198 protein-coding genes, 13 pseudogenes and 2 riboswitches (2 of these 213 running past the window's edge) are annotated in these 228,014 nt (G+C 64.7%); of the genes and pseudogenes, 98 read left to right on the top strand and 113 right to left on the bottom strand.

The genetic code is table 11. From position 1 onward, the window contains the following. On the top strand, positions 1-636 hold the end of the coding sequence (locus ACK3BK_RS11785; protein WP_186664965.1) for an MFS transporter. 687 nt of this gene lie to the left of the window's left edge; only the last 636 of its 1,323 coding nucleotides appear in the window; its start codon lies beyond the left edge, outside the window; its stop codon occupies positions 634-636. Between the two features lie 27 nt (positions 637-663). Here ACK3BK_RS11785 and ACK3BK_RS11780 read toward each other — a convergent pair whose 3' ends face one another. The 3 genes from ACK3BK_RS11780 to ACK3BK_RS11770 are packed head-to-tail and all read right to left on the bottom strand — an operon-like array spanning position 664 to position 6,259. Then, the gene (locus ACK3BK_RS11780; RefSeq protein WP_411384359.1) at positions 664-3,795 is read right to left on the bottom strand and encodes an efflux RND transporter permease subunit; all 3,132 of its coding nucleotides are present in this window, start codon (positions 3,793-3,795) and stop codon (positions 664-666) included. Between the two features lie 14 nt (positions 3,796-3,809). After that, a complete protein-coding gene (locus ACK3BK_RS11775) occupies positions 3,810-5,015 on the bottom strand; it encodes an efflux RND transporter periplasmic adaptor subunit (RefSeq protein ID WP_411384358.1) in 1,206 nt (401 codons plus the stop codon). A 47-nt stretch (positions 5,016-5,062) separates the two neighbouring features. Continuing rightward, positions 5,063-6,259, bottom strand: coding sequence for a TolC family protein (locus ACK3BK_RS11770; RefSeq protein WP_411384471.1), 1,197 nt, complete (start codon positions 6,257-6,259; stop codon positions 5,063-5,065). 245 nt (positions 6,260-6,504) lie between these two features. Here ACK3BK_RS11770 and aroQ point away from each other — a divergent pair, with 245 nt between their 5' ends. After that, complete coding sequence (gene aroQ / locus ACK3BK_RS11765; RefSeq protein WP_186664973.1) at positions 6,505-6,954, top strand: type II 3-dehydroquinate dehydratase; 450 nt, start codon at positions 6,505-6,507, stop codon at positions 6,952-6,954. Continuing rightward, positions 6,951-7,799, top strand: coding sequence for a shikimate dehydrogenase (locus tag ACK3BK_RS11760; protein ID WP_411384357.1), 849 nt, complete (start codon positions 6,951-6,953; stop codon positions 7,797-7,799). The genes aroQ and ACK3BK_RS11760 overlap by 4 nt, the downstream gene beginning before the upstream one ends. 30 nt (positions 7,800-7,829) lie before the next feature. Here ACK3BK_RS11760 and ACK3BK_RS11755 read toward each other — a convergent pair whose 3' ends face one another. Both ACK3BK_RS11755 and ACK3BK_RS11750 read right to left on the bottom strand, forming a co-directional pair. Beyond that, positions 7,830-8,399: a thioredoxin family protein gene (locus tag ACK3BK_RS11755; protein ID WP_186708193.1), complete on the bottom strand. Its 570-nt coding sequence runs from the start codon at positions 8,397-8,399 to the stop codon at positions 7,830-7,832. After that, positions 8,389-8,664, bottom strand: coding sequence for a DUF2790 domain-containing protein (locus tag ACK3BK_RS11750; protein WP_411384356.1), 276 nt, complete (start codon positions 8,662-8,664; stop codon positions 8,389-8,391). The genes ACK3BK_RS11755 and ACK3BK_RS11750 overlap by 11 nt, the downstream gene beginning before the upstream one ends. 217 nt (positions 8,665-8,881) lie before the next feature. Between ACK3BK_RS11750 and ACK3BK_RS11745 the strand changes: the two genes are divergently transcribed. The 4 genes from ACK3BK_RS11745 to ACK3BK_RS11730 all read left to right on the top strand — a co-directional run bounded on the left by ACK3BK_RS11745 (position 8,882) and on the right by ACK3BK_RS11730 (position 12,249). Next, positions 8,882-9,622, top strand: a complete 741-nt coding sequence (locus ACK3BK_RS11745; protein WP_186664981.1) for a response regulator — start codon at positions 8,882-8,884, stop codon at positions 9,620-9,622. Further along, positions 9,619-10,920 carry a sensor histidine kinase gene (locus tag ACK3BK_RS11740; RefSeq protein ID WP_186664983.1) on the top strand — a complete coding sequence of 434 codons (1,302 nt, stop codon included), beginning with the start codon at positions 9,619-9,621 and terminating at the stop codon, positions 10,918-10,920. The genes ACK3BK_RS11745 and ACK3BK_RS11740 overlap by 4 nt, the downstream gene beginning before the upstream one ends. Positions 10,921-11,112: 192 nt before the next feature. After that, entirely contained in the window at positions 11,113-11,739 is a 627-nt protein-coding gene (locus tag ACK3BK_RS11735) for a ferric reductase-like transmembrane domain-containing protein (RefSeq protein ID WP_186664985.1), read from the top strand. A 15-nt stretch (positions 11,740-11,754) separates the two neighbouring features. Then, the gene (locus ACK3BK_RS11730; RefSeq protein ID WP_186664987.1) at positions 11,755-12,249 is read left to right on the top strand and encodes a DoxX family protein; all 495 of its coding nucleotides are present in this window, start codon (positions 11,755-11,757) and stop codon (positions 12,247-12,249) included. A gap of 80 nt (positions 12,250-12,329) precedes the next feature. On the opposite strand, the gene ACK3BK_RS11725 is transcribed toward ACK3BK_RS11730, so the two are convergent. From ACK3BK_RS11725 to ACK3BK_RS11705, 5 genes are all read right to left on the bottom strand, one after another. Beyond that, a complete protein-coding gene (locus ACK3BK_RS11725) occupies positions 12,330-13,034 on the bottom strand; it encodes a DUF2063 domain-containing protein (protein ID WP_186708201.1) in 705 nt (234 codons plus the stop codon). Beyond that, on the bottom strand, positions 13,027-13,860 hold the full coding sequence (locus tag ACK3BK_RS11720; protein WP_411384355.1) for a DUF692 domain-containing protein: 834 nt from the start codon (positions 13,858-13,860) through the stop codon (positions 13,027-13,029). The genes ACK3BK_RS11725 and ACK3BK_RS11720 overlap by 8 nt, the downstream gene beginning before the upstream one ends. A 315-nt stretch (positions 13,861-14,175) precedes the next feature. Continuing rightward, on the bottom strand, positions 14,176-14,736 hold the full coding sequence (locus tag ACK3BK_RS11715; protein WP_186708203.1) for a DUF4174 domain-containing protein: 561 nt from the start codon (positions 14,734-14,736) through the stop codon (positions 14,176-14,178). A gap of 200 nt (positions 14,737-14,936) precedes the next feature. Beyond that, positions 14,937-19,823: an NEL-type E3 ubiquitin ligase domain-containing protein gene (locus ACK3BK_RS11710; protein WP_411384354.1), complete on the bottom strand. Its 4,887-nt coding sequence runs from the start codon at positions 19,821-19,823 to the stop codon at positions 14,937-14,939. 94 nt (positions 19,824-19,917) lie between these two features. Next, a complete protein-coding gene (locus ACK3BK_RS11705; RefSeq protein WP_411384353.1) occupies positions 19,918-22,278 on the bottom strand; it encodes a DNA polymerase II in 2,361 nt (786 codons plus the stop codon). Positions 22,279-22,476: 198 nt separating this feature from the next. Here ACK3BK_RS11705 and ACK3BK_RS11700 point away from each other — a divergent pair, with 198 nt between their 5' ends. After that, complete coding sequence (locus ACK3BK_RS11700) at positions 22,477-24,630, top strand: TonB-dependent siderophore receptor (RefSeq protein WP_411384352.1); 2,154 nt, start codon at positions 22,477-22,479, stop codon at positions 24,628-24,630. Positions 24,631-24,657: 27 nt separating this feature from the next. On the opposite strand, the gene ACK3BK_RS11695 is transcribed toward ACK3BK_RS11700, so the two are convergent. Beyond that, positions 24,658-25,137, bottom strand: a complete 480-nt coding sequence (locus tag ACK3BK_RS11695; RefSeq protein WP_411384351.1) for a VOC family protein — start codon at positions 25,135-25,137, stop codon at positions 24,658-24,660. A gap of 215 nt (positions 25,138-25,352) precedes the next feature. Between ACK3BK_RS11695 and ACK3BK_RS11690 the strand changes: the two genes are divergently transcribed. The 3 genes from ACK3BK_RS11690 (at position 25,353) to ACK3BK_RS11680 (ending at position 27,936) form a co-directional block, all read left to right on the top strand. Next, positions 25,353-25,922, top strand: coding sequence for a ComF family protein (locus ACK3BK_RS11690; RefSeq protein WP_186665008.1), 570 nt, complete (start codon positions 25,353-25,355; stop codon positions 25,920-25,922). Continuing rightward, entirely contained in the window at positions 25,922-26,590 is a 669-nt protein-coding gene (locus ACK3BK_RS11685) for a hypothetical protein (protein ID WP_411384350.1), read from the top strand. Before ACK3BK_RS11690 ends, ACK3BK_RS11685 begins: the two co-directional genes overlap by 1 nt. Before the next feature lie 143 nt (positions 26,591-26,733). Then, the gene (locus ACK3BK_RS11680) at positions 26,734-27,936 is read left to right on the top strand and encodes an MFS transporter (protein WP_411384349.1); all 1,203 of its coding nucleotides are present in this window, start codon (positions 26,734-26,736) and stop codon (positions 27,934-27,936) included. A 17-nt stretch (positions 27,937-27,953) separates the two neighbouring features. Here the strand turns inward: ACK3BK_RS11680 and ACK3BK_RS11675 are convergent, their stop codons facing one another. After that, a complete protein-coding gene (locus ACK3BK_RS11675; protein ID WP_186709683.1) occupies positions 27,954-28,577 on the bottom strand; it encodes a LysE family translocator in 624 nt (207 codons plus the stop codon). 118 nt (positions 28,578-28,695) lie between these two features. Beyond that, positions 28,696-35,043, bottom strand: coding sequence for an amino acid adenylation domain-containing protein (locus ACK3BK_RS11670; protein ID WP_411384348.1), 6,348 nt, complete (start codon positions 35,041-35,043; stop codon positions 28,696-28,698). Between the two features lie 414 nt (positions 35,044-35,457). Here ACK3BK_RS11670 and ACK3BK_RS11665 point away from each other — a divergent pair, with 414 nt between their 5' ends. Both ACK3BK_RS11665 and ACK3BK_RS11660 read left to right on the top strand, forming a co-directional pair. Then, complete coding sequence (locus ACK3BK_RS11665) at positions 35,458-36,222, top strand: helix-turn-helix transcriptional regulator (protein WP_411384470.1); 765 nt, start codon at positions 35,458-35,460, stop codon at positions 36,220-36,222. A gap of 16 nt (positions 36,223-36,238) precedes the next feature. Next, positions 36,239-37,636 carry an efflux transporter outer membrane subunit gene (locus ACK3BK_RS11660; protein WP_411384347.1) on the top strand — a complete coding sequence of 466 codons (1,398 nt, stop codon included), beginning with the start codon at positions 36,239-36,241 and terminating at the stop codon, positions 37,634-37,636. Positions 37,637-37,679: 43 nt separating this feature from the next. On the opposite strand, the gene ACK3BK_RS11655 is transcribed toward ACK3BK_RS11660, so the two are convergent. From ACK3BK_RS11655 to ACK3BK_RS11640, 4 genes are all read right to left on the bottom strand, one after another. Further along, on the bottom strand, positions 37,680-38,660 hold the full coding sequence (locus tag ACK3BK_RS11655) for an LLM class flavin-dependent oxidoreductase (RefSeq protein WP_411384346.1): 981 nt from the start codon (positions 38,658-38,660) through the stop codon (positions 37,680-37,682). 104 nt (positions 38,661-38,764) lie between these two features. After that, on the bottom strand, positions 38,765-39,676 hold the full coding sequence (locus tag ACK3BK_RS11650; protein WP_186665023.1) for a LysR family transcriptional regulator: 912 nt from the start codon (positions 39,674-39,676) through the stop codon (positions 38,765-38,767). A 28-nt stretch (positions 39,677-39,704) separates the two neighbouring features. Continuing rightward, entirely contained in the window at positions 39,705-40,370 is a 666-nt protein-coding gene (locus ACK3BK_RS11645; RefSeq protein WP_411384345.1) for a TraX family protein, read from the bottom strand. Positions 40,371-40,420: 50 nt separating this feature from the next. Continuing rightward, a complete protein-coding gene (locus ACK3BK_RS11640; protein ID WP_411384344.1) occupies positions 40,421-41,506 on the bottom strand; it encodes a metal-dependent hydrolase in 1,086 nt (361 codons plus the stop codon). A gap of 190 nt (positions 41,507-41,696) precedes the next feature. Between ACK3BK_RS11640 and ACK3BK_RS11635 the strand changes: the two genes are divergently transcribed. After that, entirely contained in the window at positions 41,697-42,581 is an 885-nt protein-coding gene (locus ACK3BK_RS11635) for an alpha/beta hydrolase (RefSeq protein WP_186665029.1), read from the top strand. 15 nt (positions 42,582-42,596) lie between these two features. On the opposite strand, the gene ACK3BK_RS11630 is transcribed toward ACK3BK_RS11635, so the two are convergent. Further along, positions 42,597-43,328, bottom strand: coding sequence for a hypothetical protein (locus ACK3BK_RS11630; RefSeq protein ID WP_288376723.1), 732 nt, complete (start codon positions 43,326-43,328; stop codon positions 42,597-42,599). Positions 43,329-43,497: 169 nt separating this feature from the next. Then, positions 43,498-43,720, top strand: a riboswitch (cobalamin riboswitch). Between the two features lie 98 nt (positions 43,721-43,818). On the opposite strand from ACK3BK_RS11630, the gene ACK3BK_RS11625 reads away from it, so the two are divergent. The 7 genes from ACK3BK_RS11625 to ACK3BK_RS11595 all read left to right on the top strand — a co-directional run bounded on the left by ACK3BK_RS11625 (position 43,819) and on the right by ACK3BK_RS11595 (position 50,313). Further along, positions 43,819-44,004: a CbtB domain-containing protein gene (locus tag ACK3BK_RS11625; RefSeq protein ID WP_063545029.1), complete on the top strand. Its 186-nt coding sequence runs from the start codon at positions 43,819-43,821 to the stop codon at positions 44,002-44,004. A gap of 10 nt (positions 44,005-44,014) precedes the next feature. Further along, positions 44,015-44,704 carry a CbtA family protein gene (locus ACK3BK_RS11620; protein WP_411384343.1) on the top strand — a complete coding sequence of 230 codons (690 nt, stop codon included), beginning with the start codon at positions 44,015-44,017 and terminating at the stop codon, positions 44,702-44,704. Then, the gene (locus tag ACK3BK_RS11615; RefSeq protein ID WP_411384342.1) at positions 44,704-45,096 is read left to right on the top strand and encodes a cobalamin biosynthesis protein; all 393 of its coding nucleotides are present in this window, start codon (positions 44,704-44,706) and stop codon (positions 45,094-45,096) included. The genes ACK3BK_RS11620 and ACK3BK_RS11615 overlap by 1 nt, the downstream gene beginning before the upstream one ends. A 31-nt stretch (positions 45,097-45,127) precedes the next feature. Continuing rightward, complete coding sequence (gene cobM / locus ACK3BK_RS11610; protein WP_288376728.1) at positions 45,128-45,880, top strand: precorrin-4 C(11)-methyltransferase; 753 nt, start codon at positions 45,128-45,130, stop codon at positions 45,878-45,880. Positions 45,881-45,943: 63 nt separating this feature from the next. After that, entirely contained in the window at positions 45,944-46,195 is a 252-nt protein-coding gene (locus ACK3BK_RS11605; protein ID WP_186665038.1) for a DUF1272 domain-containing protein, read from the top strand. Positions 46,196-46,414: 219 nt separating this feature from the next. Further along, a complete protein-coding gene (locus ACK3BK_RS11600) occupies positions 46,415-47,029 on the top strand; it encodes a response regulator transcription factor (RefSeq protein ID WP_186665040.1) in 615 nt (204 codons plus the stop codon). Positions 47,030-47,040: 11 nt separating this feature from the next. Beyond that, a complete protein-coding gene (locus ACK3BK_RS11595) occupies positions 47,041-50,313 on the top strand; it encodes a transporter substrate-binding domain-containing protein (protein ID WP_411384341.1) in 3,273 nt (1,090 codons plus the stop codon). On the opposite strand, the pseudogene ACK3BK_RS11590 reads toward ACK3BK_RS11595, so the two are convergent. The 3 genes and pseudogenes from ACK3BK_RS11590 to ACK3BK_RS11580 form a co-directional block, all read right to left on the bottom strand. Next, a pseudogene (locus ACK3BK_RS11590) lies at positions 50,288-50,722 on the bottom strand (methyl-accepting chemotaxis protein); the annotation flags it as partial. The gene ACK3BK_RS11595 and the pseudogene ACK3BK_RS11590 overlap by 26 nt on opposite strands. 150 nt (positions 50,723-50,872) lie before the next feature. Then, a pseudogene (locus ACK3BK_RS11585) lies at positions 50,873-51,502 on the bottom strand (PAS domain-containing protein); the annotation flags it as partial. Between the two features lie 232 nt (positions 51,503-51,734). Next, positions 51,735-52,754: a LacI family DNA-binding transcriptional regulator gene (locus tag ACK3BK_RS11580; protein WP_411384340.1), complete on the bottom strand. Its 1,020-nt coding sequence runs from the start codon at positions 52,752-52,754 to the stop codon at positions 51,735-51,737. Positions 52,755-52,949: 195 nt separating this feature from the next. Here ACK3BK_RS11580 and ACK3BK_RS11575 point away from each other — a divergent pair, with 195 nt between their 5' ends. From ACK3BK_RS11575 to ACK3BK_RS11565, 3 genes are all read left to right on the top strand, one after another. Continuing rightward, entirely contained in the window at positions 52,950-53,489 is a 540-nt protein-coding gene (locus tag ACK3BK_RS11575; RefSeq protein WP_411384339.1) for a gluconokinase, read from the top strand. A gap of 111 nt (positions 53,490-53,600) precedes the next feature. After that, positions 53,601-54,953 (top strand): GntP family permease, encoded by a 1,353-nt coding sequence (locus ACK3BK_RS11570; RefSeq protein WP_186665050.1) that lies wholly within the window; start codon positions 53,601-53,603, stop codon positions 54,951-54,953. Between the two features lie 85 nt (positions 54,954-55,038). Next, positions 55,039-55,338: a hypothetical protein gene (locus tag ACK3BK_RS11565; RefSeq protein WP_112898371.1), complete on the top strand. Its 300-nt coding sequence runs from the start codon at positions 55,039-55,041 to the stop codon at positions 55,336-55,338. A gap of 3 nt (positions 55,339-55,341) precedes the next feature. On the opposite strand, the pseudogene ACK3BK_RS11560 reads toward ACK3BK_RS11565, so the two are convergent. The 3 genes and pseudogenes from ACK3BK_RS11560 to ACK3BK_RS11550 all read right to left on the bottom strand — a co-directional run. Then, positions 55,342-56,031, bottom strand: a pseudogene (locus tag ACK3BK_RS11560) (sigma 54-interacting transcriptional regulator); the annotation flags it as partial. 1 nt (position 56,032) lies between these two features. Further along, positions 56,033-56,404, bottom strand: a pseudogene (locus ACK3BK_RS11555) (two-component sensor histidine kinase); the annotation flags it as partial. Between the two features lie 37 nt (positions 56,405-56,441). Beyond that, the gene (locus ACK3BK_RS11550; RefSeq protein ID WP_411384338.1) at positions 56,442-57,368 is read right to left on the bottom strand and encodes a LysR substrate-binding domain-containing protein; all 927 of its coding nucleotides are present in this window, start codon (positions 57,366-57,368) and stop codon (positions 56,442-56,444) included. Positions 57,369-57,479: 111 nt separating this feature from the next. Here ACK3BK_RS11550 and ACK3BK_RS11545 point away from each other — a divergent pair, with 111 nt between their 5' ends. The 3 genes from ACK3BK_RS11545 (at position 57,480) to ACK3BK_RS11535 (ending at position 60,482) form a co-directional block, all read left to right on the top strand. Next, on the top strand, positions 57,480-57,875 hold the full coding sequence (locus tag ACK3BK_RS11545; protein ID WP_411384337.1) for a RidA family protein: 396 nt from the start codon (positions 57,480-57,482) through the stop codon (positions 57,873-57,875). Positions 57,876-58,108: 233 nt separating this feature from the next. Continuing rightward, entirely contained in the window at positions 58,109-59,206 is a 1,098-nt protein-coding gene (nspC, locus tag ACK3BK_RS11540) for a carboxynorspermidine decarboxylase (RefSeq protein WP_186665060.1), read from the top strand. A 31-nt stretch (positions 59,207-59,237) separates the two neighbouring features. Further along, positions 59,238-60,482, top strand: a complete 1,245-nt coding sequence (locus tag ACK3BK_RS11535; RefSeq protein WP_028691662.1) for a saccharopine dehydrogenase family protein — start codon at positions 59,238-59,240, stop codon at positions 60,480-60,482. Positions 60,483-60,622: 140 nt separating this feature from the next. On the opposite strand, the gene ACK3BK_RS11530 is transcribed toward ACK3BK_RS11535, so the two are convergent. Together ACK3BK_RS11530 and mqo are read right to left on the bottom strand one after the other, a co-directional pair. After that, positions 60,623-61,021 carry a RidA family protein gene (locus tag ACK3BK_RS11530; protein ID WP_411384336.1) on the bottom strand — a complete coding sequence of 133 codons (399 nt, stop codon included), beginning with the start codon at positions 61,019-61,021 and terminating at the stop codon, positions 60,623-60,625. Positions 61,022-61,136: 115 nt separating this feature from the next. Then, positions 61,137-62,711 (bottom strand): malate dehydrogenase (quinone), encoded by a 1,575-nt coding sequence (gene mqo, locus ACK3BK_RS11525; RefSeq protein WP_411384335.1) that lies wholly within the window; start codon positions 62,709-62,711, stop codon positions 61,137-61,139. Positions 62,712-62,964: 253 nt separating this feature from the next. On the opposite strand from mqo, the gene ACK3BK_RS11520 reads away from it, so the two are divergent. From ACK3BK_RS11520 to ACK3BK_RS11510, 3 genes are read left to right on the top strand one after another with little or no spacing between them, the layout of a single operon-like run. Beyond that, positions 62,965-64,185: a putative DNA modification/repair radical SAM protein gene (locus tag ACK3BK_RS11520; RefSeq protein ID WP_186665064.1), complete on the top strand. Its 1,221-nt coding sequence runs from the start codon at positions 62,965-62,967 to the stop codon at positions 64,183-64,185. Continuing rightward, positions 64,176-65,009, top strand: a complete 834-nt coding sequence (locus ACK3BK_RS11515) for a TIGR03915 family putative DNA repair protein (protein WP_288376748.1) — start codon at positions 64,176-64,178, stop codon at positions 65,007-65,009. The genes ACK3BK_RS11520 and ACK3BK_RS11515 overlap by 10 nt, the downstream gene beginning before the upstream one ends. Positions 65,010-65,063: 54 nt before the next feature. Further along, a complete protein-coding gene (locus tag ACK3BK_RS11510; protein WP_186665067.1) occupies positions 65,064-65,282 on the top strand; it encodes a DUF2970 domain-containing protein in 219 nt (72 codons plus the stop codon). A 294-nt stretch (positions 65,283-65,576) separates the two neighbouring features. On the opposite strand, the gene ACK3BK_RS11505 is transcribed toward ACK3BK_RS11510, so the two are convergent. After that, complete coding sequence (locus ACK3BK_RS11505) at positions 65,577-66,656, bottom strand: ABC transporter substrate-binding protein (RefSeq protein ID WP_186709651.1); 1,080 nt, start codon at positions 66,654-66,656, stop codon at positions 65,577-65,579. A gap of 216 nt (positions 66,657-66,872) precedes the next feature. Here ACK3BK_RS11505 and ACK3BK_RS11500 point away from each other — a divergent pair, with 216 nt between their 5' ends. The 3 genes from ACK3BK_RS11500 to ACK3BK_RS11490 all read left to right on the top strand — a co-directional run bounded on the left by ACK3BK_RS11500 (position 66,873) and on the right by ACK3BK_RS11490 (position 70,706). Further along, positions 66,873-68,525 carry a nitrite/sulfite reductase gene (locus ACK3BK_RS11500; RefSeq protein WP_186709650.1) on the top strand — a complete coding sequence of 551 codons (1,653 nt, stop codon included), beginning with the start codon at positions 66,873-66,875 and terminating at the stop codon, positions 68,523-68,525. After that, complete coding sequence (locus ACK3BK_RS11495; protein WP_411384334.1) at positions 68,509-69,003, top strand: DUF934 domain-containing protein; 495 nt, start codon at positions 68,509-68,511, stop codon at positions 69,001-69,003. Before ACK3BK_RS11500 ends, ACK3BK_RS11495 begins: the two co-directional genes overlap by 17 nt. Before the next feature lie 125 nt (positions 69,004-69,128). Further along, positions 69,129-70,706, top strand: a complete 1,578-nt coding sequence (locus ACK3BK_RS11490; protein ID WP_411384333.1) for a hypothetical protein — start codon at positions 69,129-69,131, stop codon at positions 70,704-70,706. A gap of 63 nt (positions 70,707-70,769) precedes the next feature. On the opposite strand, the gene ureG is transcribed toward ACK3BK_RS11490, so the two are convergent. From ureG to ACK3BK_RS11450, 8 genes are read right to left on the bottom strand one after another with little or no spacing between them, the layout of a single operon-like run. Further along, positions 70,770-71,393 carry an urease accessory protein UreG gene (gene ureG, locus ACK3BK_RS11485; protein ID WP_186665077.1) on the bottom strand — a complete coding sequence of 208 codons (624 nt, stop codon included), beginning with the start codon at positions 71,391-71,393 and terminating at the stop codon, positions 70,770-70,772. An 11-nt stretch (positions 71,394-71,404) separates the two neighbouring features. Next, positions 71,405-72,079 carry an urease accessory protein UreF gene (locus ACK3BK_RS11480; protein ID WP_186665079.1) on the bottom strand — a complete coding sequence of 225 codons (675 nt, stop codon included), beginning with the start codon at positions 72,077-72,079 and terminating at the stop codon, positions 71,405-71,407. Then, positions 72,079-72,624, bottom strand: coding sequence for a HupE/UreJ family protein (locus ACK3BK_RS11475; RefSeq protein ID WP_063545045.1), 546 nt, complete (start codon positions 72,622-72,624; stop codon positions 72,079-72,081). Before ACK3BK_RS11475 ends, ACK3BK_RS11480 begins: the two co-directional genes overlap by 1 nt. 30 nt (positions 72,625-72,654) lie before the next feature. After that, entirely contained in the window at positions 72,655-73,122 is a 468-nt protein-coding gene (ureE, locus tag ACK3BK_RS11470) for an urease accessory protein UreE (protein WP_411384332.1), read from the bottom strand. Positions 73,123-73,132: 10 nt separating this feature from the next. Then, a complete protein-coding gene (ureC, locus tag ACK3BK_RS11465) occupies positions 73,133-74,836 on the bottom strand; it encodes an urease subunit alpha (RefSeq protein ID WP_288376756.1) in 1,704 nt (567 codons plus the stop codon). Beyond that, positions 74,833-75,150 carry an urease subunit beta gene (locus tag ACK3BK_RS11460; protein ID WP_186665089.1) on the bottom strand — a complete coding sequence of 106 codons (318 nt, stop codon included), beginning with the start codon at positions 75,148-75,150 and terminating at the stop codon, positions 74,833-74,835. The genes ureC and ACK3BK_RS11460 overlap by 4 nt, the downstream gene beginning before the upstream one ends. Before the next feature lie 19 nt (positions 75,151-75,169). Then, the gene (locus ACK3BK_RS11455) at positions 75,170-75,472 is read right to left on the bottom strand and encodes an urease subunit gamma (RefSeq protein ID WP_186665091.1); all 303 of its coding nucleotides are present in this window, start codon (positions 75,470-75,472) and stop codon (positions 75,170-75,172) included. A gap of 11 nt (positions 75,473-75,483) precedes the next feature. Next, the gene (locus ACK3BK_RS11450) at positions 75,484-76,317 is read right to left on the bottom strand and encodes an urease accessory protein UreD (RefSeq protein ID WP_288376759.1); all 834 of its coding nucleotides are present in this window, start codon (positions 76,315-76,317) and stop codon (positions 75,484-75,486) included. 347 nt (positions 76,318-76,664) lie between these two features. On the opposite strand from ACK3BK_RS11450, the gene ACK3BK_RS11445 reads away from it, so the two are divergent. After that, positions 76,665-77,075 (top strand): DUF2946 family protein, encoded by a 411-nt coding sequence (locus ACK3BK_RS11445; protein ID WP_411384331.1) that lies wholly within the window; start codon positions 76,665-76,667, stop codon positions 77,073-77,075. 63 nt (positions 77,076-77,138) lie between these two features. Further along, positions 77,139-79,292, top strand: a complete 2,154-nt coding sequence (locus ACK3BK_RS11440; protein WP_288376763.1) for a TonB-dependent receptor — start codon at positions 77,139-77,141, stop codon at positions 79,290-79,292. Here ACK3BK_RS11440 and ACK3BK_RS11435 read toward each other — a convergent pair. Genes ACK3BK_RS11435 through ACK3BK_RS11415 form a run of 5 tightly spaced genes read right to left on the bottom strand, consistent with a single transcriptional unit; the run spans position 79,289 to position 85,670 of the window. Continuing rightward, positions 79,289-80,500 carry an acyl-CoA dehydrogenase family protein gene (locus tag ACK3BK_RS11435; protein ID WP_411384330.1) on the bottom strand — a complete coding sequence of 404 codons (1,212 nt, stop codon included), beginning with the start codon at positions 80,498-80,500 and terminating at the stop codon, positions 79,289-79,291. The two genes, ACK3BK_RS11440 and ACK3BK_RS11435, sit on opposite strands and share 4 nt — an antisense overlap. Before the next feature lie 10 nt (positions 80,501-80,510). Next, the gene (locus tag ACK3BK_RS11430; protein WP_186719183.1) at positions 80,511-82,220 is read right to left on the bottom strand and encodes a dipeptide ABC transporter ATP-binding protein; all 1,710 of its coding nucleotides are present in this window, start codon (positions 82,218-82,220) and stop codon (positions 80,511-80,513) included. Next, the gene (locus ACK3BK_RS11425) at positions 82,217-83,080 is read right to left on the bottom strand and encodes an ABC transporter permease (protein WP_411384329.1); all 864 of its coding nucleotides are present in this window, start codon (positions 83,078-83,080) and stop codon (positions 82,217-82,219) included. The genes ACK3BK_RS11430 and ACK3BK_RS11425 overlap by 4 nt, the downstream gene beginning before the upstream one ends. After that, positions 83,077-84,060, bottom strand: coding sequence for an ABC transporter permease (locus tag ACK3BK_RS11420; protein WP_186665105.1), 984 nt, complete (start codon positions 84,058-84,060; stop codon positions 83,077-83,079). The genes ACK3BK_RS11425 and ACK3BK_RS11420 overlap by 4 nt, the downstream gene beginning before the upstream one ends. Further along, positions 84,057-85,670 (bottom strand): ABC transporter substrate-binding protein, encoded by a 1,614-nt coding sequence (locus ACK3BK_RS11415; RefSeq protein WP_411384469.1) that lies wholly within the window; start codon positions 85,668-85,670, stop codon positions 84,057-84,059. Before ACK3BK_RS11415 ends, ACK3BK_RS11420 begins: the two co-directional genes overlap by 4 nt. Before the next feature lie 275 nt (positions 85,671-85,945). Between ACK3BK_RS11415 and ACK3BK_RS11410 the strand changes: the two are divergent. After that, a pseudogene (locus tag ACK3BK_RS11410) lies at positions 85,946-86,556 on the top strand (LysE family translocator). A 45-nt stretch (positions 86,557-86,601) separates the two neighbouring features. On the opposite strand, the gene ACK3BK_RS11405 reads toward ACK3BK_RS11410, so the two are convergent. The 4 genes from ACK3BK_RS11405 to ACK3BK_RS11390 all read right to left on the bottom strand — a co-directional run bounded on the left by ACK3BK_RS11405 (position 86,602) and on the right by ACK3BK_RS11390 (position 91,432). Then, positions 86,602-88,827, bottom strand: a complete 2,226-nt coding sequence (locus ACK3BK_RS11405; protein WP_411384328.1) for a TonB-dependent siderophore receptor — start codon at positions 88,825-88,827, stop codon at positions 86,602-86,604. A 300-nt stretch (positions 88,828-89,127) separates the two neighbouring features. Continuing rightward, entirely contained in the window at positions 89,128-90,342 is a 1,215-nt protein-coding gene (locus tag ACK3BK_RS11400) for a YeeE/YedE family protein (protein WP_186665111.1), read from the bottom strand. A 102-nt stretch (positions 90,343-90,444) separates the two neighbouring features. Beyond that, positions 90,445-90,591, bottom strand: coding sequence for a type B 50S ribosomal protein L36 (gene ykgO / locus ACK3BK_RS11395; protein ID WP_054890826.1), 147 nt, complete (start codon positions 90,589-90,591; stop codon positions 90,445-90,447). An 88-nt stretch (positions 90,592-90,679) separates the two neighbouring features. Next, positions 90,680-91,432: a class I SAM-dependent methyltransferase gene (locus tag ACK3BK_RS11390; protein ID WP_411384327.1), complete on the bottom strand. Its 753-nt coding sequence runs from the start codon at positions 91,430-91,432 to the stop codon at positions 90,680-90,682. Between the two features lie 256 nt (positions 91,433-91,688). Here ACK3BK_RS11390 and ACK3BK_RS11385 point away from each other — a divergent pair, with 256 nt between their 5' ends. Then, entirely contained in the window at positions 91,689-92,357 is a 669-nt protein-coding gene (locus ACK3BK_RS11385) for a class I SAM-dependent methyltransferase (protein ID WP_186719171.1), read from the top strand. Between the two features lie 25 nt (positions 92,358-92,382). Here ACK3BK_RS11385 and ACK3BK_RS11380 read toward each other — a convergent pair whose 3' ends face one another. Beyond that, positions 92,383-93,288: a hypothetical protein gene (locus ACK3BK_RS11380; protein WP_411384326.1), complete on the bottom strand. Its 906-nt coding sequence runs from the start codon at positions 93,286-93,288 to the stop codon at positions 92,383-92,385. A 154-nt stretch (positions 93,289-93,442) separates the two neighbouring features. Between ACK3BK_RS11380 and ACK3BK_RS11375 the strand changes: the two genes are divergently transcribed. The 4 genes from ACK3BK_RS11375 to ACK3BK_RS11360 all read left to right on the top strand — a co-directional run bounded on the left by ACK3BK_RS11375 (position 93,443) and on the right by ACK3BK_RS11360 (position 95,576). Beyond that, positions 93,443-94,144, top strand: a complete 702-nt coding sequence (locus ACK3BK_RS11375) for an AzlC family ABC transporter permease (RefSeq protein WP_186665119.1) — start codon at positions 93,443-93,445, stop codon at positions 94,142-94,144. Next, entirely contained in the window at positions 94,141-94,455 is a 315-nt protein-coding gene (locus ACK3BK_RS11370; protein ID WP_065862729.1) for an AzlD domain-containing protein, read from the top strand. Before ACK3BK_RS11375 ends, ACK3BK_RS11370 begins: the two co-directional genes overlap by 4 nt. After that, positions 94,452-95,285: an AraC family transcriptional regulator gene (locus ACK3BK_RS11365; RefSeq protein ID WP_186665123.1), complete on the top strand. Its 834-nt coding sequence runs from the start codon at positions 94,452-94,454 to the stop codon at positions 95,283-95,285. The genes ACK3BK_RS11370 and ACK3BK_RS11365 overlap by 4 nt, the downstream gene beginning before the upstream one ends. 63 nt (positions 95,286-95,348) lie before the next feature. Next, positions 95,349-95,576 (top strand): hypothetical protein, encoded by a 228-nt coding sequence (locus ACK3BK_RS11360; protein ID WP_054890833.1) that lies wholly within the window; start codon positions 95,349-95,351, stop codon positions 95,574-95,576. Between the two features lie 50 nt (positions 95,577-95,626). Here ACK3BK_RS11360 and ACK3BK_RS11355 read toward each other — a convergent pair whose 3' ends face one another. The 5 genes from ACK3BK_RS11355 to ACK3BK_RS11335 all read right to left on the bottom strand — a co-directional run bounded on the left by ACK3BK_RS11355 (position 95,627) and on the right by ACK3BK_RS11335 (position 101,102). Next, positions 95,627-96,109, bottom strand: a complete 483-nt coding sequence (locus ACK3BK_RS11355) for a copper chaperone PCu(A)C (RefSeq protein ID WP_186665125.1) — start codon at positions 96,107-96,109, stop codon at positions 95,627-95,629. After that, entirely contained in the window at positions 96,110-96,718 is a 609-nt protein-coding gene (locus ACK3BK_RS11350) for an SCO family protein (RefSeq protein WP_054890835.1), read from the bottom strand. A 284-nt stretch (positions 96,719-97,002) separates the two neighbouring features. Continuing rightward, positions 97,003-97,587, bottom strand: coding sequence for a Fe-S biogenesis protein NfuA (gene nfuA, locus ACK3BK_RS11345; protein WP_063545100.1), 585 nt, complete (start codon positions 97,585-97,587; stop codon positions 97,003-97,005). Positions 97,588-97,645: 58 nt separating this feature from the next. Beyond that, on the bottom strand, positions 97,646-98,680 hold the full coding sequence (locus tag ACK3BK_RS11340) for an acyltransferase family protein (RefSeq protein WP_411384325.1): 1,035 nt from the start codon (positions 98,678-98,680) through the stop codon (positions 97,646-97,648). Positions 98,681-98,801: 121 nt separating this feature from the next. Then, the gene (locus tag ACK3BK_RS11335; RefSeq protein ID WP_186708519.1) at positions 98,802-101,102 is read right to left on the bottom strand and encodes a fatty acid cis/trans isomerase; all 2,301 of its coding nucleotides are present in this window, start codon (positions 101,100-101,102) and stop codon (positions 98,802-98,804) included. A gap of 173 nt (positions 101,103-101,275) precedes the next feature. On the opposite strand from ACK3BK_RS11335, the gene metH reads away from it, so the two are divergent. Beyond that, positions 101,276-104,983 carry a methionine synthase gene (gene metH / locus ACK3BK_RS11330; protein ID WP_288376783.1) on the top strand — a complete coding sequence of 1,236 codons (3,708 nt, stop codon included), beginning with the start codon at positions 101,276-101,278 and terminating at the stop codon, positions 104,981-104,983. 319 nt (positions 104,984-105,302) lie between these two features. Here the strand turns inward: metH and ACK3BK_RS11325 are convergent, their stop codons facing one another. Genes ACK3BK_RS11325 through ACK3BK_RS11305 form a run of 5 tightly spaced genes read right to left on the bottom strand, consistent with a single transcriptional unit; the run spans position 105,303 to position 109,739 of the window. Then, a complete protein-coding gene (locus ACK3BK_RS11325; RefSeq protein ID WP_411384324.1) occupies positions 105,303-106,058 on the bottom strand; it encodes an ABC transporter permease in 756 nt (251 codons plus the stop codon). Next, positions 106,058-107,263 (bottom strand): ABC transporter substrate-binding protein, encoded by a 1,206-nt coding sequence (locus ACK3BK_RS11320; protein ID WP_411384323.1) that lies wholly within the window; start codon positions 107,261-107,263, stop codon positions 106,058-106,060. Before ACK3BK_RS11320 ends, ACK3BK_RS11325 begins: the two co-directional genes overlap by 1 nt. Further along, a complete protein-coding gene (locus ACK3BK_RS11315; RefSeq protein WP_411384322.1) occupies positions 107,250-108,071 on the bottom strand; it encodes an ABC transporter ATP-binding protein in 822 nt (273 codons plus the stop codon). The genes ACK3BK_RS11320 and ACK3BK_RS11315 overlap by 14 nt, the downstream gene beginning before the upstream one ends. Further along, a complete protein-coding gene (locus ACK3BK_RS11310; protein WP_411384321.1) occupies positions 108,068-109,132 on the bottom strand; it encodes an acyl-CoA dehydrogenase family protein in 1,065 nt (354 codons plus the stop codon). The genes ACK3BK_RS11315 and ACK3BK_RS11310 overlap by 4 nt, the downstream gene beginning before the upstream one ends. Positions 109,133-109,178: 46 nt before the next feature. Further along, a complete protein-coding gene (locus tag ACK3BK_RS11305; RefSeq protein ID WP_186665144.1) occupies positions 109,179-109,739 on the bottom strand; it encodes a carboxymuconolactone decarboxylase family protein in 561 nt (186 codons plus the stop codon). 102 nt (positions 109,740-109,841) lie between these two features. Between ACK3BK_RS11305 and ACK3BK_RS11300 the strand changes: the two genes are divergently transcribed. From ACK3BK_RS11300 to ACK3BK_RS11285, 4 genes and pseudogenes are all read left to right on the top strand, one after another. Next, a complete protein-coding gene (locus tag ACK3BK_RS11300; RefSeq protein WP_411384320.1) occupies positions 109,842-110,756 on the top strand; it encodes an AraC family transcriptional regulator in 915 nt (304 codons plus the stop codon). A 219-nt stretch (positions 110,757-110,975) separates the two neighbouring features. After that, entirely contained in the window at positions 110,976-113,393 is a 2,418-nt protein-coding gene (locus tag ACK3BK_RS11295) for a glucose/quinate/shikimate family membrane-bound PQQ-dependent dehydrogenase (protein ID WP_411384319.1), read from the top strand. Between the two features lie 78 nt (positions 113,394-113,471). Further along, positions 113,472-114,722: a carbohydrate porin gene (locus tag ACK3BK_RS11290; RefSeq protein WP_186708511.1), complete on the top strand. Its 1,251-nt coding sequence runs from the start codon at positions 113,472-113,474 to the stop codon at positions 114,720-114,722. Then, positions 114,703-114,792: pseudogene (locus ACK3BK_RS11285) on the top strand (lysine transporter LysE); the annotation flags it as partial. The gene ACK3BK_RS11290 and the pseudogene ACK3BK_RS11285, both read left to right, overlap by 20 nt. Positions 114,793-114,795: 3 nt before the next feature. On the opposite strand, the gene ACK3BK_RS11280 reads toward ACK3BK_RS11285, so the two are convergent. The 3 genes from ACK3BK_RS11280 to ACK3BK_RS11270 are packed head-to-tail and all read right to left on the bottom strand — an operon-like array spanning position 114,796 to position 116,520. Continuing rightward, positions 114,796-115,197, bottom strand: a complete 402-nt coding sequence (locus ACK3BK_RS11280) for a hypothetical protein (protein WP_186665150.1) — start codon at positions 115,195-115,197, stop codon at positions 114,796-114,798. A 52-nt stretch (positions 115,198-115,249) separates the two neighbouring features. After that, positions 115,250-116,002 (bottom strand): anti-sigma factor family protein, encoded by a 753-nt coding sequence (locus tag ACK3BK_RS11275; protein ID WP_186719159.1) that lies wholly within the window; start codon positions 116,000-116,002, stop codon positions 115,250-115,252. Further along, positions 115,999-116,520 (bottom strand): sigma-70 family RNA polymerase sigma factor, encoded by a 522-nt coding sequence (locus tag ACK3BK_RS11270; protein WP_186665152.1) that lies wholly within the window; start codon positions 116,518-116,520, stop codon positions 115,999-116,001. Before ACK3BK_RS11270 ends, ACK3BK_RS11275 begins: the two co-directional genes overlap by 4 nt. Positions 116,521-116,650: 130 nt before the next feature. Between ACK3BK_RS11270 and ACK3BK_RS11265 the strand changes: the two genes are divergently transcribed. The 5 genes from ACK3BK_RS11265 (at position 116,651) to ACK3BK_RS11245 (ending at position 120,423) form a co-directional block, all read left to right on the top strand. Continuing rightward, entirely contained in the window at positions 116,651-117,697 is a 1,047-nt protein-coding gene (locus tag ACK3BK_RS11265; RefSeq protein ID WP_411384318.1) for a catalase family peroxidase, read from the top strand. Then, the gene (locus ACK3BK_RS11260; protein WP_125929736.1) at positions 117,694-118,227 is read left to right on the top strand and encodes a cytochrome b; all 534 of its coding nucleotides are present in this window, start codon (positions 117,694-117,696) and stop codon (positions 118,225-118,227) included. Before ACK3BK_RS11265 ends, ACK3BK_RS11260 begins: the two co-directional genes overlap by 4 nt. Positions 118,228-118,283: 56 nt before the next feature. Next, positions 118,284-119,495: an MFS transporter gene (locus ACK3BK_RS11255; RefSeq protein WP_411384317.1), complete on the top strand. Its 1,212-nt coding sequence runs from the start codon at positions 118,284-118,286 to the stop codon at positions 119,493-119,495. Between the two features lie 88 nt (positions 119,496-119,583). Then, positions 119,584-120,129, top strand: coding sequence for a cupin domain-containing protein (locus ACK3BK_RS11250; RefSeq protein ID WP_063545119.1), 546 nt, complete (start codon positions 119,584-119,586; stop codon positions 120,127-120,129). Between the two features lie 6 nt (positions 120,130-120,135). Next, a complete protein-coding gene (locus ACK3BK_RS11245) occupies positions 120,136-120,423 on the top strand; it encodes a hypothetical protein (RefSeq protein WP_186665159.1) in 288 nt (95 codons plus the stop codon). Here ACK3BK_RS11245 and ACK3BK_RS11240 read toward each other — a convergent pair. Both ACK3BK_RS11240 and ACK3BK_RS11235 read right to left on the bottom strand, forming a co-directional pair. Further along, complete coding sequence (locus ACK3BK_RS11240) at positions 120,415-121,005, bottom strand: 2-hydroxychromene-2-carboxylate isomerase (RefSeq protein ID WP_411384316.1); 591 nt, start codon at positions 121,003-121,005, stop codon at positions 120,415-120,417. The genes ACK3BK_RS11245 and ACK3BK_RS11240 overlap by 9 nt on opposite strands. 40 nt (positions 121,006-121,045) lie before the next feature. Continuing rightward, positions 121,046-121,777 carry an SDR family oxidoreductase gene (locus ACK3BK_RS11235; protein WP_411384315.1) on the bottom strand — a complete coding sequence of 244 codons (732 nt, stop codon included), beginning with the start codon at positions 121,775-121,777 and terminating at the stop codon, positions 121,046-121,048. Between the two features lie 87 nt (positions 121,778-121,864). Here ACK3BK_RS11235 and ACK3BK_RS11230 point away from each other — a divergent pair, with 87 nt between their 5' ends. Further along, positions 121,865-122,425 carry a TetR/AcrR family transcriptional regulator gene (locus ACK3BK_RS11230; RefSeq protein ID WP_186665162.1) on the top strand — a complete coding sequence of 187 codons (561 nt, stop codon included), beginning with the start codon at positions 121,865-121,867 and terminating at the stop codon, positions 122,423-122,425. 37 nt (positions 122,426-122,462) lie between these two features. Here the strand turns inward: ACK3BK_RS11230 and nfsB are convergent, their stop codons facing one another. Then, positions 122,463-123,113: an oxygen-insensitive NAD(P)H nitroreductase gene (gene nfsB, locus ACK3BK_RS11225; protein WP_186665163.1), complete on the bottom strand. Its 651-nt coding sequence runs from the start codon at positions 123,111-123,113 to the stop codon at positions 122,463-122,465. A gap of 102 nt (positions 123,114-123,215) precedes the next feature. Between nfsB and ACK3BK_RS11220 the strand changes: the two genes are divergently transcribed. Then, positions 123,216-124,112, top strand: coding sequence for a LysR family transcriptional regulator (locus ACK3BK_RS11220; RefSeq protein WP_411384314.1), 897 nt, complete (start codon positions 123,216-123,218; stop codon positions 124,110-124,112). On the opposite strand, the gene ACK3BK_RS11215 is transcribed toward ACK3BK_RS11220, so the two are convergent. Then, positions 124,109-125,002 carry a hypothetical protein gene (locus ACK3BK_RS11215; RefSeq protein WP_411384313.1) on the bottom strand — a complete coding sequence of 298 codons (894 nt, stop codon included), beginning with the start codon at positions 125,000-125,002 and terminating at the stop codon, positions 124,109-124,111. The two genes, ACK3BK_RS11220 and ACK3BK_RS11215, sit on opposite strands and share 4 nt — an antisense overlap. Before the next feature lie 108 nt (positions 125,003-125,110). Between ACK3BK_RS11215 and ACK3BK_RS11210 the strand changes: the two are divergent. Both ACK3BK_RS11210 and ACK3BK_RS11205 read left to right on the top strand, forming a co-directional pair. Continuing rightward, positions 125,111-125,941, top strand: a pseudogene (locus ACK3BK_RS11210) (AraC family ligand binding domain-containing protein). Between the two features lie 48 nt (positions 125,942-125,989). Beyond that, entirely contained in the window at positions 125,990-126,574 is a 585-nt protein-coding gene (locus ACK3BK_RS11205) for a LysE family translocator (protein WP_411384312.1), read from the top strand. A gap of 3 nt (positions 126,575-126,577) precedes the next feature. On the opposite strand, the gene ACK3BK_RS11200 is transcribed toward ACK3BK_RS11205, so the two are convergent. Continuing rightward, a complete protein-coding gene (locus ACK3BK_RS11200; protein ID WP_186708497.1) occupies positions 126,578-127,789 on the bottom strand; it encodes a sugar transporter in 1,212 nt (403 codons plus the stop codon). A 195-nt stretch (positions 127,790-127,984) separates the two neighbouring features. On the opposite strand from ACK3BK_RS11200, the gene ACK3BK_RS11195 reads away from it, so the two are divergent. Next, complete coding sequence (locus ACK3BK_RS11195; RefSeq protein WP_411384311.1) at positions 127,985-129,277, top strand: hypothetical protein; 1,293 nt, start codon at positions 127,985-127,987, stop codon at positions 129,275-129,277. Between the two features lie 72 nt (positions 129,278-129,349). Here the strand turns inward: ACK3BK_RS11195 and ACK3BK_RS11190 are convergent, their stop codons facing one another. Further along, the gene (locus ACK3BK_RS11190) at positions 129,350-130,402 is read right to left on the bottom strand and encodes an NAD(P)-dependent alcohol dehydrogenase (protein ID WP_186708495.1); all 1,053 of its coding nucleotides are present in this window, start codon (positions 130,400-130,402) and stop codon (positions 129,350-129,352) included. A 181-nt stretch (positions 130,403-130,583) separates the two neighbouring features. Between ACK3BK_RS11190 and ACK3BK_RS11185 the strand changes: the two genes are divergently transcribed. Further along, positions 130,584-131,489: an AraC family transcriptional regulator gene (locus ACK3BK_RS11185; RefSeq protein ID WP_186665172.1), complete on the top strand. Its 906-nt coding sequence runs from the start codon at positions 130,584-130,586 to the stop codon at positions 131,487-131,489. A 46-nt stretch (positions 131,490-131,535) separates the two neighbouring features. Here the strand turns inward: ACK3BK_RS11185 and thpR are convergent, their stop codons facing one another. Then, on the bottom strand, positions 131,536-132,150 hold the full coding sequence (gene thpR, locus ACK3BK_RS11180; RefSeq protein WP_411384310.1) for an RNA 2',3'-cyclic phosphodiesterase: 615 nt from the start codon (positions 132,148-132,150) through the stop codon (positions 131,536-131,538). 204 nt (positions 132,151-132,354) lie between these two features. Here thpR and lpxO point away from each other — a divergent pair, with 204 nt between their 5' ends. The 3 genes from lpxO (at position 132,355) to ACK3BK_RS11165 (ending at position 134,349) form a co-directional block, all read left to right on the top strand. After that, a complete protein-coding gene (gene lpxO, locus ACK3BK_RS11175; protein WP_054890877.1) occupies positions 132,355-133,254 on the top strand; it encodes a lipid A hydroxylase LpxO in 900 nt (299 codons plus the stop codon). A gap of 102 nt (positions 133,255-133,356) precedes the next feature. Further along, the gene (locus ACK3BK_RS11170) at positions 133,357-133,701 is read left to right on the top strand and encodes a carboxymuconolactone decarboxylase family protein (RefSeq protein ID WP_054890878.1); all 345 of its coding nucleotides are present in this window, start codon (positions 133,357-133,359) and stop codon (positions 133,699-133,701) included. 78 nt (positions 133,702-133,779) lie between these two features. Further along, positions 133,780-134,349 (top strand): N-acetyltransferase family protein, encoded by a 570-nt coding sequence (locus tag ACK3BK_RS11165; protein ID WP_411384309.1) that lies wholly within the window; start codon positions 133,780-133,782, stop codon positions 134,347-134,349. Between the two features lie 85 nt (positions 134,350-134,434). Here the strand turns inward: ACK3BK_RS11165 and ACK3BK_RS11160 are convergent, their stop codons facing one another. Further along, positions 134,435-135,181 carry an outer membrane beta-barrel protein gene (locus ACK3BK_RS11160; RefSeq protein ID WP_125929724.1) on the bottom strand — a complete coding sequence of 249 codons (747 nt, stop codon included), beginning with the start codon at positions 135,179-135,181 and terminating at the stop codon, positions 134,435-134,437. A gap of 163 nt (positions 135,182-135,344) precedes the next feature. Then, positions 135,345-135,548, top strand: a riboswitch (cobalamin riboswitch). Between the two features lie 112 nt (positions 135,549-135,660). Here ACK3BK_RS11160 and ACK3BK_RS11155 point away from each other — a divergent pair. The 3 genes from ACK3BK_RS11155 to ACK3BK_RS11145 all read left to right on the top strand — a co-directional run bounded on the left by ACK3BK_RS11155 (position 135,661) and on the right by ACK3BK_RS11145 (position 139,314). Next, positions 135,661-137,787 (top strand): TonB-dependent receptor, encoded by a 2,127-nt coding sequence (locus ACK3BK_RS11155; protein ID WP_411384308.1) that lies wholly within the window; start codon positions 135,661-135,663, stop codon positions 137,785-137,787. Positions 137,788-137,951: 164 nt separating this feature from the next. Then, positions 137,952-139,103, top strand: coding sequence for a DUF1624 domain-containing protein (locus ACK3BK_RS11150; RefSeq protein ID WP_411384307.1), 1,152 nt, complete (start codon positions 137,952-137,954; stop codon positions 139,101-139,103). A 55-nt stretch (positions 139,104-139,158) separates the two neighbouring features. Then, positions 139,159-139,314, top strand: coding sequence for a hypothetical protein (locus ACK3BK_RS11145; RefSeq protein WP_186665180.1), 156 nt, complete (start codon positions 139,159-139,161; stop codon positions 139,312-139,314). Between the two features lie 18 nt (positions 139,315-139,332). Here the strand turns inward: ACK3BK_RS11145 and ACK3BK_RS11140 are convergent, their stop codons facing one another. Continuing rightward, complete coding sequence (locus ACK3BK_RS11140; RefSeq protein WP_186665182.1) at positions 139,333-139,671, bottom strand: hypothetical protein; 339 nt, start codon at positions 139,669-139,671, stop codon at positions 139,333-139,335. Positions 139,672-139,849: 178 nt separating this feature from the next. Between ACK3BK_RS11140 and ACK3BK_RS11135 the strand changes: the two genes are divergently transcribed. From ACK3BK_RS11135 to ACK3BK_RS11110, 6 genes are all read left to right on the top strand, one after another. Beyond that, positions 139,850-140,329, top strand: a complete 480-nt coding sequence (locus tag ACK3BK_RS11135) for a hypothetical protein (RefSeq protein ID WP_186665184.1) — start codon at positions 139,850-139,852, stop codon at positions 140,327-140,329. 91 nt (positions 140,330-140,420) lie between these two features. Then, positions 140,421-141,995 (top strand): diguanylate cyclase, encoded by a 1,575-nt coding sequence (locus ACK3BK_RS11130; protein WP_411384306.1) that lies wholly within the window; start codon positions 140,421-140,423, stop codon positions 141,993-141,995. A gap of 295 nt (positions 141,996-142,290) precedes the next feature. After that, the gene (fae, locus tag ACK3BK_RS11125) at positions 142,291-142,803 is read left to right on the top strand and encodes a formaldehyde-activating enzyme (RefSeq protein ID WP_411384305.1); all 513 of its coding nucleotides are present in this window, start codon (positions 142,291-142,293) and stop codon (positions 142,801-142,803) included. Positions 142,804-142,812: 9 nt separating this feature from the next. Then, positions 142,813-143,847 carry an aldo/keto reductase gene (locus ACK3BK_RS11120; protein WP_411384304.1) on the top strand — a complete coding sequence of 345 codons (1,035 nt, stop codon included), beginning with the start codon at positions 142,813-142,815 and terminating at the stop codon, positions 143,845-143,847. Continuing rightward, positions 143,844-145,283: an NAD-dependent succinate-semialdehyde dehydrogenase gene (locus ACK3BK_RS11115; RefSeq protein ID WP_288376807.1), complete on the top strand. Its 1,440-nt coding sequence runs from the start codon at positions 143,844-143,846 to the stop codon at positions 145,281-145,283. The genes ACK3BK_RS11120 and ACK3BK_RS11115 overlap by 4 nt, the downstream gene beginning before the upstream one ends. Before the next feature lie 174 nt (positions 145,284-145,457). Next, positions 145,458-146,807: an MFS transporter gene (locus ACK3BK_RS11110; RefSeq protein WP_411384303.1), complete on the top strand. Its 1,350-nt coding sequence runs from the start codon at positions 145,458-145,460 to the stop codon at positions 146,805-146,807. Positions 146,808-146,931: 124 nt separating this feature from the next. On the opposite strand, the gene ACK3BK_RS11105 is transcribed toward ACK3BK_RS11110, so the two are convergent. Further along, positions 146,932-147,393: a phosphotransferase system, HPr-related protein gene (locus tag ACK3BK_RS11105; RefSeq protein ID WP_411384302.1), complete on the bottom strand. Its 462-nt coding sequence runs from the start codon at positions 147,391-147,393 to the stop codon at positions 146,932-146,934. Positions 147,394-147,547: 154 nt separating this feature from the next. On the opposite strand from ACK3BK_RS11105, the pseudogene ligD reads away from it, so the two are divergent. The 4 genes and pseudogenes from ligD (at position 147,548) to ACK3BK_RS11085 (ending at position 152,402) form a co-directional block, all read left to right on the top strand. Then, positions 147,548-150,018: pseudogene (gene ligD / locus ACK3BK_RS11100) on the top strand (DNA ligase D). 15 nt (positions 150,019-150,033) lie between these two features. Beyond that, on the top strand, positions 150,034-151,074 hold the full coding sequence (locus tag ACK3BK_RS11095) for an acyl-CoA dehydrogenase (RefSeq protein ID WP_411384301.1): 1,041 nt from the start codon (positions 150,034-150,036) through the stop codon (positions 151,072-151,074). Positions 151,075-151,143: 69 nt separating this feature from the next. Next, positions 151,144-151,743 carry a class I SAM-dependent methyltransferase gene (locus ACK3BK_RS11090; protein ID WP_186708610.1) on the top strand — a complete coding sequence of 200 codons (600 nt, stop codon included), beginning with the start codon at positions 151,144-151,146 and terminating at the stop codon, positions 151,741-151,743. Continuing rightward, a complete protein-coding gene (locus tag ACK3BK_RS11085; RefSeq protein ID WP_186719135.1) occupies positions 151,740-152,402 on the top strand; it encodes a glycosyltransferase in 663 nt (220 codons plus the stop codon). The genes ACK3BK_RS11090 and ACK3BK_RS11085 overlap by 4 nt, the downstream gene beginning before the upstream one ends. 14 nt (positions 152,403-152,416) lie before the next feature. On the opposite strand, the gene ACK3BK_RS11080 is transcribed toward ACK3BK_RS11085, so the two are convergent. The 10 genes and pseudogenes from ACK3BK_RS11080 to ACK3BK_RS11035 all read right to left on the bottom strand — a co-directional run. Next, entirely contained in the window at positions 152,417-153,253 is an 837-nt protein-coding gene (locus ACK3BK_RS11080) for a Ku protein (RefSeq protein WP_288376809.1), read from the bottom strand. Positions 153,254-153,262: 9 nt separating this feature from the next. Beyond that, positions 153,263-153,400 carry a PSPA7_2676 family Cys-rich small protein gene (locus tag ACK3BK_RS11075; RefSeq protein ID WP_186665207.1) on the bottom strand — a complete coding sequence of 46 codons (138 nt, stop codon included), beginning with the start codon at positions 153,398-153,400 and terminating at the stop codon, positions 153,263-153,265. 80 nt (positions 153,401-153,480) lie between these two features. Further along, positions 153,481-154,386 (bottom strand): SDR family oxidoreductase, encoded by a 906-nt coding sequence (locus ACK3BK_RS11070; protein ID WP_411384300.1) that lies wholly within the window; start codon positions 154,384-154,386, stop codon positions 153,481-153,483. A gap of 85 nt (positions 154,387-154,471) precedes the next feature. Further along, entirely contained in the window at positions 154,472-155,596 is a 1,125-nt protein-coding gene (locus tag ACK3BK_RS11065) for a carboxylate-amine ligase (protein WP_411384299.1), read from the bottom strand. 7 nt (positions 155,597-155,603) lie between these two features. Then, on the bottom strand, positions 155,604-156,557 hold the full coding sequence (locus tag ACK3BK_RS11060) for a methyltransferase (RefSeq protein WP_411384298.1): 954 nt from the start codon (positions 156,555-156,557) through the stop codon (positions 155,604-155,606). Further along, the gene (locus ACK3BK_RS11055; protein ID WP_411384297.1) at positions 156,557-157,882 is read right to left on the bottom strand and encodes an iron-containing redox enzyme family protein; all 1,326 of its coding nucleotides are present in this window, start codon (positions 157,880-157,882) and stop codon (positions 156,557-156,559) included. Before ACK3BK_RS11055 ends, ACK3BK_RS11060 begins: the two co-directional genes overlap by 1 nt. A 14-nt stretch (positions 157,883-157,896) precedes the next feature. Further along, a complete protein-coding gene (locus ACK3BK_RS11050; protein WP_411384296.1) occupies positions 157,897-158,082 on the bottom strand; it encodes a hypothetical protein in 186 nt (61 codons plus the stop codon). A 336-nt stretch (positions 158,083-158,418) separates the two neighbouring features. Then, on the bottom strand, positions 158,419-158,814 hold the full coding sequence (locus ACK3BK_RS11045) for a hypothetical protein (RefSeq protein ID WP_411384295.1): 396 nt from the start codon (positions 158,812-158,814) through the stop codon (positions 158,419-158,421). A 49-nt stretch (positions 158,815-158,863) separates the two neighbouring features. Further along, positions 158,864-159,529, bottom strand: a complete 666-nt coding sequence (locus ACK3BK_RS11040) for a lipid II-degrading bacteriocin (RefSeq protein ID WP_411384294.1) — start codon at positions 159,527-159,529, stop codon at positions 158,864-158,866. Positions 159,530-160,224: 695 nt separating this feature from the next. After that, positions 160,225-160,329, bottom strand: a pseudogene (locus ACK3BK_RS11035) (putative oxygenase MesX); the annotation flags it as partial. 235 nt (positions 160,330-160,564) lie between these two features. On the opposite strand from ACK3BK_RS11035, the gene ACK3BK_RS11030 reads away from it, so the two are divergent. Then, entirely contained in the window at positions 160,565-161,701 is a 1,137-nt protein-coding gene (locus tag ACK3BK_RS11030; RefSeq protein WP_186665215.1) for an MFS transporter, read from the top strand. 16 nt (positions 161,702-161,717) lie between these two features. On the opposite strand, the gene ACK3BK_RS11025 is transcribed toward ACK3BK_RS11030, so the two are convergent. Next, positions 161,718-163,148: an aldehyde dehydrogenase gene (locus ACK3BK_RS11025; protein ID WP_411384468.1), complete on the bottom strand. Its 1,431-nt coding sequence runs from the start codon at positions 163,146-163,148 to the stop codon at positions 161,718-161,720. 105 nt (positions 163,149-163,253) lie between these two features. Then, complete coding sequence (locus ACK3BK_RS11020) at positions 163,254-164,636, bottom strand: aspartate aminotransferase family protein (protein WP_186708597.1); 1,383 nt, start codon at positions 164,634-164,636, stop codon at positions 163,254-163,256. 372 nt (positions 164,637-165,008) lie between these two features. On the opposite strand from ACK3BK_RS11020, the gene ACK3BK_RS11015 reads away from it, so the two are divergent. Further along, complete coding sequence (locus tag ACK3BK_RS11015; RefSeq protein WP_411384293.1) at positions 165,009-166,376, top strand: APC family permease; 1,368 nt, start codon at positions 165,009-165,011, stop codon at positions 166,374-166,376. Between the two features lie 47 nt (positions 166,377-166,423). Here ACK3BK_RS11015 and ACK3BK_RS11010 read toward each other — a convergent pair whose 3' ends face one another. Then, positions 166,424-167,227 (bottom strand): helix-turn-helix domain-containing protein, encoded by an 804-nt coding sequence (locus ACK3BK_RS11010; RefSeq protein WP_186719546.1) that lies wholly within the window; start codon positions 167,225-167,227, stop codon positions 166,424-166,426. A 190-nt stretch (positions 167,228-167,417) separates the two neighbouring features. Between ACK3BK_RS11010 and ACK3BK_RS11005 the strand changes: the two genes are divergently transcribed. Then, the gene (locus ACK3BK_RS11005; RefSeq protein WP_288376816.1) at positions 167,418-167,885 is read left to right on the top strand and encodes a GNAT family N-acetyltransferase; all 468 of its coding nucleotides are present in this window, start codon (positions 167,418-167,420) and stop codon (positions 167,883-167,885) included. On the opposite strand, the gene ACK3BK_RS11000 is transcribed toward ACK3BK_RS11005, so the two are convergent. From ACK3BK_RS11000 to ACK3BK_RS10950, 11 genes are all read right to left on the bottom strand, one after another. Continuing rightward, complete coding sequence (locus ACK3BK_RS11000) at positions 167,874-168,155, bottom strand: glutathione S-transferase C-terminal domain-containing protein (protein ID WP_411384467.1); 282 nt, start codon at positions 168,153-168,155, stop codon at positions 167,874-167,876. The two genes, ACK3BK_RS11005 and ACK3BK_RS11000, sit on opposite strands and share 12 nt — an antisense overlap. A gap of 167 nt (positions 168,156-168,322) precedes the next feature. Beyond that, positions 168,323-168,904, bottom strand: coding sequence for a hypothetical protein (locus tag ACK3BK_RS10995; RefSeq protein ID WP_186665227.1), 582 nt, complete (start codon positions 168,902-168,904; stop codon positions 168,323-168,325). Next, entirely contained in the window at positions 168,904-169,602 is a 699-nt protein-coding gene (locus tag ACK3BK_RS10990) for a hypothetical protein (protein WP_186665229.1), read from the bottom strand. The genes ACK3BK_RS10995 and ACK3BK_RS10990 overlap by 1 nt, the downstream gene beginning before the upstream one ends. A 97-nt stretch (positions 169,603-169,699) precedes the next feature. Beyond that, complete coding sequence (pstB, locus tag ACK3BK_RS10985; protein WP_238343281.1) at positions 169,700-170,461, bottom strand: phosphate ABC transporter ATP-binding protein PstB; 762 nt, start codon at positions 170,459-170,461, stop codon at positions 169,700-169,702. A gap of 74 nt (positions 170,462-170,535) precedes the next feature. After that, positions 170,536-171,429 (bottom strand): phosphate ABC transporter permease PstA, encoded by an 894-nt coding sequence (gene pstA / locus ACK3BK_RS10980; protein ID WP_186665233.1) that lies wholly within the window; start codon positions 171,427-171,429, stop codon positions 170,536-170,538. After that, on the bottom strand, positions 171,429-172,394 hold the full coding sequence (gene pstC, locus ACK3BK_RS10975; RefSeq protein ID WP_186665235.1) for a phosphate ABC transporter permease subunit PstC: 966 nt from the start codon (positions 172,392-172,394) through the stop codon (positions 171,429-171,431). The genes pstA and pstC overlap by 1 nt, the downstream gene beginning before the upstream one ends. A gap of 71 nt (positions 172,395-172,465) precedes the next feature. Next, a complete protein-coding gene (pstS, locus tag ACK3BK_RS10970) occupies positions 172,466-173,494 on the bottom strand; it encodes a phosphate ABC transporter substrate-binding protein PstS (RefSeq protein WP_186665237.1) in 1,029 nt (342 codons plus the stop codon). Positions 173,495-173,673: 179 nt separating this feature from the next. Beyond that, positions 173,674-174,381, bottom strand: coding sequence for an anti-sigma factor domain-containing protein (locus ACK3BK_RS10965; protein ID WP_411384292.1), 708 nt, complete (start codon positions 174,379-174,381; stop codon positions 173,674-173,676). Then, positions 174,378-174,917, bottom strand: coding sequence for a sigma-70 family RNA polymerase sigma factor (locus tag ACK3BK_RS10960; protein ID WP_186708588.1), 540 nt, complete (start codon positions 174,915-174,917; stop codon positions 174,378-174,380). Before ACK3BK_RS10960 ends, ACK3BK_RS10965 begins: the two co-directional genes overlap by 4 nt. Positions 174,918-175,017: 100 nt before the next feature. Continuing rightward, positions 175,018-175,539, bottom strand: coding sequence for a DUF3455 domain-containing protein (locus tag ACK3BK_RS10955; RefSeq protein ID WP_186708586.1), 522 nt, complete (start codon positions 175,537-175,539; stop codon positions 175,018-175,020). A gap of 119 nt (positions 175,540-175,658) precedes the next feature. Beyond that, on the bottom strand, positions 175,659-177,512 hold the full coding sequence (locus ACK3BK_RS10950) for an ABC transporter ATP-binding protein (RefSeq protein WP_411384291.1): 1,854 nt from the start codon (positions 177,510-177,512) through the stop codon (positions 175,659-175,661). A gap of 298 nt (positions 177,513-177,810) precedes the next feature. On the opposite strand from ACK3BK_RS10950, the gene mrdA reads away from it, so the two are divergent. Further along, complete coding sequence (gene mrdA / locus ACK3BK_RS10945; RefSeq protein WP_411384290.1) at positions 177,811-179,706, top strand: penicillin-binding protein 2; 1,896 nt, start codon at positions 177,811-177,813, stop codon at positions 179,704-179,706. Positions 179,707-179,754: 48 nt separating this feature from the next. Here the strand turns inward: mrdA and ACK3BK_RS10940 are convergent, their stop codons facing one another. Genes ACK3BK_RS10940 through ACK3BK_RS10920 form a run of 5 tightly spaced genes read right to left on the bottom strand, consistent with a single transcriptional unit; the run spans position 179,755 to position 185,518 of the window. Beyond that, positions 179,755-180,456 carry an NAD(P)H-dependent oxidoreductase gene (locus tag ACK3BK_RS10940; protein WP_063544558.1) on the bottom strand — a complete coding sequence of 234 codons (702 nt, stop codon included), beginning with the start codon at positions 180,454-180,456 and terminating at the stop codon, positions 179,755-179,757. Further along, positions 180,453-182,096, bottom strand: a complete 1,644-nt coding sequence (locus ACK3BK_RS10935) for an ABC transporter ATP-binding protein (protein WP_411384289.1) — start codon at positions 182,094-182,096, stop codon at positions 180,453-180,455. The genes ACK3BK_RS10940 and ACK3BK_RS10935 overlap by 4 nt, the downstream gene beginning before the upstream one ends. A gap of 2 nt (positions 182,097-182,098) precedes the next feature. Then, the gene (locus ACK3BK_RS10930; RefSeq protein WP_411384288.1) at positions 182,099-182,926 is read right to left on the bottom strand and encodes an ABC transporter permease; all 828 of its coding nucleotides are present in this window, start codon (positions 182,924-182,926) and stop codon (positions 182,099-182,101) included. 3 nt (positions 182,927-182,929) lie between these two features. Further along, the gene (locus ACK3BK_RS10925; protein WP_186719112.1) at positions 182,930-183,889 is read right to left on the bottom strand and encodes an ABC transporter permease; all 960 of its coding nucleotides are present in this window, start codon (positions 183,887-183,889) and stop codon (positions 182,930-182,932) included. A gap of 27 nt (positions 183,890-183,916) precedes the next feature. Beyond that, positions 183,917-185,518: an ABC transporter substrate-binding protein gene (locus tag ACK3BK_RS10920; RefSeq protein WP_411384287.1), complete on the bottom strand. Its 1,602-nt coding sequence runs from the start codon at positions 185,516-185,518 to the stop codon at positions 183,917-183,919. Positions 185,519-185,680: 162 nt separating this feature from the next. Here ACK3BK_RS10920 and ACK3BK_RS10915 point away from each other — a divergent pair, with 162 nt between their 5' ends. Next, positions 185,681-186,121, top strand: coding sequence for an RrF2 family transcriptional regulator (locus ACK3BK_RS10915; protein ID WP_063544552.1), 441 nt, complete (start codon positions 185,681-185,683; stop codon positions 186,119-186,121). Between the two features lie 112 nt (positions 186,122-186,233). Here ACK3BK_RS10915 and ACK3BK_RS10910 read toward each other — a convergent pair whose 3' ends face one another. The 10 genes from ACK3BK_RS10910 to ACK3BK_RS10865 form a co-directional block, all read right to left on the bottom strand. After that, positions 186,234-187,427 (bottom strand): pyridoxal phosphate-dependent aminotransferase, encoded by a 1,194-nt coding sequence (locus tag ACK3BK_RS10910; RefSeq protein WP_186708578.1) that lies wholly within the window; start codon positions 187,425-187,427, stop codon positions 186,234-186,236. A gap of 12 nt (positions 187,428-187,439) precedes the next feature. After that, a complete protein-coding gene (locus ACK3BK_RS10905; protein ID WP_411384286.1) occupies positions 187,440-189,047 on the bottom strand; it encodes a 5-guanidino-2-oxopentanoate decarboxylase in 1,608 nt (535 codons plus the stop codon). Beyond that, the gene (locus tag ACK3BK_RS10900) at positions 189,040-191,157 is read right to left on the bottom strand and encodes an acetate--CoA ligase family protein (RefSeq protein ID WP_186665256.1); all 2,118 of its coding nucleotides are present in this window, start codon (positions 191,155-191,157) and stop codon (positions 189,040-189,042) included. Before ACK3BK_RS10900 ends, ACK3BK_RS10905 begins: the two co-directional genes overlap by 8 nt. A gap of 18 nt (positions 191,158-191,175) precedes the next feature. After that, on the bottom strand, positions 191,176-192,336 hold the full coding sequence (locus tag ACK3BK_RS10895) for an acyl-CoA dehydrogenase family protein (protein WP_065863505.1): 1,161 nt from the start codon (positions 192,334-192,336) through the stop codon (positions 191,176-191,178). 42 nt (positions 192,337-192,378) lie between these two features. Then, positions 192,379-193,161: an enoyl-CoA hydratase/isomerase family protein gene (locus tag ACK3BK_RS10890; RefSeq protein WP_411384285.1), complete on the bottom strand. Its 783-nt coding sequence runs from the start codon at positions 193,159-193,161 to the stop codon at positions 192,379-192,381. Between the two features lie 219 nt (positions 193,162-193,380). Further along, complete coding sequence (locus tag ACK3BK_RS10885; RefSeq protein WP_411384284.1) at positions 193,381-194,793, bottom strand: amino acid permease; 1,413 nt, start codon at positions 194,791-194,793, stop codon at positions 193,381-193,383. A 163-nt stretch (positions 194,794-194,956) separates the two neighbouring features. Continuing rightward, complete coding sequence (locus ACK3BK_RS10880; RefSeq protein WP_411384283.1) at positions 194,957-197,215, bottom strand: ATP-binding protein; 2,259 nt, start codon at positions 197,213-197,215, stop codon at positions 194,957-194,959. Next, complete coding sequence (locus ACK3BK_RS10875; RefSeq protein ID WP_411384282.1) at positions 197,212-197,985, bottom strand: substrate-binding periplasmic protein; 774 nt, start codon at positions 197,983-197,985, stop codon at positions 197,212-197,214. The genes ACK3BK_RS10880 and ACK3BK_RS10875 overlap by 4 nt, the downstream gene beginning before the upstream one ends. 4 nt (positions 197,986-197,989) lie before the next feature. After that, a complete protein-coding gene (locus tag ACK3BK_RS10870) occupies positions 197,990-198,706 on the bottom strand; it encodes a response regulator (RefSeq protein WP_186711618.1) in 717 nt (238 codons plus the stop codon). A gap of 70 nt (positions 198,707-198,776) precedes the next feature. After that, positions 198,777-199,421 (bottom strand): TetR family transcriptional regulator C-terminal domain-containing protein, encoded by a 645-nt coding sequence (locus tag ACK3BK_RS10865; protein WP_186665264.1) that lies wholly within the window; start codon positions 199,419-199,421, stop codon positions 198,777-198,779. 97 nt (positions 199,422-199,518) lie between these two features. On the opposite strand from ACK3BK_RS10865, the gene ACK3BK_RS10860 reads away from it, so the two are divergent. Together ACK3BK_RS10860 and ACK3BK_RS10855 are read left to right on the top strand one after the other, a co-directional pair. Further along, positions 199,519-200,259, top strand: a complete 741-nt coding sequence (locus ACK3BK_RS10860) for an enoyl-CoA hydratase-related protein (RefSeq protein ID WP_186665266.1) — start codon at positions 199,519-199,521, stop codon at positions 200,257-200,259. A gap of 343 nt (positions 200,260-200,602) precedes the next feature. Further along, a complete protein-coding gene (locus ACK3BK_RS10855; protein ID WP_411384281.1) occupies positions 200,603-201,151 on the top strand; it encodes a lipocalin family protein in 549 nt (182 codons plus the stop codon). Between the two features lie 10 nt (positions 201,152-201,161). Here the strand turns inward: ACK3BK_RS10855 and ACK3BK_RS10850 are convergent. The 4 genes and pseudogenes from ACK3BK_RS10850 to ACK3BK_RS10835 all read right to left on the bottom strand — a co-directional run. Next, positions 201,162-201,596, bottom strand: a pseudogene (locus ACK3BK_RS10850) (methyl-accepting chemotaxis protein); the annotation flags it as partial. A gap of 150 nt (positions 201,597-201,746) precedes the next feature. Then, positions 201,747-202,475, bottom strand: a pseudogene (locus ACK3BK_RS10845) (PAS domain-containing protein); the annotation flags it as partial. 590 nt (positions 202,476-203,065) lie between these two features. Next, entirely contained in the window at positions 203,066-204,205 is a 1,140-nt protein-coding gene (locus tag ACK3BK_RS10840) for a glycerate kinase (protein WP_186665272.1), read from the bottom strand. 121 nt (positions 204,206-204,326) lie between these two features. Beyond that, a complete protein-coding gene (locus ACK3BK_RS10835) occupies positions 204,327-205,424 on the bottom strand; it encodes a sugar diacid recognition domain-containing protein (RefSeq protein ID WP_186665274.1) in 1,098 nt (365 codons plus the stop codon). Positions 205,425-205,585: 161 nt separating this feature from the next. On the opposite strand from ACK3BK_RS10835, the gene ACK3BK_RS10830 reads away from it, so the two are divergent. Continuing rightward, complete coding sequence (locus ACK3BK_RS10830) at positions 205,586-206,914, top strand: MFS transporter (RefSeq protein ID WP_186711612.1); 1,329 nt, start codon at positions 205,586-205,588, stop codon at positions 206,912-206,914. A 38-nt stretch (positions 206,915-206,952) separates the two neighbouring features. Here ACK3BK_RS10830 and ACK3BK_RS10825 read toward each other — a convergent pair whose 3' ends face one another. Then, complete coding sequence (locus ACK3BK_RS10825) at positions 206,953-208,653, bottom strand: sulfatase-like hydrolase/transferase (RefSeq protein ID WP_411384280.1); 1,701 nt, start codon at positions 208,651-208,653, stop codon at positions 206,953-206,955. A gap of 385 nt (positions 208,654-209,038) precedes the next feature. Here ACK3BK_RS10825 and ACK3BK_RS10820 point away from each other — a divergent pair, with 385 nt between their 5' ends. The 17 genes and pseudogenes from ACK3BK_RS10820 (at position 209,039) to ACK3BK_RS10740 (ending at position 227,600) form a co-directional block, all read left to right on the top strand. After that, on the top strand, positions 209,039-210,403 hold the full coding sequence (locus tag ACK3BK_RS10820) for a UDP-glucose dehydrogenase family protein (protein ID WP_288376863.1): 1,365 nt from the start codon (positions 209,039-209,041) through the stop codon (positions 210,401-210,403). Then, complete coding sequence (locus ACK3BK_RS10815; protein ID WP_411384279.1) at positions 210,400-211,461, top strand: NAD-dependent epimerase; 1,062 nt, start codon at positions 210,400-210,402, stop codon at positions 211,459-211,461. The genes ACK3BK_RS10820 and ACK3BK_RS10815 overlap by 4 nt, the downstream gene beginning before the upstream one ends. Then, positions 211,458-212,204: a sugar transferase gene (locus ACK3BK_RS10810; protein ID WP_411384278.1), complete on the top strand. Its 747-nt coding sequence runs from the start codon at positions 211,458-211,460 to the stop codon at positions 212,202-212,204. The genes ACK3BK_RS10815 and ACK3BK_RS10810 overlap by 4 nt, the downstream gene beginning before the upstream one ends. A 1-nt stretch (position 212,205) precedes the next feature. After that, the gene (locus ACK3BK_RS10805; protein WP_186665324.1) at positions 212,206-212,853 is read left to right on the top strand and encodes a CpsD/CapB family tyrosine-protein kinase; all 648 of its coding nucleotides are present in this window, start codon (positions 212,206-212,208) and stop codon (positions 212,851-212,853) included. 22 nt (positions 212,854-212,875) lie between these two features. Beyond that, positions 212,876-213,895, top strand: coding sequence for a polysaccharide biosynthesis/export family protein (locus ACK3BK_RS10800; RefSeq protein ID WP_411384466.1), 1,020 nt, complete (start codon positions 212,876-212,878; stop codon positions 213,893-213,895). 14 nt (positions 213,896-213,909) lie between these two features. Then, the gene (locus ACK3BK_RS10795; RefSeq protein ID WP_411384277.1) at positions 213,910-215,484 is read left to right on the top strand and encodes a GumC family protein; all 1,575 of its coding nucleotides are present in this window, start codon (positions 213,910-213,912) and stop codon (positions 215,482-215,484) included. Beyond that, a pseudogene (locus tag ACK3BK_RS10790) lies at positions 215,469-215,984 on the top strand (glycosyltransferase); the annotation flags it as partial. The gene ACK3BK_RS10795 and the pseudogene ACK3BK_RS10790, both read left to right, overlap by 16 nt. A 762-nt stretch (positions 215,985-216,746) precedes the next feature. Next, a pseudogene (locus ACK3BK_RS10785) lies at positions 216,747-217,292 on the top strand (glycosyltransferase family 4 protein); the annotation flags it as partial. Then, positions 217,289-218,659, top strand: coding sequence for an O-antigen ligase family protein (locus tag ACK3BK_RS10780; protein WP_186709611.1), 1,371 nt, complete (start codon positions 217,289-217,291; stop codon positions 218,657-218,659). The pseudogene ACK3BK_RS10785 and the gene ACK3BK_RS10780, both read left to right, overlap by 4 nt. Further along, positions 218,656-219,621, top strand: coding sequence for a glycosyltransferase family 2 protein (locus tag ACK3BK_RS10775; RefSeq protein ID WP_411384276.1), 966 nt, complete (start codon positions 218,656-218,658; stop codon positions 219,619-219,621). Before ACK3BK_RS10780 ends, ACK3BK_RS10775 begins: the two co-directional genes overlap by 4 nt. Beyond that, positions 219,614-220,750 carry a glycosyltransferase gene (locus ACK3BK_RS10770; protein ID WP_411384275.1) on the top strand — a complete coding sequence of 379 codons (1,137 nt, stop codon included), beginning with the start codon at positions 219,614-219,616 and terminating at the stop codon, positions 220,748-220,750. The genes ACK3BK_RS10775 and ACK3BK_RS10770 overlap by 8 nt, the downstream gene beginning before the upstream one ends. A gap of 9 nt (positions 220,751-220,759) precedes the next feature. Next, a complete protein-coding gene (locus ACK3BK_RS10765) occupies positions 220,760-221,770 on the top strand; it encodes a polysaccharide deacetylase family protein (protein ID WP_411384274.1) in 1,011 nt (336 codons plus the stop codon). Then, positions 221,767-223,071 carry a lipopolysaccharide biosynthesis protein gene (locus ACK3BK_RS10760; RefSeq protein WP_186665331.1) on the top strand — a complete coding sequence of 435 codons (1,305 nt, stop codon included), beginning with the start codon at positions 221,767-221,769 and terminating at the stop codon, positions 223,069-223,071. Before ACK3BK_RS10765 ends, ACK3BK_RS10760 begins: the two co-directional genes overlap by 4 nt. Then, positions 223,068-224,978, top strand: a complete 1,911-nt coding sequence (locus ACK3BK_RS10755; RefSeq protein ID WP_411384273.1) for a hypothetical protein — start codon at positions 223,068-223,070, stop codon at positions 224,976-224,978. The genes ACK3BK_RS10760 and ACK3BK_RS10755 overlap by 4 nt, the downstream gene beginning before the upstream one ends. A 34-nt stretch (positions 224,979-225,012) precedes the next feature. Continuing rightward, entirely contained in the window at positions 225,013-225,702 is a 690-nt protein-coding gene (locus ACK3BK_RS10750) for a GNAT family N-acetyltransferase (RefSeq protein WP_186709594.1), read from the top strand. Positions 225,703-225,706: 4 nt separating this feature from the next. Beyond that, on the top strand, positions 225,707-226,867 hold the full coding sequence (locus ACK3BK_RS10745; RefSeq protein WP_411384272.1) for a GNAT family N-acetyltransferase: 1,161 nt from the start codon (positions 225,707-225,709) through the stop codon (positions 226,865-226,867). Further along, the gene (locus ACK3BK_RS10740) at positions 226,839-227,600 is read left to right on the top strand and encodes a ChbG/HpnK family deacetylase (protein WP_186665335.1); all 762 of its coding nucleotides are present in this window, start codon (positions 226,839-226,841) and stop codon (positions 227,598-227,600) included. Before ACK3BK_RS10745 ends, ACK3BK_RS10740 begins: the two co-directional genes overlap by 29 nt. A gap of 76 nt (positions 227,601-227,676) precedes the next feature. On the opposite strand, the gene ACK3BK_RS10735 is transcribed toward ACK3BK_RS10740, so the two are convergent. Beyond that, a protein-coding gene (locus ACK3BK_RS10735; RefSeq protein WP_411384271.1) for a hypothetical protein crosses the window boundary here: on the bottom strand, positions 227,677-228,014 show its end. 970 nt of this gene lie beyond the right edge of the window; 338 of the gene's 1,308 nt are visible here — the last part of the coding sequence; its start codon lies beyond the right edge, outside the window — the gene reads right to left on this strand; the stop codon is at positions 227,677-227,679.

Raw genomic sequence — 228,014 nt, 5'->3', positions numbered from 1 at the left:
CCACTCAAGGAAACGCTTCGCCACCATGGCCGGGCGATCCGCAACCTGGGCGCATTCATTTCACTGACGGCGCTGTCGTTCTACATGTTCACCACCTACTTCGCCACCTACCTGCAACTGGTCGGCAACCTCAGCCGCGCCCAGTCGCTGTTGGTAACCACCGTGGCGCTGCTGTTCGCAGCAGCCGGCTGCCCGTTGGCAGGTGCGTTTTCGGACCGGATCGGACGCCGCCGCACCATCGGCTTCACGTGCATCTGGGTGATGGTCTGCGTGTTCCCCGCGTACTGGCTGGCCAGCTCCGGCTCGATGCCGGGCGCGCTGCTGGGCGTGATCCTGCTGGCGGTAGGCGCCTTGTCCAGCGGAGTGGTGACAGCGGCCTTGCTGTCGGAGAGCTTCCCGACCCGCACCCGCTACACCGCCTCGGCCATCACCTACAACGTCGCCTATACCCTGTTCGGCGGCACCGCGCCGCTGGTGGCGACCTGGCTGATCGGACTGACAGGCAGCAGCCTGGCACCCGCCTTCTACCTGGTGATCATCGCCCTGGTGGCGCTGGTTGGCGGGCTGGCGCTGCCAGAGACTTCGCGCATTTCCTTGCATGAGGAATCGCTGGGGAGCCAGTCAGCCCCGGCCTGACATCACCGGAGCCGACTGGCAGCCACCTCACTCTTCTTCCCGCCGATACGCCCAGCGATAGAGTGCGGGCAACACCAGCAAGGTCAAGGCCGTCGACGACAGGATCCCGCCGATCACCACTGTCGCCAGCGGCCGCTGCACCTCGGCGCCCGTGCCGGTGGCCAGCGCCATCGGGATGAACCCCAGCGACGCCACCAGCGCGGTCATCAATACCGGCCGCAGCCGGGTCAATGCGCCCTCCTCGACCGCCACCCGCAGCGATCGCCCCTCTTCTCGCAGGCTGCGAATGAAGGCGATCATCACCAGGCCGTTGAGTACCGCAACCCCCGACAGCGCGATAAACCCGACCCCTGCCGAAATCGACAATGGAATGTCCCGCAGCCACAAGGCCAGCACCCCTCCGGTCAGGGCGAAGGGAATCCCGGTGAACACCAGCAAGCCGTCGCGCAGGTTGTTGAACATCATCAGCAGCAACGCCATCACCAGCAGCAGTGAAACCGGCACCACTACCCGCAGCCTCTCGGCAGCCGACTGCAACTGCTCGAACTGCCCGCCCCAGCGTGTCCAGTACCCAGGGGGGACCTGCACCTGGTCGATCAGGGCCTGCTCGGCCTGCTCGACGAACGAGCCCAGGTCGCGGCCACGCACGTTGGCACTGACCACCACCACACGCTTGCCATCCTCGCGGCTGACCTGGTTCGGGCCCAATTGCAGGTTGAGGCTCGCAACCTGCGACAACGGGATGAAGCCGATTTGTGCCGCGCCAGCACCGGCCGGCACCGGTATCAGCAGGTTCGCCAGCCCGTCGACGTCCGTGCGCAGGGCTTCGGACAGGCGCACCACCATGTCGAAGCGCCGGTCACCCTCGTACAGCGTCCCCGCCTTGCGCCCGCCGACAGCGATGGCCACCGCATCCTGCACCTGGGCAATGTTCAGACCGTGGCGTGCCGCCTTGTCGCGGTCGATATCGATGGTCAGTACCGGCAACCCGGTGGTCTGCTCGACCTTGACCTCCGATGCCCCCGGCACCTGCTGCAAGGTGGTGGCAATTTTCGCCGCCGTGGCGTTGAGCACGTCCATGTCGTCGCCGAAGACCTTCACCGCCACATCGCTGCGCACCCCGGAAATCAGCTCGTTGAAGCGCAGTTGGATGGGTTGCGACAGTTCATGGTTGCTGCCAGGCACACTGGCGGCGGCTTGCTGCACCTCGGCAATCAGCGCTTCGCGCGGCTTGCCTGGATCGCGCCATTGCTCACGCGGCTTGAGCATCACATAGGCGTCGGAGATGTTCGGCGGCATCGGGTCCGAGGCGATCTCGGCAGTACCGGTGCGGGCGAATACCCGCTCGACCTCGGGCACCTGGGCGATGATCGCCCGTTCCAGGCGTTGCTGCATGTCCACCGATTGGCTCAGGCTGGTGCCCGGCACCCGCAGCGACTGCAGGGCGAAGTCACCCTCGCTGAGGCTGGGGATGAACTCACTGCCCATGCGGCTGGCCAATACACCCGACAGCAGCACCAGGCTTGCAGCGGCGGTGAAGGCTAGCTTGCGTCGCTGCAGCACCCAGGCGAGCACCGGAGCGTAACGCTGGCGAGCAGTACGCATCAGCACACCTTCCTCCTCCTTGACCTTGCCGGTAACGAACAACGCAATCGCCGCCGGCACGAAGGTCACCGAAAGAATCATCGCCCCCAGCAAGGCCATGACCACGGTGAACGCCATGGGGTGGAACATCTTGCCTTCCACACCGGTCAGGGCAAAGATCGGCAGGTACACCACCATGATGATCAACTGCCCGTAGATCAGGGGCCGGCGTGCCTCGCGAGCGGCCGCGAACACTTCATGGAAGCGCTCGGCACGTGTCAGCATGCGCCCGTGCTTGTGCTGGGCATGAGCCAGGCGGCGGATGGCGTTCTCGACGATCACCACGGCACCGTCGACGATGATGCCGAAGTCCAGCGCCCCCAGGCTCATGAGGTTGGCGCTGACCTTGTTGGCGAACATGCCGGTGAAGGTGAACAGCATCGACAGCGGTATGACCATGGCTGTGATCAATGCCGCACGGATGTTGCCCAGGAACAGGAACAGTACCGCGACCACCAGAATGGCGCCTTCGACCAGGTTTTTCTTCACCGTGGCGATGGCGTTTTCCACCAGGTTGGTGCGGTCGTACACCGTGACCGCCATCACCCCCTTGGGCAGGCTGCGGTTGATCTCGGCAAGCTTTGCCGCGACCGCCTGGGACACTGTGCGGCTGTTCTCGCCAATCAGCATGAACACGGTGCCCAGTACCACCTCGCGGCCATTCTCGGTCGCCGCCCCCGAGCGCAGTTCCTCGCCCAGGCCGACCTGGGCCACATGGCTGACACGAATTGGCGCGCCATCGGCACTGGAGATGACGATATTGGCAATATCCTCGATCGACGCCACCTGCCCCGGCGCGCGCACCAGCAACTGCTCGCCGTTGCGCTCGATGGCGCCGGCACCGACGTTGGCATTGTTGTCCTGCAACGCCGCGATCAGGTCGTCGAGGGTGAGCTTGTACGCCGCCAGGCGCTTGGGATCCGGTGCAATCAGGTACTGCTTGGCGTGGCCCCCGATGCTGTTGACTTCGGCCACACCCGGCACATTGCGCAGTTGGGGCTTGATGATCCAGTCCTGGATCACCCGCAGGTCGGTAGCGGTATAGGGCGTGCCGTCCTCCTTGAGTGCGCCGTCCTGGGCCTCGACCGTCCACAGGAAGATTTCCCCCAGGCCCGTCGAGATCGGCCCCATGCTGGCTTCGATGCCCTCTGGCAATTGTTCGCGAGCGACTTGCAGGCGCTCGTTGACCAGTTGCCGGGCGAAGAAGATATCGGTGGCGTCATCGAAGATCACTGTCACCTGCGACAACCCTGAACGCGACAGCGACCGGGTCTGCTTGAGCCCGGGCAGGCCGGCCATCGCTGTCTCGATGGCATAGGTGATGCGCTGCTCGGTCTCCAGCGGCGAATAGCCGGGTGCAGCGGTGTTGATCTGCACCTGCACGTTGGTGATATCGGGCACCGCGTCGATCGGCAGCTTCTGGTAGCTGTGGATGCCCACCGCAGCCATCAGCACCACGGCAAGCATCACCACCAGGCGTTGCTCGATGGCAAATTGAATCAGGCGTTCGAACATGAGGGTTTCCCGGATCAGTGACTGTGCTCGGCCGAGCCCTTGCCCAGCTCGGACTTGAGGACAAAGCTACCTGCCGCCGCCACCTGGGTGCCGCTGGCCAGGCCTTCGGTGATTTCGACGAAACCGCCATCGCGACGCCCCGTCCTGACCGGCAACGCCTGGAAGCCATCAGGGGTGCGGGCGAACACCACGCTGCGCTCTTCGAGGGTCTGCAGGGCAACCTGCGGAACCACCACGGCAGCCTCTGCTTGCTCGACGGTCACCGCGATATTGACGAACAGCCCTGGGCGCCATGCCCCCTTGGGGTTGGCCAGCGTGGCACGGGCGGTGGCGGCGCGGTTCTGCTCACCGAGCAGGTTGCCGACGTAGTTGATGGCGCCCTCGACTTGCGCATCGAGGTCTGGCGAACTGACCGTCACGGCGCGCCCGCTGGTGACTTTGTCCAGATCACGCGGGGTCACGGCGAACGTGGCCCAGACCCGATTCAAGTCAGACAGGGTGAAGGCATTGCTGGCCTCACTCACCACCTCACCAACGGTCAGGTGCTTTTCCACCACCACCGCGTCGAACGGCGCACGCAACTCGTAGCGATTGCCCGCCCCCGCCGGGGCCACGGCCGCCACCTTCTGCCCGGCATTGGCCAAGGCGATTTCAGCTTCCTGCAAGACCTGGCGAGCCTGCAGGTAATCCTGCTCGGCGCTGATGCGCTCCTGCCAAAGCTGCTTTTCACGCTCGAAGATCAGCCGCGCCAGCTCGACCCGCCGCTGCGCCGCCTGCTGCTCGCTGCGCAGCTCGGAAATCTGTTGGCTGGCGATCACCGCCAGCACCTGGCCACGCTTGACCGGCTGGCCCAGGTCGGCCTGTACCGACTCGACCACACCAGGAACACGCGGCACCACGTGGGCGGTACGGTCCTCATCGAAACGGATCTCGCCAGGAAAACTGATCGACGTCCCCAGGGCGCGCGGGCCGGCGGTGACCAACTGGACCCCGGCCGCCTCGATCTGCGCGGCGGAAAGGTGCAGCTCGCCCTCTTCGTCGCGCCCTTCCTCGCCGGACGCTGCGGGCGCGCTGCCGTGGTCGTGGCCGTCGTTGCCGTGGTCGTCATGGCCGGACTCACTGGTCTTTCCGGGGCCGAGGTTGCCGGTCCAGGCCAACCCACCGGCGCCGATCACGGCAACCAGGGTGGCAAGGAGGGCGAACTTGCGGGTGGTGTTCATGGGGGCTCCTGCTGCAAATGAAGAAGGTGGAACGCTCGATTCGCGCCTCAGCGCCCGGCATCCAGCTGGCCATAGATCCGCTCGACCTGGGCCCGCGCATCACTTGCCGAAGCCAGGGCGTCGAGGTACTGCCCACGGGCTTCGATCAGCGTGCGCTGGGCGTCCAGGACATCGAGGAACGCGAATTTGCCGCGCTCGAAGCCGCGCGTGGCGGTATCTACCGCCTGGCGTGCCGAGGGCAGGATGGTGCGGTCGTAGGCGTTGACCTCGGCCATGGCCATGGCCCACTGGCTCAGGGCGCTGCGGGTGTCGCTGCGCAGGCGCAATTCCACCGCGTTGCGCAGGTCGCGGGCCTGGTCGGCGCGACGCGAGGCCGCCAGCACGTTGCCCTGGTTTCGGTCGAACAGCGGCAGCGGCATGGACAGGCCGACCACGTTGACCCGTTCGCGGTCCTCGCGGCTGTACTGGCTGCCCAGGCTGACCGTTAGGTTGGGGATACGCTGGGCTTTTTCCGAACCTAGCGCAGCCTCTGAGCGCTCGATCTGCGCGGCGGCAAGGCGCCACTCGACAGTCTGTTCGACCTTGCCCAGCAAGACCTCGGCTTGTGGCGCCGGGCCAGGCAACAAGCCGCTGCCATCAAGCTGTGTGAACGCCACCTCGGCGCTGCCGGTCAAGCGCGCCAGCGCCTGCCAGGCCACCACGCGATCCGCTTCGGCGCGGCGCAGTTGCGCCAGGGCCTGAGCCAACTGCACTTCGGCGCGAGTGGCCTCGACCGGCGATGACTGGCCCGCCGTGACCCGCGCCTGTACCACCCGCAGGCCCCGTTCGGTCAAGGCTTTGGACTGCTCGGCCAGCTCCACCGCAGTCTGCGCCCGCAGTGCAGCATGGAACGCCTGGGTCACATCGGCACGCAGGCCATTGCCTTGGCGCTCGAGCTCCAGCCGGGCGATATCCTGACCGGCCTTGGCCACCTCGACACGCGCGCCCCGTTTGCCACCCAACTCGAGCGCCTGGCTGAGCATGACCGTGGTGGTACTGGTATCGCGGCGAGTGTCTTCACGCTCCCAGGAAAGCTCCGGGTTAGGTATCAGCCCGGCCTGGCGCCGTTCGCCATCGGCAATGCCCTGTCCCTGGCGCACGGCAGCCAGGTCCGGGTTATCGGCAAACGCCGCATCGAGCGCCTGGCCCAGGGTCAGGCCCTGTCCTGCCTGGGCGAAAGCACTGGCCGACAGCAGGCAAATCAGGACAAGGGAGCGGGAGGGTTTGAACGGCACGGTCTGGGATCCTCGACGGCTGGCGGTTGCTGGCGAGGGACTCTAGGGCGCGGCGGTTATCCTGGCGGTGGCGTGAAGATTACGATTCTGTAATCCAGCCGGAACGATGGGCGATTATCGCCCCCGATTTTGATGCCGAATGGTGCCGCCGATTTACAAAACTAACCAGATAGTACAAAACTTACTGCAGCCAACAATAAAAGCGATGCTGCGCCATGTCATGCCCAATCCTTGTACTCAACGGCCCCAACCTCAACCTGCTGGGCACTCGCGAACCCGGTCACTATGGCCGGGAAACCCTCGCCGACCTTGCGAACCTGTGCGCCGCCAGCGCCCGCGAGCTGGGCCTGGAAACCGAGTTTCGCCAGACCAACCATGAAGGTGAATTGATCGACTGGATCCATGGCGCCCGAGGTCGCTGCGCCGGCATCCTGATCAATCCCGGTGCCTGGACCCACACCTCGGTTGCCATCCGTGACGCCTTGGTCGCCTGTGAGCTGCCGGTGATCGAGGTGCACCTGTCCAACATCTACAAGCGCGAACCGTTCCGACACCTTTCGTTCGTATCGGCGGTGGCCGTGGGGGTGATCTGCGGATTGGGCAGCCAGGGCTACCGCGCAGCGCTGGCGCATTTCCAGCAACTGCTGCAGGAGGTGGCTGCATGAGGCCGCACAGCATCCTCGCTGGCCTGATCGGGCGCGGCATCCAGGCCTCGCGCACACCTGCGCTGCACGAGCAAGAGGGTGATGCCCAGACCTTGCGCTACTTGTATCGGCTGATCGATGTCGACCAGCTGGGCCTGGACGACAGCGCCCTGCCCCGCTTGCTCGACGCGGCACAGCACACCGGCTTTACCGGGTTGAACATCACCTTCCCGTTCAAGCAGGCGATCCTGCCGTTTCTGGATGAACTGTCAGACGAGGCGCGCAGCATCGGCGCCGTCAACACAGTGCTGTTCAAGGACGGCAGGCGCATCGGCCACAACACCGACTGCCTGGGTTTCGCCGAAGGCCTGCGCCGAGGCCTGCCCGGCGTTGCCCGGAGTCAGGTGGTGCAAATGGGGGCTGGCGGCGCGGGGGCAGCAGTGGCCCATGCGCTGCTGGCCGAAGAAGTCGAGTGCCTGGTGCTGTTCGAGATAGACCGCGCACGCGGGCAAGCGCTGGTGGACAACCTCAACACACGCTTCGGAACCGGCCGCGCACAATTGGGCGAGAACCTGGCCGACGCCTTGGCGGCAGCCGACGGGCTGGTCAACACCACGCCAGTGGGCATGGCCAAGCTGCCGGGTACACCGTTGCCGGTCGAACTGCTGCACAGGCGCTTGTGGGTGGCCGAGATCATCTACTTCCCGCTCGAAACCGAGCTGTTGCGCCACGCCCGGGCGCTGGGCTGCCAGACACTCGACGGCGGCACCATGGCTGTGTTCCAAGCGGTCAAGGCATTCGAGCTGTTCAGCGGTCGCAAGGCCGACTCGATACGGATGCAGGCGCACTTCGCCAGTTTGCGGTGAATGGCCCGCTGCAGCGGCGCTAGCCGGCGCCTACGTCGACGGCTCGGCCAGCAGCTCGCGGATCACCTGTTCCTGGCCAGCGTAATCCCCTTCACCGAAATGCACGTGGCGCACTTGCCCCTTGCGATCGACGAAGTAATGCGCCGGCCAGAACTGATTGCCCCAGGCATTCCAGATCCGGTAATCGTTGTCGACCGCCACCGGATAACCGATGCCGAGCGAACGTACCTTCTGCCTGAGATTGCCCACATCATGCTCGTAGTCGTACTCCGGCGTATGCACGCCCACCACCACCAGCCCCTGGTCGGCATAGCGCTTGGCCCACTGGTTGACGTACGGCATGCTGCGCTTGCAGTTGATGCAGTCCCAGGTCCAGAAGTCCACCAGCACGACCTTGCCCTTGAGCGCCGGAGCATCCAGCGGCGGCGAGTTGATCCACGCCTGGGCACCTGCCAGCGAAGGCATTGGCCCCAGGTCGTCCCGCGCCAACAGGTGCCCGGCCAGGCCCAGGCCAGCGAGCGCCAGGACGACACCGCCCAGCTTGAGCCAGCGGCGTCGCCAGGGGCTGCCTGGCTCGGCCTGGGTGCGATCAGTTGTCATGGCAACCGCCGGTGGCGTAGGTGCGGTACTCGACGCTCTGCACCTGGCCCTGCGAGTCCAGGTAGTCCATGCGGGTGTTGACCACGCCACACGCGTTGCTGCGGTCGTTCTTTACCGACAGTACGCGCTTGACGTCCAGGTGATCACCGTAGCGGTACTGCATGGCCTGGCTGTCGGGCATCGGTTGGGTGCTGGCCTGGGCGGCGATGGCGCCGACGCTGAGTACGGCGAACAGGCTGGCACTGGCAAGGGTCTTGAAGTTCATGATGGATCTCCTGCGGGGCTTTGGGTGGGAAGCCGTTCGCTCCCCGGTCGAGAGCCATTTGAAGCCCGCCAGGTATCGGCCATGTGTCGAGAAATGCCCGTGCTGCTTCGTTCTGTATCTGTGTCGCAGGCGGATACACTGCAATACAAACACCCGCAGGCAAGCGAGCCGAGCCTCGTTACACTGTGCCCATCGCACTCATTACAGGACCACCATGATGGAACACGTCGATCACATCCTGATCGTCGACGACGACCGCGAAATTCGCGAGCTGGTCGGCAACTACCTGAAGAAGAACGGCCTGCGCACGAGCATCGTCGCCGACGGCCGGCAGATGCGCAGCTTTCTCGAAGGCAACTCCGTCGACCTGATCGTGCTCGACATCATGATGCCCGGCGATGACGGCCTGTTGCTGTGTCGCGAACTGCGTGCCGGCAAGCACCGCAACACGCCCGTCTTGATGCTTACCGCCCGCAACGACGAGACCGATCGCATCATCGGCCTGGAAATGGGCGCCGACGACTACCTGACCAAACCGTTCTCCGCCCGCGAGCTGCTGGCGCGCATCAATGCAGTGCTGCGTCGCACGCGCATGCTGCCGCCCAACCTCACCATCAGCGAAAGCAGCCGGCTGATCGCCTTCGGCCAATGGCGCCTGGACACCACCGCCCGCCACCTGCTCGACGACGAAGGCACCCTCGTGGCCTTGAGCGGTGCCGAGTACCGCCTGTTACGGGTATTCCTCGACCATCCGCAGCGGGTGCTCAGCCGCGAGCAACTGCTCAACCTCACCCAGGGCCGTGAAGCCGACATCTTCGACCGCTCCATCGACCTGTTGGTCAGCCGGCTGCGCCAGCGCCTGGGCGACGACGCGCGCGAGCCGACCTGCATCAAGACCGTGCGCAGCGAGGGCTATGTGTTCTCGCTGCCGGTCTCGCTGATCGAGTCGCCGACATGAAGTGGCCAGGCACTCTGGCTTCGCGCCTGGCGCTGATCTTCCTGACCGGGCTGGTGCTGGCCTACGGCTCGTCGTTCGGCCTTCAGTTCTACGAGCGCTACGTCAGCAGCCGCTCGATGATGCTGAGCAACCTGGAAATGGACGTCGCCACCTCGGTGGCCATCCTCGACCGCCTGCCCGCCGCCGAACGTGCTGCGTGGCTGCCGCGCCTGGAGCGTCACAACTACCGCTACCGCCTCGACCAAGGCCTCGCCGGCCAGAGCATGCCCAGCGCCGACCCGCCCATGGCAGCAGAGTCGATCGTCAAGGCGATTGGCAAGGACTATCAACTGACCTTCCAGGAAATCCCTGGGCCGAACGCACACTTCCAGGCTCATCTCGACTTCGCCGACGGCGCGCCGCTGACCATCGACGTCACCCCGGCGCCGGTGCCACTGGCCACCTGGCTACCCGTGGTGCTGTTGTTCCAGCTGGCGGTCCTGCTGCTGTGCACCTGGCTTGCGGTACGCCTGGCGATCGGCCCCCTGACGCGCCTGGCCCAGGCCGTCGATCACCTCGACCCCGACAAGCCCGGCCTACAGCTGGATGAGAGCGGCCCGCGCGAGGTGAAGTACGCCGCCGTGGCCTTCAACGCCCTGCAGGCACGCATCGCCGCTTATCTCAAGGAGCGCATGCAATTGTTGGCGGCCATCTCCCATGACCTGCAGACACCGATCACACGCATGAAGCTGCGCGTGGAAGTGATGGATGACGGGCTGGAAAAGGACAAACTGTGGAACGACCTGAGCGCCATGGAGCATCTGGTGCGCGAGGGGGTGGCCTACGCCCGCAGCATGGACAGCAGCACCGAACAGCCCTGCAAGGTCAATCTCGACGCGTTTCTCGACAGCCTGGTGTTCGACTACCAGGACAGCGGCGCGCAGGTCGTGCGCTGCGGTGACACCGACACGGTGCTGCACACCCGCCCGCATGCCTTACGCAGAGTCCTGGTTAACCTGCTGGACAACGCCTTGAAGTTCACCGGCTCTGCGCGCCTGGAGGTCAGCCACGGCAGTACCGGCGACACCCTGATTCGAGTGCTCGACGACGGCCCGGGGATTCCCGAACAGGAATTGAGCGAGGTGCTCAAACCCTTCTATCGGGTCGAAGGCTCGCGCAATCGCAGCACCGGCGGGACCGGACTCGGGCTGGCCATTGCCCATCAACTGACCCAGGCCATGGGTGGACGACTGAGTCTGAGCAATCGTGAAAGCGGCGGGCTGTGCGCCCAGGTAGAACTGCCACCCTCCCACCTGTAGAAGTGGGGCTGTCTGTGGGAGCGGGCTTCCCTCCCACGGTCGGTTCATGTATGGATCTGTAGCACACCCGCCCAACGCTACACACCGATACACAACCCCCGCCCCGCCGACACACTGCAGATACCCCTCGCCAACACACTCCCAGCCACAACAACGCCACGGCCTTCGCCGTCGCAGACCTGGGAGCTGCTCATGAAAAACCTCGCGTTACCCTCCGGCTGGAAGCTGTTCGCTGCCCTTGCCGGCCTGACCCTGCTGATGACCGGGCTGGCCCTGTCGATGCACCCCGTCGGCTCTGCCGAAGCCCTGCGCACAGCCATCCGCGCCACCGCACGCAGCTCCTTCGCGCTGTTCCTGCTGACGTTTCTCGCCTCCTCGCTGGTGACCCTGTTACCTGGAGTCTTCAGTCGCCAGGTGCTGCGTGAGCGACGCTTCCTCGGGTTGGCCTTCGCCTTCTCCCACACGGTTCACGGGGTACTGATCTACCTCTATGCGCAACGCTTCCCGGAGCTGTTCTGGGCCGGCCGCACCGCAGTGGCCAACATTCCCGGCAGTGTTGGCTACCTGTTCATCCTGCTGCTGACCCTGACCTCGTTCAAAGGCGCCATGCGCCTGCTCGGCGGCCGTCTGTGGCGAGGCCTGCACAGCACCGGCACCTGGGTGCTGGCCGGGGTGTTCTGCCTGTCGTTCTACAAGCGCATCCCGATGGGCGGCTGGTACCCGCTGGCATTCGCCCTGATGTTCGCTGCCATCGTCCTCAAGCTCACCGCCAAGCGCGCTCAACACCTGCGCCGCGCCAAACCTGCCCTTTCCTGCTGAAGCGAGACGTGCACCATGACAACGCTGATCAACCGCACCCTTTCACGCATCGACAACACCGGCAACTGGAGCGCAGACCTGCCCCTTCGGCTGTTCCTGGCCTGGGAGTTCTTCGAATCAGGCCTTGAGAAGTTCAACGGCAACAACTGGTTCGTCGACTTGCAGGCCAACTTCCCCTTCCCGTTCAACGTGCTGCCCGCTGAATTCAACTGGCAACTGTCGATGTGGGCCGAGCTGATCTGCCCGCTGCTCCTGCTGCTGGGCTTCGGTACACGGCTGGCCTCGGTGGTGTTGGCCGTGGTGACGGTCGTCGCGATCGCCTCCGTGCATTGGCCGGCACATTGGTCATCGCTGGCTGAGCTGGCCCAGGGCTATACCATTACCGACCGCGGCTTCGGCAACTTCAAGCTGCCGCTGATCTACCTGGTGGCGTTGCTGCCGCTGATACTCAAGGGATCCGGCCGCCTGAGCCTGGATCATTGGCTGGCCCGTCGCTGGCAGCACGGCTGATCAAGGCCCGCAGAACACAAAGCCCACGCCTGGCAACAGGCGTGGGCTTTGTGTCTTCCCGCAAAGCTTGAGGCGACTCGTCAGGCCGCCCGGGTTCCGATGATCACACCCTGGGCGCGCAACCCTTCAAGCATCGCTTTGCCGCCTTCGAGCAACGCCTCGCCGCCCAGTGCCAGCAAGCGCTCACGCCCGCTGCCCGATGCGTTCAACAGCTGCCACGCCAAGGGTGCCAGGCGGGAAAAGTGCACCTTGAACCCTGCATCGCGGTGCACCAGCAGCAGAGTCGGCACCTCAGGCGCCTGTTCTGGCTGATAGTCAGGGCCGATTCGCTCTACCGGCCATTGATAAGCCAGCACCTGGGCCACACAGGATAGCAGCGGTTCCCCGTCAAGCAGGTCGCCGTGCGGATCGTGTGCGGGGTCCTGCGCATCCGTGAGGCTCAAGTACGCCTCGATCCACTCGTAATGCGCCAGTTCCAGTTGCCAGGGTGCGTCCAGCTCGACACCCTGCAGGTAGTCGATGAAGCCTTCGGCGACCTCGGTGAACAACGGGGTCTGGCTGCGATAGTTGGCATAGAAATCACGCACCCGGGCATGCCAGACCTGATCGCCCAACGTCTTGCGCATCACCGGGAAACCGCCGGCCAGCAGGCCCTCGATGGCCCCGTAGAACAGCTCGCGGTAGACCTTCAACCGCCGCTCCTCGATACCGGGTGGCGCCGGATGACGCTGCGGGTCGCGCAGGTGACGGGCCAGGGTGAATTGTTGCTCGCGCAGTTCAGTCATGGCGCAACCCTCCGGCAGCCTGTTGCAGCGCCCGGATGCGTGCAGTCTCGGCGAGCAGCTCGGCCATGGGCGGGTAGTTGAAGTCGCGTTCCAGTACGGTCGGCTGATTGCCGAAGCGCTGGCACGCAATCGAGAACAGCGTCCATACGTCTTCCTTCACCGCAGCGCCGTGGGTGTCCACCTTCAAGTCCGCTGCCTCGTCGTAGTGCCCCGCCACATGCATGCCAACCACTCGCTCGCGCGGCAGCCCTTCGAGGAAGGTCAATGCGTCGTACCGGTGATTGCAGGCATTGACGAAGACATTGTTGACGTCCAGCAACAGCTCACAGTCGGCTTCCTCGAGCACCGCGCAGATGAACGACAACTCGCTCATCGCCTGGTAGGGCGCGGCGTAGTAGCTGATATTTTCCACGGCGATGCGCCTGCCCAGGCAATCCTGGGCCTGACGGATACGCGCAGCGACATGGCGGACCGCTTCGTCGGTGAAAGGGATCGGCATCAGGTCGTAGAGGTGACCGTCATCGCTGCAATAGCTCAGGTGCTCGCTGTACAGCTTCACCTGGTAACGGTCCATGAAGCGCCGGGTGCCATCGAGCAGCTTCAAGTCCAGCGCCTCCCGCCCGCCCAGCGACAGTGACAAGCCATGGCAGGCGATTGCGAAACGTTCGGCGAGCTGCGCCAGCCCATGGCCAAAGGCGCCACCGACATTGATCCAGTTCTCCGGGGCGCACTCGAGGAAGTCCACGGTGCCCGGCTCCAGTTTCAGCAGTTCAGCCAGCAGGCCGCGGCGCAAGCCAAGGCCGGTGAGCAAGGGTTCGGAATGCATGGGGAAAGTCTCCGCAGGGGCCGGAAACGACCGCGGGGCAAGCCGCCTCCCGTTGAACGATGGAAGATGGCTTGCCCCGCGCGCTAACCGGCGAAAAGTCAGATGTTTCGAATGAGACGGCAGAGCGGCGGGAGAAGATTGCAGATGGCGGTCATGGCGAAGCTCCACGTCGGTCGAAAGGTCAGCTCATTTCGCCGCAGTGGTGTGTCCCCGATGTATCGAGAAGCGAGGGAATTTGTATGGCAATCGGTCACCGGGGCCCGCTGATACAGTGGGATACAAAAACGCCGGTCTGCAAAGACCGGCGCTGGCGGTTCAGTCGTCCAGTGGCTTGGGCGGTGCTGCCGGCTTGGCCGGTTTGGCGGCCTTGCCAGTTTCTTTCGCCTTGGGCTCCGAGGCCGGGGCAGCGGCTACAGGCTCGGGGGCAGCAATGGCTTTCTCTGCCGCCGGCAGTTCGTCAACGGCCTTGAAAATCGCCTGCGGGTCGATCTTCTCACCGCTTTCATCATCCTTGAGCATGTGGCGCTCGCCATCCTTGCCGATCAGGATCACCTTGGTGCCCTTGCTCGCGCCAAGCTTGAGTTCGCGGATCAGCGCCATGGTGGTCTGCTGCTCGAGGTTCTTGTCTTCGCGTTTACCCATCATCTGGGCGACGCTGAACAGCACCAGGTTGCGCTCCTTGAACCCGGCCTGGGTGGCCGGATCCTTCATGGCCTCCTCCAACCCGCGCAACGTCGGGTCGGCGCTGCTGGGGGCGATCACGACCAATGGCCGTGCCTTGCCCAGCTCCTTGGCCAGGGGCGCATCGCTGTCGGCAGCCAGCAGCGGGGCAGCGACGGCAAGCAGAGTGGCGAGGGTCAGTGACCGGACGAGCATGTGTATCTCCTTGTTCTCTCGATATATCAATGACTACAGATCATAGAGAAAGATCCGACACGGAGCCTAAACCACCTGAAGTGGAACATGCGCTGTGCAAAGGTAACTTCCGGTGTCCAGGCCTTCGCTCGGGACGTGCGGAAATGCCCGCCCCCCACTGCAGAGCATAGCCTAACAATGAACGCTGGCACCCTCGCCTCTCAGCCCATGCCGCTGCCACGGCTCGGCCCCGGCTGCGGCTCGGAAGTCGGCGGTGTTACCTGCGACGGGTTCTGCGCCAGCGCCGTTCGGGTCAGTTCGATGATGCGTGCCTGCACCGCCGCATCGTGCTCGGTCGACAACAGGTCCATCGTTTCGCGAAAGGTCTGGGAATCCATGCCAGTGCCCAAGGCGCGCATGCGCTCGGCAAATTCGCCATCGGCCAAGCGCATCTGAAGGCTGGCACGCTGCTCGCGCAGTTGTCGGTCGATATCCGCGTGCCGCTGCAGATGGGCCTCCAGGGCATCCCCCGTCAGGCCGCCGCGTTGAAGGTCAAGCTCGGCGGACTGAGCCTGAAGTCGTTGAACCTCGATACTCAAGGCTTGCAAGGTATCGTCATAGGACCGGGTGCCTGTCGAGTCATCGCCAGCCATCTCCTGAGCCACCTCGATACGCTCGAAGAACGGCCTCTTGATGGCGTCGAATTCCTCTTGATGGCTGTTCTTGAGGTGCTCGGTCCAGAATTCACGCATGAACAGCGACTCGACCATGGCCTGCTCGGTTTCCCCCTCGCGCAGCCGCCGGCGGGCCGCAGCCAAACGCTCAGGGTTCAAGCCGGCAGTCTGCTGGTAGGCGATGTCTGACGGCTGTGCAGGCAGATCGAACTCATCGCGCAACATGACCCGGTAGGCCAATTCGACCTCGATTTCATCGGGGTCGCTCCCCGCGACCACACGACCGGCAATGTCATCGACGGCAATCCGTTCGATTTCATCCAGGCGCCACAGCTGCCGCCCCAGGTGCACCAATGCCGCATCCTGGGCACCGCCCCGGGCGTCAACCAGTGCCTTCCAGACCAGCATGCGCACTTCCAGCCGACTGAAGTTCCCGATGACACTGTCCTGGCAGGTCCTGGGCAACATCGCCTGGGTGAACAGTTCCTCGCGCAACTGCTCATGCTCGCGCATCGCCAGAATCATGCTGTTCACTCGCCGCCCAAGGTCTGTGCCGTGATTGCGAAAATCCAGCGTTTCGGGCAGGCGGCGCAACAGGTCCATGAAATCGGCGCTGCCCGGCGCCTCGGCCAGCCCATTCCAATGCTCGTCGAACAGTGCGGTGGAACCTGCATCGATCACCTGTCTCCAGATACCGCGTGCTCTGTCGAGCGTAGCAGCGACATCCCCCGCTTGATCGCCGGCATTCTCGGCTTCCAGCTCCTCTTCAACCATCAGTTGATGACGAATCATGAAGCTGCGCAGGCGCTGGGTAGAGGTGGCGCTCAGCGGGTTATCGCTCAACAGCACCGAGCGGGCATACCACCTAGGGGCACTGAAGAAGTGGTCGGGAAGTTCGACAATTGCGTTGTGACGCAGGTCAGCGATCGCCAGAGAGCCGCGACTCAGCAAACCGTCAGGCAACTGGCTGATTCCGGTGTGCGCCAGCTGAAGGGAGCTCAGATGTGGCATGCTTGCCACGGAAAAACTACGCCCCAACGGGTTGTACGACAAATCCAGTAACCTCAGATGCGTCAGTTGCAACAGCGTGGCTGCCTGGCGATCGTCCAGCACGATCCGATTGCCGGTGAGGTCCAGTTCCCGCAGTCGCGAGAGGTGACGTAACCGCGGCGGCAGGCGGGTAAGCCTGTTGCTGGGTAACTCGAGGACTTCCAGGCGACCGAACGCCCGCATGAAGGTGCTGGGAATCTCGGTCAAGCCAATGCCGCGCAACGACAACGACACCACATGATCGAAACTGACCTGTTGCGCAATCTCCGGGAGCGACTGCAATGACACGGCCCACAGGTTCAGACGTTGACCGATCACGCGCCCGAACTGGTCGTACACTCTGGGCAGGGTGCGCCGCCAGGCCGCGAGCAAGGCATCGCGCAGGTAGGCTCGCTCTCCACGGGCGCTCAGGCCGCCAGGCTGATTGGCCCACAACTGCAGGTGCGTCTCCAGCAAAGCCATCTCATCCTCTAGCCGAGTCAGCTCGATGTGAATGTTTGTGCCGCTGTTGCCGAGCATGACCAGCCAGGTTCGCACCTCGTTGTCGCTCAGGTTCGGGTACAGGTTACGCACCCTGCCGAACAACGGCCGGCATCGCCCACGTCCGGCGCCGCGACCGCTCAACGGGTAACCGACCCGCCCATCCGCCAGACGTTGCGGCGCCCGGAACCAGCCTGCAGAGGCGCGCTTGCCGAGCATCCCCACCACTTGCGAGCGACGGGCCGCCGTCGCGCGCGCCAGGGTCACACGCAGGTTGTGGGCCAGGGGCTCGGTCAACCCCAGGGCCTCCCGCTGCCCGTCGTCCACCGCGCCACTCAGGACGTCGAACAGTTCGCCTTCCTTGAGCACCACCTCTGTTGCACCGTCGAGCAACTGGAAATGCCCATCGGTGTGAACCAGGGTCAGTGTGCGAACGGCCTGTGCGCGGTCTATCGACAGCAGTACCGGGCCGTCCGCCGAGCCCTCGCACAAGCGCCAGGCCACGTTGCGCGAAGCACCCGGCAGTGTGTCCAGCACCTGCAGCGCAACGCGGGCAAGATCGGCATTCTGGCTGGCATCCAGGTACAACCCCTCGAACACCCGGGCCACCCTGATACGCCACACCGCAGCGCCCGCCTGAGAGGCAAGGTCCACCGCCACCCGGCCGTTGCCCAGCAAGCGCCCGCGATCGACCACACTGGCTTCGCGCAACAGTTGCGAGGCCGCCCGACTGTGCAATGAAGAGAACTGCCGGCACAGACGCTGGACGCCTGCATCTTCGGTTGGCTGTTCCAACGCATACAACTGCTCGAACAGACGCCTGCGTTCGGACCAGATCAGCTCCGCCAATGCCTGGTCGGAGGCATCAGCGCCGCCGGACAGCAACCGTGCCTGACCGAGTACAGTCTCGTCGGTGGCCATGATCCCACTGCGCAATTGGCTGACCACTCGACGGATGCGCAGGTCCAGCCGATAGCGGACGACACTGTCCAGCCATTCGCCATCGGCCACACGTCCCTCGACATGGACCGCGCGCAGATGCTGCGGTTGTATGTCGTGGGCGAGCAGGATTTCGTCGATCTGGTCGTCGTCCAGCTCGGCAAAGTCATGCCCCAGGCGCCGGAACGAACGCCGAGGCTCATCCCACTCCAGTGGTTGCTCCCACCACAGCCGCCAGCCGCCCGCACCATTGTGTCTGAGCACAGGCGCGTGGTTGTCGTCACCCTGCAAGCGCCAGCGCTGATCGCTACCCTGCGCAACCCGATAGTGCTGGCCATCCATTTCAATCCAGCAACCTTCGCCGGCACGGTATACACCTTGGTCGTCACGCAGCGCCCCGGCAGGCGGCGCATTGCGAAATGGCGTGAGGTCCTCCTTCCATAGCCGCGTGCTGCCGTCCTCCAGCCGGACCGGCAATAGGCTATCGACCAGCGCCGAACGGCTCCAGGCCGCTCGCGCCACCTGCGCACCTGCCGCCGTGGCTGCAATCATGGCTACATCGCCGGCGACGTTGAGCAGGTGATCGAGGGCCTCGCTGCTATCCCCCTCGTGCCAGGCCTCGACACCGTGGTAGACCTCACCCAGCAGTTCCCATGCGGTCACTGCGAGCAACACCGCGCCCAGGGCCGGCACGAAGAGCCCCGCTATATTGAGCAAAGCCCAGCCTTCTGCGGACAAGCGCTGATCGTGCTCGCGCCGGACCTGTTCATCCACCGCAGCCGAGGGCACGGCAATCATCGCCGCATCGGCCTTGACCTGCGCAACGCGCGCACGGCCCAGCGCACTGAACAGCGAGCCTTCCAGGGTACTGGCAGTAGCCTGGTCGGTGATCTCCCAGGGGTGCATATGCTCTTCCAGTGCAATGTTCGCCAGGTCCGACACGCCCTGGTAGCCCGAAACAACGGCGGAAAAGAACGACTGCGCATCGCGGCGCAACACAAAGCGGCTGAAGAAACGCTGGTACCCGGGCAGGCGCAGGCGCTTGCCCAGGTCATTGGCAAAGTGGCGCAGGTCGGGGAATGCGCTCCACGGAGTCGTCGGATCGCCCGGAATGTGGACCAGCACGCGGTAGCTGGAGCTGTACAGCGGGCTGAAGATCTCGTCACGAACATCCAGCACCACGATCTGCTCCAGGGTGCACGCCAGCAGGCTCAGGCGCTTGCACTGCACCGGACGTCCTTCGAAGGTCAACGAGGCTTTCTGCGCGCAGAGATTGTGCACCAGCAGGTATTCGTCCTCGCTCAGAACACCTTTGAGCCGCGCAACGCAGGCATCAGCCAGCATGCCGTAGCGATGGGCCCGGCCGAACACCGATTCGGCGGCAGCGCCCGAATGGCTGTCCTGCTCCAGCACGGTGTGCAAATGGCGCTGGTATTGACCGCCCAGGTCCAGAGACCGGCACAATGCAGCGAAACGGCGCGCGTTGGGCAGCCGGGCAGATGCATTGCGAGGATCGCTTAGCCGGTTGCCGGGTAACTGCCCGCCGTCCTCGGTTTCCTCCTCGCGGAAATTGCGCAGCGCCGCCTCGACCAGGGGCATTTGCGTGTACACCGGCTCCGTCACCGGGTAACCGATGGGTATCGAGGTGAGCACTGGCTCGCGGTGACCACGACGAAACTGCAACGCGCGGACATCGAACGGCCCATCGACATGGGGCCTGAGGGCCTCGGCCAAACGCGTTTCGGCAAAGCTGTCCAGGCTGTCCAACTGCCCCATGATGGCTTGGGCCCGCGCCTGGAAATACACGCTGAGCCTCATCGCCTCGTACAGGTGCTTGACCTGCTCCGGGGAAGCCTTGCGTAGCCAGTCCGGCAAACGCTGACCAATCACGGCGTCCTGATGCAGTGCGTGAACATCAGGGACGGCGGTGGCGTCTTGTTCGTGCTGTACGCGGGGGGTCGTCATGGCGTAGCGCTCCTTGGAAAAGAAGCGCAGGCTAGGTGGCAGCGGCCATGCTCGGGCAGTAGATAGATGCCACCCCGGCGGCAGCCGCCCCCCCTCAGAAGAGCAGGAGCTGGCGATCGGTCAGGCTGGCGAAGTCATCCCCCACGAACGGCAGGATCGCATCCGCCACCGGCTGCAACTGACGGCTCAGGTAGTGCTCGTGATCGACTGGCGACTGCAGGTTCTCCAGGGGCTCCGGGCCAGCCGTGGTGATGACGTAGCTGATCCAGCCGCCGCGCTGGTATTGCAGCGGGCGCCCCAGGCGCAAATTGTATTCATCGGCAAGACGCGCGGCGCGCACATGGGGTGGCACGTTGCGTTGGTAGTCCTGCAACGGACGACGCAAGCGCTTGCGATACACCAGCAGTTCATCCTGCTCGCCCAGCAGCGTGCGTCGTACATAATCGCGCACATAGTCGCGATAGGGCTGGCCACGGAAAATCCGGCCATACAGTTCCTGCTGGAACTGCCGGGCCAGCGGCGACCAATCGGTGCGTACCGACTCCAACCCTTTGTAGACTACCTCGTCCTGACCGTCGGCGCGCTGCACCAACCCGGCATAGCGCTTCTTGCTGCCCTCCTCGGTGCCGCGGATGGTCGGCATCAGGAAGCGCCGGTAGTGGGTTTCGAACTGCAGCTCCAACGCACTGTGCAGGCCCATCTCCTGGCGCAGGTGTTCGCGCCACCACTGGTTGACCTCGGCCACCAGTGCACGCCCGATATGCGTCGCCTGATCCTCGTCATGCGCGCCCTTGAGCCAGACGAAGGTGGAGTCGGTGTCGCCATAGATCACGTCATAACCACGTGCTTCGATCAAGGCGCGGGTCTGGCGCATGATCTGGTGCCCACGCAGGGTGATCGACGAGGCCAGGCGCGGGTCGAAGAACCGGCAACCGCTGGAGCCAAGCACACCGTAGAAGGCGTTCATGATGATCTTCAGGGCCTGGGACAACGGGGCGTTACCCGCTTTCTTCGCCGCCTCGCGATTCTGCCAGACGCGCTCGACGATGGCCGGCAAAGCGTGGCGGGTACGCGAGAAGCGAGCGCCACGAAAGCCCTCGACCGAGCTGGCCTGATCGGGCTCACGCAAGCCTTCCACCAGCCCCACCGGGTCGATCAGGAAGGTACGGATGATCGATGGATACAGACTCTTGTAGTCCAGCACCAGCACCGACTCGTAAAGGCCTGGCTGCGAGTCCATGACGAACCCGCCCGGGCTGGCCTCCCCCTCGCGGCTGCCCAGGCTCGGCGCGACGAAGCCCAGCCGGTGCATGGCCGGGATGTACAGGTGACAGAACGCCGCCACCGAGCCGCCGCTGCGGTCCACCGGCAGGCCAGTCACCGTGGCACGTTCAAGAAGGAAGTCGAGCAGCCGGGTGTGCTCGAAGATGCGGGTGACCAGCTCGCAATCCTTGAGGTTGTAGCGCGCCAGGGCCGGCTTGTCCTCGGCGAACATCCGGTTGATCTCATCCATGCGCTGGTAGGGAGTGTCGATGGCCTTGCCTTCCCCCAGCAGGGTCTGGGCAACGTTTTCCAGACTGAACGAGGGGAAGCTCCAGGTCGCCGAGCGCAGGGCCTCGATGCCGTCGATCAACAGCCGCCCCGGCGCGTCGGCGAAGAAATGCGTACGGCTGCCATGCTCGCGCAGGGTCATCGGCGCACCGTCGCGCCCCAGGCACAGAGGCACATGCAATTGCCGAGCGTGATCGTGAAGGATGCGCAGGTCGAACTGCACCAGGTTCCAGCCGATGATCGCGTCCGGGTCATGGCGTGCCAACCAGTGGTTGAGGCATTCGAGCAACTGGCCACGGTCGGCGCAGTAGTGCAGGTCGAAATCCTCTACCTGCGCCTGGCCGTTGGCAGGGCCGAGCATATAGACCTGACGCTGGCCGCACCCCTCCAGCGCGATGCTGTACAACTCGCCATGTTCGCTGGTCTCGATATCCAGAGACACCAGGCGCAGGCTCGGTCGGTAGTCCGGATGAGGCTTGAGCTGTGCATCCACGACCGCTCCCTGGGCATCGACACGACCACCGAACGACACCGGCGCGGTAATGAAGCGCTCCATCAGATAGCGCTCCGGCGGCCGGATATCAGCCTCCAGCACCTCGACGCCGGCCGTGCGCAGGCGTTTGTCCAAGGCCATCAGCTGGCGGTGTTGGCGGCAGTACAGGCCCATGACCGGCCGCTGCTGAAAGTCGCGCAGCTCAAGGGGGCGCAACTCTGCGCCCGGCTCATCGGCGAGCAACAGTTGCGCGTGGGCGGCCTGCTGTGCGGGCACGAACGCCACCGAAACCTGCGCGCCCAGGCGCACGCGCCGGGGGCCCTGGTCGGTGGCCAGCCAGAACTCCACGCACGTGCCGTCGGGGGTGTCATGCCAATGACGGGTCAGGACAAAACCCTGCTGCAACTCCACATGGACCTCACACACTTGATCAAGCGCGGATTCTACTCGCTTTGCGCAAGCCTCGGGACGCCCGGCGATCCTGCAACCCACGGACGAATGTGAAAAATTTGGCGATTTTTTTGGCATACCACGCTTTCGGACCGCGACAAATCCTGACACACTTATTGCTAATCATTCTCATAAGTACTAGCAACAAGGATATCTGGCATGACCCCTGCTGCTCCGCCTCGTCGTTTCGCGCCCAACCTGTTGACCCTGGCCATCTGTATCAGCACCTTGCCCCATGCCATGGCCGACGACCAGCAACCAGCCGGAACACTGGAACTGGGCGCCACCGAGATCACTGACAACCGGCTGGGCAGCACCACCGAAGGCAGCACGTCCTACACCACCGGCGCCATGAACACCGCGACCAAGCTGCCGTTGACCATGCGCGAGACGCCACAGGCGGTCACGGTGATCACTCGTCAGCGCATGGACGACCAGAACATGACCAGCATCAATGACGTGGCCCGCTACACCCCTGGGCTGTTCCTCAACCAGTCCAGCGGCCCCGGCCGCCAGAGCTACACCGCCCGGGGCTTCGACGTCGACAACCTGATGTACGACGGCATCCCGAGCGCCTATACCGGATCGTTGGTTGGCGCCCAACCCAACCTGGCGATGTTCGACCGCGTCGAAGTGGTCCGCGGCTCCACCGGTCTGGTCACAGGCGCCGGTACACCATCAGCGGCCATCAACCTGGTGCGCAAGCGCCCGCTGGCCGAGCAGAAAGTCACCGTGACCGGCGCGGCCGGGAGCTGGGACAACTACCGTGGCGAACTCGACGCCTCCAGCCCGCTCAACGACAGCGGCACCCTGCGCGGCCGAATCGTGACCTCCTACCGCGATGCCAACGGGTTCCGTGATGGCCAGGAAGAAAACCACGGGCTGTTCTATGCCATCAGCGAAGCCGACCTGAGCGATGACACCACCTTGACCCTGGGCTTTTCACACCAGAAGGACAAGACCAATTTCTTCTGGGGCGCGATCCCCACCGACCTCAGCGGCCATCACCTGGATGTGTCGCGTTCGTACAACCCCGGCACCGACTGGGAAGACAAGGACCAGGAGATCAACACCCTCTTCGCCGAAGTGCGCCAACACCTGGCCAACGACTGGAAACTGCAGGTCAACGCCAACTACAGCGAGCAGAACGCACTGTTCCGCGGTTCTTACCAGTCGCGCTGGAACACTGCCAAGACCTTGAGCAGGACGGTCTACCAGTCCGCGCACGACGAAAACCAGCTGGGCCTGGACGCCTTCGCCAGCGGCCCCTTCGAACTGCTGGGCCGCACCCATGAATTGGTGCTGGGTGCCAGCAAGCGCATCTACGACATGAACGAGCGCGACTACAGCCCCTATGACACCAACTATCCGCTCGACGGCGGCAAGCCGAACTTCCTGCACACCGGAAACAGTCGCTACCTGATCAACCAGGAAGGCGTCTACGCCACCACCCGCCTGAGCCTGGCCGACCCGCTCAAGCTGATTCTCGGGGGGCGCCTGGACTGGTACGACTACGACCAGCGCGACAGCAACGACGGCGACTACAAGGTGACCCGCAACGTCACCCGCTACGGCGGCCTGATCTATGACCTGGACGAGCATCACTCGGTGTATGTGAGCTACACCGACATCTTCACCCCGCAGAGCGGCAAGGACGTTTCCGGCAAGCCGATCATCCCGATCGTCGGCAAGAACTATGAAGTCGGCATCAAGGGCGAATACTTCGACGGTGCATTGAACGCCAGCCTTGCGGTGTTCCGTATCGATCAGGAAAACCGCCAGGTCGAGATCGGTGCGGCCAACTGCCCGCAGATGACCTGCTACGAAGCCTCGGGCGAGGTCCGCAGCCAGGGTATCGATTTCGAGCTGCAGGGCGCACTGACCGACCATTGGCAGATCGGCACCGGCTACACCTACGCGCGCGTGCACACCATCAAGGACGAGAAGAACCCGGCCAGCGTCAACAAGCCGCTCAAATCCGACACGCCCGAGCACCAGTTCAAGCTGTTCACCACCTACCGCTTCCAGGGCCCGCTGGAGAAGCTGCGGGTGGGCGGCGGCATCACCTGGCAGAGCCGCATGTACAACGACATCCCGGTCGATGGCGGCAACTATCGGCTGGTACAGGGCAGCTACGCGGTCACCGACCTGCTGGCCGGCTACCAGGTCAACCAGCATCTGGACCTGCAGCTCAACGCCAACAACATCTTCGACAAGAAGTACTACTCGTCCATCTCCAAGTCGGTGGACTACGGCGGCGACACCTTCGGCGATCCGCGCAACCTGATGCTGACGGCCAAGTACAGCTTCTGACCCTCGCGGGCTGGCAGGCAAGGCCTGTCAGCCCCGGATTGCCCGCTCGATCGTGGCGATGTCGATCTTGTCCATCTTCATCATCGCCTCGAACGCCCGTTTGGCTGCCGCGCGGTCGCTACCGCCGACCGCGTCGGTCAGCACTCGCGGGCTGATCTGCCACGACAGCCCCCATTTATCCTTGCACCAGCCGCACACGCTGGCCTGGCCACCGTTATCGATGAGCGCGTGCCAGTAGTGGTCGGTCTCGGCCTGGTCGTCGGTGGCCACCTGGAACGAAAACGCCTCGGAGTGCTTGAACGCGGCCCCGCCATTGAGGCCCAGGCACGGAATGCCCATCACGATGAACTCCACCGTAAGCACATCACCCTCCTTGCCCGAGGGGTAGTCGCCCGGCGCCTTGTGCACGGCGAGCACACGGCTGTCGGGGAAGGTAGCGGCGTAGAACTTCGCCGCCGCCTCGGCATCGCTGTCGAACCACAGGCAGATGGTGTTCTTGCTGGGCATGGCAGGCCCCCGGATCGGTGGATGATCCTGAGCAGTCTAGCCGGGCCCGTGACCACTGGCCGACGAGGGCGACACACGGATAGCTCAGAATTTTCCTACCCATAAAACGGAAAGCGCGAAGTCGAAATTGGGACTTCCCCGTCGCAACATTGCCACCACGGCTGATTGATGGCCGTTAGAAAGTCTCTGGCATATCAACGACAAGGAAGCCTCACATGGACATTCGCACGCTGCCGGGCAACGACGCCTGGGATTACGGTATCAGCCTCGACAAACACATCGTCTGCAGCGTGCCGGTCGGCGAAAACGCCCAGGGCTACATGCAGTTCGACACCACCCGCACCGCCATCGGCGAGGCGGTGTTTCAGCTCAAGTACCGCGACGACTACGACCTGGTGGACTTCCTCGCAGAATCTGTCGTCCAGGCGATACAGAATGTCCCGGTGGATGTCGTGCTGCCCATGCCCGCCAGCCGCCAGCGTACTCGCCAGCCCGTGCACGCGGTGGCAGAACGGGTAGCCCAGTTGCTGGAGCTCGAGTACTGCGACCAGACACTGATCAAGCACAGCAGCACCGTCGCAATGAAAGACCTGGCGACCTATGAAGAGCGCTGCGCTGCACTGCAAGGTTGCTTTGTCACCCAAGACAAACTCCACCCGTGCAATGTCCTGCTGCTCGACGATCTGTTCGACACTGGCGCCTCGCTGGAAGCCGCCTGTACCGCCCTGCGCGGATACGCTAGCATCCGCTCAATTGCAGTCGTCACCCTTACACGGAGGCATTGATGCCGAAGGTTTTCATCTCCGGCTCGATCACGCTCAAGCGCCTCGACCCTCAGGTCGAGGCGCGACTCGACAATATCGTTGCCAGTGGCCACGAAGTGCTGCTCGGTGATGCCGCAGGCGTGGACAAATGCGTGCAGCAGTATTTCGCCAAACGCCAGTACGCCGCTGTCACGGTGTACTGCACCGGTGACACGCCTCGCCACAATCTTGGTGCATGGCCACTCGTGGCTGTCTGCCCACCCGCCAATGCCAAGGGCCGCGCGTTTTACACTGCCAAGGACCTGGAAATGGCAGAAGCCGCCGATTTCGGCCTGATGATTTGGGACGGCAAAAGCCCCGGCACCCTGTGCAATGTCTTCGAACTGCTGGACAGAGCCCGAAAGTCGGTGGTTTACCGCCAGGCGACGGGATTGTTCTGCAACGTCCATGGCCTGGACGACCTGCAGGCACTCATCGCCCAGATGGACGAGTCGGCACGCCTGGAGGCCGACAAGAAGGTTGGCTTGTCCAGGCGGATCGAGCGGCTCTCGAGGAAGGCCGAAGACCCGGCAGTCATTCGCCAGCAGATCGATGAACACCTTGCGGCCATCGCCCGTCACCAGCGCCGGGTAGCCGAGTTGCAGGCGATGCTGGACGCGGCATCCACCGGCGCCGACCTGTTCTCCTGACCGCGACCGGCCAGGCGCCGGTTGCCTCTGGAGTCTTTGAACATTCAGCCAGCACACGACTCAATACAGGATTGACGCCCTTTTCGGACATCCGTACGATTTATTCGTACGCCCGTACGAAACTTTTCCAACGAGTCTGTACCATGCCCGCCAACTACCGCCTGGCCCGCTACGCCTTGTATCTGCTGTTTCTGCTCCCTGGCCTGACCCTCGCCAGCTGGGTCACCCGCACCCCTGCCCTGCGCGACGGCCTGTCGGCCTCCACCGAACAGATGGGGATGATCCTGTTCGGATTTTCAGCCGGAGCGATGTGCGGGATTCTCAGTGCCGGACGCCTGATCGCCCGCTTTGGTGCACACCGGATGATGCGTACCGGCCTGCTCGGGCTGTCCGCCGGCATGCTGGTGCTGGCCGGCAGCAGCGAGTTGACCAGTGCCTGGTGCGCCTTTGCCGGGCTGTTCATCTACGGCATCGGCATGGGTTGGGCGGACATCGCAGTGAACATCGAAGGTGCGGCCGTGGAGCGGGAAATCGATGCACCGATCATGACTACCCTGCACGGTTTCTTCAGCCTCGGCACCCTGGTGGGCGCGCTGGCCGGCATGGGCATGACCGCGCTGCAGGTGCCCCTGGACCTGCATCTGATCGTCGCCGCACTGCTTTCGGCCGTGGTGACCCTGGCCCTTGCCCCTCACGCCCCTCGGGCCAGTGAAGGAGCAGCGAATCAACCGACAACGCAGACAGCCGAGTTTGCCTGGGGCGCCCTGCTCAGCGACCGACGCCTGTTGCTGATCGGCTTCGTGGTACTGGCCATGGCGCTGGCCGAGGGTGCAGCCAATGACTGGCTGCCGCTGCTGATGATCGACGGCCACGGATTCGCAGAAACCACAGGCACGCTGATCTACCTGGTATTCACCCTGGGCATGACCCTGGGTCGATTCGCCGGTGCGCCGGTGGTGCGCCGCTTTGGCCGGACGCTCACCTTGCGCGCCAGCGCACTGCTTGGCGCAGCCAGCCTGGCATTGGTGGTGTTCTGCGACGTGCAGTGGATCGCCGCAGCCGCCGTGATGCTCTGGGGCATTGGCGCATCGCTGGGTTTTCCCCTGGCGATCTCGGCAGCCGGGGAAAGTGGTGCTCACAGCGATCAACGCGTCAGGCTGGCGGCAACGGCAGGTTACCTGGCGTTTCTGGTCGGCCCGCCCCTGCTGGGCTTTATCGGCGAACATCATGGCTTGCGCCTGGCGATGCTGCCGGTCCTGACACTGGTGGCCCTGGCGTTCGTCGTGGCGTCGGCGCTGCGCGAGCAAGCCGCTTTGCCTGTCGATACCTGCGAAAAGACCGGTTGAGGGGCTATCTTGAGGGGCTATCGCCGCGCCGCCAGCAAGCCAAGCCCTGCGCATCCCAGCAACGATGCGCTGATCCGGTTGAACAGCCGCCGTGGCCGCGGCTGGTTGAACCAGCGCTGCAGGTAGGCACCCAGCGCCGCATAGATCGCGATCGCCGCCCATTCCAGCAACAGGAACCACAACCCCAGCCACAGGAACTGCTCGCTCACCGGGGTGGTACTGCCGACCGACACGAACTGCGGCAGGAAGGCGGTGAATATGAGGATCGCTTTCGGGTTGCCCGCCGCCACCCAGAACTCCTGGCGTGCCAGGCTCCAGGTGCCGCGCGACTGCCCGCCGGCATGGGCCACCTCTGCCACGGGCGCCCGCCACAATTGCCAGGCGATATAGAACAGGTAGCCCGCGCCCATGAGCTTGATGCTCAGGAACAGGTATTCGCTGGTATGCAGCACCACCGCCAGCCCCATCGCCGCCAAGGTGATCATGCCGCTGAAGGCGAGGATACGCCCACCCCCCGCCAGGCAGGCAGTGCGCAAGCCGTGGCGGCTGGCGTTGTGCAGCGACAGTAGGTTGTTAGGCCCCGGCGCCATGTTCAGGGCGAAACAGGCGGGGATGAACAGCAGCAGGCTCGACAGGTCCATTTTTTTCTCCATGCGGACCCGGGTAGCCTTACCCCCTGGCGCCATGGGGTCAAGCACAGTGGAGCAGTCATTCACCGGCACAGTGGGTGCGGGGCTGCCACGCAGCCCCTTGCCCGCCTCAGATCCTGCGTCGTGCCTTCAGCCCCGGGATGGTGGTGGCCGCGATCTCGACCTGCGGCTTGTCCCACCCGGTACTGGCCGCCAGGCCCGCCAACGTGGGCTGACGGAACAAGGTACGTGCGTCGGCCTGCAACCCCGCCTGGCGCATGCGCGCCACCAGATTCACCGCCAGCAGTGAATGCCCGCCCAGTTCGAAGAAGTTGTCGTCCCGCCCAACCTGCTCGACCTTCAGCACCTCGCTCCAGATCTGCGCCAGGGTCTGCTCCAGTGCGTTGCGTGGCGCCGTGTAGACGCGGCTGATCACCGATTCCGCTCCAGGCTCAGGCAGCACCTTGCGGTCGATCTTGCCGTTGGGGCTGAGCGGCATGTCGGCCAGGGCGACGAAGGCCGAGGGCACCATGTACTCCGGCAGCCGCGCCAGCAGGTGGCTGCGCAACGTATCCAGTGCCGGGGCGGGTTGCCCCTCCCGGCAGGTGAAGTAGGCGACCAGACGCTCGTCGCGCACCAATACCACGCTCTGGCCCACAGCGGGATGCCCGGCCAGCAGGGCCTCGATCTCACCCAGCTCGACGCGCAGACCACGCAGTTTGACCTGGAAGTCGTTGCGCCCGAGGAACTCCAGCTCGCCATCCTCGCGGTAGCGCACCAGGTCCCCGGTGCGGTACAGCCGATCGCCCTCGACGAACGGGCTATCGATGAAGCGCTCGGCCTGCAGCACCGGCAACCCCAGGTAGCCGCGTGCCACACCGACGCCGCCGATGTGCAACTCACCTGCCACGCCGAGTGGCACCGGCCGATCATGGGCATCCAGCACGTAGAGCCGGGTGTTGGCGATCGCCCGGCCGATCGGCGGTGGCGTGCTCGGCAGCGGTTGATCCGGTTCGAGCGTCCAGGCCGTGCTGTCGACCGTAGCCTCGGTGGGCCCATAAACGTTGTGCAAGCGCACCTGCGGCAGGCGCTGGCGCAAGCTGGCAGCCAGCGTCAAGGTCAACTCCCCCCCGCCACAGAAGATGTCAGTCAGGCTCGTACAGCGTTCGACACCCGGCTGCTCGAGAAACTGGTGCAACAATGCCGGGACGAACTTGATCGTGGTGACCTGGCGAGCCTGGACCAGCTGGACCAGGTAAGCCGGATCGCGATGACCGTCAGGGCGGGCCAGCACCAGGCGCAAGCCTGCGCACAACGGCCAGAACAACTCCCAGACCGAACCGTCGAAGCTGAACGGCGCACGCTGCAACAGCGCGTCACCCGGACGCGGCGGACAGATGCGCGAGCCCCAGTGCATAAGGTTGCCCAGCCCGCGGTGCTCGATCATTACGCCTTTGGGCATGCCGGTCGAGCCGGAGGTGTACATCACGTAGGCAAGGTTCGAAGGCGTCAGTGTCGGCACCTGAGGGGCCTGGGCAGGCTGCGCTTGCCAGACACCCTGGTCGAGATCCACCAGCGGCATCGCCAACGGATCGAACAGGCCACGTGTGGCCCCGTGGACCAGCACTGCCAGCGGTGTACTGTCCTCGACCATGTAGCGCAGGCGTTCATCCGGGTAACCAGGATCCAGCGGCACGTAGGCACCGCCGGCCTTGAGCACGCCCAGCAGCCCGACCAGCAGCGACAGGCCGCGCTCGATGCAGACGCCGACTCGCGTGTCAGGCTGTACGCCCAGGGCCACCAGGTGATGGGCCAGGCGGTTGGCCTGCTCGTCGAGTTCACGGTAGCTCAGCGTCGCCTCGTCGGTCTGCAGCGCCACGGCATCGGGCGTGCGCAGCACCTGGGCCTGGAACAGCGCCGGCAGGGTCTTGTGCATCAATTCATGGGGCTCCTCGGTGGCATTGAAGTCGTGCAGCAGCCGGTGCAGCTCGTTCTCCGGCACACTGCACAACTGCTCGATCGGTGCCGAACCACCCTGCTCCAGCGCCTCGACCAGCCCCTCGAGGGTACGCTCGAGGTAGGCCAGCACACGCGCTGCACCCAACACTCGCGGCGCGCGAACGTTCAGGTGCAAGGCCTCGTCCTGATCATCCACCGACAGCACCAGCGCATGGCTGTGTACTTCGCTGGCTTCCAGCAAGCGGGCACCTGGTAATGTCGATTGCCCTGCCACCAGCCCATGGCGGAAATTGATCAGGCTGTTGAACAGCGGCACGCCCGCTGGCAGCCCGCTGCAACGCTGAGCCAGCAGCAAGGGTGCGTCTTCATGGCCCAACAGCCCGGCAAGGCCGGCATGGGTGTCGGCCAGCGCCTGCGCCACGCTGCGCCCCGCCAGGCTCACCCGCAGGGGCAAGCTGTTGATGAACATGCCCAACGCTCGGTCGGCCCCCTCACCCGCCATCATCCGCCCCAGCAACACGCTGCCGAACACCACGTCGTCACGACCGCCCAGTGCCCCCAGCACCTGCGCCCAAGCCAGGTGGAACAGGCTGGCCAGCCCGACATCCTGCTGCCTGGCCAAGCGGCGCAAGGCCTCGGTCAGCACCAGCGGAACCTCATGCGCGAGGCTCTCCAGCGCGTCCGCCTGCACCTGGTCCTCTACTATCCCCGGCAACGTCGGCGGTGCCTCGACACCTGCCAGCAATGCCCGCAGGAACACCTCGTGCCCTTGCTGCCGCACCTCGGCGCCGCTGAGCGCGACGTAGTTGCGATAAGGCACAGGCGCCGGCAGCGCATGCCCCTGATCGCTCATCAAGGCCCGAAGCTCGCCGAGCAACACCTGCACCGACACCGCATCGTTGACCAGATGGTGGAAACGCAACAGCCCCAGCCAACGACCGTGCTCACGGTCTTCAGCCCCCGCCAGCGCCATCATCGGCGCATGACGCAGGTCCAGCGGGCGCTGGGCCGCTGAGTAATGTGCAGATAACTCCTGCGCCGTGTCGCCCGGCCCGATCCGCAACACCTCGACGGGCAGTTGCGCCTGACGCCAGACCACTTGCTGCGGTTGCTCGAGCCCTTCCCAAGCCAGGCTGGTGCGCAGGATGTCGTGACGCTCGACCACCTGCTGCAACGCTTGAGCAAATGCCTCGAACGCCGTGCGGTCGGTAAAGGCGAACAGCGCCTGTTGCTGATAAGGGTCATGGCTGTCGCGCAGGTGGTGATAAAGCAGCCCCTGCTGCAACGGCGCCAAGGGGTAGATTTCCTGCACATTGCCTGCGCCACCCGGTATGCCCGCGACAATGGCGTCGATCTCGCCCTGGGTCAGCGAAACCAGGCTGAGCAGCGCCGGTGTGATATGGGTGCAGTCAGCGGGTACGCGGTTATCCTCCACCTGCGCGAGCAGACGCTGGCTGGCGGCGGCCAGGCTTGCCAGGGTCGGCTGGCCGAACAGCACCTGCACGTCAGCCTGCAGGCCCTGCTGACGCATGCGTTCGACCAGTTGCACCGCCAGCAACGAATGGCCACCCAACTCGAAGAAGTGGTCGTGACGGCCAATGCGCTGCACGCCCAGCAGTTCGCTCCAGAGCGCAGCCAGGCAGACCTCCACGTCGCCGCGAGGCGCTTCATGGGCGCGACGTACCGATGCGGTTTCATCCTGCGCCGGCAAGGCGCGACGGTCGAGCTTGCCGTTGGCGGTCAACGGCCAGTGCTCGATGCGTTGGTAGCCGGCTGGCAGCAAGGCCACCGGCAGAAGCCCGCGCAGGTGCTCATGCAGGTCGCCGGGGGTAACCGCATCGCCAATGAACCAGGCTTGCAGTTGCCCATCGCGCAGCAGCACCACCGCTTCACGCACCTGCGGGTGGCGGGTCAGCGCAGCCTCGATTTCACCGAGTTCAACGCGTACACCGCGAATCTTCACCTGATCGTCATTGCGCCCCAGGTACTCCAGGGTGCCGTCGGCAAACCAGCGCACGCGGTCGCCGGTGCGGTACATCCGGGCACCGACCTCGTCACTGAACGGGTCGTCGAGGAAACGCTCGGCGGTCATCTGCGGGCGATTCAGGTAGCCGCGGGCGACCCCCAGGCCTGCTACATAGAGTTCGCCCGGGACACCGACCGGCAATGGCTTGAGCTGCGCATCGAGCACATACAGCCGGGTATTGGCCACCGGCGTGCCGATATGCAGCGCACCACCCGCCGTCACCCGCCCGGAGCTGGCGACCACCGTGGCTTCGGTAGGGCCGTAGTTGTTGATGACCGCATAGGCCCGCTCACGCGACAGGCTGCGCAGCCGATCCCCCCCCACCAGCAGGGTACGCAGGGTCGGGTGATCGTGCTGGGTGAACGCGTGTTCGGCCACCGGGGTTGGCAGGAAACTGACCTGCAATGGCTGGGCACGCCACCAGCGCAGCAGGTTGTCGATATCTTCGCCACCGTCGCTGCTGGGCGCCAGGTGCAGCGTCGCCCCCGCACACAAGGCTGGCCAGACCTCCCAGGCCATGGCATCGAAACCAAAGCCGGCCAGGCTCGACGTGTGCCCGCCGACGCCCAGGTCAAAGGCCTCGCAATGCCAATCGACCAGGTTGGCCAGCATGCGGTGTTCGACCATCACCCCCTTGGGTTGGCCAGTGGAGCCTGAGGTGTAGATCACATAGACCAGGCTCTCGGGCCCAAGCCCCGCCACGCGAGGGTTGTCCACAATGGTCGTGGCTGCCGGGCAGGCGTCGAGTTCGATCAGCGGCAGCTCATGGCGCGGCAGACGCGCCAGCAGGTCCTGTTGTGTCAGCAGTACCACGGGCGCGCTGTCTTCAAGCAGATATGCGATGCGCTCGCGCGGATGCGCCGGGTCGATCGGTACGTAGGCTGCCCCCGCCTTGAGTATCGCCAGCAGGCCCACAAGGGTATCCAGGCCACGGCGGGCAACCACTGCCACGCGCTGCTCGGGCCTCACACCTCGTTCGATCAGACGCAGGGCCAGAGCATTTGCCCGCTGATTCAGCTCGCCGTAGCTCAGGCTGCGCCCTTCGTGCACAGTGGCAATGGCGTCGGGCATCAGCGCCGCGTGGGCCTCGATCCGGCGGTGCACGACCGGCTCGCCAACGGCACAACCCGTCGCATTCCACGCCTGCATCTGGCGATGCTCGGCAGGTGTCGGCAGGTCGAAATCGGCAACCGCCAACGCCGGTGTCGCCAAGCCTTGGTCGAGCACATGCAGCAGCCGCTGCGCCAATGCCTCGGCCTCCTCGCTTGCCAGCCAGGCGCGGTGATGCACCAGATGCAACCACGCCTTGTCATTATGGCGATTGCTGCGCAGGTGGATGGCCAAGGGCGTGGATTCGTGGCTGTTGGAGACCTTCACCGTGTGGGCGCTGGCCTCGCCGTAGCGGTACTCGTGATCGTCCTGCTCGTAGGAGACCGACACCTCGAACAATTGCCCGCGTTCCTCGCGCAACAGGCCAAGCGCTCGGTTCAGCTCGCTCACCGCCAGTCGCTGATGGCGAAAATCCCGGCGCAGGGTATCGCGTATCGCAACCACCAGTTCGGCGAAGCTCAGTGTCGGGGCAAACGCCAGGGGCACCGCACTGACCTGCACGAAGGTCCCCAGTGTGGCCTTGAAACGTGCACCGCCACGATTGAGCAGCGGCAGCCCCACCACCCAGTCCTCGCGTTGTGCGCTGCGGGAGAACAGCACATGCAGTGCAGCCAGCAGGACATGGAACGCCGAGGCCTGGTGAGCCTCGGCCAGGCGCTTCATGCGCCCATGCAACGCATCGGGAAACGCCTGAACCCAGGTGCGCGAAGGTGCTTCATCGGTGGCTCGACGGTAATGGTGACGCGCTGCCAGCAGCGGCTCCGGCACACTGGCGAAGCGCTTGAGCCAATATGCGCGATCGCGGGCCTGGCGCATCGAGCCCTGGTACTGGCGGTCTTCGTCGATGAAGTCGGCATAACCGACCTGGGCCCGTGGCGCCTCGCCACCCTCGAGCAGCGCCGTGTAATGCTCGCCCAGTGCCTTGAGCATCTGCCCGAAACCCCAGCCGTCGAGGATCAGGTGGTGGGCCTGGGTTGCCAGCCAATGACGTTCGGGGCCCAGGCGAATCAGGGCGAAACGCAGCAGTGCCGTGCCGTCGAAGCGATAACCCTGGCCCATTTGCGCCTGGATCAATGCCGTGGCCGCCGCTGCCGGGTCGGCTTCAGTCGACAGGTCCAGCACGGGCAACGCCAACGTGGCATGCTCGGCGAAGCGCTGCATCGGCAGGCCGTCGGCACCTGCACCTGGCAGCAGCTCGGTGCGCAACACCGGGTTGGCCGCCACCAGTTGCTGCAACGCGTGATGCAGGGTGTCCGGCCGCAGCTCGCCCGTGAGTTCGACATAGCCGCCGATGGTATAGAGCGGAGAATCGCCTTTGCTCAACTGGTCGAGCCAGATGTCCCGTTGAGCGCTGGTCAGGGGGTAGGTATCGGCGGCAGGCATGGGCTGGGAGGGTCCTTCTCCGTTGATCGTCCGCGGATTCAAGCACCGCTTCCGTAACCTGTATGGCCCCGGAAACCCGGACAGTCGTCCGCGCATCCACGGTCGCTGATTTTTCTGTAGGAAATCAGCTACATATCAGCCCCTTCTATAGCCTACCCGCCGCGCCAGCCGTGGCAAACGTGGTGGCAACAGCGGCTTTCTGACGTCAATTTGCCGACTAATGCAGAAAGATCTGCCTTCAACCTGTCCGATTCATCCCCCCATTTTGTCCGAATCGATGCCATTTTCTGTCCCCGGTTTCCACTACAGACGCAGGCACAAGGCCTGGGCTTGAATAGCGCACCCTCGACCGGCCAAGGCGTGAGCCCAGTCGCCACCCGCCTGCGCAGTACCCGACTCAAGGATGAACAGGACATGAAGCTGACCCGCAGCCTCGAACATCACCACGACGCGCGCCTCTACCTGCAACTGGGAGAACTGATCGCCAGCACCGGCGAGGTTCATTTTGCCGAGCGCATGCTCCAATTGGTCGACAGCCTCGTGCCGATTCACCGGCTCGACCTGAGCGAGTGGACCCTGGATGCCCGACAGACCGGCGTCACTCGGGTCAAGGTGCTGGGCGGCGCAGGGCTGGCCCAGGAGTTTCCTCCGCCTGATCAGCCCAACCACCCGCTGCTGCAGAATATCCTGCAGATGAAGGACCCCCTGCTCATTCAGGTCAAGGCGCCGCATGTCACCGGCAACCCGCAACCCAGCGCGCACCAGTGCAACCTGGTGTCATGCAATGGCGACCGCCGTTGGGTCATCTGCTTCCATCGCCTGCCCAGCCAGACGGCCTTTTCCCTCGGCGAACTGTCGCTGCTCAAGCGCCTCTCCGACACCCTGCTGCCCCTGCTTGAACACCATGCACAACACCAGGTGCACGGCCAGGGCGAAGGCGCGGCGATGCCCGATGCGTTGCGCCACGGCTTCGGCGAGCGCCTGGCCCAGGAAGCGGTGCAACTGTCGAGCCGCGAGCAGGAGGTCTGCCTGGGGCTGCTCACCGGCGGCACCGTGCCGGAAATGGCCCAACGCCTGAACGTGAAGAACAGCTCAGTGGAAACCTACCTCAAACGCGCCACCGCCAAGCTTGGCGTCAGTGGCCGCCACGGCCTGGCCAGATGGATGGCCGGTGCCTGACCCCAGAGAACCCGCGATGCCCAAATACTCTGCTGCCTTGTTGGCGGTGTTGCTGACCGGCTGCACCCTGGCCCCCGACTATCAACGCCCCGCCCTGCCTGTCGCCCCTGAATTTCCCCTGGGGGAGACCACCCAGGGCGACATGACGCACGGCCATCAGCACGACGACTGGCACGAAGTGTTCCAGGATCCGTTGCTACGCCAATTGATCGATAACGCATTGCTCAACAACCGCGATCTGCGCGTCGCAGCGCTCAACGTCGAAGCCTATCGCGCGCAGTTTCGTATCCAGCGCTCGGAGTTGCTGCCCAAGGTGTCCGCCGACGCCAAGGGCCAGCGTCAGTACCTGCCGCGGCGCATGACCGGAACCGGTGAAGGCGCCATTACCCAGACCTACGCCGCCACGCTCGGGGTGAGCGCTTATGAGCTTGACCTGTTCGGCCGCCTGCGCAGCCTGAGCGACAAGGCCTTGCTGACCTACCTCGCCAGCGAACAGGCCCGACGCAGTGTGCAACTGGGGTTGGTGGCCAGCGTGGCCAGCAGCTACATGACCTGGCGTGCCGACCTGGAACTGCTCGAACTGTCACGCCAGACCCTGATCGCCGACCAGGAAAGCCTGCGCCTGACCCAAGGTCAGCGCCGCGCCGGCACTGCGTCGGCATTGCAGCAGATCCAGGCGCAGACCAGCGTCGATACCGCCCGTGCTGCAGTAGCGCGCTACCAGCGCCAGGTTGCCCAGGATATCAACCAGCTGACCCTGCTGGTCGGCGCGCCCCTCGATGAGCGCACGCCCAGCTTGCCGCTGGCCTCGCCACAGATCGTCGGTTTGCCAGCCGGCCTGCCCTCGGCACTGCTGCAGCGTCGCCCGGACATCCTCGAAGCCGAATACCAGTTGCGCGCCGCCAATGCCGACATCGGTGCTGCACGGGCGGCATTCTTCCCCAGTATCAGCCTGACCGCCAGCGCTGGCAGCAGCAGTCGCGAGTTGTCCGGGCTGTTCGACGGCGGCACCGGAACCTGGTTGTTCCAGCCGCAGATCAACCTGCCACTGTTCACCGCCGGCAGCCTGCGGGCCAGCCTGGACTATGCACGCCTGCAAAAGGAAATCGAGGTCGCCCGCTACGAGAAATCGATTCAGGGCGCGTTCCAGGAGGTGTCTGACGGTCTGGCCGCGCGCGCCACGTATGAGCGGCAACTGGTGGCCCAACGCGACCTGGTGGCCTCTACCCAGCGTTACTACGACCTGGCCCGCAACCGCTACCGCATTGGCGTGGACAGCAGCCTGACCTTTCTCGACGCCCAGCGCTCGCTGTTCAGCGCTCAGCAGGGGTTGATCAACGACCGGCTGGCGCAACTGCTGGCAGAGGTGAACCTCTATGCCGCGCTGGGCGGGGGCTGGAAAGACTCACAGTGAAGGCGGGCAATGGCAGGCCGTGCTTTGGCGCCTGCCACCCCGTTCAGTTCAGGTCGGCAAGGGCCTGCGCCGCATACGCGTGAGAGCGCAGGCGCGCCAACGGGTCATGGATACGGCAATCGATCATCAACTCATCGGCGCCAGTCTGTTCGATCAGTGCGCGCAACCCAGCCCTCACCCGCTGCGGTCCACCGACTACGGTACAGGCCATCACCTGCTCCAGCACCGCTCGTTCATGGCCCGGCAAACCCTGGACATAACCTTCCTGCGGCAAGGGCAGCAGGCCATGACGTCCGACATGCAGATCGAGCATCCATTTGCGGTGCGAGCTGGCGAGGTAATCGGCTTCGGCATCGCTGGCTGCAGCGAACAGATTGATGCCCACCATGACAAAGGGCTTGGCCAGTTGCGCCGAGGGTTGGAAGTTCGCGCGGTAATGGGCGATGGCCTGCAACAGGTAGCGCGGGGCGAAATGAGAGGCGAAGGCATAAGGCAAGCCGAGCCGGGCCGCAAGGTCGGCACCGAACAGGCTGGAGCCCAATATCCACACCGGCACCTCGTGCTTGCCCGGCACCCCGCGCACCGATCGCTGGCCGTTGTCGGCCAGGTAGTCGCGCAGCTCGGCAATATCCTGGCCAAAGTCACGCTCGGGCGCGACGCCGCGCAACGCACGTACGGTCGGCCCGGAACTGCCTGGGGCACGTCCCAGCCCCAGGTCGATGCGCCCCGGATGCAAGGTATCAAGCGTACCGAACTGCTCGGCAACCACCAGCGGGGCATGATTGGGCAGCATGATGCCACCGGCACCCACGCGAATATGCCGCGTGGCATTGGCGATCTCGTTGATTACCAGCGCGGTGGCGGCAGAGCCGATGCCGGGCATGTCATGGTGTTCGGCGATCCAGTATCGAGCGTAACCGTGCTGCTCGACGTGACGTGCCAGTTGGCGGGATTCCTCGATCGCATCGGCCAGGGTCTTGCCCTCGCCGATCATGACCAGGTCCAGGACAGACAACGCAGTCATGGCGTCTCCATAAGTCGTGACGGGTATGACTGCACAGTGTCCCGGGCCACGCCTGAGCGATAAACCGCAAGGCGGGCCCTACACCCGGTCCCTCCATTCCCCAATCAGTGTTCCCACGGCACTCCGTGCTCCCACCGGGCGACCAGCAGGTCGATGAAGCCTCGCACCCGCGGCGACAAGTGGCGCTTGCTGGGGTAGACGATACGAATCGGGTCGGCCGGCGGCCGGAAACCTGCGAGCACTTCGACCAGCGTTCCGGCGCGCAAGTCGTTGCCGGTGATGTAGGTGGGTAGATGGATAAGCCCGAAGCCGGCGCGGGCGCCATCGAGCATGGCCTCGGAGCTGTCGATGTTCAAGCGCCCGGGCTCTTCGCACAGGTGCAGCCCTTCATCGGTGTGGAAACGCCAGGGGCTGGCCTTCTCGCCCGCCAGAAAAGCAATCTTGTCGTGCCCATAGAGGTCTGCCGGTACCTGGGGCACACCATGGCGCTGCAGGTACTCGGGCGCAGCGCAGGTGACGAACTGCTGCCACGCCACGGTACGCGTCAGCAGTTGCGAGTCCTCCTTGGGCGCACCGATGCGCACGGCAACGTCCACCCCCTCCTCCACCAGATCGACGAAACGGTCAGTGAAGCGAATATCGGCGCGCAGTTCCGGCCATTGCTTGAGGTAGACATCCAGGATCGGCAGCACGTGACGCTGGCCGAACGACAGCGGGGCCGTCAGGCGCAGGGTGCCTGTCGGTCGTCCGCGGCGCTGGGCCATGGTGGTCTCGACTTCGTCCAGGTCTTCGAGGATCTGCCGCCAGCGTTCGAACGCCACTTGGCCTTCATCGGTCAGGCTCAGTTTGCGCGTGGTGCGGTTGAGCAGGCGTACTGCCATGCGCGATTCGAGGCGTGCGATGCTCTTGCCCACCGCCGAGCGGGTCAGGCCCAGGCTCGCGGCGGCTGCAGTGAAGCTGCCGGCCTTCACGGCACTGACGAAGGCTGCGATGTCGCCGAAGCGGTTAGGTTCCATGGGACTGTTCCTGGATATCCGAGGCTCCCTAGGATGGGGGCAGATCCAGGTATTGCAAGGCCTTGATCGCCATCAAGTGCAAGGGATAGAACCCGTAGGCCCAGCGCCCTACAGGCACGATGGACGCCCCCTGGTAGGCCAGCATCCGCAAACCCAATGGCAGCGCCATTGCAGCTGTGGCCAGCACCAGCAGGGAAAAAGGCTGCCAGGGATGTGCCCGCAACCAACTGTTGGTCAGGTTGGCGCCCATTGCCAACAGGCAGGGCACCAGCCATCCCGGCCAACCCTGCGACCACAGCACCAGGCAGGCCGCCGGCAGCAATACCCCCGGCAAGCCGTACATCAGCCGATCACTGAAAACCAGCGCCAGCCCGGCACTAACGAGCCCGACAATGCGCGCAGCAGCCTGCGGATGCCTCACCCCCCAGGCGACCAGCAGGCCAAGGGTCAGGGTGGGCATGACGTTGAGCGTATGCGAGCCATTGTCCAGCCACCGGTACGGGCCTTCGGCAAGTATCGAGAAGGCCAGCATCCAGCTCAGGTAGCGAGCGTTGGCGGCGGTGTACAGCACGCCTGGCTGGCCGCGCGCGACATGACAGGCGATGACCAGGCAGAACAGTGGAAAGGCCAGTCGCCCGATCACGAACAACCCGTCGGCACTGGGCCACAGGTAGCGCAAATGATCGGCGACCATGCTCAGGATCGCCGTCCACTTGACCAGGTCGAGCCCGCTCGAGCGGCCGTTCAGTGCCCCACCTCGGATTGCGCCGAGGGGTTCAGGTAGCGTGTGGTCCAGGCCGCCAGGGGCAGCGGAGGCTGCTGCTGGAGGATACGACGCCAGATCAGCCCCAGGTCATGGCCGTTGAACATCGCGGCACCGCCACGCCAGTTCGCCGGGGTGTCGACCACCCACTGTCCCTGGCTGTCGCGGTGAGCCATGCTGAAACGGAAGGTGTAGTTACCGGGAATGCCCATGCGCAGGTCGGTGACCACCAGTACATCGCCCACCACGTCATAACGCAGCCAGTCATCGGTGAACCAGCGCAGCCGCTCGTGCAGCGCGACGCCCTCGAGCACCTTGGCGGCCTCCAGGTTCAGCGACAGGCGCTGCATCTCGGGCGGTTCGCGGTCGAACACACTGCTCACGCCCTCGTAGTAATGACCATCCGGTGTCTTGGCCAGCACCCGCCAGACCAGGCTGTTGAAGGCCATGGGCACTGCACGCAGGTGATCGACCGCAACGCCCTGGCGGCCCAAGGCCTCCTGGAAACGCTGCTCGACCGCCGTGCGCCCGGCCAGCCCAAAGCCCAGATACGCCGTGCTGAACACCAGGGCTGCTGTCATCAGGGGTATCGCCTTGCCGCTCAGCCCTCGCCACGCGGCATAGATCACAGCGACCAGCAGTGGCACGGTGTAGACCGGATCGATGATGAACACCGCCGCCCAGCTTTCGGGAATGAGCGGCAGCGGCCAGAACAATTGCGTGCCATAGACCGTGAACGCGTCCAGCAGAGGGTGGGTGACCAGCACCAGCCAGAACGCCACGAACAACCGGGGCCAACGGTATCCCTTGTCGGGCCAGCGCCTTTGCCCAACCCAGGCCACCAGCCACGCCAGCAGCAGCGCCAGACCGGTAAGGACGAAGATCGAGTGGGAAAAACCACGGTGATAGGTCATCTGCGAAACGGGGTCCGCATACCGGATCACCACATCGAGATCGGGCAAGGTGGCCAGCGCGGCGCCATACAGCAGCGAACGGCGGCCCTGGATGCGACCGAGCACCGTACCTTGCAGGGCGGCACCGAGTACGGCTTGGGTAATCGAGTCCAAGGTGAGTCTTCCATCGGCAGGGTCAGGGAAACCTACCCCTCGGCGCCCGCGGCGGCAAGCGTGCAGAGCCCCTCGATGGCACCGGGGAAACAGCTTGCAAACATGTGTCAGCACCGCTCGGGAAAAATTGCCTGCAGCGAGGCCATGGCTTCTGCTAAAAACGACGATTCCCAGCAGCCTGATGACACCCATGACCGACACCCTGCTCACTCACTTCAAACGCCGCTGGCTCATGTGGCTGGCCATGGCCCTGCTGGTGGTGGGCCTGCCCGCGGGCTGCGCGGTCTTGCAGCACAAGGAGCGCGAACTGGTGTTTCGTATCGAGCCGGGCCAGGCCAGTTGGTTCAGGGGCCTGCCTGCCGACGTACAGGAACTGGACCTGCGCCCGCGCAACTTCACCGACGACCAGAGCCTGCATGCCTGGTGGTGGCCGGCCAAACGCGCCGATGCGCCGGCGATACTCTACCTGCACGGCGTACGCTGGAACCTCACCGGCCAGATGTTCCGCATCGAGCAGTTGCACGCCATGGGCTATTCGGTGTTGGCCGTGGACTACCGCGGTTTTGGCCAGAGCCGAGGCGACCTGCCGTCCGAAGCCACGGTTTACGAGGACGCCCGAATTGCCTGGGAGCGCTTCGCCCAGTTGCAGCCGGTGCCGGGCAAGCGCCTGATCTTCGGCCATTCGCTGGGCGGTGCGGTCGCTGTGGAGCTTGCCTCGGAGCTCGCACGCCAGGCACGCCAGCAAGGTAAGCCTGTACCTGCGCGCGGCCTGATTCTCGAATCCACCTTCACCTCCCTTGGCGACGCGGCGGCATCAGTGGCCGATACCACACTGCCGGTGCGCTGGCTGCTGTCGCAGAAATTCGACTCGCTGGGCAAGATCGCCGATATCGGTTTGCCGCTGCTGCTGGTGCATGGCCTGGATGATCGGTATGTGCCCCCCCGCTTCAGCGAGGCGCTGTTCGAGGCGGCCCAACAGCCCAAGACCTTGCTCCTGGTGCCGGGAGCGAGCCACAACAACAGCATGAGCCTGGCCGGCCAGCGCTATCGACGCGCGATCGAAGCATTGCTGTGAAACCACGGGTAACGATCACTGCACCGGCAGGAAATTCATCAATAACAGGCTCTGCGCGTAATTGAGGCCGATCCGTCGATAACGCTCATCCAGCATCTGCGCCAGCAGATCGAGGCGCGCCACGATCTTGCCGAATTCGACGGCAAAGCTGAGGTTGCTGCCCTCCTCCGAGATTTCGTTGGAAAACAGTAGCAACACACCATTGGCGTCCTGGCGCTGACTGAGCATCCAGGTAGCCTTTTCGATGTTGCGCGCGGCGTTATTGACGAACAGTGGATCAATCGCATCGGTCATGTAGAACTCGGTGCGCCCACCGTGGGCGGTAATCAACATGCTGCCGATGGCATAGATGAACGCCCCGACTCGATCTCCACGAAACTCCGGGCTCAAGGCGTAGCTCAGCGCCGCCAGGTCACGGCGCTCGCCCAGTTGCGGCAATGGCTGGCGCTGCTCGATGGCCTGGCGGATCTGGCGCTCGGCGGTGGCCGCATCCAGATAGCCGGACTGCTTCCACTGATTGGGGTTGCGCAGGTAGAGCTTGTTCATCAGCAGATACAGGCTCTGCAGGTTGTCGCGCATGGACAAGGTCGCCATGCGGTCGACACTGGTCTGGAACAACTCGCTGGGATGACCATTGCCTAACTGGGTGAATACGTCGCGCCCCTGCTGCCCGGTGCACGCGCACAGGGCGATCAAGACACCCACCAGCGACAGGCGGGCACGGCGGCGATAGGCAGGAACAGGCATCTGCACCGGGGTCCAGGGTCAGCGGCCGGGCCGGAAATCGGCACAGCCTGGCCATGCATAGAGCCCCTGAACGCCAAAAAGTGCGACGTGCAAGGCAGGTTGATGATTTCCAGTCGCTACGCCTGCGCGATTCGTAACAAGAATTGACGACCAAAGCATGGCCGTGATCTCCTAATACATTACGTAGGGTGCCCCTTGCAGGGGTGAAACGGGAAACCGGTGCGTCAATGGCTCTTCATGGGCCTGACAAGTCCGGTGCTGCCCCCGCAACGGTAAGCGAGCGAGCGTCTGATCCACTGTGCCTGCAGTTCGGCATGGGAAGGTGACGCTCTCCCCAGGAGCCAGGCTCCTGCTCGTCAGCCCGGAGACCGGCCCGACGTCTTGTGATCACACCCCGCGGTGGGCGGGCGCTGTTGCATGTCCCTGGGCGGTTCTCGCCTGGGGTTGCCGCGCTTCCTGTCGCCCATGAAAAAAAGCAGAGGAATGCGTCATGTCCGTCACCAGCGCCAAACACAGCATCGCAACCCCCGTCAGCCTCAGCCAGCGCCTCGTCGTTGCGGTCGGCGCCAGCCTGCTGGGCCTGTGCCTGGTGTACTTCGCCGGGTTCTCCCATCTCGAGGCGGTTCACAACGCTGCCCACGATACCCGCCACAGCGCCGCCTTCCCTTGCCACTGAGTGCCCGACAATGATCAAGCGTATCGCTCGAACTGCAGGCTTCAGTGGCCTGCTCGCCGCACTTTTGCTGACGCTGTTGCAGAGTTTCTGGGTCGCGCCCTTGATCCTGCAGGCCGAAACCTATGAAAGCGCGGCCCCCACCGAGCAGCATGAGCACACCGCTGAAAGCGCCGGAGGCCATGAGCACGACGCAGAAGCCTGGTCGCCGGAAGACGGCTGGCAGCGTGTGCTGTCGACCACCGGCGGTAATCTGGTGGTGGCAGTCGGTTTCGCGCTGATTCTCGCCGCACTCTACAGCCTGCGCGAACCTGGTCGGGTCAGTACTGGCGCGTTGTGGGGCCTGGGCGGCTTCGCCGTGTTCTGCCTGGCACCGACCCTGGGCCTTCCGCCTGAACTGCCTGGCACCGCCGCTGCCGATCTGGGCCAACGCCAGACCTGGTGGATCGGCACCGCCGCCGCCACTGCGGTGGGCCTGGCGTTGCTGGTCTTCGCGCGCCACTGGCTGCTGAAGGTGCTCGGCGCAGCGCTGCTGGTCGTGCCACACCTGATCGGCGCCCCTCAGCCACTGGTGCATGAAAGCCTGGCACCCGAAGCGCTGGAAGCACAGTTCAAGGTTGCCTCCTGGCTGACCAACGCAGCTTTCTGGGTTGCATTGGGCCTGCTGAGCGCCTGGCTCTACCGTCGCTCCGCGCAGGCCTGATGGCCGCGCTATATGTCGGTTTCGGCTGCCGCAGGGGTTGCCCGGCGGCGGTTCTGGAAACCCTGCTGCACCGTACGCTGGCCGACAACGGCCTGCCGCTGGCCGCCTTGCGCGGTATCGCCAGCATCGATCTCAAGGCCCAGGAGCCCGGCCTTCGGCAACTGGCCGAGCAACTCGGCCTGCCCCTGACGCTGTACAGCGCCCAGCAACTGCACCCTTTCCTGCCCCTCCTCAGCCACCGCTCCGAAATGGCCTTCAACGCCACAGGCTGTTGGGGAGTGGCAGAGAGCGCAGCGCTGGCACTGGCTGACGAGGGTCAGCGCTCGCCGATCCTGACAGTCACTCGACAGGTGCTCGGTGACGCTACCCTTGCCCTGGCCAGCAACGGATAATCGCTTTTCATTTCATGCTCAAGGACTTGCCATGACGGTCTATTTCATCGGTGCCGGCCCCGGCGACCCGGAGCTGATCACGGTCAAGGGCCAACGCCTGATCCGCCAATGCCCGGTGATCATCTACGCCGGCTCACTGGTACCGCCCGCGGTACTTGAAGGCCACACGGCCAGTACCGTGATCAACAGCGCCGAACTGCATCTCGAGCAGATCATCGCCGCCATTCGCGACGCCCATGAAAAGGGGCTGGATGTCGCCCGGGTACACAGCGGCGACCCCAGCCTGTATGGCGCCATCGGCGAGCAGATTCGCCACCTGCGCGAACAGGGCATCGACTACCAGATCATTCCTGGCGTTACCGCCACGGCCGCCAGCGCCGCCCTGCTCGGCTGTGAACTGACGCTGCCAGACATCGCCCAGACGGTCATCCTGACCCGCTACGGCGACCGCTCACCGATGCCGGCAGGCGAGCAACTGGCGGACCTGGCGCGCCACCGCAGTACCTTGGCCATCCACCTGGGGGTACGCCATCTACCGCGCATCGTCGACGAGCTGCTGCCGCACTACGGGGCAGATTGCCCGGTGGCAGTGATCCACCGCGCAACCTGGCCCGACCAGGACTGGGTCAGGGGCCGCCTCGCCGATATCGTCGACGCTGTTGCCGACAAAGGCTTCCGACGCACTGCGCTGATTCTCGTCGGCCACGTGCTAGGCGACGCGCCATTTGCCGACTCGGCCTTGTACCGCGCCGGCCACGCCCACCTGTATCGCCCCGGCGACTGAGGATTGCCAGCCAGCCTCCAGCGACCGACACTGGCGCATCACTGTCCGTACCGGAGTTGCGCCATGCTCGAGCTACGCCCCAATTGCGAATGTTGCGATACCGATTTGCCCCCCGATACCCTTGACGCGTTGATCTGCTCGTTCGAATGCACCTTCTGTCGCCGCTGCGCCGAGCACCATCTGCAGGGACAGTGCCCGAATTGCGCAGGACAATTGCGGCAACGCCCGACGCGGGTCGGCACTGCGCTGATCAACAATCCCGCCTCCACGCAACGCGTGAACAAACCTCACCCAGCTTGTCTGCGCTCTACCTGAGCATCCTCACCCCATACCGGCCCGCGAGCAGCGTCGCCGCCCCACGTGCCGCTTTTTTGTAAGACTTTTCACCAACCAGTGGCGGCTTTTTCAACGCGCCTATACTCGCCATTATCAAAGCTTTCTGATGGACGTATCGTGCCTGCAGCCAGATTGGCCCTACAGACCCATTCCTGGATAACGTCAGGAACGAACATTACTTCGTACAGGAGTTTTCCCATGACCACCGTACTGATGGTCGATGATCACCCCACAGTTCGCCTTGCCGTGCGCATCCTGCTCGAACGCGAACGCTTTGATGTCGTTGGCGAGTCGGGTAATGGCATCGAAGCCGTACAGATGGCACGCCAGCTTGCCCCAAAAGTGGTGATTCTCGATATTGGGCTACCAGGCCTGGATGGCATGGAGGTGATCAAGCGTTTGCAATTGCTCGATCCTGCGCCAAAAATCATGGTACTCACTGGGCAGTCCTCCGACCTCTATGTTCGTCGCTGCCTGGATGCCGGGATCGCGGCTTTCGTCAACAAGGACGAAGACCTCGATGCCCTGTTGTTTGCGCTCAAGGCACTGGTCAAAGGTTATTCGACGTTTCCGCAGATGTCGGTGAACAGCAACACCCTGGCATCGGAAACGGTACGGCTCAACAGCCTGTCGAACCGGGAAATGGAAGTCCTGCGCAGGCTCGCGCGGGGAGAAAACAACAAGTACATAGGGACAGCCATGAACCTCAGCGCCAAGACCATCAGTACTTACCGCGGCCGAATCGGCGAAAAACTCAAGACCGAGTCGCTGGTCGAAATGGTCGACCTGGCCAAACGCAACCACGTGAATTGAGCCTCGCGCTCATGAAGCACACCCTTGGCGGCCTGCTACTGGCAGCGGCCGTCCTGCTGGTATCGGGCGCCGCAGCTGGCGAAAACGAACCACGACAGTTGTTGGCCCGCTCGATCAGCGCCAGTGCCGCGCTGCCGCTGAGCGACAGCGACCGCCAATGGCTGCGCGAGCGCAAGGTGCTGATCCTGGGCAGCTCGCGCCCTGACTATCCGCCCTTCGAAATCAATGTCAGCCCGCACGACTACGAGGGATTGAGCGCGGATTATGCAGGCCTGATCGGCGAGCAATTGGGCATTCCGGTCGAAGTACGCCGTTTCGCCAGCCGCACGGCGGCCATCGAAGCCCTGCACAAGGGGGAGATCGACCTGCTTGGCAGCTCCAACGGTTTCGAAGCGGCCGATGCTCAGTTGTCCCTGAGCCAAGCTTATGCCGACGACCTTCCGGTAATCGTCACGCGTCAGGACCGTCCCCAACTACACAGTGAGGATCTGACCGGCCTGCGCCTGGCGATGGTCGACCACTACCTGCCGACGACGACTGTCCAAGCCCTGTACCCCGAGGCGCATCTGACCCTCTACAGCTCGACCCAGGCAGGCCTCAGCGCCGTGGCGCTGGGCGATGCCGATGCTTACATCGGCGATGCCATCAGCTCGGACTTCGCCATTGGACGGGCTTATCAAGGCCTGGTGCGCATCGACCATTTCGTCCAGACGCCTGCAGGTGCCTTCGCTTTCGCACTGGGCCAACACAACGTCAGGCTGCTGAATCTGGTCGACCAGGCGTTGCAAAGGATCACCGACAGCGAGCGCCTGAACATCCTGCGGCGCTGGTCCAGCGGCAACACCAGCCTGCTCCTTGAACGGCGCCCTTCCACGCTCACCGGTGAAGAACAGCGCTGGTTGGCCAGCGCTCCGAGGATACGGGTGCTGATCAATCCCAGCCTTGCACCGCTGACTTTCAACGACTCCCAGCAGCAACCCAGCGGCGTCACGCTGGACGTTCTCAAACAGATCACGTTGCGCACCGGCCTGCGTTTCGACATCGTCGAACGCGACTCCGTAGCTGCCATGGTCGATGAGGTGGCACGGGGCGATGCACAGATGATCGGAGCTCTGGACTACAGCACGCCACGTGCATCGCGCCTACGTTTCACCCGCCCCTACCTGGTCAGCCCGAACGTGCAGGTCGTGCGCCGCGGCAGCACTTCGTCTACCCCTCTTCAAGGGCAGCGCATCGCGCTCGTACGTGATGGTTCCCAGCATGTCGCGCTGCGCCAGCGTTATCCAGAGGCTCGGGTGGTCGAGGCCAGCAACGTGTTGGCAATGATGGAGTCGGTTGCCAAAGGCAATGCCGATATCGCACTAAGCAGCAACATCAGCGCATCCTACTACCTGACCCATGTGTTCAAGGACAAGTTGCGCATCGCCGGCTTGCAGGACGACAGTCATACAGCCATGGCCTTTGCGGTAGCGCCTGACCTGCCACAACTGCAGTCGATCATGGACAAGGCACTGCTGAGTATCCCGCCGGAAGAACTGGACCAATTGGTCAACCGTTGGCGCACCAGCACCGTCGTCAGCGATAGCCTATGGGGCAACTACCGCTCGCTGGTATTGCAGGTACTGGTGCTTTCGACGCTGCTGCTGGCCGGTGTGGTGTTCTGGAACGGCTATCTACGCAAGCTGATCCACCAACGCAGCGAAGCACAACGAGCGCTGCAAGCGCAGCTCACACTCAGCCGCAGCCTGCTCGAACAACTGCGCGTGGCCAAAGAGGATGCTGAGCGTGCCAGCCAGGCCAAGAGCAGCTTCCTGGCAATCATGAGCCATGAGATTCGCACCCCCATGAACGCGGTGATCGGGCTGCTGGAGCTGGCACTCGAAGACAACCGTAAAGGCCGCAGCGACCCACAGGGTTTGCAGACTGCACACGATGCCGCGCTCGGACTGCTCGACCTGATCGGCGACATTCTCGACATCTCGCGCATCGAGTCCGGACACATGGTCTTGCAGCCGGTAGCCACCGACCTGGTCGAGTTGGTCCGTTCGACCCTGCGCGCGTTCGAAGCCAATGCCAGGCTCAAGGGGCTGATATTGCAAACCAGGCTCCCGGAGACGCCGGTCTGGGCCGCGGTCGATCCGGTAAGACTGCGCCAGGTGGTGTCCAACCTGCTCAGCAATGCGATCAAGTTCACCGAGCAAGGCCAGGTCGAAGTCAGTCTGAGCGCGCAGCCGCAAACCAAAGGTGTCCTGCAGGTGGAACTGCAGGTGCAGGACAGCGGCATCGGCATCAGCGAAGCCGATCAGGCCAGGCTGTTTCAGGCCTTCGCCCAACTCGACGGCCAGCGCGCGCGCCATGGTGCCGGGCTGGGGCTGATCATCAGCCGTACGCTGTGCCAGCTCATGGGCGGCGTCCTGCAACTGCAGAGCCTGCAGGGTATCGGCACCCGAGTCGATATAAGCCTGTCGCTGCCGAGCGCCGAGCCTCTGGTCGCGCAGACCACGCCTGAACCTGGCGACACCAACCTGGCCGGTCCTTTGCGGGTTCTGGTCGTAGATGACTACCCCGCCAACCTCATGCTCCTCGAAAAGCAACTCTGCACCCTCGGGCACAAAGTGCGTCTGGCTGAAAATGGCGAGATGGCCCTGGCGCTCTGGCAGGCAGAAACGTTCGACCTGGTGATCACCGACTGCAGCATGCCCGTCATGGATGGCCACGAACTGACCCGGCGCATCCGCGCACTGGAACGCGAGCGCGGCGCGCAACCCTGCCAAATCCTCGGCGTCACGGCCAACGCCCAGGCCGAAGCCAAGGCACAGTGCCTGGCCGATGGCATGGACGAATGCCTGTTCAAACCGATCGACCTGCGCACCCTCAAAGCCCATTTGCCCCAGCCGTCGACCACCGAGGCACCGCTCACCGAAGACACACCACCTGCCAGTGGTTTCGACATCGCTCAGCTGCGCCATCTCACCCAGGACGACGTGGACCTGACCCGGCGTCTGCTCGAACAACTCGCCCAGAGTACCGCGCAAGATCTGCAGGCCCTGCGAGAACTGGGGCCAGACCGCACATCGGAACAGGTGAAAACGCTGGTGCACCGGATCAAAGGGGGTGCGCGCATGCTCAAGGTCAGGGGGGTGGTTCGCGATTGCGAAACACTGGAACAAGCACTGGCCGATGAAGCGCCCAGCGATGCATTGCTCGAGCGCCTGGAGGCAAACCTCCAGGGCCTGGAGCATCAGCTACGCGAGGGACTCAATGCAATTGCAGCGTCGAACTGATCTGACTGATTGCATCGACCACATGACGTGAGCCTTGCTGGATCTCCATGATCACGGTGCCGGCCTCGTTGGCCAGCTCCACGCCCAACCCCGTGCGCGACAGGCTCGACTGCATGCTGGCCACCGCCGTCAGTGACAGATCGTGGTTCTGTCGCACCACCTCGACGATCTCCAGCGTCGCTTTGCTGGTGCGCGCCGCCAGGCTGCGCACCTCGTCAGCCACAACCGCGAAACCACGCCCGTGCTCACCGGCCCGGGCGGCCTCGATGGCGGCATTGAGTGCCAGCAGGTTGGTCTGGTCGGCAATCCCGCGAATGGTCAGGACGATCTTCCCAATCAGCTCCGACTGTTTGCTTACGGCATCGATGCTGCGTGCCGCATCGTTGAGCTCCTCGGAAATCTGCTCGATCACCTGCACCGTCTGCTGCACCACCTGGGTCCCCTTGCGCGCGCAGGCGTCGGTCTGCACGGAGCTTGCGTGAGCCGCATCGGCAGCGCTCTGCTGGGTGCTGACCTGGTTGGTGATGTCGCTGGCGAACTTGACCACCTTGTACAGGCGGCCCTTGCCATCGAAGATCGGGTTGTAGGAGGCCTCCAGGTACACCGTCTGGCCTTGCTTGTTGACCCGTTCGAAGCGGTGGGAGTGATATTCGCCCCGGTTGAGCGATGCCCAGAACTCCCGGTACTGGGCTGATTCGCGCTCTTGGGGCAGGCAGAACAATCCATGATGACGCCCCGTGACTTCCTCCAGGCGATAGCCCATGGTGTCGAGGAAATTCTGGTTGGCCGTGATCACCCGCCCTTCGGGAGTGAATTCGATCACCGCCATCGAGCGACCGATGGCCTTGAGCAGGCTTTCGCTCTCGTGCTCTTCGTTGACCCTGCGGGTGATGTCGGCCGCGACCTTGATCACGCTGGTAACCTGCTGTTGATCATCGAGCACCGGCATGTAGCTCGCCTCCAGCCACACCTCGCGCCCCGCCTTGTCGATACGCTCGAACGTACCGCTGATCGCCTTGCCCTGCCCCAACTCATGCCATAGCTGCTGGTACTCGGCGCTCTTGGCATAGGTCTGGTCGCAGAACAGACGGTGGTGCTTGCCGCGGATCTCTTCGGCGCTGTAGCCCATCGTTGCGCAGAAGTTGTCGTTGGCGTCGAGGATACTGCCATCCGGGGCGAACTCGATCATCGCCATGGAGCGACTGATCGCGGCTAATTTGGCTTCCATGCCCGCCAGTGCCTGGCGGCACCGCTGAATCTCGATCAGATCGGACTTGCGATGGTACTCGAACATGCGCCGGGCCTCCTTGTATGCGCAGGGGTTTCCTGAGCATAGATGGGCCCCGCTGCCGTGCAAGCGATCTGATATCACCTTGTGATTAGACGGTTTCGCAGAGGGCTTCGACCGCCCCCACACCCGGTCAGGTACTTTCCCGCACTACCAGTTCGAAGCCCATGTCCTGCTGCTGCTGCGCGACCCGCTTGCCATCGAGCAGGCTCAACAGCGCCTGCGCGGCACTGCGCCCCACGGCGGCCCTTGGCGTACGGATCGACGTCAGGCGCGGCACCATGTGCGCCGAGGCCGGCAGATCATTGAAGCCGACCATCGCCACCTGCCGCGGCACCTCGACACCTTGGCGCAGCGCCTGGAGCACTGCGCCCTGAGCCAGGTCGTCGTTGCAGAAGAACAGGCCATCGACGTCCGGTGCCTTGGCCAGCAAACGACTGAACAGCTCGCCCCCAAGGCCGATCGATGAGGGTTGTGGGTCCAGCATCTCCAGCTCCGGTGCCTGCAAGCCCGCTTCCAGCAGCGCCTGGCGAAACCCCTCGGCGCGCTGCATCACCCGTGGGTCGAGCTGCGCAGCGATGAAGCCCAGGCGCCTGCGCCCGCGTTCGATGAGGTGGCGAGCCGCGGCGCGCCCAGCCTGCTGCTGGGAGAACCCCACCGACAACGCGCCCGGCTCCCCGCCAAGCTCCATCATGTGCACACAGGGCACACCGCTGGCGGCGAGCATCTGTCGCGAAGCGTCGCTGCGCTCGAACCCGGTCAGCAGGATGCCGCAGGGCTGATAGGCGAGGTAGTTGCGGATCAGGTTCTCTTCCTCGGCGCTGTCGTAGTGATAGTTGCCGATCAGCACTTCCAGCCCGCGTGGACGCATCACCTCGTGAATCGCCTCCAGGGTATCGATGAACAGTTGGTTGGACAGGGACGGAATCAGTACCACCACCGACTGGCTGCGCGCCGACGCCAGGGCCCGGGCGGCCGGATTGGCCACGTAGCCCAGGCTCGCGGCGGCGGCAATGACCTTTTCCACCAGCTCCGGTGCAACCGTGCTGACGCCGCGCAGCGCGCGCGAAGCGGTAATGGGAGAAACCCCTGAAAGTCTGGCGACTTCGGCCAGAGTGGGACGACCTGTGGTGCGGGAGCCGGTGCGGGTCATGAATGTTGTAATTTTACTACTTGCAAGAAGTGGGAACGGTCACTAAGGTAGCGCTGTCTCAGGACGCAGGCAACGTAATAATTGCCGCAGCGTCCATACTGCGTATCACAAGATCAATAACACCCGGGAGGGTGGCGCCTGCACCACTGCTCGTCGAGCGTGAGACAGCGCTGTCTTACCCCGCAGGAGGTATCGATGAACCTTTCCCCTCGCGCCATCGTGGTCATGGGCGTGGCAGGCTGCGGCAAAAGCTGCGTCGGCCAGGCCATTGCTACGCGTAGCGGCGGACGCCTGATCGAGGGCGACGCCTTCCACCCTGCCGAAAACATCGAGAAGATGAGCGCCGGCATCCCCCTCGACGACAACGACCGTGCCGGTTGGCTGGTACGCCTGGGCGAAGAGCTGCAGGCCATTCTCCTGGCTGGCGAACGCCCGATTCTCACCTGCTCGGCGCTCAAGCGCCGCTACCGCGACACCCTGCGCCAGGCCGTGCCAGGCCTGGGCTTCGTCTTTCTCGAATTGAGCCCTGAGGAGGCCGAGAAACGGGTGCTCGCCCGCCCCGGCCATTTCATGCCCGCCAGCCTGATCGCCAGTCAGTTTGCGACCCTTGAAGCACCGTTTGGCGAACCGCTCACGCTGGCGCTGGACGCCACGCGCCCGATCGGGGCACTCGCCGAATCCGTGCATGACTGGCTAAAGCCCTGCGGTGACCGGCCTCTGGCGCGAACTGCCTGACCCGGCGGTTTCCCGGCTCACCAAAGACAGCGCTGTCTCGACGCCTGCGAGCGTCAAAAGTTCACTCAAGCTCCGCCATTACAACAACGACAAGACCGAGGCATAGACCCCATGTTCGGACTGGCTACTGATACCTACCTGCTGCTCGACGCGCTGGTTACCATCGTCGGGCTCATCCTGCTGATCACCCATTTCAAGGTTCATCCCTTCGTCGCCCTGACCCTCGCCGCAGGCTTCCTTGGCCTGACCTCCGGCATGCCGGTGGCCAAGGTCATGAAGTCGTTCCAGGACGGCTTCGGCGGCGTGCTTGGCTTTGTCGGCATCGTCCTCGCGCTGGGGACCATGCTCGGCAAGCTGATGGCCGACTCCGGCGGCGCCGACCAGATCGCACAAACGCTGATCCGAGCCTTCGGCAAGCAAAAAGTGCATTGGGCGATGATGTTCGCCGCGTTTCTGGTGGGCATCCCACTGTTCTTCGAGATCGGCTTCGTGCTGTTGATCCCGCTGGTATTCATCGTCGCCCGCCGCTCCGGGGTGTCGCTGGTGAAGATCGGCATCCCGCTGCTGGCAGGGCTCTCGGTGGTGCATGGCCTGGTGCCGCCGCACCCAGGGCCATTGCTGGCGATCGGCATCTTCCATGCCGACATCGGCAAGACCATCTTCTACGGCCTGCTGGTGGCGCTGCCCACGGCAGTCATCGCCGGGCCGCTGTTCGGTAATTTCATCTCCCGCTATATCCCCGGCAACCCGTCCCAGGAGCTGATGGACCAGATCGCCCGCGAGTCCGACCAGAGAAACCTGCCAAGCTTCACCATCACCTTGGTCACCGTGCTGTTGCCGGTGGCGCTCATGCTGCTCAAGACCTTCGCCGATGTGGTGCTGCCCACCGACCATATCGTGCGCCAGTGGATGGACCTGATCGGCCACCCCATCAGCGCGTTGCTCGCCGCCTTGCTGCTGGCGTTTTACACCTTCGGCTCGGCCCGCGGCTTCAGCCGCCAGCAGATCATGAAGATGCTCGACCAGAGCCTGGCGCCCACCGCGGCAATCGTGCTGATCGTCGGTGCAGGTGGCGGCTTCAAGCAGATGCTGGTGGACACCGGCGTCGGCAACGTGATCGGGCAGATGGCCGTGCAAGCCGAGATTTCACCGATCATGCTGGCCTGGCTGGTGGCGGCGGTGATCCGTATCGCCACAGGTTCGGCCACCGTGGCGACCATCACCGGCGCCGGTATCGTCGCGCCGGTGATCGAGCTGGTGCCGGGAGTCAACCGTGAGTTGCTGGTACTGGCCACCGGCGCTGGTTCGCTGATTCTGTCCCACGTCAACGATGCCGGGTTCTGGCTGGTCAAGCAGTACTTCAACATGACCGTGGCCGAGACCTTCAAGACTTGGAGCATGATGGAGACCATCCTGTCCGTGGTCGGCATCATCTTCATCATGCTGTTGTCGATGGTGGTGTGACCGTCGGTCGGGGTAATGGCACCTTGCTGAGCAGGACGGGGCCCAAGAGGAAGATGCCCCTGTCCTGCGCAAAGGAGTTTGCCCCATGAAGCGATCCCTGACCCGTACCTGCCTGCTCGCCGCCCTGCTCTGTTCACCACTGGCCATGGCGGTTGGCACCGGCACCACCTACCCGGACGATCCGCACAACCCTGCACCGCAACCTGGTGTAGACAGCACCCTCAATCCGGTCGAGAAACCCATGCCGCGCGATACCGATCCGCGCATTCAGGGCAACGACCCGGAAAGCCCGCCAGCACGGCAGAACGACAACCGCGATCTGCCCGGCATGGATGGCAGCGGCTCGGAAGGTAATGGTAGCCAGGGCGGCAGCGGCAAGCCCTGACGCCTACCACTGCCGCTTGTCAGGCCTGCTCAACCCCAGCTTCTCGATCTTGTAGCGCAGCATGTCGCGCGACAGCCCGAGCAAACGCGCCGACTTGGTGACGTTCCAGTCGGTGCGGTCCAGGGTGCGGCAAACCATGTCTCGCTCCATGTCCGGCAAGCTACCGCCGATCTCGGGCTCGGGACGCTGGGGTTCGTAGACAGGTTGTGCGGCCGGTACGACGGGCTCGTCGACCAGGGTCAGGCACAGGTTCAACTGATGCGCGCCAATCAGCTCTGTTGGTGCCAGCAACACGGTCTGCTCCAGCATGTTGCGTAGTTCGCGCACGTTCCCTGGCCAGCTATAACCCAACATCAGGGCTTCGGCTTCGGCTGAGAAGCGCAGGTTCGGCTTGCCATAACGCCGACCGTGGTGCGCCAGGAAGTGCCGGGCCAGAATCAGGATGTCCTGCCCCCGGGCATAAAGACGCGGCACCTTCAACGCAATGATCCGCAGGCGAAAGAACAGGTCGCGGCGAAACTTGCCCTGCTGGACCATCTGCTCCAGGTTGCAGTTGGTCGCGCTGATCACCCGCAGATCGACCTTGCGCTCCTTGACCGCACCGATGCGGCGAATGCTGCGATTCTCCAGCAGCTTGAGCAGCTTGGCCTGCAGCACCAGGTCCATCTCGCCGATTTCGTCGAGAAACAACGTTGTTGGCCAGGAGCATGTCCGGCAGATGGGCGATATGGTCGAGAAACTCCCCGCGCGCCTTGCGCCGGGCCTCGGGATCGACCTCGGGCATGGCCTCGTCCAGGCGCGGATCGAGCAGCTCGCCCATGGTACGTACGTTGGGGATGGCCACATGGCGCACTTCGGCATCGGCAATCGCGGTGATGAATTGCGCGGTCAGCAGCGCATCGCGCTCGACACTCTCGTCGATGACGAAACGGCTGGAAATCAGCCCCAGCCCCATTGCCACCGAGAAAATGATGGCCAGGCTGACCTAGGCATACCAGCGCAGCAGGTCGAACGGCTTGTGCGCCCGCTCGGTGCTGGCAAGGTCATGGCTGTCGGAACGGGGCAAGGTCCATGGCGACTCCGCGATGGGGTACCTTTGAAGGTTATAGCCCAGAGTTGGGGAGACGGCCCTGATCAGCGCCCATCACCTCCACCACCCAGTCGATGAACACCCGCAACCGCGCGCCCACATGCCGATTCGGCGGATAAGCGACATACAACGGCATCGACTCCAACTGCCAATCTTCGAGCACCCGCACCAGCGCGCCACTGGCCAGTGGCGCACGGGCCATGTAGTCCGGCAGCCACAACACCCCAAGCCCCGCTACCCCGGCTGCCAGGTAGGCGTTGCCGTCGTCCACCGCCAAGACCTGGGTGCCCCTGACCTGCAGCCGCTCGGTTCCGCGAACGAGGGCATAGGGCAGCGGTCTGCCGGTGCGCGCCCAGAGAAAACCCACCGTGCGGTGGTCAGAATCCTCCAGTTCGGAAGGGTGGGCGGGTGTGCCCAGGCGTTCGAGGTAAGCCGGCGCCGCATACACCCCCAACTGCAGGTCGGCAACCTTGCGCGCCATCAACGATTGGTCAAGCAACTCGCCACCACGTACCACGCAATCGACGTGCTCGCCAATGATGTCGACGATGCGATCGCTGACGCCCATGTCGATCTGGATGTCCGGGTAGCGGGCATGGAAGTCCGGCAGCGCCGGCACCAACACCAGGCTTGCCAGCGGGCTCGGTACATCGACCCGCAGCTTGCCACGCGGCAAACCGGCAGCGCCGCTGAGGCTGCTCTCGGCATCCTCGAGCTCGGCCAACAGGCGCAACACCCGCTGATAGAACTGCTCGCCATCGCGGGTCACGCTCACTTTGCGTGTGGTGCGGTTGAGCAGGCGCACGCGCAAGCGCGTTTCCAACTGCTGCACCAGCTGGGTCACACTGGTGCGACTCATGTGCAGCGTCTCGGCAGCTTTGGTGAAGCTGCCCGCCTCCACCACCCGGGCAAAGGCACGCATTGCATCGAACCGGTCCATCTGCGCCTCGATTGTTTGGAATCAACAAACAATGATAACCAGACTGGCGCGTTTATCGAACAGGTCTGGGCCCGTACAGTCGCCTCATCACCTCACTGATGGACAAACACCATGAAGCAACGCGACGTTGTATTCCCCGCTGGCCGCCATGCCCTGTACGACATCAACCACTACTCCCCGGCCGTGCGCAGCAACGGCTTGCTGTTCGTCTCCGGGCAGGTTGGCAGCCGTGACGACGGCTCACCCGAGCCGGGCCTTGAGAACCAGGTGCGCCGGGCCTTCGCCAACCTGAATGCGATCCTCGCCGCCGCCGGTTGCAGCTTCGATGACGTGCAGGACGTCACCCTGTTCATCGTCGACCCACAAGACAAGTTCCAGGCCATCTGGGATTTGGTGCGGGCGGAATTCTGGGGGCCGGCGCCGTACCCGACCGTGACGGCGATCGGAGTGACCTGGCTGTATGGGTTCGATTTCGAGATCAAGGTGGTTGCGCGGTTGCCGCACTGATGTAGCGAGGCAGATGGCCCTATCGCCGGGCAGTCCTGGTACAGCGCCGTACCTGTATGGGCCATCCGCCCCACCACAACGATTAAGACAGTCACATTCCCCTGCTCTACTCCCCTCACACGCCACGCAGCCTGCGAGCTCGGACGAAATGCGCCTCGCGCTCTTTCGATATGCGGCAAGTGAAGGCACAATGCGTGTCCTTTTTTTGGCCGGCCTGGCCGGGGGCCTTTGAAATGATCAAGACGCCGTACTACCTCATCGACAAAACCAAGCTGCTGGGCAACCTGGAGAAGATCGCCTACGTGCGCGAACAATCCGGCGCCAAGGCCCTGCTCGCCCTCAAGTGCTTCGCCACCTGGTCGGTATTCGACCTGATGGAGCAGTACATGGACGGCACCACCTCCTCCTCGCTGTACGAGCTCAAGCTCGGCCGCCAGAAGTTCGCCGGCGAAACCCACGCCTACAGCGTGGCCTGGGCCGACGACGAGGTCGAGGAAATGCTGGAGAACTGCGACAAGATCATCTTCAACTCCATCGGCCAGCTTGAGCGTTTCGCCGAGCAGTCCAAAGACAAGACCCGCGGCCTGCGCGTCAACCCGCAGGTGAGCAGCTCCGACTACCTGTTGGCCGATCCGGCGCGTCCGTTCAGCCGGCTGGGCGAATGGGACCCTGAGAAGATCGAAGCGGTGATCGAGCAGATCTCCGGCTTCATGTTCCACAACAACTGCGAGAACGGCGACTTCAGCCTGTTCGACAAGATGCTCTCGCACATCGAGGAGCGCTTCGGCCACCTGCTGCACAAGGTCCAGTGGGTCAGCCTCGGCGGCGGCATCCACTTCACCGGCGAAGGCTATGCACTCGACGCTTTCTGCGCACGCCTGAAAGAGTTCTCGCAGAAGTACGGCGTGCAGGTCTACCTGGAGCCCGGTGAAGCGGCGATCACCAACAGCGCCTCGCTGGAAGTCACCGTGCTCGACACCCTCTACAACGGCAAGCACCTGGCCGTGGTCGACAGCTCCATCGAAGCGCACATGCTCGACCTGCTGATCTACCGCCTCAACGCCAAGATGGCCCCCAACGACGGTGAGCACACCTACATGGTCTGCGGCAAGTCGTGCCTGGCCGGCGACATCTTCGGCGAGTACCAATTCGATCGTCCGCTGGCCATCGGCGATCGCCTGTCGTTCATCGACGCGGCGGGTTACACCATGGTCAAGAAGAACTGGTTCAACGGTCTGAAGATGCCGGCCATCGTCGTCAAGCAGCTCGACGGCAGCGTCGAGGTCAAGCGCGAGTTCGGTTTCGAAGACTACGTTTCCAGCCTGTCGTAAGACCGGCTTTCAGTAAGGAGCAAGGGATAAATTGAAGAAGAACGTTCTTATCATTGGTGCAGGAGGTGTCGCCAAGGTGGTGGCCCACAAGTGCGCACAGCATAACGACGAACTCGGTCGTATTGCGATTGCGTCACGGAACATCTCCAAATGCCAGGCCATCATCGACAGCGTCAAGGCCAAGGGTAGCCTCAAGGTGCCCGCCGACATCCAGGCCTTCTCGCTCAACGCCCTCGATGTCGAGGCGACCAAGGCACTGATCCGCGAAACCGAATCGCAGATCGTGATCAATGTCGGTTCCGCCTTCCTCAACATGTCGGTGCTGCGTGCCTGCATCGATACCGGTGTCGCCTATCTGGATACCGCGATTCACGAAGAACCGGGCAAGATCTGCGAAACCCCGCCCTGGTATGGCAACTACGAGTGGAAGCATCTCGAGGAGTGCCAGCAGAAGAACATTACCGCCATTCTCGGTGTCGGCTTCGACCCGGGTGTGGTCAACAGCTACGCGAAGCTCGCGCAGCAGCAGTATTTCGACCGCATTGATTCGATCGACATTCTCGACGTCAATGCCGGTTCCCACGGCAAGTACTTCGCCACCAACTTCGACCCGGAAATCAACTTCCGCGAGTTCACCGGACAAGTCTGGAGCTGGCAGAACAGCCAGTGGACCAGCAACACCATGTTCGAGGTCAAGCGCACCGACGACCTGCCGGTGGTGGGTTCGCAGAACCTCTACCTGACCGGTCACGACGAGGTGCACTCGATCTCGAAGAACCTGAACGTACCCAATGTGCGCTTCTGGATGAGCTTCGGCGAACACTACATCAACGTGTTCACTGTGCTGAAGAACCTCGGCCTGCTCTCCGAGCAACCGGTCAAGACCGCCGAAGGCCTTGAAGTGGTGCCGCTGAAAGTGGTCAAGGCCGTACTGCCCGATCCAGCTTCCCTGGCACCGGGCTACACCGGCAAGACCTGCATTGGCGATCTGGTCAAGGGCACCAAGGACGGCCAGCCGCGCGAAGTGTTCATCTACAACGTCGCCGACCACGAAGAGGCCTACGCCGAGACCGACAGCCAGGGCATCTCCTACACCGCTGGCGTGCCGCCAGTGGCCGCAGCCCTGCTGGTCGCCCGTGGCGAGTGGGATGCCGGGCGCATGGTCAACGTCGAGGAACTGCCCGCCGAGCCGTTCCTCAAGGCGCTGGACGTGATGGGCCTGCCAACCCGCGTCAAGGATGAAAAAGGCGATCGTCCATGGGACGCTGAAGCCTAAGCAGTAACCGAAACGGCCTCATCGCGGGGCAAGCCCGCTCCCACAGCTACAGCTCCGGTTCTGAGAACCGCGCCGAAACCTGTAGGAGCGGGCTTGTCCCGCGATGAGGCCGGTACAAGCGCTACATCTCCCCTCCTGCATCACCCCTGGCGCACCACCGCCACGCACTTGATCTCCACCAGCAGCCCGTCATGGGCCAGGTCGCTGACACCGATACAGGTCCAGGGGCAGGTTCCCCGTGGGAACAGCTCGTCCTTCACCGCACGAAACACTGCCATGTGCTCGCGCAAGCCGACATGATAGGTGGTCAGTTCCACCACATCCGCGAAATCGCACCCGGCAGCCGCCAGCACTTCCCTCAGATTTTCCCACGCCGCATGAAACTGCTGCCGCGGGTCGGCGATGACCTGCAGATCAGCCGTACGCCCCACCTGGCCGGCCAGATACAACGTGTTACCGACCTTCAAGGCCGGCAGATAACCGGCGCGCTCGGCAAGTTTTTGCTGGGAGGCGGGAATGATCGGAGTGCGGTCGCTCATCGAGGATGTCCAGTGCTCGAGATTGGACGCATCTTAGCAAGCGAACAGCAAAGCGGCCTGGGGCATGGCGGCACGCCTCTGGCGGCCCTGCACCAGGGCCGCCAGCCCGCCGGGCTCAGCCCGCTGGCGAAGTCAAAGGCTGCAGTTGCAGCACTTCATTGGTGTAGTCCCACTCCTGCTGCACCTTGTCTGGATGCTCGTTCAACTTGAGCCCGTAGCTGGGGATGATCTGGTGCAGCTTCTCCTGCCACGGTGCCGATGCGACCTTGTCCTTGAACACCTTGCGCAGCAGGTCGAGCATGATCGGCGGCGCGGTCGAGGCGCCCGGCGAAGCCCCTAGCAGCCCGGCAATGCTGCCGTCGGCAGAGGTCACGACCTCGGTGCCAAGCTTGAGCACCCCGCCCTGCTCAGGGTCTTTCTTGATGATCTGTACGCGCTGCCCAGCCTGCCACAGGCGCCAGTCCTCTTTCTTCGCATGGGGGAAGTAGGTCTGCAGCGCAGCGAAGCGGTCGTCGTCCGACTGCATGACCTGGCCGATCAGGTACTGCACCAGGTCGAACTCGCGGACCCCGACACGCACCATCGGCCAACTGTTGTGCAGGGTCATGCTGCCGAACAGGTCGAGCAGCGAGCCCTCCTTGAGAAACTTGGTCGAGAAGGTTGCAAACGGCCCGAACAGGATCACCCGCTTGCCATCGAGCACCCGGGTATCCAGATGCGGCACCGACATCGGCGGCGCCCCCGTCGAGGCGATGCCGTAGGCCTTGGCCATGTGGCGATCGGCAATGGCGGCGTTTTCGGTCACCAGGAACGATCCCCCAACCGGGAAGCCTGCGTACTCCTTCGCCTCGGGGATGCCCGACTTCTGCAACAGCGGCAGCGCCGCGCCACCGGCGCCGATGAACAGAAACTTGGCATCGGTGGCCGACGTGCTGCCATCCTTGAGGTTCTTGTACTCCACATGCCAAGAGCCGTCGTCATTGCGGGTGATGTCCTGCACTTCGCTGGAAAGCTTGAGGTCGAAGTTGGGGCGGGTCTGCAGGTACGCCACGTACTGGCGGGTGATCTCGCCGAAATTGACGTCGGTGCCGATCGGCGTCCAGGTCACTGCAAGCTTCTGGTTCGGATCGCGCCCCTCCATCATCAACGGCACCCACTTGGCGATCTGCGCGTTGTCTTCCGAATACTGCATGGGCTTGAACAGCGGGCTGGCCTGCAGTGCCTCATAGCGCTTGCGCAGGAAGCGAATATTGTCATCGCCCCAGACAAAGCTCATGTGCGGGGTGGCGTTGATGAACGAGCGTGGATTCTTCAGCACGCCCTGCTTGACCTGCCAGGCGAGAAACTGCCGGGTGACCTGGAACGACTCGTTGATCTCCACCGCCTTGCTGATGTCGATCTTGCCGTCCTTTTCAGGGGTGTAGTTCAGCTCGGCCAGCGCCGAATGCCCGGTACCGGCGTTGTTCCAACCGTTGGAGCTTTCCTCGGCGACCTTGTCCAGCCGCTCGATCATCTCCATCGACCATCCGGGCTCGAGCTCGTTGAGCCAGACAGCAAGCGTGGAGCTCATGATCCCACCGCCCACCAGCAATACGTCAACCCGCTTGCCCTCGGCAGCCTGTACACCCGTCAGGGCAAAGGCCAGGGCCAGGCCCGCCAGGGCCGGTTTGAATGCGATTCCTCTGTTCATGCTCCCTCCGTCGAGGCACCGCTGGCCCCGATCCTGTCCGTGAATGTGCCTTGCCCCTGGTCCGCGCACCCGTGCCTTTGGTGTCCAAAAGCTCAGGCAAGCTTAGCTGAGTGATTCACTCAGGTTAGCCGCACGCGCATTCAGGTTCTGGAGGCGGATCCGCTGGCAGGCCGTCAGGCGACTTCAAGAAGCCTCTTGCAAGTCGACCGCTCTGCAAATACTGTATGAAAAACCAGTATCACGAGACATCCCCATGCAACTCATCGCCAAGCTCGGCATCCTCGCCGACGCCGCCAAATACGATGCTTCCTGCGCCAGCAGCGGCGCGCCCAAGCGCAGCTCGCGGGGGCGTGACGGGCTTGGCGCCACCGATGGCATGGGCATCTGCCACAGTTACACCCCCGATGGGCGCTGCGTATCGCTGCTCAAGGTGTTGCTCACCAACTTCTGCCTGTACGACTGCCAGTACTGCGTCAATCGCCGCTCCAGCAACGTGCCTCGCGCACGCTTCAGCCCCGAGGAAGTGGTACGCCTGACCCTCGACTTCTACCGGCGCAACTGCATCAGCGGGCTGTTCCTGAGTTCGGGCATCATCCGCTCGGCCGACTACACCATGGAGCAGTTGAATCGAGTGGCGCGGCTGTTGCGTGAAGAGCATGGCTTTCGTGGCTACATCCACCTCAAGACCATCCCCGATGCCGATCCACTGCTGATCGAGGAAGCCGGGCGCCTGGCCGACCGCCTGAGCGTCAACGTCGAACTGCCCACCGAGGCCAGCCTCAAGCGCCTGGCCCCGGAGAAACAGGCGCACACCATCCGCCAGGCCATGGGCGTGATTCACCAGGGCCAGCAGGCCGTGGCCAACGAACCCAGGGCGCCACGCTTCACCCCGGCCGGGCAGAGCACCCAGGTGATCGTCGGCGCCGACGCCACCGACGACCGCACCCTGCTGCGCAACGCCGAATCGCTGTACCAGGGCTATGGCCTCAAGCGTGTGTACTACTCCGCCTTCAGCCCCATCCCGGACAGCCCCAACAGCGTGCCGCTGGCCGCCCCGCCGCTGTTGCGCGAACATCGCCTGTACCAGGCCGACTTCCTGATGCGCGGCTACGGCTACAAGGCTGGCGAGCTGCTCGGCCAGGCCGGCAACCTGGCGCTGGACATCGACCCCAAGCTGGCCTGGGCCCTGGCAAACCGCGAGGTCTTTCCGCTGGACCTGAATCGCGCCGAACCCGCCCTGCTCGCCCGCATCCCCGGTATCGGCCTGCGCAGCGTGCAGCGCCTGGTGACACTGCGCCGCGAGCGGCGCATTCGCTACGACGACCTGATCCAGTTGCGTTGCGTGCTGGAAAAAGCCCGTCCGTTCATCGTCACCAGTGATTACCGCCCGGCCCAGGCCGAACTGCGCAGCGGCCTGTTGCGCCAACGCCTGCGCGAGCCGCAGGCGCCGGTGCAGATGGGGCTTTGGGCATGATCGCGCTGGATTGCGACGACCTGTTCGACACCTGGCGCAAGCAAGCGCGGGTACTGCTCGGCCATGGCATCGACCCGGCCGACGTGACCTGGAGCCAGGGCCCGATGGACGACCTGCTCGCCATTGCCACGCCGTTGCCAGAAGGGCCCGGCCCATTCCGCCCGCGAGTACCGGCGGCCTTGCTCGCACAACTCGAGCAGGCGGCGCGCTATCGCGGCGCGCAACGCTGGAACCTGCTGTACGAAGTGCTCTGGCGCGTCGCCCATGGGGATCGCACGGCAATGCTTGCCGGTGATCGCCTGGGCAGCGAGTTGCAGCGGCGTATCAAGCAGGTCTCCCGCGAGGCGCATCACCTGCACGCCTTCGTGCGCTTCGTGCCGCTGCCGGAAGCGGTCGCCGAACGCCTGCAACTGGACCTGGTGGCCTACCACGAACCCGCCCATGACATCCTTGAAAGCGCCAGTAGCCATTTTGCCGATCGCCTCGGGCGCCAACGCTGGCTGATCGCAACGCCCACCGATGGCATTCGTTTCGACGGCAGCAAGCTCGACTACCGTCGGCAATGTCCAGGTGAGTGGATCGACTGGGCACGCCATGCCGAAGATCCCGGCGCCGAACTGTGGCGTACCTACTACCGCTCCACCTTCAATCCGGCGCGGTTGAATCCTGATGCCCTGCGCCTGCACATGCCGGGGCGGTTCTGGCGCCACTTGCCCGAAGGCATGCTCATTCCCCAGCTCGAAAGCCTGGCGCGCCAGGGCAAACAACGTGACGGCCAGGCACTGGAGGTGGGCTTGCAGCGAGGCAAGCGGGTCGGGCGCTGAGCGCCGTTCTTGCCTACACTTTCGCTGATTGCCTCAGATTTTCCAGGAGCGACCATGGACGATTCCAGCCAAGGCAAGCCGCCAACCTTCTGGCAGATGCTGCACAGCATCCTCGCCGCCGCCTTCGGTGTGCAGAGCGGCAAGAACCGCGCACGCGACTTCACCCACGGCAAGGCCAGCCACTTCATCGTGATGGGGGTGATGTTCACCCTGTTGTTCATCCTGGTGCTGGTGGGGCTGGTGCAATTGGCGATGCACCTGACGGGGCGCTGATTGCCCTTGAAACGCGATACCACCGCCCAAACGCATCCGCCCGCGGAATTCCCTCCCGCGGGCGGCTCAGTTGCGGTTCACGGTCTGAAATTTGCGTTACTGATGGCTGACCCAATACACAGCGGTCACGACAACCAGCACGATCAGGCACAGGATCGCCCAGGCGTCGACACTGCTGTCAGGCTTGCGGAGCTTGGTCGGGTTTCCCATTGCATTACCTCTTGTAGTGGTTATGGGAATGCACGTCACATCAGCAGTTAAGCCCAGCAATGCCCTTTGCTCAAGCAGGGTTTTTCAATAATCGACGGGTGACGTCAGGAACGGGTAGCGATAATCGGTGTCTCGTCCCTCGGCGCTGTAGCGCTGAAAGTCGACGCCATAGCCTTTACGGGCGCTCAGTTCGAGCCAGCGCCTGGCCTTCACCGCATCGATGGCCTGCAGCACCGGCAGGCGGTACAGGTGTTGCCCGTCACGGTTCAGCGCCAGGCCCCGGGCATCGTCATGCAGCATCACCATGGCCCAACCCCCCAGGCTGAAGTGCCCGCCCATGAGCACGCTCAGTCGCCCATCCACGCGAGCCTGCAAGGCCTCGGGCGAACTGTTGACCGCACTGAACAGCACATCGCGCCCCGGCACCCGGCCAACCGCCTCGAATGCCTGCATCGCACCGAACGCCATCTCGTCGTTCGCCGACCACACCAGGCGCACGCGTGGATAGCGCTGCAGCAGCAGTTGGGCCTGTTCGAAGGCCCGTTGGCGACTCCAGCCGCCATACACCACCTGGCGCAAGCGTACCTGCGCAAGCTCGGCCAACGCCCGCCGCATGCCCTGCTCGCGCAGTTGCGAAGCCGGCGTGGTGCTGATGCCGGAGAACGCCAGCAGCTCGATCGGTTCGCCAGTCCTGGGCAAACTGGCGACCAGATCGTGCAGCATCTGGTAACCCGCCTGTTCGTCATTGCCGACCAGCGACGCGAGCAGCGCGGCATACTTGCCCGGCTGCGCCTGAATCTCCTCGGCCTGCCCCTCGGTCAGGGCGTTGTTGACCAACAGCAGCTTGACCCCGCTGCCCTGGGACAGCCGCATGATCTCCGGCGCGACGTACTGCTCGTTGACCAACACCAAATAGTCTGGCTTGTGCGCCCCCCGCAGGACGGCCCGCGCCTGCTCGAGTTGCCGCTCGGCCTGACGCTCGCCGTATTCCACCCGCAGGTCCATCCCCAGATCGTCGGCGGCGGCCTGCATGAAGTGCGAATAACTGACCCAGAACGTCTCATCGGACAAGCCCGGGTTGAGAAACACCACCGAAGCCGCCTGGGCGCTCGCCACCAATGGCAGACCCAGGCACAGACTGCGGCACAGCGCCCTGATGAACATGCGCAACATCCCTGCAATGCAAAGGGGCTCAGTATAACGGCGCCGGGCCAGCCACCCGACAAATAGCAGCCAGTCTCACTTAGTCCAATTGGTTCTTTTCATATGCAAAAACATCACTTTAGCGCATAAATACAACCTGTTATCGTTCCCCCGCTCCGACCCGGAGTGCGCGGCCGTGCGCGCGATTAGCTGCATGCAGCCTGAGACAGGACTTTTATGTACGTATACGACGAGTACGATCAGCGGATCATCGAGGACCGCGTCAAGCAGTTCCGTGATCAGACCCGCCGCTACCTGGCCGGTGAGCTGAGCGAAGAAGAATTCCGCCCTCTGCGCCTGCAGAACGGCCTCTACATCCAACGTTTCGCGCCGATGCTGCGTGTCGCCGTGCCTTACGGCCAGCTGAACGCCGGCCAGGTCCGCATGCTGGCGAAGATCGCCCGTGACTACGACAAGGGCTACGCCCACATCTCCACCCGCCAGAACGTGCAGTACAACTGGCCGGCGCTGGAAGACGTCCCGGACATCCTGGCCGAACTCGCCACCGTGCAGATGCACGCGATCCAGACCAGCGGCAACTGCCTGCGCAACGTCACCACCGACCAGTTCGCCGGTGTCGCCGCCGATGAGCTGATCGACCCGCGCCCCTGGTGCGAGATCGTCCGCCAGTGGACCACCTTCCACCCGGAATTCGCCTACCTGCCGCGCAAGTTCAAGATCGCCGTCAACGGCTCGAAGGACGACCGCGCCGCCATCGAAGTGCACGACATCGGCCTGGAGCCGGTGCACAACGAAGCCGGCGAGCTGGGCTTCCGCGTCCTGGTCGGCGGCGGCCTGGGCCGTACCCCGGTGATCGGTGCGTTCATCAACGAGTTCCTGCCCTGGCAGGACCTGCTCAGCTACCTGGACGCCATCCTGCGCGTGTACAACCGTTACGGCCGCCGTGACAACAAGTACAAGGCGCGGATCAAGATCCTGGTCAAGGCCCTTACCCCGGAAGTGTTCGCCGAAAAGGTCGAAGCCGAGATGGCTCACCTGCGCGGCGGCAGCACCACCCTGACCGAAGCCGAGCTGCAACGCGTCGCACGTCACTTCGTCGACCCCGAGTACCTCGCGCTGGAAAACGTCGACTACAGCGCCCTGGACCAGGAAAACCCTGGCTTCGCCCGCTGGCGTTCGCGCAACACCCGCGCCCACAAGAAGCCGGGTTATGTCGCAGTCACCCTGTCGCTCAAGCCCACCGGCGTAGCCCCAGGCGACTTGACCGACAAGCAGCTCGATGCCGTCGCCGACCTGGCCGACCGCTACAGCTTCGGCCACCTGCGCACCTCCCACGAGCAGAACATCATCCTCGCCGACGTCGAGCAGCGTCAGCTGCACGCGCTCTGGCTGGAACTGCGTGAAAGTGGTTTTGCCACGCCGAACATCGGCCTGCTGACCGACATCATCTGCTGCCCGGGTGGCGACTTCTGCTCCCTGGCCAACGCCAAGTCGATCCCGATCGCCGAATCCATCCAGCGCCGCTTCGACGACCTGGACTACCTGTTCGACATCGGCGAGCTCGACCTGAACATCTCCGGCTGCATGAACGCCTGCGGCCACCACCACGTGGGCCACATCGGCATCCTCGGCGTGGACAAGAAAGGCGAGGAGTTCTACCAGGTGTCGTTGGGCGGCAACGCCGCGCGCGATGCGACCCTTGGCAAGATCCTCGGCCCCTCCTTCGCCCAGGACGACATGGCTGACGTGATCGAGAAGCTGATCAACGTGTACGTCGAGCAGCGCAACGAAGACGAGCGCTTCATCGACACCTACCAGCGTATCGGCATCGACCCATTCAAGGAACGCGTCTATGCAGCGAATCATTAAGAACAACCAGCTCGTCGACGAAACCTGGCACCTGCTGCCCAAGGAAACCTCGTTCGACGAACTGACCAACTGCGACGACTACATCGTTCCGCTGCAGCTGTGGCGTGAACATGCCCATGCCCTCAAGGCCCGCGACGGTGGTCTGGGCGTGTGGCTGGACAGCGACGAAGAAGCCGAGGAAATCGGCGAGGACGTCCAGCACTTCCAGGTCATCGCCCTGAACTTCCCGGCGTTCACCGACGGGCGCAACTACTCCAATGCGCGCCTGCTGCGTGACCGCTACCAGTACAAGGGCGAACTGCGCGCCATCGGCGACGTCCTGCGCGACCAGTTGTTCTACATGGCCCGCTGTGGTTTCGACGCCTTCGCGATCCGTGCCGACAAGGACCCGCAAGACGCGCTGCAGAGCCTGAAGGACTTCTCGGTCACCTACCAGGGTGCCACCGACGAGCCGCTGCCGCTGTTCCGCCGCCGCTGATCGCCGCCTGCTGTAACGAACGGCCCGCCTTCTGGCGGGCCGTTTCGTTTGCGGGATTTTCTAATGTTGGGTGCTGGCCTGCCGATATCACTGACGTACCCGCACCTCAATTCGGCAGGACGCTAATGAATCCGATAACAGCAGCACAGCGCCTGGCCCCGGTCCTGACTGCCCCGCAACCAGATCCGACCAGCGCCAGCAACCCGACCGGCATCGCCAGTGTCTCGGCAGTCCCGAGCACCAGTGTGATTCTCGGCCAGAACAACACCATCAGCGATTCCGAGACCTACTCGCGCCAGGGGCTGCTGCCAGGCCAGGTCCGCTATGTCTGGGAAAACGACAGCCAGGACAAGCTCGCCACCACACTGCAGACAGCCTTCCAGTCGTCCAGCAGCGCAGGCCGCTTCAAAGGCATTGGTGCGGCCTTGATCGAGCAGCTTGCACAGAACGGCGGCAAGAACATCTCGCAGTCGGTGTTCGCCTTCAGCGACGACTCTCCGATCGACCCTGGCGTGTTCAAGCTGCAGCAGCAGCGCCTGCGCGAGAATCCCGACAGCGGCGTCACCTTCAGCCTGACCACCGCTTCCGGCGCGACCATCCGCTTGTCGCTGGCCAGTGGCGAGAAGGGCCTGGCGGTGAGCGCCGAAGTCGAAGGCGGCTCGCTCAGCGCCGAAGAACTCAAGGGCCTGGGCAACCTCGCCGACGCCTTCCAATCCACCATCGACGGCCTCAACGAGGTGCCACCCCAGCTCAAGCTCGGCGCACTGGTCAAGCTCGATCCGAAGCTGTTCAGCGCCTTGCAGATGAGCAGCAAGTTCCAATCCCTGAGCGGCGAGCAGACCTTCTCCCTGAGCCTCGATGACAAGGCGCGCAGCCTCAGCCTGCAGGGCCCTTCCGGCCAGGTGCAACTGAGTCTGGACACCCAGGACGCCGAGCTGCTGGGCAAGTCGGCGCAGCGCAAGGCGGCGATCGACAACTACCTGGCCCAGTTCGACGCCGCCCAGCGCCGCGGTCGTGGCGACGAGAACCTGATGAACCTGTTCAAGACCGCGTTCACCCAGCTCAACAGCATCGACGACAATCGCCAACCTGCGGTGCAAAGCCCATCCGCCCTGAACGACAAGGACCGTGCCCTGCTCAGCGGCCTGGCCGACTTCAGCGCATCGATCAGCGAAACCACACGCAGAAGCAACCCGATGCGCCAGGACGAAACCGACAGTTTCACCTTCAGCGCCTCGCAGAGCACCACGGTCAAGAGCCGTGGCATGCAGGACCGCTCGGTGGAGCAGAACCAGCAGAGCAAGCTCACTGCCTCGTTCCACCGCGGCCTCAATCCGTTGACCAACCTGATACTGGGCAGCGACCGCGAGTCGCAGAACTACAGCTACCACCTGATCGACGACCAGGCCAGCAGCACCACCCGCCTGGCCTATGACAAAGGCCAACTGGTTGAGGCCAGCGCGACCCAACAGGCGAGCCAGAAAGAGCGGATCCTCACCTATGTCGATGGCGACCTGAAAAGCGACGTGACCACGCCCAAGGCCGTGACCCAGTCGCGCAACGTGCTGAGCTTGCTCAAGGATGCGTTCGAGCAGGACCGCATCGCCCAACGCGATCGCGGTGTGTCGCTGCTCGAGGGGCTGCTGCAATCGCAGCGCAGCCGCTGGTTGCTGCAGGCCGATCCTTCGAAGATCGCGGCCTGACGAAGGACCTGTGGGCGCGGCAAACCGCCGCTGCCACAGGGCCGAGTAAAGCTCAGAGAAGGCTTACCCCCTCACCCCCAACATCCCGCGATCGACGATGAAATCGATCACCGCCTGCAACCCCTCCCCCTTCTTCAGGTTGCTGAACGTCCAGGGCCGCTCGGGACGCATGCGGTTGGTGTCGCGCTCCATCACCTCCAGCGACGCACCGACATAAGGTGCAAGGTCGGTCTTGTTGATCACCAGGAAATCCGACTTGGTGATGCCCGGCCCGCCCTTGCGCGGGATCTTCTCGCCTTCGGCGACGTCGATCACATAGATGGTCAGGTCGGCCAACTCCGGGCTGAACGTGGCACTGAGGTTGTCGCCACCGCTCTCCACGAAGATCACCTCCAGGTTGCCGAACTTGCGCGCCAACGCCTCGACCGCCGCCAGGTTCATCGAGGCATCCTCGCGGATTGCGGTGTGCGGGCAGCCGCCAGTCTCGACGCCGACGATGCGCTCAGGCTCCAGAGCACCGGCCTCGGTGAGGATGCGCTGGTCCTCCTTGGTGTAGATGTCGTTGGTCACCACGGCGATGTGGTAATGGTCACGCATGGCCTTGCACAGGGCCTCGAGCAGCGCGGTCTTGCCGGAGCCGACCGGGCCGCCGACACCGACGCGCAGGGGTTGCTGATAGCTTTGCATGTTGGCAATCCTCAGGAACGGAACAAACGGGTGTATTGGGTTTCGTGGCGTGACGAGGCAATGGCCAGCAGCGGCAGGCCGCCGCCCAGTTCGTCATCCTCCAGGGTCAGGGCCTGGTCGAGCACGGCGGGCAGCTCGGCGCCCAAGTCGCGCAGCAAGGTCTGGGCCGCCTGTTGGCCGAAAGGCACCAGCTTGACCCCGGCCATGACGGCGCCTTCCAGCCAGGCGAAGCCATGACCAAGGGCCAGGTCGCGCAGCGGAATCGACCAATGCGCGCCCAGCCAGGCCATGCCGCCGAGCTGGGAGAGTTCGATGCTCTCACGCCAGGCTGGCGCCTGGGCCAGTTGCCAGCCATCGAGCAGCCGCGCCAGGGCGCTACCTCGCTGGCGTTCTTCCAGCCGCAGCTCAGCCGTCTCGCGGTTGGCCAGCAGAAACTGGGTCCAGCGTGCGAAGGCCTCGGCATCATCGCCCTGGCATGCCCGGTAGAGGCGCGCCAGCAATGGCCAGTCAAGACAACCCAGGGTGTCGTGCAACTGCTCACGCTGCCAGGCACAAAAGCCGGCCGTGTCACGCACCCAGCCCGCCTCGACGGCCCACTCCAGGCCTTGCGAATAGGTGAAGCCACCCACCGGCAGGCCCGGGCTTGCCAGTTGCAGCAGGCGCAACAGCGCCAGGTCGCTGCTCATCAGCCGGCCAGCACGAACGCGGCACCGGCCAGCAAGCCGCCACCGAACAGCTTCTGCAGCTTGCTGTGGCGACGCAGCAGGCAGCCCACGCCGAACCCGACCACCAGCAGCAGCGCACTGACGGTGACGAAGCCTGCGCTGAACATCCAGAACGCGCTGGGCGTTGCTTCAACGCCGTGGGCCCAGCCATGGAACAGGGCGAACACCGGCATGGCCAGGGCCAGCAGTACCTGGCGATTAGGCAGCAGCATGGCGCAGGCGGCCACCACCAGTGAGATGGAGATCATGGTCTCGACACCGACCAGGTCGCCGAACAGATGCCCCAGCACCGCGCCGCCGAACATCGCCGAAAGCGTGGCCAGGGGCAAGCTCAGGTTGCGTCGGGTCAGTGCGGCCAGCACGCCGGTACCCAGCAGCATGAGCAGATGGTCCAGGCCCGTCAGCGGGTGCAGCAAACCGTCCTGCAGCGGGTTGTTGTCGTGGCCGGGGTGAGCGAAGGCTGGCAAGGCGATCATCAGTAAAGCGAGGGCAAGGGCTTTTTTCATTGTGTGCTCCAAGGCAGTTCGGAAGGTGGTTTACAGGCGAACGAAGGGATGATTGTGGGCGTGGCCGTGGGGGGCACTCTGGTAGGCGCCAGCCTCCGGCTCGAACGGCGCCTGCTCGATCAGCACCTCAAGGCCCAGGCCGCGCACCATTTCGTCCAGCACATGATCATGCTGGTAGCGCAAAAGGCCGGCCTCGATCTGCAACGGCACATGGCGATTGCCCAGGTGGTAGGCCGCACGCGCCAGCAACAACGGATCGGCGCAGCGCACCGTGGAAACGCGCTCCGGTGCCGCCAGCACCTGCACCACGTGCAGGCCATCGGCATCGGCGAGCGTTTCGCCACCGCGCAGCAGGTGGCCGCGTTCGAGCATCAGACCGGCTTCGCGGCCATCGTCGAGGGTCACGCGCAGGCGGCTCTTGATTCGGCTGTCCACATCCAGGGTGACAGTGCCGCTGACCGAGGCAGCCTCGGCGACACGGCGGGTCAGGACAATCATGCTTGCTCCTTCAGAACAGGAAATAACGCTGGGCCAGTGGCAGTTCGCTGGCCGGTTCGCACACCAGCAACTCGCCATCGGCGCGCACCTGGTAAGTCTGGGCATCGACCTCGATCAACGGCTGCAGGCCGTTGTGCACCATGTCGGCCTTGCGTACCCGGCGACAGCCGCGGGTGACCCCGATCAGGCTGCGCAGCCCCAGTTCCTCGGCCAGCCCACGGTCCATGGCGGCCTGGGGCAGGAAGGTCATGCGCGTGGCGTGGCGCGCCGCACCGAAGCTTGCGTACATTGGGCGGTAATGCACCGGCTGCGGGGTCGGGATCGAGCCGTTGATATCGCCCATGGGCGCCGTGACGATCAAACCGGCCTTGATCACCGCCGACGGCTTGACACCGAAGAACGCGGGCGACCAGACCACCAGGTCGGCCAGCTTGCCCACCTCCACCGAGCCGACCTCATGGGCGATGCCATGGCTCAGCGCCGGATTGATGGTGTACTTGGCGATGTAGCGCTTGACCCGGAAGTTGTCGCTGTAGCTGCTGTCCGGCGCCAGGGGGCCGCGGCGCACCTTCATCTGGTGAGCCACCTGCCAGGTCCGCAGCACCACTTCGCCGACCCGGCCCATGGCCTGGGAATCGGACGAGGTCATGGAGAACGCCCCCATGTCGTGGAGGATGTCCTCGGCGGCGATGGTCTCGCGGCGGATGCGCGACTCGGCGAAGGCCACGTCTTCGGCAATGCTCGGGTCCAGGTGGTGGCAGACCATGAGCATGTCCAGGTGCTCATCCACGGTATTGATGGTGTAGGGCAACGTCGGGTTGGTCGAGGACGGCAGCACGTTGGCCTGCCCTGCCGCGCGAATGATATCCGGTGCATGCCCCCCACCAGCCCCCTCGGTATGGAAGGTGTGGATGGTGCGATCGCCAATCGCTGCCAGCGTGTCCTCGATGCAGCCGGATTCGTTGAGCGTATCGCTGTGGATCGCGACCTGGATGTCCATCTCTTCGGCCACGCTCATGCAGCAATCAATGGCCGCCGGCGTCGAGCCCCAGTCTTCGTGCAGCTTCATGCCCATGGCACCGGCCGCGATCTGCTCGCGCAGCGGCTCGGGTTTGGAGACGTTGCCCTTGCCGAGAAAGCCGATATTGATCGGCAAGCTGTCGGCAGCCTGGAGCATGCGCGCCAGATACCAAGGCCCCGGCGTACAAGTAGTGGCGTTGGTGCCGGTCGCAGGACCGGTACCACCACCGATGAAGGTGGTGACGCCGCTGGTCAGCGCTTCATCGACCTGCTGCGGGGAAATGAAATGGATGTGTGTATCGATGCCACCTGCGGTGACGATCTTGCCCTCGGCAGCGATCACTTCCGTCGCCGCGCCAACCGGGATGGTGACGCCGGGTTGCACGTCTGGGTTGCCAGCCTTGCCAATGGCGACGATACGCCCCCCGCGCACGCCGATGTCGGCCTTGACGATCCCCCAGTGATCGATGATCAGTGCGTTGGTCAGCACCAGGTCCACGGCTTCGGCGGCCAGCATCTGGCCCTGCCCCATGCCATCGCGGATGACCTTGCCACCACCGAACTTGACTTCCTCGCCATAGATCGTGAAGTCCTTCTCCACTTCGACCCACAGCGCCGTATCGGCCAGGCGCACGCGGTCGCCGACGGTGGGGCCGAACATGTCGGCGTAGGCCCGACGGGAAATACGGCTCATGCCTTGTCCTCCAGCGCGCCCATCACCTTACCCTGGAAGCCATAGACTTCGCGCTTGCCGGCGTAGGCCACCAACTGCACGGTACGTGACTGGCCAGGCTCGAAACGCACGGCGGTGCCGGCGGGAATGTCCAGGCGAAAGCCTCGGGTCGGCTCGCGCTCGAACACCAGCGCGTCGTTGGCTTCGTAGAAGTGGTAGTGCGAGCCGACCTGCACCGGGCGGTCGCCATGATTGGCAACGCTGACGCTGACCGTTTCGCGGCCGACATTGAGCTCGATGTCGCCTGGGGCGACCTGGATTTCTCCGGGAATCATGAATGCCTCCTGGGCAGCGTCAGACGATAGGTTCGTGGACCGTCACAAGCTTGGTGCCATCGGGGAAGGTCGCTTCCACCTGGACGTCCGGGATCAGCTCAGGCACACCGTCCATGACCTGGTCACGGCTGAGCACCTCGCGGCCCAGGCTCATCAGCTCGGCCACCGTGCGGCCGTCCCGCGCGCCCTCCATCACCGCAGCGCTGATCAGCGCCACCGCTTCGGGGTAGTTGAGCTTCAGTCCACGTGCCAGGCGGCGCTCGGCAACCAGCGCGGCGGTGAACAGCAGCAGTTTGTCTTTCTCTCTCGGGGTCAGCTCCATGGGAGGCTCTCTCAGGTGGCCCAGATGCGCGGCGGGCTCGGCGCCAGGCCCAGTACGGCCGGGCGCAACAGATGCCAGAGGCGCTGCAGGGTGCGTTGCACGTGTTGGTTGTCGTTATCGAGCAGGCGAATCACCAGCAACGGCCCGAGCAGGGTCGCGCCAGCCGGGGTTTCCACGTCGTCGAGCAGCTGGCGTACCTGCTCGAGCAGGGCCGTATCGGCAGGTGCGGCGCAGAACGTCGCGACCAGCGGATAACCGCCGAGTTTTTCCAGGTGCCCGCCTTCTATGCGCAGGCGCTCGTGGAGCCCCGGGTCGTCCGGCAGCTCGACGCGCAGTCGGCTGTCGAGGGCGCCATGATCGAAGCGCTCGCTCATCACCGGACGCCCCAGGCACAGGGTTTCCCAGGCCAGCAGGCGGGCGCCGGGTTCGAGGGTGAAACGGCTGTCGAGCCGGGCGCGGGCGCCATCGAAGAAGATGCTGTCGTGGGGCAGCCACTCCAGCGTGCTGTCGGCCGCCAGGTGAAAGCGCTGCGCCAGGTGCGCGGTCGGGCCGATGCTGCGGTAGAACTTGCTCGCGCCAGGCATGGTCAGCAGCGCGTGGCTGCCAGGTTCCAGGTGGATATCGAGCTCGAGCCGGTCACCGGCGACGACGCCACCTGGGGGATGAAGGATGTAGACATGGCACGGCGCGCCTTCGGGATAAAAAGGGCGCTGCACCAAAAGAGGGCCAAAATGCTTTCGTGCACCAAGACGAGTCGTATCCCCGCGTTTGACGAAGCGCAATTGCAGGTGTGCACTCCAGCCGGAATCGCTCCCAGGTTGTTCGATTTGTTGCGCGGACGACATCCTGCAGCCCCTGAAATCCGTGGTGTTGCTCATTTTTGGCTGATCTGTCGCGTTTACCTACGATGGGGTACGCAATGACCGCTTGTCTGAAACTGCTGAACTGATATAGCAGGTTGCGGGCCAACTACGCAGATGAACGAAGATGAAATTCTTCGGCCTGCGCTCCGGGATAGGGCGGCACGCACAACTGGAGAGCGGGTGTGAGCCCGGTTTCGGTGCTCATGGGCATCGGGTCTGTGCCAGATACTGCGATAAAGGGCAGCGCGAATTTCGCCAGACGACGTTGCGACAATCGACCACACCACGACCGCCACCCTCCCCGCCATCCGAATGGTAGATTCGCGGGCATGAAAACCACCCGTCGGACACGTTCGCTGACCGCCTGGACGCTCTATGCCAGCGTGCTGTTCAGCCTGTTGCTCTGTGGCCTGCACCACGGCCAGATGAGCGGCCTGCGTCTGTCGGGCCTGGACGGTGGTTTCTGCGCCCTCGACAGTACCGGCAAAGGCCCGGCCATCGACCTGGGCGACAGCAGCAGCGACCAGCACATGGCCCAGCTCGATTGCCCGGTGTGCTCCTCCTTTGCGCTGGCCGTGCCACTGAGTGGCAGTCTCTGGTCATTCCCTGCGGCGCATGGCGGGCAACCCTCGCCGATCATCGTGCGCAGCTGGGCGCAGCCGCCCCCACGCTATCTGCGCCCCGCCATCCCGCCCCGCGCCTCCCCGTCCGACCTCCCCGCAGCAGCGACCTTCGTCTGACCCCAGGCGGGCACGCCCGTGCCCGTGGGTCAGCCATGACCTTTGCGTGGAAATCACTACAACATGATCCGCAACACTTCTCTGGTGCTCCTGATGGGCGCCACCTGCACCTGTGCCTGGGCCGACGTCGCCCCCGTGCAACTCGACGCCACCACCATCGACGCCGAACAGCAGTCGCCCTCTGGCGTGCAACTGGATGAACCGATTCGCACCGGCTCGCGCCTGGGCCTCACGGCACGGCAGACACCGGCTTCGGTCAGCGTCTCGGACCGCCGGGTGATCGAGCAGCGTGACGCCAAGGACAGTCAGGACGTGATCAACGCCATGACCGGCGTCAATGCCTCGGCCAACCCCGGCTACGGCGGCTTCGTCGCCTACAGAGGCTTCACCCAGAACCAGGTGACCCAGCTCTACAACGGCATCAACTTGGGCTACAGCAGCGCCACCCGCCCGGTGGATGCGTGGGTGCTGGATCGGGTCGAACTGATCGGCGGCCCGTCGTCGTTCCTGCATGGCGCCGGCGCCGTGGGGGGCTCGATCAACTACATCACCAAGCTCGCCAGCCGCGACGCGCAAACCCTCGATGGGCGCATCCGCTACGGCAGCTACGACGACTCGGAAGTCGCCTTCGGCATCAACCAGGCCCTGGCCGAGAACCCCGCCGATGCCCGCCACTTCGCACGCCTGGACTTCAGCCACAGCCAGGGCAATGGCTACATTGACCGCAACCAGCGCAACACCGACAGCCTGGCCTTCTCGTTGCTCAGCGACCTCTCGCCCAACCTCACCCACACCTTGGCGCTGGAGTACCAGGAAGACAAAGAGGACAGCCCCTACTGGGGCTCGCCCATCCTGCCGGGGCGCAGCACCCTGAAGATCGACAAGAGCCGCCGCTTCGAAAACTACAACGTCGCCGACGGGCGCTACGAGCAGCGTGTACGCTGGCTGCGTTCGATCCTCGATTACCAGGTGAGCGACACTACCAGCGTGCAGAACACCCTCTACCACTACAATGCCCAGCGTGATTACCGCAACCTCGAAGGCTACCGCTACAACAGCGACGGCAACGTGGTGCGCTCCAGCCCCTACCTGCAACGCCACCAGCAGAGCGTGATCGGCGATCGTGTCGAGCTGCGCCACGACAACAGCCTGTTCGGCCTGAGCAGCCAGTGGTCGCTGGGGCTGGACTGGTCGAGCATGCACCAGACTCTGTACCCGACCTCGGGCAGCTACAGCGACGTGGTCGATCCGGATCACTTCGATCCCGGCAGTTTCTACGACATTCCCGGCGTCAATCGCGGCCTGACCAAACAGCGACGCAACGAGGTGCTCAACCGCGCGCTGTTCGCCGAGAATCGCCTGGAACTGACCGACCGCCTGGCGCTGCTGACGGCCCTGCGCTACGACTACCTGGACATGCAGGTCACCAACTACGGCCCGGTCAGCCCCAGTTCGCCGGCCTATTTCGAGCGCCGCTGGGAGCCACTGTCCGGGCGCATCGGCCTGACCTACGAGCTGACCCCGACAGCCAGCGTCTACCTGCAGTACAGCAACTCCGCCGACCTGCCGGCCGGCTCGCTGGCATCGGCCACCTATTCCAACGTCGGGTTGTTCGACCTGTCCAAGGGCGAGCAGTGGGAGGCCGGTAGCAAGTTCGACTTCCTCGACGGACGCGGCGCCGCCACCGTGGCGGTCTACCAGATCGTGCGCAAGGATTTCGCGGTGCGTGACTCCAACGACCCCAACCTGACGGTCCAGGCGGGTCAGCAGACCTCGCGCGGTATCGAGCTGTCCGGGCGCCTGCAGGTCACGCCCAGGCTGTTGGCCGAGGCCAACTACGCCTATGTCGATGCCCGTTACGATGAGTTCAACGAGGCGGTAGGTGGTGTGTCGGTGTCACGCAAGGGCAATGCGCCGGTGAACGTGCCAGCCAATGTCGCCAACCTGTGGCTGACCTATGCCTTCACCCGTGACTGGTCGGCCGGCGTGGATGCCCGCTACGTCGATTCGGTCTACGCCGACAACGCCAACAGCCTCAAGGCCCCCGCCTACACCCTGTTCGGAGCCTTCGCCCGCTATCGCCTGGACGAGCACACCACCCTCACCGGCCGTGTACGCAACCTGACCGATGAGGTGTATGCCAAGCAGGCCTATGGGCAGCAGTACTACATGGGCGCACCGCGTACCTTCGAGGTGGCGATGGATGTGAAGTTCTAGAACAATCCGGACACCGGTGGGCGGGTACCCTTGAGCTGCCAGGCACCCACCACCGCCGCCTTCCACTGCCGTGGATTGTGGTTGGCCACGGTGCGGGCGTTGCGCCAATGGCGGTCGAGATTGTGCGCACGCCCGGTGGTCGACGCGCCTCCCACGTCGAACACTGTCTCGGCCGCCTTGAGCGCAAGCTCCGCCACCAGGTACTGGGCCTGCGCGACTTCGAGCGCGGCCTGCTCCACCGCCGCCTCGTCCGACTGCGCCGCCCAGGCCCGGTCGATCGTGGCGGCCGCCTTCAGCACCAGCGCCTCGGCGCCATAGGCGCGCGCCGCGATATCGCCCACGCTCAGTTCAACATAGGGGTCATCCACCGAACGACTGGCTGTACTGTGCTTGATCGGCCGGGCATGCTCGCGGGCGAAACGGGTGGCGTCGTCCAGCGCATTGCGGGCGATCCCGGCCAGCACGGTGCCCAGGAACAGTTGCAGGAACGGCGTCACCAGCGTGCGCTTGCCCTCCTCCACGGTACGCGTGCGCAGTTCGCGCGCCTCCACCCGTACATTGCGCAGGTGCGTGGTGCCGCTGGCGGTCAGGCGCTGGCCCATGGCATCGAAATCATCGACCAGCTCCAGGCCGTCGCGGTCACGCGGAAGGATGAACGACACCGGTTGCTCGTCCTCATCCAGCGCCACCGCGCTGACATAGTCGGCGAACAGCGCCCCGGTGCTGTAGAACTTGCTGCCATGGGCGCGATAGTGGTCACCCTCGCGGACCAGCCGCGCAGCGATGGCACCATTGGCGCCGCCCAGTTCCCAGCCTGCATTGCCGATCACCGCACCTTGCAGGTAGCGCGCAAACCAGCGCTCGCGCTCCTGTTCGGCATCGTCTGCGCCCGACACCAGCAGACCCTCGACAAAGGCGAAACCCGGGCGCAGGGCCTGGGCAACGTTGGAGTCGGCCGAGGCGATCTTCAGCAGCAACTCGATGACATCGCTCACCGTGCCACCGGGCCCACCATAACGGGTCGGAATGCGCACGGTGTAGAGCCCGGCCGCAGCCAGCCGGGCGATGGCTTCGAACGGCAACTGGCGCTCACGCTCGCGCTCGGCCGCACCGGCGGCGATGTCTGGCAGCAGCGCATCGATGCGCGCCTTCAAGGCCTCCACAGTGGCGGCCGGCGCCTGGGAGGGGAAACGTTGGAAGGTGGTCATGGGGCAATCCTTAAATGGCGATTTTCCAGAGGCGTGATTCATCGAACAGGTCGAAGGCTTCGTGTTCCAGGTCCAGCGGCGGCACCACCAGCTCGGCGCCGCTGCCCGGCAGGCGCGGCACCGAGCCGAGCAGGCGGCGGGTGTATTCGTGGGCAGGCTGCTCGAACAACTGCTCGACCGGCGCATGCTCGACCACCTGGCCATGGCGCATCACCAGCACGTCATCGCTGACATGGCGAATCACCCCCAAGTCATGGGAGATGAACAGATAGGCCAGACCCAACGCATCCTGCAGGTCGGCCAGCAGGTCGAGCACCTGGGCTTGCACCGATACATCCAACGCCGACACAGGCTCGTCGCAGATGATCAGCTTCGGCTCACTGGCGATGGCGCGGGCGATCGCCACACGCTGGCGCTGGCCGCCGGAGAGCTGCAACGGCCGGCGGCTGGCCAGGCTGGCCGGCAGGCGCACTTGCTCGAGCAGCACCTGGATACGCGCCGGGCGCGCGGCGGCCTCGACGCCCGCCACCTGCAAGGCGTCGTCAAGGATCTGCGCCACGGTCCAGCGCGGATCGAACGAACCCAGCGGGTCCTGGTAGATCACGCTGATCTGCTGGCGTAGCGGGCGGCGGCGGGCTTCGCTTACGGCATCGTTCGGGCGGTTCCATGGCTGGCCGCGATACAGCACCTCGCCCTGGTCCGGTTGCAGCAGCCCGAGGGCAATGCGCGCGACCGTGGTCTTGCCCGAGCCGGACTCACCGACGATGCCCAGGGTACGCCCGGCACGCAGGGTGAAGTCCACGCCCTGCACCACCTGGCGCACCACCCCGTCAGGGCCGGTGTAGCGCTTGCCCAGGCCTCGGGCCTGCAGCAGCACCTCGCCAGGCACGGCGCTACGCGGTACACGCTCGCCCGCACGCGTTGGCGAGAGGCGGCTGCCACGCGGATGCTCCGCCGGCACCGCGGCCAACAGCGCCTGGGTATAGGGGTGCTGTGGATGACGCAGCACCTGCTGCATCGGCCCCTGCTCCACCACCTCGCCATGGCGCAGCACCACCACCTCATCGGCCAGTTGCGCGACCACCGCCAGGTCATGACTGATGATCAGCAACGATGCACCCCGCGCCTTGATCTGCTGGAACACCTCAAGAATCTGCGCCTGGACCGTGGCATCGAGCGCAGTGGTGGGTTCATCGGCGATCACCAGCGCCGGTTCCAGTGCCAGCGCACTGGCGATCAGCGCTCGCTGGCGCAGCCCCCCAGAAAGCTGGCCTGGCCGCTGCCGCGCACGCAACGCCACGTCCGGCACCCCGACCCGTTCGAGCAGCGTCAGTACGCGCGCAGCGCGCTGCGCCCGATCTCCATAGCCATGGGTCTGCAACACCTCGAGGATTTCCTTGCCCACGGGCCGCAGCGGGTCGAGCGACACCAACGCATCCTGCAGCACGAAGCCGATATCCTTGCCACGCACCGCACGCCATTGACGCTCGCTCAGGGCCAGCAGGTCGCGACCGGCAAAGCCCAAGGTGCGCGCGGTCACCTCGCCACGCGCGCCCACCAGCCCAACCAGGCTGCGGGCGCTGACGCTCTTGCCCGAGCCAGACTCCCCCACCAGGGCCACACAGCGACCCGGCGCCAGGGTAAAGGACAGTTCGCGCACCACACTGCGGCCTTCGAACGTCACGTTCAGGCCATCGACGATCAAGGTCTTGTCGCTCATGGCAGGCGGCCCTCCAGGCGGTGTTGAAGGTAGCGTCCGGCCGCGGTGGTCGCCAACGTGGTGAGCACGATGAACAGGCCGGGGAAAAAGGTCAGCCACCAGGCGCTGGCAATGAAATCACGGCCCATCGACAGCATGGTGCCCCACTCAGGCGCCGGTGGTCGGGCACCAAGCCCCAGGAAACTCAGGGCAGATGCCCAGACGATGGCTTGACCGACGCCCATGGTCAGGGTCACCACCAGCGGGCGCATGGTATTGGGCAATAACTGACGCAGGACAATGCGTGCGGTCGGGTGCCCCAGCGCCCGTGCCGCTTCGATATAGCCCGAATTGCGTACCGCCAGCACCTGGCCACGGACCATCCGCGCATAGCCAGGCGCCCCACCCAGCCCGGTGGCGATGATCAGCGGACCGACACCGCTGCCGAACACCGCCACGAACAGCAGCGCCAGCACCAGGCTGGGAAAGGCGAACAGCACCTCCAGCAGCCAGCCCACGCCACGGTCCACCCGCGCCCCGCCCAATCCGCCGAGCAGCCCGAGGCTGACGGCGATGGCCATCGACAGCAAGGTTGCCGCCACACCGATCAGCAGGCTCTGACGCGCGCCGTGGACGATACGCGCGAAGATGTCGCGCCCCGACTGGTCGGTGCCCAGCCAGTGCGTCCAGCTCGGCGCCTGGAACGCCTCGCGCGGCACGATCGCCAGCGGGTCGATGCGGGTGAACAGCCCAGGCGCCAGCGCCGCCAGCAGCAGCGCGAGCAGGAACAGGATCGCCAGGCTCGCCCCCAGCGGCGGCCACTGCAAGCGACGTTGTCGACGCAGCGGCGCCTGGCTGTGTTCCAGAATAAGGTCGCTCATGCGCTCGCCTCCTGTTGGCGTGGGTCGATCCATTGGTAGAGCAGGTCCACGAGAATGTTGGCCAGCACGTAGGCTGCAGCCACCACCAGGGTGATGCCGATCACCAGCGGCAGATCCTGCAGTTGCACCGCCTGGTACAACTGACGGCCCACCCCCTTGCGCGAGAAGATCACTTCGCACACCACCGCCCCGCTGATCAGCGCACCGATGGCCCAGCCCGACAGTGACACCCCCGGCAGCAGGGCGTGGCGCAGGGCATGCCGGAAGCGCACGGCCAGGTCGCTCAGGCCACGGCTGCGGGCGCTGAGAATGAAGGGCTGATCAAGAGTCAGCTCGAGTGATTCACGGGTCACCTGGGCGATGAATCCTGCCAACGGAATGGCCAGGGAGAATGCCGGCAGCACGAGGCTTGCGAGGCTGTCGCTGCCCGCCGGCGGGAACCAGCGCAAGCCGAAGGCGAACACCGCCAGCAGCACCACCCCCAGCCAGAAGTGCGGCAAGGCGGCGCTGAGGGTTTCGGCCAGCGAGGCCAGCCCGCCGATGAGCCGGCCACGGCCGGCGGTGACCACCGTCAACAGCAGCACCAGCAACCAGGCCAGCACCAGCGCGGCGAACGTCAGCTCGAGGGTTGCCCCGGCCTGTTCGGCCAGCACTCGGGTCACGGGCTGGTGCTGGGAGTAGGACTGGCCCAGGTCGCCCTGCACCAGACGCCCGAGATACAGCACGTATTGCACCGGTAGCGGTTTGTCCAGGCCGTACTCGCGCCGGGTCGCCTCGATGGCTTCCGGCGTCGGGTTGCCGGTGGTGCCGCCAAGAATCGCCAGCACCGGGTCGCCCGGCATCAGGCGCAGGGCGAAGAAGGTCAGGGTCGCCACCGCCCACAGCACCAGCAGGCCGCCGCCCAGGCGAATGGCGGCGCGGCGTGCGAGCGCACCCAGGCGCTCGCGACGGGGATCGGTCAGGGTCGTCGGGTCGCTCATTTGCTCACCCATGCGTCATAGAGGTAGGTCACCGCCAACGAGGGCTCCAGGCGCACGCCGTGGGCCGTCTTGTAGAGGCCCAGCCGCGTGCTCTGTGGGTAGGTGGTCAATTGCAGGTACTGGCTGGCGGCCTGTTGCTGGGCCTTGAGGTACAGCGCCCGACGGCGCTCCGGATCCTGCGTGGCCAGGGCGTCGTCGAGCAGCGCGTCGAAGCCCGGATCGGCAAAGCCCGAGGAGTTCTGGTGATAGCCGCCGACACCTGCCGGCTGGACGAACGCCGAGCCAAAGATGATGCGCAGCACATCCGGGGTGTTGGTGTTCCAGTAACCGGTGCGGATGTCGTAGTCCCAGGCGGCCTGGCGCGCGGTGACCTGGGCGTCGCTCATCTGATCGATCACCAGTTCCAGGCCAGCCTGGCGGGTGGTGGCCTGCACCTGCTCCCAGAGGGTCAGTTCCGAAGGCGGTGTACGCGCGCCGATCAGCACCACCGCGCTCAGGCGCTTGCCATTGCGGGTGCGGTAACCCTGCGCATCACGCGCGGTCCAGCCGGCGGCGTCGAGCAATCGGGCGGCGCGCTGCGGATCGTAGTCCTGGCTGCGCTCGAAATCGCCGCTGTAGAACGGCGTGGCCACGCTGAGCGGGCCACCGGCTCGCGGAAACTCGCCGAAGTACACGCTCTTGAGCGCGCCTTCGATATCGGCACTGCGTACGAAGGCTTCACGCACGCGGATATCGTCGAACGGCGCCCGGCGCAGGTTGAAGGTGCCGTTGGTGGGGTTGCCGGGGCGCTGGGCGATGATCAGCTCGACATCCGGATTGCGCCGCGCAGCCTCGTGCGACTCGGGTGGCACGCTCTCGATCACGTCGACCTCACCGGCCTGCAGCGAGGCGAAACGCACCGAAGGCTCCTGGATGAACTTCCACACGATGCGCTCAAGATACGCCGGGCCCTGGTGCCTGGCGGTCGGAGGCGCCCAGTTGTAGTCGGGGTTGCGCACCAGTTCGACCTGGTTCTGCCGGTCCCAGCGCACCACCTTGAACGGCCCGCTGCCCACCGGGCTTTCACAGTTCTCGTCACGGCTGCGCTTGAGCGCGGTGGGCGACTGGATGCCGAGAAAACCTTGGGCGAGCACTTCGAGGAAGGCGGCGTAAGGCGTGGCCAGGTGCACCACGGCGGTGTATTCGTCGACGATATCGGTGCCGCGATACTGGCGGATATAGCCGCCCGCGGTGCTGGACTGGGTCTTGGGGTCGGCCATGTGGTCGAGATTGGCCTTGACCGCCTGGGCATTGAACGGCGTGCCATCGGTGAAATGCACGTCGCGGCGCAGGTGGAAGGTGTAGCTCAGGCCGTCGGCGGACACCTGCCAACGCTCGGCCAGCCAAGGGCCGATACGGCCGTCGCTGTCCATCGACACCAGCGAGTCGAGGTACTGCTGGGCCACGAACAATTGCGGCATGTCACCCGCCACATGCGGGTCCAGGCAGGTGGGCTCACGGTCGGTGGCATAGACCAAGGTTCCGCCGTGCAGCGGCTGGTCGCTGCGCGTCGTGACCTGCTCGGCACGCTCGCAGCCAGCCAGGGCCAGCACGGCACAGAGCGGGATCAAGGGGAAGTTGAGTCGGTTCAAGGGCGCTCCTGCGGATGACTGGGCATGCAGGGGCTTTTGCAGGAGTTGTGCCGGGTTTCAACCCACTGATTTTGCTGGAGTTTGCCAAATATGCGGTGATCGATGGCGGGCAAAGTGTGCGCAGGGTGTTGGCACGCCAACAGTTGAGCGTCCAGATCATACCCATGCCTAAGGACAAGCGGCCCTATACTTCGCACTCACAGGGCCGCTTGCGCGCAGCGGGCCCGCCGCCCCTTCCCCTACAAGGCGTTCTCATGGCACTCGACACCTGGCTCATCTACCTGCTGGCAAGCATCGGCCTGTCTCTGACCCCGGGTCCCAACAGTTTGCTTGCCCTGACTCATGGCGCCCGCTACGGCGCGCGGCGAACGCTGTTCACCATCCTCGGCGGCATGTGTGGTTTCAGCGCCCTGATCGCCCTGGCGATGTTCGGGCTGAGCGCACTGCTGCAAACGTCCGGCTCCGTGCTGCAAGTGCTCAAATGGGTCGGCGGCGCCTACCTACTGTGGCTCGGCATCCAGCTCTGGCGTGCCCCCCCCTGCACCTGGACCTGGCCCAGGGCCAGACCCGGCTGGGAAATGCCGGTTTGTTCCGCCAGGGTTTGCTGTCGGCGCTGTCCAACCCGAAAGTGCTGCTGTTCTACGGCGCCTTTTTGCCACAGTTCATCGACCCGCAACGCGGCCTGGCCCTGCAGTTCATCGTGATGGCGGCGACGTTCGCCTGCGTGGAATGCCTGGTCGAATACCTGCTGGCACGCCTGGCCGGTCGCATCAGGCCGTGGTTGGCCAAGGGCGGCAAGGGGTTCAACCGCTGCTGCGGCGCGCTGTTCGCGATGATTGCGGTGGCGCTGCCGCTGGGGCGCTGAACCTGGCCTGCGAGCGCTTGCACGTCGCAGGCCAGGCGCGGGACGCTACAACGACCAGTCCAGGCTGACCATCAGGGTGCGCGGTTCGCCGTTATAGACGCCGTTGTAGAACCCCAGGTTGTTGTAATAGTGCTCGTCGAACAGGTTCTTCACGTTCACCGATGCCGACAGGTGTTCGTCGATCTGGTAGCGGGCCATCAGCCCGACCACCGAGAACGCCCGCTGGCTCATGCGGTCTCTGGCGGTGATGATGCCACCCGATGCATTGCGCCCCACTGGGCGGTTACCCACACCAAAGGTGTGGCTCTGCCAGTCGAGGGTGCCGCCCACGGTCAGTTTTGGCAGCACCTTGTAGGTGCTGGAGAAACGCACCAGGTTCATCGGTCGGGCAGTGTCCTTGCGCGTCTTGTCGCCGCGCAGGGCGTGGGTGTAGCTGTAGCCCAGGCTCATCTGCCAGTCCGTCATCACCTCGCCTGCCAACTCGGCCTCGAAGCCCTCGACCACCGCCCCCTTGCCACCGGACTTGTAGTACTGCTCGCCGTTGGGGCCTGGCGGCACCGAGTCGTCGACCTCCGCAACGTTGTCCTGCTTGCTGCGGTACACCGCGGCGCTGAGGTTGGCCCGGTCCTCGAACAGGCTGCCCTTCAGGCCCAGCTCGTAGACCTTGCCCACGACCGGGTCCAGGTACTTGTCGCTGATGTCCTTGTTGGTCTGCGGGTTGAAGATGTCGGTATAGCTGACATAGACGGTGAATTGCTCATTGAGGTCGTAGAGCACACCGGCATAGGGCGTCCACTGGTCGTTCTGGGTCTGCTCGCTGCGGGAGATGTCGCTGACCGCCAGGTTGTCATCGTAGCTCCAGGACTTGCTGGTGGTCTTCCAGCTGCCGTAGCGGCTGCCGAGTACCAGGTGCAGGCGATCGGTAGGGTTGAGCCGGGTGGCGATGTAGCCGGCCTTCTGCTCGATGCGCGAGCGCGATTCATCCAGGCCAGTCTTGCGATCGTAGAACTTGGAAATACCGCCCATGTATTTCCAGTCGGGAATGATCGCGTAGCCCTGCGGATCGTTGCGGCCGGTGTAGTACGGCGAGCTGTCGCGTCGCTCGGAAACCCCGTAGCCGATCATGAAATCGTGGGTACGACCCAGCAACTGATAGGGGCCTGCAAGGTTGAAGTCCACGGCATCCATCTGCTCCTCTCCGGAGAAATGGCTGCTCCAGGCCTTCATGCCGCTGCGGTCGGCCTCGGGGAAGCCGTTGCCGCCATAGTACACCTTGCCGTCGCTGTCGCTTTGCCGATGGGTGTAGGCCGCCTTGAGCAGCCAGTCGTTGCCCAGTTGCTGGTCGAGCGTGGCGAACACCGTCTGGTCCTTCAGTGGCCAGGACGACCAGGGCGCCGCCAGGTTGGTCGAGCGTGGCAGGTTGGCCTTGCTGCCATCGGCGTTCCAGTAGGGCACGGTGCCCCAGCTGGAGCCCTGGACATGCTTGTTCTGGTAGTCGTAGCCGACCGCCAGCACCGTGCTGTCGGTGAGGTCGGCCTCGAGGATGCCGTAGGCCACCTCACGCTGAGTCTGGTAGTGGTCCATGTACGATTTGTTGTCGCGATAGGCCAGCACCGTGCGCCCACGCAGGCGCCCGTCCCAATCCAAAGGGCCGCCAACGTCCACGTAGCTGTAGTAGTTGTCGAAACTGCCGGCACTGATGCCGGTCTTCACCGCCAGCTCATGGGACGGGCGCTTGCGTACCATGGCGATGGTGCCGGAGGGATCACCCGCGCCGGTGGTCAGGCCGGTAGCGCCACGCACCACCTCGATACGGTCGTAGATGATGGTGTCGGAGTCGGACTTGAGCCCCGAGAAGGTGTTGAGCATCCCATCGATCTGGAAGTTGTTGATCGAGTAGCCGCGCGCATAGTACGTCGGTCGCTCGGAGTCGTAGCGCTGGACGGTCACGCCAGTGACGTGGCCCAGCGCTTCGGACAAGGTGTCGAGCTGGAAGTCGTCCAGTTGCTGGCGGGTCAGCACCGAGACCGATTGCGGGGTTTCCTTGATCGACAGGTTCAGGCGCGTGGCGGCGCTCATGCTGCCGGTGGTGTAGGAGCCGGTGTGCTCGGTGGTGCTGCCCAGGCCCTGGGCGAGGATTTCGGTGGAGCCGAGCTCCAGTACGCCTTCCTCGGAACGCTTTTCGCGCTCTTCGGCCACCCCTGCCGGGCTGATGACGGTGGCGCACAGACCCAAGGTGAGAGTCATGCTACGGCTGATGGGCGCGAACATCGCTGCCTTCTCCTTGTTCGATTCGATGAAAGTCCTGGATACCGGTTGGCCGGCATTCACATGAAAACGAATCTCGGATGAGAATCGTTATCGAATTGTCATCAAAACGAAAACAGAAGATCAGCAGGCGGGGTTCAGTGCCTGAAGCGGACGCACGCGATCGTCATTAATCGAGAAAGTAAATCTATATTTATCAGTAACATAAGAAACATACATGAAGTCATTTATAGAAAAACCTCATGTAGTTTCTCACCATTTCACAGGCGCTGATCGCTTACGCCTCAGCGCCCTGAAAGCACCTCAGCAACCGGTCAGGGTTGCTGCTCGTCGCTCGCCAGCGAAGAACAGCGGGCGCAGTCGCACACCGATCAGGTTGCCGGCGTAGGCCGCCACCAACCACAGCCAGCCATGCACGCTGCCCGAGGCGATGCCGCTGAAATAGGCGCCGATGTTGCAGCCATAGGCCAGACGCGAACCGTACCCCAGCAGCAGGCCACCAATCACCGCGGCGATCAGCGAGCGCATCGGGATCTTCAGGCTCGGCGCGAAGCGTCCCGCCAGACCGGCAGCGAGCAAGGCGCCCAGCACGATCCCCAGGTCCATCACCGTGGTGATGTCCTGCCACAGCGGTGCAGCCAAGGCCTTGGCGTTGGCCGGCGACTGCCAGAACACCCAACTGCCCACGTCCACGCCCAGCCCGCTCAAAGTCTTGGCACCCCACAAGGCGAAGGCCGAGGTGATACCCCAGGGGCGTCCGGCCAGCGCCAGGGTGGCGTAGTTGAGCAACGCCAGCGCGATTGCGCCCCACAGCAGTGGCCAGGGCCCACGCAGGAAACGGCGCAGGCCTTGATGCTCGCTGCTCACGGGCGCTTCCAGCGCGCCGTGGCGACGCTTCTCCAGCACCACGCTGACCCAGGCGATCACCGCGAACAGGGCGAGGCTGGCCACCAGCGCAGGCCCCATGCCCCACGCCTGGACGATCGAGGTGGCCGGAAATGAAGGCAGGGCGAACCACCAATCGGCATGGTGGGTCGCGGTGACCGAGCCGATGATGAAGAACAGCAGCGTCACCAGCATCCGCGCATTGCCGCCCCCGACAGTGAACAGCGTGCCCGAGGCACAACCGCCGCCCAGTTGCATGCCGATACCGAAGATGAACGCGCCGAACACCACCGACACCCCGGCAGGGGCCACAAGGCCGGTGACAGGGCTGCCGAACAAGCTGCCCGCCGACAGCGCCGGGAAGAACAGCAGGACCGCCAGCGCCAACATGACCATCTGCGCCCGCAAGCCCGCGCCACGGCGTTCATTGATGAACACCCGCCAGGCCGAGGTAAAGCCAAAGGCGGCATGGTAGAGGGTCAGGCCCAGCGCCGCGCCGACCAGCAGCAACAGCACCTGCTTGAAACCGGCATTGAGGTTGAGGAACCAGGCGCCTGCCAGCAGCAGGGCCAGGGCAATCAGCGGCGCGCCAAGGCGGCGCGGCTCAGGTGTGACGGTAGCGGAAAAACCCATTGAAATACTCGGATAACAGTCGAACGGGCGGCGAGTATACCGCCGCACATTCGCGGATGGGAGCAACCGTCTTGCTCACACCCTTGAAAACAGGCCTGCCGCTCAACCGCGCTTCTTCTTCACTCCACCTTGGCGCGCCTTGAAACGCGGGTTCGACTTGCAGATGACATACAGGCGGCCGCGGCGCTTGACCACCTGACAGTCGCGGTGGCGCAGTTTGGCGTGCTTGAGGGATGACAAGACTTGCATGGCGATGCTCCGATACGACGATTGATAATGTAATAACATTACATTAACGAGAATCATTAGCGATTGGCAAGCCCCCTCTCCCACTGCGTCAGCGCTTGTTCGCCCAGACCCCGAATGCCATGTCGCCGATATAGATCCCTTGCGACTGCATGCGCTCGGCATCCAGCCGTGCCTGTAGCGTTTCGATCCCCACCTGGCGCGCCGTGGCGATGCCGTGCTCGAGGATTCGTGGCAGGCACGCCCGTATGATCGCTGCCAGCCCGTAGGGGCTGTCCGGGGTCTGCAACAGGCATTCGGCGCGCAGGCTCTGCACCTGCAATCCGGCTTCAGTGAGGATGCGATGCAGATTGAAGCCGATGTGCAGGTCTGCCCCTTCATGGGCGAGCATTCGCTGGAGCCACTGCTGGGCGCGGCGATGCAGCGGGAAAGGTTCCAGGCTCGCGGGCGTCAGGGTGCTGTCGTGCTCCTGGAACACCAGCACGCCGCCAGGCAGCAACAACTTGGACAACCTGCGCACGGCCAGAACGGCGTCTGGCTGGTACATCAGCACCCGCCGTCCGACGATGGCGTCGAACAGCCCCAGGGATTCGGGCAATCGATGCAGGTCGCACGCGACGAACTCGACCAGGGCATGGCCCGAAACAGGCGACCGCTGGCGTGCCAGCTCAAGCGCAGCCACGGACTGGTCGATCCCGACCACCGCCCCGTCACGCCCGACCAACTCGGCGAGCAGCACACTCACATCACCCGCTCCACAGCCGACATCCAGCACCCGCATGTCAGGGCCGATGCCCGCGTCTACCAGCAACCGGGTGGTGAAATCCGTCGTCGAAAGTGCCATGCGCTGCTCCTTGTCCGGGGAAGCCAGTGTGGCGGGGGCATGGGCCGATGCACAAGTCTCGGGGCAGCGTTGCACTAGGGTCTGTCTGAAATATGTCTGCGCGAAGGCCAGACAAGGCGAAACGGGGGGAGGAAGCGGAGTGTACTGGAGTACATGAGCATTCCGAGCCCCGTTTCAACGCAGTATGGGCGAGTGCAGACATATTTCAGACAGAGCCTAGAATGCTGTGCATCGCCCACTGCACGCAGGCCAACCAATGCCCAATCCCACCACCCAGTTGCTGGACAGTTGGCAGCACAATGCCAAGGCCTGGATCGAGGCCGTGCGCAGCGGCAGCATCGCCTCGCGCCGCCAGGTCACCGACCAGGCGATCTTGCTGGCGATCCTCGGCTGCCAGCCGGAGCGCGTGCTCGACCTCGGTTGTGGCGAGGGCTGGCTGCTGCGCGCCTTGGAGGGCCGGGGAATCGAGGCCGTGGGGGTAGACGGCGACAGGACCTTGGTCGAGTCGGCCAGGGCGGCAGGCTCGACGCAGGTGCACCTGGCCAGCTACACGCAACTGATTAGCGCCGAGGTGGAGATCGGTCGGGATTATTCGGTGATCTGTGCCAACTTCGCCCTGCTGCACCAGGATATCATCCCGCTGCTCGCTGCCCTGGCGCCGCTGCTGGCACCAGACGGCGCACTGGTAATCCAGACCCTGCACCCGTGGAGTGCGGCTGCGGGAAACTACCAGGATGGCTGGCGGGTAGAGTCCTTTGCAGGTTTCGAGGGCAACTGGGAGCCCATGCCTTGGTATTTCCGCACGCTGTCCAGCTGGCTTGCCGCACTGGACATGGCAGGTTTCAACCTGTGCACGCTGCAGGAGCCGCAACACCCCCAGAGCCCGGTGCCGCAGTCGCTGCTGCTGATCGCGCAACCCAAGTGAAACGCTGGTCGGCCACTGAGACGGATCAGGGCTGTTCCGCGTCGAGGCTGGCCACATGCGCTTCCAGTTCCTGCGCGGGCGGCGACAGGTGCAGGACGCGATTGCGACCGCCTTCGGCGAGCAGGTAGCCGCCCTTGCCATCGGGCACGATCGACTGCGGCGCCTTGAGGAAGGACAACACGGTATGCCGCTTACCCTCGGCATCGATGCGCAGCAGGCGCGCGCGATGCGTGGAGTCTTCGCTGATCCACAACCCGCGCTGGTCGCAGAACAGGAAGGTGGGATTGCGCAGTCCCTCGGCCACTACCGGGTCTTCACCCCCTTCGTTCAGCGCACGGATCTTGCCGGCAGCCTTTTCGGTATAGAGCAATTGACCACCGCTGCAGCGTGTCAGCCCTTCGGTTTCAGTCAGTGCCGAGCGCAGCACTTGCACCTGGCCGCTCTGCCAGTCATAGCGCATCAGGCGGCCATCGCCCTTGCGGTCCTCGATGGCGTAGAGGTGGTCGCCGTCGTTCCACAGGCCTTGCACGCTTTCGCCGTTGAACAAGGCGGTGATCCGGCCATCGCGAGACAGGCTGACCGGGGCCAGCCCGCCCTCCTGGCTGAACACCCAGCCACCCTCGACCGCAACCATGCCGTCAGGCTTGGACAGGCCATCGACCACCACCACCCGCTCCCCTTGTGGGGTGATCTTGAGAATGCTGCCCAGCCCATCGTCCAGCTCGCGGCTGACCAGCAGACTGCCATCGGCCAGCGGCAGCAGTGAGGCGGCCTTGGCCACGTCACGGTGGAGCACCTGCACGTGCCAGCCCTCGGAGGCCTGCACCGGGTAGAACGTCTGCCAGGCAAAAAAGCCCAGGGCACAGGTGACGACCCCGGCTGTCGCGGCCAAAGTCAGCCTGACGCCACGCTTGCGCAACACTTGAATCATCGATCGCTCCTTACTGTCGCGGCGATCCTAGCAAGGGGATGTGAAAAAAATGTCGTGACAGAACGCATCGCACCGGTAAACGAGCAAGATCGTTCAAGCCAGGCAGCTTTTTCCTCTGGCATGCTGTCCATCCCTGCCTTTGTCCGTAGCCGCCATGTCCAGCAGTCCGCCGCTCGCCCGCCACGCCTTCACCCAAGGCACCGTCGCCATCCTGCCGTTATCGCTCGCCGTTGCGCCCTGGGGGCTGCTCGCAGGCTCCATGGCCATCGAAGCCAACCTCAGCGCCTGGCAAGGCCAAGGGCTGTCGGCGATCGTCTTCGCCGGGGCTGCGCAACTGGTGGCGATCGGCATGCTCAAGAGCGGCGCCGGGCTGCTGTCGATCCTGCTGACCACCCTGCTGCTGACGTCGCAGCACCTGCTTTACGGTTTGTCCATGCGCCCGGTGGTGTCGGGGCTGCCGACCCGCTGGCGATTGGGGTTGGGCTTTCTGCTCACCGATGAACTCTTCGCCCTGACCAGCCACCACGACCAGCAACAGTTCAACCGTTGGTATGCATTAGGCGTGGGCCTGACCTTCTATGTGGCCTGGAACCTGTTCACCCTGGCCGGCATCATCCTCGGCCAGAATATCCCGCACCTGGACCAGCTCGGCCTGGACTTCTCGATCGTCGCCACCTTCGTCGCGTTGATCACGCCGCTGGTACGCAGCGTGCCGACCCTGGTGTGCGTGGCGGTGTCGCTGTTCTGCTCGGTGCTGTTCAGCCATTGGCACTGGGAGACGGCGCTGGTCGCCGCCGGCCTGCTGGGCATGGCTGCGGGTTTTGTCTGTCAGAAATTCGCTGGGAGCCGCTCATGATCTGGCTGCTGATCGTCGCCATGGGCGTGGTGGTGTTCCTCAATCGCTATGTCTTTCTCGAGCCGCGCCTGCCCTTGCGCCTGGGCTCCAACGTGCGCCAGTTCCTCGGCTTCGCCGTGCCAGGCATGCTCACGGCAATCTGCGGGCCGATCATTTTCCTGCCCGAGCATCAGTTGAACCTCGACCCGCTCAATCCCTACCTGCTTGGCTCGCTGGTGGCCATCGCCCTGGTGCTGTTGACCCGCAGCGTATTGCTGAGCATGCTGGCGAGCATGCTGATCTTCTTTCTACTGCGCAGCTGGCTGACATGAGCACGCCCCTGCGCGAACAAATCCACCTGTGGCAGGCGCCAGCCCTCGGCGATGTCGAGATGCTGCACGCCCGCTATGTACAGCAGCGCTTTGCGCCGCATGTGCACGAAGGCTATGTGTTCACCGTGATAGAGTCCGGCGCCCAGTGTTTCTGGCACCGCGGCAGTGATCACCTGGCGCCGGTCGGCAGCGTGGTGCTGATCAATCCCGACGAATTGCACACCGGTGCCAAGGCCCACGAGGCAGGTTGGCGCTACCGTGCGTTCTATCCGGAACACGAACGTGTCACCGGGGTGCTCGACGAGCTGGAGCTGGGCCGCCACGGCTTGCCGCACTTTAGGCAGAGCGTGGTGCAGGACCCGACCCTGGCGGCGGCCTTCAGCCGCGTGCACCGCCTGTCGGAGGCCGGAGCGAGCGCGCTGGAGCAGCAAACCGCCTGGCGCGATGCGGTCCTGGCGCTGGTACAACGTCATGGCCATTGCAGCGAACCTGCTGCCCCCGGTCACGAGCCGGTGGCCGTGGCACGGGCCCGCGAACTGCTGGAAAGCCAACTGGCCGATCCGCCTTCGCTGGAGGCTCTGGCCGCGGCGGTCAACCTGTCACCTTTCCACTTTGCCCGGGTGTTTCGCCAGGCCACCGGACTGCCGCCCCATGCCTGGCTCAAGCAGCGTCGGCTGGCCCGCGCCCGAGAGTTCCTGCGCCGTGGCCTGCCAGCTTCGGAAGTGGCCTTTGCGCTGGGCTTCGCCGACCAGAGCCACCTCAGCCGGCAGTTCAAGCAGGCCTTCGGCGTGACGCCAGGCGCCTACCGTCTCGCCTGCCTGCACCACTGACCCATCGCCCGGCAAGACCGCCAGCCGCTGCTACACTGAGAGGGCTGAACGGAGGATCCTGCCATGTCAGAACGAGAGCTCACCACCCTCATCACGCTGATGAACCAGCGCCAGGCCTGCCTGAGCAGCGCCTGCAAGGAAATCGCCGACTGGATCGACCGGCAGGGCGATGTGCCCTCGGCCGGCAAGATCCGCGCGAGCCTCAAGGCCCTGGAGGCCGACGAAGCCCAGGTTCGCAAGACCCTGACTTCGCTGACCATCGATCGGCCGCTGCCGCGATTCCGTAGCTGAACGACAGCAGGCTGAATGAACAAGGGCCGCTTTCGCGGCCCCTGTAGTACTCAGTGCTTCATGTGCATGTGGTCGTGCCCGGCGTCCATCTCGGCGGTCAGCGGCTTGACCGGCGCTTGCACCTCAATTGTCTGCTTCTGGCCCTTGGCATCTTCGATGGTCAAGGTCAGCGGCACTTGCTGGCCTTCCTTCACCTGGTCGTTCAGGCCCATCAACATCACGTGAAAACCGTTGGGGTCGAGGGTGACCGGCTTGCCAGCCGGCAGCTCCACCGCCTTCACTTCACGCATGCCCATCACATCGCCATTCATGGTCATCTCGTGCACCTGCACGGTCTTGGCCACCGGCGAAGCCACGCCCACCAGCTTGCTGTCGGTGCTGGCGGTCAGGGTCATGAAGGCACCGGTGGACTGCTGGTGCGGTACGCTGGCGCGCACCCAGGCGTCGCTTACGGTGGTGTCGGCCAGCGCCGGCAGTGCCAGGCCCAGCAGGGCGAGAGCGGCCAGGCCGCGCTTGATCGGTTGCATCGACATTCAGCAGATCTCCATCAGGGTGCGCAGGTCTTCGGCGCATTCCTGAGCATTCAGGGAATGGCCCAGGCTCAGGCGCAGGGTGCCACGCGTATCGTAGACGTAGCTGGTGGACGAGTGGGAAATGGTATAGGTGTCGCCGGCAGGGACCTTTTCGTAGAACACCTTGAACTCCCTGGCCACCTCGTCGATTTCTTCCGGGGTGCCGGTGAGGGCGACGAACGAGGGGTCGAAGGCCTTGACGTAGGCGTCCAGCACTTCAGGGGTGTCACGCTCCGGGTCTAGGGTGATGAACACCACCTGGAACAAGTCGCGGTCACGGCCCTTGAGCAGTTTGCGGATCTGCGCGGCGCGTGCCAGCGTGGTCGGGCAGACCGCCGGGCACTGGGTGAAACCGAAGAAGATCATCGGCATCGAGCCGTAGAAGCTCGACAGGGTACGCTCGTTACCCTGAGGATCCTTGAGCTTGAACTTGCGCCCGAGGATCTCGTTGCTCATGTTCTTGCCGTACTTGAAGTCCAGGCCCCGGGCCGGGTTGCAACCCGCCAGCAGGCCAAGCCCCAGTACGCCCATCCCGGCGACAACTGCGCGCCGGGTCAGTAGATCAGTCATGGAACCATCCTTTACAGGGAAGGTGCCGGCCCTCGAGCAGGGCCGGTCGAAAAACCGGGGCATTCTGGCATGACACCCCCGCACCATCCAGACGACCTCTGGCAGATCGGCCTGCAGCCCTTGATTTACGGGCTGCGGCCTGTTGTCGCAGGGCTTGAAACAGTAACACTTTGTTGCTAGGCGAAGACATTTTGGCGGGCAGCGAATGCAATCGCGGGGCAAACCCGCTTCTACAGGCACGACGCCGTACGTGTAGGAGCGAGCTTGCCCCGCGATAGGGCCTATCAGTAGTAGGCGTTCTCTTTTTGCGTGTGGTCAGTCACGTCACGCACACCCTTGAGTTCCGGGATGCGCTCGAGCAGCGTGCGCTCGATGCCATCCTTGAGGGTGACGTCCGCCTGGCCACAGCCCTGGCAGCCACCGCCGAACTGCAGCACGGCGATGCCGTCATCGACCACATCGACCAGGCTCACCTGACCGCCGTGGCTGGCAAGACCGGGGTTGATCTCGGTCTGCAGGTAGTAGTTGATGCGCTCGTTGATCGGGCTGTCTTCGTTGACCATCGGCACCTTGGCGTTCGGCGCCTTGATGGTCAGCTGGCCGCCCATGCGATCGGTGGCGTAGTCGACCAGTGCGTCTTCGAGAAACGGCTCGCTGACGGCGTCGATGTAGGCGGTAAAGCTCTTCAGACCCACGGCGGTGTCGTCAGGCTTTTCTTCGCCCGGCTTGCAGTAGGCGATACAGGTTTCGGCGTACTGGGTGCCCGGCTGGGTGATGAAAACGCGGATGCCGATCCCGGGCGTGTTCTGCTTCGAGAGCAGATCGGCCAGATAATCATGGGCGGCGTCGGTAATGGTTATAGCGCTCATGGAAGTTCCTCACAGACTTGCCGCCCAGTGTACGTCATGCCAAGCCTCGAACAAAGTCCTAGTAATTGACTCGGGATAGTGCCGGTTGCGCCTGGCGCATCCCCCGCACCCCGAACCAGGCCTTGAGACGGCGGTACAGGCCGCGCTCCAGCCACTGGTAGCTGAACCACGACATTAGTCCGATTGACGGTACGCAGAAGGCGAACACCAGATACGGATTGAGCCGCAGCCGCTGGCTGATGAACCAGCCTCCCCACAGCACCAGCACATGGGTGAGATACACCGAGTACGAACAGTCGCCCAACGCCTTGAGCACCTGATTGCCACGAAAGTACGGCTCCAGTGCGACAAAGGCCAGCACCACCATCGCACTGGGCAAGCCCCAATGCAGCAGGCGCTGCGAAGCATCGAGCTGGTACAGCACATACCCCGCCGCCGCCAGCACCGCCAGCGGCAGCCACAGCCCCTCGCGGATCAGCCCGCGCCGATACAGCACACCCAGGCCGATGCCCAGCAGGAACTCGTAGATGATGTCGTTGTTGTAGAAGCGGCTGAGCACCCCCAGGCGCCCCAGCACCTCACTGACCAGCAGCAGCGCCGCAGTGACCAGCACCAGGTGATGACGCTGGCGCACCAGGAACGCCAGGCCGAACAACAGGTAGAAGAACATCTCGAAGTTCAGCGTCCAGCCCACATTGAGCGTGGGATAAAGCCCGTAGCCACCCGGGTTTTCCGCGGGCACGAACAACAGCGACAGCACCAGGTGCTGCCACTCGAACACCTGGTGCGGCATCCAGCGGCTGGCCACTATTAACAGCAGGGCCATGAGCAAGGTGTAGAACCAGTACGCCGGGACGATGCGCAAGGCGCGGTTGAGCAGGAATTCGCGCGGGGCGATGACTTTGTCGCGGGTCGAGAGGTAGATCACCAGGCCGCTGATGACGAAGAAAATATCGACCCCCACCGCTCCGCGCTCGGCGAGCAGGCGGCCGACGGGGCCTTTGGCATTGAAATCGAAGAAGATCTGCATGAAGTGGTGGCAAACCACCACCCAGGCGGCGAACGCCCGGAGAGCCTGAAGCGAATACAACATGGGTTGTCCTGCGGTTCTTGGTGCATTCAGGCCCGCGATGGGCTGCAACGCATCCCCGGGGCCACCCACAGGTCCGACCGCAGAATGCCGGGAAAGGTCGCACGCCTTTCCCGGCAATCGATCAGAGGTTCTCGTAGCGGTTCATGTCCAGCACGCCGGCCTCCACCGGTTCGGTTTCCTTGATGTAGGTGTTCAGGTCATGGAAGTACTGCCAGAACTGCGGATGGCTGCGGCGCACGCCCCAACGCTCGACGATACGCTCGAACTTGCCCTGGTCGTCACGCGCCGCTTCCATGTCTTCGACGAACTCCGGCACGTCGCTGGCCGGAATGTTGAAGATGAAGTTCGGATAACTGCTCAGCACCCCCGGATACAGGGTCAAGGTGTCCAGCCCCGGCTGGTAGCGGTAGGCCTCGCCCAGCAGGAAGGCAACGTTGCTGTGGGCGCGGTTGCGCAGCAGGCTGTAGACCTGACGCTGACCGCCCTGCCCTTCGATGCGCAGCATGGTTGCCTCGGGCAGTTGGCCGATCACCTTCAGCCCTGCGGCCGGACGCGACACCAGGCGGCTCAGGCTCTGCTCCACATCTCGGAACTCCTCGCTCATTTGCGGGCGCGAGCAATAGGCGCCGGTGCAGCGGTTGATCGGATCGGGCGCCGCGTTCAGGCTGCCAGTGCGTTGCAGCAACTTGAGGCCGAAGTCGCGTGTGGCATTGTGCTCGTTCAGATGCAGGGCGCTTGGGGTATCGGTATCGATGTCGGTGTAGTCGAGCCACATCTTCACCTTGCCGCTGTTCTGGTACCAGTCGCTGAGGATCGCGCCGCGCTTGTCGGCCGGCATCAGGCGCAGGAAGTTGACCTCGGCACCGTTGCGGATCAGGTCGAAGTACAGGCGCGTCTGCAACTGGTGCGAGACGTTGCCGTACACGTCGAAATTGACCGCCAGCTGGTAGTAGGTGCGCTCCAGCAACGGATAGTCGAACAGCCAGATGGTCAGCGGCACGTCGCCGATCAGGCCCTTGCTCACCGAGGCGCTGTCGAAGTGGCGGAAGATGCTGAGCAAGGCGTTATCGTTGCCCGCCCACAGCGTCGACCAGCTCGGCGGCGGCATTTCGGCGTAGGCTTCGCGGCGCAGCGTCTCGTAGTCGTTGCGCTTGTCGCGGTAGGCACGCCACAGGCTCAGCACGCTGCCGACATCGTCGATCTGCCCCGGCATGGCCAGCAACGGCGTGGCCTGGCCACGGTAGGCGGCATCGGTGACGTAGCGGTCGTGGGCCGGCTCCTGGAACAGCGCCCAGAAGTTGTCGCGGATCACGTCGGTGGCGATCTGGCCACGGCACACCGGGCCACGGATGAAGGTGCGCACGAAGTACTCGGCGTTGTCGAGCATGAACTGGTAGCGCGCCACCGCCGGGATCGCCTCGAAGGTCTCGAACGGGTTGGCGCGGCGCTGCGGGCCATAGCCCGGCAGCGAGGTGGCGCGCCAGTCGCCGCTGTAGAACAGCTGCTTGACCCGCTTGAGCTTCTGCGGCCCCATCGGGTAGGTGATGTGCGTCTTGTGCACGATCACGCCCTGCACCGGGATCAACCGGTAGTAGAAGTCATTGCCCGGCGGGTCGTTGGGGCGGCGCGTGGCGATCACGTCGACCGGCTGGCCACTCGGCGTGCGCGAGCGCACCCACTGGAAGAAGTGGCCCTGCTCACCGCCGACGAAATAGATATGCGCCAGGAACAAGTGCTCGTACAGCCAGCGCCCCACCAGCGCCTCGGTGGAGCCGGGGCGGTTGAGCAGCGCCTCCCAGTCGGCGATCTGCTTCGCTTCGCTGGGGCTCGGCTGGATCGGCTGGTACTCGACCGGTGCACCGGCCGCCAGCCAGCGCTGCAGGGTCGAGTACTCCTGGTCGGTCAGCCCGGTCACCGCCAGCGGCATGCCCTCTTTCGGGTGCGCACCGGCATAGGCGTCGAACTCGTGGGGCAACGGGCACATGTTGTTGCGGTTAAGGCCCAGGACGATCTCTTCAGGCAGCTTGGCGTTGGGCGTGAGCGGCGTCTTGTGGCCCAGTTCGAGCATGCGCGCCATCAGCGCGGCCTGGCTGCCCTGGTTGTCGAGTACCGAATAGAAGCCTTTCCTGCGCCAGCCCTCTTCACTCTGGGCGTCATAGAACAGCCGCGTGGTGGCGACTGCCTGGCTGCGCTCGCCCTGGTACACCGGCACCTTGGAGGCGCCGCGCTCGGCCCCCTCGGCGCTGCCCAGGTTGAGCTGGCAAGCGGCGTCGTTGCAGGCGTGGCAGGCCACGCACTTCTGGGTGAAGATCGGTTGGATGTCACGGGTATAGGAGATGGCCGAGCTCGATTGAGGGGCCTGCGCCAACACTGCGCCGCTGACGAGCAGGGCGAAGATGGCGGCTATAAAACGATGCACCATGTGCCGTATGTCCTGGTTCTTGATAGCTGTCACGATTTGCCTTTCTGTCCCTGGGCCTGAGTCTTGGCATCGCCAACATGAATCAAATTCATGCTATCGGGCGATACGTCTAAAATCCGTGCAGCTTTGTTATTATTCCGCACTTCCGATATTTGTCCGACCAGGTAGTTCTCATGTCCGACCGCAGCGCTCGTCTCCAAGCACTCCAGCATGCCCTCAAGGAGCGCATCCTGATCCTCGACGGCGGCATGGGTACTATGATCCAGAGCTACCGCCTGGAGGAAGGCGACTATCGTGGCACGCGCTTCGCCGATTGGCCAAGCGATGTGAAAGGCAACAACGACCTGCTGCTGCTCACCCGGCCCGATGTCATCGCCGCCATCGAGAAGGCTTATCTGGACGCTGGCGCCGATATTCTCGAGACCAACACCTTCAACGCCACGCAGATTTCCCAGGCCGACTACGGCATGGAAGCGCTGGTGTACGAGCTCAATGTCGAGGGCGCGCGCATCGCCCGCCAGGTGGCCGACGCCAAGACACTGGAAACGCCGGACCGTCCACGCTTCGTCGCCGGCGTGCTCGGCCCGACCAGCCGCACCTGCTCGATCTCCCCGGACGTCAACGACCCTGGCTACCGCAACGTCACCTTCGACGAGCTGGTGGAAAACTACATCGAGGCCACTCGCGGCCTGATCGAAGGCGGCGCCGACCTGATCCTGATCGAGACCATCTTCGACACCCTGAACGCCAAGGCGGCGATCTTCGCCGTGCAGCAGGTGTTCGAGGATGACGGCATCGAACTGCCGATCATGATCTCCGGCACCATCACCGACGCCTCCGGCCGCACATTGTCGGGCCAGACCACCGAAGCCTTCTGGAACTCGGTGCGTCACGCCAACCCGATCTCGGTCGGCCTGAACTGCGCCCTGGGCGCCAAGGACCTGCGTCCGTACCTGGAAGAACTGTCGACCAAGGCCGGCACCCATGTGTCCGCGCACCCCAACGCCGGCCTGCCCAACGCCTTCGGCGAATACGACGAAACCCCGGCGGAAATGGCCGCCGTGGTCGAGGAATTCGCCGCCAGCGGTTTCCTCAACATCATCGGCGGCTGCTGCGGCACCACCCCGCCGCACATCCAGGCCATCGCCGAGGCCGTGGCCAAGTACAAGCCACGGGCCATTCCGGACATCCCCAAGGCTTGCCGCCTGTCGGGCCTGGAGCCATTCACCATCGATCGCCAGTCGCTGTTCGTCAACGTCGGCGAGCGCACCAACATCACAGGTTCCGCCAAGTTCGCCCGGCTGATCCGCGAGGAGAACTACACCGAAGCCCTGGAAGTCGCCCTGCAGCAGGTCGAGGCTGGCGCCCAGGTGATCGACATCAACATGGACGAAGGGATGCTCGACTCCCAGGCCGCCATGGTCCGCTTCCTCAACCTGATCGCCGGCGAGCCGGACATCTCCCGCGTGCCGATCATGATCGACTCCTCGAAGTGGGAGGTGATCGAAGCGGGCCTCAAGTGCATCCAGGGCAAGGGCATCGTCAACTCGATCTCCATGAAGGAAGGCGTCGAGCAGTTCAAGCATCACGCCCGCCTGTGCAAACGCTACGGCGCCGCCGTGGTGGTGATGGCGTTCGACGAGGTCGGCCAGGCCGACACTGCCGCGCGCAAACGCGAGATCTGCCAGCGCAGCTACGACATTCTGGTCAACGAAGTAGGCTTCCCGCCCGAAGACATCATCTTCGACCCGAACATCTTCGCCGTTGCCACCGGCATCGAGGAACACAACAACTACGCCGTCGACTTCATCGAGGCGTGCGCCTACATCCGTGACCACCTGCCCTACGCGCTGTCCAGCGGCGGCGTGTCCAACGTGTCGTTCTCGTTCCGCGGCAACAACCCGGTGCGCGAGGCGATCCACTCGGTGTTCCTCTACCACGCCATCCAGAACGGCCTGACCATGGGTATCGTCAACGCGGGCCAGCTGGAGATCTACGACGAGATCCCGCCGGCCCTGCGCGAGAAGGTCGAGGACGTGGTACTCAACCGCACCCCCGAAGGCACCGACGCCCTGCTGGCCATCGCCGACGACTACAAGGGCGGCGGCGCAGCGAAGGAAGTGGAAAACGAAGAGTGGCGCTCGATGCCCGTCGACCAGCGCCTGGAACACGCGCTGGTCAAGGGCATCACCGCCTACATCGTCGAAGACACCGAGGAGTGCCGCCAGCAGTCGGCGCGCCCCATCGAAGTCATCGAAGGGCCGCTGATGAGCGGCATGAACGTGGTCGGCGACCTGTTCGGCGCGGGCAAGATGTTCCTGCCCCAGGTGGTCAAGTCCGCACGCGTGATGAAGCAGGCGGTGGCCCACCTGATTCCGTTCATCGAGGCCGAAAAAGGCGACAAGCCCGAAGCCAAGGGCAAGATCCTCATGGCCACGGTCAAGGGCGACGTGCACGACATCGGCAAGAACATCGTCGGCGTCGTGCTGGGCTGCAACGGCTACGACATCGTCGACATGGGCGTGATGGTCCCGGCCGAGAAGATCCTGCAGACCGCCCGCGAGCAGAAGTGCGACATCATCGGCCTGTCCGGGCTGATCACCCCGTCGCTGGACGAGATGGTCCACGTCGCCCGCGAGATGCAGCGCCAGGACTTCCACCTGCCGCTGATGATCGGTGGCGCGACCACCTCCAAGGCGCACACGGCGGTGAAGATCGAACCCAAGTACGCCAACGACGCGGTGGTCTACGTCACCGACGCCTCGCGCGCCGTGGGCGTGGCCACGCAATTGCTGTCCAAGGAGCTCAAGCCTGGCTTCGTCGAGAAGACCCGCCAGGAGTACGTGGAAGTGCGCGAGCGCACCGCCAACCGCAGTGCCCGCACCGAGCGCCTGACCTACGAACAGGCGATCGCGGCCAAGCCACAGTACGACTGGGCCAGCTACCAGGCAGTGGTGCCCTCCTTCACCGGCGTCAGGGTGCTGGAAGACATCGATCTGCGTGAACTGGCCAAGTACATCGACTGGACGCCGTTCTTCATCTCCTGGGACCTGGCAGGCAAGTTCCCGCGCATCCTCACCGACGAGGTGGTCGGCGAAGCCGCTACCGCGCTGTACCAGGATGCCTGCGACATGCTCGAGAAGCTGATCAGTGAAAAACTCATCAGCGCCCGCGCGGTGTTCGGTTTCTGGCCGGCCAACCAGGTCGGGCATGACGACATCGAAGTCTATGGCGACGACGGCAAGCCTCTGGCCACCCTGCACCACCTGCGCCAGCAGACCATCAAGCCCGACGGCAAGCCGAACTGGTCGCTGGCCGACTTCGTCGCACCCAAGGACAGCGGCATCAGCGACTATGTGGGCGGCTTCATCACCACCGCTGGCATCGGTGCCGAGGAAGTGGCCAAGGCCTACCAGGACAAAGGCGACGACTACAGCTCGATCATGGTCAAGGCGCTGGCCGACCGCCTGGCCGAGGCCTGCGCCGAATGGCTGCACGAGCGGGTGCGCAAGGACTACTGGGGTTATGCCAAGGACGAGCAACTGGACAACGATGCGCTGATCAAGGAGCAGTACAGCGGCATCCGCCCTGCCCCGGGCTATCCGGCGTGCCCGGATCACACCGAGAAAGAGACCCTGTTCCGTCTGCTCGATGGCACGGCCATCGGCGAAACCGGCCCCAGCGGCGTGTTCCTCACCGAACACTTCGCGATGTTCCCGGCAGCGGCGGTCAGCGGCTGGTACTTTGCCCATCCGCAGGCGCAGTACTTTGCCGTCGGCAAGGTGGAGAAGGACCAGATCGACAGCTACAGCGCCCGCAAAGGCCAGGATGTCAGCGTGAGCGAGCGCTGGCTGGCACCGAATCTGGGGTACGAAGGCTAAGCTGCGCCCACACCCTTTTGTGTGGGCGCACGTGCGTTGTCCAGCGTCTACACGCCTGCGCAGTCCTTGCATGACTAGGCTCTGTATGAAAAACCTTGATACTCGGTGATGCTGCGTTGAAAACAGCCTCGGAATGCTCATTTACAACCCGTAAACTCCGCTTCCTCGGCTGTTTTCGCCTTGCCTGACCTTCGTCTCAAGGCTTTTCATACAGACCCTAGCACCGTGGCCGGCGGCGCCGTGGTTTTATGCGGCTAACATCGTTGTCGGCTGCATGGTTGCCGCGCCGAAGCTGCAGGCGCCCGCACGCCCGAACACCTCAGGCATGCACCCAGCGCCGATGCAGCCCGCGCGCCAGTGCATCGAGCATGAAGCCCAGTACACCGATCAGCAGCACCATGGCCATCAGCTCCGAATAGGCCAGGCGGTCACGGGTGTCGAGGATGAAGTACCCCAGGCCCGCGCTGACCCCGAGCATCTCGCACGGCACCAGCACGATCCACAGGATGCCGATCGCCAGGCGCACGCCGGTCAGCACATGGCCGATCACCCCGGGGATGATCACCTTGCACAGGGTTTCCCAGCGCGTGGCACTCAAGCTGCGCGACAACTGCAACCAGCGCGGGTCGAGCTGACGCACACCCGCGGCGGTGTTGAGCAGGATCGGCCACAGTGCGGCGAACGTCAGGAGGAAGTAGATCGGCTGATCGCCCACCCCCATCAGCATCACCACCACCGGCATCCACGACAGCGGCGAGATCATCCGCAGGAACTGGAACGCCGGCGTGGTCGCCGCCTCCAGGTGCCGGTAGCTGCCCACCAGCAAACCCAGCGGCACACCGATCAGCAGCGCCAGCAGCAGGCCGATGAGGATACGCTTGAGACTCACCCAGATGTGCCCATAGACCTCGCCATGGCCGAGCAGCTCGACCAGGCTCTCCAGCGTCGCCTGCGGCGAGAAGCGCGCAGACAGGCCATCGGCCTCGCCGAACACCCGCACTCCCGCCCACCACAACAGCAACAGCACCGCCAGCCCGGCAAGGCCCAGGGCGCCATGTACGACATGCTTGCGCATCAGACCGCGAACTCCTCGCTACGCTCGAAGTTGTCGGCGATGCCGAACACCGACGGGCCACCCACGGCGGCGATGGCGTTGCGCACGAAGCGGTCGTCCACCAGGTCGCGCGCGGTCTGCGCCGGGTCCAGTCCGGCGAGGAAGCCACTCTCGCCCTCGATCAGGGTGTTCTTCAGGCGCTTGACCAACTCCTCGGTGTAGCTGGGGAACGGGTACGGCTGGAAGTCGATGCGCTTTTCGTCCCACTGCTGATGCTGGATCGCACCGCTGGCGATGTAGCCGGCGCGGTCTTCGACCGAAGGCGCCAGGACCTTGGTCAGCACCGCCGGCTCGTGCGGGGTGTATTTGTTGGAGCCGGCCTTGGACAGCAAGGCGGCGGCCTCGGCGCGGTGATCACGGGTCCACTGCTGCGCCTTGACGATGGCATTGACCACCTTCTGCGACCACTCCGGGCGGTTGTTCAGGTCGTGCTCGTGCATGAACACCACACAGCATGCATGGTTGCGCCAGACATCGCCGGTAAAGCGCTGCACGCGCCCGACCTTGAGGTTCTCGGCCAGGGCATTGAAGGGTTCGGCGACGATGTAGCCGGCGATGCGCTTGCTGGCCAGTGCTGGCGGCATGTCCGAAGGCGGCAGCACCAGCAGGTTGACCTCGTTGGCCGCCAGTTGCGCGGTGGCAGGCTTGGACACAGGCTTCAGGCCGTTGTCACTGAGCATCTGCTGCAGCACCACGTTATGGATCGAATACCAGAACGGAATGGCGACGGTCTTGCCACCGAGCTGCTTCATGTCGGTGATGTCCGGTGCCACGGTCAGGCCCGAGCCGCCGACGTGGTTCCAGGCCACGACCTTGGCCGGCACCTTGCTGCCGTAGCGGGCCCAGACCGTCATCGGTGACAGCAGGTGGATCACGTTGACCTGCCCGGAGATGAACGCTTCGATCACCTGCGCCCAACTGCGCAGCAGCACCGGACGCTCGGCCTTGATGCCTTCGGCCTCGAACAGGCCATTGTTGTGCGCCACCAGCAGCGGCGTGGCGTCGGTGATCGGCAGGTAGCCGATGCGTACCGGCGCGTCCGGCTCGGCGGCGGCGCGCGCCTGCAGGCTCGACAGCATCGGCAAGGCGCCGGCGGCGGTGAGCATGGCGCTGAGCTTGATGAAATCGCGACGCGAGGTGGAAGAGCAGCAATCATCCATGCACATGGGCAGGCTCCGACGACAGGGGGAAAGAAGACGTTGAGGTGGGGCGGCTCGCCTGCCGTAGGGTTTTCAGGATCTCGATGCGCAGCGCGCCCAGCTCTTCGACCCGCTGCGCACGCGGCTGCGGCAGGTCGATATGCCATTGGCCGAGGGTGCGCGCCGGGTGGTTGCCCAGTAGCAGCACGCGATCGGACAACAGCAGAGCTTCGTCGATATCGTGGGTGATCAGCACCGCCGCGGTGTTGTGGGTGGCGATCAGTTGCAGCAGCAGTTGCTGCATGTCGGCGCGGGTCACTTCATCGAGTGCGCCGAAGGGCTCGTCCAGCAGCAGCACTTCCGGCTGGCGCGCCAGGCAGCGGGCCAGCGCCGTGCGCTGCGCCATGCCGCCCGACAGCTGCGCCGGGTACTGGCTGCGCGCATGGTTCAGGCCCACCGCCTCGATGGCGTGGTCGATCCGAGCACGACGCTCGGCCGCCGCCAGCGCAGGCTGACGGGCGAAGTCGAGGCCGAAGGCAACGTTCTTTTCAAGGCTCAGCCAGGGCAACAGGCTTGGGTCCTGGAAAGCAACGGCCAGGCGCGGATGCGGCCCCTGCAGGGGCACGCCATGCAGGGACACCGCACCACCACCAGGCTGCTGCAGGCCAGCCAGCACGCGGAGCAGGCTGGATTTGCCGACACCGCTGGGGCCGAGAATGGTCACCACTTCGCCCGGCGACAGCTTGAGGTCGAACTGCTCCAGCACCGCCTGCCAGCCACCCTCGCGAGGGTAGCCCAGGCTGATGGCGCGGGCTTCGAGTAACACGTCGGTCATACGTTCGCCGCCTGGCGTTGCAGTTCGGCGCGCAGTTGCACCAGGCTCGGCGTAACGATCGGCACGAATGCCGACTCGCGCCAACGCCGGGCGAAGCCTTCGCCATAGACGGTGAGATAGGCCTTGCCGCCACTGGCCTGAAGCTCCATCTGCACCGCATCGGCGGCGCTTTCGGCCAGGGTTATGCGCAGCTTGAACAGTGCCGCTGGCTGCTTGAGGAAACGCCCGTCGAGCAGGCCCTGCTTGAGCTCGCCGACGGTATTCTCCAGGCGCTCGCGCAGCACCTGCTCGGCTTCGGCGAGGAACGAGCCGCGCCCCTGCAGGTGCTCGCGCACTTCGTCCAGGGCGCGACGGGTCAGGCCGATGGACATGCCGCACTGCAGCGCCAGGAATGCCGGACGCACCCGAGGCAGGAACTCGCGGGCGTTCTCGTGCAACAGCCAACTGCGGTCCAGCGCGACCTGGTGGAAGGCCAGCGCGGCGGTGCTGCTCGACTGCAGGCCCATCAGTTGCAGGTCGTCGGAACGCTCGAGGCCTTGGCTGTCGGACGGAATCGCCAGCACGAAGGGCGCCTGGCCCTCTTCGGCCTCGATCGCCGCCGCCACCACGAAGCCACTCTTGCGCAGGTTGGTCACCCAGTGCAGGCGGCCTTCGAGGGCCCAGCCTTCGCCCTCGGCACGCGCCTGCACCTGCAAGGCTTCGATACCTGAGAGGAATTTCATGGCGTTGGACAAGCCGGTGGCGCCGGCCAGTTCGCCGGTCAGCAGCTCAGGCAGCAACTTCTCGCGCAAGGCCTGGTTGGGGCTGTGCAGCAGGTATTCGATGAAGGCCCGCTGCCCCCAGCAGACGAAGGCCGAGGCCAGCGAGCGACTGGCGATGGCGGCGATGGCCTCCACCGCGTCGGTAACGTCACCGCCCGAGCCGCCAAGTGCCGGATCGACGCCAACCCGCAGCAACTGCGACTCGGCGATGTGGGCCAGCACCAGGTGCGGGTCGCACTGGCCCTGGTCGATTGCCTCGGCATTGGCATCCAGCCATTGTCGAAATGCAGAATCAAGCATGTCCCTACTCCTTTTAAAACGCCGGAGTGCCGGCACCGGGCGTGGATTACGCCGAAGGCTGCCAGCGGTACTTGCTCAGCTCGTCGTTGAGCGGCGTCTGGGCGAACACATTAGCAAAGTTGCACAGGGTTGCGAGGCTCACGCCCAGAATCACTTCCAGGGCATTGCCTTCGGTAAAGCCGGCATCGCGGAAGGCCTGGTAGGTGGCATCGCTGACATTGCCGCGGGTGGCGATGACTTCACGGGCGAACTCGGCCAGGGTTTCGTAGCGTGCATCAGGCAGCTCGCCACGCGCACGCAGGGCATCGACCACCTCTTGCGGCAGCTTGGCCTTGTTCAGGGCCACTGCCGTGTGGCCGGCAACGCAGAAGTCGCAACCGTGCTTGGTGGCCGCAATCAGTTGCACCACTTCGCGCTCGGCCAGGGTCAGCTCGGACTTGCCGTTGAGGGCCGAAACCGTGACATAGGTTTCCAGGGCCGCGGGGGCGTTGGCCAGAATACCCAGCAGGTTGGGGATGAAGCCGGAGTTCTTCTGGGCGTTTTCGAGGAAGGGACGTGCAGCTTCCGGGGCGCTCTGCAGAGTGTGTAGAGTAATGCGCGAGGACATGGAGTAGTCTCCTTTGATGTGTGTCCGTACAGTCTGTTGGTTATAAGAAGTAGCATCCATATTCATCAGTCGCCTTTCCTTGCTCCTGAGTCTTTGCATTAGATGATTTCGTCCAGCCATCTTGTCGATTGGTTATTAGAGGGCCTGGAGCTCGACGCCAGCCTCTTTCATGTCGGCCGCTACTGCGGCGGCTGGCACGCCAGCACCCAGGGCATGGGCCGGGCCAGCTTCCACCTGGTGGTTCAGGGGCACTGCTGGCTGCACATCGACGGGCAACCGGAGCCGATCCGCCTGGACAGCGGTGATGCGGTGTTTTTGCTGCGCGACCTGGCCTACAGGCTCTCCAGCGACGCCGACCCCGTCGATGCCTGCGCCCAGCCGCGGCGCACCATGCAGGCGCTGGACCTCGACGCAGGGGATGGCGTGGGCCTGGTGTGCGGCTTCTTCCAGTTCCAGTCGGGGCTGTCGTCGCTGATCGTCGAAGGGCTGGCCGACTGGATCCTGCTGCGGGCCGACGATCCGGCCGGCAGCGCCGCGCGAGCGCTCTTCGAGCTGATCCTGGAAGAATGTCGCCGCCAGCCGACACCCTCGCAGACCTTGCTCGAACGCCTGACCCACCTGCTGTTCCTCTACGTGCTGCGTCAGCAAGTCAATGGCGGCCAGTCGCTCGGCGGGCTGATCGCCCTCGCCCGCCAGCCGGCCTTTGCCGGCCTGCTCGAACGCCTGATCGAAGACCCGGGCCAGGCCTGGTCGCTGGAGAGCATGGCGGCCTACACCGGGCTGTCGCGCTCGGCGTTCTTCAAGCGTTTCAACGAACTGGCCGGGCAATCGCCGGGCCAGGTGCTGCTGGCCCTGCGCATGCGGCATGCCTGCCAGTTGCTGCGCGCAGGCAATACCGTGGAACAGGTCGGCGCCCAGGCGGGCTACCAATCGGTGGCGGCCTTCACCCGGGCATTCGCCAAGGCAATCGGCATGCAACCGGGTGCCTACCGCAAGCAACACGAACCCAGGCGCTGATTCCGACGTACCGCTGACTTGCGAATACGACCTTGGTCGAATACGCAAGCAATGCCATTTACCTGAATTTATCTGCATATAACCGCCATATTCACGACAAATCCCGGAAAAAAGCTTGTAAACACCTGCGACAATCCGTCACCCAATAAAATGTACTAACTTGTTAATTAGCTTGCTAAGGGCTTAGACTTCGCGCATTCCACCTGCGAGATCCCTGGCATGAACGACACACCCCGCGCCTCTGGCGCCTCCACATTCCTTCTGGTCGGGCTGGGCGTCATCATCGCCCTGCTCGGCATGCTCCTGGCCGCGGGCGGCGTCAAGCTGGCCGGCCTGGGCGGCTCCTGGTACTTCCTGATCGGCGGCCTGGTGATGGCCATTGCCGGCCTGCTCATCGCCCGTCGCAAGCCGGCCGGCGCCTGGCTCTACGCCGTGTTTCTGCTCGGCACCTTCATCTGGGCACTGGCCGATGCGGGCCTGGTATTCTGGCCGCTGTTCTCGCGGCTGTTCATGTTCGGCGTCATCGGCCTGGTGGTCGCGCTGGTCTATCCACTGTTGGTGCGTGCCAATGGCGGCAGTGCCGGTCGTCGCGCCTATGCCCTGGCTGCAGCACTGGCAGTGGTGCTGGCCATTGCCGCAGGCAACATGTTCGTCGCTCACCCCAGCGTCGCACCGACCGGCAATGGTCCGGGCCTGACCGCCGTGGAGCCGGGCAAGGCGCAGAAGGACTGGGCGCACTACGGCAACACCGAAGGCGGCAGCCGTTTCGCCGCGCTGGATCAGATCAACCGCGCCAACGTCGACAAGCTCAAGGTGGCCTGGACCTACCACACCGGTGATGTCGCGATCAGCGACGGCAACGGCGCCGAAGACCAGCTCACCCCGCTGCAGGTCGGCGACAAGGTGTTCATCTGCACCCCGCACAACAACCTGATCGCCCTGGATGCCGACACCGGCAAGGAACTCTGGAAAAACGCCATCAACGCGCAGTCCAAGGTCTGGCAGCGCTGCCGTGGCCTGGCCTACTTCGATGCCACCGCGCCGATCGTCCAGCCAACCCAACCGCACAGTTCGCCGATCACCGTTGCCACGCTGCCGGCGGATGCCAACTGCCAGCGTCGCCTGCTGACCAACACCATCGACGGTCGCCTGATCGCGGTGGATGCCGACACCGGCGCCTTCTGCGAAGGCTTCGGCAACAACGGCCAGGTCGACCTCAAGGCCGGCCTTGGCGATGTCCCGGATTCCTACTACCAGCTCTCCTCCGCGCCGCTGATGGCGGGTACCACCGTGGTGGTCGGTGGGCGGGTCGCCGACAACGTCCAGACCGACATGCCCGGCGGTGTACTGCGCGGCTTCGACGTGATCACCGGGCAGATGCGCTGGGCCTTCGACCCAGGCAATCCGCAGGACCGCAACGCCCCTGCCGACGGCAGCACCTACGTGCGCAGCACCCCCAACAGCTGGGCACCGATGTCGTACGATCCGGCGATGAACACGGTATTCCTGCCGATGGGTTCCTCCTCCACCGACATCTATGGCGTGGAGCGCAGCAAGCTCGACCACACCTATGGCGCCTCAGTGCTGGCGCTGGATGCCACCACCGGCAACCAGAAGTGGGTCTACCAGACCGTGCACAACGACCTCTGGGACTTCGACCTGCCGATGCAACCCAGCCTGATCGACTTCACCAAGGACGACGGCAGTACCGTGCCGGCCGTCGTGATCGGCACCAAGGCCGGGCAGATCTACGTGCTCGACCGCGCCACCGGCACACCGCTGACCCAGGTCGATGAAGTCCCGGTCAAGCCGAGCAACATCCCTAACGAGCCCTATTCCCCGACCCAACCCAAGTCTGTCGGCATGCCGCAGATCGGCGCGCAGACCCTGACCGAGTCGGACATGTGGGGCGCCACCCCGTACGATCAACTGCTGTGCCGCATCGACTTCAAGAAGATGCGCTACGACGGTCTGTACACCGCACCGGGCACCGACCTGTCGCTGAGCTTCCCAGGCTCGCTGGGCGGCATGAACTGGGGCAGCCTTTCGACTGATCCGGTGCACGGCTTCATTTTCGTCAATGACATGCGCCTGGGCCTGTGGATCCAGATGATCCCTTCGCAGAACAGTGGCCAGGCAGCCTCCGGTGGCGAGGCACTGAACACTGGCATGGGCGCCGTGCCCCTCAAGGGCACACCTTACGCGGTGAACAAGAACCGCTTCCTGTCGGTGGCCGGCATCCCCTGCCAGGCGCCGCCGTTCGGCACCCTCACCGCGATCGACATGAAGACCCGACAGATCGCCTGGCAGGTGCCGGTCGGCACCGTCGAGGACACAGGCCCCTTGGGTATCCGCATGCACCTGCCGATCAAGATCGGCCTGCCGACGCTGGGCGGCACCCTGTCCACCCAAGGCGGCCTGGTGTTCATCGCCGGCACCCAGGATTTCTACCTGCGTGCCTACGACAGCAGCAACGGCAACGAGATCTGGAAGGCGCGCCTGCCGGTCGGCAGCCAGGGCGGGCCGATGACCTACGTATCGCCCAAGACCGGCAAGCAGTACGTGGTGATCACTGCCGGGGGTGCGCGGCAGTCGACTGACCGTGGCGACTATGTGATTTCGTACGCCCTGCCGTAGACCGCGTTGCCCCCTTCGCGTGCAAGTCGCTGCGGCCTGCACGCGAAGGGGCCCTCAAAGACCATCCGAGACCCTGCAATGTCACCCGCTTTTCGCTTGACCCCTCTTGTCTTCGCCCTGACCAGCACCGCTTCGCTCGCCGCCGACAACACCCTGACCGGTGACTGGGGCGGCCTGCGCCAGCAACTGGAAGAAGACGGCATCCACATCACCGGCGACTACAGCGGCGAAACCGCCTACAACGCCCACGGCGGCCTGCACCGCTCGGCGCGCTACTCGCAGAACCTCAAGTTCGGCGTGCAGTTCGACCTGTCGAAACTGTATGGCCTGGACAACGGCGGCAAGGTCCAGTTGACGGTCAACGACCGCCGTGGCAACAGCGCCTCCGAAGACCTGGTCGGCAACCGTCTGCCGATCCAGGAGAACTACGGCGGTCTCTATACCCGCCTCACCGAACTGAGCTACGAGCGCAGCCTGTTCACCCCGGCCTTGAATCTCAAGCTCGGCTACATGGCCATGGGCAACGACCTCGGCGGCCTGGACAGCGGCATCCTGTGCAATTTCATGAATGCCGGTTTCTGCGGCCATCCGCTGAACATGTCCGGTGGCAGCGGCTGGACCAACTACCCCAACGCGCACCTCGGCGCCCGGGTCAAATACGATCTCTCGCCCTCCTGGCAACTGCGCGTGGCGGCCTTCAACGTCGATCCGCAAAGCAACGGCAACTCCAGCCGCGCCTGGCACCTGGGGCCCAAGCACAGCACAGGCACCGTGGTGCCAGTCGAGCTGGTGTACAAGCACCTGGGCGAACTGCCGGGAGAGTACAAGCTGGGCTATTACTACGACAGCTCCAACGTCAAACGTATCGGCAGCGACCAGGACGTGGCCGGACGCAGCGGCCACTACCTGCTGGTCGACCAGGCGCTGTGGAACGACCCAGCCTCCGCGGGTCGTAGCCTGCATGCGTTCGGCCAATATTCGGCGTCGAGCAAGGCCGCCTCGCCCTTCACCCGCTGGTATGGCGCAGGCGTGGTGTTGTACAAGCCCTTCGAAGGACGCCCGCGCGACACCCTGGCTTTAGGCTATGGACGGGCGGTGCCGAACCCGCGCAGCCGTCAATTGCTGGAAGCGACCGCGTTCGATGCCGGGCGCGACTTCCCCAACCTGGACAGCGCCGAGCAGTTGATCGAACTCAGCTATGGCTACCAGGCCACCGCATGGCTGAACCTGCGTCCGGATGTGCAGTACATCATCGAACCTGGCGCCTTCTCCGGGGAAGCCATCGACAACGCGCTGGTCGTAGGGCTGCAGGTCAAGGCGACGTTCTGACAGGCTAGACTCGCTCCTGGCCGGTGCCTGCCTGGTCGGGTTTGGCATCAAGCTGGCGGCGATGCGCTGAGACTCAGGCGCCGCCGAGCAGGTCATGGGCATCGAGCAGCCGGAAGGCCACTTCCGGATTGCGCTCCAGGCCCTTGCGAATGGCAGCCGGGATCGACTGGCGGGTCTTGCGGCACAGGCCTGGCTGGTCGTCCAGCTCGATGACGAAGCCGCGCATGGTACGTACCTCGTTGTAGCCTGGTGCGATATGCACGCCAATGCCCAATTGCTCAAAGAGGCGTGACTGCAGGTGCTGCAGGTCTTCCAAGCTCTTGAGGTTTTCCAGACGTTCGAGCAGGCGTTTTTCCTCCTGGCGGGTCAGCAGGAGGATACGTTGGGCCTGGGGTGGGTGCGCGTGCAACTGCTCGCGCCCGCAATCACAGGCGCCGGGAGGGCAAGGTTGGCGCAAGGCAGGTGTGCTGGACATGGGCCAAGCATAGCGCTTTCAAATGAATGTTCGCCTCCCCTGGCCATCGGCGCTAGAGACTGACCCCCAGGACCTTGCGCACCTGCTCGCTACGGGTATCATCCGCCGCGCTGACCAGGGCGAAATTGTAGTCGCCATGGGACCAGTAGCGCGCCTCGAGCTGCCCATCGACCCGCTGCCCGCTGGGCATCTGCTCGTAACGCCCGCCTGGCGAGCGCATGAACAGGCTGATGCGCTCGCCTTTTGCGTCCTGGAACACCAGCAATGCCGCCGGGCCGTCCTCGTTGGCCAGCAGACGTGCGCCCACCGGCTGGAAGCCGTATCCGCTGAGGTCCGGCACCTGGCCGACCCGGTTGAAATGCCGCCCCAGCCACGACTGCAACTGTGCCGGGTCATCGGCCTGGACATCGAGGGCCTTGGCATCGGCGAACAGCTTGTGTGCCTGCACCGCGTCGGCCATCGGCATATCGCCCGCCAGCATCGTCGATTCACGTGCCTGCCAGCCCCCAAGCCCGCCAACCCCCAACGCCAGCAACAGGACTGCAGCCGACGCGAAGCGCTGCTGGCGGCGTTGACGCACACGCCGCCGCAGATGGGCCAGTTCCAGTTGCGGATTGTGTGGCATGTCGTTGAAACCGGCGAGCGCCGCACGCAGGCGCCGGGCATCGCTGCGCCAGGCCTCGATCCGTGCGGCCTGCTCCGGATTGGCCGCCAGCCAGGCCTCGACCTCGGCCCGGCGCACCGGCTCCAGGCGCTCGTCGACGTAGGCATGCAGCTCTTGCTCGGTTGGAATCAGGCGAGTCATTTCAGTCTCCGCAAGGCCGGGGACGATGGCTTGCCCTCGGTCAGTTCACGCAACGCGGCACGGGCGCGCGACAAGCGCGACATGACTGTGCCGATCGGAATATCCAGGGCCTGAGCGACCTCCTTGTAGCTCAAGCCCTCGACGCTGACCAGCAGCAACAGCGCGCGCTGCTCGCTGGGCAGGCGGGCGAAGGCCTGCAGGTCGGCCTGGGCCAGCACGATACTCTCGGTCTCGTAGCCCAGCGGCTCCTCGGCCTGCCCGCCGCGACCGAACCAGTTCAACCAGCGCGAGTGCAGGCGATCGCGGCGCTTGCCGTCGAGAAACAGCCGGTAGAGGATGGTGAACAACCAGGCACGCCGGTTCTGCTCCTCTCGCTGCTGGGCGCTGCGGGTGAGCGCACGCTCCACGGTGGCCTGGACCAGGTCGTCGGCACTGCCGCTTTCGCGGGTCAGCCACAAGGCGAAGCGCCGCAGGCTCTGCAGCAGTTCGCGCCATTGTTGTTCATCCAGGTCATGCATGGTCAGGTTCCGGCCCCATGGGCTGTCAGTGTAATGGGCAGACGGGGCGCGAAGAAATCTATTCCCGCCTGGGGAATAAATTTTTCGCTGCCACGTCATACCGACTCATTCACTGACCCGGAACGTCATCATGAACACACCCCTGCAAGGCCCTGCCAAGGCCCTGCGCCTGGCCGCCATAGGCGCCACGGTCGTGGCGCTGGGTGCAGGCTTCGCCTATGCCGCCGGCTGGATCGGCACCCCTGCCCTGACGCCGCAGCGCATCATCGACACCTTCGAAGCCCAGGTCGGCCACCATCCCGGCTATCGCAAGAACCACGCCAAGGGCCTGTGCGTCAGCGGCTACTTCGAAAGCAGCGGCCAGGCGCAGGCGCTGTCGAGTGCGCGGGTATTCAGCCAGGCACGGGTGCCGGTGATCGGCCGCTTCGCCATCGGCGGTGCCAACCCCTACAGCCCCGACGCCGGCGTACCGACCCGCAGCCTGGCGATCCAGCTGAGCACCGACGACGGCCAGGTCTGGCGTACCGGCATGAACAATCCGCCAGTGTTGGCGGTGAGCACTGCGCAAGGCTTCTACGATCTGGTCCTGGCCAGCGGCCCGAGCCCGAGCACCGGCAAGCCGGACCCGGCCAAGCTGCAGGCCTTCTTCGCCGCCCACCCGGAAAGCGCAGCCTTCCGCCAGTGGGCCGCCAGCGCCAAGCCCAGCGACAGCTTCGCCAACACGGACTACAACAGCATCAACGCCTTTCGCCTGATCGATGCCAGCGGCAAGGCGCAAGCCGTGCGCTGGCGCATGGTCGCGCAAACACCCTTTGCCGCCCTGCCCGCCCAGGTCGAGGACAACCTGTACCTGCAACACGATCTGCAACAACGCCTGAGCCAGGCGCCGCTGCGCTGGACACTGCGCCTGACCCTCGCCGAACCCGGTGACGCCATCGACGACCCGGCCAGCCAATGGCCCGACTCGCGCCGCAGCATCGATGCCGGCACCCTGGTGATCGACCACGTCGATGCACCTGAACAAGGCGCCTGCCGCGACCTCAACTTCGACCCGCTGATTCTGCCCAACGGCATCGAAGCCTCCGCCGACCCGATCCTCGCCGCGCGTTCGGCCGCCTATTCGGAATCGTTCAATCGCCGCAGCCGCGAAAGTCTCGGCGCAGGAGCCCGCCCATGAAACCGTCCGCCTTCCACCCGCTGGCCCGCCTGGTGCACTGGCTCATGGCGATCCTGATCCTGGCAATGCTGTTCATTGGCGTGAGCATGGTCGGCGACCTGTCGCCACGTCACCCCTGGTTGGTGGAACTGCACAAGGCCACGGGCCTGGCGCTGCTGGCACTGGTGGTACTGCGCATCATCCTGCGCCTGACGCTGCCGCATCCGCCACTGCCCGCCGACCTGCCACCGCTGCAGCGCTTCGCAGCCGGCGCCTCGCACCTGGCACTGTACGGGTTGATGCTGGCCATGCCGTTGCTCGGCTGGGCGATGCTCTCGGCAGGCGGCTATCCACGGCCCTTGCAACTGCCGGCGATCATGCCTCACGACCTGCAGTTGTATGCCGTGCTGCGCCAGGCGCACGGCTGGGCGGGCTACCTGCTGTTCGTCACCATCCTGGCCCACCTCGGCGCAGCGCTGTTCCATGCACTGGTGCGCCGTGACGGCGTATTGCGTAGCATGTGGCCAGGGCCCTTGCGCCGCAGCGATTGAAAAACGCCTGCAGGCGGAACGGGGCCGATACCTTTCCGCCTGCCATGGATGTTTCAATGACCACCGCGAAGGACGCTGCTTCTCCCACCCCGCTTCACGCCCCCGCCCTCGATCTACGCCCGCTGTTGCTGGTGAACATGGCCTGCACCATGTCGATGATGGCGTTCGTCGCCTTGATCGGCCCCATCGCCCGCCTGCTGGGCATGGCCACCTGGCAGGCCGGGGCTGCCGTGACCGTGGCGGGCGTGGTCTGGGTCATTCTTGCGCGCCCCTGGGGCCGCGCAGCCGACCGTCTGGGCCGGCGACGCATCCTGCTGATGGGCAGTGCCGGATTCACCGTCGCTTACTGGCTGCTGTGCCTGTTCATCGATGGCGCCCTGCGCTGGCTGCCGGGCGCAACCCTGGCTTTCCTCGGCTTGATGCTGACCCGCGGCCTGATCGGCGCCTTCTATGCCGCGCTGCCGGTGGGCGGCAATGCGCTGATCGCCGATCATGTCGAGCCCGAACGCCGCGCCCGCGCCATGGCCCTGCTGGGCGCGGCCAATGCCGTGGGGCTCGTGCTCGGTCCGGCCCTGGCCGCATTGCTGGCGCGCCATAGCCTGAGCGCACCGTTCTTCATCATGTCGCTGCTGCCGGCCACGGCATTTCTCGTACTGCTGTTCAAGCTCAAGCCGCAGCCGTTGCCCCACAACTATGCGCCGAGCCCCGTACGCCTGGGCGATCCGCGCCTGCGTCGACCGCTGATCGTGGCCTTCAGCGCCATGCTCAGCGTGACCGTGTCGCAGATCACCGTGGGCTTTTTCGCCCTCGACCGTCTGCAACTGAACAGTGCCGATGCCGCCCAGGCCGCAGGCATCGCCCTCACCGCAGTGGGTGTGGCGCTGATTGGCTCGCAGATTCTGCTGCGTCAGTTGGAGTGGCCGCCGCTGAAGATGATCCGCGTGGGCGCCAGCATCAGCGCACTGGGCTTTGCCGCCGGGGCCCTGGCCACCAGTGCTCCGGCATTATGGGCGTGCTTCTTCGTCGCCGCCGCCGGCATGGGCTTCGTATTCCCGGCCTTCTCGGCGCTGGCCGCCAATGCCATGCAAGCCAGCGAGCAAGGCGCCACCGCGGGCTCGATCAGCGCGGCACAGGGCATGGGCGCGGTAGTCGGCCCCCTCGCCGGAACCCTGGTCTACGCCCTCGATCCGCGCTTGCCGTTCCTGGCCGTGGCCGTGCTGTTGCTCCTGGTCGGGCTGTGGCCTGCGCCCGCCGCCCAGCGCACCTGACAAGCACAGCGCGTTGCCGGTCAGAGTGTGTTTTAATGCGCTGCCCATTATTTTTGACACCTATGATCACTCACTACTCAAGGCGGCTATGGACACTGGGACACGACTCAAACTGGTGCGTGAACGCAACAACCTCTCCCAGCGGGAACTGGCCCGCCGCAGCGGCCTGACCAACTCGACGATCTCGCAGATCGAGCAGAACCGCGTCAGTCCTTCGGTCAGTTCCCTGAAAAAACTCCTCGAAGGCATCCCCATGAGCCTCGCCGAGTTCTTCAGCTTCGATGAACCTGCACGCGAAGAGCGCTACGTGTTCCGCGGCAGCGAGCAACCTGACCTGGGGCGCAACGGCCTGCGCATGTTGCTGGTCGGTGCCAGTGTCGAAGGCCGCCAGATGCGCATGCTGCGTGAGCTCTACGCGCCGGGCGCCGACTCGGGCGAGCCGATCGTGCATGCCGAAGGCGAGGAATGCGGGCTGGTCACCCGGGGTACGGTCGAGTTGTGGGTCGATGGCCAGGTCAGCGTGCTCAACTCTGGCGACGGCTACTACATCCCCACCACGCTGCCGCACAGCTTCAAGAACATCGGCCCGGACGAAGCAGAAATCATCAGCGCCAACACCCCGGCGAACTTCTGATCGTTCATGCCCGCTCCCAACAGCCGCGAGATCTACCAGTGCCTGCGTGACGCCGCCCTCGGCGTCCAGGCGTTGGAAGTGCACGAGCGCCTGAGCGATGGTCGGGTCAGGGTACAGATCGGCCACTGGCAACTGATCCTGACCCTCGACGACGAAGGCCTCGCCCATTGCAGCGAATGCCGCGCTCCCGATGGCCGCGAGGCCGAGCGCGGCCACTGGCAGCGCTATGGCACCGACCCGGTCGAGCTGCTCAGCGTCTGGGAGCGCGAGCAGTTGGAACGGCTGTTAGGTTAATGCTTCTTCGATGAAGTCCAAGCGGTCCTGACCGAAGAACATCTCCCTACCGACAAAACAGATCGGCGCGCCGAACACGCCCCGCTCGACCGCCTCCTGGGTCACCTGCTTGAGCCGTTCCTTGACCTCGACGTCGGCCGCCAGGGCACGAAACGCCTCGGGGTCCATGCCTGCTTCACGCAGCGTCGCATCGAGCACCTCGGGGTCCGCCAGATTGCGCTGCTGCACCCAAAGCCCATCGAACAACACCTTGAGCAAAGGCTCGAGGCGCTCGGGCGAGCGCATCTGCGTGCCGAGTACGCCTCGCATCAGGTTCAGGGTATTGACCGGAAACCCCGTCGGCAGGCTGAACGGCACGCCATAACGGGCAGCGAAGCGTTTCAGGTCGCCGATCATGTAGCGCCCCTTGGCCGGTATCGTCGCCGGCGAGGCATTGCCGGTGGCCTGGAACACGCCGCCCAGCAGCATTGGCCGCAGCGCCAGGGTGGCGCTTCGGCGGGCGCACAGGGCGGGCAATTGGGTCCAGGCCAGGTAGCTGGCCGGACTACCCAGGTCAAAGTAGAACTCGACGCATTTGCTCATGCAGCACTCCTTGTGGCGGAAGGTGGTTGGGCACAGCGGATCACCAGCGTTCGATCCAGGGGCGCAAGTCCAGTTCGAAGGTCCAGGCGTCCCGGGGTTGGGTGTGCAGGTACCAGTAGCTGTCGGCGATATGCGCAGGGTCGAGGATGCCACCCTGGTCCTTCAGGGCGTAGCGCTCGGGGAAGGTGTCGCGAATGAACGCCGTGTCGATGGCGCCGTCGACCACCACGTGCGCCACGTGGATGTTTCGTGGCCCCAGCTCGCGCGCCATGCTCTGGGCCAGTGCGCGCAAGGCATGCTTGGCGCCAGCGAAGGCAGCGAAACCGGCGGCGCCGCGAGTGCCGGCAGTGGCGCCGGTGAAGATCAGGGTGCCGCGCTCGCGGGTGACCATGCGCCGCGCCACCGCCTGGGCAGTAAGAAAACCGGCGAAACAGGCCATTTCCCAGATCTTGAAGTATTTGCGCGGCGTTTCGTCGAGGATGCTGCAGGGCACGTTCGCACCGATGTTGAACACGAAGGCCTCGATCGGGGCGATATCACGCTCGATGGTTTCGACCAGCTCGGCCACCGCCTCTTCCTTGCGTGCATCGGAGCCAAAACCGTAGGCCTGGCCGCCGGCCGCACGGATCTCGTCCACCAGCGGTTGCAGCTTGTCAGCGTCGCGACGGGTCACACAGGCGATATAACCTTCGCGGGCAAAACGCTTGGCGATCTCGCCGCCGGTGGCATCGCCCGCCCCTATCACCAGGACCGCTTTTCGTTGTTCTGTCATCGGCACCCCATTAGTGAACGATCATTTAGTAAACGAACGCTATGCTATGATCGCTGCACCGTCAAGCCAGCATACCGAGGTTCGCGGATGCGCTATTCCACCGATCACAAGCAACAGACCCGCGAGAAACTGCTGGCCAGCAGTGGCGTCCTGGCCAAGCGCGGTGGTTTCGCCAGTACCGGGGTCGCTGAGTTGATGAAGGCTATCGGCCTCACCGGTGGCGCCTTCTACAATCACTTCCCGTCCAAGGATGACCTGTTCAGCGAGGTGGTACGCCGAGAGCTGTGCAACAGCCCGCTCGCCCGCCTGGCCAGCCAGGGCGCCGACCGCGAGCGCCTGCGTCGTTGCCTGAAGCAGTACTTGAGCCTGGCCCACCTGCACAATCCCGAGGGTGGCTGCCCGCTGCCGCCACTGGGGGTCGAGATTGCCCGGGCCGAGCGACCGGTGCGTGAACAGGCCGAGCACTGGTTGCTCGAACTGCAGGCAGCCTGGAGTGAAACGCTTGGGGATGAGCGCAGGGCCTGGGCGCTGATCAGTCAGTGCGTCGGTGCCCTGGTGGTCGGGCGCATGCTGGCCAGCGAAGGGGTGCAGCAGCAAGTGCTGGACGCCAGCCGCGACGTGGTCGAGCGGGCGTTGGAAGAAAATTGAGAGCCGGGGCAGACCGTAATGGCCTGCCCCGCTTTTTTCAGAGGAAGGTAAACACCGTCTCGGCCGGCAGCCGCGACTTGTTCAGGCCGGCATTGAAGTCATCTTCGCTGCGATACCCAAGGCTCAGCAGCACGACGCTGGTAAAGCCACGCTCGCGCAGGCCCAGCTCAGCGTCCAGCGCCTTGCTGTCGAAGCCCTCGATCGGGGTCGCATCGAGCCCGAGGGCGGCAGCGCCGAGCAATGCGGTACCCAGGGCCAGGTAGGTCTGCTTTTCCATCCAGTGCTGCGTGTCCTTGAAGTCGTAGCGATGCAGGTTCACAAAGCTGCGGCGGGTCAGGTCCTGGCCGGCACGGGCCTGGTCATCGCGAAAACGGCCATCGGCGGCTTCCTGGTCCAGCACGGCGTTCAGGTGCGCCTCGGTCATTTCGGTGCGGGTCGCGAACACGATCACGTGCGAGGCATTGAGAATCTTGGGTGTGTTGTAGGCGAAGGCTTCGGTGCCCTTGGTCAGGCGTGCCTTGCCTTCGGCACTGCCGGCGACGATGAAGTGCCAAGGCTGCGAATTGACCGACGACGGGCTATGACGCAATTGCTCGAGCAGTGCATCGATGGTGGCTTGCTCAATCTTGCGGCTGGCATCGTAGGCCTTGGTGGTATAGCGGCGCTTGGCCAGGGTGACGGTATCCATCGGAACTGCTCCTGTCAGGGAAGGTGATGGCGCGTATCTTATCTTTCCTACAGGAAAGAAAAAGCAGCACAATGCAGCAACACTTTCATTCCAGGAGTGAAAATGCTGCGCCTTGACGATTTAAACCTGTTCATTCGCTCCAGCGCCTTGGGCAGCTTTACCGCCGCCGCCCTGGAAGCCGGCCTGCTACCGGGCCAGGTGGCAGCAGCGATCAAGCGCCTGGAGCGTGAGCTGGACGTGCGTCTGTTTGCCCGCACCACCCGTAGCCTGCGCCTGACCGCCGAGGGTGAGCTGTATTTGCCCACCGCCCACAGCGTGCTGGAGACCCTGCGTCAAGGGCGCGAAAGCCTGCATGGCGACCACAGTGAACTGCGCGGTGTACTACAGGTGTCGGCGCCTTCGGATGTCGGACGCAACCTGGTGCTGCCCTGGCTCACCGAGTTTCGCCGAGAACACTCGGGCTTGAGCCTACGCTTCTTCCTGTCCGACGAACTCGCCGACCTGTACCGCGACCCGGTGGACGTCGGCATCCGCTATGGCATCGACGACACCGCCAATTACATCTCGCTGCCACTGGCGCCGTGGAACCGCAGGGTGCTGGTCGCCGCCCCCGCCTACCTCGCCCGCCGCGGCCGCCCGCACACCCCGCAAGACCTGCAACAGCACGACTGCCTGCTGTACCTGCAGCAGTCGCGGGTGTTCGACCGCTGGCAACTGGGCGAGCAGACGGTGCAGGTCAGCGGGCCGCTGTTCTGCGACGACGCCGACGTGGTACGGCGCTGGGCACTGGCTGGCGAAGGCATCGCCTTCAAGTCATGGCTGGACGTGCGTGCCAATGTTGCCGCCGGCGAGCTCGAGGTACTGATGCCGGACTTCCCCGGCGACCTGCGCCCTCTGACCCTGGTGTGCCCGCACCGCAAGCAGCTGTCGCCGGCGGTGGCGCGCTTGCACCAGTGGTTGCAGGGCAAGTTTGCACAGTTGCAGCCCAACCCTGGTTAGTGCGCTTTGCAGGACTCGGCCTGTTCCTTGGCATCCTTGCCAAGCGTCAGTACGCCGCCATAGATGGCGCACAACCAGCCACCCCGGTCATGCACCTGCTGTCGAGCGGTGTCCACGACCGCGAACATCTTGCCCACGGTCACGGTGGGAATGACATAGGCGGGAATCAGCAACGCCAGCGTCAACGCCCAACGCACCGCCCATTTGTCGTTGGCGCTATGCTCGCGCATGACGAAATAACACTGGGCATCGTCAATGACGCGGCCCTGGGCGAGCACTTCCAGAACATGCTCGTCCTGGCTCGCGAAGGGCGTCGCACCAGCAGCCCCGCTCGCCGGTTTCCCGGCGCGCAAGCCCTCCAATGCCTTGCCAGCCTCGCCACGTAGCACCCTGGCACTGCCTTCACGCCTGATCAGGTCTTCAAAGGTCGGATACCGATACGCGCCGGGCGCGCACAGGTGATAAAGAATGGAAAACACCAGCAGGCTCAAACCGCTCAACCAATACATGAACAAGCTGAAGGGCATTTGCTGGATATATCCCGCCAGCTTGAACACTTCGACCGCCAGCGGTACGACGCTCAGGGCCACCGTCACCAGAAGCATGAGTTTGCTGGAGGCAATCAGCGAGAAGAATTTCCAGTCATGGGCAAAACCCACCGTAGACGCTCGCAAGGATATGCCAACGCACACCAGGGTGCATAAGCCGACGAACGCCAGGTAGGCGCCCAACAGCCAGTCGCCCGTGGCGCCCATGTTCTGGACCAGGGGAACCAGTATCAAGATCGCTGCCACTTGGGCAACCATCGCAGTGACGATTATGACCAGTAGCGCCCGCAACCATTTTTTAGATATGTCTTTCATCAGAGCAACAGCTTCCTGCAAAAACACCCAGTATACCGGCTCAGTGCCACTATCCAGCCCATCCCGTGCACATTCGTTCTAAAATCCGCAGCGCTTTTGAGCTAAGGTGAAGACTCCCTTTCGCAGGCCCCGCCCATGTCCAACTGGATCGACCTCAAGCAGGACGCCGACACCGGCATCGAGTCGGTCCGCGCCCATTTCGTCGGCCACGCCTACGACCCGCACTGGCACGACAGCTTTCTGGTCGGGGTCACCGAACAGGGTGTGCAGCAGTTCAATTGCCGCCGGGTTCGGCACTAGAGCACACCGGGCCAGGTGTTCCTGCTGGAGCCAGGCGACCTTCACGATGGCGACGCCCCCACCCACGAAGGTTTCACCTATTCCACGCTGTACCTGGACTCGAAGTGGCTGGAAAATGAGCTGCATGCACTGTTCGAACAGGCCCCGACCGGCAGCCTGCCGGCCTTCGCCGACACCCTGTGTGCCGACCCGCAACTGGCGGGCACCACCTTGCGCGCCTTCCAGGCCATGCACGGCGGCGAAATGCGAATCGTGCGCCAGACCGCCATGGACGACCTGCTCGCCTGCCTGACCCGGCACCTGCACTGGCGCAAGCGCCTTGACCCCGATCCACGCCTGCCACTGTGCGCCCAGCGCGCGCGCGACTACCTGCACGCCCACATCGACCAGGACATCAGCTTGAACGAAGTGGCACAGGCCTGCGGCGTCGATCGCTTTCGCCTGACCCGCGCCTTCAAGGCCGCGTTCGGCCTGGCGCCGCACGCCTACCTGATTCAGTTGCGCCTGGCCCGCGCCCGGCGCCTGCTGGCTCGCGGCGACACACCCAGCGCAGTGGCCATGGCCTTGGGCTTTGCCGACCAGAGCCACCTGGGCCGGTGGTTCCGTCGTGCCTACCGGCTGACACCGGCCGACTACCGCCGACGCTGCTCAAAGCTTCCAGACTGAACCGCCCCCAAGCCTGACCATGGTGCTCCGAACCACAGGAGCCTCACCATGTCGTCATCGCTGTTGCCCTTCATCCTTTTTGCCCTGGTCGCCAGCATAAGCCCCGGGCCGACCAACCTGCTGATTCTCGCCCACGGTGCACACAACGGCCTGCGTGCCAGCCTGGCGCCAATCTTCGCGGCTTGCGCAGCGGCGGCAGCGATCGTCTGGGTGGTAGGCCTGGAGCTGGGAGAGGTGCTGCTGCGCCACCCGCTGGCGCAGCAAGTGATGAGCGGGCTGGGCGTGCTGTGGTTGAGCCGCCTGGCCTGGCAGTTGTTCCGCGCCGCTGGTGAGCCCTTGCATGCCACGGCACGGCAGCGCTTCGGGGTTGTCAGCGCGGCATCGCTGCAACTGGTCAATCCCAAGGTCTGGCTGATGGCGGTGGCGGTGACCGGGGTGTTTGCCGCGCCAGGAGTGCCGGTGTGGCACTTGGCGCTGGTGTTTCTGATCGTCGCCCTGCCCTGCATGGGCGCCTGGGCGCTGCTTGGGATCGGCAGTGCCCGCTGGTTGCGCTCACCCCGGCACCTGCAGCGCTTCAACCAGTTGCTGGCACTGTTGCTGCTGGTGTCAGCGTGGTCGGCTTTGCTGGCGTGAAGCTCAAGGCGCCGGGGGTGTCGCCAGAGCATCGCGAAAGCGCTGGCTGCTGGCCAAGGCCAGGCCCAAGCCCAGCACCGCCACCACGCCGCCGACCAGGCCAATATTGGCCACGCCGATCTGGCTGCTGACGATACTGCCCAGCAACGCCCCACCGCCGATACCGATGTTGTAGATCCCCGAGAACAGCGCCATGGCCACATCGGTGGCGTCGGACGCCAACTTGAGCGTCTTCGATTGCAGCGACAGGCTGAAGCTCAGGATCGCCACGCCCCAGAACATGCTCAACACGGCGAAGGCGGCGAAGCTCCCCGACAGCGGCAACAGCAGCAACAGGCAAGCGGCCAGACAACCGATCGACCCAACCAGGAAACCATGCGGGAAGCGGTCGCTGTAGCGGCTGAACAGCACCGAACCGAGCACCCCCGCCCCGCCGAACAGCAACAGGATCAAGGTGGTGTGCTCGCCACTGATCTGCGCCACATGCAGGGCGAACGGTTCGATGTAGCTGTAGGCGGTGAACTGTGCGGTGATCACCAGCGTGACCAAAAGATAGGTGATGACCAGGGCGCGCCTGCGGAACAGAATCGGCAGGCTGCGCAACGAACCGGAGTTCTGGCTCGGCAGCAAGGGCAGCGACTTCATCAGGCACAGCATGGTCGCCAGCGCCACACCCGCGATGCTGAGGAAGGTGATGCGCCAACCCAGCGCCTCGCCCACCACCCGCCCGAGCGGGATGCCCAAAACCATCGCCAGGGTAGTTCCGGTGGCCAGCAACCCGAGCGCCTTGGCCTGCTTGCCGGCCGGCGCCACGCGCACCGCCAGCGACGCGGTGATCGCCCAGAACACCGCGTGCGACAAGGCGATGCCGATGCGGCTGACCAGCAACATGGCGAAACTCTGTGCCATCCACGACAGCAGATGGCTGACGACGAACACCAGGAACACGAACAACAGCAGGCGCCGCCGCTCGATGTTACGGGTCATCAGCATCATCGGCAGCGAAGCCAGCGCCACTACCCAGGCGTAGATGGTCAGCATGAGGCCCACCTGCGCGGTGGTCATGTCGAAGCTGCGACCGATGTCGCTGAGCAGTGCCACCGGCACGAACTCGGTGGTATTGAAGATGAAGGCCGCCAGTGCCAGCGCGATCACGCTCAGCCAGCTGCCGCCGCCTGCCGGTGCAGGAAGGGAATCAGGTAGGGGTCCATTCATCGAGGCCAATGCAATCTCCGCAGGCAAAGCGATAGGACGCGCCCCACGTGCCCAGGTTAAGGACGCGGATGCACGGTTTGTTATTGATAGGAGTACTCGGCATGGTACGCGTCAAGGCCGGGCCTCACAACCGCGCGCACACGGAGTACCATGACGCACTGTAGCAACCTGCGGAACAAGGAGTTCGATCCGCTCATGGACAAGCAACACCCTCAGCAGCAGTGGCAACAGGCGATCACCGCCTACGCCGAGGCCGTCAACCGCCATGTTGCGCAAGGTCGCGCACCAGGGCACGACCCAGCACAAGCGCCCTGCCCACCGGCCATCGACCACCTGCTCGAGGCCTGGCAGCTCGCCCTGCACGCGATCAACAGGCCTGGCATCGACGAGCACCAGCGCCAGTTGTTTCGCGAAGCCTGGCCGCCCGCCCATGATCCCTTGCTGCCACTGCTCCAGAGCCATGGCCAAGGTATCGCCAATGTGCTGCTGCTCGATGACGGCCGCTTGCTGGCACGCATCGGCATGCCCCAAGACAAGGGCCAGGTGGTGCAGATCGACCGCAACGGGGTGACCCCGATGATCAGCGTCGAGTATTTCGGTCGCTGCCCGCGACGACGCTACTTCGCCCTGGCCAATGCCGAGGGCGTACGCATCACCGACGGCTGGGGCGGCCCGCAGGTCGCCCGGCTGTCCTGGCCCCATGGCCTGGAAGGCCTGCCACCTGGCTACCCGTTCGATCCCTTCGACCTGCCACCCGCCCCAACCCAGCTTCTCCCCCTGCCGGATGGCCAACGGGTGCTGCTGGTCAGCCGCGAGGGCATCTTCCTGCTCACACCTCAAGGTGCCACCCGCCTGCTGCGCCGCGAAGCAGATATCCTGGCGCAACTGGCCGACGGCACCGACCCTGACGACATCGCGCTCACCCTGACCCTGGCCCATGCGGCACTGTCGCCGGATGGCCGAAGGATCGTGCTGGGCGAGCAACGCGGCAACCACCAGCTAGTCGACGAGCACCTGGAGCCGCTGGCCGAGATCGTCCCGGCGGGCGAGTATCCGCACTTTGCCCTGTTCAACCACCGCGGCGACCAGTTGCTGCTCAATGCCTGCCAGGGCGACGGCGGGGCCAGCCTTGGCGTAACGCTCGCCAATCTTGCAACCGACCCACAGATCTCGATGCTGCAGGAAGGCGTGCAGATTCATGCTGGCGTCGCACGCGAAGGTGAGTACATCGTCGGCGATGCCCAAGGCTATCTGCGCGGCTTCGGCGAAGACGGTGGTGCACACTGGCAGCATTACCTGGGGTCGGCCATCAGCGCCATGGACATCAGCGCCGATGGCAGCACCCTGGTCGCGGCCAGCCATGCCGGCTTCATCTCGCTGATCGCTCTGGACAGCAAACGACCTGCCTGGCAGATCGGCACCGGCGAACATGCCGAATTGCGCCGCTGGCTGTTCTGGAAAGGGTGGGAGAAGGCAATGGTCTGGTAGCCCCTGTACTGGCCACAATCGCGGGACGGTTCGCAGCTGCGACTCGTCCCGCGATGGGGATAACCGCCCGGATCAGGCCTGCAAGGTCGCCATGTCGATCACGAAGCGGTACTTCACATCACCCTTGATCATCCGCTCGAACGCCTCGTTGATATCGCGGATATCCAGCATCTCGATATCGCAGCTGATCCCATGTTCGGCGCAGAAATCCAGCACTTCCTGGGTTTCGGCGATGCCGCCGATCAAGGAGCCGGCCAGCACCCGACGCTTGAGTACCAGGTTGGCCGCATGCACGGGCGGATCGACCGGCTCGATCAGGCCGACCAGGATGTGCACACCGTCGAACTTCAGGGTTTCCAGGTAGGGATTCAGGTCGTGTTGCACCGGAATGGTGTCGAGCAGGAAGTCGAAACGACCTGCTGCCTCGCGCATCTGCGCCTCGTCGGTGGAGACGATGACATGATCGGCGCCCTGGCGGCGGGCTTCCTCGGCCTTGGCCGGGGAGCGGGTGAACAGTGTCACCTCGGCGCCCAGGGCCTTGGCGAACTTGATGCCCATGTGGCCCAGGCCGCCCATGCCCAGCACGCCGACCTTGTGCCCAGGCCCCACACCGTGGTGCTTGAGCGGTGAGTAAGTGGTGATGCCCGCGCAGAGGATCGGCGCGGCGCTCGGCAGGTCCATCCCTTGGGGGATACGCAGAACGAAGTGCTCGCTGACCACGATGCTGCTGGAGTAGCCACCCAGGGTATTGCTGCCGTCGATACGGTCGGGAGTGGCGTAGGTCTGGGTCGGCCCTTCCAGGCAATACTGCTCCAGGTCCTGTCGGCAAGCCTCGCAATGGCGGCAGGAATCGACCATGCAGCCGACACCGACCAGGTCACCGACCTGGTACTTGCCGGCCTTTTCACCTACAGCGGTGACACGACCGACGATCTCGTGGCCGGGCATCAGTGGGTAGACGGCAATGCCCCACTCATTGCGAGCCTGGTGAATATCGGAGTGGCATACGCCGCAGTAGAGGATCTCGATGGCGACGTCGTCCGGGCGCAGGCCGCGGCGTTGGAACGTCATGGGCGCCAGGGGCGCGGTGGAAGACTGGGCGGCATAACCGATGGCGGTGTACATGCTCTGGACCTCGCAATGTTGAAACGATTCAGGCCACGCATTCTGCGCATCGAAACGGGCCAGGCCCACAGCCGATCCTCCGGCATTCGTGCCTGATTCTCCGGAGTTGGTCGAAGCAATCTGGCGCTGGACTGTCAATCTGCGAAGATGCCAGTGTCTGATTCTCTGTCACTGGTTTGCCATGCAACTGACCCAACACGTCGACGCCAATGCCCCCCTCTGCTCGCTGATTCGCGCCCTCGCCCCGCGCCCCGGATTCGTCGACACCTACCTGCCCCAGGTCCAGGTGTTGTCGTGGGACCACTACGTGGCCAGCAGCCCGCAGATCTACGAGCCGAGCCTGATCATCATCGCCCAGGGCAGCAAGCTCGCACGCCTGGGGCCGCGCACGCTGGAGTACGGTGCCGGGCATTACCTGATCCAGGCGCTTTCAGTGCCCTTCATGTGCGAAACCTTCGCCACGCCCCAGGCACCCATGCTCGGCGTGGCCGTGAGCATCGACCGCAACGTGCTCAGCGAACTGGTGCAGAACATGGCCCTGCCACCAGACCCGGCAGTACAGGCGCAGACGCCGCAGTCGATGAGTTCGGCGGCGCTGGATAAACCGATGCGCGCCAGCGTCGAGCGGCTGCTCGAATGCCTGCAGGACCCACTGGATGCCAGAATGCTGGGGGCGACACGGGTGCGCGAGGTGCTGTACACCGCCCTGCGCGGCCCGCAGGCCGGCGTGTTGCGGGCACTGGTCGAACAGCAGGGGCACTTTGCCCGCATCGGCGTCGTGCTCGCCTACCTGCGCGACCATTACGCCGAGCCATTGAGTGTCGAAGCGCTGGCCAGCCGCGCCAACATGAGCGTTTCGACTTTCCACGAACACTTCAAGCGCTGCACCGAACTGGCGCCGATGCAGTACCTCAAGCGCCTGCGGCTGCTCAAGGCGCAGCAGATGCTGATCGGCGAGAGCCTGGGTGTGGCCCAGGTGGCGCACCGCGTAGGCTATCAGAGCACGTCGCAGTTCAGCCGCGAGTACAAGCGCGAATTCGCCCGCAGCCCAGGTGACGAACTGCCCTACCGCAGCCTGCCGGTATGACCCGGCTCTCAGGCCTGGCGACGGACCATCGCCACGATGCCGGCGCTCAGTTCCACCTTGGCCTGCCCTGGCTCGACCTCCCCGAGGCCGCTGCCTGTGACAATGCCTCGGCGGCGCCCAAGGGCCACTCTGCCAGCGGCCAGTAACGCCCCTTGCGCGATTCATAAAGACCGAACCGGCGGGCATCGAGAAGAAACTCCGGCGCCTGGCCAGCCTCGGGCGGCGGCCCCCGGAAGTCCCGCGACAAGGTCAGGTGCGCACGATAGTCACGGGCCTGCCCGGCGATGCCCAGCGGCAGTACCCGCTGCTCCAGGCCGTAGACCAGCTGGCGCAGGCTGGCGGGTGTCTCGCCAGGTTCGAGCACCAGTGCACCAGCACGTCGCCACACCTGCAGACGGTCGAGCAGCAGGCGTATCGGCGCCCCGGTCCCACGGGGCGTCATGCCGTCTACCGCAGCGCACAGCGCCGGCACCAGGGCGGCATCCACATCGCCCAGGAACAGCAACGTCACATGAAAATTCTCGGCCGGTACCGGCTTGCCGGCCCGCAACCCCAACTCACGGCGCCACTGGGCAACGGCCCGGCGCTGAGCCTCGGGCAAATCCAGGGCAAAGAAAAGGCGCTTGAAGGGCGCACCGCTTGGGCGTGCATCCTGAACCATCGGAAACTCCTTGATCAGCCAAAGAACCGGGTGACGTGTCGATTCACCAAGCCGCCGGGTTGAATCGTTTGCGCAGACTGCCGACCATTCCACCTTGGTCCAAAGCGATGTAACAACATTATGTACAAACTGGCGACTCGATTGTTTATGCTGGCGGGCTACAGCCATGGCGCATGGCCATTTTTATTCGACAAGTAACCGTCCATGAAAATCGCACTCGTACTTATCTTCGTCCTCTCGATCGCCTATGTTCACCTGCGCGGTCGCGTTCGCCACAAGCTGACTCGTCAGTTGGGCGACCACTCGAGCTTCCTCGCCCCGGTCAACAGTTTCCTGTACCTGTTCTCCAAGCACCCGGCCAAGCCCTACCTGCCCGTGGAATCGTTCCCCGAACTGCAGCCGCTCAAGGACCATTGGCAGGAAATCCGCGAAGAAGCCCAGCAGTTGCTGCACGCTGGCGAGATCAAGAAATCCGACAACTACGATGATGTCGGTTTCAATTCCTTCTTCAAGACCGGCTGGAAGCGCTTCTACCTGAAGTGGTACGGCGAAAGCCATCCCTCGGCGATGACCCTGTGCCCACGCACCACCGAACTGCTGCAAGGCATCGGCACGGTCAAGGCGGCGATGTTCGCCACCCTGCCGCCGGGAGCCAAGCTGGTTCGCCACCGTGACCCCTATGCCGGCTCGTACCGTTACCACCTGGGCCTGGACACGCCGAACGACGATGGCTGCTACATCGACGTGGACGGCGAGAAGTATTCCTGGCGCGACGGCGAGGCGGTGATCTTCGACGAGACCTACATCCACTACGCGGCCAATACCACCGAGCACAACCGTATCATCCTGTTCTGCGACGTCGAGCGCCCGTTGAAATACCGCTGGGCAAGCGCCTTCAACCGCTGGTTCAGCCGCAACGTCATGGCCGCAGCTGCCGCACCCAACGATGCCAACGACAAGACAGGCGGCATCAACCGTCTGTTCACGCGCATCTACAAGATCCGCGAACGTGGCAAGGCCATGAAGAAACGCAACCGCACCCGCTACTACCTCGAGAAGTGGGCCGTGGTGGCAGCACTGGTGCTGCTGTTCATCTACATCTGACACTTCCTGCGGCCTCCTCGCCCCTCGGCGAAGAGGCCCGCCCTTCCCCCCATCTTCGACTAGCCTGAAAGCTCCTGTTGCCAACCTGACAAGGTGAAGACGATGAGCATGATGGACTGGGACGCCTACCGTAAGCAGTTGATGGCCGGCATCGGCGATCTCAAGCAGCTTTCCCCCGACACCGTGGCCGGCTACGCCACCGCCAGCGCTGCCGGCGCCAAGACCAACCACCTCGACGCCAAGACCCGCGAGCTGATTTCCCTGGCCGTGGCAGTGACCACCCGCTGCGACGGCTGCATCGCCGTGCACTCGCAGCAGGCGGTCAAACACGGTGCCACCCGCGAGGAAATCGCAGAAGCCCTGGGCGTGGCCGTGGCCATGAACGCGGGCGCTGCCCTGGTGTATTCGGCACGGGCGCTGGATGCGGTCGGCAAGGCCGGCAGTTGAGGCGCTCGGGCGCCGCAGCACTTGCATGACGGCGCCCATCCACCCAGACTTGCCGGCCCAGCCCGAGCAGGAACCGACATGATCCACATTCGCCCCATGACCCCGGAAGACTTCGAGCGTTTCTGGCCGACCTTCCAGGCCATCGTCCAGGCGCGCGAGACCTACGCATACGACCCGCAGATGTCGCAGGAGCAGGCGCGCACGCTGTGGCTGGAGTTTCCGTTGCACACCCTGGTGGCCGAAGAGGATGGCGAGCTGCTCGGTTCCTACTACCTCAAGGCCAATGCCGCAGGCCCGGGCGCGCACGTGGGCAATTGCGGATACATGGTCGCACCCCGTTCACGCGGACGTGGCGTGGCACGGCTGATGTGCGAGCACTCGCAGAAGCTGGCGCGCCAGGAGGGTTTTCTGGCCTTGCAGTTCAATTCGGTAGTGGCGAGCAACGAGGTCGCCGTGGGGCTGTGGCATAAGCTCGGTTTCGAGACCGTCGGGCGCCTGCCCAAGGCATTTCGTCATGCAGCACTGGGGCTGGTGGATTGCCTGGTGATGTACAAGTGGCTGGCCGATGAGCCAGTGACCGAGAAACCTGCGTTGCTGATCGGGCGCAAGAACATCGAGGCGCGGGTGTCGCGGCGCCGGGGCCGCTAGGCGCCCTTGAGCCTGCAGGGGCAGCCTCGTGCCGCAATCGCTGCACGAGGCTGCCCTTACAAACGGCGTACAACCATCGAAGGCGTCAGAACGCCAGGCCGACCTTCACACCAAACTCGTCACGCTTGAGCTTGTTGTTGTCGGCAACCGGCGAGTCCTCGTCGATCTTGTACTCGGTACGGGTGTAGTACACGCCGGCCTGGATCGGCATGCCGCCCTGCTGGTTCATCAGCAGTGTGACTTCGGCATACGGGTTGGTGCGGTCCTTCATGTCGACACTGTCGCTGCCAAAGTCGTCGACCTTCAGGCGTGCACGGCCATCGATGGTATGACGGGCGCCGACCTCGACACGCAGGGTCGAGGCGTCGAACTGGTGGTTGTAACCCAGCGCCGCCTTGGCGAACGGCGACTTGTAGGTCAGCTTGGTATCCAGGTCGTTGATCTCGGGCTCGAAACGGGTCCAGCTGTAGCCACCACCGACGATCACATCGACGAAGTTGCGCGCATCCAGCGCGGCACGCCAGCCAAGGTCGAGGTCGGCTTGTGCCTCCTTGAGCTTGTTGTCGTTCTTCTTGCCGTACTTGGCTTCGGCACCGATCTGGTAGATGAAGCCGGACTCGGCCGTCATCTTGTTGCCGAAGTTGGCGAACACACCGCCTTGGCCCAGGTGCTCCTTGTCGGAGTCGCCGCCGCCTTCGAACTTGAACTTGTCGTAGGAACCGAGCAGGCCGAAGGTGAACAGGGGCTCGGTGCTGGGAGCTGCCATCGCTGCCAGCGGCGCGCCGAGGAGGGCCAGGGCGCAAGTGTGACGCAGCAGTTTTCCAGTGAACATTCGCAAAAGTCTCCATGACGTTGAATAAAAAAGGGCGATCGAGCGGTTCGAGACAACGTCAGTAGGAAAAGTTCGAAAAAAATCCAATAAAAACGCGCAACCCTGCAACCCATCACGTTTTTTCGCCCATCCAAACGATTGACTCCCTCCGCGTTCGATGATCAGATGCGCGCCAGTTTCAGGTGTCCTGCGCCGCCGTGCGCAGGGTGAAACGGGAAGCCGGTGCGTCTTTGCAGACAAGTCCGGCGCTGCCCCCGCAACGGTAAGCGAGCGAATCCTTCGACACACCACTGTGCTCATGCATGGGAAGGTGAAGGCTTCACGACCCTCGCAAGCCCGGAGACCGGCCTGACGCTTCTGTTGGCAAACCCGCGGTGGGCGGGCGCAGGCCGGTGTTCGCGTGCGCGCCTGCGTGCGTGTCTGCTCGTCTTTGCGTTGTTTCCACCGGGATCCATTCATTCCTGAACCCCTGGAACGACATGTCCCGACACTTCAAGCTTCACACCCTGGCCGCCTGCATGGCGGTGTCCCTGCCGGCGCTGGCAGAGCAGCCGCAAGGCAAGGTCCTCGACCTGCCCTCGACGGCGATCACCGAGACCCGCGACGAACAGATCGTCGACCTGGCAACCCCTACCCAAGCCGGTTCGCGCCTGAACCTCAGCGCCCTGGAAACCCCGGCCAGCACCACCAGCATCACCGCCGAGCAGATCCAGCAGCGCGCCAACCTCACGGTGCAGGATGCAGTGACCCGCTCGCCCGGCATAACCTCCGTCGGCACCCCGGGCAACGGCAACACTGCGCTCTCCGCCCGTGGTTTCAGCGGACACTCTTCGGTGATGACCTTGTTCGACGGTTCGCGCCTGTACACCGGCGCTGGCACCCAGACCTTTCCGGTGGACCCGTGGATGGTCGAGCGCATCGACGTGATCCGAGGCCCCGCCTCGGTACTTTATGGCGAAGGGGCCACGGGCGCGGTGATCAACGTGATCCCGAAAAAACCCTTCGACGGCGAGATCCGCAATCACCTGCGCCTGGGCTATGGCTCATGGGATCGCCAGCAACTGGGCCTGGACAGCGGCGGCAGCCTGAGCGAACGCCTGAGCTACCGCCTGACCCTGAACAAGCAGGAAGGCAATGGCTGGGTCGACCGCACCGACTCTCGCAGCCTGGCCTTGAGTGCAGCGTTGCGCTTCGATGCCACCGACGACCTGAGCTTCACGTTGGCCCATGAACGTGGCGACGCACAGCCATCGAACTACTTCGGCACGCCGCTGATCGACGGCCACCTGCGCGACAGCCTGCGCAAGAAGAACTACAACATCCAGAACGACGTGCAGCGCTACCATGACGAATGGACCCGCTTCAACACCGACTGGACCCTCAGCGACAGCGTCACTGCCAGCAACCAGTTGTACTACATCAAGAGCCGCCGGCACTGGCGCAATGCCGAGGACTACACCTGGGATCCGAGCCGCGAGCAGCTGGAGCGCGCGAGCTACCTGGAGATCAAGCACAACCAGGAGCAGATCGGCGACCGCCAGAGCTTCACCTTCGATCACTCGTTGTTCGGGCTGAACAGCAAGACTGTGCTCGGCGCGGAGTACAACAAGATCCGCTTCAATGTCGACAGCAACTCGCCGTACAGCGATGTCGGCGGCGACTACGTCGATCCCTGGAATCCGGCACCGGGCTGGTTCCACAGTCGGAACGTCACACGTGCGCAGACCCTCTCGACGACCCACACCTTCGCCCTGTTCGCCGAGAACCGCACCCAACTGACCGATCGCCTGTCGCTGGTGACCGGTATCCGCCGCGACCAGAACCACATCGACCGTGACAACCTGACCAACGACACTCGCGTCGACCGCAGCCTGCAAGGCGGCAACTGGCGCGCCGGCCTGGTGTTCGCGGTAACCGACAACCTGTCGCTGTACGGCCAGTACTCCACCAGCGAAGACGGCGTGAACAACCTGATCAGCCTCAGCCCGAGCCAGATCAACTACGACCTGACCGAATCGAAGCAGACCGAGCTGGGGCTCAAGCAGCGCTTCTGGGATGGGCGCGGTGAATGGACCCTGGCCGCCTATCACATCGTCAAGAAGAAGCTGTTGGTCGACGACCCGATCAGCCATGAGAAACAACAGGCAGGCCAGCAGACCTCCGACGGCCTGGAAGCCGCGCTGGAGCTGGATCTGGGCCACCAATGGCAGGTATCGGCAAACGCCTCGGTGGTCCGCGCCAAGTACGATGATTTCGACGAGATCGTCGGCAGCATCGCCCAGGACCGCGCCGGCAACCGCCCCGCCAACGTCCCGCGCCGTACCGCCAACCTCTGGCTCAACAAAGGCTTCGGCCAGACCGTCGACGCCGGCATTGGCCTGCGCTACGTCGACCAGCGCTATGCCGATACCGCCAACGCCTACAGCGTCCCTGGCTACACCGTGGTCGATGCCAATCTCGGCTGGCAGGTACTGCCCGACGTACGCCTTGGCCTGCAGTTGAACAACCTGTTCAACCGCGACTACGTGGTTGCCGCGCACAGTGGCGAACAATGGCTGCTGGGCGCGCCGCGCTCGTACTTCGCGACGGTGGACTACAGCTTCTGATGCCGTAGGCCTCGCCGGCCCTATCGCGGGACCAGCCCGCTCCCACTGGATCAGTGAAGAATCTGTGGGAGCGGGCTGGTCCCGCGATAGGGCCCGGCAAATCAACACAACAGCAGAGATATAAGATAACATTCCAAATTCAACTCAACTTCACCTCAAGCCCCATGCCATCCACCCCGCCCTCCTCCCGCCTGCACAGCATCGACGCCCTGCGCGGCATGGTCATCCTGTTCATGCTGCTCGACCACGTACGCGAAACCTTCTTCCTGCATCGCCAGGTCAGCGACCCGATGAGCATCGACGCCACCGAGCCCGCACTGTTCGCCAGCCGCACCCTCGCCCACCTGTGCGCCCCGGTGTTCGTCATGCTGACCGGGCTGAGCGCCTGGCTCTACGGCGAAAAACACCAGGGCCGTGGCGATGTCTCGGCGTTCCTGCTCAAGCGCGGCCTGTTTCTCGTGGTGCTGGAGTTCACCCTGGTCAACTTCGCCTGGACCTTCCAACTGCCGCCCAGCGTGATCTACCTGCAAGTGATCTGGGCCATCGGCCTGAGCATGATCGTGCTGTCACTGCTGGTGTGGCTGCCGCGCCCGCTGTTGATGGCGCTGGGTATGGCCATCATCGCTGGCCACAACCTGCTCGACAGCCTGCACTTCGCACCCGGCACACTGATGCACGCCCCTTGGGCGATCCTGCATGACCGCGGTTGGCTGGAGGTGTCACAGAACCTGCGATTGCGAACCTCCTACCCGCTGCTGCCCTGGATCGGTGTGATCGCCCTGGGCTACGCCTTGGGGCCATGGTTCGCGCAAGGTAGCGATACCGCGCAGCGCCAACGCCGGTTGCTGTTCGCCGGCACCGGCGCGCTGCTTGGTTTCGTGGCTCTGCGCCTGGTCAACGGCTATGGCGAGGCCCAGTGGCAGCTCTACCCTGACCTGACCCAGACCCTGATGAGCCTGCTCAACATCACCAAGTATCCACCATCGCTGCTGTTCCTGCTGCTGACCCTGGGTGTCGGCCTGTTGCTGCTGCGCGCCTTCGAACGCGCCGGCCAGGCACGCTGGATCGGCGTGCTGACCGTGTTCGGCAGCGCGCCGATGTTCTTCTACCTGCTGCACCTGTACGCGCTGAAAGTCTTCTACCTGGCCAGCGTCGGCCTGTTCGGGCACAACCAGGGCGAGTATTTCGGTTTCGATAGCGTCGGTGCACTGTGGTTGGTCGCCACATTGCTGGCGGCGGCCCTGTACTGGCCGGTGCGACAGTTCGCCGGATTCAAGGCCCGCCGCCGAGACATTCGTTGGCTCAAGTATCTGTGAGCGAAAGCGCCCGAATCGTTTACCATCGCCCTTCCCAACGACGGAAACCCCCGAGATGAACAGGATGATTCAGTTCGTGGTGGTGGTCGTGCTCTGCACGGCCATCGGCACGCTCTGCGAACACTTTGGCGTGAACCAGTACCTCAAATGGTTGTTGATGGCGTTGCCCGCGATCGTCTGGGTGCGCTTGCGCAATCCGATGAAGAGCTGATCCCGGGCAACCCAGGGCTCAGTAGTTCGAACGGTCGTAGCCCGATCCGTCAGTTGCGCGGATGAACGCGTCGTAGTAGCTGACCAGGTTACTGCCCTTTTCATAGAGGATGGTGGCAAAGTCGCTCGGTGAAATATTGCCCTGCTCCCAGAACCGATTCATGTCACCGGAAAGCAGGTACGGCAGGTAGTCTTCGTTGACAGTATCGCTGTGAAGATGCGAGCGGCCGAAGTACAGCGCCGAGATCAGGGCAATCTGATCCTCGGCCGCCAAGTTCGACAAAAATGCCTGGGCGTCTTCGGACGAGGCGAAGGGCAGTCTTGGGACGATGTCGCCAATCAGATGGTCGATATGCATGGAGGTCTCCTTGGTAGGTCCGCCCCGTATTAACCGAGTGCAGCAGGCCCCGCGTCAAAAACGCTGTGTTGAGCCTCAACGTGACACCGCAGGACGCTTGCCTAGGCCATTTCCTACACTGCCGTGCCTGCAGGCCTTGCAGTAAACTCATTCCCTCGAACCTCCAGAGCCACCCTCCATGCCTCGCCTGCCGAAACTGCTGCTGCCCTTGCTGTTGCTCGCCACCCTCGCCGCCTGCGATCAGAAACCCACCCGCGAGGAGCGGATCCTGGCCAACCTGCCGCTGCAGGAAGCCTACGACCACAACATCGAGCGCATGGCCCAACTGCTGGCGATGACTCACCCGCAGGTGCCGCAGGACAAGATCAAGGAGGTGCTGCACAAGCACCTGACCGTCGAGGACCAACGCAAGGACCTGTTCAAGCTCTACAGCGAGAAGAACTTCAGCGATGCCGAGTTCGACACCATCGTGGCGGCCACCCAGGACCCGCAGAAAGCCCGGCAACTGGGTGAGAGCGAGGAAGGCAAGCGCCTGAGCGAGAAACTTACCGGTTTGATGCGTGCCACAGCGCAGGACAAGCACGTGCAGGCATTGGCTGAAGAGCGCATGCAGCAGGTAGAAGACGATCTGTCGGCGCTGAGCCCACCAGGCAGCTGACGCCGGCAACTGCCCCAATCGTTTCGCCCCGTAGCTGACTGCGCACATTCCGAGTAAGGTTATTGCAACCGACCTGCCAGCGAGCTCCAGATTGCCACACGCCAAGAAAGGCCTGCGCCTGGACCTGCGCACGCTCATCCTCCTGTTGTCGACACTCACCGCCGTGGTAATGCTGCTGACCAGCTATTTCGCCAGCTACCGGGTGCAGCGCCAACTGCTGATCGATCACTCGCTGGAATCGAACTGGGTGTATGCGGCCAAGCTGGCATCGATCGCCGAACTGTTCCTGGAAGGCGCGCTCAAGCAGCTTGCGTTCAGTGCCGACAACAGCGAAGGGATGCTTGACGACACGACCCACCTGCAACGCGAAAGTGAACGCCTGCTGGCACAGAGCAATGCCTTCAACTCCACCTTCTTCGTCGACAGTGAAGGTATCCTGCGAGCGATCTCGCCCGCGCCCCTGCGCACCATGCTCGGACAGCGCCTGGAGACGCCGGGGGCATTGGAAGCGCTGCGTGAACGCCGGGCGCTGATCTCGACGCCGTTCATCTCCAAGGCCAACAACCTCGTGGTGGTCGCCTCGCAGCCGATCTTCGCCGAGGACGGCCGCTACCTCGGGTATGTCGGCGGCAGCCTCTACCTGCGCCAACACAACATCCTCAACAGCCTGCTGGGCGAACACTTCTACCAGGATGGCTCCTATCTCTACGTGGTCGATCACAACCGCCGCCTGCTCTATCATCCGGACGCCGAACGGGTAGGCACGGTGGTTAAGGACAACCCCATGATCGATCAACTGCACAACAAAGACAGCGGCACCCGGCAGTTCACCAACAGCCTGGGGGTCGAGATGATCGCAGGTTTCGCCACGGTGCCAGTCAGCGGCTGGACCATCGTCGCCCAGCAGCCGCTGACCAAGACCGTGCAACCGTCGCAACGGCTGATCCTCAACGTGGTCGGCATTTCCGTCCCCCTCGCCTTGCTCGGCGGCCTTGCCCTGTGGTCGCTCGCGCTGACCATCACCCGGCCACTCTGGCAACTGGCTGCCGGCGCCCGCGGCCTGGACAAGGCCGACACCCACGAACGCATCCATGCCGTGCGAGCCTGGTATTTCGAGGCTGCCGAGCTCAAGCGCGCCCTGCTGTTCGGGTTGAACCTGTTGCAGGAGCGCATCGGGCGCCTGAACCGCGATGCGCAGACCGACCCGCTCACCGGCCTTGGCAACCGTCGCCGCCTGGACCTGAGCCTGTCGCTGCTGCAGGCCGATAATCGCACCTTCTGTGTCATCGTCCTGGATATCGATCACTTCAAGCACATCAACGATCAATACGGTCACGATGTTGGCGACCAGGTGCTGCGCTCGCTGGCCGAGCTGATGCGCACCTGTTGCCGCGAAGGCGATGTGCTGTGCCGCACCGGTGGCGAGGAGTTTCTCATGCTGCTGCCCGGTGCCAGCCTGGAGGTCGCGCAAAGCGTTGCCGAACGCCTGCGCCGGGTGGTGCAGGACACCCCCTTCGAACCGGTCGGTGCCGTGACCATCTCGCTCGGTGTCGCCTGCTGGCCTGGCGGCGAGGACGACCCAGCAGACGCCTTGAGCAAGGCCGACCGCGCCCTGTATGCGGCCAAGCACAGCGGCCGCAACCGCGTCAGCCTCAGCGCCAGCTGAATTCACCTCGGCATCGATCACTTGCCGTTGCCCTCGTGCCAGTAAAACCGGCGCTATGACTTGCCCTCATACCCCCTTGATTTCTTCTCCCTACTGCCCCGCGCTCCCCGCCTGATACAAATCCTCACGACTGGCCCCGCCAGCACGGCTCGCCCAACAACAACAAAGAGCGTCGCACCATGCCTGCATTGCAGATACCCCTTCGCCCTTGTTGCGTAACGAGCACCTGATTTCGCGCCTCGCGCGGCAGGCGCCGCCGAGGCTTCGTTCTCCTGTGAGTGATCGAGGTTTTTTCATGAAGCAACTTGCCCTGTACATCGGCGAAGGTTTCGAAGGCCCCGGCGTCAACGCCGCGCACATCAACATCATGATGGGGCCACGCAACGGCCCGGCCGGCCAGGCCTTCGCCAACAGCCTGGCCTCTCCCAGCCAGGGCCACTGCCCGTTCATGGTCATCGCCCAGCCGAACATCCCGGTCAAACCCATGACCCTGTACGTCAACAAGGCGGTGATCGGCGGCGACCTGCACGCCAACGCCACCTGGGGCGCGTCCCAGGCCGGTATCGCCAAGGCGGTCACCGAAGCCCTGCTCGACGGCACCCTGCCGGCCGAAGCCGAAGATGAATGGGCCATCGTCACCGCCAACTGGGTCAACCCGGCCTGCGACGACCTCGATGCCGTCTACCTGAACAACTACAACGCCTGCCGCACCGCGATCCGCGCCGCCCTTCAGGGCCTGCCGGCCCGCGCGCAGCTGGCCGATGTGGTCAACCAGATCGCCAACCCCTTCTACACCCCGAAAGCCTGAGGTCCGACCATGCAATACATCCGTCTGGGCCACTCCGGCCTGCAAGTCTCCAAGCTGTGCCTGGGCACCATGAACATGGGCACACCGCAGTGGAAGCCGTGGATCTTCGACGAAGCGGCCAGCGAGCCGATCGTGCGCCACGCGCTGGACAAGGGGGTGAACTTCGTCGACCTGGCTGACTTCTATTCCGCTGGCGTCGGCGAGGAAGTGGTCGGGCGTATCCTCAAGCGCCTGGTGCGTCGTGACGACGTGGTGGTGACCACCAAGGTCGGCTACGGCACCCGCAACGGCATCAACGCCAGTGGCCATTCGCGCAAACACATCCTCGACGGCATCGACGCCTCGCTGCAGCGCGCCGGCATGGATTACTTCGACGTCTACATGCTGCATTTCTTCGATGTGAACACCCCCGTCGAAGAAACCATGGAGGCGCTCAACGACATCGTCCGCGCCGGCAAGGCCCGCTACATCGGGGTCTCGACCATGCTCACCGGGCAACTGGCGAAAATCCTCCTGGCCTGCGAGCGCCATGGCTGGGCCAAACCGATCAACATGCAGTTGCAGCTCAACTGCGCCTACCGTGAAGAAGAACGCGAGATGATTCCGTTCTGCCGCGACCAGGGCCTGGGCGTCTCGGTGTTCAGCCCGCTGGCCCGCGGCCTGCTGACCGGCGACGTGCAGTCGACGCGCAACCAGACCGATTTCTTCACCCAGCAGATGTACAGCGACGAAGCCTCGTTCGCCATCGCCCGCTCGGTGCAGCGCGTGGCCCAGCGTCACGGCGTCTCCAACGCTCAGGTAGCCCAGGCCTGGGTCCTGCAGCACCCTGGCGTGGACAGCATGCTGGTCGGCGCGGACTCCACGGCGCAGTTCGACAGCGCCCTGGCAGCACTGGACATGCGCCTGGACGAAGAGGACCTGTACGAACTGGAGCGCAACTACACTCCCTGCGACCTGATCAACGACTACACCGCCGGCAAGCGCATCCTGCGTGTCGGTCGCCCGCCACGCGGCGACTTCGCGATCCAGGAGGCAGTGGCATGAGGACGCTGCTCAAGACCGGACACTACATCGATGGGCAATGGCTCAGTGGCGGCGCCACCTATCCCGTGATCAACCCGGCCACGGGCGAAACCCTGGCCCAGGTGCCGCGCGGCGGCGCCGAGGAAACCCAGGCGGCCATCGCCGCCGCCGAACGTGCCCTGCCCGCCTGGCGCGGCAAGCTGGCCAAGGAACGTGCGCAGATCCTGCGCCGCTGGTCCGAACTGATGCTCGAGCAACGCGACGCTCTCGCCGCCCTGCTCAGCCGTGAGCAAGGCAAGCCGCTGGCCGAAGCCAAGGGCGAAGTGGCCTATGCAGCGAGCTTTCTCGAATGGTTCGCCGAGGAAGGCCGGCGTGTGTACGGCGATATCATTCCCACGCCCAAGGCCGACGCGCGGGTGCTGGTGACCAAGGAGCCGATCGGCGTGGTCGCGGCGATCACGCCCTGGAACTTCCCCCTGGCGATGGTTACCCGCAAGGTCGGCCCAGCCCTGGCGGCCGGCTGCACGCTGATCCTCAAGCCCTCCGAAGAGACGCCACTGTCAGCCTTCGCCCTGGCGCTGCTAGCCGAGCAGGCCGGCGTACCGGCAGGTGTGTTCAACATCGTTTCCGGCGACGCCCCGGCCATCGGCGGCGCGCTGCAGGCCTCGACCGTGGTGCGCAAGCTGTCGTTCACCGGCTCCACCCGCACTGGCAAGCTGCTGATGCGCCAAGCCGCCGACACCTTGAAAAAGGTCTCGCTGGAGCTGGGCGGCAATGCCCCGTTCATTGTCTTCGACGACGCCGACCTCGACGCCGCCGTGCGCGGGGCCATGGCCTCGAAGTTCCGCAATACCGGGCAGACCTGCGTGTGCGTCAACCGCTTCTATATCCAGGACGGTGTGTACGAAGCCTTCACCCGCAAGCTTGCCGAAGCCGTGCAAGCCTTGCGCGTCGGTGATGCGCTGCAGGGCGAGACCGAGCAAGGCCCGCTGATCAACGCTGCGGCGCTGGCCAAGGTGGAGCAGCACGTGGGCGACGCGCTCGAGCACGGCGCGCGCCTGCTCTGTGGTGGCCGTCGGCATGCGTTGGGCGGCACCTTCTACGAGCCGACGGTGCTGGCCGAAGCCACGGCGGACATGCTGATCGCCAGCGAGGAGACCTTCGGCCCGGTGGCGGCATGCCTGCGCTTCCAGGACGAGGCCCAGGTCCTGCGCCTGGCCAACGACACGCCCTATGGCCTGTCGGCGTACTTCTACAGCCGCGACATCGGCCGCGTCTGGCGCATGGCCGAGGGCCTGGAGGCCGGGATCGTCGGGGTCAACGAAGGGATCATCTCCACCGAGGTGGCGCCCTTTGGTGGCATCAAGGAGTCGGGCATGGGCCGTGAAGGCTCCAAGTACGGCCTGGAGGACTACCTGGAGATCAAGTACGTGCTGATGGGTGGACTGAACAGCTGACCCTGCCTTTGTAGGAGCAACTGTCTTGCTCAAAATCTAAAGGCCAGCCCAATCCCTGTGGGAGCGGGCTTGCCCGCGAATGCGATAGTGACGGCACCGACGCATTCGCGGGCCAGCCCGCTCCTACGAGGACCGCAACGCCCCTGACCCAAACAATAACAACGAGGTGTCAACATGACGGGACAGACAGTCAAGATCGACGACCTGCCGATCGGACGTTTTCATATCAAGATCGCCGGCCTGACCTTCGGCGCGCATTTCACCGACGGCTATATCCTCGGCCTGATCGGTATCGCCTTCACCCTGATCAATCCGCAGATGCAGTTGAGCCCGTTATGGCAGGGGCTGATCGGCGCCTCGGCGTTGCTCGGGCTTTTCATGGGCAGCCTGTTCTTCGGCTGGATCTCCGACCGACTGGGGCGCCAGAAGATTTTCCTGATCAGTTTCGTGCTCATTACCCTCGCCTCGGTGATGCAGTTCTTCGTCGAGACGGCAACGCAACTGTTCCTTTGCCGGGTACTGATCGGCATTGGGCTTGGCGGCGACTTCAGCGTCGGCCACGCCATGCTTGCCGAGTTCTCGCCGCGCAAGCACCGTGGCGTGCTGCTGGGCTCGTTCAGCGTGATCTGGACCTTCGGTTATGTCGCCGCGACCTTCGTCGGCACGGCCCTGCTGCCGCTGGGCGACGATGCCTGGCGCTGGATGCTGGCGTCCTCGGCCATTCCGGCAGCAATGATCCTCATCGCCCGTATCGGCACGCCGGAATCGCCACGCTGGCTGATGCACCAGGGCCGCGCCGAGGAAGCCCGCGCCATCGTACGCAAGCACCTGGGCGCCAACGTGGTACTCGACGACGAAGTCGCCCGGCCCAGCCACAGCGGTTTCGCCGCCCTGTTCAGCCGTGAATACCGCAAGCGCACGGCGTTCAACTGCCTGTTCTTCATCTGCATCGTCATGCCTTACTTCGCCATCTACACCTTCCTGCCAGCGATCCTGCAGAAGATGGGGCTGGCCGAAGGCTTCGGCACCGAGATGATGCTCAATGCCCTGCTGATCGTCGGCGCACTGCTGGGGATCTGGTGCACCATCAAATTCAGCCGCCGCGGCTTTCTGATCAACAGCTTCCTGATCCTGGCGGCGGCGTTGTTCCTGCTGGTGCTGATGCCGAGCAGCATGGCCTGGGCGATGGTGGCGCTGTTCGGGCTGTTCACCCTGGTGCTGTCGGCGGTGAGCAACCTGGTCGGTGTGTACCCGGCCGAGAGCTTCCCCACCGAAGTGCGCGCCAGCGGCATCGGCTTGGCCACCGCAGCAAGCCGGCTGGGATCGGCGATCAGTACCTTCCTGCTACCGGTGAGCGTGGCCGGGATCGGCCTGAACCCGACCATGGCGATCCTCGCCGGGATCCTGCTGTTCGGGGCACTGGTGTCGATGGCCTGGGCGCCGGAAACCAAGAGCCTGTCGTTGGCCGAGGCCTGTCGTGGGGAGGAGAACCCTGCGCCGGTGGGCAAGGTGGCGGCGGCCTGATCGGGCAGTGTCGCTGTTTCGCGGGCAAGTCACAGCCCTCCCGGGAGCAAGGCCGGTGTGAGGGAATCCGCAGCGAAGCGCAGGGCCGGATGATCGGCTGTTGCAGGAACAGCATGCTCGTTTATCACGGCTCGCGCCTGTCATCTTCAGAGCTGACATCGTCGGTCCACGGCTCGCCGTCCAACGGTGCCGAGCGAGCCAGCTCAGCCTCGTCCAGGCCAATGCCGCCACCGATCTCGTGAGCGTCTACCTGACGCAGAGTCTGGTCGGCAGGTATGCTACCGCTGCCAGGCTCATGCGGATCACGAGCACCGGTTTCATCGAACAGCGTGTCCGGGCTCAGGTCGTCCAGGGTGACATTGTCCTCGTGCAGGCTATCGCTCAAGGCCTCGCCACCGGTCATGCCGCTTTCGGCAACACGTCGCGGCGGATAGTCCTCGGCGATCTCACGCGCCGGACGCTCGTCGCCGACACGCCCCTGGCGTTCATCGCGGCGCTCACTGAAATCCAGCTCGTGGACGCTTCCCATGCGGTCCTCGGTGTCATCGATCTCGACCTGCGGTCTTGGGTCATCAGGTGTAGGCATGAGTGTTCTCCGATTGGGGGCTTCACTCGGTCGACTCCCACACAGGGAAATGATTCAGAGTTTCTTGCTACGCCCTGCTCCGCGCTTTTATTGAACTCCGCGCAGTATCGCCGCCTCCCAGTCTTGAGACCCGCGAACCCTCCCGGAGCCCGCCATGGCCAAGCCCCTGCAGGAGTACCATCGCAAGCGCGACTTCAACGCCACCTCCGAACCGCTAGGCAAACACGCCAAGCCACGCTCGGCGCACGCGCTGCAGTACTGCATCCAGAAACACGACGCCAGCCACCTGCACTACGACTTGCGCCTGGAACTCGACGGCACCTTGAAAAGCTGGGCAATCCCCAAAGGGCCCTCCCTGGACCCCAAGGTCCGGCGCCTGGCGGTGCATGTCGAGGATCACCCGCTGGACTACGCCAACTTCGAAGGGCACATCCCGGAGGGTCACTACGGCGCTGGCGATGTGATCGTCTGGGACCGGGGTATCTGGGAGCCCGAAGGCGATCCGCATCAAGCCTATGCCAAAGGCAAGCTGCGCTTTCGCCTGCAGGGCGAGAAACTGTCGGGGGTCTGGAACCTGTTCCGCACCCAGCTGGCCGGCAAGAAGGAGCAATGGATGCTGGTCAAGTCAAATGACGGGCGAGCGCGCAGCGAGGTCGACTACAGCATCGTCGAAGCCCTGCCCGACAGCGTCCTCAGCGAGCGCAGTCTGCCGCCAAGGCGTCCGGCCAAGACAACCTCCGCCAGCCCGCGCAAGCACAAGGCCCGCGCCAAAGCCCTGCCCGACAAGCTCCAGCCGCAACTGGCCACCTTGGTCGATTCCCCCCCAGCGGCGACTGGCGCTATGAAGTCAAGTTTGATGGCTACCGCATCCTCGCGCGCATCGACGGCGACGACGTACGCCTGTTCACCCGCAATGGCCACGACTGGAGCGCGAAGATGCCCCGTCAGGTCGAGGCGCTAAAGGCGCTCGGGCTCGACGCCGCGTGGCTGGATGGCGAAATGGTGGTGGTCGATGACAACGGCGTCGCCGATTTCCAGGCGTTGCAGAATGCCTTCGACACCGAGCACGACGAACGCATCACCTATTACCTGTTCGACCTGCCCTGGCTGGGGCGAGAGGACCTGCGCGAACTACCGCTAAAGGCGCGTCGCGACACCTTGTCCCGGCTGCTGGAAGACAACGCATCGCCGGTGCTCAGGTACTCCGCAGACTTCGAGGAGCCGGTCGACTCGCTGCTCGACAGCGCCTGCCGCCTGCAACTGGAGGGCCTGATCGGCAAACGCGCCGACAGCCCCTACGTGGGCCGACGCAGCAGCGACTGGGTCAAGCTCAAGTGCAAGCAGCGCCAGGAATTCGTGATCGTCGGCTACACCGACCCCAAGGGCAGCCGCCACGGCTTCGGCGCCCTGCTGCTGGCCCTGCATGACCGCGATAGCAGCGAGCTGCGCTACGCCGGCAAGGTCGGCACCGGCTTCAGCGCCGCCACCCTGGACAGCATCCTCGCTCGCCTCAAGCCGCTGCGGACCGCCAAAGCGCCGTTGCCCAGCCCACTCACCGGCGCCGAAGCTCGCGGCGTGCACTGGCTCAAGCCTCATCTGCTGGCCGAAGTGGCCTATGCCCAGATGACCCGCGAAGGCATCGTGCGCCACGCGGTGTTCCACGGCCTGCGCGACGACAAGCCCGCCACCGCCATCGACCTGGAGAAAGCGATGCCCGCCAAGCGAGCAGCACAGCCACAACCGAAGGCGCCGGACACCCTGCGCCTGACCCACCCAGACCGCGTGGTCGACGCAACCATCGGTGCAACCAAGCGCCAGGTCGCCGAGTACTACGCTCAGGTCGCCGACTGGCTGCTGCCTCAGCTCAAGGATCGGCCCGTCGCCCTGGTCCGGGCACCGGATGGCCTGGCTGGCGAGTTGTTCTTCCAGAAGAATGCCGGCCAGCTGCATATTCCCAAGGTGCTCAGCTACAGCAAGGCCCAGGCCGGCCAGGCGGCCATGGTGCTCAACCGCGCCGACAGCCTGCTCGGCGCGGTGCAGATGAATACCCTCGAACTGCACACCTGGAACGCCACCAACAAAGACTTCGACAAGCCCGACCGCTTCGTGCTCGACCTCGACCCAGACCCCGCGCTGCCCTGGAAAGCCATGCTCGAAGCCACCCAACTGACCCTGACCCTGCTCGATGAACTGGGCCTGAAGGTGTTTCTCAAGACCAGCGGCGGCAAGGGGATACACCTGGTCGTGCCGCTGACCCGGCGTGCGGGCTGGGACGAGGTAAAGGATTTCAGCCATGCCTTGGTCGAGCACATGGCCGCGCTGTTCCCTGATCGCCTCAGTGCCGTTTCCGGCCCGAAGAATCGGGTCGGGCGGATCTTCATCGACTACCTGCGCAACGGCAAGGGCGCCACCACCGTAGCGGCTTATTCGCTGCGCGCTCGCGAAGGCCTGCCGGTTTCGGTGCCGATCTGGCGCGAAGAGCTGAGCCAGCTCAAAGGCGCTGACCAATGGAATATCGGTAACCTGCACGAGCGTCTTGCACAGTTCGACGACCCTTGGTCCGAAATGGCCAGGACCCGCCAATCCATCACCGCGCGCATGCGCAAGCAACTGGGAATCGAGTGAAGGAGCGCCAAGCCGATGAGCACCGCCCATGACTTCGACCGGGTCCGCCTCGATCACCTGTTGCGCCCTTTCAGCGCTCGAGCGCAGGCGATCGATCTCGACACCCAGTTACCAGAGCTGCTGCACATGCTGCAGGCCGATCACCTCGACCGCCTGCCGCTGCCGGGCCAGGGCCGTACCCTGGAACGCTGGAGGATCCTGGCGCGGGTCGCCGGCTGCGACCTGGCCCTGGCCAAGCTCTACGAGGGCCATACGGACGCCCTGGCGATCCTCAGTGAATGCGCCGCCGAGCACCACGCCGACGACGGGATCTGGGGCGTGTGGGCTGCCGAACCACCGGATGCTCGCACCCGCATCGTCGCCCGGGACGGCGACCAGGTTCGCCTGCAAGGCCGCAAAGCCTGGTGTTCGGGGGCATTGCAGATCGATCGCGCGCTGGTGACCGCCTGGGACGACGAGCAGCCACAGTTGGTGGCCATCGAGCTCTCCCATCCCAGCCAGCGCATTCAGGCCGAGCACTGGCAGGCCGTTGGCATGGCCACCACCACCAGCGTCACCCTCGAGTTCGATGATTCGCCGGGGCTGGCCATCGGCGCGCCCGGCCAATACCTGTCCCGCCCGGGATTCTGGCAAGGCGGCGCGGGCATTGCCGCCTGCTGGTATGGCGCAGCCGAAGCCTTGGCGGACTACCTGCGCGAACACTGCGTCAAACCCCGACCCGACCCACACGCCGATGCCCACTTGGGCGCGGTCGACGCCGTCTTGTTCGGCGCCCGCGCCGCCCTGCGCGAATGCGCTGCCTGGATCGATCGGCACCCCCATGACGATGCCAGTTTCCAGGTGCGCCGCACCCGCGCTCAGGTCGAGCATGCGGTCGAGCAGGTCATCTGGCATGTCGGCCGAGCGCTGGGCGCCACGCCGTTCTGTCGCAACAGCCATTTCGCTCGGCTCAGCGCCGACCTGCCGGTATACCTGCGTCAAAGTCACGCTGAGCGCGACCTCGCCGAGCTGGGCCAGCAACTGACCGGCATGCCGGCAGGCGCATGGCAACTATGAGCCAGCACCTGATTCAGGCAGCCACCGGCTGCATCCCTTGCAACCGTTCCTGCCCGCAATGGAGTCACCATGAGCCTCGATGCGCAGTATTTCGCCAACCTGTATGCCGACAACGATGACCCATGGGCCTTTCGTACCCGCTGGTACGAACGGCGCAAGCGCGACCTGACCCTGGCCAGCCTGCCCCGCCAGTGCTACGAGCGTGTGTTCGAGCCGGCGTGCGCCAACGGCGAGCTCAGCGTGCTGCTGGCCGAGCGCTGCGCCGACCTGCTGTGCCAGGACATCGACGCCACCGCCGTGGCACTGGCCCGCCAGCGCTTGGCGGGAGTGAACCATGCCTGCGTCGAGCAAGGGCACCTGCCGGGCGACTGGCCCGGCGGACAATTCGACCTGATCGTGCTGAGCGAAATCGGCTACTACCTGGACCCCACCGACTGGCTGCAGGTGATCGAGCAATCGGTGGCCAGCCTGACCTATGACGGCGGCCTGCTGGTGTGCCACTGGCGCCATCCCATCGCCGGTTGCCCTCAGGATGGGCGTGAGGTCCACGCTCTGCTTGCCCGGCATTTGCCGCTGTATCCGCTGTTGCGCCACGAAGAGGCGGATTTCCTGCTCGAATACTGGTCGTGCCAACCCAGCGTCGTAGACCTGGACGAGACTTGCCCATGATCGCCGTCATCATTCCCGCCCACAACGAAGCCCGCCGCCTCGGGCACTGCCTGCGCGCCGTCACGCAGGCGGTGGCACGGGCCAAGGCGGCGGGCCTGGTGGCCGAGGTCCTGGTGGTGCTCGATCGCTGCACCGACGCCAGCGCACGTATCGCTCGCCGTCATGGCGTGCACACCCTGGAGCTGCAGGCCGGCAACGTCGGCATTGCCCGACGCCAGGGCGCTGCGTGGATGATCGAGCGCGGTGCGCAGTGGCTGGCCTTTACCGACGCCGACAGTCGCGTGCCCGAGCACTGGCTGGTATCGCAGTTGCAATGGCACGCTGACGCTGTCTGCGGCACGGTGCACATCGAGCGCTGGCAGCCCTGGCAGAACGCCGCCCTGCGCCAGCTATACCGCAGCCGTTACCAAGCCCGGGACGGGCACCGGCACATCCATGGTGCCAACCTGGGCGTGTGCGCCAAGGCCTATGAGCGCGTTGGCGGATTCCAGCCATTGCCAGCCGATGAAGATGTGCAACTGGTGCTGGCCTTGGAAGCCAGTGGCGCGCAGATCGTCTGGACCGCAGCGCACAGCGTGGCCACCAGCAGTCGGCGGGACAGCCGGGCTCGCCAAGGCTTCGGCGATTACCTGAGCGCTCTGGAGGGCCTGATGCGGTAGGGTGCGCTCCCGCCCTAGGACGCCTTGCGCGGTCGCTTGCTCGCTGGTTTCTTCGCCTTGGTCTTGCCGCCAAGGCTGCGCTTGAGCAACTCGGTGAGGTCGATGATGTCGGCGCTCTTCCCTGCCGTCGCCCCCTCACCTTTGTCCACCGTCGCGATCTTGCCCTTGCTCGCCTTCTCTTCCACCAGGTCAAGGATGGTCTGGCGAAAGGCATCGTGGTACTCGTCTGGCTTCCATGGCCCACTCATGTCCTCCACCAGTCGCTTGGCCATGTCCAGTTCGCGCTTGTCGACCTTGGTGTCGGTCACGCTCTTGTCCAGCTCCAGCGACTCCAGGCCACGTACTTCCTCGGGCCAGCGCAGGGTAATCATCACCAGCGCATCCTCCAGCGGGCGCAGCAGCGCCAGGTGCTGGCGGGTGTGCAGCACCACGGTGGCCAAGGCTACCTTGCCGGTGCTGTGCAAGGTCTCGCGCAACAAGGCATAGACCTTGCCGCCACGACGGTCGGGGCTCAGGTAGTACGGCGTGTCGAACTGTTGCAGCGGGATCTCTGCGGCGTCGACGAAGGAAAAAATATCGATGGTCTGGGTCGCCTCGGGCCGCGCCTTGCGAATCTCCTCCTCGCTGATCACCACATAGCGGCCCTTCTCGTACTCGACACCCTTGACGATGTGTTCCTTGTCGATCTCCTTGCCAGTCACCTTGTTCACCCGCTTGTAGCCCACCGGCTCCATGCTGCGCTTGTCGAGCCAGTCGAAATCCACCCGCTCGGTGCGCACGGCGGTATTGAGAGAGACAGGGATATGCACGAGGCCGAAGCTGATCGCGCCTTTCCAGATTGCCCGGGCCATGGTCGGCTCCTACGCAGCGAATGGTTGGCCGGGCTGGCTGTAGCGCAGCGCGCCGCAGCGTTCGCAGCACTGACAGTCAAGCCCGGCGATTTCACGGATCAACAGGCTGCGCCACTGACAGCCACGCAGCAGACAGACGAGTTTCATCAGCACCTCCCAGGCCCGTATGCAGGGGCCTCTTACAACGACTGACTGCGCGGCGCGGCCAAGGTTTATTCGACTTTGCCCTATGGCAGTGGATTGCCCCCGGTGACGCCGAACACCTCCCCGGTGATATAGCTCGACTCCTGGCTGGCCAGCAGCACGTACAACGGGGCGCACTCGGCGGGCTGGCCCGGGCGTTTCATCGGCGTATGCCCACCGAAGTCGGGGATCTTTTCCGGTGGTTGGCCGCCACTGGGCTGCAGCACGGTCCAGATCGGGCCTGGAGCCACCGCGTTGACGCGAATGCCGCGTTCGATCACCTGCTTGGCCAGCGCCTTGGTGAAGGCCACGATGGCCGCCTTGGTGGTGGCGTAGTCGAGCAACGTCGCCGAGGGCTGGTAGGACTGGATCGAGGCGGTGTTGATGATGGTCGCCCCGGCAGGCATCAGCGGCACGGCGGCCTGGCAAAGCCAGAACAGCGCGTAGACGTTGGTCTTGAGGGTGTGGTCGAACTGCTCATGGGTGATCTGGCCAATGTCCTCGCGCGCCACTTGCTTGCCGGCAACGTTGACCAGGATATCCAGGCCGCCGAGCTGTTCGTGGGCCTGGTCTACCAACTGGCTGCAGAAGCGCGGGTCCTTGAGGTCGCCGGGAAGCGCCACGGCCTTGCGGCCTTCACGCTCGATCAACTGGACCACCTCCCGGGCATCGCGCTCCTCCGTGGGCAGATAGTTGAGGGCGATGTCGGCGCCCTCGCGGGCGAAGGCGATGGCCACGGCACGTCCGATACCCGAGTCGGCGCCGGTGATCAGGGCGCGACGTCCGGCCAGGCGCCCGAAACCCTTGTAGGTGGTTTCACCGTGGTCGGGCTTGGGCTGCATATGGGCATCCAGGCCCGGGGCGGGTTGGCCCTGGGCCGGAAACGGCGGATGGGGGTACTGGGTCAGGGGATTTTGCAGGGTGAATTGGTCCTGGGGCTTGCTTGGCATGGGTTGGACTCCTTCTGGTTTGGCTGGGTGTTGCCTGATCGCGAATCACACAGCGTTCGAGGCAAAGGATCTGCGGATGGTTTACTCAACCAGTCCCGGGCACCGACAACTGGTGCTCCATCACCTGTTTCACCACGTTGCGCAGCGCCTGTCGGTCGTCCAGGCCTTGGTCGCGGGCCAGCGCATAGGTCGCGCGCTGGTGGTCGGCACTGGTGCCGTCGCGCAGGATGCGCCGGGCGTGCATGAAGGCGCGATCAGCGTCGACGGTGTCGGCTGGACATTGCGCCTGTAGTTGCGCCAGCCAGGCTTCGGCGTTCACCGGCTGTTGGTCGTGCACACCGATGAAAGTGCCCAGGCGGCCCTGACGCAGGGCACGCCAATAGTTTTCGTGGGTGATCCAGCGCATCTCGCGGCTGGCGACAGCGCCATCGCGCCCCAGTGCATGCTCGACGAGATGGCGAAACAGCGCGGCGATGGCCAAGGCATCGTCCAACCGGGGGCAACCATCGCAGATCCGCAGTTCGACGGTCGGAAACCGTCGCGAGGGCCTGATCGCCCACCAGAAGTCGCCATCCTCGGCCAGGCTGCCAGTGCGTTGCAGCAGCGCCCGGTAACGCTCGTAGGCGCGCCAGTCCGGCAGCGGCTCGGGCAGGCCCATGTGCGGCCACTCCCCGCACACCACGCGGCGGTAGCTCATGTAGCCGGTGTCCTGTCCGCCCCAGTACGCAGAGGAGGTGCTGAGTGTCAGCAGCAGCGGTAACCAGTACAACACCCGATTGATCACCTGCATGCGATCGACGCCCTGCGGCACGCCGACATGCACGTGCAGGCCGTTCAACAGGCTGCGCCGGGCCACCAGCCGGTAATCGTCGAACAACTGACGGTAGTGCGGGGCTTGCCGTGGGTGTTGGCGCAGCCATTGGGCACTCGGATGGCTCCCCGCGCCGTAAAGGCCGGCCCCCTCGCCCGCCAATGCCTGGCTCAGGCGCTGGCGCTGCTCGGTGAAAAAGGCACAGGCCTGGTACAGCGTGTCGAATACCGGCGAGGCGACTTCCACTTGGCTGCGGAACATTTCCTCGGCGAACCAGGGCCCCAACACATCGCGGCAACAGCGGACCACGGCCGAGGACGGCGCGGCCATGACCCGCCCCGTGGCCAAGTCCACCAACAGGTATTCTTCCTCGATGCCGAACGTGCAACGCCGCGCCATGCTGGCATCAGGCCCGACGCGTGACGGTCAGGGCAACGGCGGCGATACGCTCGACCTGCTCGTATCCAGGCTCGAGCAACTGCTCGCCGAACACGTCCGGGTCCAGTTCCCGGTACGACCAACCAAACGCAGGCCCGGCAAGGCGCAGGCGGGCGGCTTCGAGCAGCGCGTCGCGCCCCTCGACGATGGCGACACCGGTGTACAGCAGCAACGTGCCGCCGATCGACAGCCGCTCACGGGCCTGCTCGACAATGCGCAGCGACAGTTCGGCGCCCAGCGCGCCACCTCCGTGGCGGTAGGCGCGCTCGCCCGCGTCGAGCATGTAGGGAGGATTAGCGACGATCAGGTCGAACGTCCCGGCGATGCTGTCGAGCACGTCGCTGAGCGCTACCGAAACATTGGCCACGCCGGCCAGTGCGGCATTGACTGCGGTATGACGCAAGGCCACAGGGTTGATGTCCACCGCAGTGACCTGCGCATGCTGCGCGCCCCGGGCGATCAGCAACGCGCCGACGCCACTGCCGCAACCAATGTCGACGGCATGCTGCACGCGCTGGGGGCTGTGGCGCAGATGATCCTGGATCACCTGGGCGAACCGGTAGCTGTCCGGGCCGAAGAACACCGCGTCGCGGCTGTCTGTCGGCCAGGCGGAGTGCACCAGCAGCAGGTCATCCAGGCTCGACCAGCGCACCCTGCTGCGCCACAGCGCACCCTGTGGCTCCAGCACACCGGCTATACGCAGCTGTTCCAGTTCGTCGGCGCTGAGCAGCGACGCTTCGAACGGTCGGCTCCAGCCGAACACATCGCGCAGCGTTCGAGCCCGGTGCGCTTCACTGCGGGCATTGACCCTGCCCTGGGTTGCCGGGGTCACGCAGGTGAAGCGATAGCCGTCGGCACGCAGCCGACGTCCCAGCTGTAGCAAAGCCTCGTCGGCATGCCGCTGGTCCTGGTCGAGCAGCATCAGTTCGGTCCTCCCTGCATCAAGCCGGTGGCCTGGATGAACGCGCGGGTGGCGCGCAGGCCCTGGGGCGTGGAATGGCGATTGCCGGCCATCGCTTCGATCAGTGCAGCCATGTCCGCTGCCTGCGCTTCGCAAGGCGCCTCTTCCTCCAGTTGCAACGCCTGCTCCCATTGCCCCGGCGGCACCCGACGTATCACGGCACCCTGCCAGGTGCCGGCGATCCAGTCGTGCCAGAGCTGCTTTTCATAGGCATCGAACACACCGAACATGGCCGCCACCGGACCGTCGATCAGCGCCCAGAAGCGGCTTTGCCTGGGATCGCTGTCGCGCTTGATCCAACCCTGGGCTTGCAATGCATCCAGGAAACCAGGCATCGCACCGGGCTCGGCAAGCCACTGGTTGATGGTGCGCCCTTGCAGGCGACATCTGTCCGAATGCATGCACTGCCCGTATGGACGCTTGCGCTCCAACGCGCCGAGCAACTCGGCCTGCAGGTCGAACGAAGCGATCAGCGACGGAGTGTCGATACCCAGGTCATTGAGCCGATAGCCCTGCCTGACCCGCTCGTAGAACGCCGGCCCCTGATCCACAGACAGTTCGGCGAAGCTCTCCAGGGCGCGCCGTGCATGACCGTTGGCGGCATTGTCTATGGTCACATGCAACTGGAAGTAATGAGCGTCGATGCCCAACTCGGCCAGCTCATGTGTGGTGATCAGCAGGTGCAAGGGGGGCTGCTCGTACCCCAGGTTGTAACCGATCACCTCCGGCAGAAAGCGCTCGCAGTGTTGCCCCAGGGCCAGTTGCAGCGTGCCCTGCAGGTAACGTTCAGCGGGTAGCGGTGCGCTCTGCAGGCAACCGAGACGGCTGAGCAGGCGCTGGTAGATCAGCACGTGGTTGCGGCGCAGGTCGCCGTCACCCAGCTCTTCGAGGAAGGTGCGGATCAGCCCGTGAAAACGAGGGTCGCGCCAGTGCCAGAGGGTGCCGTGCAGCCATGCGCCATCGACCGCCTTGGTTGGCGCGACCTGCTGCAAGAACCACAAGGCCTGCGCCCGGTTGTCGAAGTAACGGCGTGGAGCACCCTGACGGCGTTGTTCAAGATAGGCCGCGTGCTCCCCGGCGACCCGCTGCGCATGGGCAGCGGCCCAATCCGGCAGTTGCCCAGGATCATCCGGCAAGTCGTCCGCCAGCGTGCGGACATGGCCCAGTTGCTCGCCCAGCCAAGCCTCGGCCGTCGGGTCACGGCCCTCGAGCAGCGCACGGTAGCGATGTTCAAGTCCATCGCTCGCCTTGGCGGTTGCCGCCCAGCCCTTCGTCATCGCCACCATGCCCGCTACCTCGCTCATTGATTTTGCGGTTTGGTCTCGGGGGACGGGTTGGTCGTGGGTGTATCGGGCTGCTGCATCTGCAGCGACGGCTTGCTTGGATCGGCGTCCTTGGCCGGATGGTCGTTATCACGGTCGAAACAGCCACCGAGCAACGTAAAGCAGACGGCCAGCAGCGCTGTAGCCAATAGATTCGTTTTCATGGGGTTCTCGCTTTTGTGGAGGCCTACACAAGCGAGTTCGATACACCCTGAAGGATTCGTTTTTATTCCGGCGCAACGGATGAACGGCGCAACGAAATGTCAGCCACCTCTCGCCGTGCATGGTCAACACCTTGCTAGCAGAAAATTGGGCTGTGAGTCGCTCCTGCAGCTCAACCGATTGTGGCAGTGAAGTCGCGCTAACTTAGCAAGGCATTAGGAAAATAAAAAATTCACTCTTGAAACTCGCAGGTGCTCATGTCGTTGATGCGGCGACTGAGACCCTCATCGCCGACGTGGCCCCTACAACCTTCTCTGGAAAAGAGCCAGAATATTGAATCAAAAATTACGCCCAATTAGAAGCCTAGGGATAAGTAAAACAATCATAGCAATCATGTAAAGAATTGCTGGAATAGCTGAAAGTTTCGTGCCATTCAATGCCACCGCCAAGCTCAAAAGGCCAGCAACCAAGCAAAAGAGCGCGCAGGGAATGTCCAAAAGACAATATGCCAGCTTTTGCACCCCCCTACTTTCAGACAGACTTTTAACTGCGACCGACACGACAGAGAGCACTACTACAAAAAAGGTAAAATACAGGACATACATAACAAAATATTTGTAAGGACCAGAATTCTCCCCTCCCAAATCGATATCTCCTCGTAGAGCCAACCACAAAACCAAGTCAGCCAATAAAATCACCAACAGAGGAAAGCCGCTTTTAAAAAATGCAAACATGTTGCTCAACCCCTTAAAAAGCGCCCTTAACTTGGGCGCACACAGCTAGTTATTTTTGCAGCGAGATGGGATAAGCCCCCTTAATCTCGATAGCGTAGCTTTCTGCCTCAAGATGCCTTTGAATTTCCGAGAGAACTTGAGTGGCGCTTTCCCCAAACGCGCTGCGCCAACTACCTGGGTTGGCATCATAAATATCATTATAAGCTCTCGCCTCGCCATCGAAACTGATACGCCCATCTGCATATTTTGTGACACTACCTTCAATTTTTAACGTGATATTACCAAGCCAAAGCCCAGTGAGCCATGAATCATTCGCCGTATTGTAAGGCACTTTATCCAAAACAATACGACTACTACCCACGGACGAGCTTATAAGGGCCTGATCCAAAGCAGGAATAGGCGTAGCATTTAGGTTCAACCCAAGAGAGTTAATGCTTGTACTCGCTTGCGACCCGCCACCATACAAAAAGTGACCAAGGGCAGCGACAGGGGTTAGCACACCGCCAGAGAACTCTTGTGGCATATGAGTTTCGGGTATGGTTCTCGGCGGCTGGGTATTATGCCACACATAATTAAGAGCTTGAGCCGCGCTCTGTGATGGATTGTGAGCCTTGAACGTATCGGCCCACTGCAATGTCAGACAGTCGATTTTGAACGCATTAATAATCCCTGTTGCTCCAATAACACCATCTGGCATGTAAGTTTTTTTGCTCATTGCAAACCTTTATCATCATTTCCCGCCACAAGCCCGCGCCATAACTTTCGTTTCGCTGACGTGCCTGCTCAAGCTGAACGTAGCCCGGATTTGGCCCAGGAAAAACTCCGCCCTTAGGAGGAGCGTACCCCGGCGCAGTGGCAGTTACGTTAATTGGAGGAAGTTCAATAGTCACTGTTAGTCCTTTTTTCCGCGAGTGGACCCGCGTATCCTTGGAAAAATTACCGCAAAAAAAAAATCGAGGCTCAAGGTATTTACTTGAGTATTCGACTCCGCCTAATGGTTTATCTGGACTGGCTGAGCAATTCAGTTTTCTGGCCGGCTGCTGTGTTGGTCTTCCACTCCACAGCCTGACGTACGACAACAAGTGTTTAGACTAAACCGGGTTATCTGCAAGCCGACCACGGCGTTATGAGAACAGGTATTTCTATACACGGAAAGGTTGTTCATGGCACATCAGAATCTACCTACAGCTTTTTGCTCTTCCGTCTGACCTGGCAGGAAGCTTCATCCAGAAAACATGCGATCGAGAAAATGCGCTGATTGCAAGTTTGCGTGTTTTTACGCGCGAGCCGTTACAATTAGAAATGTGAACTTGACGCGAAACTCTCGGATACCGAGATCAGGTGCATGGCGACTAAATACTTCCAGTGCCTGAAAGACGCGAGGCTCTGTCTGAGATCCCAAGAAACTGGAATGGAGCTCTGGAACATCTTCTGGAAGGTGTCCATCGTGCTGATGGTGCTGATCAGCTCAAGGGGGCTGCAATCCTCCAGCAGACCGCCAGCGAAGTAGGCTGCCTACCCTGGGGGAAATTCGATGGGAGGATCGTCAGGAGTAACAGCTACATGAGAAAAACACATTTTTCCCGCGATAACCTGCAATTTTATTCACGATTTCTCCGCACGTTTGCTTAATGCGGTGTCAGGAGCGGGGCCCTGACAGCGGCCAGCCTTCCCCGCCGACATGACGCGAGTGTTACCGACATGCCCCAGCAGGTTATGCTGCGCACCCCGCCCCTGCCACGAGGCTGTCATGTCGTCCGCTGCCGTACCGGCGCAAACCCTGCGCGCCGACCGAGATTCGCGCAACGCCGCCCAGGTGCTCGGCCTGTGCCTGCCCAGTGACGTGCTGCTCTACCTGCTGCTGCCCATGTACGCAGCGGACTTCGGTGTGACGCTGGTCGAGGCCGGGGTATTGCTGGCGGCCAATCGCCTGGTGCGGATCATCGGCTATGGCTGGGTGGTGCGGTTCTATGCACGCCATGGCGATCGCGCAGCGTGCAGCCTGGCGGCTTTCGCTGCAGCGGTGTGTGCGCTGGGCAACGCCACCCTTTCCGGATTCGCCGCACTGCTGGTACTGCGCCTGGTCTGGGGGTTGTGCTTCGCCACCTTCAACTTGAGTACCCAGACCCTCGCCACGGCCGAGGCACAGGGTGCAGCCCGCCGCGCCGGGCGTTCGCGGGCGACCCTGGCCATCGGCCCCATGCTGGCCTTGCCGCTGGGGGCGCTGATGGCCCAGGCCTATGGCCCGCGTACGGTGTTCTTCGTACTGTGCATCAGCGCCCTGTGCGGCCTGTGGCGGGCCCGCGCCTTGCCTTCCAGAGGCCATGACATTCCCGTGCGCAGCGGTCGGCGCCTGCGCCTGCCGGACAGCATCGCCACCTGGTCTTTCATCGAAGGGGTGACGCTGGACGGTCTGTTCATTTTCGGCCTCTCGCTGTATGCGCAAGTCCACATGGGCGAGTCGGGGGTACTGGTGGCCGGTGTGCTGATGGCGGTGCGCTATTTGAGCGAGATGCTCTTCAGCCCCTTCGGCGGACGCCTGGCAGATCGCTTCGGCGCACTGCGCATGTTGGTGGTGCTGTCGCTGGCCACCTCACTGGCGCTGCTGGTGTTCGCCAGCCATTGGCTGTTCATCGGCGCCTTCTTCGTGTTGGTGCTGCGCGCCTTGCAACTACCTCTTGTGATGACCCTCGTCGCGCTGCGCAATCCGCACGCGCGCATTCAGGCGCTGGCCAGCAATGCCGTGTGGCGCGACATCGGCGCCGGGCTCGGGCCGATGCTGGCCGGTGTGCTGCTGCCGCAGGTGCCAGCGATCTGGGCTTATGCCGGGGCGGCGTTGGCAGTCGCCGTGGCGGCGCTGAACTGTGCCAGGCCGCCACGGCATTGAGCACGACGCCCAAGGGTCAGCGCAGCTGGATCCAGGTGGTCTTCAACTGGGTGTACTTGTCGAACGCATGCAATGACAGGTCGCGCCCAAAGCCCGACTGCTTGTAGCCGCCGAACGGGGCGACCACATCGAGCGCATCGACGGTATTGACCGAAACGCTGCCGACCCTGAGCTGCCTGGCAACCCGGTGCACGCGGTTCAGGTCGTCGCTCCACACCGAGGCGGCCAACCCATAGACGCTGTCGTTGGCCAGGCGGATAGCTTCCTCTTCAGTGTCGAAGGCCGTCACTGCGACTACCGGGCCGAAGACCTCTTCACGCGAAAGCGACGACTGCGGGTCGACATGGGTGAAAATCGTCGGCTCGATGAAGTTACTGGAGCCGTTGAAGCTGAGCTGACGCCCACCGGCCACCAGAAGCGCGCCCTCCTCCTGTGCGCGGCCGATCGCGGCCATGATCTGCGAAGTCTGCTGCGCATCGACGATGGCGCCGGCGCGGCTGGCCGGATCCAGCGGATTACCGGGGAGCCAGTCGCGCGCCTTGGCAATCAGGCGCTCGATGAACGCGTCATGGATCGAGCGCTGCACGTAAAGTCGTGAGTTGGCCGAGCAGACCTCACCCTGGTTGAAGAAGATGCCGAATGCGGCTTTCTCTGCAGCCAGGTCCAGGTCCTTGCAGTCATCGAACACCAGGTTCGGGCTTTTCCCGCCGCACTCCAACCACACCTGTTTCAGGTTCGACTGCGCCGAATACTGCATGAAGTACTTGCCCACCTGGGTGGAGCCGGTGAATACCAGGCAATCGACGTCGGGGTGCAGGCCCAGTGCCTTGCCGGCGATCTCGCCCAGCCCCGGCACGACGTTCAGCACCCCTTCGGGAATGCCGGCCTCCAGCGCAAGCTCGGCCAGGCGCAGCGCCGAAAGCGGCGACTGTTCGGCAGGCTTGAGCACGACGCTGTTGCCGGCTGCTAACGCCGGGGCCAGTTTCCAGGCCGCCATGTCCAGCGGAAAGTTCCACGGCACCACGGCTGCGACCACACCGATAGGTTCGCGGGTGATGGTGGCCACGGCATTGGCCGCAGTGGGCGCAACCTGGTCGTAGAGTTTGTCGAGCGACTCGCCATACCAGGCGAAGACCTGGGCGGCGCCCGGCACATCGATGTTGTAGGCATCGAGCACCGGCTTGCCCATGTTCAGCGATTCGAGCAGCGCCAGCTCCTCGCGGTGGGCCAGCATCAGCTCGGCCAGACGCAGCATCACGCGCTTGCGCTCGGTCGGCGCCATGCGTGCCCACGGGCCTTGCTCGAACGCCTGCCGCGCACTGGCCACGGCACGGTCGACGTCCTCAGAGGTACAGGCGGCGACCCGCGCCAGCAGTTGATTGGTGGCAGGGTTGATCGCATCGAACGTCGCGCCACCTGCGGCGGCCACGAAACGGCCGCCGATCATGGCTTGATCGCGAAAAGTCAGCTTGGCGGCTTGCTGCTGCCAGTAGGTTGAATCGTGCACGTTGTGCTCCAGGAACCGTTGATTGGAGAAGGTAGCGCAGCCGCTTCAGAGCTTGCCCAGCGCCTGCGCGGTGCGATCGACCGCTTTGCGGGTCTTCTCCACCAGTTCGTCCAGCTCACTGTGGTTGGCCACCAGCGCGGGTGCCATGATCATCCGTCCCAAGGTCGAACGAATGATCACGCCCTCTTCGAAGCCGAAGGTCCGGCACTGCCAGGCCAGCTCGTTTTCGTTGGCGTAGCGCTTGCGGCTGGCCTTGTCCTCGGCGAACTGCAGGGCAGCCACCAGCCCGGCGCCCTGCACCTGGCCGATCAAGGGATGGTTGGCGAACACCTCGCGCAGGATGCGCTGCAGGTAGGGCCCGGTATCGTCTTTCACCTGACGCACGATGCCTTCGTCGCGCAGCGCCTTGAGGTTGGCAATCGCCACCGCAGCGGCCACCGGGTGCCCGGAATAGGTCAGGCCGTGAGCGAATACACCGCCGCGCTCCACCAGTGCTTCGGCGATACGCTTGCTCAGCACCAGCCCGCCCATCGGCACGTAGCCCGAGGTGAGGCCCTTGGCGATCGACAGGGTGTCGGGCTCGAAACCGAAGTACTCGTGGGCGAACCATTCACCGGTACGCCCGAACCCGCCAATCACCTCGTCGGCACACAGCAGCACGTCGTATTGGCGGCAGATGCGCTGGATTTCCGGCCAGTAGCTTTCCGGCGGGAAGATCATGCCGCCGGCGCCCTGGAATGGCTCGGCGATGAAACCGGCGACGTTCTCGGCACCGAGCTCGAGAATTTTTTCTTCCAGCTGCAAGGCGCAGCGCCGACCGAACTCCGCCGGACTCAGCTCGCCACCGGCGGCATACCAGTAGGGTTCATCGATGTGCGCCACATCCGGAATCAGCCCGCCCATCTCGTGCATGAACTTCATACCGCCCAGCGCCGTGGCCGCCAGGGTCGAGCCGTGGTAGCCGTTCCAGCGGCCGATCATGACCTTCTTGTTCGGCTGGCCAAGCACCTGCCAGTAACGGCGTACGGTACGGATCAGCACCTCGTTGGCCTCGGAGCCAGAGTTGGTGTAGATCGCGTGGCTGTAGTGCCCCGGCAGCAGGCTGAACAGCAGCTCGGACAACTCGATCACGGCCGGGTGGGTGGTGTGAAAGAACATGTTGTAGTAGGCGAGCTGGTCCATCTGCGCCGCAGCGGCGGCCGTCAGGTCCTTGCGCCCGTAGCCGAGCTGGGTGCACCACAGGCCCGACATGCCGTCCAGGTAGCGCTTGCCTTCGCTGTCCCACAGATGCAGCCGCTCACCGCCGACGATTACCCGCGGGCCTTCGGCGTTGAGCGCCTTCTGGTCGAGGAAGGCATGGATATGGTGTGCAGCATCGGCGGCCTGGTAGTCACGGGTCTGGCGTTGGGGTGCGAAAGGCGCGTTCATGGGCGGTTTTCCTTGTTGGTATGGAGACGCCCCTGAAGCTTGCAGCAGCCAGCAACCGTGCGAAATCACCCGTTGGGGTGAGGTCCCCAGCCTCGTAACCGGCTCACCCCAACGGGTGATTTCGGAGGCGAATCGGCTATGGGAGCATGCGCCAAGGCCCCGAAACGCGGCCCCCTTCGTGCCCAATCAATAAAGAGAACAACGCCATGAACGCACGCTTCAGTCCCTTGCGCCGAATCCGCTCCCGCCTACGCCTGCGCAGCGCTTGAGCGAGGGGCCACGCCCCCGCATCCAGCCCACCACCTCTCCTTCACCGGTAGCGAGCATGATCGCCTACCGCGGCGTCCTGCATCCCCACATCAGGAGTCAGCAATGCATACAACAACGACAACCGCAGCGCATTCCACGCCTCACTCACCGTCCAGCACGCGCTTTCGCACCTCCATGGGCATGACCGCGCTGATACTCTTCGGCCTCGCCTACATGGTGCCGTTGGCAGTCTTCTCCGCCTACGGGCTGGTAGCCCAGACCACCAAGGGCCACCTGCCGACCGCCTACCTGCTGACCCTCGGCGCCATGCTGTTCACCGCCTACAGCTATGGACGCATGGTCCAGGCACACCCCTACTCCGGCTCGGTCTACACCTATACCCGCAAAGCGTTCGGCGCCCACGCCGGGTTCATGGCCGGCTGGACACTGTTGCTCGACTACATTTTCCTTCCGCTGCTCAGCTACCTGCTCATCGGCATCTACATGTCGGAATACTTCCCGACTGTGCATGCCTGGGTATGGGTGCTCGGGTCGATCAGCGCAGTGACCTTCCTCAACCTGATCGGCATCGAGTCGGTGACCCGGGTCAACGGCATCCTGGTGGTCGCACAACTGGTATTCATCGTGGTGTTCGTGGCGTTGTCGATCAACAGCCTGTCCGCTCAGACACAACCGATCTCGCTGACCGCCCCCTTCTACCACGAGGGTTTCAGTGCCTCGGCCATCATGGCGGGCGCGGCGGTGCTGTGCCTGTCGTTCGTAGGCTTCGATGCCGTCTCGACCATGGCCGAGGAGACTGCCGACCCCACCCGGCGGATTCCGCGGGCGATCATGGCGGTGTCGTTGATCGGCGGCCTGTTGTTTCTCGTGGTGTCCTATTTCGCGCAATTGGTCCACCCGGACTGGAGCAGCTTCGCCAACCCTGACTCGGCACCGGTGGAGGTGATGAACAGCGCTGGTGGCCATCTCTTGGCCAGCGCCTTTACCGCCACCTACGTGGCAGGCTGCTTCGCGTCGGCCATGGCTTCTCAGGCCAGCGTGTCGCGGGTCCTGTTCGCCATGGGCCGCGACGGCGCCCTGCCCCGTGCCTTCGGTCAACTGGTGACGAAAAAGCGTGTGCCCGCCTTCGCGATCATCGTGGTCGGGATGGTGTCGTTGAGTGCGCTGTTCATCAGCCTGGATACCGTCGCCAACATGATCAGCTTCGGCGCCCTGTTTGCCTTCTCGGCAGTCAACCTGGCGGTGGTCAAGCACTACCTGGCCGACCAGAAGCTGCGCGGCACGGCAAACTGCCTGCGCTATGGCCTGATTCCGGGCCTGGGGTTCCTCAGCACCCTGTGGCTGTGGACCAGCCTGTCGAGCCTGTCGTTCACCATCGGCCTGTGCTGGATGGGCCTGGGCGTGGTGTTCCTGATCGGCCTGACGCGCGCGTTTCGGGTGAAACTGCCTGACTTGCAGATGGCAGACTGACAACACCGGCCTAAAACCGCCGACGATGATGCGTCGGCGTTTTCATATCAGCGCGGCTTGCCCATGTAGCTTTCCAGCGGGTCGCGCTCCAACACTCCATGGGCATTGGCCAGGGCATCGATGAACAGGGAGAACAGCTCGGACTGGGTGCCGATGTCGAGCTTGGCGTAGACGTGTTTGCGATGGGACTTGATGGTGTCCTCCGACACCTTCAGACGCTCGGCCAGGGAGCGGGTCGAGTGCCCGCGCAGGATGAGCTGGGCGATCCGGCACTCGCGCTCGGTCAGCAAGGACGATCCGAAATTGCTCAGGGCGGCATGCACGCGCTGCTCCCAGACCTTCTCCACGCGTCCGCCGCGGCCCTGATAGCCGTCGAAATGCTTGGCCAGCACTGCCAGCACCCAGGGGCTGATGGCCTTGAAGCGTGACTTCGCTGCGTCGTCGAGTTCATCGGTGAACGCCAACGACACTGCCAGGCTCAGGCCTTCATCCAGTTGCAGGATGTAGTTGATCTCGTCCTCGAGGTGGGAATGGCGGTAGAACGCCAGGTAATACTCACTGAGCTTGAAGTGATCGGGCGCCACGTCACCCAGCGCATAGCAGCCTGAGTGAACGCTTTCGATGCAGACTTCATAGAACGGGTCCAGCAGGTAGAAGCCCGACAGGTAGCGTCGAACGTTGCCTTCCGGCCGCCAGGGGCCAGGCCCATCGCATTCCGACCAGGCCGACGGCAGCCCCTCGCGGGGATACAGGTACACCGTGCTGGCCTTGACCGGGCCGACCAAGGCCAGCGCGTCGAACAGCGCCGTGGCGAAACCCTGGGCGCCGATGGCGGCGGTGACTTTCGCCATCGCCTCGAACCACTGGACTGATGAAAGCTGATCGATTTGCACGTCTGTGACCCCTGGAATTCCGCTGATCGGATGGTGCCATGGGCCTGTGCGCCAGGGAATCACCCGTTGGGGTGAGCAGGTAGGGAGGATTGTCGGACGCACTGCGCTATGCTGCCAGGCTCGCACGCATCGACAAGGACGTTCCCTCATGACCCCGACCCTGCGCCTGGCTCTGCCCGAGGATATCGAATTGCTGTTCGACATTCGGACCAGCGTGAAGCAGAACCACCTTTCGCGCGAGCAGATGCACGATCTGGGCATTACCGCGACCACCCTCACCGAAGCCATTCGCGAGGCGCCCTGCACCTGGATCGCCGAATACCGGCAGGAGGCGGTCGGCTTTGCCATGATCGATCTGGACGAAGGTGAGCTGTTCGCCCTGTTCGTGCGCCCGCAGCATGAAGGCAAGGGCATCGGTCGATTGCTGCTGGAGCAGGCCGAACGCGCGCTGTTCCAGCGTCATGAAGTGATTCACCTGACCACCGATGGCGATCAGGCGATCCGTGCGAACGGCTTCTACCAGCGTGCCGGTTGGGTTTCGCGCGCAGCGGTCGATGAACGCGATGTGCGCTATGAGAAACGCCGCACCGCCCCGCCTGCAGGCTCAGGTCAATGACTGGAAATCAGCCGCATCATGCCGTTCGCGCAAGAACTCGCCCGGGGCCGCGGATGTGCGGTTGACCACCCTGCCCCGCGCCACCGCAGGACGCGCGGCGATGGCGTGGTACCAACGCAGCAGATGGGTGTACTGCTCGATTTCGAGGAACTCGCCCGCACCGTACACGCCCAGCAGGCTGCCGGGATACCAGGGCCACACGGCCATGTCGGCAATGGTGTAGATATCCCCGGCCAGGAACTCGTGGCGTGCCAGATGGGTGTCCAGCACATGCAAGGGGCTGGTTCTGCTGGGATACGTCGGTCATGGGTCGTTCCAGGGAGTTCGTGGCGTCACGCCGAAAACTCTAACCAAGCGACACCTGCGCAAATACGCCGCGCAGCTGAATTGACTGTTTCGTAACGCGAAACGCTGGCCCCGCCCGGAGCCTGCTCGCTTCAAGCCTGGGCGGTTTGCTGCCAGGCCAGTCGTGCCTGGACCTCGACCGCTGCGTCCATGACTTTCTGTGTCCAGTTCCCATCCTTCGGACAGACGACGACCACACGGAAGCCATGGTCGTCACCTTCGATCCGCACGCCTTCGGAGTCATCGACATGCAGGTCGATATCGAACGCCGGCGGGAACTTCGAAGGTGCCTTGGCAAGGCCGTTCGCCGACAGGACCTGCTGGTGCCGGTCGCTGTTGACCACACCATCGACACGGATGCCGTAGAGCAGCAGCCAACGCCTGATGTACGACGGCGTGCGTCCGGACGATGTATAGATCCAGATGCTGTAGCCCTGGCGGCGCAGATCGCGGATCAGCGCGCGGGTGCCGATGCGCAGGGGCTCACCCAGCCAGCGATGAACGAACTCCGGCAGTTTGCTGTGTTCTGCCGGGCTGTGGTGCGGCAGGCAGGCGAGCGTGTCATCGATATCAAAGGAAATACGCACCCGCGGCTGCCTGAACGCCCGCGTGACGCCGTGCCAGGCCTGGCGACTGCCGACCTGCCATTGCTTGAGCTTCGGATACCTGCCCATCAACGGCCCTCCTGACAGATGCGTGCCGACGCGTCGCTCAGGAAAAACGTCTCGGGATCGGGCGCCTGCGCCTCCAGGAACGCCGCATACTTCTTCTTGATCTTGGGCAATTCGTACAAGGCCTTTACACCATGCTTGGCAGAGTTGCGTATGACCGAGGACGGGTTGAAATAGCCCTCGGCGTTGTCCAGCGTCAGCACGAACGGCGGCAGCCCTGCGCGCATCAGCAGATAACTGACGATGAGCGACCCCGTGCGATTGTTGCCTTCAATGAACAGCTGCGGCTTGCTCAGGATGCGAACATACACGCCTGCTGCGCGTTTCCACACCGAATCGCTGCCATACGAGCAATACCAGTTGTACAGATCCTTGATGCCGCCTTCGACGTTGTTGAAGAAGTGCTCTTCGGTGGCGATCAGGTGCTGGGCGAACTCCACTCGACGTTCAGGATCGCTGCCACACAGCACCGTGGCGTTGATCTCCAGCATCAGGTTCAGCTGCTGAAGGTCGAACAGGTCGATACCCCGCGCGACATAGTCGTCAATCAGGGCATAGCCTTCAAGCACATTTTGCAGCACCTCATCGGTGAACGGATCACGCGGTTCGGTAAAGTGCTTGCTGAGCTCGGTGAAACGCCGCTGCACATCCCGCAGTGCGCGTTCTACCGCTGACAGGTCAAGACGACGCGTCGCACGCATAAGTAATCTCTGGAAACACTAAAAAGTAAAAGCGGTCGGACTGTCGCAGCGGCCATCCTGGCCTGCGACATCCAACCGCTTCGGTCGAGTGACTACATCAGCTGAACTTGCCGCTGATGTAGTCACTGGTCAGCTGTTCGCGCGGGTTCTGGAAGATCTGGGTGGTCGGGCCCATCTCGACCAGGTAGCCCGTGCGCGTGCCCTGGGAAATATCGACCGAGAAGAATGCCGTGGTGTCGGCAACACGGATCGCCTGCTGCATGTTGTGGGTCACCAGGGCGATGGTGTAGTCCTTCTTCAGTTCCACCATCAGCTCTTCAACGCGCCGGGTTGCGATCGGGTCGAGTGCCGAGCAGGGTTCATCGAGCAGCAGGACTTCCGGCTCGGTGGCAATGGCACGCGCGATGCACAGGCGCTGCTGCTGGCCGCCGGACAGCGACAGGCCACTGACCTTGAGCTTGTCCTTCACCTCATCCCACAGGGCTGCACCTTGCAAGGCGTGCTTGACGCGGTCGCCGAGGTCGCCCTTGTAGCGGTTCAGGCGCAGGCCGAACGCGACGTTGTCGAAGATGCTCATCGAGAACGGGTTCGGTTGCTGGAACACCATGCCGATGTAACGGCGCACGACCACAGGGTCCACACCCTTGCCATAGACATCCTGGCCGAGGAAGTGCACGTGGCCTTCGAAGCGGAAGCCCTTCACCAGATCGTTCATGCGGTTGAGGCTACGCAGCACGGTACTCTTGCCGCAGCCGGACGGGCCGATGAAACCGGTGATCTTGTTCTTTTCGATCGGTACATGGCTGTCGCGGACCGCCATGAAGTTGCCGTAGAAAATCTTGTCCAGCTTGCAGTCCATGACCACTGGTGCCTGGTTGACCAACGGAGCGGCTCTTTGCGCAGTCGATACGTTCAAGTTAGATGCTCCCGTTCTCAATACTTAGGCTTGCCGAAAATACGGCTGAGAATATTCACGACCAGCACGATCATCACCAGTACCAGCGAGGCCGCCCAGGCGAGCTCCAGCTGGTTGTCGAAAGGCATGCCGGAGAAGTTGTAGATCAGTACCGCCAGCGAGGCCGTGGGGTTCATCACCGCCAGGCTGCCGTCGTGGTAGATCCAGTAGTTGCTGAACAACGCGGTGAACAGCAGCGGCGCGGTTTCGCCAGCGGCGCGGGCCACGGCGAGCATGACACCGGTGAGGATGGCCGGCATGCCGGTCGGCAAGACGATCTTCCAGATCACCTGGGCGCGGGTACAGCCCATGCCGTAGGCGGCGTCCTTCATGATCTTGGGCACCATCTTCATCGCCTCTTCGGCGGTCAGCACGACGATCGGCAGCATCAGAACCGCCAGCGCCACGCCACCGGCCGGTGCGGAGTATGTGCCGGTGGTCATGACCACCAGGGCATAGGCGAACACGCCAGCCAGGATCGACGGCAGGCCGGTCAGCATCTTGGCGGCAAAGCGCGATGCGTTGGCAAGCTTGCTGTCCGGACCGAGTTCGGCCAGGAAGATCGCCGCCAGGATGCCGACCGGCACCGCGATGGCAGCGGCAATGCCGACCATGACGAAGGTACCCGCCATCGCGTTGCCGAAACCACCGCCCATCTCGAAGCCGGTGGGTGGCAGCTCGGTGAACACCTCAAGGCTCAGGCGTGCACCGCCGCGAGTGATCAGCATGTAGAGCACGGAAATCAGCGGCACACTGGCCAGCAGGGCCACGCACCACACCATCGTGGTCAGGGTCAGGCTGCGCAGGGCGCGGCCTTCGAACCGGCGCTGCAGGCTGGGCAAGGCAGTTGCAGGGGTCGTGAGGTCGGTCATTATTTATTACCCCGCTGGGCGTAGAGCATGATCAGCGATCCAACGACGTTCACCAGCAGGGTGATGAACATCAGTACCAGCGCCGCGTACATCAGCACCTCGACCTCGTTCGGCCCGGCTTCAGGGAAGTTCAGGGCCAGCAAGGCCGCCAGCGTGTTGGCCGGGGCGAACAGGGAAAGCGTGATGGTGTTGGCGTTACCCACCAGCATGGCCAGCGCCATGGTCTCGCCCAGGGCACGGCCAAGGCCAAGCACCAGGGAGCCGAAGATGCCGGTGGCGGCGGACGGCACCATCACCTTGAGGATGGCTTCCCAGTGGGTGGTGCCCATGCCGTAGGCTGCCTGCTTGGTCTTCATCGGCACGCTGGTCAGCGCGTCCTGGGACACCGCGGCCACGGTGGGCAGAATCATGATGGCGAGCACCAGTGCCGCTGGCAGCAGCCCAGGCCCACTCAAGGAGGAACCGAAGAACGGAATCCAGCCCAGCTCGCTGTTCAACCATGCGGTCAGCGGACGGATCGCCGGGATCACCACATAAATGCCCCACAGGCCATAGACGACGCTGGGGATGGCGGCGAGCAGCTCGACGATGGTGCGAAACACCGCAGCGAGTTTTGCGGGCAGGAAATCCTGGGTGAGGAAAATCGCCATGCTGATACCGAAGAAACCGGCGATCAGCAATGCAATCAGGGCGCTGTAGAGCGTGCCCCAGATCGCCGGCAGAATGCCGTATTTGCCTTGGTTAACGTCCCACACGCTGCCGAAGAGCACATCGAATCCGTGCTTTTCCATACCCGGCAGCGCCTTGCGTCCTACTTCGTAGATCAGCGCAAAGACCAGCGCCAGCACCAGCACCACGCCGATACGTGCAAGTGCACGGAACGTACGGTCGACCAGGAAATCCCTGGTTGACGGCGGCTGGCATGCAGAGTCGGGGTTATCCGGAATGGCAAAAGGTGTGTTCATGGATTATTTCCGGGACAGGGGCAGAGGCACCCGGCATGCCTGCAAGGCAGGCCGGGCGCAACCTGGCAGTCTTACTGGATGTTCTGAGCCGCTTTGCGCACCTGGTCGACAACCGACTGCGGCAGCGGGATGTAGCCCATCGAGTCGGCGATCTTCTGACCTTCGGTCAGGCTGTACTCGATCATGTCGCGCATGGCCTTGGCCTTGGCGGGGTTGCCGTTGTCCTTGCGGAAGATCATCCAGGTGTAGGAGGTGATCGGGTAGGACTTGGCACCGTCCGGATCAGGCAGCCAGGCCACCAGGTTTTCCGGCATCTTCACTGCAGCCAGTGCTTCGGCACCGCTTTCGGCGTTCGGTACGACATACTGGCCGGCCTTGTTCTGCAGGGCAGCGAAGTCGACCTTGGCCAGCTTGGCGAAGCCGTACTCGATGTAGCCGATGGCGCCCGGGGTCTGGCGTACGGTGGCGGTTACGCCATCGTTCTTCGGCGACTTGATGAACTTGTCGGTCGCTGGCCAGTTGACGGTGTTGCCCTCGCCCAACGCTTCCTTGAAGGCCGGGTTGATGGCCGACAGGTGCTTGGTGAAGACGGCGGTGGTACCGCTGGAGTCTGCACGCACGACCACGGTGATCGGGGTAGCCGGCAGTTTCAGCTCAGGGTTGGCAGCAGCGATTTTCGGGTCGTTCCACTGGGTGATCTTGCCCAGGAAGATGTCGGAGTAGACGTCACGCGGCAGCTTCAGGCCCTTGGGGTTGCCCGGCAGGTTGTAGGCCAGGACGATCTCGCCCGCAGTCATCGGCAGCAACTGAACGCCCTCGCCGACCTTGGCAATTTCTTCGTCTTTCATGGCCGAGTCGCTGGCGGCGAAATCGACGGTCTTGTTCAGGAAGTCCTGGACACCGGCGCCACTGCCCTTGGACTGGTAATCGACAGTGACCCCTTCGGTCTTCTTGCTGAAATCCTTGAACCAGGTCAGGTAGATCGGTGCAGGGAAGCTGGCACCGGAACCGGTCAGGCGGACGTTTTCTGCGGCGAAGGCCGAAGTGGCGCTAAGCGAAACGGCAACGGCGAGTGCAGCAGACTTCATCAGGCGTATCATGGAAAAGCGCTCCGTGTGATGGCCGGAACACTTTGCAGCAGCTGTATTACAACTTTGTGACCATTGGGTGGCAAACCACCTGCTCAGCCCCCATGAATCGGGCCAACAAGGCAATTTGATGCCATTTCGTAGTAACTAAATGTGACTAGTACCGCCAAGCAGATGCCCGTCACTAAATTTCAAATGACCTTCACCGAACGCCCGATGAACTTCACCGGGCCGGTCGGTCGGCCCGTGGGCGATCCGCCAGCCTTTTCCAGCGTCAGCTCGAACAGCTGATTGGGCTCCAGAGGCGGCAGGTCGCGCAGCGGCACGCGATACTGTTCGCCAGGCTTGACCAGGCCTAGGGAGACTGGCGCCTGCCATTGCTCGCCCTTGGTCCAGAACTGCAGGGTCATCCCTTCTGGCACCTGATCCCGACCCAGCGGGATCAACGCGATGGTCCGCGCATCGCTGGCCTGCACCACCCAGCCGGGCACCTGGTCGGTCGGCGCTACCAGCACGACCAGGTAGTGGGTCGTCGCAGGCCGGGTGGTCAGCAGCGCCAGGCTCAGCAACACAGTGGCCGCCAGGCCGGCGGCGCTCACGCCTTGCCACAGGCCCAGGCGCTTCCACCATCGGCTTGTCGGATGCACCTGCCGCGCCTGCTCCGCGAGACTGCGGTCGATCCGTCGCCACAGGCGCGTGCTGGGTCGTTGCGGCTCAGCCAGCGTGGTCAACTCGAGCAGGCGCGCCTCCCAACGGTCGACAGCCGCCCGCAAGTCCGGCTCGCGGTCCAGTCGCGCAAGCACCTCAGCGCGCTGTTCGGCAGACAGCGTCCCCAACACATACTCCCCCGCCAGCACGTCGAGCAGTTGCGAAGGGTCATCGGTTGAACCCGGCGTCATGTCATGCACTCCCGCAGCGCCTCGAGGCTTCGCTTGATCCACGCCTTGACCGTACCCAGCGGCGCCCCCATCAGGCTGGCGATTTCCGCGTGGCTGCAGCCGTCCACATAGGCATGCAGGACACACCGCTGCGGTGCAGGCTGCAGTTGCTCAAGGCAGCGATAGATCTTCGCAGAGCCTGACCAGATGGCGCCCTCGTCGAATTCCCCAACCAAGGTCACGATGTCCGCGTCGTCCAACGCCGTCTCCTGTCGGCTGTCGCGCACGGCGTTCAAGGCCAGGTGGCGGTTGATGCTGTAGATCCAGCCCCGGGCCGAACCTCGCGTCGCATCGAAGCTGGTCGCCCGTGTCCAGATACGAATGAACGCGTCGTGGACGATATCCTCGGCCATGGCGTCATCGCGCACGATGCGCCGCACCACCCCGAGCAAACGCGAACCTTCATGGTCGTAGAGCGCCTGCAAGGCGCTGCGGTCACCCCGCGCGCAAGCGGCAAGGCAACCCTGGAAATCGAAAGGCGTAACGGATGAATTCACTCTCGGCACGGTCCTGTGTCGGCGCTGACACCCGGCCTTGCGGCCGGGGCTTGTAGAGCAGCGTAGATGATCCATTGCCAAGCGTCAGTTCAACCACGCGTCATTTGGCAGACCAGAAGATGTAGTCGGCCTGGTACTTGACGATCTGCTGCGCCCCCTTGTTCTGCGCTGTACAGGCCATTGCCGGGGCCACCCCGCCCTGGGTGGCGAGGCGCTGGATGTAGCTGACCCCGTGCATTGCCCCCTTACCCTCGGCCGGATTCGCCTTGACCAGTTGATACGGCAGATCGCCTTTGCCTGCAGGGGCTACGGCAAGCTGGGTGCCGGTGACTTTCGAGCCGTCCTTGGCCTGCCAGGTGGCGGGCGGGCCAAAGTAGTCGCCGACAGCCTTGCCACTGCGGTCGCTGAGGGTCGCCTTGGGACCGACGAAGAACCACTCGGTCTCGCCCGGCGCATTGGCCTTGTCCCGGCACTCGTAGGTGATTTCACCGACGCCGACGGTTTCGAGCATGACCGTGTGGCCTGCGGGCACCTTGACGGCATCGGGCACCGCAGCATGGGCAGCCTGTTGCGCGAGCATGAAGCTCGATACGAGCAGGATCGAGGCAAACGGGATTTTCATGGGATGGACTCCTGATGGGTACGCGGTTGGGCAGTCGATGACTGCTACCTTCCTGTACCCGCCAGCAGCCGTTGTGGATGCAGACTAGGCAATCCTGGCGACGAACGGTCGCAGGACAACTATTCGGTGGACTCCACCACGCCCTGATCCTCTCCCAGGAACCCACCGCTCTGATGCTGCCACAACCGCGCATAGGTGCCGTTTCTGGCCAGTAGTTCAGCGTGGGTGCCCTGTTCGATGATGCGCCCTTCATCCATCACGATGAGCCTGTCCATCGCCGCGATGGTGGACAACCGGTGAGCGATGGCGATCACCGTCTTGCCCTGCATCATGTCATCGAGGCTTTCCTGGATGGCAACCTCGACCTCCGAGTCCAGCGCACTGGTGGCTTCGTCGAGCAACAGGATCGGGGCATTCTTGAGCATCACCCGGGCGATCGCGATGCGTTGGCGCTGGCCACCGGACAGCTTGATGCCACGCTCGCCGACCAAGGTGTCGTAGCCGGTGTTCCCTTGGCGGTCGCTCAACTGGCTGATGAAGCCATCGGCCTGGGCACTGGCGGCAGCACGACGGATCTGCGCCTCGCTCGCCTCTGGGCGGCCGTAGGCGATGTTGTCGCGAATCGAACGGTGCAGCAGCGAGGTGTCCTGGGTGACCATGCCAATGGCGCTGCGCAGGCTATCCTGGGTGACCTGGGCGATGTTCTGCCCATCGATGCGGATCTCGCCACTGTCCACGTCATAGAAACGCAGCAGCAAGTTGATCAGCGTCGACTTGCCCGCACCGGAGCGGCCGACCAGGCCGATCTTCTCGCCGGGGCGAATCTCAAGGCTCAGGCCATCGAGCACCTGGCGCTCGCCGTTATAGTTGAAACGCACATTATCGAAGCTCACCGCCCCGCCGTGGGTCACCAGCTCCCCCGCGTTCGGCACATCCTGGACCTTGGGGCCGGTGGTCAGGGTCACCATCCCGTCCTGCACGGTGCCGATGTTCTCGAACAGCGAAGTCATCTGCCACATGATCCAGTGCGACATGCCATTGACGCGCAATGCCATGGCGGTGATCGCCGCCACCGCGCCAGCGCCCACTTCGCCCTGGTGCCACAGCCACAGGGCGTAACCGCCCGCGCCCATGATCAGGCCGACCACCAGCGCCTGGTTGGCGATCTCGAACTGGCTGACCAGGCGCATCTGGCGAAAGCCGGTCTGCTTGAAATCCTCCATCGCCGCACGGGCGAAGTGCGCCTCACGCCGGGAGTGGGAAAACAGTTTCACCGTGGTGATGTTGGTGTAGGCATCCGAAACCCGCCCAGTCATCGACGAGCGGGCATGGGCCTGTTCCTGGCCGACCTGCCCCAGGCGCGGGACGAAATACACCATGGTCAGGCCGAACAGCGCCACCCAGGCAATGAACGGCAGCATGAGCTTGAGCGCGAAGCCGCCAGCCAGGGCAATGATCGCCACGAAGTACACGCCGATACCCGGCAGGATCTCGATCAGGGTGAACAGCACCTCACGCACCGCCAGCGCCGTCTGCATCACCTTGGTAGTGACCCGGCCTGAGAACTCGTCGGAGAAGAACGACAAGCTCTGGCGCAGCATCAGGCGATGGAAATCCCAACGCAGACGCAGTGGCAGGTTGATCGCCAGCACCTGATGCTGCACCAGCGTGCGCCCCGCCACCAGGCCGATACTGACCAGCAGCACGGCACCCGCGCCCCACAGCACCCTCGCCTCCTCTGCGGTCACCGCGTCGCCCACTTTCCAGGTCGCGAGCAGGTCCACTACCTGCCCGAGAAAGGCGAACAGCCAGGCCTCGTAGATCGACACTGCAGCGCTGAGCAGCGCCAGCGCCACGATATAGCCGCGGGCACCGCGCGTGCAGGCCCACATGAACCGCGCCAGGCCCATGGGCGGTGGTGGGGCTTCGTCGGGTGGGAAAGAGTCAAGCCAACGCTCTAATATGCGCAGCATGGAAGTCTCCGGATAAGGCAAACAAGGGATTGTGCCAGTTCATGACGATAGGTGGCGGAAATTGACATCGACAGTGGTGCGCAGCCGGCGACCGGGCGCCAGCGGTCAGATGAAGGAATTTTCATCTTCCACGCCAGCGCGCTGTTACCGGGGTGGGCGGCACGTCACGCTATTGGCTGGCTGTGACCGACCTTGAGCCGACCGCCGAGCTTGCGTAGCATCCCTGGCCCTTGGGGCCGCAGACGGCCCACGGCGGGCCAGCCCTCGCCTTCACTCGTCATCACGTCACCGAGCCCCCATGCCACAGCCGATTCCCCTCAAGGACCACGAAAAGGAAAAGCACCTGGTCAACCGCCGGCTGCTGGTCTGCGCCGCGCTGACCCTGGGCCTGGTTGCGGTGCTGATCGGCAGGCTGTATGTCTTGCAGGTGCTGCAGCACGACCAGCAATCGGCGGTTTCGGAAAACAACCGCGTGCACGTGCTGCCCATCGCCCCCGAGCGCGGGTTGATCTACGACCGTAACGGCGTGGTGCTGGCCGACAACAAGCCCAGCTTCAACCTCACCATGACCCGCGAGCGCACCAACGGCCAGACCTCCGCCGTGCTCGACGCCCTGGCCAAGGTCCTGAACCTCTCCGACGACGACCGCGCCCAGTTCGACAAAGACCTGCGCCGCGGCCGCAAGCCCTTCGAACCGGTCACCCTGATGTTCGGCCTGAGCGAAGAGCAGATCGCGCTGATCGCGGTCAATCAGTTCCGTCTGCCCGGCCTGGACGTCGAGCCGCAGTTCATCCGCGAATACCCGCTGGCCGAGCATTTCGCCCATTCGGTCGGCTACGTCGGGCGGATCAACGAAAAGGAAGCCAAGACCCTCGACAGCACCGAGTACCGCGGCACCCAGTCGATCGGCAAGACCGGCGTCGAGCGCTTCTACGAGAACGAGCTGCACGGCCATGTGGGCTACGAGGAAGTCGAGACCAATGCCCAGGGGCGGGTCATGCGCGTGCTGCGCCATCACGATCCGGTGCCGGGCAAGGATATCGTCCTGAGCCTGGACGCCAAACTGCAGCAGGCCGCCGAAAAGGCCCTGGGCGATCGCCGTGGTGCGGTGGTGGCGCTGGACCCGGCCACGGGCGACGTGCTTGCGATGGTCAGCAACCCCAGCTTCGACCCCAACCTGTTCGTCAAGGGCATCAGCTTCAAGCAATACGCCGCGCTGCGCGACTCGATCGACCGTCCGCTGTTCAACCGCGTGCTGCGCGGGTTGTACGCGCCCGGTTCGACGGTCAAGCCGGAAGTAGCCATCGCCGGCCTGGACAGCGGCGTGATCAACCCGGGTAGCCGCGTGTTCGACCCCGGTTACTACGAGCTGCCCAACTACGACCACAAGTACCGCAACTGGAACCGCAGCGGCGATGGCTGGGTGGACATGTACACCGCCATCATGCGTTCCAACGACACCTACTTCTATGACCTGGCGCACAAGCTGGGCATCGATCGCCTGCACGACTACATGGCCGAATTCGGCCTGGGCCAGAAGGTCTCGCTGGACATGTTCGAGGAAGCGCCCGGCCTGATGCCGTCCGCACAATGGAAACGCGCCACGCGCCGCCAGGCCTGGTTCCCCGGCGAAACCCTGATCCTTGGCATCGGCCAGGGCTACATGCAGGTCACCCCGCTGCAACTGGCGCAGGCCACCAGCCTGCTGGCCAGCAAGGGGGTGTGGCACCGTCCGCACCTGGCCATGACCGTGGGTGGCGAGCACCCGGTCGACCCGAACCCGATGCCCGACATCGTGCTGCATGACAAACGCGCCTGGGACCAGGTCAGCCAGGGCATGCAGATGGTCATGCATGATCCGCGCGGCATCGCCCGTGCGGCCGCCGCTGGCGCGCAGTACCGGATTGCCGGCAAGAGCGGCACCGCGCAGGTCGTGGCGATCCGCCAGGGCGAGCGCTACAACCGCGACAAGACCCTGGAGCGGCACCGCGACAACGCCCTGTTCGTGGGCTTCGCCCCCGCCGAGCATCCCTCCATCGTGGTGGCGGTGATGATCGAGAACGGCGAGGCTGGCGGCCGGGTGGCCGGGCCCGTGGTGCGCGAGATCATGGATGCCTGGTTGCTGGATGAACAGGGGCACCTGAAGGAGCAGTACGCCGGGAGCGCGGGCAAGAGCGCGGTGCCGCACGGCTGAGCCCAGGCCGCCCGCCCTATGCGCAGGCGGGCAGCGCCATTTGCCCCATCATCGCAACGGATACAGCGCCTCGTCGAACTGCTCCAGACGCGGGAACACCAGTGGCTGGTCATCCGAAAGCTGTTCCAACCGCTGGCGATACTGCACCAGGAACTCACCCCGCGCCTCGTCGCTGATGTAGGGCACGTGCCAGGCCACGAACGGCGCCAGCACCTCGAAACCGACATAGGCCAGGGTGCCGCGCAGGATCGGCCGCAGCATGTCCTCCAGCGGCCCGTGGATCGCCCCTTCGCCGAACATGTGCTCACGCCCGCCCAGGGTCACGGTCACCAGCGCCTTCTTGCCCGCCAGGCCACCCTGGTCGTAGAAGCGCTTGCCGCCGTAGCACACCCCCGATACCAGCACCCGGTCGATCCAGCCCTTGAGCATGGCCGGGGCGGAGAACCAGAAGATCGGGAAGTTCAGCACCAGCAGATCGGCCCACAGCAGCTTGTCCAGCTCCTGCTGGATATCCGCGGCGATGGAGCCGCTCTTGACGCCCAGGCGCTGTTCCAGCGCATAGACCAGATATTCAGGGTTCTCACGGGTGCTGAAATCCTCGGCGCTGGCCACCGGGTTCCAGCCCATGGCGTACAGGTCGCTGACCTGCACCTGGTGTCCCTGGGCCTTGAAAGTCTCCACCGCCTGGTCGCGCAGCGCGGCGGTGAACGAATGCGGTTCGGGGTGGGCGTGGACGATCAGTACGTTCATGGAAGCTGTCCTTCGGCAATTGGCTGGTTAGTAGCAGCGGCGCGACCGGCCAACAGGCGGTCGAGCCAGTCCGGGTCCATCTGCGGTTCGCAAGAGAACAGCAGCCCGGTGTAATCCTGATAAGGCGGGGTAAAGATCGACTCGCGCCGGCCGTGGTCCACCACCCTGCCGCGCCGCATCACCATCACCTCGTCGGCGATGGCGCGCACCGTGGCCACATCGTGGGTGATGAACAGGTAGGCCACGCCCAACTGGCGCTGGATGCGGTCGAGCAGCTTGAGCACACCTTCGGCCACCAACTGGTCGAGGGCCGAGGTCACCTCATCGCAGATGATCAGCTGCGGCTCGGCGGCCAGAGCGCGGGCGATGCACACCCGCTGCTTCTGCCCGCCGGACAGTTCGCGTGGCTGACGCTCCATGAACCTGGCAGGGTCCAGCTCGATCATCTCCAGCAGCTCGGCGACCCGCTCGCGCAGCGCCCTGCCCTTGAGCCCCAGGTAGAACGCCAGTGGGCGACCGATGATGTCGACGATGCGCTGGCGTGGATTGAGCGCGGTGTCGGGGATCTGGTAGATCATCTGGATGCGCCGCAACTGTTCCTTGCTGCGCCGGCGGTAGTCGGTCGGCAAGGCTTCACCGTCGTACAGCACCTGGCCGCTGCTCGGTTGCAGGAGCCCGGTAATCAGCCGCGCAGTGGTGCTCTTGCCGCTGCCGGACTCGCCGATCACCGCCAGCGTCTGGCCGCGTTGCAGCTTGAGCGAGACATCATGCAGCACCGGCTGGGCACCGTAGCTGGCCGAGGCGTTGCGCACCTCGAGCAGTGGCCGGGCCTGCGCCTGGCGGGGCTTGGGTTCGGTATGGAAGCTGCGTACCGCCCACAGCGAGCGGGTATAGTCCTGACTCGGGGCACCGAGCACGGTGCGGGTGGCGGCTTCTTCGACCAGGCTGCCGTGGCGCAGCACCATGATGCGGTCGGCGATCTGCGCCACCAGGGCCAGGTCGTGGCTGATGTACAACGCTGCGCTGCCGAAGCGCTTGACCGCCTCGCGAATGGCGGCGATCACTTCGATCTGGGTGGTCACGTCGAGCGCGGTGGTCGGCTCGTCGAACACGATCAGGTCCGGGTGGCAGGCCATGGCCATGGCGGTCATCACGCGCTGCAGTTGGCCGCCAGAGACCTGGTGCGGGTAACGCCGGCCGATATTTTCCGGATCCGGCAGGCGCAGCACACGGTACAGCTCGACCGCCTCGGCCTCGGCGGTGGCGCGGTCGATACCGCCATTGACCACGGCGGTTTCCACATGCTGGTCGATCAAGCGATGCGCCGGGTTGAACGACGCTGCGGCGCTCTGCGCCACATAGGCGACCCGCAAGCCGCGCAGCTTGCGCAACACCTCAGGTGCCGCCCCGACCAGTTCCTGGCCGTCGAAGCACACCGAGCCACGGGCGATGCGGCAACCGTCGCGCACGTAACCCATCGCGGCCAGGCCAAGGGTCGACTTGCCGGCCCCCGACTCGCCGATCAAACCCAGCACCTCGCCACGCTGCAGGGTCAGGTCGATGCCCTTGACCAACGGATGCCAGGCGTCGTCGGAGTGACCTTCGATGTGCAGGTCGCGGATTTCCAGTAGCGGTTTCATGCTCAGCACTCCTTCAGGCCGCTGGACTTGTGCAGCACCCAGTCGACGACGAAATTCACGCTCACGGTGATCAACGCCACCGCCAGCGCCGGCAGCAGCGGGCTGACATCGCCGAAGGTGATCAGCACGGCGTTGTCGCGCACCATGCTGCCCCAATCGGCGGTGGGCGGCTGGATGCCCAGGCCGAGGAACGACAATGCACTGATGAACAGGAAGACAAAGCAGAAGCGCAGGCCGAACTCGGCGATCAAGGGCGCGGCGGCATTGGGCAGCACCTCGCGGGTGACCAGCCACCACAGCCCCTCCCCGCGCAGCCGCGCGGCCTCGACGAAGTCCTGCACCACCACGCTCATTGCCACCGCCCGCGACAGGCGGAACACCCGGGTGGCATCGAGCAGCGCGATCACCAGTACCAGCGAGGTGGTGGCGGTGCCGACCACGCTGAGGATCAACAGGGCGAAGATCAGTTGCGGGATGGCCATGAGGATGTCCACGACCCGCGACATGCCCTGGTCGATCCAGCCGCCGCGGATCGCCGCCACCAGCCCGCAGAACCCGCCCAGGGCGAAGGCCAGCACGGTGGTCAGGAAAGCGATGCCGAGGGTATTGCGCGCGCCATAGACCAGGCGGCTGAACATGTCGCGGCCCAGGTTGTCGGTGCCGAGCAGGAACTGCCCGCCCCAGGGCGCGAAGCCCTCGCCGACCACTTCGGTCTCGCCGAACGGCGCCACCAGCGGCGCGAACAGCGCAACCAGTACATACAGCAGGATCACCAGCAGGCCGAACTTGGCACTCAGCGGCGCACGGCGCAATTGCGTGTACAGGCTCATGGGCTACCCCTTCGGATGCATCAGGCGCGGGTTGCTGGCGATCGACAGCACGTCGGCACTGGTGTTGAGCAGGATGTAGGTGGCGGCGAAGATCAGGCTGCAGGCCTGTACCACCGGGATGTCGCGCTTGGCCACCGAGTCGACCAGCAACTGGCCCAGGCCTGGGTAGACGAACACCACCTCGACCACCACCACGCCCACCACCAGGTACGCCAGGTTCAGCGCCACAACGTTGACGATCGGCGCCAGGGCGTTGGGCAAAGCGTGGCGGAAGATGATCCGCGCCTGGCCGATGCCCTTGAGCCGGGCCATCTCGATATAGGGGCTGGCGAGCAGGTTGATCAGCGAGGCGCGAGTCATGCGCATCATTTGCGCCACCACCACCAGGCTCAGGGTCAGCACCGGCAGCAGCGAGCGCTCCAGAATCTCGCCGAGGGAGGCATCCGGGGAGAGGTTGGAGATGCTTGGCAGCCAGGCCAGCTTCACCGCGAACACCAGGATCAGGATGTAGGCGACGAAGAACTCCGGGAACGACACCGCGCTCAGGGCGCTGGTGTTGAGCAGCCGGTCGAACCAACTGTTGCGATACAGAGCGGCCAGCATGCCCAGCAGCAGCGCCAGCGGCACCGACACCAGCGCCGCCAGCAGCGCCAGGCTGAAGGTGTTGCCCAGGCGAGCGCCGATCAGCTCGGCGATTGGCCGCTGGTTGGCCAGCGACACACCGAGGTCGCCTTGCAGCAGTTGCCAGCCCCAGTGGAAAAAGCGCGTCAGCGCTGGCTGGTCCAGCCCCAGCTGCAGGCGCAGCGCAGCCACGGTTTCCGGCGTTGCGGCCTGGCCGAGCATGGCCTGGGCCACGTCGCCCGGAAGCATGCCCACCGCCAGGAAGATGATCACCGACACCGCCAGCAGCGACAGCAGGCCCAGGGCCAAGCGCTGGGCGAGCAGTTTGCAGAGACTATTCACCGTACGGTCCTCGCGACGAAATGGGGTTCAGGCCTGCCACCAGCGCTCGATCAGGCGCAGGCCGTCCAGCTCACCGTAAGGTGCGGTGACGCCGCCGTGCATCACCCGCCTGGAGCGCGCCGCAACGGAGCTTGCGAACAGCGGCACGATGGCGCCGCCATCGTCGCGGCACAGCGCCTGCATTTCGTTGTACATCTCCTGGCGCAGCGGCGCGTTCATCTCGCCACGGGCGGCATTGAGCAACTGGTTGAAGCGCGGGTTGTCCCAGTGCGTCTCGTTCCATGCCGCGCCCTTGGCATAGCCGATGCTGAACATGCGGTCGGCGGTCAGGCTCGAGTACCAGAACGAAGTGGTGAACGGCTGCTTCATCCACACATTGGTGAAAAAGCCGTCGGCCGGCTCGCGCACCACGTCGATGTCGATACCGGCCTTGCGCGCCTGCTCCTTGAACAGCACCGAGGCATCGACCGCGCCGGTGTAGGCGGCATCGGAGGCCTGCAGACGTACTTTGAGGCTGTCCATGCCGGCCTGCTTGAGGTAGAAGCGCGCCTTGTCGGCGTCGTACACGCGCTGCTCCAGGGCCGTGTTGATGAAGCGACTGCCGGGCTGGATCGGGTGGTCGTTGCCGATCTGGCCGTAGCCGTACAGCACCGAGGTCAGCATGGCCTGGCGGTCGATGGCGTGCTTGAGCGCCAGGCGCACGTTGTTGTCCTGGAACTGCGCGGCGTCGCAGAGCATGGGGAAGGTGTAGTGCTGGGCGCCCTTGGTTTCCTCGATCACCAGTTGCGGGTTGCGTTTGAGCAGCGCCACGGTCTTGAGGTCGACCTTGTTGATCACGTCCACCTGGCCTGTGACCAGCGCATTGACCCGCGCCGCGCCATCGGCGATGGACAGCAGCTCGGCGCTGGCAAAATGCGCCCGGCCCGGCTTCCAGTAATCAGGGATGCGCACCAGGTCCATGCGCACGCCCGGCTCGAAGTGCTTGAGGCGATAGCCGCCCGTGCCAGTGCCGGCCTGCCAGTCGGCGGCGCCGTCCTTGGCGGGCATGATCACCAGGTGATAGTCAGCGACCACATAGGGGAAATCGGCGTTGCCCGAGTGCAGTTCGAACACCACGGTGGCGGCGTCCTGGGCACGCACCACGGCAACATCGCCGAGGACGGTCTTGGCCGCCGAGGTGGATTTCTCGCCCAGGTGGTGCTGGATCGAAGCGACCACATCGCCGGCATCGAGGCTCTTGCCGTCGTGGAAGGTCACGCCCTGGCGCAGGAAGAAGGTCCAGACCTTGGCATCGGGGGTGGACTCCCAGCGTTCGGCCAGCTCCGGGATGGCGGTGCCGTCGACGCTGATTTCGCTGAGGGTGTTGTAGACCGCCGAGAAGCCGACGAAGGTGAAGGTGTCGGCCCAGGTGCCGGGGTCACGCGAGTCGGTGGTGCTGCCCCCGGCCAGCCCCATTCGCAGGGTACCGCCAGACTTGGGTGTGGCCTGCTCGGCCCAGCCCGGCATGGGCAGGCCCAGGGAGAAGGCACCGGCGAAGGTCGCCGCCGCCGCGCTGTACTTGAGGAACTCCCGACGTGGCAGGCCGCCGTCGGGCATCGCTTGAGTGATCTTGTTGTTCTTATCGCTCATGGCATTGCCCCTGTTGAACCGCTGAAAGAAGGATCGCAGGCATCGATGATCGAATATTTGTAATTGTCATCGTGACAAATACATTAGACTCATTGGCATGCCCCTGCCAAGATGGATTTTCACAGGGACACCGACTTTGCGATTCACCAGGGATTTCTACCGATGAGCCAATCGACCCGTCTGATCACCGCCTCGTACATCCTCTCGTTCGTGGCCGCCAACGCGCCGCAGAAACTGCGCACCGAGACCATCGCCAAGTGGGTCAAGGTGCACCCGACACGGGTGCGCAGCCTGGCTTCGCAGATGGTCAAGGCCAACATTCTCAAGTCCTGGCGCGGTGCCCAGGGCGGCCTCACCCTCGCCCGCCCGGCCAGCGAGATCACCCTGCGCGAGGTGTACGACGCGGTGCAGGAGAGCTCGCTGATCGCCGAGAAGATCGACAACCCGTTTTCGGGGATGGAGGATCACTGCAAGGTGTTCGAGGTGTTCACCCGGCTGTTTGCGATGCTCGAGGCGAACATGCGCCTGGACCTGGGGGCGATCACGGCGGACCAGTTGTTCGTTGCGTTTGATCGGCCGGTTGAGGGGGCTGTGGAAGGTTGATAGGCAGGGCCGGCCCTTTCGCGGGCAAGCCCGCTCCCACAGGTAAAGCGCCGCTCTCGAAACTGGCGGTGTACCTGTGGGAGCGGGCTTGCCCGCGAAAGGGCCCTGCGCCTCACCCCGTGACCACCCTGCCCTCCAGCACCTGCGCCGCACACCGGGCAATCCGCCGGCAAGCCTCGGTCAATGCCTCAGCCCCCAGCACCAGCCCCAGGCGGATATGCCCCGCCGCACTCGGCCCGAACGCCTCCCCAGCCAGCACCGACACGCCATGCTCCTCCAGCAGCAGGCTGGAAAACGCCTGGGCGCTGAGGCCGGTCTGGCGGATATCGACCATCACGAACATCCCGCCATCGGGCTTGAGCGCCTTCACCCCCGGGCAATCGGCCAGGCATGCGCAGACCAGGTCGCGCCGCTGCCGATAGGCCTCGCGCATCGCCTCAAGCTCCGGCAGGCGCTGCTCCAGCGCCACCACTGCGGCATCCTGGATGAAGTCCGGTGAGCCATACAGCATGCACAGCGCCAGGTTCTCCAGATGGCAGGCCAACGCTGGCGAGCCGACCACCCAGCCGATTCGCCAGCCCGTCATGGCGTGCGACTTGGACAGACTGTTCAGCGTCGCCGTCCTGTCGGCCATGCCCGGCAGGCTGCCAGGGCTGATGTGCTCGCCTTCGTACAACAGCTCGCTGTACACCTCGTCGCTGATCAACCACAGGTCATGGGCCACGCACAACTCGGCCAGCGCCTCCCAGGTGCTGCGCGGCAGGCTGGCACCGGAGGGGTTGTGCGGGCTGTTCAGGGCCAGCGCACGGGTACGCGGGGTGATGCGCGCGGCAACATCCTCGGCCTGCACGCGAAAACCATGCTCGGGCTTGACCGGCACCGGCACCACCGTGGCGCCACAGGCGCCGAACACGGCCTCGTAGGTGACGTACATCGGCTCGGCGACGATCACCTCGTCACCCGGATCGAGCACGCACTGGGCCACGCAGAACAACGCGCACTGGGCACCGGCCAGCACCGTCACCTGATCGGCATCGACGGCCTGGCCGCTGCGCTGCTGGTGGCGCCGGGCTATGGCCTGGCGCAGGGCATGCTTGCCGCGCACATCGGAGTAATGGGTGTGGCCGTCCTGCAGGCTGTCGATGGCGGCCTGGACGATCGGCGCCGGGGTGTCGAAGTCCGGGTCGCCCACCGACAGCAGCAGGATGTCGCGGCCCTGAGCCTGCAGCTCAAGGGCGCGGTAGTGGATCTCCCAGGCCGCAGCGCCGTCACCGGCGATGCGCTGGGTCAGCTTGGAAAAACGCATGAAAAGCCTCCATCAATGGGCGCTGGCGTGCCTGAGTTCGATCAGGGTGACGCCGTTGCGCGCGAATCCGTTCCTGAGGTCCTGCTCCAGCTCATCGAGGCTGCCGGGCTGCGCCACGGCGCAGCCGAAGGCACGGCCCAGGCCGATGAAGTCGGGGTTGCGCGGCAACACGCCGATGGGTTCGATATCCAGGCCCAGCATATCGTCGCGGATCTGCCCGAGCGCATCGTTGTTCCACAGCAATACCACCAGCGGCCGGTCCAGTTCCTCGACCGCCGTGGCCAGCTCCTGCGCGGTGTACAGGAACCCGCCGTCCCCCACCAGCACCAGGCCTGGACGCTCGTCCCCGGCGAACATGCCGCCGATCCCCGCCGGTAGACCATAGCCCAGGGTTCCGTACCCCGTGGGATGCAGCCAGCTGCGCGGTGTCTTGCTGGGGAAGGCGTAGTTGCCGGTGTAGGCCAACTGCGTCATGTCGGTACTGATGAAGGCATTGTCCGGCAACGCCCCGGCCACACGATCGAGAATGCCCTGGTGCAATCGCTGCAACGGCCCATGCCCTGCCCTCACCGCCTCGCGCAGACCGGCAACCGCATGGATAGCCGCCGTGGCATCGCGGCGAATATCCGGCAGATGCTCCAGCACCCCGGCCAGGGTCAGGCGCGCATCACCCTGCAATGCCAGCGCGCACGGGTAGAAATCGTTGAACTTGCGCGGGTCGATATCGATACGAATCAATTCGCCGTTGATCGGCAGGCGCTCGCGCCAGAAATCGGTGTCGGCCATCTCGGTCCCCACCGCCAGCACCACGTCCGCCTCGGCGATCATCTGCCAGCCCGGCTCCACACACAGGCTCGCACCGGCACTGAGCGGCGCCTCAGGCGGCAGCAGCCCCTTGCCTGCCACGCTGGTGAACACCGGTGCAGCCAGGCGCTCGCTCAGTACAGACAGCTCGGCCCCCGCCTGCAGTGCTCCACCGCCCGCGATGATCATCGGGCGCCTGGCAGTGGCCAGCCTGGCCGCCGCCTGATCCAGCACAGTGCGGTCCGGCACGCTGCGGCCAGGGCGGCGTACCACCTCGGCGCTCCAGTCACGCGCCACCGCTGCCGACAGCACATCCAGCGGCACCGAGATATGCACCGGCCGCGGCCGCTCGCTGTCGAACACCGCCCAGGCGCGGGCGATCAGCTCAGGCAGGTCTTCCGGGCTCAGGGCCAGCGCCGAGAAGGCGGTGATCGGCGCGGTCATCGCGCGTTGGTCCTGAGTCTCGTGCAGGCAGCCCCAGCCTTTGCCCAGGCTGGCGCTGTGGTTGACGCTGGAGATCACCAGCAACGGAATCGAGTCGGCGTGGGCCTGGCCAATGGCAGTGGCGGCATTGGTCACACCGGGGCCGGTGATCACGAAACACACGCCTGGCTTGCCGCTGATGCGCGCATAGCCGTCGGCCATGAAGCCTGCGCCCTGCTCGTGGCGGGTCAGCACATGGCGGATACCACTGCCAGGCAGGCCGCGATACAGCTCCAAGGTGTGCACGCCGGGAATGCCGAACACGGTGTCGACGCCATAGTTGGCCAGCAATCGGACCAGGGCCTGGCCGCCGGTCAAGGGTTTGTCATGCATGTTCATCTCCTCGGGCCTGGCCCAGGCGGATCAGTGCATCGACCGCCGTGGTGGCATTGGCGCCGACCATCAATGGGTTGACGTCCAGCTCCAGCAACTGGCTGGCGTTTTCGCAGGCGTAGTCGGCCACCGCGCGGATCGCCGCCACCAGAACATCCAGGTCGGCCGGCGGACGCCCGCGGAAACCCTGCAGCAACCCGGCGCTGCGCAGCCCGAGCAAGGCGGCGCGGATGGCGCCATCGGTGGTGGGCAGCAGCAGGCTGGTGCTGTCCTTGAGCAATTCGACCAGCACCCCGCCCGCCCCGATGACCAGTGCCAGGGCAAAGCCGTTCTCGCGCTTGATGCCGACGATCAGCTCGGCCAACGCTGGCTCGGCCATCGGTTCGAGCAGTACTCGATCGAACGGCACCTGTGGCGCGTGGGCATGGATACGCTCGCGCATCTGGTGCAGCGCCGCCTCGAGCGCCCGGCCATCACGCAGGTTCAGCGCCACCGCGCCAGCTTCGGTCTTGTGCGGCAACTGTGCGCTGACCGCCTTGAGCACCAACGGAAAGCCGACAGTGGCCGAATCGGCCAGCGCCGAACCGGGGGTGCTCAGCCGACCGTCCGGGACCGGCAAGCCAAAGGGGCGCAGGGCCTGCTTGGACTGCCACTCGTCCAGCAAGCGGGTCTTGCCAGTCAGTGCCTGCGGGCACAACGGCACCAGCGCGGACTCGCCCAACGCCAGCAGGCGCTGTCGATTGGCCTGGTACTCAACGATCCGCCCCCAGGCCGCCAGGCCATCTTCCACGCCCTGCAACGCCGCGATGCCATGGGCATGCAGACGCTCACGGGCGCTGGCCGGCAGCAGCTCGGGGAAGGCCGAGGTGACGAAGCCGATCTTGCCGTGACGCGCCAGGGCCTGGCAGTACAGCGCCAGCAGCAGGTCGCACTCCTTGCGCTCGCCGGTGAACTCCGCCGGATAGTCGAGCACCAGCATCGCCGCATCGGCGTCGCTGCGCAGGGCGCTGTCGAGCATGCGCTGCAGCGCCTCGCCGTCGCCCCAGATGGCCGTGGTGAAGTCCAGCGGGTTGACCAGGTTGGCGTAGCTGGGCAGCACCTGGGCCAGCTCATCGACCTGGGTCTGCTCGAGCTTGGGCAGGCTCAGATGGTTGCGCTCGGCATAATCGGCGATCAGCCCGGCGTCACCGCCCGAGCAGGCCAGGGCAATCAGCCGGTCGCCCTGGGGCAACTGCCCGCAAGCGGCGGCCTTGAGGGTTTCGACGAAGCTTACCGGGCCGCTCACGCGAATCACGCCCAGGCGCTTGAACAAGGCGTCGTACAGCGCGTCGGAACCGGACAGCGAGCTGGTGTGGCTGAGCGCAAGTTCGGCACCGATCTGCGACACGCCGGTCTTCAGCGCGATGATCGGCGTACCGCGCTCCAGCGCCTTGTGCGCGGCGCGGGCAAAGCCGGGCACGTTCTTCAACCCTTCCAGATGCAGGCCGATGGCGGTGACGCGCGGATCGTCCAGCAGCACGTCCATCAACTCGGCCACGCCCAGCTGCGCCTGGTTGCCGACCGAGGCCATGTAGGCCACCGGCAGCGAGCGGTCGCTCATCGACAGGTTGTAGGCGAAATTGCCGCTCTGGGTGAGGATCGCCACGCCCTTCTCGACCGTCTTGCCACCATGGGCGACCGGCCACAGCGCGGCGCTGTGCAGGTAGTCGAGCAGGCCATAGCAGTTGGGTCCGAGCAGGGCCATGCTGCCGGCCGCCTGCAGCAGGCGCTGCTGCAAGGCCTCGCCCTCGGCGCCACTTTCGGCGAAGCCCGAGGCATAGCAGATCGCGCCGCCGGCACCGAGCGCGGCGAGCTGCTCGACGCAGGCCAGGGTCAGCTCGCGGTTGGTGGCGATGAACACGGCATCCGGGCCGCACGGCAGCTCGGCGACGCTGGCCACGCACGGGATGCCATCGATGCTGGTGTGCTGCGGGTTGACCAGCCACATCGGGCCCTGGAACCCGCCTTCGGCGCAGCGCTTGAGGGCGCGGGCCATGCTGCGGCCACCGACGAAGGCCAGGTGCCGCGGCGCCAGCAGACGCTTGAGGTTGTCACGAATCGACTGCGACATGAGTGTTCTCCAGCCCGATCAGCGCAACAGAGGGCGCAGCAGTTCGCGGGAAATGATGTGCCGCTGGATCTCCGATGTCCCCTCCCAGATCCGTTCGATTCGCGCGTTGCGCCAGATCCGCTCCACCGGCCCTTCGTCCATCAGGCCCATGCCACCGAAGATCTGTACCGCTTCGTCGGCGACCTTGCCCAACACTTCGCTGGCGAACAGCTTGGCCATGCCGGCCTCGCCATCGGTCATGCTGCCCTGGTCCATCTTCCAGGCGGTGTGCAGGGTCAGCAGCTCCGCAGCGCGGATCTGCGTGGCCATGTCGGCGAGCTTGAACGACACGCCTTGATAGCTGCCGATCGGTTGGCCGAACTGCTTGCGATCCGCCGACCACTGCAGCGACAGGTCCAGTGCACGCTGGGCCTGGCCGACGCAGTTGGCGGCGACCATCACCCGCCCGGCGGTCAGCCAGGCGTTGGCCACTTCCCAGCCCTTGCCGACCTCGCCCAGCACCTTGCTGGCGGGCACCTTGCAGTCGTCGAAGAACAGCTCGTAGGTGTGATAGCCACGGTTGCTCACGCACTTGGGCCCACGGCGGATGGTCATGCCGGGGGTGCCGCGATCGACCAGGAAAGCGGTCACGGCATTGCGCTTGCGGCCGTTGTGCTCGTAGGTGTCGGTGACGGCGAAGACGATGGCGAAGTCGGCATGCCCGGCATGGCTGATGAAGTGCTTGCTGCCGTTGATCACGAAGTCGTCGCCCTGGCGCACGGCGCGAGTCTTGATGGCGTTGGCATCGGAGCCGGCGCCAGGTTCGGTGAGGGCGAAGCAATCGATCTTCTCGCCCTGCACGCTGGGCAGCAGGTAGTCGTTGATCTGCTCATCCTTGCAGGCCATGAGAATCTTCGAAGGGCGTGCGACGAACACGTGCACGGCCCAGGAAACCTTGGACAACTCACGCTCGATCAGCGCCTGGGACAGGTAGTCCAACCCGCCACCGCCGACTTCCTCGGGCATGTTGAAGGCATAGAAGCCTGCGGCGATGGCCTTGCCGCGGATCTGCGCGGCAAGCTCGGGCGACACCGCGTCGGCGCGGTCGACCTCTTCCTCGTGGGGCAGCAGCTCCTTGGCGACGAAACTGCGTACCGCTTCCACCAACATTTCTTGTTCTTGGGTCAGTTGGAAATTCATCTGGCATGGTCCTGGAGAAGGTACTGGGGAGGTGCTGGAAGGTCATTTACCGACGAAGCGCGCGGGCCTGCGCTCGACGGAGGCGCGCAGTGCCTCGGCACCGTCCTCGCTGCGCCCGCACAGCAGCCCGGCGGCCAGCTCCGCCGCCAATTGCTCGGCCAGGGTGCGCTGGGCACCGTCGCGGATCAGGCGCTTGGTCTGGGCGAAGGCGAAGGTCGGGCCCTGGGCCAGGCGTGAGGCGAGTTCGGCGGTGACGGTCAGCAGTTGGTCGTCGGCGCAGACTTCGCCCACCAGGCCTGCGGCGAGCGCCCGTTCGGCGCCCCACAACTCGTCGAGGAACAGCAGGCGCTTGGCCTGCTCGCTGCCGATCAGCCGCGGCAGGTGCCAACTGGCGCCCGCATCGGGGCTGTAGGCCATGCTGGTGTAGCCGGCCTTGAAGCGCGCCGAAGCGGCGGCGATGCGCAGGTCGCAGCACAGGGTCACGTCCATGCCGGCGCCGACAGCGGTGCCGTTGATCGCGGCGACGGTGGGTTTGTCGAGGGTGTGCAGGCGCTGCATCAGGGCATGGGCGGTTTCGGTCCAGCCGTAGCTTTCCAGGGCGCCGCGGGCTTCGGCCTCGGCCCATTCGGCAAGGTCAGCCCCGGCGCAGAAGCTGCGCCCGCAGCCGGTCAGCACCACCACGCGCACGGCGGGGTCGGCGTTGAAGTCTTCGAGCAGGCTGTGCAGGTGCTTGAGGGTGGGGATGTCCAGGGCATTGCGCTGGTCGGGGCGGTTGAGTGTGATCCAGGCGACACCGGCTTCGAGGGTGGTCAACAGGCTGGTCATGGGAAGCCTCGAGTTGTTGTGGTTGGGGTGGGCTTGGACGAGATACTAAACGAGTGTTCAACAAGGCGGCAATCGGCGGATATGGGGCTGTTACAACTTCGAACAATCGGGGTTTTGGGGTGTTGCGCAGGGCCTTTTCGCGGGCAAGCCCGCTCCTACAGAGATCACATCTGTAGGAGCGGGCTTGCCCGCGAAAAGGCCAGTGGCCTCAGCGAAGATTCAAACCCCAGGCGCCGTCGGCACCAAGGTCTGCGAACGCTTGCGGTTGATCACGAAGTACGCCAGGTAGCACAGGGCAATGAAGCCAAAGCCCCAGTACAGCGACGGCCTCTGCGTTTCATCCAGTGCCAGGAACACGAACAGCGAGCTGCACAGGGTGATGCACAGCAGCGGGATCAGTGGGTACAGAGGCGCGCGGTACTTGATGTCCTCGAGCTTGCCGCCCTCGCGCAGGAACGTACGGCGGAAGCGGTATTGCGCCAGGGCGATGACGATCCAGGTCACGGTCCCGGACATCCCGCTCACCGCCATCAGCACCATGAACAAGGTGTCGGCGGCAATGAAGCTGGTCATCAGCGACACCAGGGCAAAGCACAGGGTGATGCTCAGCGCACGCAGCGGTACACCGCGCGAGCTCAGTGGCGACAGGCTTTTCGGCGCCATGCCGCTCTTGGACATGGCCCAGAGGATGCGCGTCGAGGCGTACAGTCCGGAGTTGCCCACCGAAAGAATGGCGGTAAGGATGACGAAGTTCATCAGGTCGGCCGCGTACGGGATGCCGACCATGTCGAACACCTGCACGAACGGGCTTTCCATCAGCCCGGCCTGCTGCCACGGCACGATGGCCGACAGTACCGCGATGGCCAGCACGTAGAAGATCAGTACGCGGAACACCACGTTGCGCACCGCCCTTGGAATGCTCTTTTCCGGCTGGTCGGTCTCGCCTGCCGCCACCCCCATGATCTCGCAGCCCTGGAAGGCGTAGACCACGGTCATCATCACCGCGAATACCGCTGGCAGCCCGTTGGGGAACAGCGAGTCGCCAACCAGGTTGTCGAGCATCGGCGCCGGTGCGCCGCTGGTCAGCGCAATGGCGCCGAAGATGACCAGGATGCCGACGATGATAAAGCCCAGGATCGCCGCCACCTTCACCCCCGAGAACCAATATTCGGCCTCACCGAACGCCCGGGTGGCCAGGGCGTTGAGACCGAACAGCACGGCAACGAACAGCGCCGACCAGTACCAGATCGGCACCTCGGGGAACCAACGGGTCATCAGCATGCCGGCGGCGGTGAACTCAAGGCCCACGGTGGTGGCCCAGCTCATCCAGTACACCCAGCCGATCATGAAGCCCGTGGCCGGGCCGATGTATTTTGTCGCGTGGGCCTGGAACGAGCCCGATACCGGCATCTGCACCGAGAGTTCACCCAGGCAGACCATCACCAGGTACATCAGGAAGCCTGCCACGAGGTAAGCCAGGATTGCGCCCATCGGACCACCCTGGTTGATGGTCACCCCGGAGCCCATGAACAGGCCGGTGCCGATCACGCCGCCCAACGACAACATGAAGATATGCCGGCTCTTGAGCGCGCGCGTGAGGTGGATGCCTTTGCGTTCGGAGGGCTCAGACATGACGCACCTCCGCAATGGCGTTGGGCTGAGCTTTGGGACCTTTCATTATTCTTATCTCCAATAAGCCTGACGGACCGCGAACCACACGGTTGTCCTGGATTATTGGAAAGCGATGTAAGCGGACGTTGAAGCTGAAGATCGAAGATGTAAAAAGTCGTAAGAATTATGTACGACCGCTCTGCATCAGCCGTTCCAGCAACCTGCGTGCCTCGTCCAGTGCCCTCTGCAGGGGCTGCTCCAACCCTTGAAGCGCCGGGGCGTCCAGCGCCACCGCCACGGCCTCGACACGCCGCAACGTCGTGGCCAACCCGCACAACCCCAGCGAATCGCTGCTGCCGGCCAGGCGATGGGCCAGGTCCGCAGCCTGGGTGCAATCGCCGAGCCGCAGTGCATCGAGCAATGCCCCGCGTTGCTCGTCGAGCCCTTGGCGCAACACAGCCAACAGCCCCTGGACTTTCTGCTCCCCCAGCAACTGGCGATGGGTCTGCAGCAGGGCCAGGTCGAGGGCGGTGTCCGGGGCGGTCACTGTCGGCAGCGGCTCGACCTGCGCCAGTGCACGACGCAGGCTGTCCAGGCGCAACGGCTTGGCCAGCACCCCCTGCATCCCGGCGTCCAGATAGCCTCGCACCACGGCAGGCTGCACCCCGGCGGTCAGGGCCAGGATGCGTGTCTGCCGATTCGGCCCGGCGCCAGCACGCAGTTGCCGGCACAGCTCGACACCCGTCATGCCCGGCAGGTGCACGTCCAGCAGCAGCAGGTCGAAGCGCCGCTCGGCGCAAGCCTCCAGCGCCTGCAACCCGTCCTCGGCAAAACTCACCCGGTGGCCGTCACGCTCCAGCAACCCGCCGGCCACCTCGCGGTTGAGCGCCACATCTTCGACCACCAGGATATCGAGGCCTGCAGAGGGCACTTGGATGAGGGCCTCCACCCTGACGTCGCGCCCCACCGGCAGCTCGACTTCGAACCAGAAGCAACTGCCCTGCCCTTCGCGGCTGTCCACGCCGATCCGACCGCCCAGGCGTCCGATCAGGTGCTTGCAGATTGCAAGCCCCAATCCTGTGCCGCCGTAACGCCTAGCCACGGTTTCGCTGGCCTGGGTAAAACGCTCGAAGATCCGCGCCTGCATCGCCGGGGCGATGCCGATACCGTCATCGCTGACCTGCACCCGCACCCACTGGCGCTGCGCCTGCAGCACTTGCACCTCAAGGCTGACCCGCCCGCCTTCGGTGAACTTGATCGCGTTGGCCAGCAGGTTGCTCAGCACCTGGCGCAAGTACTGCTCGGCACCGAACTGATGCGCAGCCAGCCGGGTATCGACATGGCAGTCCAGCTCGGTGCCATTGGCCGTGGCGCGGGGTTCGAGCAGCGTCAGCACCTCGTCGCAGAGCCGGCGCAAGGAGAAGTCCACAGGTTCGGGGTGGCTTTCGCCCTCTTCCAGGCGGGCAAAGAACAACACCTCGTTGAGGATCGCCGACAAGCCCTCGCCCGCCTTGTACAGCGCCTCCAGACGCCTGCTTGCCTGGGGGTCGAGGCTGCTGCCACGCAGCAACTCGGCCATGCCGAGAATACCGTTGAGCGGGGTGCGCAACTCATGGCTCATGGTCGCCAGGAAGCGCGACTTGGCCAGGTTCGCCGCCTCCGCCTCATCCTTGGCACGCGCCAGGCTTTCGGTGCGCCGCTCGACCATGGCCTGCAATTCGTCACGTTTGCCCTGCAAGGCCAGGCGGTCCTGCTCGCGACGCTCGATATCGCTCAGGATCGACCGGCGCATGTCGTCCAGGGCATGGGCCACGGTATCGATCTCGTCCACCCGGGCCGAGCGGCGCTTGTCCAGGCGCAGCGGCTCCTGCCAGTGGCCTGCAGCGACACGCCGGGCGAACTCGGCCATCACCTGCAGATGGCGCGTGACCAGGCGATAGAACAACCCCGACAGCGCCACGGCCAAACCGCAGAGAAACACGCTCATCCACAGCAGGCTGGTCAGCCCGGTGGCGAACAGGCGCTGGTGCACCGCGCCCAGGTCGATGCTCACCTCCAGCGTGCCAAGGTGCCTCGTCGGCCCGGTGGGCGGCTGGAAATCCAGGGCGAAGCGTTCGATGCGCAGCGGCCCCGCAGGTTCTGCCTGGCCTTGCAGCAGTTGGAAGTCGCTGCTGTCCAGCCGCACCCGTGCCACATCGGAGAAGTCCACCAGCCCGCGCAACTGCACGTTGAGCTGCTCCTGGTCCAGGTCCCACAGGCTGCGCTCCAGGCTCGCCAGGTAACCGGCGCGGATCAGTTCCATGCGCGCGTCGATATCGCGCATCTCGCGGCGGTACTCGAAATACAGCTGCACGGCGCTGGCCAGCACGGTGAAGCACAGGCTGAACAGCAGGATGAACAGCAGCAGGCGGCGCAGCAGGCCATCGGCACGCAGGCGGATCATCGTGCAGCTGCCGGTTGCGCGATCATGTCGCGGTAGGTCACTTCGCTCTGATGCAGCCAGTTGTCGATCTCGCCGCGCTCGGTCATTTGCTGCAACTGCGCGTCGATCTCGTCCATGCGCAGGCTCAAGGGGCTATGGCGCGAGACTGCGACACGCAGGTAGTCGACACTCAGCGCCGCAGGCAAGGCCTGGATATCGCCCGCACCGGGCAGGTGCTCGACGAACAGCTCGCCCGTGCGCCGCTCCTGGATCACGAAATCGATGCGCCCGCGAATCAACTTGCCAAAATTCTGCTGGCTGGACGACACCCATTCGATGTTCTGGTGACGGGCAACGAAACGGTCGAAGGCCGGGCCGTAGCTTTCGCCGAACAGCAGCCCGCCGCGATAGCGGGCAAGATCGTCGAGCCGCTTGAAACGTACCGGCCGCTTGCGGTTGACGAACACCGCGACCTCCTCGCGCAGCACCGGCACACGGGAGAAGCGCATGCCTTGGTCACGTTGCTCGCTGCTGTAGGCCAGCACCACATCCACCCGCCCTTCGGCCGCGTCCAGCAGGCAGCGCTTCCAGTTGCCCAGCACCACGATCTGCACCTCCAGCCCAAGGCGTGCGAACAACTCGCGCACCACCGTCGGCGCCAGGCCCCGCACCTGCTTGCCATCACTCCAGGATACCGGCGGGTACACCGGGTAGTCGCAATAGCGCACCGGCTGCCCGGCGAACGCCGGCAGGCTCAACAGCCACAGGCCCAGGCAGCACAGGCCGCGCATGATCTCAGGCCGCCACGCTGGCGGTGAACAGATAGCCGGTGCCGTGGATGGTGATGATCAGTTGCGGTTCGGCCGGGTCGTCGTGCAACTTGCGCCGCAGACGGCCGACCAGCACGTCGATGGAACGGTCGTTGGGCACCCATTCGCGGTTACGGATCTGGTCCATCAACTGGTCGCGGCTGAGGGTATGGCCGCTATTGCGCAGGAACACGCTGAGGAGTTGAAACTCGCCATGGGTCAGCAGGGTTTCACCGCCCTGCGGGTCGATCAACCGGCGCCGGTCGCTGTCCAGCGCCCAGTCGGCGAACTGCTTGAGGCAAGGGCTGGCGATGGCGCCAGGGCGGCTTGCCTGGGCGTGGCGCACACGGCGGATCAGATTCTTGGCCCGCGACACCAGTTCGCGCGGGTTGAGCGGCTTGATCACGTAGTCGTCGGCGCCGCATTCAAGGCCGACGATGCGGTCGATATCATCGTTGCGTCCGGTGATCAGGATGATGCCGACTTCCGAGCGCACCCGCAGCTCGCGGGTCAAGGTCAGGCCGTCCTTGCCCGGCAGGCGGATGTCGAGCATGACCAGGTCCACCGGCTGGCTGGCCAGGCAGCGCTCGGCCTCTTCGGCGGTGTCGGCGCAGCGTACGTCGTAGCCTTCCCGCGAGAGATAGGCCTGCAACAGGTCACGAATGAGCGGATCGTCGTCGACGACCAGTACCCGAGGTGTCATTGCGTGTGGTCTCTTCTTTGATGTTGTTCTGAAACCCGCGCCAGCAGCCTACCCGGTACTGAACGACCGATCAACAGCCTCCCGGCAGGCTGAAGCGTCGACGCCCACCCGCCTGCAGGCCATCGACCCAGGCCTCGCAGATCTGCACGCCCTGCTCCGGGGTGAAGGTGTTGGGGTTGAGCCCCGACTCAAGCCACAGGCCATCGAGCAAGGCGCTCAGGCTGATCGCGGCGAGGTCCGCGTCGAAGGCCTGCCAGCCCTCCTCCGCTGCCAGCGCCGCCAGCAGCGCGGCCAGTTCGTTGCGGTATTCGGAATAGGAATGGTCGTGCGCCTGGTTGATCGCTTCGGCGGTCTTCACCGCTCCCCAGAAGGCCAGCCAGGCGTCGAGCAACTGCGGGTCGAGCAACTCGGCGCAGAACGATCCGCGAAAGAACGCCGACAGGCGCTCGCGGGCATTGGGTGCGGCCTGGGCCATGGCCTCGCGCAGCAGGCCCATGACCCGCCCGGTCACGGCTCGGTAGGCCTCGGCGACCAGTTCGTCCTTGCCCGAATAGTGATGGCTGATCAGCCCCACCGACACGCCCGCCTCGGCGGAGATCTTGCGGATCGACGCGCCCTGGAAGCCATCGCGCTTGAGGCAGGCCAGGGTCGCCTGGACCAGGATGGCCTTGCGTTCTTCGGGCGCCATGCGGTTGTAGCGGGCTTCCTGGGTCATGCGGATTCTCGTCGCGGCGGGTTGGACTGAACGACTGTACAACAAGGCGCAGCGCGTGATAAACCCTGTGCTCCGGCCAATAACAAGAATGCCTGCCATGTCCGACCTGATCACCTGCGCCCTCGACCAGGGTTTGCTGACCCTGACCTTCAACCGCCTCGACAAGCTCAACGCGCTCAACAACGCGATGTACAGCGAACTGGACCGCCATCTGCAGGCGGCCAGCGAAGACCCGGCCGTCGAGGTGATCCTGCTGACCGGCGGTGCGACCTGCTTCAGCGCCGGCAACGACCTGCGCGACTTTCTCGACAACCCTCCACGTGATCTGGACAGCCCGGTGTTTCGCATGATGCGCACCGTGCTGGCACTGGACAAGCCGCTGCTCGCCGCCGTCAACGGACCCGCCATCGGCATCGGCTGCACCCTGCTGCTGCACTGCGACCAGGTGCTGGTCAGCCGCTCGGCGAAACTGCGCATGCCCTTCGCCCCCCTGGGTGTATGCCCGGAATTCGGCTCGAGCCTGCTGCTGCCACGTCTGCTCGGGCATCAAAGGGCGGCGCGGCTGCTGCTGGCCAACGAGTTGCTCAGCGGCGAACAGGCACTGGCCTGGGGCCTGGCCAACGAGCTGCATGACGACGGCGAACAGTGCCTGGCGGCCGCGGTAGCGCTCGCCAGGCGCTTGCAAGCCATGCCCCAGCAGGCCCTGCGGATCAGCAAACGCCTGCTCAAGGATGGACAGCGCCGGGAACTGGAGGAGACCGTAAAACGGGAGGCGGCATTGTTCATCGAGCGCCTGGCCAGCGAGCAAGCCCGCGCGGCGTTGCAGGCATTGGTGTAGGAGCAGGCTGCACCCGATAGAAGCATTTCACCACCAGTCAGCACCTCCGGCAGCCGGGTGCCGAGCGTCGAGTTCGCCGCCCAGGTGACCACGCCCTTGCAACGCTACTTCGGCGCGCTGGTGTACGCCGGCACCCATCACATGGCGTTGCAGGCCTTGCAGGACGGGCGCGTCGATGCCGCCTTCGTCGCCAGCGCGCGCCGACGCCTACCTGGCCAGCCACGCCGAGTACGCCGGGCTAGAGCGGATGATGAACGCGGCACTGGAGCCACGCTGAAAGATTCAACTTTCACCAACGTCCGGCGTCCAAGCAGTGACAACACAGTCATTACGGAGGTTATTCATGGCGATTCGCGCCACCTTGCTGATTCCCTGCCTGGCCTTGACCCTGGGCGCCTGTGTCGGCGCTTCGCCAGATAAACCGCCACCCAAGACTATGCCCGTCAATCTCGAGCAGTACCAGGGCAAATGGTACGAACTGGCACGCCTGCCGATGTTCTTCCAGCGTGACTGCGTGCAGTCCGAGGCCGATTACCAACTGCGCGAAGATGGCCAGGTCGATGTCACCAACCGCTGCCGTGACGAAGACGGTGAGTGGCAGCAGGCGACCGGCATCGCCCAACTGCAGCAACCCGGCCAGACCGACAAGCTGTGGGTGAGGTTCGACAACTGGTTCAGCAAACTGGCGCCCGATACCGCCAAGGGCGAATACTGGGTGCTGTACCACGATCCGGACTACCGCGTGGCCGTGGTCGGCCACCCGAATCGCGAGTACCTGTGGCTGCTGTCACGCACCCCGACAGTGAGCGAGCGCACACGCAACCAGTTGCTCGAAGTCGCTCGCCAGCGCGGCTACGACACCCGCGAACTGATCTGGCGCCAGCCCGACTGAGGCTTGCGGCTCAGCGCAGGTCCTGGGTCACCTGTCCGACCGCCTGCACCACGCGGCGTGCGCCTTCCTGAATGTCAGTGATGGCGCTGCCCGCCTGGCCTGCGAGGGTCAGCCCGACCCCGGCCTGCTCGCGGCTGTTTTCGATCTCCACCACTGCCTGATCGGCCAGTTGCTGGTTACGCGCCACCACCGCGACGATCTCTTCGGTCGCCGCGCTGGTGCGCGCTGCAAGCTGGCGCACCTCATCGGCGACCACGGCAAACCCACGCCCCTGCTCGCCCGCGCGGGCCGCTTCGATGGCAGCGTTGAGCGCCAGCAAGTTGGTCTGCGAGGCGATGCTGCCGATGGTCTGCACGATCGAACTGATGACCACCGACTGCTTGCCCAGCGCCTCGATGGTGCTCGAGGCGCTGTGCATCTGATCGGCCACCGCCTGCATCGTCTGCACCGCTTCCTGCACCACGCTCGCCCCCTCGCGGGCACTGACGTCGGTGTTGCGCGACACCTCCAGGGCCATTTGCGCAGCGCGGCGGATATCCTGCTCCTTGCGCACCTGGTCGGTGATCACCGAGGCGAACTTGATCACCCGGCTGATCTTGCCTTCGGCGTCGTAGACCGGGTTGTAGCTGGCCTCCAGCCAGACTTCCTGCCCACGGCTGTCCAGTCGGCGGAAGCGCCCAGCGACATAGCGCCCGCTGTTGAGGGTCTTCCAGAACTCCGTGTAGGCCGGTGTCGCCGCTTCATCGGCCGGACAGAACAGGCGGTGATGCTGGCCGACCACGCGCTCCAGCGAATAGCCCATGGCCTCGAGAAACCGTTCGTTGGCCGTGACGATGTTGCCGCTCAGGTCGAACTGGATGATCGCCGTCGAGCGGAACAGCGCCTCGATGAAGGCTGTGTTCTCAAGGCGCTGACCGACCTCGGCGGACACCTCGCTGCCGTAGCCCTGCACATAGTCCAGGCGTCCGTCCTCGCCGCGCACTGGCAACCACTTCAGGCGTAGCCAGACCATGTGGCCGTCGGCGCGCAGGAAACGATAGTCGTCGGCCACCGGCTCCAGCCGTGATATGGCCTGGGTGAACTGCCGGTAGCAGGGCAAGGTTGTCACGTAGCCGGGGACGATATCGCTCAGAGGCCGCCCGATCAGCGCCCTCGAGGGTTGTGCAAGCGCGGCGGCGCATGCTTCGTTGCAGGCGATGATTCTCAGGTTGGCATCCAGACGCAGGGCCAGGCTGCCTTGCTCCAGTTGCTCGAGCACCGCACGCAGGCGTTTGACCTCGGCCTCGCTTGCCGCGAGCCGAGCTTTGATTTTTCGATCGAACATGGGACACCTTGCGAACAGTTGTGTGGTAAAGCACTCACGCATCCTGCAAGCCAGCTTCCCTGGTGGCCGTCAGGCCCCGGATTCCGTGGGCCCGTCACTTTCAAACGAGAATGTGATGCAGCATCTCAGGAAAGACCGAGAGCCGCTATCAAAGTGCTATTAGCCGTTACAAAATAACGTTCTGATCCGATGAACGGTTGTGTGACGTTGAGGGTTGGCTGGAGGCGGGTTGGGGTTGGGGTTGGGGTTGGCAGGTGTTCGCCGAGAGATTTTTAGTGGTCATGAGATCGAGCGCCGCCCGCGCGGCGCTTCGCGGGCAAGCCCGCTCCTACAGTTTGTTTCGGGCCAATGAATCCTGTGGCATTTTCGCGCGCCCCTTTGGCGCACGGCGCGTTACCGAGTCGTACACACCAGGCGTCGAGCGCCTATGGCACAGGCATAACTGGCCCGAAACAAATGTAGGGGCGGCGGTTCGGCGCTCCGACTTGCCCGCGAAGCGCCGCGCGGGCGGCGCTCGATCTCATGGGCACTAGAAATCTTTCGGCGAACTCTTGCCAGCCCCCACACAACCCCCTCGAAAGAAATAGCGCCTACACCCCCCGCGCCACCTGCCACAGCCGTGCGATATCCCCCGCCCGCGCCTCGAGCAGCGTCCCGGCCTCGGCGCAGGCGCGCTCGAGCGTCATCGGCCCGCTGGTCACAGCGAACGCGGCATCGATGCCGTGGGCATACAACGCCTCGTAGCCCTCCCCCAGGGTGCCGGCAATCACCACCACCGGCACTCCATGACGCTTGGCCACGCGGGCTACGCCCATCGGGGTCTTGCCGCGCAGGGTCTGGGCATCGAAACGTCCTTCGCCGGTGATCACCAGGTCCGCGCCCCGCACCAGCCCGTCCAGCCCAGCGAGCTCCGCCACCACTTCAACCCCGGGACGAAAACGCGCGCCCATGAACGCCTTGGCCGCAAAGCCCATGCCGCCCGCCGCACCGCAACCAGGAAACTCACGCACATCCTCCCCCAGCAACTGCGCGCAGTGGTCGGCAAAGTGCCCCAGGGCCTGGTCCAGCAGCAGCACCTGCTCAGGCGTGGCGCCCTTCTGCGGGCCGAAGATCGCCGAGGCGCCGTTGGGGCCGCACAAGGGGTTGTCAACATCCGCCGCCACCTCGAACTGTACCTCGGCCAGACGTGGGTCGAGGTCGCTGGCGTCGATGCGTGCCAGTTGCGCCAGGGCCAAGCCGCCCTCGGCCAGTGCCTGGCCTTCGCTGTCCAGCAACCGCAGCCCCAGCGCCCGCAGCATGCCGCTGCCCGCGTCGTTGGTGGCGCTGCCGCCGATGGCCAGCACGATACGCTGCGCACCTGCCGCCAGGGCTGCGGCAATCAGCTCGCCGGTGCCCCAGGTGCTGCTGCGGCAGGCATCGCGCTCACCGCTGGGCAGCAACTGGATACCACTGGCCTGGGCCATCTCGATCACGGCGGTACGGCTCTGCGCCAGCCAGCCCCAGCTCGCCTCCACTGGCGCCCCCAGCGGACCGCGCACCACCTGGCGGCGCTGCTCGCCCTCGGTGGCCGCGACGATCGCCTCCATGGTGCCCTCACCGCCATCGGCCATCGGGCACTCGACACGCTCGGCCTCGGGCCAGACCTTGGCCAGCCCGGCGCTGATCGCCCGGGCGACACCGGCGGCATCGAGGCTGTCCTTGAACGAATCGGGGGCGATGACGACTTTCATGGGGAATCTCCTGGTCCTGTTAGCCCGCATGCTGACAGCTGCGAGCCAGAGCGGCCTCGGTCGGATGCACAAAAGGCCCGACCGGTTGTTTGGGCAAATGCCTTCGCCCCAATCCCCAGGCTCACTCGGCAGGCAGCAGTTGCAAGCCCAGGTACAGGCTCAGCATCCCCTCCAGACGCAGCGGATCCACCTCGCCCAGTTCAGCGATACGCTCCAATCGATAACGCAGGCTGTTGCGATGGATCCCCAAGGCATCGGCGCACGCCTGGCTTTGTCCGTCATGGGCGCACCAGGCGCGCAGGGTGGCGAGCAATTGCCCGCTGGCATCCTTGGCGCGGATGCGTTGCAGCGGTTCGAGCAATTCGTCCAGGGCGTCGTCATTGCGATGACGCCAGAGCAACGCCGGCAAGCGGTAGCGCGACAAACTCAGCACGCGCTCGCCGGGCACTATCTCGCGGCCATAGGCCAACAAGTCGCGGACCCGGCGATAACCTCGTCGCAACTGCTCCAGACTCTGCGCCACGCTGCCCAGGGCCAGGCGCTGGACCTGCCAGCCATGGCGCTGCAAGCGTTCGATCAGGCGCACCTCGTCCAGCGCCACGGTTGCCGGGCGGCACCAGAGCAGCGATTGACGCGCCGGGCTGACGCACCAGCTGTCCGGATAACGGCTGCTCAGCCAGGCCGACAGCACTTCGCCCGGTGGGCCGCCCTCCAGCTCGAACAGGCAAGGAACCCGCGCCAGTTGCGGCTTGAGCCCCAGTTGCCGGGCTTCGTCCACCAGCCGGGGTGAATCGCCACTGCCGCCCAGCAGCAGCGCCAATAGATCGTCGCAGCGCTGCCGGCGCCACTGCTGTTCGACCTGCAGGTGGCGCTGGGCCAGGAGCATCTCGGCGGTCATGCGTACCAGCTCGCCATAGGTGCGCAGTTGCTGCGGATCGCCGGTCAGGCCGAGCACGCCGATCAGTCGGTCGTCGAGCATCAACGGCAGGTTCACCCCCGGCTGCACGCCCTTGAGGCACTTGGCCGCCTCGCTGTCGAGCTCGACGATACGCCCATTGGCCAGGACCAGTTGTGCCCCCTCATGACGAGTGTTGATGCGCTCTGGCTCGCCGCTGCCCAGAATCAGGCCCTGGCTGTCCATGACATTGACGTTGCACGGCAGGATCGCCATCGCCCGGTCGACGATATCCTGGGCCAGGTCGTGGTCTAGCTCGAACATGTGGGTTCCTTGCAGTGGCAGACTTTGTTCCGCAGCACAGCCGTGCGTGCCCTACGCTGTGCAAAAGCACAAAGACAGCGGCGCCCTGCTCGCCGAGACTCGTTTCAGGCGAGCGCCGGGACAGGCGCCGCGTGACAACCATAACAACAGAGAATTTCATCATGGCACACAGCCCTGCCCCTGACCAAGGCCAAGACCCCAGCCGCAATGCGCTGTACCGGCGCATCACCCTGCGGTTGATCCCGTTCATTTTCATCTGCTACCTGTTCAACTACCTGGACCGCGTCAATGTCGGTTTCGCCAAGCTGCAGATGCTCGACGCACTGAAGTTCAGCGAGACCATCTACGGCCTGGGCGCCGGGATCTTCTTCATCGGCTACGTGCTCTGCGGCCTGCCCAGCAACCTGGCGCTCAACCGCTTCGGCCCCCGGCGCTGGATCGCGGTGATGATGATCGCCTGGGGCACGCTCTCGACCTGCCTGCTGTTCGTCACCACGCCGATGGAGTTCTACGTGCTGCGCCTGTTCACCGGCGCCGCCGAAGCCGGGTTCTTCCCCGGCGTGGTCCTGTATCTCTCGCGCTGGTTCCCGGCTGATCGGCGCGGGCGCATCATGGCCCTGTTCATGTCGGCGATCCCGGTCTCGGGCCTGCTCGGCGGGCCGTTCTCCGGCTGGATTCTCGACCACTTCGCCGCAGGCCAGCACGGCCTGGCGGGCTGGCAGTGGATGTTCCTGATCCAGGGCTTGCCGACCGTGGCGCTGGGCATACTCGCGGTGTTCCTGCTCAGCGACGGCTATCAGAAGGCCGCCTGGCTGTCGGACAGCGAGCGCCAACTGATCGCCAGGGACCTCGCCGCCGATGCCGCGAGCAAGCCGAGCACCACCGGCGACAGCGTGCTGGCCGTGCTGACCAACCCACTGATCTGGACCTTCGGCTTCGTCTACTTCTGCATCCAGAGCGGTGTCTATGCGATCAACTTCTGGCTGCCCTCGATCATCAAGAACCTGGGCTTCGACAGCCCGTTGCTGATCGGCTGGCTGAGTGCGATCCCCTACCTGCTGGCCGGGGTGTTCATGATCCTCGTCGGCCGCTCGGCAGACCTGCGCAACGAACGCCGCTGGCATCTGGTGGTGCCCATGCTGATGGGCGCCATCGGCCTGCTGATCGCGGTCAACTTTGCCAGCAACCCGACCGTGGCCATCCTGGGCCTGTCCATCGCCACCATGGGCGCACTGACTGGCCTGCCGATGTTCTGGCCGATGCCGACCGCGCTGCTCAGCGCCAGTGCCGCTGTCGCGGGCCTGGCGATCATCAACTCGGTGGGCCAGATGGCCGGCTTCCTGAGCCCGTATCTGGTGGGCTTCATCAAGGACCAGACCGGCTCGACGGACGCGGCGCTGTACTCGCTGGCGGGTGTGATCGTGCTGGGCAGCCTGGTGGCCCTGCGCGTGTCGCGCGCCGGGGCACTGAACGCCGCACGGGCCAACTGACGCCTTTGCCCCGCGCTCTGCCGCAACGGCATGAGCGCTCAGGGCGCCACAGTCACCGCGACACCCTTGGCCTGGTCAGGGGTCACCACCTGGCTGAGGTCGATGTGACGAAAGTCCGGCTTGGCGCCCAGCCGTGCGTTGAAGCGCACGTTGAAGGTGAACGGATCGTCGGTCGGCACATCCAGCGCCTGGCCGTATGTGCGGGTGACGGCTGCGGCGTCATAGCCGAGCAACTTCAGCAGCGTAGGGTAGATGTTGTAGTGGCTGGAGGCGTTGCGGTTCTGTGCCAGGTGCGCCTGCCAGTCCAGGGCCTTGACGCCCTCGCCCTGAATCACCACCAGCGGCACCAGCCCCTCCTCCATCACCGGCTCGCTGTCGCAGTGAGTGTTCAGGCCCGGATTGCCGCGCTCATGCAGGTCCTGCCCATGGTCGGAGGTATAGATCAGCACCGCCTGGCTCAGGTCGGCCTCGGCGAACAGGCGGCGGAAGAACTCACCCACGTTCCAGCCCAGCGTATTGCGGTACGCGTTGCGATACAGCACCCAGTCTTCGGGGCGCCCATCGAAGCCTTCGCGCGTGCCGGTGTCGGCCACATCGGTGAAATGCCCGCGCGGCAATGCCGGCTGGTAGGTCAGGAAGGCGTCGGGGTATTTGTCGTGCACCGGGAAATGCGCGCCAACCTTGTTGATCACGATCAGTTGCGGCTGGCCATCCTTGAGCAGGCTGACCAGTTGCTCCAGCGCCGCCATGTCGCGCTGCACCACGGGAGTGTCATCGAACTGGACGAAGCGGTCGATGTCGCGCTTTTCGTTGTCGTCCATCAGGTTCTGCAGGTTGCCACCGGTGCGCTGGGCATCGATGTACACCGTGCCCAGCCCCGCACGCTTGGCGTATTGCCAGATCGACGGCTGGGTCGAGTTGATGCGCAGGTAATCGCTGCGGGTGCCGCCATAACGCAGGGTGACGTTGGTGTCGGCGCTGCAGTTGGCCACCGAAGCGGCGTAGCCGTAGTTGAAGATACTCACCCCTGGCTGCGGCTGCAGCAGGTGAGTCGCCACGCCGGCTGGGGTATTGAGGTCCAGGTAGTTGCCCGAAATGCTTTCGTCGATGATCAGCACGATATCGCGCGCCATCGGCTTGCCGGACTGCGCCAGGCTCACCGGCTCGCGTGGGCCGACACGGTCGTGCAGCGCCTCGTAGCCGAACAGGCTCAGGTAAGCCAAGGGTGTGTACATCACTGGGAGGCCACGGGCACCCTCGCCGGCGCGGATGAACAGCACGCCGATCAGCAACGCCAGCGCCAGAAACGGCGCGACAACCGGCACCAGGCGCGGCAAGCGCGGCACAGGGCCCGGCCGCAAGCCCACACCCAACAGCACCAGCAGCGAGCTGAACGCCGCCAAGGTGATTGCATAGTGGTACTGCTCCAGTGCTTCCTGGATGAAGCCACCGGCATACACCATGGACACGAACGCACTATAGGTGAGGTAGGAATCGGTGATTCGCAGATAAGCATCGAAGAACAGCGCACTCACCGCAAAAGCCGCCGCCAGCGCCCAGCGCAGCCAACCCGGGCGAATCCACGCCCCCAGCAGCAGCCCCACCACCAGCACCCCGGCCACGCCCAGGTAAAGCAGCAACGGCAGGCCAAGACCCAGTGCTTCCATCCGCTCCCGGTAATAGCCATGAAAGCTCGCCAGGTAGATGAACAGCAGGGCCAGCTTGATCCATCCGCGCATGATTCGACCACTCCGGTCATGGGTTTCCATTCACACCGTAGCAGTCCTGAAACAAATCACAAGGCGAAAATGTCAATTTTCCGGCGATATCGCAACGCCATATTCTGGCGCAAGAAACGTAACACGGTTGAGACGCTCTATCGTCATAAGCCCGCATTATTCGCGGCCTGCAACCGTTCATCAGTTCGTCGAACGGCCAACTGCCAGTAGCTTTCAACGCTAAACCCCGGATTGACAAAGGGTTGATGGCCAGTGGCCGTTTTGCTTGGCGTCTGTAAATGCGACGAAACATGCCATTGGTTTGACGCATTTCCCGCGAGCTGAGCTATACAGAAATCACACCACTGTTTCATACCTCTTACTCATCCATACGAGGCACGCCGACATGGACGTGAGCGTTTTTGGCACTGGCTACGTAGGACTGGTACAAGCGGCAGCGCTTGCCGACGTTGGCCACCGGGTCCTGTGCGTGGACGTGGATGCCCACAAGATCAACCAACTGCGCCAGGGCGTCCCGCCGATCAGCGAGCCGGGCCTGTCGGGCCTGCTGGAAGACAACATCAAGGAAGATCGCCTGCTGTTCAGTACCCAGGCCAGCGACGCGGTCAGCCATGCCGAACTGATCTTCATCGCCGTCGGCACCCCACCTGACGAGGACGGCTCGGCCGACCTGAGCCATGTGCTCGACGTCACCCGGCAGATTGCCGCGCTGATGGAGACCGACCGCACCCTGATCGTCAAATCCACGGTGCCGGTCGGCACTGCCGACCAGGTCGAGGCCCTTGCCCGCGCCGAACTGCAGCGCCTGGGCAAGGGCAAGTTGCAGGTGCGCGTGGTGTCCAACCCCGAATTCCTCAAGGAAGGCAGCGCCCTGGCCGACTGCATGCGCCCCGACCGGATCATCGTCGGCACCCATGACCAGGTCGCCCACGACCAGCTTGCCGAACTCTACGCGCCCTTCTGCCGCAACCACGAAAAGCTGATGTTCATGGACAACCGCAGCGCCGAGCTGACCAAGTACGCCGCCAACGCCATGCTCGCCACGCGTATCAGCTTCATGAACGAACTGGCCAACCTCAGCGAGCACCTGGGTGCCGACATCGAGGCGGTGCGCCGCGGCATCGGGTCGGACCCACGCATCGGCTACCACTTCATCTACCCCGGCTGCGGTTTTGGCGGTTCATGCTTCCCCAAGGACATCAAGGCCCTGCTGCACACCGCCGAACACAGCGGCATGCCCCTGCGCCTGCTGCAGAGCGTCAACGAAGTCAACGACCGGCAGCGGCGCATCCTGTTCGCCAAGCTCCAGCAGCGCCTGGGCGGGCTGCGCGGCAAGTCCATCGCCCTGTGGGGCCTGGCCTTCAAGCCCAACACCGACGACATGCGCGAAGCACCGAGCCGCTACCTGATGGAAGCGCTGTGGGACGAAGGCGCCACCGTGCGGGCCTATGATCCCGAGGCGATGGACGAATGCCGGCGCCTGTACGGCTACCGCGACGACCTGCAACTGTGCGCCACCCGCGACGACACCCTGCAGGACGCCGACGCCCTGGTGATCTGCACCGAGTGGAAGAACTTCCGCGTGGTGGATTTCTCGCTGCTGGCCAGCAAGCTGCGCGCCCGGGTGATCATCGACGGCCGCAACCTGTACAACCCCGAGCAGGTCGCCGCCCACGGCCTGCACTACAGCGGCATCGGCCTGCGCCAGGTCGCACCCGACCAGAATGCCCCGCAGGTCGGCGCGCCATGAAAGTGCTGGTCACCGGCGCCGCCGGTTTCATCGGTGCCCACACCTGCCTGCGCCTGCTGTGCGACGGCCATGAGGTGCTGGGCCTGGACAACTTCAACGACTATTACGATCCGTCGCTCAAGCATGCCCGCGTGCACTGGGTGCGCCAGAGCGTCGGTGACTTTGCGCTGCACCGCCTGGACCTTGCCGACCGCGACGCCATGGCCCGGCTGTTCGCCAAGGAGCGCCCCGAGGTGGTGGTGCACCTGGCAGCGCAAGCGGGTGTGCGCTACTCGCTGCAGAATCCCCAGGCCTACCTGGACAGCAACCTGGCGGGTTTCCTGAACATTCTCGAAGGCTGCCGGCGCCACCCGGTGCAGCACCTGCTGTATGCCTCGTCCAGCTCGGTGTATGGCGCCAACCAGCGCACGCCGTACCGGGTGCAGGATGCAGTCGATCATCCGCTGTCGTTGTATGCCGCCACCAAGAAGGCCAATGAGGCCATGGCGCACAGCTACAGCCATCTGTTCGGCATCCCCTGCAGTGGCCTGCGCTTCTTTACCGTCTATGGCCCCTGGGGCCGCCCGGACATGTCGCCGATGCAGTTCGCCCGCGCCATCAGCGAAGGCCGGCCGATCCAGTTGTTCAACCATGGTCGGCACCAGCGCGACTTCACCTACATCGACGACATCGTCGAAAGCCTGGTGAGGCTGATGCCCTACCCGCCTCGCGCCGATGAGGATTGGGATGCCTTCAGCCCGGACGCAGCCAGCAGCGCAGCGCCCTGGCGCCTGTTCAACATCGGCGGCCAATGCCCGGTGGAACTGCTCGACTACCTGGTCCTGCTGGAAAAACACCTCGGGCGCGATGCGGTGATCGAGTTGCTGCCCCTGCAGCCGGGCGATGTGCTGGCCACCTACGCCGATGCCAGCGCCCTGGCCCGGGTCACCGGCTTTACCCCAACGATTTCCCTTGATGAAGGGCTCGGGCGATTCGTCGCCTGGTTCAAGCAATACTACTCGCCCGCCACAGACGGCGAACCTGCAGGCGAGCAGTCGAAACAACGGAGGGTGATATGACAGGACAACCGAAAAGCGCCCAGCTACAGGCGCTGTACCAGGACAAACGCATGGACCCGGCGCACCGCCAGCGCATCGATGCCGCCGTCCACATGCAAGGCCGCGGCTGGATGACCGGCCGGGTCGGTGGGCGCCCCTGGACCTTGTCGCGCACCAACCGCGCGCTGTCATGTCTGGCGGCGCTGACCCTGCTGTTGCTGCTGTCCCCGGTGTTCCTGGTGCTGGCAGTGATGATCAAGCAGTCCAGCCCGGGCCCGGTGTTCTTCGTGCAGAAACGCACCGGCTACCGCGGCCGCCTGTTCGGCATGTTCAAGTTCCGCACCATGGTCGCCAACGCCGAGGCGCTGAAGGACTCGGTACGCCACCTGAACAAGCACGGCGCCGACTCCATCGATTTCAAGATCGACAAAGACCCGCGCATCACCTCGGTGGGCAGTTGGCTGCGGCGCAGCAGCCTGGACGAGCTGCCCAACCTGATCAACGTCGTCACCGGCGACATGCGCCTGGTCGGCCCGCGCCCCACCTCGTTCAACGCCTACCGCTACAAGGACAACCACCTGGCACGGTTGTCGATCTACCCCGGCATGACCGGCCTCTGGCAGATCTCCGGACGCAGCAACATCGATTTTGACCAACGCGTAGAGCTTGACCTCAGCTACATCAACGAACAGAGCCTGCTGCTGGATCTGAAAATCCTGCTCAAGACCCCGTTCAAGGTTTTCACTGGCCACGGAGCAAGTTGAGATGGACGGTTCCACTTCTAGAAGCCTGAGTATCGCCAACCCGAGCGAGACCAACCTGACCGCCACTGTCCTCGACCTCGACCAGCGCACCCTGCTGCTGACCGCGGCCAACACCGGAACCGGCACCAGCACCAGCACCCTGGCCTTCGCCAGCCAGCTGGCGCTGATGAGCGCAGGTGCGGTGCTGCTGATCGACGGCAGTTCCAGCAGCAACGGCCTGAGCCAGCAACTGGGGCTGAACAAGCTGCGCGGCTACACCGACCTGTTGTTCGACGAGGACACCCCACCGCTGGCGCAGGACTGCGTGGTGCACCTGTCCGACCAGCCATTCGACGTGCTGCCGGTGGGCACCTGGAAGCGCGGCCGCGACCGCCTCGACCCCGAGCGCCTGCGCATCCTGCTGCGCCAGTTCGCCGCCCACTACCGCTTCGTGGTGATCGACGGCGAGGCCATCTACGCCAGCGCAGACAGCCTGGTGATCGGCACCCTGGTCGATGGCGTGATCCTGGTGGTGCGCGCCGAGGAAACCCGCAAAGAGGTGGCCCAGGCCGCAGTCCAGCGCCTCGAGCAAGCCGGCGCGCGGCTGATCGGCAGCGTGTTCAACAAGCGCAAGTACTACATGCCCAAGTGGCTGTACGACAACCTGTGAGAGGACGCACGCCATGATCGCCATGAGATACCCCACGATTGCCCTGTGCGTGCTCGCCCTGGCCGGTTGCGCCAGCCAGGAAAGCCGCGAAATGCCGGTGCAGATCCTCACCGCGCCGCCGGCCGAGAGCCAGGCTACCGAAGTCGCCCGCCGCGAGCAGGTGCTGCGGCCACAGGACGTGCTGGAAGTGATCTTCCACGTCAGCAACCGCTCTGCCGGGGTGTACCGCATCCAGTCCGGTGACACCCTGGACCTCAACTTCATGGCCGCCAGCGGCCTGAACGGCCAGCAACTGGTGCTGCCCGACGGCAGCATCACCCTGCCATCCACCAACGCGTCGGTGCGCGTCGAAGGCCTGACCCCAAGCGAAGCGGAGAGCGCCATTCGCCAGGCCTACAACGACAAGCGCGTGTTCAAGCCCAACCGCGACCAGGTGACGGTGCGCGTGCTGAGCCCCATGACCGACGAGGTCAACCTGAAGAACGCCCTGAGCCACCCCGGCACCGGCATGAGCCGCGACATCACCGTGGGCAACGACGGCCGCGCGACCTTCCCGGAAATCGGCTCGGTGCCACTGCAGGGCATGACCGTCAACCAGTTGCGTGACTACCTCAACGAGCGCTACGCCAGCCTGCCCGGACGCATGAGCGTGGATGTGCTGCTCAAGTCCACTGCCGCCAACGAGATCTACGTGCTCGGCGAAGTCGGCCAGCCAGGCGCATTCCAGATCCGGCGTCCGGTGTCGGTGCTCGAGGCCCTGACCCTGGCCCGCGGCCCGACCCTGAAGGCCAAGCTCGGTTCGGTGGTGATCATGCGCCGCGAAGGCAACACCGTGCATGCGGTCAACTACGACGTCGACCAGGCCCTCTCCGGCGGTAGCCAGAAGCTCGCCTACCTGCAGCCCGAAGACATGCTGTACGTGCCTAAGACCAAGCTGGCCAGCGCTGCCGAGCTGTCCCGGCAACTGGCTGACGTGGTGCTGTTCCAGGGCTTTGGCTTCAGCTTCAGCTACCGCGTCGACAACAAAGAAAGCAACGACTGACCGGGGGACGGACCATGACCACGCAACCGAAAGAAAACTATGTGCATGAGTTCTTCCGCATCTTCTTCGCCAACCGCCAGTTGGTGAAAAGGGTGTTCCTGATCTTCGCGGTGATCGCAGTGATCCTGCCGCTGGTGCTCAAGCAGAGCTTCGACATCACCGCCGAAGTCATCGTGCAGTCCAAGAAGCTGTCGCAGAGTGACACCAGCTCCTCGCTGGCCCAGCAGGCGGACCAGTTCATCCCGCCATCGCTGGCCGACATGGAGACCGAGAGCAACATCCTGCGCTCGCCCACGCTGATCCGCCAGACCATCAGCCAGCTGCGTCAGGAAGGCCAGTACCAGGCCGAACCCGGCCTGCTGCGGCGCACCGTGATCGACCCGCTGCGCCATGGCATCGTCGATCCACTGCATCGCCTGCTGGGCAAGTCGGTGGCCGACGAGCGCGACACCCAGCTCGACGAGCTCACCGACCAGGCCGTCAAGGATCTCAAGATCGAGACCCTGCCCGGCTCCAACGTCATCTCGATCACCTACAGCGCCGATGATGCGCGCCTCGGCACCCTGTTCGTCGCCCGCCTGCTGGACAACTTCATGAAAAACCGCCAGGACCTGCAGTCCAACGAGCTGCCCGAGACCTTCTACGAGCAGAAGAAACTGCACTACCAGGCGCGTCTTGGAGACCTCGAGGGCCAACGCCTGGCCCTGCTGACGGCGATCGGCTCGTCCGATCCGAAAGAAGAGATCACCTTCCGCCTCAATGCGATCAACACCGAGGAACAGGCACTCAACCTGCAGCGCGACCGCAAGCTGGAGAACCAGCAGTGGCTCGACTACCTGCAGAGCAGCCTGGCGGCGGCGAGCAAGGCGAAGATGGCCGACTACGCTTTCCCCTACACCTTCACCACCACGGTCGACAACGTCGCCTTCGAAGACCGCGAGATCAAGCAACTGGGCGAGCAACTGACCACCCAGCTGGCACGCTACAACGGCGATGCCACGGTGTTCCAGCCCGGTGCCGAGCAGATGGTCATGGCGCGTCAGCAGATCGCCCAGCTGCGCGGTCAGTTCCTCAAGATCGTCGAGAACCGTATCCGCGAACGCCAGCAGGACCTGGCCGTGACCCAGCAGGTGATCGATCAGAAGACCCAACGCATCGATGAGTACAAGAACCGCATCACCGAGCTGCGCGAGACCCAGAGCAAGACCCGCCAGCTCGACACCGAGATCGATGCCCTGCACAAGGCCTTCTCCACCTATGCCCAGCGCTATGAAGAAAGCCGCGGCCAGGGCCTGCTCGATGGCAGCCAGTCCAACGCGCGGATCCTCAGCGCGCCCTACGAGCCGGCCACCGCGTCGTTCCCCAAACCTGGCCTGATCATCCCGTTCGGCCTGGTCACCGGCCTGCTGCTGGCGATCGCACTGGTCTACGTCAAGGAGTTCTTCGACCACCGCTTCAAGCACCCTGCACAGATCGGCCAGGAGCTGGGCTTGCCGGTGCTGCTGGTGATCAACGACCAGACCCCGGCGTTGCCCAACCCGCACAAGTCGTGGTCGTTGCCTCGCCTGATGCACTGGGTGCGCAATTGAACGCTGCAGCTCCCGCAACCGGCCGGTTGATCCTGCACCTGCTCAGCAGCGGCGGATTCTACGGCGCCGAGCGCATGCTCCTGGACCACTGCCAGGCAACCCCTGGCAGGCACCGGGTGCTGTTCCTCGACGCGCCGCAGGACCTGGTGACGCGCTTTCGCGAAGCCGGCATCGACTGCCAGAGCTGCCATGGCCTGGGCGCACTGCTCAGGCAAGTGGCGACCCAGCGTGGCGAGCGGCCGTTGATCAACACCCACAACTTCAAGGGCATGGTCTTCGGCTGGTTGGCCGCGACCCTCTGGCACCTGCCACTGGTGACCACCCAGCACGGCTTCACGCCGCGCAGCACCAAGCAGCGCTTCTACACCTGGCTGAGCCTGCAACTGTGCCGCACACCCACGGTGGCGACCGTGGTGTGCGTGGCCGAGAGCATTGCCCGCATCCATCGCGAGGCGGGAGTTCCAGCCAGCAAATTGCAGGTGATCCCCAACGGCCTGCCGGAGCCCGTGCCTGTGGGAGCGGGCTCGTCCCGCGATGGCAGCACCGCAGTGCAGGGCACCGGCTGCGCCGGTGATCGCGGCACAAGGCCGCTCCCACAGAGTTCGCTGGAGGCCGCAGTACCTCCTGTGGGAGCGGGCTCGTCCCGCGATGGCAGCACCGCAGTGCAGGGCACCGGCTGCGCCGGTGATCGCGGCACAAGGCCGCTCCCACAGGGTTCGCTGGAGGCCGCAGTACCTCCTGTGGGAGCGGGCTCGTCCCGCGATGGCAACACCGCGGTGCAGGGCACCGGCTGCGCCGGTGATCGCGGCACAAGGCCGCTCCCACAGGGGTCGCTGAAGGCCGCAGTACCTCCTGTGGGAGCGGGCTCGTCCCGCGATGGCAACACCGCGGTGCAGGGCACCGGCTGCGCCGGTGATCGCGGCACAAGGCCGCTCCCACAGGGTTCGCTGGAAGCCGCAGTACCTCCTGTGGGAGCGGGCTCGTCCCGCGATGGCAGCACCGCAGTGCAGGGCACCGGCTGCGCCGGTGATCGCGGCACAAGGCCGCTCCCACAGGGTTCGCTGGAGGCCGCAGTACTTCCTGAGGGAGCGGGCTCGTCCCGCGATGGCAGCACCGCAGTGCAGGGCACCGGCTGCGCCGGTGATCGCGGCACAAGGCCGCTCCCACAGGGTTCGCTGGAAGCCGCAGTACCTCCTGTGGGAGCGGGCTCGTCCCGCGATGGCAGCACCGCGGTGCACAGCCAGGAACTGCGCCAAGCCCCTTGGCTGGCAGGCTATGTCGGGCGGCTGTCCAGCGAAAAAGGCCCAGACCTGTTCCTCGACACCCTGATCCCGCTGTGCCAGCGCCATCCACGGTTGCACGCGGTGATGCTCGGCGACGGCCCCGAACGCGCCACGCTGCAGGCGCGTATCGAGGCGGCCGGCCTGGCCGAGCGCATCACGCTGCCGGGTTTCCAGCGTGACATGCAAGCCTGGATGACCCGGCTGGATGCCCTGGTGATCAGCTCGCGTACCGAAGGCACGCCAATGATTCTGCTCGAAGCCATGCAGGACGGCGTACCGGTGGTGGCCTTCGGCGTCGGCGGCATTCCCGACGTGATCGAACACGGGCGCAGCGGGCTGCTTGCCGCACCGCTGGCAGTCGATGAACTCGCTGCCCACCTGCAGGCGCTGCTGGACGATCCGCAACAGGCCGAAGAACTGGTTGCCCGCGCCCGCCAGACCCAGCGCGAACACTACCACCTGCCGACCCTGGCACAACGCTGGGCCCTGGTGTACCGGGGCACGGCCACGGAGGTTGTCGCATGATCATCCCCCTGTCGCTGGTGGGCCTGGTGGCCCTGCTGTCGCTGGGCTTGCTGGCCAGCCCCTACCCTTACCTGGCCCCTGGCGCCGTGGTCGGCCTGGCCGGTGCCCTGGTGCTGTACCGCAAGCCAGCCTGGGGCCTGCTGGCGATCGCCGCGCTGGTACCGCTCGAAGGGCTGCTCAAGGACAGCATGGTCTCTGGCGCCAAGCTGATCGGCCTGGGCCTGGTGCTGATCCTCACCCTGCAACTGGCCGTGCGCCAGCTGCCTGCCGAGCGCCTGCGCAGCAATCAATGGCGATTGCTGATACCGTTCATGGCCCTGTACCTGCTGAGCCTGTGGACCAGCGACAGCGTCGAGCTGTCCGTCGGCCACCTGCGCGAGCTGCTGGTCGGCCTGGTGGTGTTCGTCATCACCCTGCTGGTGGGGCGCGACCTCAACCTGCCGATGCTGGCCCGGCTGATCACCGTCAGCGTCTGCGTGACCTGCCTGTTCGCCATCTTCTCCAGCAAATACCAGGAGCAGGGTCGCGCTTCGGCCATGCTCGACCCTAATGCCTTCGCCCTGCTGATCACCATCGCCATGCCGCTGGGGCTGTGGCTGGCGATAAAGACCCGGCAGATTCCGCTCAAGCTGTTCTGGGCCGGCTGCTGCCTGTTGCTGCTGGTGGGCATGACCAAGACCGAGTCGCGCTCAGGCCTGGTGGTGCTGCTGATCAGCCTGGGCATCGTGCTGTACAACTACCGCGAGCAACTGGCACGCATCCGCCCACGCCACCTGGGGTTCGCCATGCTCGGCCTGGCCATCGTCCTGCCGCTGGGCGCGGCGCTGATGCCGGCCGGCTACGCCGAGCGCATCCAGTCGCTGATGCTGCTCAAGTCCGGGGTCAATGCGCACCAGGACGAATCCCTGGGTCGGCGCGCCTCTTACCTGGTGGTGGGCAAGGAGATGATCAGCCACAGCCCGATGCTCGGCACCGGCCCCGGCACCTTCCCACTGCACTACGCCGACACCGGTTTCTCCAAGGCCTTCGCGCCGGTCAACAGCAAGACCACCGACCTCTATCGCCGCGCCCACAACACCTACCTGGAGCTGTTCAGCGAAACCGGCGTACCGGCGGGGCTGGCCTTCGTCGGCATGATCGCCCTGGCCCTGCGCAACTTCTGGCGGGCCCGCGCGGCCTGGCGGGCCAACGGCGAGCACGACAACGCCGACCTGATGACCCACCTGACCATGAGCATGCTGGCCATCGGGCTGTTCCTGATGTTCCTCAGCGCCCCCAGCCACAAGTACCTGTGGATGATGCTGGCGCTGTCCAGCGTGCTGCTGCGCCAGGCCAGCGAGCCGCGCACCGCGGGGGCGACGCCATGAACCAGGTGAGCATCGTCATCCCCATGTTCAACGAAGCCCGCCATATCGGCCGCACCCTCGAAGCCGCGCGCAAGGCCGCCCACTGCGCGGGGCTGGGCTGTGAGCTGATCGTGGTCGACAACGGCTCCAGCGACGATGGTCCGGCCATAGCCCGCCAGCACGGCGCCCAGGTGCTGAGCCTGCCCGGTGTGGCCATCGGTGCGCTGCGCAACCAGGGCGCACAGGTCAGCCACGGTGAGTGGCTGGCGTTCCTGGATGCCGATATCGAGGTGCCCGACAACTGGCTCGACCTGCTGCTGGGCCTGCAGCGCCGAGGCGAAGGAGATGTCTTCGCCCTTGACTGCGACACCCCACGCCAGGCGCCCTGGTTCGCCCACGCCTGGCAACGCCGCACGCTGCGCGCCGGGCAGACGGTGCAGGACTGCACCTGGCTGCCCACGCCCAACCTGCTGATGCGCCGCACCTGGTTCGACCAGGTTGGCGGCTTCGACGAGCGCCTGCGCACCGGCGAAGACAAGGACTTCACCCTGCGCCTGCACGAAGCCGGCGCGCGTTTGCGCGTGCTGCGCCAGCCCGTGGTGCTGCACTGGGGCTTCGAGGGCAGCTGGGGCGAATGGCTGGGCAAGGAGATGTGGCGCCAGGGCAGCCACTTGCAACTGTTGCGCAGCCATGGCGTGAGCCTGCGCCTGCTGCGTTTCCCGCTGCTGTCGGTCGGCGCCTGGGTAGTCGACGCCATGGCGCTGTCGACGCTGCTCGAAGGTTTCCCCCATGTGGCCCTGGCGCTGCTGCTGATCAGCGCCCTGCCTGCCCTGGCGCTGAGTCTGCGCCAGAGCCTCAGGCACCACGACACGTTGCTGACCCTGCAGCTCTGGGGCCTGCACTGGCTGCGCCTGCACCTGGCTGGCGCTGCGTTCATCCTCAGCCTGTTCAACCGCACCGCAAGGAGGCCCGCTCGTGGCTGAGATCATCTTCTGGTTGTGCCTGCTGTTGCCGCTGTACGCCTGGGTCGGCTATCCGCTGCTGCTGACCCTGGCTGCGCCGTTCTTCCCTGTGCGCAGACCCGGCCCGCTGGCGCCGCAGCGGGTCAGCGTGGTGATCGCCGCGCACAACGAGGAGCGGCACATCGAGGCCAAGCTCGCCAGCGTGCTCGCCCAGGACTACCAGGCCGCCGAACTGCAGGTGGTGGTGGCCAGCGACGGCTCCAGCGACCGCACCGTGGCGCTGACCCGCGCCGTGGACGATCCGCGGGTACAGGTGCTCGACCTGCCACGCCTGGGCAAGACCGGCGCGCTGAACACCGCGGTGAGCGTCTGCCGCGGCGATATCCTGGTGTTCACCGACGCCGACAACCAGTGGTCTGGCAACACCCTTGGCCTGCTGCTGGCGCCGTTCGCCGACAGCGATGTGGGGGGAACTGCCGGACACATGATCATCCCCGATCCAGGCAAGGGCCTGAGCCTGGGCGACAGCCTGTACCGCCACTATGAAGCCTGGGTGCGCAAGGTGGAAAACCGCACCGGCTGCATGGTCTCGGCCGACGGTGCCCTGCTCGCCCTGCGTCGCCCGCTGTACCAGGCGATTCCCAAACAGGTCAACGACGACTTCTACATCAGCACCTGCGCCCCGGCCGCCGGCCAGCGCATCGTCTACGTGCCAGAGGCGATCGTGCTCGACCAGGGGGTGGACGAGGCCGACAAGCAGTTCCGCCGTCGCCAACGCGTCACCGTCGGCGGCCTGCAGAGCCTGGCCGCGCGCAGCGAACTGCTCAACCCGCTACGCCACGGCCTGTACGCCATCGCCCTGATCAGCCACAAGCTGATCCGCCGCCTGGCACCGGTGCTGTTGCTGCCGCTGCTGCTGGCCAATCTCTGGCTGGTCGGTGAGTCGCACTTCTACCACCTGACCCTGGCCGCGCAACTGCTCGGCTATGCGGCGGCGATTGCCGGCCTGCTCGATGCCGGCCACCGCCTGCCCAGGCCGTTCCGCCTGGCCGCCTTCGTGCTGGTGACGCTGGCGGGCATGAGTGTCGGCCTGTGGCAATTCCTGCGCGGGCACAGCTACAGCCAATGGAACCCCGACCAGAATCGATGAGCGACGGACATGCCGATCAAGACGAAGATCAAACAGGCCAGTGGCTGGCTGTACTTCAAGTCGCCCAAGGGCCGCGCCGATTTGCGCGGCGCCGGGGTGATCCTCATGCTGCACCGGGTACTGGCCGATGATGCCAGCGCCGCCTTGGCGCACCGCAACGAGCTGTGTGTCGGGCCACGCGCCTTCGAAGGGCTGCTGCGCTGGCTGCCACGCCACTTCGACTGCGTCAGCCTCATGGACCTGCTCAAGGTCCATGAGGCACCGCGCGGCAACCAGCGCCCCAAGGTCGCCCTGACCTTCGACGATGGCTGGCGCGACAACGCCAGCAACGCCTTCCCGCTGCTGCGCAAGCACCAGGTGCCGGCAAGCATCTTCCTGTCCACCGACTACATCGGCAGCCGCCAGCGCTTCTGGTGGGAAAGTGTCGGCGAGACCCTGTGGGGCAGCCACGGCGAGCCTGCACGGCACAGCCTCATCGAGTACCTGCGCAAGCTCGGCCGACCGCTGCCGGCCGCCTACTTCATGAACGACCGCTCGCAAGCGCGCAGCCAGGCCCTGGCGCACTACCTGCAGAGCCTCAAGAGCCTCAGCCCGCAAGCCCTCCAGCAACTGACCGACGCCTGCCCTGCCGAATCGCTGCCCCAGGCCATGGACTGGCAGCAAGTGCGTGAACTGGAGGACTCGGGCTTGGTGCGCTTCGGCCCGCACGGCGCCAGCCACGCCTTGTTGCCCTACCTCGACGACCGGCGCCTGGACGAGGAACTGCAACGCAGCCATGCCGCCCTGGCGCACGGCTGCCAGCACCCCCTGCCGGTGTACTGCTACCCCAATGGCGATCATGATGACCGCGTGCGCGCACGCGTGGCGGCGCACCGCTATCCCTTCGCCCTGAGCACGCGCGCCGGCATCTGCCAGGGGCATGACGATCCGCTGGCCCTGCCACGCATCGGCGTCAGCCAGCGCAATGCCAGCCGCCCGTCGCTGCTGGCCTGGCGCATCAGCCGCGGGGGCCGCTCATGAGCCGCAACCATTACCTGCGCCATCTGGCACTGAGCATGGGCACCAAGCTTGCGATGATCGCCCTGCGCCTGCTGCGCAACGTACTGCTGGCGCGCATCCTCGGCCCCAGCGAGCGAGGGTTGTTCGCCCTGCTCAGCACCCTGCCCGACCTGATCAGCGCCGCCACCAGCGGCGGGTTGAACAGCGCCGTTGGCTACCAGGCGGCCAAGCAGCGCGACATGGGCCTGCTGCTGACCCAGGTGCTGGTCTACGGTTGCCTGCTGGCGGGGTTGTTGACGCTGGTCTGCGTGGTGCTGGTGCGCGCGTTCGGTGCCGACCTGGACATCACCCTGCAACTGGGCCTGCTGGCCTGGCTGTTGCTGCTGGCGGTGCCGATGACCGTGCTCAAGAGCGGCCTGCTGACACTGCACAACGCCAGCGGTGGCGTCGGCGCGTTCAACGCGCTGCGCCTGGTCGAATCGGCGGCACCGCTGCTGCTGTTTCTCGCGTTGTTCTGGATGTGGCGTGAGGAGGCGCTGGAGGCGGCATTGATCAGTTGGCTGCTGGGTATCGCCCTGGTGCTGCTGCTGGGCCTGTGGTGGCTGCGCCGCCAGCATCCGCTGGCCCTGCGCTGGGATCGCGGCGGTCAGCGCGAGCTGCTCAGCTACAGTGCCAAGAGCCACCCCGACCTGTTGTTCCAGCAAGTCATCCTGCGCTCGGACTACCTGTTCATCGGCGCGATGCTCGGCAGCACTGCGCTGGGGCACTACGCCATGGCCAGTGCCGCTGCCGAACTACTGCTGATCGTGCCGGAAGCGGTGACCACTCCGCTGATGAAGCGCCTGCTGCAACAGGACGCCGGCATGGAGAAACTCACCCCTCTGGCATTGCGCCTGACCGCCACGGTGATGCTCGGCGCCTGTCTGTGCATGGCGGTGATCGGCGACTGGCTGATCGTCACCCTGTTCGGCATTGCCTACCAACCGGCCTACCCGGCGCTGCTGGCCTTGCTGCCAGGGCTGCTGGGGCTGTGCTACGCCAGCATCCTGCGCCTGGACCTGCTGGGCAAGAACCGCCCCGGCACGGTCTCGCTGATGATGGGTGCCGGCGCCGCGCTGAACCTGGTGCTCAACGTGCTGCTGATTCCGACCTGGGGCATCGTCGGTGCCGCAGCGGCCTCGTCCATCGCTTATCTCGCGGTGACCCTCGCCATGTTGGTGCTGTACTGCCGCCTGAGTGGGGTGCCGGTACTGCACACCCTGATCATCCTGCCCAGCGACTTCGCGCCGCTGCGCCAGATGTTGCAGCGCAGGCCAGCATGAAGCGCTGCCTGCTGCTCTGTGCCCTGTGGGTGCCGCTGGCACCGGCGGCGAGCCTGCAATGGGGCGATATCCGCGATGGCAGCCTGTACCTGCAACCCGCGCGCAACGATGAACTGCGCCTGCGCTGGCATCCGGCCTGGCAGGCCGACGCCAATGCCGAGCGCATCTACCTGCTCGACGGCCACGGCCAACTGCGCGGCGAGCGGGCGATCAAGGCCGAGGAGTTGCGCGGCGAGCAACGCTGGCCACTGACCGCCGACGCCGGCCCCTATCGCCTGGAGGTGCCTGGCTACAGCTTCCGTGGCTACCAGATCGAGCACAGCGACACCACACGCGCCCTGTTCGCTCCCGCCAAGGTGCACTTCAGCGCCGAGGTCGGGCCACGGGTCGAGCTGTATTTCCGCGTCAAGGCCGGTGAGCAGGCGACGCTGGCCGGCAAGTTCCACGGCGGCGTACGCGGGCTCTCGGCGCAGCGCCTGAGCGACGGTCGGCAGGTCGAGGTGGCGCTCAAGCCCTACCCCGCCTACTGGCGCTTCGACCAGCAGGCGCTGCCGGTCAGCCCCCGCGACGAAACCTGGCGCCTGCGCCTGCAAGGGCGCGGCAAGGCGGCATTCTGGCTCGATGGCAGCGCCAACCTGTTCGCCCAGCGCGCCGATCAACTGGGCGATGTCGCCAACCCTGCCGGGCAGGCGCGACTCAGGCTCCAGGCCAAGGTGCTGGGCCACACGCCGCTGCTGGGGGTCAACCTGCCCTACGTGCTGCCGCCACCGTCGAGCTTCGCCGCCCTGGATGCCCTGCGTCCGCAGGCGGCCGGCTACTACAGCTTCATGGACGTGCTCGCCCGCCAGCCCGGCTATGAAGACGCCTGGCGCCGCCTGTACCAGCAGCGCTTCGGCATCACCCAGGACATCACCCTGCTCGCCGGCACGGGTCGGCGCGCCGATCTTGCCGCCGACCGCACCAGCCACGACGGCCTCGATGCCTGGCTGGCCGGCACCGCGCGCCTGGGCGGCAAGGGCCTGCACTACCTGGCCTTTGCCGACGAGCCCAATCTCAATTACCGCAGCTATGAAAGCTACCGCGACTTCTTCGCCGGCATGGCCCAGCGCGTAAGCGCCTGGCCGGGCGCCCGGGAGGCGGGCGTGCGGATCGCCATGCCCGCCTCGTCACGCCTGCTCGGCGGCCCCTTCACCCAGGGCAGCAAGGACCTGCGCGGTATCGACTGGGCCCGGCGCCTGCTGCAGGAGCACGGTGCGCAGATCGATGCCCTGGCCTGGCACGAATGGATGGTCCGCGACCTGCTCGCCACCCGCAGCTACCGCGACAGCGTGCGCCAGGCCGCGGCCTTGGTCGGCCTCGACAGCCAAGGCCGGCCGCGCAAGGCGCTGCTGCTCGACCAGACCAACCTGTCCAGCGGCTCCAGCCTCAGCCCCTATGACCAGAACACCCACTACGCGGGCCTGTGGTGGGCCTCGGTGGTGATCAACGCCTCCGCCGACGGCCTGTTGGACATGCTCAACTGGTTCCATGTCGCCGACGAGCCCGAATGGCCTAAGGGCATGATCCGCGTGCTGGGCGATGACCGTTTCGAGCTCAAGCCGGTGGGCCTTGCCCAGCAGTTCATCCAGCGCCACTGGCTGCGCCAGGTGCTGGCCCTGGACAACGACGCCTTCGAGGTCGACGTGCTGGCCATGGCGGACGGCCGTCAGCGCAGCCTGCTGGGGGTCAACAAGGCCGAGCGCGTGCAGCAGGTCGACCTGGCGCTGGGCGACTGCCCGGCCGGCCAGCTCGAACTGTTCGGCCCCGATAACCAACCGCGCCCTGCCCGCTTCAGCTGCCAGCAGGGGCAGATTCGTTTTCAATTGCCAGGGCAGACCTTGTTTGCCCTGACCTGGAGTGCGTCATGAGACGCACCTCGACCTGCCACGAACAGGAGGCACCATGCGTGCATTGAGCAAGATCCAGGATCGCATCAAGCGCAAGGGACTACGCAATACCTTGAGCAGCGCCTGGCGACACTACGTCTTCTATCATTGGGAACTGGTGTGGATGGAACGCGACCTGGAAACCCCGGTGCCCCCGCACCGTCTCAAACCCTATGCGCCACTGCGCATCGAGAACATCACCGTGAACAACGTCAAGGCCTTCGCCAAGCACTTCGGCGACCGCGTCGAGACCATGCGCGAGCTGGCGGCCGAGGGCCACACAGGGTTGATGTTCCTCGATGACGACGGCGACACCGTGGCCTTCATCTGGGGCAGTGCGCGCCATTACCACGACCGCCATTATTATGGGTGCTGGTTCCCGGTCGGTCCGGGCGAGTTCTTCGAGTTCGGCGGCGAGTTGATCCGCAAGTACTGGGGCAGCGAGCTGTCGGTGGACTTGCAAGTGGCGTTGTGGAAGGCCATGGCCGCGCAGGGTTGCACCAAGGTGGTGGACGTCTGCGAACAACACAACATCCCGGCGCTCAAACTGCACCTGCGCATGGGCTATCAGGAGCAAGGGCGCATCATGAATGTCTACTGCCTGTTCGGGCGCTGGAAGTTCTTCCGCGAAAGCCGCTACAGCGAGTCGCGTCTGGAGCCCTTGCGTAAACCGGCGTCCGAAAACGCCACGGCTGCGGCGTCCTGACCCCGTGGCCCTGCAACTGAGCTGGTGCGCCTCGCTGCGCACCCCCAGCTTTCCCGCCGCCGGCTATGAAGCGCTGCGCCAGCGCGTGGCCGGCAGCACCCCGTTCAATCACCTGGGCTGGCTGCGCGCCGCCGAGGCCGCTCTGCAACCGGGCCAGCAACTGAAGATTCTGCTCGGTCACCTCGATGGCCGCCTGTGCCTGTGCCTGCCACTGGTGCGCGAACGCCAGGCGGCAGGCCCGCTGAATGTCCCGGTGGTGCGTCACCTGGGTCATCCGCTGAGCGATCGCATCGCGTTGTTGCTCGACCTGCCCGCGCACCACGCAACACAGGTGCTCAAGACCATCCGCAAGCATCTTCCCCATGCGCTGCTGCAATTGAGTGAAGTCGTGCAGGGTGACAATGAGGACTGGCTGCGCCAATGGGCTGCGGCCAGCTCGACCTTCGAGCGGCGCCTGAGCTGCCGTGTACCGGTGCACCGGATCAGTGAAGCCGATCGCCAGGAGGTCAGTGGCGACCCACGCTACAAGCTGCGCCGTGCACGCAAGCGCATCGCCGCCTGCGGCGCGCAGGTGCGCCGGGTGGTCGCTGACCGCCACAACATCACCGCCCTGCTCGATGCGATCAGCGCCGTGGAAGCGGCGAGCTGGAAAGGCGACGATGACGTCGGCATCTTCTCGGGCAGCCAGCGCCGCGAGTGGATGTACCAGGCCTTCACCGCGCTGGCTGGCGAAGGGCTGGTGTGCCTGGTGCTGCTGGAGCTGGACGGGCGATGCATCAGCTACCGCCTGGGCCTGCTCGAGCGCGGACGCATCTACGACTACAACCTGGCGTTCGTGCCCGAACAACGCGAGCTGGGCAGTGGCCGGGTGCTGCTCGAAGAGTGGATTCACTGGGGCCTCGACGAGGGCTGGAGCTGGGTCGACGCCTCGCGGGTAAGCCTTGAAAACTCCAGCCACCAGTTGCATGAACGCCAGACCGGCCAGGTCGAACAATGGCGCCTGAGCAGCTACAGCTGGCGCCCCGACGGCATCGTCCTGGGCCTGGCCCTGCGTTGCTGGCGCTGGCTCAAGCCACGCCTGCGCAAGGCCGACAGCGCAGCCACCGTCACCCCGAACCCCACACAGGAGCGCCCGGATGCCATCCCAGGTCATAGTCAACGCTGACGACTTCGGCCTCAGTGCCCCCATCAACGCGGTGATCCTGCACGCGTTCCAGGCCGGGCTGATCAGCTCGGCAACACTGATGGCCAACATGCCGGCGTTCCAGGCAGCGTGCATACTGGCCCAGCAGCCAGCGCTGAAGGGCCGGATCGGCCTGCATTTCAACCTGACCTACGGTCGGCCCCTGAGCCAGGCGATCCTCGCCGAACCGCGCTTCTGCACCGCCCAGGGCGAGTTCGACCTCGGACTGCGCCAGCGCACCCTACGCCTGTCACGCAGCGAGCGCGAGGCCGTGCGCCAGGAACTCGAAGCCCAATGGCAACGCTGCGTGGCCCATGGCGTCATGCCCAGCCACCTGGACTCGCACCAGCACGTGCACAACATCTGGCCAGTGGGTGAGGTGGTTGCGCGTTTTGCCCGTGAGCAGGGCGTGCCGGTGCGCCTGGCGCGCAACCTGGGGCACAACATCGGCCCGGCGAAACGGCTGTTCAAGACCCTGCTGAACCGGCGCCTGCGCCAGTTGAGCGGGGCCACGGCCGACTATGTGTGCACCCCCGCGGACCTGAAGGCGGGCCTGGCGCCGCGCGAGGGGGTGCTGGAGGTGGTCGCGCATCCCAGCGCGCTGGGCGGGCATGATTTTGGCGATGCCTACCTGGAGAGTGGGGAATCGTTGAAATCGTTGATCGATGCGCGTCTTGAGGACGTACCGCGGGTGGGTTACGCCACCGCGCTTTAAGTACCAGCCTTTCGAGGGGCGAGCGTCTCTTGCTCGTCGAAATCATTGGCTAATGGCACGTCGCTCATTCTGACTCCTAGAGGTTCTGGTCTTGCGCCACGAAGGTGAACACCTGACCATTGCCACTGGCCAGGTTCACGCGCACTACCGGCATGAAAACGCCGGTGTGCTGGAAGTAGTCACGCTGGATCAGCTTCGCCCCGGCCAGGCTGGCGCTACCGGAAGGATAGTAGATCGCCTCGATAGGCAACTCCCGAGGTATGTTCTGCGGCCAGGCACCAATGATGATTTCGTTGTGCGCACCAGCGCTGGCGCGCACGTCGATGTTCAACTGGAACTGCGCAGCATTGGGCGTGGGCTCCATGCTGAAGGCGCAACTGTTCGCAGCGCTGCCAGCGTAACGCGCGCGCCACG

The sequence above is a fragment of the Pseudomonas sp. L7 genome (genome assembly GCF_046605565.1).
Lineage (GTDB): Bacteria > Pseudomonadota > Gammaproteobacteria > Pseudomonadales > Pseudomonadaceae > Aquipseudomonas > Aquipseudomonas wayambapalatensis.
The sequence above is the reverse complement of the archived record's forward strand: the minus strand, read 5'-3'. Positions and strand labels throughout refer to the sequence as shown.

Coding starts and splice junctions, on each gene's coding strand:
- ACK3BK_RS11780 (WP_411384359.1), bottom strand. CDS start 3,795: ATGTTCGAACGCCTGATTCAATTTGCCATCGAGCAACGCCTGGTGGTG.
- ACK3BK_RS11775 (WP_411384358.1), bottom strand. CDS start 5,015: ATGAACACCACCCGCAAGTTCGCCCTCCTTGCCACCCTGGTTGCCGTG.
- aroQ (WP_186664973.1), top strand. CDS start 6,505: ATGTCATGCCCAATCCTTGTACTCAACGGCCCCAACCTCAACCTGCTG.
- ACK3BK_RS11760 (WP_411384357.1), top strand. CDS start 6,951: ATGAGGCCGCACAGCATCCTCGCTGGCCTGATCGGGCGCGGCATCCAG.
- ACK3BK_RS11755 (WP_186708193.1), bottom strand. CDS start 8,399: ATGACAACTGATCGCACCCAGGCCGAGCCAGGCAGCCCCTGGCGACGC.
- ACK3BK_RS11750 (WP_411384356.1), bottom strand. CDS start 8,664: ATGAACTTCAAGACCCTTGCCAGTGCCAGCCTGTTCGCCGTACTCAGC.
- ACK3BK_RS11745 (WP_186664981.1), top strand. CDS start 8,882: ATGGAACACGTCGATCACATCCTGATCGTCGACGACGACCGCGAAATT.
- ACK3BK_RS11740 (WP_186664983.1), top strand. CDS start 9,619: ATGAAGTGGCCAGGCACTCTGGCTTCGCGCCTGGCGCTGATCTTCCTG.
- ACK3BK_RS11735 (WP_186664985.1), top strand. CDS start 11,113: ATGAAAAACCTCGCGTTACCCTCCGGCTGGAAGCTGTTCGCTGCCCTT.
- ACK3BK_RS11730 (WP_186664987.1), top strand. CDS start 11,755: ATGACAACGCTGATCAACCGCACCCTTTCACGCATCGACAACACCGGC.
- ACK3BK_RS11725 (WP_186708201.1), bottom strand. CDS start 13,034: ATGACTGAACTGCGCGAGCAACAATTCACCCTGGCCCGTCACCTGCGC.
- ACK3BK_RS11720 (WP_411384355.1), bottom strand. CDS start 13,860: ATGCATTCCGAACCCTTGCTCACCGGCCTTGGCTTGCGCCGCGGCCTG.
- ACK3BK_RS11715 (WP_186708203.1), bottom strand. CDS start 14,736: ATGCTCGTCCGGTCACTGACCCTCGCCACTCTGCTTGCCGTCGCTGCC.
- ACK3BK_RS11710 (WP_411384354.1), bottom strand. CDS start 19,823: ATGACGACCCCCCGCGTACAGCACGAACAAGACGCCACCGCCGTCCCT.
- ACK3BK_RS11700 (WP_411384352.1), top strand. CDS start 22,477: ATGACCCCTGCTGCTCCGCCTCGTCGTTTCGCGCCCAACCTGTTGACC.
- ACK3BK_RS11695 (WP_411384351.1), bottom strand. CDS start 25,137: ATGCCCAGCAAGAACACCATCTGCCTGTGGTTCGACAGCGATGCCGAG.
- ACK3BK_RS11690 (WP_186665008.1), top strand. CDS start 25,353: ATGGACATTCGCACGCTGCCGGGCAACGACGCCTGGGATTACGGTATC.
- ACK3BK_RS11685 (WP_411384350.1), top strand. CDS start 25,922: ATGCCGAAGGTTTTCATCTCCGGCTCGATCACGCTCAAGCGCCTCGAC.
- ACK3BK_RS11680 (WP_411384349.1), top strand. CDS start 26,734: ATGCCCGCCAACTACCGCCTGGCCCGCTACGCCTTGTATCTGCTGTTT.
- ACK3BK_RS11675 (WP_186709683.1), bottom strand. CDS start 28,577: ATGGACCTGTCGAGCCTGCTGCTGTTCATCCCCGCCTGTTTCGCCCTG.
- ACK3BK_RS11670 (WP_411384348.1), bottom strand. CDS start 35,043: ATGCCTGCCGCCGATACCTACCCCCTGACCAGCGCTCAACGGGACATC.
- ACK3BK_RS11665 (WP_411384470.1), top strand. CDS start 35,458: ATGAAGCTGACCCGCAGCCTCGAACATCACCACGACGCGCGCCTCTAC.
- ACK3BK_RS11660 (WP_411384347.1), top strand. CDS start 36,239: ATGCCCAAATACTCTGCTGCCTTGTTGGCGGTGTTGCTGACCGGCTGC.
- ACK3BK_RS11655 (WP_411384346.1), bottom strand. CDS start 38,660: ATGACTGCGTTGTCTGTCCTGGACCTGGTCATGATCGGCGAGGGCAAG.
- ACK3BK_RS11650 (WP_186665023.1), bottom strand. CDS start 39,676: ATGGAACCTAACCGCTTCGGCGACATCGCAGCCTTCGTCAGTGCCGTG.
- ACK3BK_RS11645 (WP_411384345.1), bottom strand. CDS start 40,370: ATGGTCGCCGATCATTTGCGCTACCTGTGGCCCAGTGCCGACGGGTTG.
- ACK3BK_RS11635 (WP_186665029.1), top strand. CDS start 41,697: ATGACCGACACCCTGCTCACTCACTTCAAACGCCGCTGGCTCATGTGG.
- ACK3BK_RS11630 (WP_288376723.1), bottom strand. CDS start 43,328: ATGCCTGTTCCTGCCTATCGCCGCCGTGCCCGCCTGTCGCTGGTGGGT.
- ACK3BK_RS11625 (WP_063545029.1), top strand. CDS start 43,819: ATGTCCGTCACCAGCGCCAAACACAGCATCGCAACCCCCGTCAGCCTC.
- ACK3BK_RS11620 (WP_411384343.1), top strand. CDS start 44,015: ATGATCAAGCGTATCGCTCGAACTGCAGGCTTCAGTGGCCTGCTCGCC.
- ACK3BK_RS11615 (WP_411384342.1), top strand. CDS start 44,704: ATGGCCGCGCTATATGTCGGTTTCGGCTGCCGCAGGGGTTGCCCGGCG.
- cobM (WP_288376728.1), top strand. CDS start 45,128: ATGACGGTCTATTTCATCGGTGCCGGCCCCGGCGACCCGGAGCTGATC.
- ACK3BK_RS11605 (WP_186665038.1), top strand. CDS start 45,944: ATGCTCGAGCTACGCCCCAATTGCGAATGTTGCGATACCGATTTGCCC.
- ACK3BK_RS11600 (WP_186665040.1), top strand. CDS start 46,415: ATGACCACCGTACTGATGGTCGATGATCACCCCACAGTTCGCCTTGCC.
- ACK3BK_RS11595 (WP_411384341.1), top strand. CDS start 47,041: ATGAAGCACACCCTTGGCGGCCTGCTACTGGCAGCGGCCGTCCTGCTG.
- ACK3BK_RS11580 (WP_411384340.1), bottom strand. CDS start 52,754: ATGACCCGCACCGGCTCCCGCACCACAGGTCGTCCCACTCTGGCCGAA.
- ACK3BK_RS11575 (WP_411384339.1), top strand. CDS start 52,950: ATGAACCTTTCCCCTCGCGCCATCGTGGTCATGGGCGTGGCAGGCTGC.
- ACK3BK_RS11570 (WP_186665050.1), top strand. CDS start 53,601: ATGTTCGGACTGGCTACTGATACCTACCTGCTGCTCGACGCGCTGGTT.
- ACK3BK_RS11565 (WP_112898371.1), top strand. CDS start 55,039: ATGAAGCGATCCCTGACCCGTACCTGCCTGCTCGCCGCCCTGCTCTGT.
- ACK3BK_RS11550 (WP_411384338.1), bottom strand. CDS start 57,368: ATGGACCGGTTCGATGCAATGCGTGCCTTTGCCCGGGTGGTGGAGGCG.
- ACK3BK_RS11545 (WP_411384337.1), top strand. CDS start 57,480: ATGAAGCAACGCGACGTTGTATTCCCCGCTGGCCGCCATGCCCTGTAC.
- nspC (WP_186665060.1), top strand. CDS start 58,109: ATGATCAAGACGCCGTACTACCTCATCGACAAAACCAAGCTGCTGGGC.
- ACK3BK_RS11530 (WP_411384336.1), bottom strand. CDS start 61,021: ATGAGCGACCGCACTCCGATCATTCCCGCCTCCCAGCAAAAACTTGCC.
- mqo (WP_411384335.1), bottom strand. CDS start 62,711: ATGAACAGAGGAATCGCATTCAAACCGGCCCTGGCGGGCCTGGCCCTG.
- ACK3BK_RS11520 (WP_186665064.1), top strand. CDS start 62,965: ATGCAACTCATCGCCAAGCTCGGCATCCTCGCCGACGCCGCCAAATAC.
- ACK3BK_RS11510 (WP_186665067.1), top strand. CDS start 65,064: ATGGACGATTCCAGCCAAGGCAAGCCGCCAACCTTCTGGCAGATGCTG.
- ACK3BK_RS11505 (WP_186709651.1), bottom strand. CDS start 66,656: ATGTTCATCAGGGCGCTGTGCCGCAGTCTGTGCCTGGGTCTGCCATTG.
- ACK3BK_RS11500 (WP_186709650.1), top strand. CDS start 66,873: ATGTACGTATACGACGAGTACGATCAGCGGATCATCGAGGACCGCGTC.
- ACK3BK_RS11495 (WP_411384334.1), top strand. CDS start 68,509: ATGCAGCGAATCATTAAGAACAACCAGCTCGTCGACGAAACCTGGCAC.
- ACK3BK_RS11490 (WP_411384333.1), top strand. CDS start 69,129: ATGAATCCGATAACAGCAGCACAGCGCCTGGCCCCGGTCCTGACTGCC.
- ureG (WP_186665077.1), bottom strand. CDS start 71,393: ATGCAAAGCTATCAGCAACCCCTGCGCGTCGGTGTCGGCGGCCCGGTC.
- ACK3BK_RS11480 (WP_186665079.1), bottom strand. CDS start 72,079: ATGAGCAGCGACCTGGCGCTGTTGCGCCTGCTGCAACTGGCAAGCCCG.
- ACK3BK_RS11475 (WP_063545045.1), bottom strand. CDS start 72,624: ATGAAAAAAGCCCTTGCCCTCGCTTTACTGATGATCGCCTTGCCAGCC.
- ureE (WP_411384332.1), bottom strand. CDS start 73,122: ATGATTGTCCTGACCCGCCGTGTCGCCGAGGCTGCCTCGGTCAGCGGC.
- ureC (WP_288376756.1), bottom strand. CDS start 74,836: ATGAGCCGTATTTCCCGTCGGGCCTACGCCGACATGTTCGGCCCCACC.
- ACK3BK_RS11460 (WP_186665089.1), bottom strand. CDS start 75,150: ATGATTCCCGGAGAAATCCAGGTCGCCCCAGGCGACATCGAGCTCAAT.
- ACK3BK_RS11455 (WP_186665091.1), bottom strand. CDS start 75,472: ATGGAGCTGACCCCGAGAGAGAAAGACAAACTGCTGCTGTTCACCGCC.
- ACK3BK_RS11450 (WP_288376759.1), bottom strand. CDS start 76,317: ATGTCGTCCGCGCAACAAATCGAACAACCTGGGAGCGATTCCGGCTGG.
- ACK3BK_RS11445 (WP_411384331.1), top strand. CDS start 76,665: ATGAAAACCACCCGTCGGACACGTTCGCTGACCGCCTGGACGCTCTAT.
- ACK3BK_RS11440 (WP_288376763.1), top strand. CDS start 77,139: ATGATCCGCAACACTTCTCTGGTGCTCCTGATGGGCGCCACCTGCACC.
- ACK3BK_RS11435 (WP_411384330.1), bottom strand. CDS start 80,500: ATGACCACCTTCCAACGTTTCCCCTCCCAGGCGCCGGCCGCCACTGTG.
- ACK3BK_RS11430 (WP_186719183.1), bottom strand. CDS start 82,220: ATGAGCGACAAGACCTTGATCGTCGATGGCCTGAACGTGACGTTCGAA.
- ACK3BK_RS11425 (WP_411384329.1), bottom strand. CDS start 83,080: ATGAGCGACCTTATTCTGGAACACAGCCAGGCGCCGCTGCGTCGACAA.
- ACK3BK_RS11420 (WP_186665105.1), bottom strand. CDS start 84,060: ATGAGCGACCCGACGACCCTGACCGATCCCCGTCGCGAGCGCCTGGGT.
- ACK3BK_RS11405 (WP_411384328.1), bottom strand. CDS start 88,827: ATGTTCGCGCCCATCAGCCGTAGCATGACTCTCACCTTGGGTCTGTGC.
- ACK3BK_RS11400 (WP_186665111.1), bottom strand. CDS start 90,342: ATGGGTTTTTCCGCTACCGTCACACCTGAGCCGCGCCGCCTTGGCGCG.
- ykgO (WP_054890826.1), bottom strand. CDS start 90,591: ATGCAAGTCTTGTCATCCCTCAAGCACGCCAAACTGCGCCACCGCGAC.
- ACK3BK_RS11390 (WP_411384327.1), bottom strand. CDS start 91,432: ATGGCACTTTCGACGACGGATTTCACCACCCGGTTGCTGGTAGACGCG.
- ACK3BK_RS11385 (WP_186719171.1), top strand. CDS start 91,689: ATGCCCAATCCCACCACCCAGTTGCTGGACAGTTGGCAGCACAATGCC.
- ACK3BK_RS11380 (WP_411384326.1), bottom strand. CDS start 93,288: ATGATTCAAGTGTTGCGCAAGCGTGGCGTCAGGCTGACTTTGGCCGCG.
- ACK3BK_RS11375 (WP_186665119.1), top strand. CDS start 93,443: ATGTCCAGCAGTCCGCCGCTCGCCCGCCACGCCTTCACCCAAGGCACC.
- ACK3BK_RS11370 (WP_065862729.1), top strand. CDS start 94,141: ATGATCTGGCTGCTGATCGTCGCCATGGGCGTGGTGGTGTTCCTCAAT.
- ACK3BK_RS11365 (WP_186665123.1), top strand. CDS start 94,452: ATGAGCACGCCCCTGCGCGAACAAATCCACCTGTGGCAGGCGCCAGCC.
- ACK3BK_RS11360 (WP_054890833.1), top strand. CDS start 95,349: ATGTCAGAACGAGAGCTCACCACCCTCATCACGCTGATGAACCAGCGC.
- ACK3BK_RS11355 (WP_186665125.1), bottom strand. CDS start 96,109: ATGTCGATGCAACCGATCAAGCGCGGCCTGGCCGCTCTCGCCCTGCTG.
- ACK3BK_RS11350 (WP_054890835.1), bottom strand. CDS start 96,718: ATGACTGATCTACTGACCCGGCGCGCAGTTGTCGCCGGGATGGGCGTA.
- nfuA (WP_063545100.1), bottom strand. CDS start 97,587: ATGAGCGCTATAACCATTACCGACGCCGCCCATGATTATCTGGCCGAT.
- ACK3BK_RS11340 (WP_411384325.1), bottom strand. CDS start 98,680: ATGTTGTATTCGCTTCAGGCTCTCCGGGCGTTCGCCGCCTGGGTGGTG.
- ACK3BK_RS11335 (WP_186708519.1), bottom strand. CDS start 101,102: ATGGTGCATCGTTTTATAGCCGCCATCTTCGCCCTGCTCGTCAGCGGC.
- metH (WP_288376783.1), top strand. CDS start 101,276: ATGTCCGACCGCAGCGCTCGTCTCCAAGCACTCCAGCATGCCCTCAAG.
- ACK3BK_RS11325 (WP_411384324.1), bottom strand. CDS start 106,058: ATGCGCAAGCATGTCGTACATGGCGCCCTGGGCCTTGCCGGGCTGGCG.
- ACK3BK_RS11320 (WP_411384323.1), bottom strand. CDS start 107,263: ATGTGCATGGATGATTGCTGCTCTTCCACCTCGCGTCGCGATTTCATC.
- ACK3BK_RS11315 (WP_411384322.1), bottom strand. CDS start 108,071: ATGACCGACGTGTTACTCGAAGCCCGCGCCATCAGCCTGGGCTACCCT.
- ACK3BK_RS11310 (WP_411384321.1), bottom strand. CDS start 109,132: ATGCTTGATTCTGCATTTCGACAATGGCTGGATGCCAATGCCGAGGCA.
- ACK3BK_RS11305 (WP_186665144.1), bottom strand. CDS start 109,739: ATGTCCTCGCGCATTACTCTACACACTCTGCAGAGCGCCCCGGAAGCT.
- ACK3BK_RS11300 (WP_411384320.1), top strand. CDS start 109,842: ATGATTTCGTCCAGCCATCTTGTCGATTGGTTATTAGAGGGCCTGGAG.
- ACK3BK_RS11295 (WP_411384319.1), top strand. CDS start 110,976: ATGAACGACACACCCCGCGCCTCTGGCGCCTCCACATTCCTTCTGGTC.
- ACK3BK_RS11290 (WP_186708511.1), top strand. CDS start 113,472: ATGTCACCCGCTTTTCGCTTGACCCCTCTTGTCTTCGCCCTGACCAGC.
- ACK3BK_RS11280 (WP_186665150.1), bottom strand. CDS start 115,197: ATGTCCAGCACACCTGCCTTGCGCCAACCTTGCCCTCCCGGCGCCTGT.
- ACK3BK_RS11275 (WP_186719159.1), bottom strand. CDS start 116,002: ATGACTCGCCTGATTCCAACCGAGCAAGAGCTGCATGCCTACGTCGAC.
- ACK3BK_RS11270 (WP_186665152.1), bottom strand. CDS start 116,520: ATGCATGACCTGGATGAACAACAATGGCGCGAACTGCTGCAGAGCCTG.
- ACK3BK_RS11265 (WP_411384318.1), top strand. CDS start 116,651: ATGAACACACCCCTGCAAGGCCCTGCCAAGGCCCTGCGCCTGGCCGCC.
- ACK3BK_RS11260 (WP_125929736.1), top strand. CDS start 117,694: ATGAAACCGTCCGCCTTCCACCCGCTGGCCCGCCTGGTGCACTGGCTC.
- ACK3BK_RS11255 (WP_411384317.1), top strand. CDS start 118,284: ATGACCACCGCGAAGGACGCTGCTTCTCCCACCCCGCTTCACGCCCCC.
- ACK3BK_RS11250 (WP_063545119.1), top strand. CDS start 119,584: ATGGACACTGGGACACGACTCAAACTGGTGCGTGAACGCAACAACCTC.
- ACK3BK_RS11245 (WP_186665159.1), top strand. CDS start 120,136: ATGCCCGCTCCCAACAGCCGCGAGATCTACCAGTGCCTGCGTGACGCC.
- ACK3BK_RS11240 (WP_411384316.1), bottom strand. CDS start 121,005: ATGAGCAAATGCGTCGAGTTCTACTTTGACCTGGGTAGTCCGGCCAGC.
- ACK3BK_RS11235 (WP_411384315.1), bottom strand. CDS start 121,777: ATGACAGAACAACGAAAAGCGGTCCTGGTGATAGGGGCGGGCGATGCC.
- ACK3BK_RS11230 (WP_186665162.1), top strand. CDS start 121,865: ATGCGCTATTCCACCGATCACAAGCAACAGACCCGCGAGAAACTGCTG.
- nfsB (WP_186665163.1), bottom strand. CDS start 123,113: ATGGATACCGTCACCCTGGCCAAGCGCCGCTATACCACCAAGGCCTAC.
- ACK3BK_RS11220 (WP_411384314.1), top strand. CDS start 123,216: ATGCTGCGCCTTGACGATTTAAACCTGTTCATTCGCTCCAGCGCCTTG.
- ACK3BK_RS11205 (WP_411384312.1), top strand. CDS start 125,990: ATGTCGTCATCGCTGTTGCCCTTCATCCTTTTTGCCCTGGTCGCCAGC.
- ACK3BK_RS11200 (WP_186708497.1), bottom strand. CDS start 127,789: ATGAATGGACCCCTACCTGATTCCCTTCCTGCACCGGCAGGCGGCGGC.
- ACK3BK_RS11195 (WP_411384311.1), top strand. CDS start 127,985: ATGGACAAGCAACACCCTCAGCAGCAGTGGCAACAGGCGATCACCGCC.
- ACK3BK_RS11190 (WP_186708495.1), bottom strand. CDS start 130,402: ATGTACACCGCCATCGGTTATGCCGCCCAGTCTTCCACCGCGCCCCTG.
- ACK3BK_RS11185 (WP_186665172.1), top strand. CDS start 130,584: ATGCAACTGACCCAACACGTCGACGCCAATGCCCCCCTCTGCTCGCTG.
- thpR (WP_411384310.1), bottom strand. CDS start 132,150: ATGGTTCAGGATGCACGCCCAAGCGGTGCGCCCTTCAAGCGCCTTTTC.
- lpxO (WP_054890877.1), top strand. CDS start 132,355: ATGAAAATCGCACTCGTACTTATCTTCGTCCTCTCGATCGCCTATGTT.
- ACK3BK_RS11170 (WP_054890878.1), top strand. CDS start 133,357: ATGAGCATGATGGACTGGGACGCCTACCGTAAGCAGTTGATGGCCGGC.
- ACK3BK_RS11165 (WP_411384309.1), top strand. CDS start 133,780: ATGATCCACATTCGCCCCATGACCCCGGAAGACTTCGAGCGTTTCTGG.
- ACK3BK_RS11160 (WP_125929724.1), bottom strand. CDS start 135,181: ATGTTCACTGGAAAACTGCTGCGTCACACTTGCGCCCTGGCCCTCCTC.
- ACK3BK_RS11155 (WP_411384308.1), top strand. CDS start 135,661: ATGTCCCGACACTTCAAGCTTCACACCCTGGCCGCCTGCATGGCGGTG.
- ACK3BK_RS11150 (WP_411384307.1), top strand. CDS start 137,952: ATGCCATCCACCCCGCCCTCCTCCCGCCTGCACAGCATCGACGCCCTG.
- ACK3BK_RS11145 (WP_186665180.1), top strand. CDS start 139,159: ATGAACAGGATGATTCAGTTCGTGGTGGTGGTCGTGCTCTGCACGGCC.
- ACK3BK_RS11140 (WP_186665182.1), bottom strand. CDS start 139,671: ATGCATATCGACCATCTGATTGGCGACATCGTCCCAAGACTGCCCTTC.
- ACK3BK_RS11135 (WP_186665184.1), top strand. CDS start 139,850: ATGCCTCGCCTGCCGAAACTGCTGCTGCCCTTGCTGTTGCTCGCCACC.
- fae (WP_411384305.1), top strand. CDS start 142,291: ATGAAGCAACTTGCCCTGTACATCGGCGAAGGTTTCGAAGGCCCCGGC.
- ACK3BK_RS11120 (WP_411384304.1), top strand. CDS start 142,813: ATGCAATACATCCGTCTGGGCCACTCCGGCCTGCAAGTCTCCAAGCTG.
- ACK3BK_RS11115 (WP_288376807.1), top strand. CDS start 143,844: ATGAGGACGCTGCTCAAGACCGGACACTACATCGATGGGCAATGGCTC.
- ACK3BK_RS11110 (WP_411384303.1), top strand. CDS start 145,458: ATGACGGGACAGACAGTCAAGATCGACGACCTGCCGATCGGACGTTTT.
- ACK3BK_RS11105 (WP_411384302.1), bottom strand. CDS start 147,393: ATGCCTACACCTGATGACCCAAGACCGCAGGTCGAGATCGATGACACC.
- ACK3BK_RS11095 (WP_411384301.1), top strand. CDS start 150,034: ATGAGCACCGCCCATGACTTCGACCGGGTCCGCCTCGATCACCTGTTG.
- ACK3BK_RS11090 (WP_186708610.1), top strand. CDS start 151,144: ATGAGCCTCGATGCGCAGTATTTCGCCAACCTGTATGCCGACAACGAT.
- ACK3BK_RS11085 (WP_186719135.1), top strand. CDS start 151,740: ATGATCGCCGTCATCATTCCCGCCCACAACGAAGCCCGCCGCCTCGGG.
- ACK3BK_RS11080 (WP_288376809.1), bottom strand. CDS start 153,253: ATGGCCCGGGCAATCTGGAAAGGCGCGATCAGCTTCGGCCTCGTGCAT.
- ACK3BK_RS11075 (WP_186665207.1), bottom strand. CDS start 153,400: ATGAAACTCGTCTGTCTGCTGCGTGGCTGTCAGTGGCGCAGCCTGTTG.
- ACK3BK_RS11070 (WP_411384300.1), bottom strand. CDS start 154,386: ATGCCAAGCAAGCCCCAGGACCAATTCACCCTGCAAAATCCCCTGACC.
- ACK3BK_RS11065 (WP_411384299.1), bottom strand. CDS start 155,596: ATGGCGCGGCGTTGCACGTTCGGCATCGAGGAAGAATACCTGTTGGTG.
- ACK3BK_RS11060 (WP_411384298.1), bottom strand. CDS start 156,557: ATGCTGCTCGACCAGGACCAGCGGCATGCCGACGAGGCTTTGCTACAG.
- ACK3BK_RS11055 (WP_411384297.1), bottom strand. CDS start 157,882: ATGGTGGCGATGACGAAGGGCTGGGCGGCAACCGCCAAGGCGAGCGAT.
- ACK3BK_RS11050 (WP_411384296.1), bottom strand. CDS start 158,082: ATGAAAACGAATCTATTGGCTACAGCGCTGCTGGCCGTCTGCTTTACG.
- ACK3BK_RS11045 (WP_411384295.1), bottom strand. CDS start 158,814: ATGTTTGCATTTTTTAAAAGCGGCTTTCCTCTGTTGGTGATTTTATTG.
- ACK3BK_RS11040 (WP_411384294.1), bottom strand. CDS start 159,529: ATGAGCAAAAAAACTTACATGCCAGATGGTGTTATTGGAGCAACAGGG.
- ACK3BK_RS11030 (WP_186665215.1), top strand. CDS start 160,565: ATGTCGTCCGCTGCCGTACCGGCGCAAACCCTGCGCGCCGACCGAGAT.
- ACK3BK_RS11025 (WP_411384468.1), bottom strand. CDS start 163,148: ATGATCGGCGGCCGTTTCGTGGCCGCCGCAGGTGGCGCGACGTTCGAT.
- ACK3BK_RS11020 (WP_186708597.1), bottom strand. CDS start 164,636: ATGAACGCGCCTTTCGCACCCCAACGCCAGACCCGTGACTACCAGGCC.
- ACK3BK_RS11015 (WP_411384293.1), top strand. CDS start 165,009: ATGCATACAACAACGACAACCGCAGCGCATTCCACGCCTCACTCACCG.
- ACK3BK_RS11010 (WP_186719546.1), bottom strand. CDS start 167,227: ATGGCGAAAGTCACCGCCGCCATCGGCGCCCAGGGTTTCGCCACGGCG.
- ACK3BK_RS11005 (WP_288376816.1), top strand. CDS start 167,418: ATGACCCCGACCCTGCGCCTGGCTCTGCCCGAGGATATCGAATTGCTG.
- ACK3BK_RS10995 (WP_186665227.1), bottom strand. CDS start 168,904: ATGGGCAGGTATCCGAAGCTCAAGCAATGGCAGGTCGGCAGTCGCCAG.
- ACK3BK_RS10990 (WP_186665229.1), bottom strand. CDS start 169,602: ATGCGTGCGACGCGTCGTCTTGACCTGTCAGCGGTAGAACGCGCACTG.
- pstB (WP_238343281.1), bottom strand. CDS start 170,461: ATGGACTGCAAGCTGGACAAGATTTTCTACGGCAACTTCATGGCGGTC.
- pstA (WP_186665233.1), bottom strand. CDS start 171,429: ATGACCGACCTCACGACCCCTGCAACTGCCTTGCCCAGCCTGCAGCGC.
- pstC (WP_186665235.1), bottom strand. CDS start 172,394: ATGAACACACCTTTTGCCATTCCGGATAACCCCGACTCTGCATGCCAG.
- pstS (WP_186665237.1), bottom strand. CDS start 173,494: ATGATACGCCTGATGAAGTCTGCTGCACTCGCCGTTGCCGTTTCGCTT.
- ACK3BK_RS10965 (WP_411384292.1), bottom strand. CDS start 174,381: ATGACGCCGGGTTCAACCGATGACCCTTCGCAACTGCTCGACGTGCTG.
- ACK3BK_RS10955 (WP_186708586.1), bottom strand. CDS start 175,539: ATGAAAATCCCGTTTGCCTCGATCCTGCTCGTATCGAGCTTCATGCTC.
- ACK3BK_RS10950 (WP_411384291.1), bottom strand. CDS start 177,512: ATGCTGCGCATATTAGAGCGTTGGCTTGACTCTTTCCCACCCGACGAA.
- mrdA (WP_411384290.1), top strand. CDS start 177,811: ATGCCACAGCCGATTCCCCTCAAGGACCACGAAAAGGAAAAGCACCTG.
- ACK3BK_RS10940 (WP_063544558.1), bottom strand. CDS start 180,456: ATGAACGTACTGATCGTCCACGCCCACCCCGAACCGCATTCGTTCACC.
- ACK3BK_RS10935 (WP_411384289.1), bottom strand. CDS start 182,096: ATGAAACCGCTACTGGAAATCCGCGACCTGCACATCGAAGGTCACTCC.
- ACK3BK_RS10930 (WP_411384288.1), bottom strand. CDS start 182,926: ATGAGCCTGTACACGCAATTGCGCCGTGCGCCGCTGAGTGCCAAGTTC.
- ACK3BK_RS10920 (WP_411384287.1), bottom strand. CDS start 185,518: ATGAGCGATAAGAACAACAAGATCACTCAAGCGATGCCCGACGGCGGC.
- ACK3BK_RS10915 (WP_063544552.1), top strand. CDS start 185,681: ATGAGCCAATCGACCCGTCTGATCACCGCCTCGTACATCCTCTCGTTC.
- ACK3BK_RS10910 (WP_186708578.1), bottom strand. CDS start 187,427: ATGCGTTTTTCCAAGCTGACCCAGCGCATCGCCGGTGACGGCGCTGCG.
- ACK3BK_RS10905 (WP_411384286.1), bottom strand. CDS start 189,047: ATGCATGACAAACCCTTGACCGGCGGCCAGGCCCTGGTCCGATTGCTG.
- ACK3BK_RS10900 (WP_186665256.1), bottom strand. CDS start 191,157: ATGTCGCAGTCGATTCGTGACAACCTCAAGCGTCTGCTGGCGCCGCGG.
- ACK3BK_RS10895 (WP_065863505.1), bottom strand. CDS start 192,336: ATGAATTTCCAACTGACCCAAGAACAAGAAATGTTGGTGGAAGCGGTA.
- ACK3BK_RS10890 (WP_411384285.1), bottom strand. CDS start 193,161: ATGACCAGCCTGTTGACCACCCTCGAAGCCGGTGTCGCCTGGATCACA.
- ACK3BK_RS10885 (WP_411384284.1), bottom strand. CDS start 194,793: ATGTCTGAGCCCTCCGAACGCAAAGGCATCCACCTCACGCGCGCGCTC.
- ACK3BK_RS10880 (WP_411384283.1), bottom strand. CDS start 197,215: ATGATCCGCCTGCGTGCCGATGGCCTGCTGCGCCGCCTGCTGCTGTTC.
- ACK3BK_RS10875 (WP_411384282.1), bottom strand. CDS start 197,985: ATGCGCGGCCTGTGCTGCCTGGGCCTGTGGCTGTTGAGCCTGCCGGCG.
- ACK3BK_RS10870 (WP_186711618.1), bottom strand. CDS start 198,706: ATGACACCTCGGGTACTGGTCGTCGACGACGATCCGCTCATTCGTGAC.
- ACK3BK_RS10865 (WP_186665264.1), bottom strand. CDS start 199,421: ATGACCCAGGAAGCCCGCTACAACCGCATGGCGCCCGAAGAACGCAAG.
- ACK3BK_RS10860 (WP_186665266.1), top strand. CDS start 199,519: ATGTCCGACCTGATCACCTGCGCCCTCGACCAGGGTTTGCTGACCCTG.
- ACK3BK_RS10855 (WP_411384281.1), top strand. CDS start 200,603: ATGGCGATTCGCGCCACCTTGCTGATTCCCTGCCTGGCCTTGACCCTG.
- ACK3BK_RS10840 (WP_186665272.1), bottom strand. CDS start 204,205: ATGAAAGTCGTCATCGCCCCCGATTCGTTCAAGGACAGCCTCGATGCC.
- ACK3BK_RS10835 (WP_186665274.1), bottom strand. CDS start 205,424: ATGTTCGAGCTAGACCACGACCTGGCCCAGGATATCGTCGACCGGGCG.
- ACK3BK_RS10830 (WP_186711612.1), top strand. CDS start 205,586: ATGGCACACAGCCCTGCCCCTGACCAAGGCCAAGACCCCAGCCGCAAT.
- ACK3BK_RS10825 (WP_411384280.1), bottom strand. CDS start 208,653: ATGCGCGGATGGATCAAGCTGGCCCTGCTGTTCATCTACCTGGCGAGC.
- ACK3BK_RS10820 (WP_288376863.1), top strand. CDS start 209,039: ATGGACGTGAGCGTTTTTGGCACTGGCTACGTAGGACTGGTACAAGCG.
- ACK3BK_RS10815 (WP_411384279.1), top strand. CDS start 210,400: ATGAAAGTGCTGGTCACCGGCGCCGCCGGTTTCATCGGTGCCCACACC.
- ACK3BK_RS10810 (WP_411384278.1), top strand. CDS start 211,458: ATGACAGGACAACCGAAAAGCGCCCAGCTACAGGCGCTGTACCAGGAC.
- ACK3BK_RS10805 (WP_186665324.1), top strand. CDS start 212,206: ATGGACGGTTCCACTTCTAGAAGCCTGAGTATCGCCAACCCGAGCGAG.
- ACK3BK_RS10800 (WP_411384466.1), top strand. CDS start 212,876: ATGAGATACCCCACGATTGCCCTGTGCGTGCTCGCCCTGGCCGGTTGC.
- ACK3BK_RS10795 (WP_411384277.1), top strand. CDS start 213,910: ATGACCACGCAACCGAAAGAAAACTATGTGCATGAGTTCTTCCGCATC.
- ACK3BK_RS10780 (WP_186709611.1), top strand. CDS start 217,289: ATGATCATCCCCCTGTCGCTGGTGGGCCTGGTGGCCCTGCTGTCGCTG.
- ACK3BK_RS10775 (WP_411384276.1), top strand. CDS start 218,656: ATGAACCAGGTGAGCATCGTCATCCCCATGTTCAACGAAGCCCGCCAT.
- ACK3BK_RS10765 (WP_411384274.1), top strand. CDS start 220,760: ATGCCGATCAAGACGAAGATCAAACAGGCCAGTGGCTGGCTGTACTTC.
- ACK3BK_RS10760 (WP_186665331.1), top strand. CDS start 221,767: ATGAGCCGCAACCATTACCTGCGCCATCTGGCACTGAGCATGGGCACC.
- ACK3BK_RS10755 (WP_411384273.1), top strand. CDS start 223,068: ATGAAGCGCTGCCTGCTGCTCTGTGCCCTGTGGGTGCCGCTGGCACCG.
- ACK3BK_RS10750 (WP_186709594.1), top strand. CDS start 225,013: ATGCGTGCATTGAGCAAGATCCAGGATCGCATCAAGCGCAAGGGACTA.
- ACK3BK_RS10740 (WP_186665335.1), top strand. CDS start 226,839: ATGCCATCCCAGGTCATAGTCAACGCTGACGACTTCGGCCTCAGTGCC.